This is a genomic window from Pseudomonas sp. Tri1 (assembly GCF_017968885.1).
GTDB lineage: Bacteria > Pseudomonadota > Gammaproteobacteria > Pseudomonadales > Pseudomonadaceae > Aquipseudomonas.
Genome location: NZ_CP072913.1, coordinates 3,779,214 through 4,009,899, shown reverse-complemented (window position 1 = coordinate 4,009,899; position 230,686 = coordinate 3,779,214). Strand labels below are relative to the sequence as shown.

190 protein-coding genes and 3 pseudogenes (1 of these 193 running past the window's edge) are annotated in these 230,686 nt (G+C 62.1%); 93 read left to right on the top strand and 100 right to left on the bottom strand.

What is annotated here, in order from left to right:
* The 3 genes from J9870_RS17025 to J9870_RS17015 form a co-directional block, all read right to left on the bottom strand.
* Positions 1-124, bottom strand: the beginning of a protein-coding gene (locus tag J9870_RS17025; RefSeq protein WP_210639160.1) for a GFA family protein. Its footprint begins 365 nt before the window's first position; only the first 124 of its 489 coding nucleotides appear in the window; the start codon lies at positions 122-124; its stop codon lies off the left edge, out of view.
* Between the two features lie 189 nt (positions 125-313).
* Positions 314-931 (bottom strand): DNA-3-methyladenine glycosylase, encoded by a 618-nt coding sequence (locus tag J9870_RS17020; protein ID WP_210639159.1) that lies wholly within the window; start codon positions 929-931, stop codon positions 314-316.
* 23 nt (positions 932-954) lie between these two features.
* Entirely contained in the window at positions 955-2,037 is a 1,083-nt protein-coding gene (locus J9870_RS17015; RefSeq protein WP_210639158.1) for a trifunctional transcriptional activator/DNA repair protein Ada/methylated-DNA--[protein]-cysteine S-methyltransferase, read from the bottom strand.
* A gap of 145 nt (positions 2,038-2,182) precedes the next feature.
* Here J9870_RS17015 and J9870_RS17010 point away from each other — a divergent pair, with 145 nt between their 5' ends.
* Positions 2,183-2,659, top strand: a complete 477-nt coding sequence (locus tag J9870_RS17010; protein ID WP_210639157.1) for a hypothetical protein — start codon at positions 2,183-2,185, stop codon at positions 2,657-2,659.
* A gap of 79 nt (positions 2,660-2,738) precedes the next feature.
* Here J9870_RS17010 and J9870_RS17005 read toward each other — a convergent pair whose 3' ends face one another.
* The gene (locus J9870_RS17005) at positions 2,739-4,193 is read right to left on the bottom strand and encodes a TrkH family potassium uptake protein (RefSeq protein ID WP_210639156.1); all 1,455 of its coding nucleotides are present in this window, start codon (positions 4,191-4,193) and stop codon (positions 2,739-2,741) included.
* 143 nt (positions 4,194-4,336) lie between these two features.
* Between J9870_RS17005 and J9870_RS17000 the strand changes: the two genes are divergently transcribed.
* Positions 4,337-4,924 (top strand): LysE family translocator, encoded by a 588-nt coding sequence (locus tag J9870_RS17000; RefSeq protein ID WP_210639155.1) that lies wholly within the window; start codon positions 4,337-4,339, stop codon positions 4,922-4,924.
* Positions 4,925-4,953: 29 nt separating this feature from the next.
* Here J9870_RS17000 and J9870_RS16995 read toward each other — a convergent pair whose 3' ends face one another.
* Positions 4,954-5,778, bottom strand: coding sequence for an AraC family transcriptional regulator (locus J9870_RS16995; RefSeq protein WP_210639154.1), 825 nt, complete (start codon positions 5,776-5,778; stop codon positions 4,954-4,956).
* Positions 5,779-5,914: 136 nt separating this feature from the next.
* Here J9870_RS16995 and J9870_RS16990 point away from each other — a divergent pair, with 136 nt between their 5' ends.
* Complete coding sequence (locus J9870_RS16990) at positions 5,915-6,877, top strand: sensor domain-containing diguanylate cyclase (RefSeq protein ID WP_210639153.1); 963 nt, start codon at positions 5,915-5,917, stop codon at positions 6,875-6,877.
* 296 nt (positions 6,878-7,173) lie between these two features.
* On the opposite strand, the gene fabI is transcribed toward J9870_RS16990, so the two are convergent.
* The 8 genes from fabI to gloB all read right to left on the bottom strand — a co-directional run bounded on the left by fabI (position 7,174) and on the right by gloB (position 17,907).
* Complete coding sequence (gene fabI / locus J9870_RS16985) at positions 7,174-7,968, bottom strand: enoyl-ACP reductase FabI (RefSeq protein ID WP_135845057.1); 795 nt, start codon at positions 7,966-7,968, stop codon at positions 7,174-7,176.
* A gap of 19 nt (positions 7,969-7,987) precedes the next feature.
* Positions 7,988-9,598 carry an ABC transporter ATP-binding protein gene (locus J9870_RS16980; protein ID WP_210639152.1) on the bottom strand — a complete coding sequence of 537 codons (1,611 nt, stop codon included), beginning with the start codon at positions 9,596-9,598 and terminating at the stop codon, positions 7,988-7,990.
* 1 nt (position 9,599) lies between these two features.
* On the bottom strand, positions 9,600-10,619 hold the full coding sequence (locus J9870_RS16975) for an ABC transporter permease (protein ID WP_135845059.1): 1,020 nt from the start codon (positions 10,617-10,619) through the stop codon (positions 9,600-9,602).
* A 1-nt stretch (position 10,620) separates the two neighbouring features.
* On the bottom strand, positions 10,621-11,694 hold the full coding sequence (locus tag J9870_RS16970; RefSeq protein ID WP_210639151.1) for a microcin C ABC transporter permease YejB: 1,074 nt from the start codon (positions 11,692-11,694) through the stop codon (positions 10,621-10,623).
* Positions 11,695-11,698: 4 nt separating this feature from the next.
* Positions 11,699-13,555, bottom strand: a complete 1,857-nt coding sequence (locus J9870_RS16965; protein ID WP_210639150.1) for an extracellular solute-binding protein — start codon at positions 13,553-13,555, stop codon at positions 11,699-11,701.
* Positions 13,552-15,381 carry an extracellular solute-binding protein gene (locus tag J9870_RS16960; RefSeq protein ID WP_210645309.1) on the bottom strand — a complete coding sequence of 610 codons (1,830 nt, stop codon included), beginning with the start codon at positions 15,379-15,381 and terminating at the stop codon, positions 13,552-13,554. The genes J9870_RS16965 and J9870_RS16960 overlap by 4 nt, the downstream gene beginning before the upstream one ends.
* Positions 15,382-15,588: 207 nt before the next feature.
* On the bottom strand, positions 15,589-17,040 hold the full coding sequence (locus J9870_RS16955; protein WP_210639149.1) for a transglycosylase SLT domain-containing protein: 1,452 nt from the start codon (positions 17,038-17,040) through the stop codon (positions 15,589-15,591).
* Between the two features lie 99 nt (positions 17,041-17,139).
* Positions 17,140-17,907, bottom strand: coding sequence for a hydroxyacylglutathione hydrolase (gene gloB, locus J9870_RS16950; RefSeq protein ID WP_210639148.1), 768 nt, complete (start codon positions 17,905-17,907; stop codon positions 17,140-17,142).
* 65 nt (positions 17,908-17,972) lie between these two features.
* Between gloB and J9870_RS16945 the strand changes: the two genes are divergently transcribed.
* Together J9870_RS16945 and rnhA are read left to right on the top strand one after the other, a co-directional pair.
* Positions 17,973-18,731, top strand: a complete 759-nt coding sequence (locus tag J9870_RS16945) for a methyltransferase domain-containing protein (RefSeq protein ID WP_210639147.1) — start codon at positions 17,973-17,975, stop codon at positions 18,729-18,731.
* A 76-nt stretch (positions 18,732-18,807) separates the two neighbouring features.
* Entirely contained in the window at positions 18,808-19,260 is a 453-nt protein-coding gene (gene rnhA / locus J9870_RS16940) for a ribonuclease HI (RefSeq protein ID WP_210639146.1), read from the top strand.
* Between the two features lie 83 nt (positions 19,261-19,343).
* Here rnhA and J9870_RS16935 read toward each other — a convergent pair whose 3' ends face one another.
* Positions 19,344-21,392, bottom strand: a complete 2,049-nt coding sequence (locus J9870_RS16935) for a patatin-like phospholipase family protein (RefSeq protein WP_210639145.1) — start codon at positions 21,390-21,392, stop codon at positions 19,344-19,346.
* 257 nt (positions 21,393-21,649) lie between these two features.
* Here J9870_RS16935 and dnaQ point away from each other — a divergent pair, with 257 nt between their 5' ends.
* Entirely contained in the window at positions 21,650-22,414 is a 765-nt protein-coding gene (dnaQ, locus tag J9870_RS16930; RefSeq protein ID WP_210639144.1) for a DNA polymerase III subunit epsilon, read from the top strand.
* A 260-nt stretch (positions 22,415-22,674) separates the two neighbouring features.
* Entirely contained in the window at positions 22,675-23,289 is a 615-nt protein-coding gene (locus J9870_RS16925; protein WP_210639143.1) for a GNAT family N-acetyltransferase, read from the top strand.
* Here J9870_RS16925 and J9870_RS16920 read toward each other — a convergent pair.
* Together J9870_RS16920 and J9870_RS16915 are read right to left on the bottom strand one after the other, a co-directional pair.
* Positions 23,255-24,148 (bottom strand): LysR family transcriptional regulator, encoded by an 894-nt coding sequence (locus tag J9870_RS16920; protein ID WP_210639142.1) that lies wholly within the window; start codon positions 24,146-24,148, stop codon positions 23,255-23,257. The genes J9870_RS16925 and J9870_RS16920 overlap by 35 nt on opposite strands.
* Positions 24,149-24,234: 86 nt before the next feature.
* A complete protein-coding gene (locus J9870_RS16915) occupies positions 24,235-24,498 on the bottom strand; it encodes a hypothetical protein (protein ID WP_109756041.1) in 264 nt (87 codons plus the stop codon).
* Positions 24,499-24,683: 185 nt separating this feature from the next.
* Between J9870_RS16915 and J9870_RS16910 the strand changes: the two genes are divergently transcribed.
* The 3 genes from J9870_RS16910 to J9870_RS16900 all read left to right on the top strand — a co-directional run bounded on the left by J9870_RS16910 (position 24,684) and on the right by J9870_RS16900 (position 27,087).
* Entirely contained in the window at positions 24,684-25,244 is a 561-nt protein-coding gene (locus tag J9870_RS16910; RefSeq protein ID WP_210639141.1) for an NAD(P)H-dependent oxidoreductase, read from the top strand.
* Between the two features lie 171 nt (positions 25,245-25,415).
* A complete protein-coding gene (locus J9870_RS16905; protein WP_210639140.1) occupies positions 25,416-25,766 on the top strand; it encodes a metalloregulator ArsR/SmtB family transcription factor in 351 nt (116 codons plus the stop codon).
* 37 nt (positions 25,767-25,803) lie between these two features.
* The gene (locus tag J9870_RS16900; RefSeq protein ID WP_210639139.1) at positions 25,804-27,087 is read left to right on the top strand and encodes an arsenic transporter; all 1,284 of its coding nucleotides are present in this window, start codon (positions 25,804-25,806) and stop codon (positions 27,085-27,087) included.
* A gap of 130 nt (positions 27,088-27,217) precedes the next feature.
* Here J9870_RS16900 and J9870_RS16895 read toward each other — a convergent pair whose 3' ends face one another.
* Positions 27,218-28,183, bottom strand: coding sequence for a DUF1853 family protein (locus tag J9870_RS16895; protein ID WP_210639138.1), 966 nt, complete (start codon positions 28,181-28,183; stop codon positions 27,218-27,220).
* Between the two features lie 105 nt (positions 28,184-28,288).
* Between J9870_RS16895 and J9870_RS16890 the strand changes: the two genes are divergently transcribed.
* The 8 genes from J9870_RS16890 to J9870_RS16855 all read left to right on the top strand — a co-directional run bounded on the left by J9870_RS16890 (position 28,289) and on the right by J9870_RS16855 (position 38,664).
* Positions 28,289-29,179, top strand: coding sequence for an NAD(+) kinase (locus J9870_RS16890; RefSeq protein WP_003202709.1), 891 nt, complete (start codon positions 28,289-28,291; stop codon positions 29,177-29,179).
* Positions 29,179-30,150, top strand: coding sequence for a metallophosphoesterase (locus J9870_RS16885; protein ID WP_210639137.1), 972 nt, complete (start codon positions 29,179-29,181; stop codon positions 30,148-30,150). Before J9870_RS16890 ends, J9870_RS16885 begins: the two co-directional genes overlap by 1 nt.
* On the top strand, positions 30,147-31,019 hold the full coding sequence (locus tag J9870_RS16880; protein WP_210639136.1) for a rhomboid family intramembrane serine protease: 873 nt from the start codon (positions 30,147-30,149) through the stop codon (positions 31,017-31,019). Before J9870_RS16885 ends, J9870_RS16880 begins: the two co-directional genes overlap by 4 nt.
* Positions 31,020-31,064: 45 nt before the next feature.
* Positions 31,065-31,325 carry a DUF1315 family protein gene (locus tag J9870_RS16875; RefSeq protein ID WP_186656362.1) on the top strand — a complete coding sequence of 87 codons (261 nt, stop codon included), beginning with the start codon at positions 31,065-31,067 and terminating at the stop codon, positions 31,323-31,325.
* The gene (locus J9870_RS16870; RefSeq protein ID WP_210639135.1) at positions 31,322-32,152 is read left to right on the top strand and encodes a DUF2797 domain-containing protein; all 831 of its coding nucleotides are present in this window, start codon (positions 31,322-31,324) and stop codon (positions 32,150-32,152) included. The genes J9870_RS16875 and J9870_RS16870 overlap by 4 nt, the downstream gene beginning before the upstream one ends.
* A 13-nt stretch (positions 32,153-32,165) precedes the next feature.
* Entirely contained in the window at positions 32,166-34,823 is a 2,658-nt protein-coding gene (pepN, locus tag J9870_RS16865; protein ID WP_210639134.1) for an aminopeptidase N, read from the top strand.
* A 369-nt stretch (positions 34,824-35,192) separates the two neighbouring features.
* Positions 35,193-36,245 carry a YCF48-related protein gene (locus J9870_RS16860; protein ID WP_210639133.1) on the top strand — a complete coding sequence of 351 codons (1,053 nt, stop codon included), beginning with the start codon at positions 35,193-35,195 and terminating at the stop codon, positions 36,243-36,245.
* Between the two features lie 43 nt (positions 36,246-36,288).
* Entirely contained in the window at positions 36,289-38,664 is a 2,376-nt protein-coding gene (locus J9870_RS16855; RefSeq protein WP_210639132.1) for an RND family transporter, read from the top strand.
* 86 nt (positions 38,665-38,750) lie between these two features.
* Here J9870_RS16855 and J9870_RS16850 read toward each other — a convergent pair whose 3' ends face one another.
* The 3 genes from J9870_RS16850 to J9870_RS16840 form a co-directional block, all read right to left on the bottom strand.
* Positions 38,751-43,430: a DUF6543 domain-containing protein gene (locus J9870_RS16850; protein ID WP_210639131.1), complete on the bottom strand. Its 4,680-nt coding sequence runs from the start codon at positions 43,428-43,430 to the stop codon at positions 38,751-38,753.
* 136 nt (positions 43,431-43,566) lie between these two features.
* Positions 43,567-44,286, bottom strand: a complete 720-nt coding sequence (locus J9870_RS16845) for a FadR/GntR family transcriptional regulator (RefSeq protein WP_076384441.1) — start codon at positions 44,284-44,286, stop codon at positions 43,567-43,569.
* Positions 44,287-44,490: 204 nt separating this feature from the next.
* The gene (locus J9870_RS16840) at positions 44,491-46,227 is read right to left on the bottom strand and encodes an IlvD/Edd family dehydratase (protein WP_210639130.1); all 1,737 of its coding nucleotides are present in this window, start codon (positions 46,225-46,227) and stop codon (positions 44,491-44,493) included.
* Between the two features lie 193 nt (positions 46,228-46,420).
* Between J9870_RS16840 and J9870_RS16835 the strand changes: the two are divergent.
* From J9870_RS16835 to J9870_RS29710, 7 genes and pseudogenes are all read left to right on the top strand, one after another.
* Positions 46,421-47,728 (top strand): annotated as a pseudogene (locus J9870_RS16835) (MFS transporter); the annotation flags it as partial.
* Positions 47,729-47,899: 171 nt separating this feature from the next.
* On the top strand, positions 47,900-48,892 hold the full coding sequence (gene araD1, locus J9870_RS16830; protein ID WP_210639129.1) for an AraD1 family protein: 993 nt from the start codon (positions 47,900-47,902) through the stop codon (positions 48,890-48,892).
* Positions 48,893-48,904: 12 nt separating this feature from the next.
* Positions 48,905-50,485 carry an aldehyde dehydrogenase (NADP(+)) gene (locus J9870_RS16825; RefSeq protein ID WP_210639128.1) on the top strand — a complete coding sequence of 527 codons (1,581 nt, stop codon included), beginning with the start codon at positions 48,905-48,907 and terminating at the stop codon, positions 50,483-50,485.
* A gap of 237 nt (positions 50,486-50,722) precedes the next feature.
* Positions 50,723-51,022, top strand: a complete 300-nt coding sequence (locus tag J9870_RS16820; protein ID WP_210639127.1) for a DUF5629 family protein — start codon at positions 50,723-50,725, stop codon at positions 51,020-51,022.
* Positions 51,009-52,184, top strand: a complete 1,176-nt coding sequence (locus J9870_RS16815; protein ID WP_210639126.1) for a lactonase family protein — start codon at positions 51,009-51,011, stop codon at positions 52,182-52,184. The genes J9870_RS16820 and J9870_RS16815 overlap by 14 nt, the downstream gene beginning before the upstream one ends.
* Before the next feature lie 156 nt (positions 52,185-52,340).
* Entirely contained in the window at positions 52,341-52,520 is a 180-nt protein-coding gene (locus J9870_RS16810; protein ID WP_210639125.1) for a hypothetical protein, read from the top strand.
* 174 nt (positions 52,521-52,694) lie between these two features.
* Complete coding sequence (locus J9870_RS29710) at positions 52,695-52,820, top strand: hypothetical protein (protein ID WP_003202672.1); 126 nt, start codon at positions 52,695-52,697, stop codon at positions 52,818-52,820.
* 133 nt (positions 52,821-52,953) lie between these two features.
* Here J9870_RS29710 and J9870_RS16805 read toward each other — a convergent pair whose 3' ends face one another.
* From J9870_RS16805 to J9870_RS16735, 15 genes are all read right to left on the bottom strand, one after another.
* Positions 52,954-53,556 (bottom strand): glutathione S-transferase, encoded by a 603-nt coding sequence (locus J9870_RS16805; RefSeq protein ID WP_210639124.1) that lies wholly within the window; start codon positions 53,554-53,556, stop codon positions 52,954-52,956.
* Positions 53,553-57,194 carry an AAA family ATPase gene (locus tag J9870_RS16800; RefSeq protein ID WP_210639123.1) on the bottom strand — a complete coding sequence of 1,214 codons (3,642 nt, stop codon included), beginning with the start codon at positions 57,192-57,194 and terminating at the stop codon, positions 53,553-53,555. The genes J9870_RS16805 and J9870_RS16800 overlap by 4 nt, the downstream gene beginning before the upstream one ends.
* A complete protein-coding gene (locus tag J9870_RS16795) occupies positions 57,191-58,435 on the bottom strand; it encodes an exonuclease SbcCD subunit D C-terminal domain-containing protein (RefSeq protein WP_210639122.1) in 1,245 nt (414 codons plus the stop codon). Before J9870_RS16795 ends, J9870_RS16800 begins: the two co-directional genes overlap by 4 nt.
* 171 nt (positions 58,436-58,606) lie before the next feature.
* Positions 58,607-60,244: a BatD family protein gene (locus J9870_RS16790; RefSeq protein ID WP_210639121.1), complete on the bottom strand. Its 1,638-nt coding sequence runs from the start codon at positions 60,242-60,244 to the stop codon at positions 58,607-58,609.
* Entirely contained in the window at positions 60,241-61,974 is a 1,734-nt protein-coding gene (locus tag J9870_RS16785) for a tetratricopeptide repeat protein (protein ID WP_210639120.1), read from the bottom strand. The genes J9870_RS16790 and J9870_RS16785 overlap by 4 nt, the downstream gene beginning before the upstream one ends.
* Positions 61,971-63,050 (bottom strand): VWA domain-containing protein, encoded by a 1,080-nt coding sequence (locus J9870_RS16780; protein ID WP_210639119.1) that lies wholly within the window; start codon positions 63,048-63,050, stop codon positions 61,971-61,973. Before J9870_RS16780 ends, J9870_RS16785 begins: the two co-directional genes overlap by 4 nt.
* Positions 63,043-63,537, bottom strand: a complete 495-nt coding sequence (locus tag J9870_RS16775) for a DUF4381 domain-containing protein (protein ID WP_210639118.1) — start codon at positions 63,535-63,537, stop codon at positions 63,043-63,045. Before J9870_RS16775 ends, J9870_RS16780 begins: the two co-directional genes overlap by 8 nt.
* Complete coding sequence (locus J9870_RS16770) at positions 63,534-64,478, bottom strand: DUF58 domain-containing protein (RefSeq protein WP_210639117.1); 945 nt, start codon at positions 64,476-64,478, stop codon at positions 63,534-63,536. Before J9870_RS16770 ends, J9870_RS16775 begins: the two co-directional genes overlap by 4 nt.
* 9 nt (positions 64,479-64,487) lie before the next feature.
* A complete protein-coding gene (locus J9870_RS16765) occupies positions 64,488-65,447 on the bottom strand; it encodes a MoxR family ATPase (protein ID WP_025213310.1) in 960 nt (319 codons plus the stop codon).
* 382 nt (positions 65,448-65,829) lie between these two features.
* Positions 65,830-66,807, bottom strand: a complete 978-nt coding sequence (locus tag J9870_RS16760; protein ID WP_210639116.1) for a D-glycerate dehydrogenase — start codon at positions 66,805-66,807, stop codon at positions 65,830-65,832.
* 14 nt (positions 66,808-66,821) lie between these two features.
* Positions 66,822-68,120, bottom strand: a complete 1,299-nt coding sequence (locus J9870_RS16755; protein WP_210639115.1) for an MFS transporter — start codon at positions 68,118-68,120, stop codon at positions 66,822-66,824.
* A gap of 86 nt (positions 68,121-68,206) precedes the next feature.
* Positions 68,207-69,187 (bottom strand): sugar kinase, encoded by a 981-nt coding sequence (locus J9870_RS16750; RefSeq protein WP_210639114.1) that lies wholly within the window; start codon positions 69,185-69,187, stop codon positions 68,207-68,209.
* Positions 69,180-69,962: an AP endonuclease gene (locus tag J9870_RS16745; RefSeq protein ID WP_210639113.1), complete on the bottom strand. Its 783-nt coding sequence runs from the start codon at positions 69,960-69,962 to the stop codon at positions 69,180-69,182. Before J9870_RS16745 ends, J9870_RS16750 begins: the two co-directional genes overlap by 8 nt.
* A gap of 158 nt (positions 69,963-70,120) precedes the next feature.
* The gene (locus tag J9870_RS16740; protein ID WP_281728915.1) at positions 70,121-71,146 is read right to left on the bottom strand and encodes a LacI family DNA-binding transcriptional regulator; all 1,026 of its coding nucleotides are present in this window, start codon (positions 71,144-71,146) and stop codon (positions 70,121-70,123) included.
* A gap of 198 nt (positions 71,147-71,344) precedes the next feature.
* Positions 71,345-71,698 carry a hypothetical protein gene (locus tag J9870_RS16735; protein WP_210639112.1) on the bottom strand — a complete coding sequence of 118 codons (354 nt, stop codon included), beginning with the start codon at positions 71,696-71,698 and terminating at the stop codon, positions 71,345-71,347.
* A gap of 444 nt (positions 71,699-72,142) precedes the next feature.
* On the opposite strand from J9870_RS16735, the gene J9870_RS16730 reads away from it, so the two are divergent.
* Complete coding sequence (locus J9870_RS16730) at positions 72,143-77,011, top strand: NAD-glutamate dehydrogenase (protein WP_210639111.1); 4,869 nt, start codon at positions 72,143-72,145, stop codon at positions 77,009-77,011.
* A 180-nt stretch (positions 77,012-77,191) separates the two neighbouring features.
* Here the strand turns inward: J9870_RS16730 and J9870_RS16725 are convergent, their stop codons facing one another.
* From J9870_RS16725 to J9870_RS16715, 3 genes are all read right to left on the bottom strand, one after another.
* Complete coding sequence (locus J9870_RS16725; RefSeq protein WP_210639110.1) at positions 77,192-77,596, bottom strand: cupin domain-containing protein; 405 nt, start codon at positions 77,594-77,596, stop codon at positions 77,192-77,194.
* A 334-nt stretch (positions 77,597-77,930) separates the two neighbouring features.
* Positions 77,931-78,224, bottom strand: coding sequence for an antibiotic biosynthesis monooxygenase family protein (locus J9870_RS16720; protein ID WP_210639109.1), 294 nt, complete (start codon positions 78,222-78,224; stop codon positions 77,931-77,933).
* Positions 78,225-78,346: 122 nt separating this feature from the next.
* The gene (locus J9870_RS16715) at positions 78,347-79,780 is read right to left on the bottom strand and encodes a PLP-dependent aminotransferase family protein (protein WP_210639108.1); all 1,434 of its coding nucleotides are present in this window, start codon (positions 79,778-79,780) and stop codon (positions 78,347-78,349) included.
* A 203-nt stretch (positions 79,781-79,983) separates the two neighbouring features.
* Between J9870_RS16715 and J9870_RS16710 the strand changes: the two genes are divergently transcribed.
* Positions 79,984-80,424 (top strand): carboxymuconolactone decarboxylase family protein, encoded by a 441-nt coding sequence (locus J9870_RS16710; protein WP_210639107.1) that lies wholly within the window; start codon positions 79,984-79,986, stop codon positions 80,422-80,424.
* 46 nt (positions 80,425-80,470) lie between these two features.
* Here the strand turns inward: J9870_RS16710 and J9870_RS16705 are convergent, their stop codons facing one another.
* Complete coding sequence (locus J9870_RS16705; RefSeq protein ID WP_210639106.1) at positions 80,471-80,812, bottom strand: hypothetical protein; 342 nt, start codon at positions 80,810-80,812, stop codon at positions 80,471-80,473.
* 202 nt (positions 80,813-81,014) lie between these two features.
* Between J9870_RS16705 and J9870_RS16700 the strand changes: the two genes are divergently transcribed.
* Genes J9870_RS16700 through J9870_RS16690 form a run of 3 tightly spaced genes read left to right on the top strand, consistent with a single transcriptional unit; the run spans position 81,015 to position 83,171 of the window.
* The gene (locus J9870_RS16700) at positions 81,015-81,650 is read left to right on the top strand and encodes a secretin and TonB N-terminal domain-containing protein (protein ID WP_246883152.1); all 636 of its coding nucleotides are present in this window, start codon (positions 81,015-81,017) and stop codon (positions 81,648-81,650) included.
* Positions 81,647-82,192, top strand: coding sequence for a sigma-70 family RNA polymerase sigma factor (locus tag J9870_RS16695; RefSeq protein WP_210639105.1), 546 nt, complete (start codon positions 81,647-81,649; stop codon positions 82,190-82,192). The genes J9870_RS16700 and J9870_RS16695 overlap by 4 nt, the downstream gene beginning before the upstream one ends.
* 37 nt (positions 82,193-82,229) lie before the next feature.
* The gene (locus tag J9870_RS16690) at positions 82,230-83,171 is read left to right on the top strand and encodes a FecR domain-containing protein (protein ID WP_210645303.1); all 942 of its coding nucleotides are present in this window, start codon (positions 82,230-82,232) and stop codon (positions 83,169-83,171) included.
* Between the two features lie 116 nt (positions 83,172-83,287).
* Here the strand turns inward: J9870_RS16690 and J9870_RS16685 are convergent, their stop codons facing one another.
* Both J9870_RS16685 and gspH read right to left on the bottom strand, forming a co-directional pair.
* Positions 83,288-83,899 carry a type II secretion system protein GspJ gene (locus tag J9870_RS16685; RefSeq protein ID WP_210639104.1) on the bottom strand — a complete coding sequence of 204 codons (612 nt, stop codon included), beginning with the start codon at positions 83,897-83,899 and terminating at the stop codon, positions 83,288-83,290.
* Entirely contained in the window at positions 83,896-84,348 is a 453-nt protein-coding gene (gspH, locus tag J9870_RS16680) for a type II secretion system minor pseudopilin GspH (protein ID WP_210639103.1), read from the bottom strand. Before gspH ends, J9870_RS16685 begins: the two co-directional genes overlap by 4 nt.
* A 117-nt stretch (positions 84,349-84,465) precedes the next feature.
* On the opposite strand from gspH, the gene J9870_RS16675 reads away from it, so the two are divergent.
* On the top strand, positions 84,466-84,894 hold the full coding sequence (locus tag J9870_RS16675; protein ID WP_210639102.1) for a type II secretion system protein N: 429 nt from the start codon (positions 84,466-84,468) through the stop codon (positions 84,892-84,894).
* A 31-nt stretch (positions 84,895-84,925) separates the two neighbouring features.
* Here J9870_RS16675 and gspI read toward each other — a convergent pair whose 3' ends face one another.
* Positions 84,926-85,300, bottom strand: a complete 375-nt coding sequence (gene gspI / locus J9870_RS16670; RefSeq protein WP_210639101.1) for a type II secretion system minor pseudopilin GspI — start codon at positions 85,298-85,300, stop codon at positions 84,926-84,928.
* Positions 85,301-85,449: 149 nt separating this feature from the next.
* On the opposite strand from gspI, the gene gspG reads away from it, so the two are divergent.
* The 9 genes and pseudogenes from gspG (at position 85,450) to J9870_RS16625 (ending at position 108,190) form a co-directional block, all read left to right on the top strand.
* Positions 85,450-85,899, top strand: a complete 450-nt coding sequence (gene gspG / locus J9870_RS16665; RefSeq protein ID WP_018614378.1) for a type II secretion system major pseudopilin GspG — start codon at positions 85,450-85,452, stop codon at positions 85,897-85,899.
* Between the two features lie 8 nt (positions 85,900-85,907).
* A pseudogene (gene gspK, locus J9870_RS16660) lies at positions 85,908-86,893 on the top strand (type II secretion system minor pseudopilin GspK).
* Positions 86,890-88,071, top strand: coding sequence for a type II secretion system protein GspL (gene gspL, locus J9870_RS16655; RefSeq protein ID WP_210639100.1), 1,182 nt, complete (start codon positions 86,890-86,892; stop codon positions 88,069-88,071). The pseudogene gspK and the gene gspL overlap by 4 nt, the downstream one beginning before the upstream one ends.
* The gene (gene gspM, locus J9870_RS16650; RefSeq protein WP_210639099.1) at positions 88,064-88,630 is read left to right on the top strand and encodes a type II secretion system protein GspM; all 567 of its coding nucleotides are present in this window, start codon (positions 88,064-88,066) and stop codon (positions 88,628-88,630) included. The genes gspL and gspM overlap by 8 nt, the downstream gene beginning before the upstream one ends.
* Positions 88,627-90,987 carry a type II secretion system secretin GspD gene (gene gspD / locus J9870_RS16645; RefSeq protein WP_210639098.1) on the top strand — a complete coding sequence of 787 codons (2,361 nt, stop codon included), beginning with the start codon at positions 88,627-88,629 and terminating at the stop codon, positions 90,985-90,987. Before gspM ends, gspD begins: the two co-directional genes overlap by 4 nt.
* A 139-nt stretch (positions 90,988-91,126) precedes the next feature.
* Positions 91,127-92,545 (top strand): type II secretion system ATPase GspE, encoded by a 1,419-nt coding sequence (gene gspE, locus J9870_RS16640; protein WP_210639097.1) that lies wholly within the window; start codon positions 91,127-91,129, stop codon positions 92,543-92,545.
* On the top strand, positions 92,545-93,756 hold the full coding sequence (gspF, locus tag J9870_RS16635) for a type II secretion system inner membrane protein GspF (RefSeq protein ID WP_210639096.1): 1,212 nt from the start codon (positions 92,545-92,547) through the stop codon (positions 93,754-93,756). Before gspE ends, gspF begins: the two co-directional genes overlap by 1 nt.
* A 412-nt stretch (positions 93,757-94,168) precedes the next feature.
* Entirely contained in the window at positions 94,169-95,356 is a 1,188-nt protein-coding gene (locus tag J9870_RS16630) for a substrate-binding domain-containing protein (protein ID WP_210639095.1), read from the top strand.
* A 213-nt stretch (positions 95,357-95,569) separates the two neighbouring features.
* Positions 95,570-108,190, top strand: a complete 12,621-nt coding sequence (locus J9870_RS16625) for a filamentous hemagglutinin family protein (RefSeq protein WP_210639094.1) — start codon at positions 95,570-95,572, stop codon at positions 108,188-108,190.
* A 732-nt stretch (positions 108,191-108,922) separates the two neighbouring features.
* On the opposite strand, the gene J9870_RS16620 is transcribed toward J9870_RS16625, so the two are convergent.
* The 11 genes from J9870_RS16620 to nirS form a co-directional block, all read right to left on the bottom strand.
* Positions 108,923-110,419: a cytochrome D1 domain-containing protein gene (locus J9870_RS16620; RefSeq protein ID WP_210639093.1), complete on the bottom strand. Its 1,497-nt coding sequence runs from the start codon at positions 110,417-110,419 to the stop codon at positions 108,923-108,925.
* Entirely contained in the window at positions 110,416-111,258 is an 843-nt protein-coding gene (cobA, locus tag J9870_RS16615; protein ID WP_210639092.1) for a uroporphyrinogen-III C-methyltransferase, read from the bottom strand. Before cobA ends, J9870_RS16620 begins: the two co-directional genes overlap by 4 nt.
* A gap of 37 nt (positions 111,259-111,295) precedes the next feature.
* Positions 111,296-112,492, bottom strand: a complete 1,197-nt coding sequence (nirJ, locus tag J9870_RS16610) for a heme d1 biosynthesis radical SAM protein NirJ (RefSeq protein WP_210639091.1) — start codon at positions 112,490-112,492, stop codon at positions 111,296-111,298.
* 28 nt (positions 112,493-112,520) lie between these two features.
* Positions 112,521-113,057, bottom strand: coding sequence for an Lrp/AsnC family transcriptional regulator (locus J9870_RS16605; RefSeq protein ID WP_210639090.1), 537 nt, complete (start codon positions 113,055-113,057; stop codon positions 112,521-112,523).
* Positions 113,032-113,475 (bottom strand): Lrp/AsnC family transcriptional regulator, encoded by a 444-nt coding sequence (locus tag J9870_RS16600; RefSeq protein WP_210639089.1) that lies wholly within the window; start codon positions 113,473-113,475, stop codon positions 113,032-113,034. Before J9870_RS16600 ends, J9870_RS16605 begins: the two co-directional genes overlap by 26 nt.
* Positions 113,468-113,980, bottom strand: a complete 513-nt coding sequence (locus J9870_RS16595) for an Lrp/AsnC family transcriptional regulator (protein ID WP_210639088.1) — start codon at positions 113,978-113,980, stop codon at positions 113,468-113,470. Before J9870_RS16595 ends, J9870_RS16600 begins: the two co-directional genes overlap by 8 nt.
* A complete protein-coding gene (locus J9870_RS16590; RefSeq protein ID WP_210639087.1) occupies positions 113,977-114,435 on the bottom strand; it encodes an Lrp/AsnC family transcriptional regulator in 459 nt (152 codons plus the stop codon). The genes J9870_RS16595 and J9870_RS16590 overlap by 4 nt, the downstream gene beginning before the upstream one ends.
* A gap of 2 nt (positions 114,436-114,437) precedes the next feature.
* A complete protein-coding gene (locus J9870_RS16585) occupies positions 114,438-115,616 on the bottom strand; it encodes a cytochrome D1 domain-containing protein (protein ID WP_210639086.1) in 1,179 nt (392 codons plus the stop codon).
* Positions 115,613-115,942, bottom strand: a complete 330-nt coding sequence (locus tag J9870_RS16580; RefSeq protein WP_210639085.1) for a cytochrome c — start codon at positions 115,940-115,942, stop codon at positions 115,613-115,615. Before J9870_RS16580 ends, J9870_RS16585 begins: the two co-directional genes overlap by 4 nt.
* A gap of 180 nt (positions 115,943-116,122) precedes the next feature.
* Entirely contained in the window at positions 116,123-116,434 is a 312-nt protein-coding gene (locus J9870_RS16575) for a c-type cytochrome (RefSeq protein ID WP_210639084.1), read from the bottom strand.
* A 24-nt stretch (positions 116,435-116,458) separates the two neighbouring features.
* Positions 116,459-118,138, bottom strand: a complete 1,680-nt coding sequence (gene nirS / locus J9870_RS16570) for a nitrite reductase (RefSeq protein ID WP_210639083.1) — start codon at positions 118,136-118,138, stop codon at positions 116,459-116,461.
* 197 nt (positions 118,139-118,335) lie between these two features.
* Between nirS and J9870_RS16565 the strand changes: the two genes are divergently transcribed.
* From J9870_RS16565 to J9870_RS16540, 6 genes are all read left to right on the top strand, one after another.
* The gene (locus J9870_RS16565; protein WP_210639082.1) at positions 118,336-119,139 is read left to right on the top strand and encodes a CbbQ/NirQ/NorQ/GpvN family protein; all 804 of its coding nucleotides are present in this window, start codon (positions 118,336-118,338) and stop codon (positions 119,137-119,139) included.
* Positions 119,123-119,707, top strand: coding sequence for a cytochrome c oxidase subunit 3 family protein (locus tag J9870_RS16560; RefSeq protein ID WP_210639081.1), 585 nt, complete (start codon positions 119,123-119,125; stop codon positions 119,705-119,707). The genes J9870_RS16565 and J9870_RS16560 overlap by 17 nt, the downstream gene beginning before the upstream one ends.
* A 12-nt stretch (positions 119,708-119,719) precedes the next feature.
* Positions 119,720-119,974, top strand: coding sequence for a cytochrome C oxidase subunit IV family protein (locus J9870_RS16555; RefSeq protein WP_210639080.1), 255 nt, complete (start codon positions 119,720-119,722; stop codon positions 119,972-119,974).
* Positions 119,975-120,217: 243 nt separating this feature from the next.
* A complete protein-coding gene (locus J9870_RS16550) occupies positions 120,218-120,658 on the top strand; it encodes a cytochrome c (protein WP_134924098.1) in 441 nt (146 codons plus the stop codon).
* 3 nt (positions 120,659-120,661) lie between these two features.
* Complete coding sequence (locus J9870_RS16545) at positions 120,662-122,089, top strand: cbb3-type cytochrome c oxidase subunit I (protein ID WP_072404347.1); 1,428 nt, start codon at positions 120,662-120,664, stop codon at positions 122,087-122,089.
* Positions 122,090-122,176: 87 nt separating this feature from the next.
* Positions 122,177-124,015, top strand: coding sequence for a VWA domain-containing protein (locus J9870_RS16540; RefSeq protein WP_210639079.1), 1,839 nt, complete (start codon positions 122,177-122,179; stop codon positions 124,013-124,015).
* A gap of 4 nt (positions 124,016-124,019) precedes the next feature.
* Here J9870_RS16540 and J9870_RS16535 read toward each other — a convergent pair whose 3' ends face one another.
* Positions 124,020-124,220: a protein DnrP gene (locus J9870_RS16535; protein ID WP_210639078.1), complete on the bottom strand. Its 201-nt coding sequence runs from the start codon at positions 124,218-124,220 to the stop codon at positions 124,020-124,022.
* Positions 124,217-124,900: a Crp/Fnr family transcriptional regulator gene (locus tag J9870_RS16530; protein WP_210639077.1), complete on the bottom strand. Its 684-nt coding sequence runs from the start codon at positions 124,898-124,900 to the stop codon at positions 124,217-124,219. Before J9870_RS16530 ends, J9870_RS16535 begins: the two co-directional genes overlap by 4 nt.
* 581 nt (positions 124,901-125,481) lie before the next feature.
* Between J9870_RS16530 and J9870_RS16525 the strand changes: the two genes are divergently transcribed.
* Positions 125,482-126,672 carry an NnrS family protein gene (locus tag J9870_RS16525; RefSeq protein WP_210639076.1) on the top strand — a complete coding sequence of 397 codons (1,191 nt, stop codon included), beginning with the start codon at positions 125,482-125,484 and terminating at the stop codon, positions 126,670-126,672.
* Between the two features lie 22 nt (positions 126,673-126,694).
* The gene (locus J9870_RS16520; RefSeq protein ID WP_210639075.1) at positions 126,695-127,135 is read left to right on the top strand and encodes a hypothetical protein; all 441 of its coding nucleotides are present in this window, start codon (positions 126,695-126,697) and stop codon (positions 127,133-127,135) included.
* Positions 127,136-127,311: 176 nt separating this feature from the next.
* Here J9870_RS16520 and ytfE read toward each other — a convergent pair whose 3' ends face one another.
* Entirely contained in the window at positions 127,312-127,986 is a 675-nt protein-coding gene (gene ytfE / locus J9870_RS16515) for an iron-sulfur cluster repair protein YtfE (protein ID WP_210639074.1), read from the bottom strand.
* Positions 127,987-128,146: 160 nt separating this feature from the next.
* Here ytfE and norR point away from each other — a divergent pair, with 160 nt between their 5' ends.
* The 8 genes from norR to J9870_RS16475 all read left to right on the top strand — a co-directional run bounded on the left by norR (position 128,147) and on the right by J9870_RS16475 (position 135,247).
* Positions 128,147-129,679, top strand: a complete 1,533-nt coding sequence (gene norR, locus J9870_RS16510) for a nitric oxide reductase transcriptional regulator NorR (RefSeq protein ID WP_210639073.1) — start codon at positions 128,147-128,149, stop codon at positions 129,677-129,679.
* Positions 129,680-129,903: 224 nt separating this feature from the next.
* Positions 129,904-130,551: a pyridoxamine 5'-phosphate oxidase gene (gene pdxH, locus J9870_RS16505; RefSeq protein WP_210639072.1), complete on the top strand. Its 648-nt coding sequence runs from the start codon at positions 129,904-129,906 to the stop codon at positions 130,549-130,551.
* Between the two features lie 87 nt (positions 130,552-130,638).
* Positions 130,639-131,193, top strand: coding sequence for a molybdenum cofactor biosynthesis protein B (gene moaB / locus J9870_RS16500; RefSeq protein WP_210639071.1), 555 nt, complete (start codon positions 130,639-130,641; stop codon positions 131,191-131,193).
* A complete protein-coding gene (gene glp, locus J9870_RS16495) occupies positions 131,190-132,437 on the top strand; it encodes a gephyrin-like molybdotransferase Glp (protein ID WP_210639070.1) in 1,248 nt (415 codons plus the stop codon). The genes moaB and glp overlap by 4 nt, the downstream gene beginning before the upstream one ends.
* A gap of 81 nt (positions 132,438-132,518) precedes the next feature.
* Positions 132,519-133,514: a peptidase U32 family protein gene (locus J9870_RS16490; RefSeq protein WP_210639069.1), complete on the top strand. Its 996-nt coding sequence runs from the start codon at positions 132,519-132,521 to the stop codon at positions 133,512-133,514.
* Positions 133,515-133,524: 10 nt separating this feature from the next.
* On the top strand, positions 133,525-134,415 hold the full coding sequence (locus tag J9870_RS16485; protein WP_210639068.1) for a U32 family peptidase: 891 nt from the start codon (positions 133,525-133,527) through the stop codon (positions 134,413-134,415).
* Positions 134,409-134,879, top strand: coding sequence for an SCP2 sterol-binding domain-containing protein (locus J9870_RS16480; protein ID WP_135845147.1), 471 nt, complete (start codon positions 134,409-134,411; stop codon positions 134,877-134,879). Before J9870_RS16485 ends, J9870_RS16480 begins: the two co-directional genes overlap by 7 nt.
* The gene (locus J9870_RS16475; RefSeq protein WP_210639067.1) at positions 134,879-135,247 is read left to right on the top strand and encodes a putative zinc-binding protein; all 369 of its coding nucleotides are present in this window, start codon (positions 134,879-134,881) and stop codon (positions 135,245-135,247) included. The genes J9870_RS16480 and J9870_RS16475 overlap by 1 nt, the downstream gene beginning before the upstream one ends.
* Before the next feature lie 134 nt (positions 135,248-135,381).
* Here the strand turns inward: J9870_RS16475 and J9870_RS16470 are convergent, their stop codons facing one another.
* From J9870_RS16470 to J9870_RS16460, 3 genes are all read right to left on the bottom strand, one after another.
* Entirely contained in the window at positions 135,382-136,059 is a 678-nt protein-coding gene (locus J9870_RS16470; RefSeq protein ID WP_210639066.1) for a Crp/Fnr family transcriptional regulator, read from the bottom strand.
* Between the two features lie 217 nt (positions 136,060-136,276).
* On the bottom strand, positions 136,277-136,924 hold the full coding sequence (gene narL / locus J9870_RS16465) for a two-component system response regulator NarL (RefSeq protein WP_210639065.1): 648 nt from the start codon (positions 136,922-136,924) through the stop codon (positions 136,277-136,279).
* On the bottom strand, positions 136,921-138,720 hold the full coding sequence (locus J9870_RS16460; protein WP_210639064.1) for a HAMP domain-containing protein: 1,800 nt from the start codon (positions 138,718-138,720) through the stop codon (positions 136,921-136,923). Before J9870_RS16460 ends, narL begins: the two co-directional genes overlap by 4 nt.
* Positions 138,721-139,023: 303 nt before the next feature.
* On the opposite strand from J9870_RS16460, the gene J9870_RS16455 reads away from it, so the two are divergent.
* The 12 genes from J9870_RS16455 (at position 139,024) to J9870_RS16400 (ending at position 155,541) form a co-directional block, all read left to right on the top strand.
* Positions 139,024-140,328, top strand: coding sequence for a nitrate/nitrite transporter (locus tag J9870_RS16455; RefSeq protein ID WP_210639063.1), 1,305 nt, complete (start codon positions 139,024-139,026; stop codon positions 140,326-140,328).
* Positions 140,306-141,703, top strand: coding sequence for a NarK family nitrate/nitrite MFS transporter (locus tag J9870_RS16450; RefSeq protein ID WP_210639062.1), 1,398 nt, complete (start codon positions 140,306-140,308; stop codon positions 141,701-141,703). Before J9870_RS16455 ends, J9870_RS16450 begins: the two co-directional genes overlap by 23 nt.
* 64 nt (positions 141,704-141,767) lie before the next feature.
* On the top strand, positions 141,768-145,541 hold the full coding sequence (locus tag J9870_RS16445; protein WP_210639061.1) for a nitrate reductase subunit alpha: 3,774 nt from the start codon (positions 141,768-141,770) through the stop codon (positions 145,539-145,541).
* A 1-nt stretch (position 145,542) separates the two neighbouring features.
* Entirely contained in the window at positions 145,543-147,081 is a 1,539-nt protein-coding gene (gene narH, locus J9870_RS16440) for a nitrate reductase subunit beta (RefSeq protein ID WP_025213361.1), read from the top strand.
* A gap of 2 nt (positions 147,082-147,083) precedes the next feature.
* Positions 147,084-147,839 (top strand): nitrate reductase molybdenum cofactor assembly chaperone, encoded by a 756-nt coding sequence (gene narJ / locus J9870_RS16435; RefSeq protein ID WP_210639060.1) that lies wholly within the window; start codon positions 147,084-147,086, stop codon positions 147,837-147,839.
* Positions 147,832-148,512, top strand: a complete 681-nt coding sequence (gene narI / locus J9870_RS16430; protein WP_210639059.1) for a respiratory nitrate reductase subunit gamma — start codon at positions 147,832-147,834, stop codon at positions 148,510-148,512. Before narJ ends, narI begins: the two co-directional genes overlap by 8 nt.
* Positions 148,513-148,522: 10 nt before the next feature.
* Positions 148,523-149,491, top strand: a complete 969-nt coding sequence (locus J9870_RS16425; protein WP_210639058.1) for a peptidylprolyl isomerase — start codon at positions 148,523-148,525, stop codon at positions 149,489-149,491.
* Between the two features lie 25 nt (positions 149,492-149,516).
* Entirely contained in the window at positions 149,517-150,509 is a 993-nt protein-coding gene (gene moaA, locus J9870_RS16420; protein WP_210639057.1) for a GTP 3',8-cyclase MoaA, read from the top strand.
* Between the two features lie 399 nt (positions 150,510-150,908).
* Positions 150,909-152,924, top strand: a complete 2,016-nt coding sequence (locus J9870_RS16415; protein WP_210639056.1) for a ribonucleoside triphosphate reductase — start codon at positions 150,909-150,911, stop codon at positions 152,922-152,924.
* A gap of 31 nt (positions 152,925-152,955) precedes the next feature.
* Positions 152,956-153,117, top strand: coding sequence for an anaerobic ribonucleoside-triphosphate reductase (nrdD, locus tag J9870_RS16410; RefSeq protein WP_135845159.1), 162 nt, complete (start codon positions 152,956-152,958; stop codon positions 153,115-153,117).
* Positions 153,114-153,809: an anaerobic ribonucleoside-triphosphate reductase activating protein gene (locus tag J9870_RS16405; protein WP_246883013.1), complete on the top strand. Its 696-nt coding sequence runs from the start codon at positions 153,114-153,116 to the stop codon at positions 153,807-153,809. The genes nrdD and J9870_RS16405 overlap by 4 nt, the downstream gene beginning before the upstream one ends.
* A 112-nt stretch (positions 153,810-153,921) precedes the next feature.
* Entirely contained in the window at positions 153,922-155,541 is a 1,620-nt protein-coding gene (locus J9870_RS16400; protein WP_210639055.1) for a methyl-accepting chemotaxis protein, read from the top strand.
* A gap of 477 nt (positions 155,542-156,018) precedes the next feature.
* On the opposite strand, the gene J9870_RS16395 is transcribed toward J9870_RS16400, so the two are convergent.
* From J9870_RS16395 to J9870_RS16380, 4 genes are read right to left on the bottom strand one after another with little or no spacing between them, the layout of a single operon-like run.
* On the bottom strand, positions 156,019-157,386 hold the full coding sequence (locus tag J9870_RS16395) for a 4Fe-4S binding protein (RefSeq protein WP_210639054.1): 1,368 nt from the start codon (positions 157,384-157,386) through the stop codon (positions 156,019-156,021).
* Positions 157,374-158,228 carry an FTR1 family protein gene (locus J9870_RS16390; protein ID WP_210639053.1) on the bottom strand — a complete coding sequence of 285 codons (855 nt, stop codon included), beginning with the start codon at positions 158,226-158,228 and terminating at the stop codon, positions 157,374-157,376. The genes J9870_RS16395 and J9870_RS16390 overlap by 13 nt, the downstream gene beginning before the upstream one ends.
* A gap of 22 nt (positions 158,229-158,250) precedes the next feature.
* Positions 158,251-158,613 carry a cupredoxin domain-containing protein gene (locus tag J9870_RS16385; protein WP_210639052.1) on the bottom strand — a complete coding sequence of 121 codons (363 nt, stop codon included), beginning with the start codon at positions 158,611-158,613 and terminating at the stop codon, positions 158,251-158,253.
* A gap of 2 nt (positions 158,614-158,615) precedes the next feature.
* A complete protein-coding gene (locus J9870_RS16380) occupies positions 158,616-159,146 on the bottom strand; it encodes an iron transporter (RefSeq protein WP_210639051.1) in 531 nt (176 codons plus the stop codon).
* Between the two features lie 201 nt (positions 159,147-159,347).
* On the opposite strand from J9870_RS16380, the gene J9870_RS16375 reads away from it, so the two are divergent.
* Complete coding sequence (locus J9870_RS16375) at positions 159,348-159,575, top strand: DUF3079 domain-containing protein (RefSeq protein ID WP_210639050.1); 228 nt, start codon at positions 159,348-159,350, stop codon at positions 159,573-159,575.
* 54 nt (positions 159,576-159,629) lie between these two features.
* On the opposite strand, the gene J9870_RS16370 is transcribed toward J9870_RS16375, so the two are convergent.
* The 3 genes from J9870_RS16370 to J9870_RS16360 all read right to left on the bottom strand — a co-directional run bounded on the left by J9870_RS16370 (position 159,630) and on the right by J9870_RS16360 (position 165,404).
* A complete protein-coding gene (locus J9870_RS16370) occupies positions 159,630-161,369 on the bottom strand; it encodes a dipeptidase (RefSeq protein ID WP_210639049.1) in 1,740 nt (579 codons plus the stop codon).
* Positions 161,370-161,716: 347 nt separating this feature from the next.
* Positions 161,717-163,717, bottom strand: coding sequence for a U32 family peptidase (locus J9870_RS16365; RefSeq protein ID WP_210639048.1), 2,001 nt, complete (start codon positions 163,715-163,717; stop codon positions 161,717-161,719).
* A gap of 118 nt (positions 163,718-163,835) precedes the next feature.
* Entirely contained in the window at positions 163,836-165,404 is a 1,569-nt protein-coding gene (locus tag J9870_RS16360; RefSeq protein WP_210639047.1) for a sensor domain-containing diguanylate cyclase, read from the bottom strand.
* A gap of 277 nt (positions 165,405-165,681) precedes the next feature.
* On the opposite strand from J9870_RS16360, the gene J9870_RS16355 reads away from it, so the two are divergent.
* The gene (locus J9870_RS16355) at positions 165,682-166,140 is read left to right on the top strand and encodes a metallophosphoesterase family protein (protein ID WP_210639046.1); all 459 of its coding nucleotides are present in this window, start codon (positions 165,682-165,684) and stop codon (positions 166,138-166,140) included.
* A 9-nt stretch (positions 166,141-166,149) separates the two neighbouring features.
* On the opposite strand, the gene J9870_RS16350 is transcribed toward J9870_RS16355, so the two are convergent.
* From J9870_RS16350 to J9870_RS16340, 3 genes are read right to left on the bottom strand one after another with little or no spacing between them, the layout of a single operon-like run.
* Entirely contained in the window at positions 166,150-167,052 is a 903-nt protein-coding gene (locus J9870_RS16350) for a sugar phosphate isomerase/epimerase (RefSeq protein ID WP_210639045.1), read from the bottom strand.
* A 43-nt stretch (positions 167,053-167,095) separates the two neighbouring features.
* Positions 167,096-168,265, bottom strand: coding sequence for a Gfo/Idh/MocA family oxidoreductase (locus J9870_RS16345; RefSeq protein ID WP_210639044.1), 1,170 nt, complete (start codon positions 168,263-168,265; stop codon positions 167,096-167,098).
* A 20-nt stretch (positions 168,266-168,285) separates the two neighbouring features.
* Complete coding sequence (locus tag J9870_RS16340; protein ID WP_210639043.1) at positions 168,286-169,209, bottom strand: TIM barrel protein; 924 nt, start codon at positions 169,207-169,209, stop codon at positions 168,286-168,288.
* Positions 169,210-169,336: 127 nt separating this feature from the next.
* On the opposite strand from J9870_RS16340, the gene J9870_RS16335 reads away from it, so the two are divergent.
* The 4 genes and pseudogenes from J9870_RS16335 to J9870_RS29550 all read left to right on the top strand — a co-directional run bounded on the left by J9870_RS16335 (position 169,337) and on the right by J9870_RS29550 (position 171,930).
* Positions 169,337-170,392: a LacI family DNA-binding transcriptional regulator gene (locus J9870_RS16335; RefSeq protein WP_210639042.1), complete on the top strand. Its 1,056-nt coding sequence runs from the start codon at positions 169,337-169,339 to the stop codon at positions 170,390-170,392.
* A gap of 185 nt (positions 170,393-170,577) precedes the next feature.
* Positions 170,578-171,093 carry a chalcone isomerase family protein gene (locus J9870_RS16330; protein WP_246883012.1) on the top strand — a complete coding sequence of 172 codons (516 nt, stop codon included), beginning with the start codon at positions 170,578-170,580 and terminating at the stop codon, positions 171,091-171,093.
* On the top strand, positions 171,090-171,629 hold the full coding sequence (locus J9870_RS16325) for a DUF3833 domain-containing protein (protein WP_210639040.1): 540 nt from the start codon (positions 171,090-171,092) through the stop codon (positions 171,627-171,629). The genes J9870_RS16330 and J9870_RS16325 overlap by 4 nt, the downstream gene beginning before the upstream one ends.
* Positions 171,626-171,930 (top strand): annotated as a pseudogene (locus tag J9870_RS29550) (DUF6482 family protein). The gene J9870_RS16325 and the pseudogene J9870_RS29550 overlap by 4 nt, the downstream one beginning before the upstream one ends.
* A gap of 21 nt (positions 171,931-171,951) precedes the next feature.
* On the opposite strand, the gene J9870_RS16320 reads toward J9870_RS29550, so the two are convergent.
* The 8 genes from J9870_RS16320 to J9870_RS16285 all read right to left on the bottom strand — a co-directional run bounded on the left by J9870_RS16320 (position 171,952) and on the right by J9870_RS16285 (position 179,062).
* Entirely contained in the window at positions 171,952-172,440 is a 489-nt protein-coding gene (locus J9870_RS16320) for a DUF2878 domain-containing protein (RefSeq protein ID WP_135845176.1), read from the bottom strand.
* On the bottom strand, positions 172,437-173,708 hold the full coding sequence (locus J9870_RS16315) for a cyclopropane-fatty-acyl-phospholipid synthase family protein (RefSeq protein ID WP_210639039.1): 1,272 nt from the start codon (positions 173,706-173,708) through the stop codon (positions 172,437-172,439). The genes J9870_RS16320 and J9870_RS16315 overlap by 4 nt, the downstream gene beginning before the upstream one ends.
* Positions 173,680-174,495 (bottom strand): DUF1365 domain-containing protein, encoded by an 816-nt coding sequence (locus tag J9870_RS16310; protein WP_210639038.1) that lies wholly within the window; start codon positions 174,493-174,495, stop codon positions 173,680-173,682. The genes J9870_RS16315 and J9870_RS16310 overlap by 29 nt, the downstream gene beginning before the upstream one ends.
* Positions 174,492-175,739 (bottom strand): FAD-dependent oxidoreductase, encoded by a 1,248-nt coding sequence (locus tag J9870_RS16305; RefSeq protein ID WP_210639037.1) that lies wholly within the window; start codon positions 175,737-175,739, stop codon positions 174,492-174,494. Before J9870_RS16305 ends, J9870_RS16310 begins: the two co-directional genes overlap by 4 nt.
* 3 nt (positions 175,740-175,742) lie before the next feature.
* The gene (locus J9870_RS16300; RefSeq protein WP_210639036.1) at positions 175,743-176,498 is read right to left on the bottom strand and encodes an SDR family NAD(P)-dependent oxidoreductase; all 756 of its coding nucleotides are present in this window, start codon (positions 176,496-176,498) and stop codon (positions 175,743-175,745) included.
* On the bottom strand, positions 176,495-176,917 hold the full coding sequence (locus tag J9870_RS16295; RefSeq protein WP_135845181.1) for a nuclear transport factor 2 family protein: 423 nt from the start codon (positions 176,915-176,917) through the stop codon (positions 176,495-176,497). Before J9870_RS16295 ends, J9870_RS16300 begins: the two co-directional genes overlap by 4 nt.
* Before the next feature lie 166 nt (positions 176,918-177,083).
* Positions 177,084-178,172, bottom strand: coding sequence for an alkene reductase (locus J9870_RS16290; RefSeq protein WP_210639035.1), 1,089 nt, complete (start codon positions 178,170-178,172; stop codon positions 177,084-177,086).
* A 50-nt stretch (positions 178,173-178,222) separates the two neighbouring features.
* Positions 178,223-179,062, bottom strand: coding sequence for a pirin family protein (locus J9870_RS16285; RefSeq protein WP_210639034.1), 840 nt, complete (start codon positions 179,060-179,062; stop codon positions 178,223-178,225).
* A 125-nt stretch (positions 179,063-179,187) separates the two neighbouring features.
* On the opposite strand from J9870_RS16285, the gene J9870_RS16280 reads away from it, so the two are divergent.
* The 6 genes from J9870_RS16280 (at position 179,188) to J9870_RS16255 (ending at position 185,195) form a co-directional block, all read left to right on the top strand.
* Positions 179,188-180,114, top strand: a complete 927-nt coding sequence (locus tag J9870_RS16280) for a LysR family transcriptional regulator (protein ID WP_210639033.1) — start codon at positions 179,188-179,190, stop codon at positions 180,112-180,114.
* 264 nt (positions 180,115-180,378) lie between these two features.
* On the top strand, positions 180,379-181,719 hold the full coding sequence (locus tag J9870_RS16275) for an NAD(P)/FAD-dependent oxidoreductase (RefSeq protein ID WP_210639032.1): 1,341 nt from the start codon (positions 180,379-180,381) through the stop codon (positions 181,717-181,719).
* Positions 181,719-182,129 (top strand): RidA family protein, encoded by a 411-nt coding sequence (locus J9870_RS16270; protein ID WP_003201555.1) that lies wholly within the window; start codon positions 181,719-181,721, stop codon positions 182,127-182,129. The genes J9870_RS16275 and J9870_RS16270 overlap by 1 nt, the downstream gene beginning before the upstream one ends.
* A 10-nt stretch (positions 182,130-182,139) precedes the next feature.
* Entirely contained in the window at positions 182,140-182,814 is a 675-nt protein-coding gene (locus J9870_RS16265; protein ID WP_210639031.1) for a DUF1028 domain-containing protein, read from the top strand.
* Complete coding sequence (gene argE / locus J9870_RS16260) at positions 182,807-183,976, top strand: acetylornithine deacetylase (protein WP_210639030.1); 1,170 nt, start codon at positions 182,807-182,809, stop codon at positions 183,974-183,976. The genes J9870_RS16265 and argE overlap by 8 nt, the downstream gene beginning before the upstream one ends.
* Positions 183,977-184,154: 178 nt before the next feature.
* Positions 184,155-185,195, top strand: a complete 1,041-nt coding sequence (locus J9870_RS16255) for an ABC transporter substrate-binding protein (protein ID WP_210639029.1) — start codon at positions 184,155-184,157, stop codon at positions 185,193-185,195.
* Between the two features lie 161 nt (positions 185,196-185,356).
* Here the strand turns inward: J9870_RS16255 and J9870_RS16250 are convergent, their stop codons facing one another.
* From J9870_RS16250 to J9870_RS16240, 3 genes are all read right to left on the bottom strand, one after another.
* Positions 185,357-186,268 (bottom strand): LysR substrate-binding domain-containing protein, encoded by a 912-nt coding sequence (locus J9870_RS16250; RefSeq protein WP_210639028.1) that lies wholly within the window; start codon positions 186,266-186,268, stop codon positions 185,357-185,359.
* A gap of 208 nt (positions 186,269-186,476) precedes the next feature.
* Entirely contained in the window at positions 186,477-187,679 is a 1,203-nt protein-coding gene (locus tag J9870_RS16245; protein WP_210639027.1) for an NAD(P)/FAD-dependent oxidoreductase, read from the bottom strand.
* 267 nt (positions 187,680-187,946) lie between these two features.
* The gene (locus J9870_RS16240) at positions 187,947-188,597 is read right to left on the bottom strand and encodes a response regulator transcription factor (protein WP_210639026.1); all 651 of its coding nucleotides are present in this window, start codon (positions 188,595-188,597) and stop codon (positions 187,947-187,949) included.
* 340 nt (positions 188,598-188,937) lie between these two features.
* Here J9870_RS16240 and J9870_RS16235 point away from each other — a divergent pair, with 340 nt between their 5' ends.
* On the top strand, positions 188,938-189,879 hold the full coding sequence (locus J9870_RS16235; protein ID WP_281728914.1) for a LysR family transcriptional regulator: 942 nt from the start codon (positions 188,938-188,940) through the stop codon (positions 189,877-189,879).
* Positions 189,880-189,886: 7 nt separating this feature from the next.
* On the opposite strand, the gene J9870_RS16230 is transcribed toward J9870_RS16235, so the two are convergent.
* A complete protein-coding gene (locus J9870_RS16230; protein WP_210639025.1) occupies positions 189,887-190,903 on the bottom strand; it encodes a GlxA family transcriptional regulator in 1,017 nt (338 codons plus the stop codon).
* Positions 190,904-191,050: 147 nt separating this feature from the next.
* Here J9870_RS16230 and J9870_RS16225 point away from each other — a divergent pair, with 147 nt between their 5' ends.
* From J9870_RS16225 to J9870_RS16205, 5 genes are all read left to right on the top strand, one after another.
* A complete protein-coding gene (locus J9870_RS16225; RefSeq protein ID WP_210639024.1) occupies positions 191,051-192,061 on the top strand; it encodes an ABC transporter substrate-binding protein in 1,011 nt (336 codons plus the stop codon).
* 111 nt (positions 192,062-192,172) lie between these two features.
* Complete coding sequence (locus J9870_RS16220; protein ID WP_210639023.1) at positions 192,173-193,165, top strand: helix-turn-helix domain-containing protein; 993 nt, start codon at positions 192,173-192,175, stop codon at positions 193,163-193,165.
* Positions 193,166-193,234: 69 nt separating this feature from the next.
* The gene (locus J9870_RS16215; RefSeq protein WP_210639022.1) at positions 193,235-194,167 is read left to right on the top strand and encodes a transporter; all 933 of its coding nucleotides are present in this window, start codon (positions 193,235-193,237) and stop codon (positions 194,165-194,167) included.
* Between the two features lie 10 nt (positions 194,168-194,177).
* Complete coding sequence (locus J9870_RS16210) at positions 194,178-195,434, top strand: MFS transporter (protein WP_210639021.1); 1,257 nt, start codon at positions 194,178-194,180, stop codon at positions 195,432-195,434.
* 17 nt (positions 195,435-195,451) lie between these two features.
* Positions 195,452-196,921, top strand: a complete 1,470-nt coding sequence (locus J9870_RS16205) for an amidase family protein (RefSeq protein WP_210639020.1) — start codon at positions 195,452-195,454, stop codon at positions 196,919-196,921.
* 194 nt (positions 196,922-197,115) lie between these two features.
* Here the strand turns inward: J9870_RS16205 and J9870_RS16200 are convergent, their stop codons facing one another.
* The 13 genes from J9870_RS16200 to J9870_RS16140 all read right to left on the bottom strand — a co-directional run bounded on the left by J9870_RS16200 (position 197,116) and on the right by J9870_RS16140 (position 215,222).
* A complete protein-coding gene (locus tag J9870_RS16200; RefSeq protein WP_210639019.1) occupies positions 197,116-197,880 on the bottom strand; it encodes a PIG-L family deacetylase in 765 nt (254 codons plus the stop codon).
* 257 nt (positions 197,881-198,137) lie between these two features.
* Positions 198,138-200,297: a glycogen debranching protein GlgX gene (gene glgX, locus J9870_RS16195; RefSeq protein ID WP_210639018.1), complete on the bottom strand. Its 2,160-nt coding sequence runs from the start codon at positions 200,295-200,297 to the stop codon at positions 198,138-198,140.
* 136 nt (positions 200,298-200,433) lie between these two features.
* On the bottom strand, positions 200,434-200,772 hold the full coding sequence (locus tag J9870_RS16190; protein ID WP_210639017.1) for a DUF2934 domain-containing protein: 339 nt from the start codon (positions 200,770-200,772) through the stop codon (positions 200,434-200,436).
* Positions 200,773-200,792: 20 nt separating this feature from the next.
* On the bottom strand, positions 200,793-203,579 hold the full coding sequence (locus tag J9870_RS16185) for a malto-oligosyltrehalose synthase (protein WP_210639016.1): 2,787 nt from the start codon (positions 203,577-203,579) through the stop codon (positions 200,793-200,795).
* Positions 203,576-205,654: a 4-alpha-glucanotransferase gene (malQ, locus tag J9870_RS16180; protein ID WP_210639015.1), complete on the bottom strand. Its 2,079-nt coding sequence runs from the start codon at positions 205,652-205,654 to the stop codon at positions 203,576-203,578. The genes J9870_RS16185 and malQ overlap by 4 nt, the downstream gene beginning before the upstream one ends.
* Positions 205,651-207,453 carry a malto-oligosyltrehalose trehalohydrolase gene (gene treZ / locus J9870_RS16175; protein WP_210639014.1) on the bottom strand — a complete coding sequence of 601 codons (1,803 nt, stop codon included), beginning with the start codon at positions 207,451-207,453 and terminating at the stop codon, positions 205,651-205,653. Before treZ ends, malQ begins: the two co-directional genes overlap by 4 nt.
* A gap of 7 nt (positions 207,454-207,460) precedes the next feature.
* The gene (glgA, locus tag J9870_RS16170; RefSeq protein ID WP_210639013.1) at positions 207,461-209,032 is read right to left on the bottom strand and encodes a glycogen synthase GlgA; all 1,572 of its coding nucleotides are present in this window, start codon (positions 209,030-209,032) and stop codon (positions 207,461-207,463) included.
* Positions 209,033-209,659: 627 nt separating this feature from the next.
* Positions 209,660-210,622 carry a D-2-hydroxyacid dehydrogenase family protein gene (locus J9870_RS16165; RefSeq protein WP_210639012.1) on the bottom strand — a complete coding sequence of 321 codons (963 nt, stop codon included), beginning with the start codon at positions 210,620-210,622 and terminating at the stop codon, positions 209,660-209,662.
* A gap of 11 nt (positions 210,623-210,633) precedes the next feature.
* Positions 210,634-211,665, bottom strand: coding sequence for an alpha/beta hydrolase (locus J9870_RS16160; protein WP_210639011.1), 1,032 nt, complete (start codon positions 211,663-211,665; stop codon positions 210,634-210,636).
* Between the two features lie 85 nt (positions 211,666-211,750).
* Positions 211,751-212,185 carry a YqaA family protein gene (locus J9870_RS16155; RefSeq protein ID WP_210639010.1) on the bottom strand — a complete coding sequence of 145 codons (435 nt, stop codon included), beginning with the start codon at positions 212,183-212,185 and terminating at the stop codon, positions 211,751-211,753.
* A complete protein-coding gene (locus tag J9870_RS16150) occupies positions 212,185-212,631 on the bottom strand; it encodes a DUF411 domain-containing protein (RefSeq protein WP_210639009.1) in 447 nt (148 codons plus the stop codon). Before J9870_RS16150 ends, J9870_RS16155 begins: the two co-directional genes overlap by 1 nt.
* 284 nt (positions 212,632-212,915) lie before the next feature.
* Positions 212,916-214,910, bottom strand: coding sequence for a methyl-accepting chemotaxis protein (locus J9870_RS16145; protein WP_210639008.1), 1,995 nt, complete (start codon positions 214,908-214,910; stop codon positions 212,916-212,918).
* A gap of 165 nt (positions 214,911-215,075) precedes the next feature.
* Positions 215,076-215,222, bottom strand: a complete 147-nt coding sequence (locus J9870_RS16140) for a hypothetical protein (RefSeq protein ID WP_210639007.1) — start codon at positions 215,220-215,222, stop codon at positions 215,076-215,078.
* Between the two features lie 150 nt (positions 215,223-215,372).
* On the opposite strand from J9870_RS16140, the gene J9870_RS16135 reads away from it, so the two are divergent.
* The gene (locus J9870_RS16135; protein ID WP_210639006.1) at positions 215,373-215,561 is read left to right on the top strand and encodes a hypothetical protein; all 189 of its coding nucleotides are present in this window, start codon (positions 215,373-215,375) and stop codon (positions 215,559-215,561) included.
* A gap of 9 nt (positions 215,562-215,570) precedes the next feature.
* Here the strand turns inward: J9870_RS16135 and J9870_RS16130 are convergent, their stop codons facing one another.
* Positions 215,571-215,951: a fe2+ zn2+ uptake regulation protein gene (locus tag J9870_RS16130; RefSeq protein WP_210639005.1), complete on the bottom strand. Its 381-nt coding sequence runs from the start codon at positions 215,949-215,951 to the stop codon at positions 215,571-215,573.
* 296 nt (positions 215,952-216,247) lie between these two features.
* Between J9870_RS16130 and J9870_RS16125 the strand changes: the two genes are divergently transcribed.
* The gene (locus J9870_RS16125; protein WP_210639004.1) at positions 216,248-218,596 is read left to right on the top strand and encodes an acylase; all 2,349 of its coding nucleotides are present in this window, start codon (positions 216,248-216,250) and stop codon (positions 218,594-218,596) included.
* A 75-nt stretch (positions 218,597-218,671) separates the two neighbouring features.
* Here the strand turns inward: J9870_RS16125 and J9870_RS16120 are convergent, their stop codons facing one another.
* Both J9870_RS16120 and J9870_RS16115 read right to left on the bottom strand, forming a co-directional pair.
* Positions 218,672-219,682, bottom strand: a complete 1,011-nt coding sequence (locus J9870_RS16120) for a FecR family protein (RefSeq protein WP_210639003.1) — start codon at positions 219,680-219,682, stop codon at positions 218,672-218,674.
* Between the two features lie 192 nt (positions 219,683-219,874).
* On the bottom strand, positions 219,875-224,701 hold the full coding sequence (locus J9870_RS16115) for a DUF6543 domain-containing protein (protein ID WP_210639002.1): 4,827 nt from the start codon (positions 224,699-224,701) through the stop codon (positions 219,875-219,877).
* Between the two features lie 221 nt (positions 224,702-224,922).
* On the opposite strand from J9870_RS16115, the gene J9870_RS16110 reads away from it, so the two are divergent.
* A complete protein-coding gene (locus J9870_RS16110) occupies positions 224,923-225,954 on the top strand; it encodes an Ldh family oxidoreductase (RefSeq protein WP_210639001.1) in 1,032 nt (343 codons plus the stop codon).
* Between the two features lie 186 nt (positions 225,955-226,140).
* Here the strand turns inward: J9870_RS16110 and J9870_RS16105 are convergent, their stop codons facing one another.
* Positions 226,141-226,458 carry a DUF883 family protein gene (locus J9870_RS16105; RefSeq protein ID WP_210639000.1) on the bottom strand — a complete coding sequence of 106 codons (318 nt, stop codon included), beginning with the start codon at positions 226,456-226,458 and terminating at the stop codon, positions 226,141-226,143.
* A gap of 160 nt (positions 226,459-226,618) precedes the next feature.
* On the opposite strand from J9870_RS16105, the gene J9870_RS16100 reads away from it, so the two are divergent.
* A complete protein-coding gene (locus J9870_RS16100) occupies positions 226,619-226,873 on the top strand; it encodes a hypothetical protein (protein ID WP_076384979.1) in 255 nt (84 codons plus the stop codon).
* 3 nt (positions 226,874-226,876) lie between these two features.
* Here J9870_RS16100 and J9870_RS16095 read toward each other — a convergent pair whose 3' ends face one another.
* A complete protein-coding gene (locus J9870_RS16095; RefSeq protein ID WP_210638999.1) occupies positions 226,877-227,785 on the bottom strand; it encodes a LysR family transcriptional regulator in 909 nt (302 codons plus the stop codon).
* Between the two features lie 85 nt (positions 227,786-227,870).
* On the opposite strand from J9870_RS16095, the gene J9870_RS16090 reads away from it, so the two are divergent.
* Positions 227,871-228,794, top strand: coding sequence for a carbon-nitrogen hydrolase family protein (locus tag J9870_RS16090; protein WP_210638998.1), 924 nt, complete (start codon positions 227,871-227,873; stop codon positions 228,792-228,794).
* Here the strand turns inward: J9870_RS16090 and J9870_RS16085 are convergent, their stop codons facing one another.
* Positions 228,795-229,265, bottom strand: coding sequence for an LEA type 2 family protein (locus J9870_RS16085; protein ID WP_210638997.1), 471 nt, complete (start codon positions 229,263-229,265; stop codon positions 228,795-228,797).
* Positions 229,266-229,564: 299 nt separating this feature from the next.
* On the opposite strand from J9870_RS16085, the gene J9870_RS16080 reads away from it, so the two are divergent.
* Entirely contained in the window at positions 229,565-230,281 is a 717-nt protein-coding gene (locus J9870_RS16080) for a YafY family protein (protein ID WP_210638996.1), read from the top strand.
* A 51-nt stretch (positions 230,282-230,332) separates the two neighbouring features.
* The gene (locus J9870_RS16075) at positions 230,333-230,674 is read left to right on the top strand and encodes a nuclear transport factor 2 family protein (RefSeq protein ID WP_210638995.1); all 342 of its coding nucleotides are present in this window, start codon (positions 230,333-230,335) and stop codon (positions 230,672-230,674) included.
* Positions 230,675-230,686 lie beyond the last annotated feature (12 nt).

Sequence of the window (230,686 nt, the reverse complement as noted above, 5' to 3'; positions counted from 1 at the left end):
CAAAACCGCCGCCGCCCTGGGTCTTGCGACAGATCGAGCAGTAGCAGCGCTGATAAGGGTAGGGGTGGGCACTGTCGAGGCTGAACGACACCGCGCCGCAGTGGCAGGATCCTTCTAGCTGCATGAGAACCTCCAATGGGGGATTGGAATGACTCTGGACAGCCTAGACGGTCGGTGTTTCTGGGCCGTTGAATTTATGCTGAATGTACGGACGCCATCGCGAGCAGGCTCGCTCCCACAAGTGATTTTTTATGTGCAGATTATTTGTGGCCACTGAAGATCGAAATGCGCGAGCGATGAACGATGACACGGTCTAGCGGCCAGGCACCCGCCACAAATACCACGCCGCTACCGTCCGATAAGGGCTCCACGCCAGTCCAGTCTCAACCATCTGCTTGCGGCTGGGCTGCTGTGCCAACCCCTTGAGCCGTCGATAGCCTTCGCGCACCCCAAAATCATCGCCCGGCAGGATGTCCGGTCGCTCCAGGCTGTAGATCAGCAGCATCTCCACGGTCCAGCGGCCGACGCCGCGCAAGGCGATCAGGCGCTCGATCAACGCTTCATCCTCCATGGCCAGTGCCGTGGCGTAATCCGGTACCACCCCATCCAACGCCGCTTGGGCGATGCCTTGTATGGTCGCAATCTTGCTGGCCGAGAACCCGCAGCCTCTGATTTGCGCAGCGTCCGTCGCCAGAAGCTGCTCAGGCCTGGGGAAGGTCTGCGCCGGGAACAACGCCAGCAGCCGACCAAGAATCGCATCGCCGGCCTTGGCGTGCAGTTGCTGGTAGGCAATCGCCCGCACCAGAGCTTCATAGGGATCGCGGGCCGGTTTGGGCTGTAACAGGCAAGGACCGGTCGCCTCGACATGGCGTCGCCAGTCCTCATCCAGGCTTGCCAGAAAGGCGCTTGCTGCTTGATAGGGCACAGGCATCAGTCGTTCATTCTCCAGGCCGATCAAAACGCCAGCGGCAGGGAAACCTGTACCGCGGCTTTTTCCAGCCGCAGCAGAAATGCCTTGCGCGGTTGTCCGCCACCATAGCCGGTCAACGAACCGTCCGCACCGATCACCCGGTGGCAGGGGATGACGATGGCCAGGCGATTCTGCCCGTTGGCCAGACCCACCGCACGGCTGGCGCCAGGGCTGCCCAGGGCTGCGGCGATGCCGCCATAGCTGCGGGTTTCGCCGTAGGGGATTCTTTGCAGTTCAGCCCAGACCCGTACGGCAAAGGCGCTGCCGGGCATGTGCAGCGGGACGTTGAATGCCGTGAGCTTACCGGCGAAATACTCGGCCAGTTGGGTTTCGATCTGTTGCAAATGAGCGTTGTGGCCCGGCACGACGGTGTAGCCGTAGCGTTGCTGCAGCTCTTGCAATTCCTTGGTCAGCGCCGGGCGATCGAGGAACTCCAGCAGTACCAGGCCGCGCCGCTCGGCCATGGCCAGCATGGGGCCTAATGGCGTGGTCAGGCGGGTGAACAGCAAGGGTTCGCTGAGGGCCGCGCGGCCTGGCGTGATGTGGAAGGATTTGACGAAGGCGTCACGAAAACCGCTCAGTGATTCATAACCGGAATCGAACGCGGCATTGTCGATGGAGGCCCCTTCCTTGATACCGCCCAGGGCGATTCCCAAGCGTCGGGTCCGCAGATACGCATGGAAGGTCATGCCGAAATGCTGCTTGAACCAGCGTCGCAGTTTCAGTGGTTCGATGCCTTGTTCCTGCAACCGGGCGTCGGTCCAGCGCAGGTCAGGTTCGGCGTCCACGGCCTTGAGCAGGGCCTGGATCCAGTCCGGCGCGATGGCTGCGGCATCCAGCGGCTTGCAGCGCAGGCAGGCCCGATAGCCGGCTGATAGGGCTTCGTCGGCGTGGGCAAAGAACTCAACGTTCTCTGGTTTCGGTTTGCGCGCTGTGCAACTGGGGCGACAGAAAATGCCGGTGGTCTTGACCGCAGTGAAGAACACCCCCTCGTAGGCGGTGTCTCGTTCGAGCATGGCGCGGACCATCTCGGCATGGGGCGGGAGCAGCGAGTCATGTAGGTTCATGGCGCTGAGCATAGAACCGTGCCGGAGGCGACTCCACCGAAAAATCGACAGTGAATTTCCGTTCACTTGGTCGGACGGTCACGAACAAAAGTTGAACCCCCGAGTCTTAAAGGTTCAACCGTTGTTTTTGTCTTTCGGAGACATCATGTCCAAGCATAAGAAACCCCTGATCGCCCTCGCTGTCTGTGCCCTGATGCTGGGTGCCTCGGCCTTGCTGCCCGCCGACCTGTCGCCAATCGGTGCGAGCTACGCCGCCGGTGGTGGCAATGGTGGCGGTGGCGGCAACGGTGGTGGAAACGGCGGCGGTAATGGTGGTGGCCACGGTGGAGGCGTTGGCGGTGGACAGGGCAGTGGCAAGTCCAGCGATTCCAGCGGCCTTGGCAAAGGATTGAGCAGCGACCACACCGGCACCCGCACCCGTGATCATGGCCTGAGCGGCAAGCACACCGGTACCACCCGCACCGACCGAACCAGCAAGGCTTCGCTCACCTCGAGCATCGCCAAGGACCGTGATACTCGCGGCTTGACCAAGGCCTCCGCTATTTCCACTGCGACACCGGGTACGCATAACACCAAGGGGCTGACCAACGCGACCAGCTCTTCGACCAAGAACGACCGCTGATCGTTTGAAAAAAAGCCGCGACGCCTGTTCAGGGCGTTGCGGCTTTTTTATTTTTTCTGCTTCGCATTACCCGAAGGGTTCAATACTTCCAGAACACTGGCGTGAACAACACCAGGACGGTCAGGATTTCCAGTCGGCCCAGCAGCATGCCAATGGTCAGCAGCCATTTGGCCGCATCCGGCAACGTCGAGAAGTTACCGGCTGGCCCGATGATGGCGCCCAGTCCGGGCCCCACGTTGCACACGGCGGTGGCCGCGCCGGTCAAGGCTGTTGTCCAGTCCAGGCCGATCAGCGCCAGCCCCAGGGCGATAGCGCCGATGGTGATGGTGAAGAAAAACGAAAACGTCAGCAGTGAGCGGACGATTTCTTCATCGATGGGATGATTGTTGTATTTTTTCTGGATCACCGCCCGGGGATGGATCAGCTGTTTCAAACTACCCATCAACAACGTGCCGGCCACCTGGAAGCGGAAGATCTTCAGTCCGCCGGCCGTCGATCCCGAGCAACCGCCGACGAACGTCAAATAGAAAAACAGTAGCAAGGCAAAACTGCCCCAAAGCGTGTAGTCCCCCAGCGCGACGCCCGTGGTGGTGACCACCGACGTCACGTTGACCGCCACGATACGGACCGCGTCCCACCAGGTGTTGTCGCTGTTCAGGCTCAGCCAAGTCCCCACCACGAGCCAGGTGATGACCAGGAATCCAACGAACCCCCTGACTTGTTGGTCCTTGAGCAACGCGCGGGTGTTGCCGCGCAAGGTGGCGACATACAAGGTGAAAGGTAACGAGCCGGCCATCATGACGACCACCGATACCCAGTGAATGGCCGGTTGGGGCCAGTGCCCCAGGGAAGCGTCCGAGGTGGAAAAGCCGCCCGTGGAAATCAGTGACATCGCATGATTGATCGCTTCGAAGGGCGTCATGCCGGCCAGCCACAAGGCCAGGGTGGCGAGGGCGGTCAACCCGACATAGATCCACAGAATGTAGTTTGCCGCGACATGGGAACGTGGTGTGACTTTCTCCGACCAGTCCGACGATTCGGTCTGGAACAGTCGCATGCCGCCGACCCGCAGCAGCGGCAGGATCGCCACCGCCATGCCGATGAAGCCGATCCCGCCGAGCCAGTGCAACATCGAGCGCCAGATCAACAGGCCTGGGGAGGCATTGTCCAAACCGGTGAGGATGGTCGAGCCGGTGGTGGTGATGCCGGACATGGTCTCGAAAAAGGCATCGGTGTAGCTGATGTGCTGGATGAACACCATGGGCAGGGCCGCGAAGCTGCAGACGATGACCCAACTGGCGGTGGTCAGCAGGTACATATCCCGCGGGCGCATCTGGGTGTGTGCAGGCCTACCGCGAGCCACCAGCGCGATGCCGCAGACAAAGGTGATCAGGCTCGACCACAAGAACGCCGACAGGTCATCGTTGCGTTCGTACATCACCAGCGTCAAAAGTGGGATTGCCATGCTGGCGGCCAGGGTGATCAGGAAAATACCGAGGATGAAACCGATGAACCGCACTACCGCAATGGACATAGAACACGCCTGAATGAATGAGCCGCACAGTATTGTTTTTGTGGTGGGCTGATGGGTAGCCCCCTTAGGCAGTTTTGTTCAATACCGCCCGCGATTGGCAATTTATCTTGATCGCCACCTCACAGATATGAAGAAGGTATGCGATGAGTCTGATTCTTTCCATGGCGGCGTTTGCCCTGGTCGCCTCCATCACGCCGGGGCCGGTCAACATCGTGGCCCTCAGTTCCGGGGCCCGGTACGGCTTTCGCGCCACTTTGCACCATGTGACCGGCGCGACGCTGGGCTTTGTCTTGTTGCTGGTGCTGATGGGGCTTGGGTTGCATGAAGTGCTACAACGCTGGCCTGGGCTCACGCGGGTGGTGCAACTGGGTGGCGTGGGGTTTCTGTTGTTCATGGCCTGGAAACTGGCGATGGACAATGGGCATTTGGGCGGCGCGGACGAGGGGCGGGCACCCTCGATGTTCTATGGCGCACTGATGCAGTGGCTCAACCCCAAGGCCTGGCTGGCCTGCGTGGCGGGCATGGGTGCGTTCGTGGCGGATGGCGAGGCACGGCTGGTGTGGCAGTTTGCGGCAATCTACCTGGTGATTTGCTACGTCTCGGTGGGCTGCTGGGCCTACGCCGGCAGCTTCTTGCGCAGCTGGCTGGGCAATCCGGCGACCATGCGCCTGTTCAACCGGACGATGGCGGTGTTGCTGGTGGCTAGTGCGGTGTATTTGCTGCTGCCTTGAGTCACGAGCCACAGAAGTGCGGGGCCGTGTCAGCCCCGATACTGACCCGGCGTAGCCGCCAGGTGCTGCTTGAAGGCCCGTTGGAAATGCGCCTGGTCGGCAAACCCGCTGTCCAGCGCCACATCGGCAATCAGCTTGCCTTCGCGCAATTGCCGGCGGGCGAACTGGATTCGGCGGTTGACCAGGAAGGCATGGGGCGTCATTCCGTAATGGTGCTTGAAGGCGCGGCTCAGGTAAGACGGTGAGAGTTGCGCGGCGGCGCAGATGTCGTCGAGCTTCAGCGCCTCGGTGCAATGGTCGTGGATAAACTGCGCCGCTCGCATCAGTCCCGGATGGCTACCGCGGTCCGGTCGGCCGGCGGGGTTAAGCCGTTGTTGCAGGTCAGTGAAGAACGCCTCGACGGCAGCGCGCTTGTGATCGGTATCGAGCTGTTCATCCACCAGTTGCGCATACAGCCCTTGCAGGCCCTTAAACAGCTCGATATCGCGACTGTGGGTGGTCGCGAAACCCTGGAAGTCCAGGGTCTCGTCAAAGCCGATACGGCGCTGCAAATCTCTTAGCCACTGGGTGTCGACGTACAGCATCACATACGACCATGGCTCATCGTCGATCGGGTTGCACGCATGGACATCACCGGGGTTCATCAGCACGACCGTGCCGCTCTGCACCTGGAAATTCGACCGTTCGTGAATATAAGTGCTGCGCCCGGCGGTGATGGCCCCGATGGAAAAATGGTCGTGGGAGTGGCGTGAATAACAGACCTTACGCCCATCGGCGATGGCCCGGGCTTCGATGAAGGGCAGGGCTGCGTCACGCCAGAAACGTGGGGCGGCGTCATGGGTGGCAGGCTTCATCGGTCAGCGTCCTCGTTTGAACCTGTGAAGCAGTGTATTAGCCCGAGCCGGTAAATGCCCGTTTGATTTGGTCATTGGGTTTGAAGGGGGGTGGGCGTGGACTAGACTTCAGAAAGTCCCGCCAACGGAGTTCCCGATGCTCGCGCCAGGTAAACCGGACAACGAAGCTGCTCGCCTGAAAAACCTGCGGTCGCTCAAGCTGCTCGACACCGCGCCCGAGGAGCGATTTGATCGTCTGACTCGCCTTGCCCGGCGTCTGTTCGATGTGCCCATTGCGCTGGTATCCCTGGTGGATGCCAACCGACAGTGGTTCAAATCCAATGTCGGCATGGACGCCAGTGAAACCTCGCGGGAGATTTCTTTCTGCGGACACGCGATTTTGCAAGATCAGATCATGGAAATCTGCGATGCGGAGCAGGACGAGCGCTTTCGCGATAACCCGTTGGTCACGGCCAAGCCAGGCATCCGCTTCTACGCCGGGTACCCGCTGGGGATGGACGATGGCAGCATGCTTGGCACGTTGTGCCTGCTCGACACCCGGCCGCGCAAGCTCAATGACGAGGAGCGCGAGCTGCTGCGCGACCTGGCGCGCATGGCCGAGCAGGAAATGATCGCGGTGCAGATGGCGAGCATGGACGAACTGACGCTGCTGTCCAATCGGCGCGGCTTCAAGATGCTGGCCCAGCATGCGTTGAGCGTTTGCGAGCGGCTATCCCGCCCGGCGACGCTGCTGTTCTTCGATCTCGATGACTTCAAATCCATCAACGACCGCTTCGGGCACGCCGAGGGCGATTCTGCGCTGAAGACCTTCGCCGACGTGTTGCGTATCGCCTTTCGCGAGAGTGATGTGATCGGCCGTTTGGGCGGCGATGAGTTCGTGGCGTTGCTCACCGGCTCTTCCCATGTCGAGACCTCGGCAATCATGGCGCGCCTCAAGGAAATCCTCGATGAGCGCAATGCGATGCTGCGGCGCGGCTATGACATCCACTTCAGCGTGGGTCAGATCGAATACGACCCGCAGCGTCATCAGTCGATCGATAGTCTGCTGGTCGAAGCGGATGCGGCCATGTATGCACAGAAACAGGCGCTGCGCCGCTGATAAAGTGGCTTATCCAACATCAATGCAACTGACCCGCCGCCATCGCGAGCAAGCTCAGCTCCCACAGGGATTTGTTGTGAATGCAGGGACCTGTGAACACCGCTGAACAATGTGGGAGCGAGCTTGCTCGCGATGACGGCGGCACATTCAACATAAATGCAGACTGATCTACCGCCATCGCGAGCAAGCTCGCTCCTACAGGATATTTCGGGGTAATCAGACAATCAGCCATCAAAAACGCCGCTTGCCCTTTCCAGGACAAGCGGCGTTTTTACGCACGGGCGCGGGGGTGAAGATTACTCTTCGATATTGCCCATGGCCGTGGTGTTGAAACCACCGTCCACGTACATGATTTCACCGCTGATGCCCGATGCCAGGTCCGAGCACAGGAACGCGCCGGCGTTGCCGACTTCGTCGATGGTGACGTTACGACGCAGCGGGGTTTGCGCTTCGTTGGCGGCCAGCATTTTGCGGAAGTTCTTGATGCCGGAAGCGGCGAGGGTGCGGATCGGGCCAGCCGACACGGCGTTGACACGGGTGCCTTCCGGGCCCAGGGAACCGGCCAGGTAACGCACGCCGGCTTCCAGGGAAGCCTTGGCCATGCCCATGACGTTGTAGTTCGGCATGGTGCGCTCGGCGCCCAGGTAGGACAGGGTCAGCAGGCTGCCATTGCGGCCTTTCATCATTTCGCGACCGGCCTTGGCCAGGGCGACGAAGCTGTAGGCGCTGATGTCGTGGGCAATGCGGAAACCTTCGCGGGTGGTGGCCTCGGTGAAGTCGCCGTCCAACTGGTCGCCCGGGGCAAAGCCCACGGAGTGCACGATGCAGTCCAGGCCGTCCCACTTCTTGCTCAGTTCTTCGAAGACCTTGGCGATTTCTTCATCGCTGGCCACGTCGCACGGGAAGCACAGTTCCGGGCTCGAGCCCCAGCCTTGTGCGAACTCTTCGACACGACCCTTGAGTTTGTCGTTCTGATAAGTGAAGGCAAGCTCAGCGCCCTCGCGATGCATGGCGGCGGCGATGCCGGATGCGATGGACAGCTTGCTGGCGACACCGACGATCAGTACGCGCTTACCGGCGAGAAAACCCATGTGTTGCTCCTCTTTCAGGTTATTCGGCAGTTGTTGGGGCCAGGAAGGCGGCCTCCAGCAACTGCTGTGTATAGGGGTGTTGCGGCGCGGCGAATATGCTGCGGGCATCACCTTGTTCGACCACTTGGCCATGCTTGACCACCATCAATTGGTGGCTCAGCGCTTTGACGACAGCCAGGTCATGGCTGATAAACAGGTACGTCAGGTTGTACTTGGTTTGCAGCGACCGTAACAGCTCCACCACCTGGCGTTGTACGGTACGGTCCAGGGCCGACGTCGGTTCATCCAGCAGAATCAACGCCGGCTTGAGCACCAGGGCCCGGGCAATGGCGATACGCTGGCGTTGGCCCCCGGAAAATTCATGGGGGTAGCGGTTCCGGGTCTCCGGATCCAGGCCTACCTCCTTCAATGCCGCGATTATCGCTTGTTCCTGTTCGGCTGCGGTGCCGATCTTGTGGATCCGCAAGCCTTCGCCGACGATCTGGCTTACACACATCCGTGGACTGAGGCTGCCAAACGGGTCCTGAAACACCACTTGCATCTCGCGCCGCAGCGGCCGGACCTGTTGCTGCGTCAGGCTATCGAGCTGTTTGCCTTCAAAGCGGATCCCGCCCTGGCTGCCGATCAACCGCAAAATCGCCAATCCCAACGTGGACTTGCCGGAACCGCTTTCGCCAACGATGCCCAGGGTCTGGCCCTGAGGCAGGCTGAAGCGAATACCGTCCACGGCTTTAATGTAATCCACCGTGCGTTTGAACAGGCCTTTCTTGATCGGGAACCAGACTTTGAGGTCCTCGACCTGCAGCAGCGGCGGGCCGACAGCGTTGGTCGCCGGGATGCCGCTGGGCTCGGCGGCCAGCAGTTCCCGAGTGTACGGATGCTGCGGTGCGCGAAACAGCTCTGCGCACGATGCCTGTTCGACGATGCAACCGCGCTGCATGACACATACGCGATGGGCAATTCTTCGCACCAGGTTCAAATCGTGGCTGATCAGTAGCAGCGACATGCCCAGTCGCGCCTGCAGTTGCTTGAGCAGTTCGAGGATTTTCAACTGGACGGTGACGTCCAGTGCCGTGGTCGGTTCATCGGCAATCAGCAGTTCCGGCTCGTTGGCCAGGGCCATGGCGATCATTACCCGTTGGCGCTGGCCACCGGACAATTCATGGGGCAGGGCCTTGAGACGCTTGTGCGGTTCGGGAATGCCCACCAGCTCCAGCAACTCGAGGGTCCGGCGGGTCGCGACCTTGCCGGTCAGGCCCTTGTGAATGCCAAGCACTTCATTGATCTGTTTTTCAATGGAGTGCAACGGGTTGAGGGACGTCATCGGCTCCTGGAAGATCATCGCGATCCGGTTTCCGCGGATATGGCGAATGGTTTTTTCTTTCAGGCCCAGCAGATCCTGCCCGGCGTATTGGATAGTCCCGGTCGGGTGGTGGGCCAGCGGGTAGGGCAGCAAGCGCAGGATCGAGTGGGCGGTCACCGACTTGCCCGAGCCGCTTTCGCCCACCAGGGCCAGGGTTTCACCACGCTTGATATCGAAGCTGACGCCCTCGACCACCCGCTGTCGGCGTTCGCCGACAATGAACTCCACTGACAGGTCGCGTACTTCGATCAGATTGTCCTGGTTCATTTCACTTCCTCGGATCGAAGGCATCGCGAGCGGACTCGCCGATGAACACCAGCAGGCTCAGCATCAGGGCCAGCACCGCGAACGCGCTGATGCCCAGCCACGGCGCCTGCAGGTTGGATTTGCCCTGGGCCACCAGCTCGCCCAGGGACGGCGCGCCAGGCGGAAGACCGAAACCGAGGAAATCCAGGGCAGTGAGGGTGCCGATGGCGCCAGTGAGGATGAACGGCATGAAGGTCATGGTCGAGACCATGGCATTGGGCAGGATGTGGCGGAACATGATCGCGCCGTTCTGCATGCCCAACGCCCGCGCGGCGCGCACATACTCCAGGTTGCGCCCGCGCAGGAACTCGGCGCGGACCACGTCCACCAGGCTCATCCACGAGAACAGCAGCATGATGCCCAGCAGCCACCAGAAGTTCGGCTGGACGAAACTGGCCAGGATGATCAGCAGGTACAGCACCGGCAGCCCGGACCAGATCTCCAGGAACCGCTGGCCGGCCAGGTCGACCCAGCCGCCGTAGAAGCCCTGCAAGGCACCGGCGATCACGCCGATGATCGAGCTGAGCAGTGTCAGGGTCAGGGCGAACAGCACCGAGATGCGGAAGCCGTAGATCACTCGGGCCAATACGTCGCGGCCCTGGTCGTCGGTGCCCAGCCAGTTCATGGCCGAGGGCGGTGCCGGGGCCGGGACTTTCAGGTCGTAATTGATGCTCTGGTAGCTGAACGGAATCGGTGCCCACAGCACCCAGGCGTCCTTGGCGGCCAGCAGTTCACGAATGTACGGGCTCTTGTAGTTGGCTTCCAGGGGGAATTCGCCGCCGAAGGTGGTTTCCGGGTAGCGCTTGAGGGCCGGGAAGTACCAACCATCGTCGTAATGCACCACCAGCGGCTTGTCGTTGGCGATCAGTTCGGCACCCAGGCTCAGGACGAACAGCACCAGGAACAGCCACAGCGACCACCAGCCGCGCTTGTTGGCCTTGAACAGTTCGAAGCGGCGACGATTGAGAGGGGACAGGTTCATCTCAATGCTCCCGGCTTTCGAAGTCGATGCGTGGATCGACAAAGGTGTAGGTCAGGTCGCCGATCAGTTTCACCACCAGCCCCAGCAGGGTGAAGATGAACAGCGTGCCAAATACCACCGGGTAGTCACGGTTGATGGCTGCTTCGAAACTCATCAGCCCCAGGCCGTCGAGGGAGAAAATCACTTCCACCAGCAAGGAACCGGTGAAGAAAATCCCGATGAACGCCGACGGGAACCCCGCGATCACCAGCAACATGGCATTGCGGAACACGTGGCCATAGAGCACGCGGTGGCGGGTCAGGCCCTTGGCCTTGGCCGTGACCACGTATTGCTTGTTGATTTCGTCGAGGAAGCTGTTCTTGGTCAGCAGGGTCATGGTGGCGAAGTTGCCGATTACCAAGGCGGTCACGGGCAGGGCCAGGTGCCAGAAGTAATCGAGGATCTTGCCACCCATGCTCAGTTCGTCGAAGTTGTTGGAGGTCAGCCCGCGCAACGGGAACCAGTCGAAATAGCTGCCGCCGGCAAACACCACGATCAGCAGAATGGCGAACAGAAAGGAGGGGATCGCGTAACCGACAATGATCGCCGAACTGGTCCATACGTCAAAATGGCTGCCGTGCCGGGTTGCCTTGGCGATCCCCAGCGGGATCGACACCAGGTACATGATCAGTGTGCTCCACAGCCCAAGGGAAATGGACACCGGCATCTTTTCCTTGATCAGGTCGATGACCTTGGCGTCGCGGAAGAAGCTGTCGCCGAAGTCCAGGTGGGCGTAGTTCTTGATCATGATCCACAGGCGCTCGGGGGCCGACTTGTCGAAGCCGTACATGCGCTCGATTTCCTTGACCAGCCCAGGGTCCAGGCCCTGGGCGCCGCGATAGGAGGAGCCGGCCACCGACACTTCGGCACCACCGCCGGCAATACGGCTGGTGGCGCCTTCAAAACCCTCGAGCTTGGCGATCATCTGCTCCACCGGCCCGCCGGGCGCGGCCTGGATGATGAGGAAGTTGATCAACAGGATGCCGAACAGGGTCGGGATGATCAGCAGCAGTCGCCTGAATATGTAAGCCAGCATGGGGTTACTCCACGCTCGCTGGAGCGGCGTTGATCTGTTGTTCCATGACTTGTTTTTCTACCTCGATGGCAGGTTTGGTATCCGGCTTGACCCACCAGGTCGTGGTGCCGATGTCATAGGTCGGCGTGACGGTTGGATGGCCGATGTGGTTCCAGTAGGCCACGCGCCAGGTCTTGATGTGCCAGTTGGGGATCACGTAGTAGCCCCATTGCAGCACCCGGTCCAGTGCCCGCGCGTGGGCCACCAGGCTCTTGCGTGAATCGGCGTTGATCAGTTGCTCAACCAGTTGATCGATGGCCGGGTCCTTCAGGCCCATGGTGTTGCGGCTGCCAGGTTTGTCCGCGGCGGCCGACATCCAGAATTCGCGCTGCTCATTACCCGGTGAGCTGGATTGCGGGAAGCTGCCTACCACCATGTCGAAATCCCTGGAGCGAACGCGGTTGATGTACTGGGACACGTCCACCCGGCGAATGACCAGTTCGATGCCCAGGTCGCTCAGGTTGCGCTTGAACGGCAGCAGCACCCGCTCGAACTCGGTCTGGGCCAGCAGGAACTCCAGCACCACCGGTTTGCCTTGGGCATCGACCATCTTGTCGTTGACGATGCGCCAGCCGGCTTCTTGCAGCAATTGGTAGGCCTTGCGCTGTTGGTCGCGGATCATGCCGCTGCCGTCGCACACCGAAGGCTGGAAGGCGTCGGTGAAGGCCTGCTCGGGAATCTTGCCGCGCAGGGGGTCGAGAATCTTCAACTCGTCTTCGCCAGGCAGGCCGGTGGCGGCCATTTCCGAATTTTCGAAATAGCTGCGAGTGCGCGCGTAAGCGCCGCTGAACAGTTGCTTGTTGGTCCACTCGAAATCCAGCAGCAGGCTCAAGGCCTTGCGTACCCGCACATCCTGGAAGATCGGCCGGCGCAGGTTGTAGACAAAGCCTTGCATGCCGGTAGGGTTGCCGTTGGCGATCTGTTCCTTGATCAAGCGGCCTTCGCTTACGGCCGGGATGTTGTAGGCGTTGGCCCAGTTCTTGGCGCTCATTTCCAGCCAGAAATCGAACTGCCCGGCCTTGAGCGCTTCGACCGCCACGGTGTTGTCGCGGTAGTAATCGGTGGTCAACACGTCGAAATTGTAGAAACCACGGTTGACCGGCAGGTCCTTGCCCCAATAGTCCTTCACTCGCTCATAGCGGATCGAGCGTCCGGCTTTCACCTCGGTGACTTTGTACGGACCGCTGCCCAGGGGGATCTCCAGGTTGCCTTTGTTGAAGTCGCGATCGGCCCACCAGTGTTTGGGCAATACCGGCAGTTGGCCGAGGATCAGCGGCAGTTCGCGGTTGTTGGTGTGCTTGAACTTGAACAGTACCTTGAGCGGCTCTTCGGCGATGACTTCGGCAACGTCGTTGTAATAGCCGCGGAACATCGGTGCGCCGTCCTTGGTCAGGGTCTGGAAGCTGAAGACGACGTCTTCGGCGCGCACCGGATGGCCGTCGTTGAAGCGGGCTTCGGGTCGCAGGTAGAAACGCACCCAGCCATTGTCCGGGGCCTTCTCGATTTTTTCGGCGATCAGGCCGTATTCGGTAAAGGGTTCGTCCAGGCCTTGCTTGGCCAGGGTGTCGTAGATCAGGCCGATGTCATCGGCCGGTACGCCTTTGCTGATGAACGGGTTGAGGCTGTCGAAGCTGCCAAACCCGCCCTGGCGGAATATCCCGCCCTTGGGCGCATCGGGGTTCACGTAATCGAAATGCTTGAAATTGGCTGGGTATTTCGGCGGTTCGTTGTACAGGGTCAAGGCGTGCTGCGGCGCGGCACAGGCCAGCCCGGCGAATAACAGGCTGCTGGCCTGCAGGAGCAGGGTGCGAAAAGGCTTCATTGATCTTTCTCCGAAGATTTCAGCCACCATGCGCTCAGGCCCAGGGTGTAGGGCGGCGTGGTGACGAAGGCGAACCGGTTGCGGTACGCCAGGCGATGATAGTTGAGATACCAGTTGGGGATGCAGTAGTGCTGCCACAGCAGCACGCGGTCCAGGGCTTTGCCGGCGGCGACCTGTTCGTCGCGGGTGCGGGCGGCCAGCAGTTTCTCCAGCAGGTGATCGACCACCGGATTGGCGATCCCCGCGTAGTTTTTGCTGCCCTTGACCCCGACCTGGCTGGAATGGAAGTACTGCCATTGCTCCAGGCCCGGGCTGAGGGTCTGGTTCAAGGTCAGCAGGATCATGTCGAAGTCGAACTGGTCCAGGCGTTGCTTGTACTGGGCGCGGTCCACCGTGCGCAGCCGGGCTTGGATACCGATACTGGCGAGGTTTTCAACGTAGGGTTGCAGGATGCGCTCCAGGTTCGGATTCACCAACAGGATCTCGAAGCTCAGGGGCTGGCTGTCGGCGTTCACCAGGCGCTGGCCGTTGAGGGTCCAGCCGGCTTCCTTCAATAAGCCCAAGGCTTTGCGCAGGGTTTCCCGGGGGATGCCGCGACCGTCGGTCTTTGGCAGGCTGAAGGGCTCGGTGAGCAGTTTGAGCGGCAATTGTTCACGGTAGGGCTTGAGCAGCAGCCATTCATGGCCCACTGGTAGGCCGCTGGCGGAGAATTCGCTGTTGGGGTAATAACTGAGGGTACGCTTGTAGGCGCCGCTGAACAGCGTGCGGTTGGTCCACTCGAAATCGAACATCAGCCCCAGGGCTTCGCGCACCTTGACCTCGGCAAAGGTGTTGCGCCGGGTGTTCATGAACAGGCCCTGGGTCTGGGTCGGGATCTGGTGGGGGATCTGCGCCTTGATCACATCGCCGCGGTTGATTGCCGGGAAGTCATAGCCGTTGGCCCAATTCTTGGCCTGGTGTTCGATGTAGATGTCGAATTCACCGGCCTTGAAGGCTTCGAAGGCCACTTCGCTGTCGCGGTAGAACTCCACCTCCATCCGGTCGAAGTTGTATTTGCCGCGATTGACCGGCAGGTCCTTGGCCCAATAATCCTTGACCCGTTCGAACACCAATTGGCGACCTGGCTGCACCTTGGTGATGCGGTAAGGCCCGCTGCCCAAGGGCGGCTCGAACGTGGTGGCCTTGAAGTCGCGGTCTTTCCAGTAATGCTGGGGCAGCACCGGCAACTCACCCAGGCGCAGGATCAGCAGCGGATTGCCCGCGCGTTTGAAGACAAAGCGGATTTTCAGCGGGTTGAGAATGTCGACCCGCAGCACTTCCTGCAGGTTGGTGCGGTATTGCGGGTGGCCGTCCTTGAGCAGCGTGCGGTAGGAGAACGCGACGTCATAGGCGGTAATCGGCACGCCATCGTGAAACCGCGCTTCGGGGCGCAGGTTGAACACCACCCAGCTGCGGTCCTCGCTGTACTCCACCGACTGGGCGATCAGGCCGTAGCTCGACGTCGGCTCATCGCCGGACGGTGCGTATTGGCCGGTGCCCACCATCAGTGGTTCGTTCAGCTCGTTGATGCCGTATTGCAGGAAATTTGGTGTGGAAACCGGGCTGCTGCCCTTGAATGTATAGGGATTGAGCGTATCGAAGGTGCCGAATGCCATGACCCGCAAGGTACCGCCCTTGGGCGCTTGCGGGTTGACCCAGTCGAAGTGGGTGAATCTGGCCGGGTACTTGAGCGTGCCGAACTGCGCATAGCCATGGCTTTCGCTGATGGTTGCGCTGGCGGGGGAGCTCAAGGCCAGGCTGATCAGGAGCAGGAGGAGGGGACGTATCAAGTCTGAGATCCGATCCAGGCGGCTTGGGCTTTTATGGCCTGTACAGTAACAGCTTGTATCGGCAGGAAAAAGGCGGAGCGTTGTGGACGCTTGATCGTTCCCTCGCTCCTGAGTGGGAATGCCGCCCGGGACGCTCCGCGTCCCTGTGACGCAGAGCGCCGATGGATGCGTGCCCACGCAGAGCGCGGGTACGATCATTGTCGATCAGTGCGGGGAGTAGACCGTCAGCATCTGCCCAGGCTTGAGTGCCTTGCCCATTCGTGGATTCCAGCGCTTGAGGTGCTGCATTTCCACGTTGAAGCGCTTGGCGACCACATACAGCGAGTCACCCTGCTGGACCTTGTACTGCGTCTGCTTGTTTTTATCGCTCTTGGTGTTGGCGGCTACCACGGTGCTGATGCGCTTGCCGGTGGTCTTGGTGGGCTTGGTGTCTTGCATCACCAGGGTCTGGCCGACCTTGAGTTTGTTGCCACTGAGCTTGTTCCAGCGTTGCAGGTCCTTGGTCTGGACATTGTTGGCCTTGGCGATCTGGGCCAGGTTTTCGCCGCGCTTGACACGGTAGGTGCGTCTTGCGCCTTCCACTTCGCTGTCGTCGACGTTTTCAAAAACCGGTTTGAGCGAACGCTGGCTGATCAGCTCTTCGGGACGCATGGTCGACAGGCTGGCGGTCAGCAACTGGGCCTTGGATGTCGGCACCAGCAGGTGCTGCGGGCCGTCGATGGTGGTGCGCTGCTTGAAGGCCGGGTTGAGCTGGAACAGTTCGTCTTCGTCGATGTTGGCCACCGCCGCAACCTTGGACAGGTCCATGCGCTGGTTGATTTCGACGACCTGGAAATAGGGTTCGTTGGCGATCGGATTGAGGTTCACGCCGTAGGCATCGGGCGACAGTACGATCTGGGACAGTGCCAGCAACTTCGGCACATAGGCCTGGGTTTCGCTGGGCAGCGGCAGGTTCCAGTAATCGGTGGGCAGGCCGAGCTTTTCGTTGCGCTCGATGGCGCGGCTGACCGTGCCTTCACCGGCGTTATAGGCCGCCAGCGCCAGCAACCAGTCGCCGTTGAACATGTCGTGCAGGCGCGTCAGGTAATCCATGGCGGCCGTGGTGGAAGCAGTGATGTCGCGACGCCCGTCATAGAAACGGGTCTGGCGCAGGTTGAAGTAACGCCCCGTGGACGGGATGAACTGCCACAGCCCTACCGCGTTGGCCCGTGAATAGGCCATGGGGTTGTAGGCGCTTTCGATCACCGGCAGCAGCGCCAGCTCCAACGGCATGTTGCGTTCTTCGAGGCGTTCGACGATGTAATGGATGTACAGGCTGCCGCGCTCGCCGGCGTTTTCCAGAAAGGACGGGTTACTGGCGAACCACAGGCGCTGTTGTTCGATACGTGGATTGACGCCGGCGGTTTCTTGAAGCTGGAAGCCCTGGCGCATGCGTTCCCAGACATCCTGGGGCGCTTGGGGGCTGGGTTTTTCACTGAGCCAGACAGGTTTCTGCTTGGCGCGGGCGGCGATATTCGGCGTGTGGGCCGCGTCGGTCTGCGGCACCTGGCTCGTGCTCTGGCAGCCCGCCAGTGTCGCGGACACAGCCACCGCAATGGCTTGAGCCAAGCGGGTCAATGTGTCTGACTGGGCGGACCTGCGTATAGATGACGACATTGGCTGGAAGTAAGTTCCGGGCAAAAATGTCGGCCGATTCTAGGAAGCGCACCCCAACAGGTCAACCATTCAGAATTTTTATATCAATCGATAGCTTCCTTAGAACTTATCTTTCCAAGCCCTCAAGGCCGCAAAAACCTCGCTCGGCGTCTCGTTACGCTGGCCGTTCCGTTCGTCTGCTTTTTGTTTAACGGATGTTTCAGCGGTGCGCAGGAACGGGTTGGTGAGCTTTTCCAAGGCGAGGGTCGAGGGCAGTGTCATGACGCCTTCGTTGCGTTGCCGGCTGACTTTTTCCAGACGGGCGGCAATGTCCGGATTACCCGGTTCCACCGCAGTGGCGAACTTCAGATTGCTGAGGGTGTATTCATGGGTGCAGTAGACCAGCGTATCTTCGGGCAGGGCGGCAAGGCGACTGAGCGAGTGGTGCATTTGCGCAGGCGTGCCTTCGAAGAGCCGGCCGCAACCGGCGGCAAACAGGGTATCGCCACAGAACAGCAGGCCATGGTGATAGTAGGCGATATGCCCCAGGGTGTGTCCGGGCACCGCGTAGACATCGAAGTCCATGCCGAGCACGCTAAGCGTGTCGTTGTCACTGAGCGCCACATCCCGGGCCGGGATGTTTTCGCTGGCCGGGCCGTAGACGGTGGCGTGCGTCGCGTTTTTCAGCGCCTCGACACCGCCGACATGGTCATGGTGATGGTGGGTGACCAGTATGTCGCTCAAGGCCCAGCCCGGATGGGCGTCGAGCCAGGCGTGCACCGGTGCGGCGTCACCCGGGTCGACGACAGCGCAGCGTTGGGTCGCGTGGTCCTGTAACAACCAGATGTAGTTATCGGTGAACGCGGGCAGGGCACTGATCTGTATCATCGCGGAATTCGCCAAGCGGAAAACAAAGGCGCATCTTAGAACTTCCTGACGCGTTGGAGAATGCAATGACCGATAAAGCGTTCGCTCAGGCTGATCCTGACTGGCTGGCGCTGATCAGCGCGGCCCGTGACTGGTTGTCCGGCCCTGTCGGGCAATTTTTGCTGGAAGAAGAACGGCGCATGCTCGAAGACGAGCTGGGCCGGTTTTTTGGTGGCTACCTGGTGCATTACGGGCCTTCGGCACAGACGCCGCCGTCGGCGCCGCAGGTGCAGCGCAACGTGCGCCTGGGCGCACCATTGCCCGGGGTAGAGATCGTCTGCGAGGAGCAGGCCTGGCCCTTGAGCGAGCATGCCGCCGACGTGGTGGTGCTGCAGCATGGCCTGGATTTCTGCCTGTCCCCCCACGGTTTGCTGCGTGAAGCTGCCAGCAGCGTGCGCCCCGGCGGGCACCTGCTGATCATTGGCATCAATCCTTGGAGCAGTTGGGGGTTGCGTCACGTGTTCGCCCACGACGCTCTGCGCCAGGCCCGCTGCATCTCGGCCTCGCGGGTCGGCGACTGGCTCAACCTGTTGGGCTTCGCGCTGGAGAAACGCCGCTTCGGGTGCTATCGTCCGCCGCTTGCGTCGCCCAAGTGGCAGGCCCGGTTGGCCGGCTGGGAGCGCAAGGCCGGTGACTGGCAACTGTCCGGCGGCGGTTTCTATCTGTTGGTGGCGCGCAAGATCGCAGTTGGGCTGCGTCCGGTGCGCCAGGTGCGACGCGAGCCGATGGGCAAGCTGATTCCCTTGCCGATGGCCAAGGTCAATCGTCGCCACATCGAGCCGTAACCCTTTTCTGATGGTCTGGCTTCGGGCGTTGTCGCCCCGATTGGCAGGCCTGTGCATTTTTTCTGGATAGATTGGCATGAGCGATAGCGTAGAACTCTTCACTGATGGCGCCTGCAAGGGCAACCCTGGCCCTGGCGGCTGGGGGGCGTTGCTGGTGTGCAAGGGCGTGGAGAAGGAACTCTGGGGCGGCGAAACCAACACTACCAACAATCGCATGGAACTGATGGGCGCCATCCGCGGCCTGGAAGAGCTCAAGCGGCCCTGCGATGTGCTCCTGGTGACCGACTCGCAGTACGTGATGAAGGGCATCAACGAGTGGATGGCCAATTGGAAGAAGCGCGGCTGGAAGACGGCCGCCAAGGAGCCGGTGAAAAACGCCGACCTCTGGAAACAGCTGGATGAGCAGGTCAACCGCCACAACGTTACCTGGAAATGGGTACGCGGCCACATCGGCCACCACGGCAACGAACGGGCCGACCAACTGGCCAACCGTGGGGTGGATGAGGTGCGGGGCTTCAAGCAGGCTTGAGCGCGCATATGCTTGAGCTATCCAAATCCCAGTCGCCTGGGTTGGGGGACACGCCAGCGTTGGAGGGCTGGCGTGGCTCGTGCCTATGGCGTTCCAGAGATACTAACGGCAGGTGTCTCTATAGGCTTCCACGGTTTAAACGGCTTGCCAGCTGGGCCTTGCTCCGAGAGTGTGATCCTGCGTCCAATGTCATAACCTAAAGCGCGATGACCATTTACTTGTGTCCTAGGGTAGTTAATATCTTTAGTCGCTACTTGAGGGAAGCGATCACACTCACCCATCCAGTTGCCTTTACAGGCTGACACTCCCTGCATGTAGAGCCAAACTGCTTCGCAAGAAAAGTCACTGTCGCCGTCGCAGCCCGTTAGCTTCGTACCCCATTCAGGATTTGGAGGCATGGCTGCATAGTTTGTCGATAACTTTACATATAACACACGAATTCTATTTTCCGATGTGCAGCCCTGAGTCGGGCAGATATCAAAACGGAAAAAAGGGTTGGCGTTGATAAAGTCAAAATCAATGTCTCTTCGAGAGAAGGTTTCGCAGGCGCCCGAATCTAGAAATTTATCAGGAATAGTTGGGGTTCCCTCTACTTTGTAAAACGTTAACCCTTCCTCTTTGCCGAGATGACAGCGCAAGCGCTGTAAGGCATCGAAGACAGCCATTCGTTTGTCCCCAGAGCTCGTCGCTTCGTGTTCGGCGTCGATGGTGATGATGTTTTTTACCCGCCTTTTAACTAACGCGTACATGCCGAGGTTTTCCGAGTGTCCGCCGTCGCTTAGGTAGACCGAGTCTCGAGTCTCGTCATATTTTTGATTGGCAGCGAAGTAAAATGGAAAGGGCAGCGCCTTATGCCAAGCGCGTGTAGTTGGCTCTACACGAGGATTTGCCATATACCTTCCTAGCGAAAGATTCAATGCGTCAGCCGTCGCATCCAACCCCACGTAGACCAATGGTAGATCGGATAGCTTTAATGCATCTACGGCGGCTCCCGACATCATGACGGCTTCGGAAAGTTCAGGGGCCTTGGCAGGGTGGCAGGGCACCCCGTAGGTTTCTCTATTTTGCTGGTCTTGATAATCGCAGTACCCAAAAGCGGTATTACCGTAGGCCAGCGGTGAGAACTCATACACAACGCTCGCCAGGTCAGAGTTAAAGCCAGCGAAATCTGACGTGCGCAGCCATTCGACACTACCCCCATAAGCGGCCGTCGCATTAATTATGAAAAATGGTATTTCGCCGCGTTTTGCGGCTTCGGCCAGTTCTCCATAGCTTGGCGGTGCGGTTTCTAAAGTTGAATGCCAGCTTGCTGGATAGGCGCCAAATGTTCGCTCTATTCCGTTTTTATAGGCTGACTCCCATGGGTTAAGATTGATTTGCCATCTAAAAATTCCATTGGCCAGAATGTTAAGTGGAACAGAGGGGATCCAGAGGGCTGAGCGCCCGGCTATCTCGGCGGTATAGACGCTCTTGTCAATGAATTCGCCGTAGTATGAATCTTGTGATCGAGTGATCAGGTAGCTGTTATTTTCTATGTAGGTTTGAAACCGCCTGCTTGTTTGGTCTGCGTTGTGCGGCCTGGCTAAGGGTTCGAGGTCTGGGGTGTCTCTTGTTGCTTCGTAGACGTAATAACTTTTGAATAGCTCATCGGGAGAGGCATTTTGTTCTTGATAATTTGCCAGGCCATAAAGATGGTTGGTAAGCCATAGATTGGCATAGCTGCCTCCCGAGACCGAGGAAACAATATCTATCTGGTCTAGTATTCCCTGCTTATGCAGTCCCGCGAGAACACCTATCGAAAATGTAGCGGATCGCATTCCTCCGCCCGATAATGAAAGCCCTAGCTCTGGTCGATATCCTGAAATTTCCTTGCCTGTGCAGGTGTCGTTAGCTGGAGTGGGGAGGGTCTTGAGTTGTTGGCGATAAGACCTGAGATGGCAGTTTTCAGCAGCCCTTAAAGTTGCGCTTCTTTCTTCATAGCGCGCGGGATCTGGTATTTCTCCGTCGGTGCGACCAAGATCGGGTTTGTCGTCGACTGATGCGCAACCGGACAATAATGCAAGAGTGAAAGTCGCTAATTTGGCGTTGCCAAAAATTGACATTCCGTACTCAGGTTGAGAGTGGTGAGACATGTCACGCTCCTTATGATTTCTGGCAGCTTCAACGGCCAGTTATTTCAGGCTAGCACTGGTGTGGCGCTATGCCATTATCTAGCGACGGCGCGGTTGTCGTATGAGTAAGAGGGGCTCGAAGCTGATTTTCAGGGGGTGTTTGACGAAGCGGGGCCTGCTGCGATCGATGTATGCTTTCAAGCAAGTCAGCTTCATCGTTACGTGAGCGTGTTAACATCCGCGCTTTTGCAAGCATGCCCGTTGAGAGCTGAGCACTGATGGCCAACAGATCTGTTGTACTGGATACCGAAACCACCGGCATGCCGGTGACCGATGGTCACCGGATTATCGAAATCGGCTGTGTCGAGCTGATCGGTCGGCGCCTGACCGGTCGCCATTTCCACGTTTACCTGCAGCCGGATCGCGAAAGTGATGAAGGCGCCATTGGCGTGCACGGCATCACCAACGAGTTCCTGGTGGGCAAGCCACGTTTCGCCGAAGTGGCCGATGAGTTCTTCGAATTCATCCAAGGCGCGCAGTTGATCATCCACAACGCCGCGTTCGACGTGGGGTTCATCAACAACGAATTTGCCTTGATGGGCCAGCACGACCGGGCCGACATCACCCAGCATTGCACGATTCTCGATACCCTGATGATGGCTCGGGAACGGCACCCGGGGCAGCGCAACAGCCTCGATGCCTTGTGCAAGCGCTACGGCGTCGACAACTCCGGCCGTGAACTGCACGGCGCCTTGCTCGACTCCGAGATCCTGGCCGACGTCTACCTGACCATGACCGGCGGCCAGACCAGCTTGTCCCTGGCCGGCAACGCCTCGGACGGTAACGGTACCGGCGAAGGCTCGGGCAACCAGGCCACGGAAATCCGTCGTTTGCCCGCTGACCGCCAGCCATCGCGGGTCATCCGTGCCAGTGAAAGCGACCTGGCTGAACATGCCGCGCGTCTGGAAGCTATCGCCAAGTCCGCCGGTGCTCCGGCACTGTGGACGCAGTTGGTCGAGGCGCAGGCCGCGGCGAACGGATGAAACTTTCCTTGTGGGAGCGAGCTTGCTCGCGATAGCGGTGGTTCAGCTTGCGCCATTGCCAAATGTGCCGCCGCCATCGCGAGCAAGCTCGCTCCCACAGAGTTATCCATCGTTCATTTCTCGCCACAATCGCCAGTACCTTCTAACCTGAGGTAACAGGCAGGCTATGGATCCCGCTTGATGCATGAAGATTTGAAAGACACGGGCAATGGATGGCACCACGCCGTTGGTTGTCTCAAGGAATGAGGACCTTCCCCAGTATGCAACCGGTCATGAATCCCAAGCACCCCGGGTTGTCGGTGCGCGTCGTCGATGACGGCTTTGCCGCCTACATCTGGGGCAGTGATTTCAGCTTCGAGGTCAGCGACTACGGCACGGCGCAGGTTGGCCGGCCGGTGAGCCAATGGCCGGTGACGCCCATTGTTCCCTACCGCAAGTGCTATGGCATCGACCCAGAAGAGTTCAGCAGCTTTCGCAATGCCCCCGACAGCGAAATCTTCATGGCCTATCTCGACGACCAGCCGGTAGGGCATCTGGTGGTCAGTACCAACTGGAACGGTTTCGCCCACATCGATGAACTTGCGGTGCATGCGCCAGCGCGGCGCCACGGAGTGGCCAAGGCGCTGCTCGACGTCGCGCATTTCTGGAGCCGCAAGAAAAAACTGCCAGGGATCATGCTGGAAACCCAGAACAACAACCTGGGTGCCTGCCGGCTCTATGAACGTTGTGGTTATGTGCTCGGTGGTATCGATCACCTGCGCTATCGCGGCATTGACCGACATACCGCCGAAGTGGCGTTGTTCTGGTATCGGCTGTTCGACGATCCGCTGGGCATGTCGATCAGTGGCCCAACAACGCCTCGGCTTGTTCCGTGACCCGCTCCAGCAGCGATTGAACGGCGGGCGTGGGCGTCGTGCCGTTCAGGCTCAACGCATAGAGACCAATCGGGATGGCGGGCGACACCGGGCAAACGTCCAGGCCGCCGTCCTTGGCGCCTGAGGCGGTAAAAGGATCGACGATGGCAAGACCTTCGCCGGCCTCGACCATGGCGCGCATCATCTGATGTGTCTGGACGCGGATCTGGATCACCGGTGCCGGGCGCAGCGCTGCCAGCTTATGCTCGAAGGCGGGGCTCAACGGGTCGTGGCCATCCAGCCCCACCAACGACTGACCCGCCAGATCCTGAAGCGAAATGTATTTTTGCCGCGGTTGCAGCCAGCCGTGGGGCGCGAGCAATTGCAATTTGCCTTGGGCAATCATCTGGCAATGGATGTCGGGGTGTTCTGGGTCGTGCAAACTCAACCCCAGGTCGCTTTCACGCAGCAGCAGGCTGTGGACGATGTCGCGGGTCGGTTGGCTGAGCAGGGTGCAAGGCGCATCCGGATGACGTCGACGCAAGGCGGCAATGCTCTGGGGCAACAATTGTTGGGCCAGCGGTGGGGTGCAAATTACTCGCAGGGGAGGTGCCTGATAGTGCTTCAGGCTACTGGCCAGTCGCTGCACCGGTTCGAGGGTGTCATACACCCGCGTGATGCTGTCACGCAGCTCAAGGGTCTCTCGGGTGGCCTGCAACCGCCCACGTACACTGGCGAACAGCATGAAGCCCAGTTGCGCCTCAGCGTCGCGTAGAATCGCCTCGACCTCCGCTACCGACAGTTGCAGCCATTCGGCCGCCGTGCCGAGGTGGCCGGTCTGCAGCAGCGCCTGGATCACTTCGATGTGGCGTAAACGCATGCAAGAAGTCCATGTTCGGCGGGTAAGCCATTGAGTGGCTGAATCCTAACCCAAGTCCGGGCACGACTTCTGCTCATAACAACCGTTTACAAGGCGATTTGCGTTTCAGTAGGTGTTTGAGCCTGCAGTGGCGTTTCCGGCTCACGCGTCAATTCGATTTGCGACTGCACCAGCACGAATTTGCCGTCGTCGAGTTTATTGACGCGATCACCGATCGCCAACTTATAGGTAGTGACAGGCTCCTTGCCGTTTCCGTCCGGCGACGGGGTCGATTCCTGAAACTCATGCACTGAATAGACGCGACCTTCGGCGTCCCGCGCATGAAATTGTCCGACAAGTACTGCTGCCATTGCTTAGAACCTCTGGAAATAGATCACTCGATTTGCGGTTCTGTAGACCCTGGTCAAGCGCGGTAAGTTTTCCTACAAGAAAAAAATAGTCCAGTCGGCCGGTTTTCGTCGCTCCGCTGGTCCAATTGTGATGCCGATCATCTATAACTACAGGCTCCTTTGAGCCGACAGTCGAGAAGCCTCTCATGAGTAATGTCTACACAGTGGCCGTTTTGGTGGGCAGCCTGCGCAAGGCATCGATCAACCGCAAGGTGGCACTGGCGCTGGCGGAGCTGGCACCAGCCAATCTGAAACTGAACATCGTTGAAATCGGCGAGTTGCCGCTCTACAACGAAGACATTGACGTGACACCACCACCGGCAGCCTACAGTACTTTCCGTCAGCAGGTGGGCGCGGCCGACGCATTGTTGTTCGTCACGCCGGAATACAACCGTTCAGTACCAGCGCCGATGAAAAATGCCATCGACGTCGGCTCGCGTCCTTACGGCCAGAGTTGCCTGAGTGGCAAGCCGGGGGCGGTGATCAGTGCATCGCCGGGTGCCATCGGTGGTTTTGGCGCCAACCATCATTTGCGCCAGTCCCTGGTTTTCCTCGATGTGCCTTGCATGCAGCAGCCGGAAGCCTACCTGAGCGGCGCCGGGACGGCGTTTGACGAGGCGGGTAATCTGTCGGAATCCGTGAGGCCGTTCCTGCAGAAATTCATCGACGCCTATGGCAAGTGGGTCGAGCAACACAAAAAGGCCTGATGGCCCCGGTATGCCAGGCAATCACCTGTGGCGGAGGGGATAAATCCCCCTCGCCACAGGTTCATCATGTCTCCGGTCCAAACAGTGCATCCGGTAAATCCAAATCCCCGCTTTACTGAATATTCGAATTTCCATATATTCGCCCTTCGCTCATCCAGACATTTCCTTGCCATGTCCGACCCCCACAATCCTGTCGAAGTCTTCAAGGCGCTGGCCGACGACACCCGAACCCGCATTGCGTTGCTGGTGGTTCGTGAAGGCGAGTTGTGTGTCTGTGAGCTCACCGCTGCGCTGGGCCTGAGCCAGCCGAAAATCTCCCGGCATCTGGCCCAGCTGCGTAACGCTGGCCTGCTCAGCGACCGGCGCCAAGGGCAGTGGGTTTACTACCGTCTGCATCCGCAGTTGCCGTCCTGGGTCAGCACCCTGCTGGAGCAGGCATTGGCGGCCAACACGGCTTGGCTGACGGCGGATGTGCAACGTTTGAGCGCGATGACTGACCGTCCGGTGGCGCGTTGCTGCTGATCTCTTCTTTTCAATCCCTCTTTCAAGGCTGTTGCGCATGCTCATCGCGTCGTTGATTTTCCTGCTGACCATTACCCTGGTGATCTGGCAGCCCAAGGGGCTTGGCGTCGGCTGGAGCGCGACGTTCGGTGCGTTGCTGGCCTTGCTGAGCGGGGTGGTGCAGGTCGGAGACATTGCGCTGGTGTGGCAGATCATCTGGAACGCCACCGGTACCTTTGTCGCGTTGATCATCATCAGCCTGTTGCTGGATGAGGCGGGGTTCTTCGCCTGGGCGGCCCTGCATGTGGCCCGCTGGGGCCGGGGCAGTGGGCGCAAGCTGTTTGCGTTCATGGTGCTGCTGGGCGCTCTGGTGTCGGCGCTGTTCGCCAATGACGGGGCGGCGCTGATCCTGACGCCCATCGTGATTTCGATGCTGCTGGCGCTGCGTTTTTCTCCGGCGGCGACCCTGGCGTTCGTGATGGGCGCCGGTTTCATCGCCGACAGCGCGAGCCTGCCGCTGGTGGTGTCGAACCTGGTAAACATTGTCTCGGCGGACTTCTTCGGCATCGGTTTCAACCGCTACGCGGCGGTCATGGTGCCGGTGAACCTGGTCAGCGTGGCCGCCAGCCTGGCGATCCTGCTGTGGTTCTTTCGCCGCGACATCCCGCGTGACTACGACCCGCATCAACTGGACGACCCTGCGAGCGCGATCCACGACACGGCAACGTTCTATGCCGGTTGGGCAGTGCTGGTGATCCTGCTGTTGGGCTGCTTTGCCCTGGAACCGCTGGGGATTCCCATCAGCGCCATTTCGGCGGTCTGTGCCGCGTTGCTGCTGGCGATTGCCGCCCGTGGCCACAAGATATCTACCCGTAAAGTGATGAAAGAAGCACCGTGGCAGATCGTGATCTTCTCCCTGGGCATGTACCTGGTGGTCTACGGCCTGCGCAACGCCGGGCTGACCGGCTACCTGGCCCACTGGCTCGATGGCTTCGCTGAATACGGCGTATGGGGCGCGGCCATGGGTACCGGGCTGTTGACGGCGCTGCTCTCGTCGATCATGAACAATCTGCCGACGGTGCTGATCGGTGCCTTGTCCATCGACGCCAGCCAGGCCACCGGGGTGGTGAAGGAAGCGATGATCTACGCCAACGTCATCGGCAGTGACCTGGGCCCGAAAATCACCCCGATCGGCAGCCTCGCGACCTTGCTGTGGCTGCACGTGCTGGCGCGCAAGAATATCCAGATCGGCTGGGGGTACTACTTCAAGGTCGGGATCGTGCTGACAGTACCGGTGCTGCTGGTGACGTTGGCGGCGTTGGCTTTGCGGTTGTCTATCTAGACCGAGTTGGTCTCATCGCGAGCAAGCTCGCTCCCACAGGGTATGTGCAGATCATCAATTCTGTAAGCAACACAACTGCACTGTGGGAGCGAGCTTGCTCGCGATGAGGCGTTGACAGGCACCACCAGGCTCACCCATTCCCTGGCACGTCCGGCCAAGGATCAGCCACCAGGAACACCCGCTCGGCCTCTTCCCACTCGCCCTCGGCATTTTCAGTCAGGCGCACCATCAGTTGCGCCGGCGCCATCGGGTCGAGGTCCATTCGCCAGGCGTCCAGTTGCGCAGTGCTCCAGGTCTGCTCCGCCGGATAATGGGCCGGGGCCAGCCAGGCGGCGCGGGGCAGGGGTTGCCAGCGCCCCGGTGGACGCTGGGCGACGAATGCTGGCCAATCGCGCTGGTGCAGCCAACTGCCCCGCAAATGCCGGGGGTGTGCACCGGTCGGCGGGTCGGCGTGACCCGGCCAGGGGTAAAGCAGGTAGCCGCCAAGCCAGAGCTCGGAGCGAAACGCCTCGAGGCCGGCCGGTTCAATGCCCAAGGCCGCCAGTGCCTCGCGGCTTTCCGGGCGCGCCGAGATCGGTAGCTGATGCTCGTGCAAATGGGCCAGTTTACGGTCGAGCCGGTCATGGCAGCCCGGGCCAAGCCACTGTGCAGTGTCCTGGCCATTACCGTTCTGGGGGCCGAGGTACAACTTGATCGCCAATTCCAGATGATGGATTCCGTCGCCATCGCGCAACAGCAGGTCCAATTCGCCCAGTGTATGACCTTCGTGACGGATCGGCAGGTTCGCGGCGATCAGCTCGATGCCCGGGGCGTGTTGTACGGCGAATTGCCACAGCCTTTCGTAATACAGGCCCAGGCGTCGCGTGCGCCCTTGGGACAAGCAGTGCAACAGCGGGTAGCTGTCACGGTCCAACTGCCGCAGCCAGTGTTCCAATCGATGGGGATCCTGCACCCAGTCACTGCCGGTCAAGGGGTGGCGCTGGGGCCAGGGGGTGTCGATGAGCATCGGCGGGGCAAGTATCGCCCACGCCAGATCGCGCACTTCGGCATGGTGCAGGCGGCGGGGCAAGTCCAGCAATTCAGGAAACAGGATCATGTTGCGAGCATAGCCGTTGCGGCGAAGGCTTAAAGAATTTTGTCTATGGAGCGCTTTCGCCCATAATCGTGGTTTTCGCCCGCCGCAGACCTTCGCAGGAGCCTCATGGAGCAATTTCGCAATATCGGCATCATCGGTCGCCTGGGCAGTTCGCAGGTGTTGGATACCGTTCGCCGTCTCAAACGTTTCCTCCTGGAGCGGCACCTGCATGTGATCCTCGAAGATACCATCGCCGAAGTGTTGCCGGGTCATGGCCTGCAGACTTCGTCGCGCAAGATGCTCGGCGAAGTCTGTGACATGGTGATCGTGGTCGGCGGCGATGGCAGCCTGCTGGGCGCGGCCCGGGCCCTGGCGCGGCACAACATCCCGGTGCTGGGGATCAACCGCGGCAGCCTGGGTTTTTTGACCGATATCCGTCCTGACGAGCTGGAAACCAAGGTCGCCGAGGTGCTGGACGGCCATTACCTGGTGGAGAATCGCTTCCTGCTCCAGGCTGAGGTACGCCGTCACGCCGAGGCCATCGGCCAGGGCGATGCCCTCAACGACGTGGTGCTGCACCCTGGCAAATCCACGCGCATGATCGAGTTCGAGCTGTACATCGACGGCCAGTTCGTCTGCAGCCAGAAGGCCGACGGCCTGATCGTCGCCACCCCCACCGGCTCCACGGCCTATGCGCTTTCCGCCGGCGGCCCGATCATGCACCCCAAGCTCGACGCTATTGTGATTGTGCCTATGTACCCCCATACCTTGTCTGGGCGACCCATTGTGGTCGATGGCAACAGTGAGCTGAAAATCGTCGTGTCCAAGGATATGCAGATCTACCCGCAAGTGTCCTGTGACGGTCAGAACCATTTTACCTGCGCGCCGGGTGACACCATCACCGTCAGCAAGAAGGCGCAGAAGCTGCGCCTGATCCATCCGCTGGATCACAATTACTACGAAGTCTGCCGGACCAAGCTCGGCTGGGGCAGTCGACTGGGGGGTGGAGGCGACTGATGCTCGATCCCTCGCGCAGTTACGACCTGATCGGCGACGTGCACGGATGCGCCCTGACCCTGGAACACCTGCTGGACCAACTCGGTTACCACAAGCAGGGCGGCGTCTGGCGGCATCCGTCACGCATGGCGGTATTCCTGGGGGACATCATCGACCGGGGCCCGCGCATCCGCGAGGCGCTGCACATAGTCCATGACATGGTCGTGGCCGGCCAGGCGCTGTGCATCATGGGCAACCACGAATTCAATGCCCTGGGCTGGAGCACGCCGGCGCTGCCGGGCAGTGGCCAGCGCTACGTGCGCGAACACACGCCGCGCCATGCCCGCCTGCTCAACGAAACCCTGACCCAGTTCGAGCAGCATCCCGGTGACTGGCAGGATTTCCTCAAGTGGTTCTACGAGTTGCCGTTATTTGTCGATGCTGGCCGTTTCCGGGTGGTGCATGCCTGTTGGGACGCCGGCCTGATCGAACCTCTGCGAGGCCTGTTTCCCGATGGCTGCGTCGACGAGCATTTCCTCCAGGCTTCAGCGCAGGCGGGTAGCTTTGCCTGCACGGTGTTCGATCGTTTGCTGCGCGGCACGGACATGCGCCTGCCCCATGGCTTGACCCTCACCGGCGGCGACGGCCTGACCCGTTCGTTCTTCCGGACCAAGTTCTGGGAAGACAACCCACAGACCTACGGCGATATCGTGTTTCAGCCCGACGCCTTGCCTGAACCGGTGGCCCGCACGCCGTTGTCTCCGGATGAAAAAAACAACCTGCTGCGCTATGGCGAGCATGAACCGCTGTTGTTCGTCGGCCACTATTGGCGCAGCGGCAAACCCGCGCCGATCCGCCCGAACCTCGCGTGCCTGGACTACAGCGCGGTGCTCTACGGCAAGTTGGTGGCGTATCGCCTGGACCAGGAAACCCGCCTGGATCCGCACAAATTTGTCTGGGTCGATGTCGAGCGGCCGGAGGTGTTGCAGTGAGTGTCGTCGCGGTATTGCGCCTGCCCCTGGCGGTGGACTTGAGTGGCTTCGTCAAGCTGCTGCAGCGTATGCAGGTGCCTCATCGGGTCAGTGAAGAGGCGGGCGAGCAGGTGCTCTGGGTGCCGGATGAAATCAGCGAAGACGTGCGTTCGTTGTACGCACGCTTCCCTGCCGGTGATCCCGAACAACAGCTGGAATTGCCCACCACTGGCGGCACGTCGCGACGGCCCGGTTTCATCCAGCAACTGATCCGCAGCCCGATCACCGCGCTGGTGCTGCTGTTGAGCCTGATCGTCAGTGCCGTGACCCTGCTGGGGGATAATCTGGAGGCGCTGCGTTGGCTGACTTTCCTGGAGTTTCGCGTCGTCGGCGACTATATCCAGTTCACGCCGCTGGCCGACAGCCTGGCGGCGGGGCAGTGGTGGCGCCTGGTGACACCGATGCTGGTCCACTTCGGTTTCCTGCACATTGCCATGAACGGCATGTGGTATTGGGAGTTGGGACGGCGGATCGAAGCCCGGCAGGGCGGTATCAACCTGCTGGGGCTGACGCTGCTGTTCAGTCTTGTGTCCAATTTCGTCCAGTACTTTTTCAGCGGGCCGACCCTGTTTGGCGGCTTGTCCGGTGTGCTGTACGGCCTGCTGGGGCATTGCTGGATCTATCAATGGCTGGCACCGAACCCGGCTTATCACCTGCCCCGTGGGGTGCTGGTGATGATGCTGGTGTGGCTGGTGTTGTGCCTGTCCGGGTTGGTCTCGCTGATCGGTTTCGGCGAAATCGCCAATGGTGCCCATGTTGGTGGGCTGCTCATCGGTTGCTTCACAGGTTTGTTGGGCGGGCTGTTCGCTCGCCGTAAAATGGCCCTCTGACTGGCGTCTGTGCCTCTTGAATATGCGCGATTGCGCGGAGAATCCATGTCCTCGTTCAACGAAATGATCAAAAACATCACCCCTGACATCTACCAAAGCCTGAAACTGGCGGTGGAAATCGGTAAATGGGCCGATGGCAACAAGCTCACCGCCGAGCAGCGCGAGCTGTCGCTGCAGGCGATGATCGCCTGGGAGATCCAGAACCTGCCTGAAGAAGAACGCACCGGCTACATGGGCCCGCAGGAGTGCCAGTCGAAGGCGACTGAAGTGCCGAATATCCTGTTCAAGTCGGACGCCATCCATTGATCGAGATTGGCCGCGGTGCAATCAGCAAGATGTCGGCGCGCCTTGACGGGGCGACCGTTCAGTACGCCTTTCGCCTGGGCGATACCGAGGTGCCGGTCAACCCGTTGATTGGCAGCACGGTACGCCTGGAGTTTCTCGGTGCGATCCACTGCAGCCATTGCGGGCGCAGGACCAAGACCAGCTTCAGCCAGGGCTATTGCTACCCTTGCATGACCAAGCTGGCCCAGTGCGACGTGTGCATCATGAGCCCCGAGCGCTGCCATTTCGAGGCGGGCACCTGCCGCGATCCGGCCTGGGGCGAGCAGTTCTGCATGACCGATCATGTGGTCTACCTCGCCAACTCCTCGGGCGTGAAGGTCGGCATTACCCGTGCCACACAATTGCCGACCCGCTGGCTGGACCAGGGCGCCAGCCAGGCGCTGCCGATCCTGCGGGTCGCCACGCGTCAGCAATCGGGGTTTGTCGAAGACCTGTTCCGCAGCCAGGTGGCGGACAAGACCAACTGGCGAGCGCTGCTCAAGGGCGACGCCGTGGCGGTGGATCTGCCTCAGGTCCGCGATGCGCTGTTTGAAAGCTGCGCCCAGGGATTGCAAGGCTTGCAGGAACGATTTGGCTTGCAGGCGATCCAGACCATAGCGGACGTCGAGCCTATCGAGATCCGTTATCCGGTGGAGCAATACCCGGCCAAGATCGTCAGTTTCAACCTGGACAAGAACCCGATTGCTGAAGGCACGCTGCTGGGGATCAAGGGCCAGTACCTGATTTTCGACACCGGCGTGATCAACATTCGTAAATACACGGCCTACCAGCTCGCCGTGCATCAGTAGAAGGACTCGACCCATGCGCACCGAACAACCGAAGATGATCTACCTGAAGGACTATCAGGCCCCCGAATACCTGATCGACGAGACGCACCTGACCTTCGAGTTGTTCGAGGACCACAGCCTGGTCCATGCGCAACTGGTGATGCGCCGCAACCCCGAGCGCGGGGCCGGGCTGCCACCCCTGGTGCTCGATGGCCAGCACCTGGAGCTGGTCTCGCTCAAGCTCGACGACGCGGACCTGGGGCAGGGCGATTACCAGCTGGACGACAGCCACCTGACCCTGCAACCCAAGGCCCAGGCCTTTACGGTCGACACCACCGTCAGGATCCATCCGGAAACCAACACCGCCCTGGAAGGCCTGTACAAGTCCGGCAGCATGTTCTGCACCCAGTGCGAGGCCGAAGGTTTCCGCAAGATCACCTATTACCTCGACCGCCCGGACGTGATGAGCAAGTTCACCACCACCGTGGTGGCCGAGCAGCACAGCTATCCGGTGCTGCTGTCCAACGGCAACCCGATTGCCAGCGGCCCCGGCGAAGACGGCCGCCACTGGGCGACCTGGGAAGACCCGTTCAAGAAGCCGGCCTACCTGTTTGCCCTGGTGGCCGGTGACCTGTGGTGCGTCGAAGACACCTTCACCACCCTGAGCGAGCGCAGCGTGGCGCTGCGCATCTATGTCGAGCCAGAAAACATCGACAAATGCCAGCACGCCATGACGAGCCTGAAGAAGTCGATGCGCTGGGACGAAGAAGTGTATGGGCGTGAATACGACCTGGACATCTTCATGATCGTTGCGGTCAACGATTTCAATATGGGCGCGATGGAGAACAAGGGCCTCAACATCTTCAACTCCAGCGCCGTGCTGGCCCGCGCCGAGACCGCCACCGATGCCGCGCACCAGCGGGTCGAGGCGATCGTGGCCCACGAATACTTCCACAACTGGTCAGGCAACCGCGTGACCTGCCGCGACTGGTTCCAGCTGTCGCTCAAGGAAGGTTTTACGGTGTTCCGCGATGCCGGGTTCTCGGCCGACATGAACTCCGCCACCGTCAAACGCATCCAGGACGTGGCTTACCTGCGCACCCACCAGTTCGCCGAGGACGCTGGTCCCATGGCCCACCCGGTGCGGCCGGACAGTTTTATCGAGATCTCCAACTTCTACACCCTGACCGTGTACGAAAAGGGCTCGGAAGTGGTCGGCATGATCCACACCCTGCTGGGGGCTGAGGGGTTCCGCAAGGGTAGCGATTTGTACTTCGAACGCCATGACGGCCAGGCCGTGACCTGTGATGACTTCATCAAGGCCATGGAGGATGCCAATGGCGTCGACTTGACTCAGTTCAAGCGCTGGTACAGCCAGGCCGGTACCCCACGGTTGTCGGTGAGCGAGTCCTACGACGCTGCGGCCAAGACCTACAGCCTGACTTTCCGCCAGAGTTGCCCGCCGACCCCGGACAAGCAGGAAAAGCTGCCGTTCGTGATTCCAGTGGAACTGGGCCTGCTCGACAGCAAGGGCGCTGAAATCCCGCTGCGCCTGGCCGGGGAAACAGCCGCAAGCGGCACATCCCGAGTGATCTCGGTGACCGAAGCCGAGCAGACCTTCACCTTTGTCGACATCGCCGAACAACCCTTGCCATCGCTGCTGCGTGGCTTCTCGGCACCGGTGAAACTGAGCTTCCCGTACAACCGCGACCAGTTGATGTTCCTGATGCAGCACGACAGCGACGGTTTCAATCGCTGGGATGCCGGACAGCAATTGTCGGTGCAGGTGTTGCAGGATCTGATCGCCCAGCATCAGAAGGGGGCGAGCCTGACGCTGGATCCTCGCCTGGTCAGCGCCTTGCGCACGGTGCTGTCGGACGAATCCCTGGACCAGGCCATGGTCGCCGAAATGCTCTCGCTGCCAGGCGAGGCGTATCTGACCGAAATCAGCGAAGTGGCTGACGTCGAGGCGATCCATGCCGCTCGTGAATTCGCCCGCCAGCAGTTGGCCGAGAACCTGTTCGAAGCCCTGTGGCTGCGCTATGAAGCCAACCGCGACCTGTCCAAACGCACGCCGTATGTGGCCGAGGCCGAGCATTTCGCCCGTCGTGCATTGCAGAACATCGCGCTGTCGTACCTGATGCTCACCGACAAGCCTGAAGTGCTGAGCGCGACCCTGGAGCAGTTCGACACGGCTGACAACATGACTGAGCGCCTCACGGCGCTGGCGGTGCTGGTCAATTCGCCGTTCGAGGCCGAGAAGGCCAAGGCCCTGGAAGTGTTTGCGGAAAACTTCAAGGGCAACCCACTGGTCATGGACCAATGGTTCAGCGTCCAGGCCGGCAGCCCGTTGCCCGGTGGCCTGGCGCGGGTCAAGGCGCTGATGGAGCATCCGGCGTTCAATATCAAGAACCCGAACAAGGTGCGCGCGCTGGTCGGTGCGTTCGCCGGGCAGAACCTGATCAACTTCCACGCCGCCGACGGTTCGGGTTATCGCTTCCTGGCGGACCTGGTGATCCAGCTCAACGGCTTCAACCCGCAGATCGCCTCGCGACAACTGGCCCCGCTGACTCGCTGGCGCAAATACGACAGCGCCCGCCAGGCGCTGATGAAAGCCGAACTGGAACGCATCCTGGCGTCCGGCGCGCTCTCCGCCGATGTGTTCGAGGTGGTGAGCAAGAGTCTGGCGTGATCTTGATGCCGCGGTCTGCCTGGCGGACCGCGGTGTCTTCATCGCGAGCAAGCTCGCTCCCACAGGGATTGCTGATCGTTCCCACGCAGAGCGTGGGAACGATCAGTATGCTTCACCGCTATAGTTACTCAGCCATCACGCCACCGAATACCCTGCCATTCACCCCCTGCGCCAACCCTCCCGGTTAACAAAAGATAACGTGGCGTCGATTGTCAGACCTTTCGAAAGCCCGATAGGATAGGTCAGCTTCCGAAGTGGCTCTAGATTGCAGGTTTCAGGACTATGCTCCAGAAACGGCAACCCTGATGAGCCCGCTTACGGCGCCCTGAAAGGTTGAATGACCGCACAATAATAATGGGGGAAAGGTCTATGAATGAGCCTGTCATGGCTGTGGGCTGTTGTCGCCCGCCGGTGCTGCGCCGAGTCGCGTTGCTGGCTGCGGTGCTCTCGCTGCTGGGCTCTGCTGTGTTGTCGGCGCCGGTGATGGCCGTTGCGGCCTCGACGTCCGATGTCATCTACGCCGTCGAATCGGCCAAGGCCAGCAAGACCCTGATGCTCGATGTGGTCCACGCCGGCCAGCGCCTGGTGGCGGTCGGTGATCGCGGGCACATTGTCTATTCCGACGACCAGGGCAAGTCCTGGTCCCAGGCCAAGGTGCCGACTCGCCAACTGCTCACCGCAGTATTTTTCGTCGATGACAAACACGGCTGGGCCGTGGGGCATGACGCACAGATCCTCGCCAGTGACGACGGTGGCAGCACCTGGACCAAGCAATTCGAAGACCTCGCCCGTGAATCGCCGCTGCTGGATGTCTGGTTCAAGGACGCCAGCAACGGTTTTGCCGTGGGTGCCTACGGCGCGCTGCTCGAAACCACCGATGGCGGCAAGCACTGGGAAGACGCCAGCGACCGCCTCGACAACGAAGACCAGTTCCACCTCAACGCGATCGCCGCCGTGAAAGACAGCGGGCTGTTCATCGTTGGCGAGGCCGGCAGCATGTTCCGCTCCGCCGACTGGGGCCAGACCTGGGAAAAGGTCGAAGGCCCGTACGAAGGTTCGCTGTTCGGTGTCATTGGCACCGCCGAACCCTCGACGCTGTTGGCCTACGGCCTGCGCGGCAACCTTTATCGCTCCACTGACTTCGGCAGCACCTGGGAACAGGTCGAGCTCAAGGCCGCTCGGGGCGCCCTGGAGTTCGGTCTTTCAGGGGCCACGTTATTGCCGGACGGTTCCATCGTGATTGTCGGCAACGGTGGCAGCGTGGTGCGCAGTACCGATGACGGCGTGACGTTCAGCGTATTCAACCGCCCGGATCGGATTTCCGTGGCAGCCGTCACCGCAGCGGGCAACGGCAACCTGATCCTGGCGGGGCAAGGGGGCGTGCGCGCCACCACGTCCACCGGCGCCGAACTGAGCAAATGAGTCACGCCTGCAAGACGGGCATAAAAACAACAAGGCGGACCCCATGAGCAGTCATCATCAAGACAAGGCGACGTTCCTCGAACGCCTGATTTTCAACAACCGCCCGGCAGTGATCATCATTTGCCTGCTGGTCAGCATTTTCCTGTTCTGGCAGGCCACGCTGATCCGGCCGTCCACCAGTTTCGAAAAAATGATCCCCCTCGAGCACCCATTCATCCAGAAGATGCTCGAGCACCGCAATGACCTGGCGAACCTGGGCAACACGGTGCGGATTTCCGTGGAAGCCACCAACGGTGACATCTTCTCCAAGGAATACATGGAGACCCTGCGCCAGATCCACGACGAGGTCTTCTACATCTCCGGCGTCGACCGCTCCGGGCTCAAGTCGCTGTGGAGCCCGAGCGTGCGCTGGACCGAAGTGACGGAGGAGGGCTTTGCTGGCGGCGAGGTGATCCCCCAGAGCTATAACGGCTCGGCCGACAGCCTCGACCTGTTGCGCAACAACGTGCTCAAGTCCGGCCAGGTCGGACGCCTGGTGGCCAACGATTTCAAATCGAGCATCGTCGACATCCCGCTGTTGGAGTCCTACCCGGACCCGCAGGACCAGGGCAAGTTGCTTGCCCTGGATTACCAGAAATTTTCCCACGAGCTTGAAGACAAGATCCGCAACAAGTTCGAAGCGCAGAACCCCAATGTGCAGATCCACATTGTCGGTTTTGCCAAGAAGGTCGGCGACCTGATCGACGGCCTGATCATGGTGGTGCTGTTCTTCGGCGTGGCCTTCGTCATTACCCTGATCCTGTTGTACTGGTTCACCAACTGCATGCGCAGCACCGTTGCGGTGTTGACCACCACCCTGGTGGCAGTGGTCTGGCAACTGGGGCTGATGCATGCGGCCGGTTTCGGCCTCGATCCGTACTCGATGCTGGTACCGTTCCTGATCTTCGCCATCGGCATTTCCCACGGCGTGCAGAAAATCAACGGCATCGCCTTGCAGTCCAGCGAGGCGGACAACGCCCTGACCGCGGCGCGGCGCACCTTCCGGCAGCTGTTCCTGCCGGGGATGATCGCGATCCTGGCGGACGCCGTGGGCTTCATCACCTTGCTGATCATCGACATCGGTGTGATCCGCGAACTGGCCATCGGCGCCTCCATCGGCGTGGCGGTGATCGTGTTCACCAACCTGATCCTGCTGCCGGTGGCGATCTCCTACGCCGGTATCAGCAAGCGTGCGGTCGAGCGCAGCAAGAAAGACGCGACTCGCGAGCATCCGTTCTGGCGCACGTTGTCGAATTTCGCCAGCGCCAAGGTCGCGCCGGTCTCCATTGCCTTGGCGGTGATTGCCTTCGGCGGTGGCCTCTGGTACAGCCAGAACCTGAAGATCGGCGACCTCGACCAGGGCGCGCCGGAATTGCGCCCCGACTCGCGCTATAACCAGGACAACAACTTCATCATCAGCAATTACTCCACCAGCTCCGATGTTCTGGTGGTGATGGTCAAGACCAAGGCCGAGGGCTGCTCGCGCTATGAAGCCATGGCGCCCATCGACGAGCTGATGTGGAAGATGCAGAACACCGAGGGCGTGCAGTCGGCGATTTCCCTGGTGACGGTGTCCAAGCAAATGATCAAGGGCATGAACGAGGGCAACCTGAAATGGGAAACCCTATCGCGCAACCCTGACGTGCTGAACAACTCCATTGCCCGGGCCGATGGCCTGTACAACAACAGCTGCTCCCTGGCGCCGGTGCTGGTGTTCCTCAATGACCACAAGGCCGAGACCCTGGACCGGGCGGTGAAGGCGGTGCAGGACTTTGCCAAGGAAAACAACCGCGACGGCCTGGAGTTCATCCTGGCTGCCGGTAACGCTGGCATCGAAGCGGCCACCAACGAAGTGATCAAGGAGTCGGAACTGACCATCCTGATCCTGGTGTACATCTGCGTGGCGACCATGTGCATGATCACCTTCCGTTCCTGGGCGGCGACGCTGTGCATCGTGCTACCGCTGGTGCTGACCTCGGTGCTGGGCAACGCCCTCATGGCGTTCATGGGCATTGGCGTGAAGGTCGCGACCCTGCCGGTGGTGGCGCTTGGCGTGGGGATTGGCGTGGATTATGGCATCTACATCTACAGCCGCCTGGAAAGCTTCCTGCGTGCCGGATTGCCGTTGCAGGAGGCGTACTACCAGACGCTCAAATCCACCGGCAAAGCCGTGCTGTTCACTGGCCTGTGCCTGGCCATCGGCGTGTGCACCTGGATCTTCTCGGCCATCAAGTTCCAGGCCGACATGGGGCTGATGCTGACCTTCATGTTGCTATGGAACATGTTCGGTGCGTTGTGGCTGCTGCCGGCGTTGGCGCGGTTCCTGATCAAGCCGGAGAAGCTGGCGGGGCAGAAGGGTAATTCGTTGTTTGCGCACTGACCCTTTGCCTAAAGTGCACACTCAACTGTGGCGAGGGGATAAATCCCCTCGCCACAGGGGCTACCTTGCGCTTCCTTGCGCAGTGATCAAGGCGCCAACGGCAAGAACTTGCTCTGTGCCAACGGCCTGCCGATCTGCCCTCGATGTACATTCACCACTGCATAAGGGCTCTTCGCCTTGGCCAGCATCGAGTGGTAATGCTCCCGGCGTTGCTCCTTGGTTTTCAAATGCGCAACGCTATAGTCCGCTTTCGGCGTGTCGGCCGTCTCGTAATGAAAGTGCGCGTACCAGAGCGGCCAACCGTCACGGTCGTTGATGGCGTATTCCTGGAGGAAATCCTTGCGCTCTCCCTTCAAGGCCGTGCGTTCTCCGAGCCGTGCGACTTGGATCAGGTCCTTTTCGAACAGGTGCCGAAGGTTGCTGTCGGTGGGGGGTAATTTCAAGCTCAACTCGGTGCGCAGTTCGCTGCCCAGGGTGGTCAGGCGGGAGACCGCGTCCGAGAGTTGATCGGTCAGTTTTTGCTCTGCTGCCGTTCGCGGTGTTTTCGAGGCGGTTAAGGTTCTTTCGAGTTCTTCCACGAGGTTGCGGTAGCGACTCGCCTCATTGTTCATGATCTCCTCTATTTCCGCAGGAAAGCGGCATTGGTTTTTGTAACGCTCGGCACTCAGCAAACTGTTGTCCAATTGCCCGAGCAGCTTGCGTGCGTCAGCCTTGATCGCTTTGACTGATCGGGTGCGGGGCGCAGGCGCCGGTCGCTGTACTTCCACCACGTCCCAGACGTCATCATGTTGCGAATAGGTGGCTAACAACTCGTTATCGACTTCGGAGCGCAGTTCGACGACTTCAATCGGCAAGGTGGTGCCGGCCGGCTTCAGATCACCGATCAAGACGCCGCGCTTGCGAGTCTTGATCACCTTTTTTTGCGGGCGTCCGCTCGGTGCCCGGGTGCGTTTGGGGGGGCGCTCACGGGGGCGCGGCTCAGGTTTGATTTCTGCGGCGAGTTTTTTTGAGGCGTCGTCGTAGAGGTTTTCCACCAGCCTGAACAGCCGGCGAAAATAGGACGTTTCGATGTCGCTGGCATGCAAGGCTTGCAAGCCCTGCATGGCGTCTAATGCCGCGCCGTAATGTTCGGTCAGGCTTTCCAGTACCGCAAGTTGGTCCGAGGGGCTCAGATCGTAGGTACCCAGGTCGGAGTGCGAGCGAGCCTGTTCCATCAATGGCGTGATGAGCTTATGCAAGCTGGCGGGAAGGTCAGACTCGGGGTCCTTGATCATCAGCGCTGCGAGTACGGGTAACTGCACGGCTTTGGTCGCCAGTGCCGTTCTTTCCTGCCGATCCCTGGTCAGGCGTTCGTACACCTGCGCGCCCTCTGCGTCCAGGTTCAATAGAGTGTCCAGGTGGCGTTCCTTGAGCTCCAGCCAATGGATCATGCGATCGTGGATGCCACTCAATGTATCGAGGAATTTGAAGTAGCCTGAGACATCGTTGGCGACAGCCTCCTTCAATGCCGGTCCATCTTTCATGAATTGGATGTTCACTGTATCCAGGGCCACTAAATCCAACTCGTCGACCAGGAAGGCCTTACGGGCGTTGTTGACCACGTTTTCCATCAGGGCGCGAAGCATTTCCGGGGGCAATGTCATGTCAAGGCTGGCATATTCCGTTGCTTTGTTCAGCAGCCGCAGATAGTCGTCAGTCTGGTCCTGGAGCAATTCATAAAACTGCGCACGTTTTGCCGCACGTTGTTCCTCGGTAAAGTCGCCTTCCTGAGTTCTGCTCATGACTTCCTGGGCAATTTGTACGGCCCTTAGCTTATCGGCTTCCTGTGCATGATAATTCGCCAGCTCCCGGGTCAGTTCCGCCCCCCGCTGGGCCCTGAGCTTGCGCAGTTCGGCCACCCGCTTTGGGGGCATGCCCCCGCGCAGGCGCAGGCGTAGATCCAGGGACCAGTTGCCTTGGGTATCCGTTTTCAACACCGGGCCATTTCTTGCCGGATCCCGCGGAGCCTGCGGGTCGATGATCACCGTGTTGCCGCCCGGCTCCGGGCTGATCCGATACAGTTTGTCTTCCACCAATGCGTGCCATTTGTTCTGGATCACGTACAAGCCTGTGTAGGGACCATATTTGATCGGTTCAGGCATTGAAGTAGGGCGTGGCACCTGTAGCCGCTGCAGCCGGTTACGTTGCTCCGGCGTCAGGCGCTGCCCGGCGCTGGCGAAACTGAGGTCCAGATGCCTGCTGGCGCCCTGCAAGTGTTCGCCGGGCAAGCCCACCGGTCCTTCGAGAATCCTGGGCGGTGCCGGCGCAGGCCACTGTTCGGGAATGACGCGCGGCGCAGGGGCGCGCATCGCTTGTTCCTTGAGGGCTTCGGGCAGCGGCGCATGAGGCGGCGCGCTGATTGCGGGAAATTGATGCGCCAGCATGCCAAGGTTGAGCAGCAGATCGACGGCGGCCAGTTCACGGGTCACCGGGTCTTCGCTGCTCAGGGCCGGAATATCCCGGCTGGCGCTGGCCATCAGGCTCCATAGCCAGGCGGCGGCCATGACCGGGCCGCGCAGCAAGGGCATCAGCAGCGTATTGAACAGCAGGCTGCCGCCTTCCAGCAGCACGGCCCAGCGGCTTTCGCTGTTGGAGACCGAGTCATGATCTGCCTGACTGACCAGGGCTTGCGCATTGCTGCCGTAGAGGTACTGCATCAACTCGCCGTTGCGCAGGAATTGCCGCAGTTCGTCGTTGACGCTGTCGATGGCGAGTGTCGCCGGAGCGGGTTTCTCCGGGACATCGAATTCGTCGCCTTGGAAAAAACGCACGATGTGCGGCTCCTGGAAGCCGCCATTGGCGTAGATCGGGCGCGCGGCGTCGGACAGCCAGGTCAGGATGCTTTTCTGCAAATCCCCCGGTGCGGCGATGGCCTGTAACAGCGCTTGGCGCGTCGGGAACTCTTGCAACGAAGGCGCATAAAGCGGGCGATACAGCAAGTGCGGTCCGGTTTGGGCATCCTCCGGCTCGATAATGAACATGTTGCTCGCGATGTCGGGATGGGCCTCGGGTTTGCGCAGCAAGGCCAAGTGGCGAATGACCACCGACTGGCCGCTGAGCTGCTGGCTATTCGCGTCGGGGTTGAGGAGCGCTTCAACCAGGCCCAGGCCTTGGCGGGTTACGCCGTTTTCATTGTTGAGCATTTGCTGGAGGGCTTCAAGCGACAGCTGTGCCGGAATCTGTTCGGCAAATATTCGCTGGCGTTCCTGGGCTTGAGGCACATCGTCCAACAGGCGTTGTTGCAAGTAGCGAGGATAGGTCGTGCCAATGTCGACCTGTTCGATCAGTCCGTTCTTGCGAGTGATGAAATCCGGCGTCAGCCAGCGGGGCAGCGTCAGGCCCAGGCGATGACTGAGGACCAGGTTTGCACTCGGTCGGGCGACGAGGTTGTGGATGGCCAGTTCGGTCAGGCTCATCTTCCGTTTCTCGATGATCCCGACGGTTGCGGGAAAACCGGCTGCCACGCTGAAGGTCAGTTCCACATCGTCGGGCTGGTATTGGCTGGCTTGAACCTTGTCCGGGGCGCTGTCGTTGGTTTGCTGCATCTGCTTGAGCAGGGCGTCGGCGGCAAAGGCCTTGATGTCCTCGGTGTCGCTGAGAAAGGTGCGACCCTGGTGGCGTTTTTTCGCGCTGGCCAGTGTCAGGCTGTAGTGCTGGAACTTCGTTTGATCGACGATGGAGGCCTGTTTCAGCCAGTCGGGCAACAGCGGCTCGATCCGTGCCGCCGTTTCGGGCGTCAGGCGCGGTGCGTCAAGCAGATAACGGGCGGGGTCGCTCAGCTCCTGGTAGAGCGTCGACAGGTCTGGCAGGCCAATTCGCGCGGGCAACTGCACTGCGTTCAGGTCGGCCAGTTGCTGCTCCAGCAGCATGGCGGCCTGGGTGTCGAAAGCATTGCCGCTGATCTCGTTGCGTTGGCAAGTCAGGGTATCGACGACGTATCGGCTGGCAATCCGCGCCCCCCAATGGCTATTGAAAGCCTCCAGGGACTCAAAGGGCTGCACGGTACCGCCCGGACTGCAAAGCAGGAAGACGGTCGCGCCATTTTTACTATAGGTCAGGAGCATATCGCTGCCGATCAGCACGCTGCTGGAGCCGTCTCGGGTGACTTTGGTTTCCAGGCTGTAGGCGTAGACGGGGGACAGGTTGCTGCGACGAAAGCGCTGCTCGCGGTCCGGCCAACGGACGATCTGGTCCAGGGCTTCGCGCACCGGGTCAGTGAGGTCGGGTTGTTGCAGCCTGCGGATAGACAGCGTGTTCTTGAGTGCATCGCTGAGCCAGCGCCAGCGGCTGATGCTGTCGATTCCGGCGTTCCAATAGCGGGTCAGCGCATCCTCCAGCCCGATCGGTACGGTCCAGGGCAGTTCAAGCAGCAGTTTTTCGATGACCTTGATGTCCAGCTTCCCGTCTTCGGGTGAGAGCTCGCGGGGCGGTGTGTCGGACAGAAAGCAGCGACGCCCACCGCGTTCCGTGAAATCCAGAGGGGTGCCCACGGCCAGGTAATCGAGAACGCGGGGCATGAACGGTTGCAGCGTGAAGCTACGAGAGGCGGGATCTGGCGTTGCCAATTTGGTCTTGGACAGGTCGAAGGTCAGCGTTGGGTATTTTTCCTTGATGGCTTGCTCGAGCATGCGTTGCGCGACTTCTTCGAAGGTCGGGCGGCTGGCGAATTGCAGGCTGACGCTGTGTGCCAGCGCGGGGAGCGTATTGGCCGGAGCGGGTGCGGTCATATGAAATCCCTTTCATAAGTTCATGGCCGCCGAGAATGACGACGAGGGAAGTATCGACAGCCCGCGTCTGCGAGGGCGGTAAATAGATACCACCCTGGGGAATGCGGGTTATGCCGGGCCTCGTCGGGAGGGCAGATCAGGAAGGATCGGCGCCCAGCACCACGTTCAGCGCGCTGCGGGCATCGTCCAACTGCACCAGCGTGGCATGGCGGGCGCCGAGGGCGTCGCGGTTCTCGATGGCAGTGAGGATCGCCTTGTGCCGCGGCATCGCCAGCTCATGCAGGTTGGGCCGCTGGTTGGAGTGCTTGAGCGCTTCGGCGATGGCCACCGACAACATGTTGCACAGGTTGGCGAGCAGGTCGTTGTGGGTGGCGTCGGCGATGCGGCTGTGGAAGTCCAGGTCCGGTTGCAGCACGGCCTCGGGGGTCGGCGCCGCTTCCATGCGCTGGTAGGCCTCGCGGATGGCGGCGATGTCGGCGTCGTTGGCGAACTGTGCGGCGAGGGCGGCGGCGGCCGGCTCGATGATGCTGCGCACGCTGGTGAGCAGGTTGAAGAATTCATTCTGCGGGCTGCTCTGCATCAGCCAATGCAGTACATCCGGGTCGAGCATGTGCCATTCCCGCCGCGCCTTGACCACCGTGCCCACGCGCGGACGCGAATACACCAGGCCCTTGGCGACCAGCACCCGCGTGGCTTCACGCAACACCGGGCGGCTGACCGCATACTCCTCGCACAACAAGGCTTCAGCGGGCAGTTTATCGTCCGGTTTGAAACGCCCGGAGACGATCTGCATGCCCAGTTCCTGGACGATGCGCGCATGCATACTCTTGCGGTCGGAGGGTTTACGGTAATCCATGGGGGGCGGTGCGATCCTGTGCGGAGGGGATGCTGCGCATGATAGCAGGCGCGGCGATGGCGGGTCGCTAGTGCGGTTCTAATGCTGACGCAGACCTACTGTGGGAGCGAGCTTGCTCGCGATGGCGGTGTGACAGCCAACTTTGATGTTGAATGTTCAACCGCTATCGCGAGCAAGCTCGCTCCCACAGGGGGTCAGGTGGGGTCAATGGGAGTGGCGTGGCACCTCGGCGCCGCGGCAGCCGACCAGGAAGTCGAAGTCACAGCCCTGGTCCGCTTGCAGGACATGGTCGATGTACAGCTGGCGATAGCCGCCCACCAACAGTTGTTGCGGTGGCGCGATGTCGGCCAGGCGCGCGGCGAGTTCGGCGTCGCTAATGTCCAGGTGCAGGCGGCCGCTGGCGCAATCGAGCTCGATCCAGTCACCTTCCTTCACCGCTGCCAGAGGTCCGCCGGCGGCTGCTTCCGGCGCTACGTGCAGCACCACGGTGCCGTAGGCGGTGCCGCTCATGCGCGCATCGGAAATCCGCACCATGTCGGTCACGCCCTGGGCCAGCAGCTTGGCCGGCAGGCCCATGTTGCCGACTTCGGCCATGCCCGGATAACCCTTGGGCCCGCAGTTCTTCATCACCAGGATGGAGCTGGCATCCACCTCCAGCTCCGGGTCATTGATCCGCGCCTTGTACTCGTCGAAGTTCTCGAACACCACCGCGCGACCGCGATGCTGCATCAGCTCAGGCGTCGCGGCGGACGGCTTGAGCACCGCTCCCAGTGGCGCCAGGTTGCCGCGCAGCACGCAGATGCCGCCGTCGGCGCGGATCGGGTTGTCCAGGGTGCGGATGACTTCGTCCTGGCCGTAGATCGGTGCGTCCTTGGTGTTCTCGCCGATGCTCTTGCCGTTGACGGTCAAGGCATTCGGGTTGGGGAGCAGGTTCGCTTCGCCGAGACGGCGCAGTACGGCGGGCAAACCGCCGGCGTAGTAGAACTCCTCCATCAGGAAACGTCCGGACGGCTGCAGGTCGACGATGGTCGGCATGCCACGGCCGATGCGGGTCCAGTCATCCAACTCCAGTTGCACGCCGATGCGCCCGGCAATGGCCTTGAGGTGGATCACCGCGTTGGTCGAGCCGCCGATGGCGGCGTTGACGCGGATGGCGTTTTCGAAGGCTTCCTTGGTCAGGATCTTCGACAGCTTCAGGTCTTCACGAACCATTTCCACTGCGCGCATGCCGGACATGTGCGCCAGCACATAACGGCGCGCGTCCACGGCTGGAATGGCAGCGTTGTGCGGCAGGGAGGTGCCGAGGGCTTCGGCCATGCAGGCCATGGTCGAGGCAGTACCCATGGTGTTGCAAGTACCGGCCGAGCGGGACATGCCGCCCTCGGCCGCGAGGAAATCGTCAAGGGTGATGGTGCCGGCCTTGACCTGCTCGCTCAGTTGCCAGACTACCGTGCCCGAACCGATGTCCTGGCCCTTGTGCTTGCCGTTGAGCATCGGCCCGCCGGTCACGACGATGGCCGGTACGTCGCAACTGGCGGCGCCCATCAGCAAGGCTGGAGTGGTCTTGTCGCAACCGGTGAGCAGCACCACGCCGTCAATCGGGTTGCCGCGAATCGCCTCTTCCACGTCCATGCTCGCCAGGTTGCGGGTCAGCATGGCGGTGGGGCGCAGGTTCGATTCGCCGTTGGAGAACACCGGGAATTCCACCGGGAACCCCCCAGCCTCGATCACGCCGCGCTTGACGTGCTCGGCGATCTGCCGGAAATGCGCATTGCACGGCGTCAGCTCCGACCAGGTGTTGCAGATGCCGATGATCGGCTTGCCATGGAACTGATGGTCGGCGATGCCCTGATTTTTCATCCAGCTGCGGTACATGAAGCCATTTTTGTCGGCGGTGCCAAACCATTGGGCCGAGCGCAGGGAGGGTTTCTTATCAGACATGATCGATTCTCTTATTGTATGACTATATTGTTCTAGCGTGAGGCTAACATAAGCGCAATTTGCGAGGTTTGGAAGTGTTGTTGGGTAAATAGTATTACTATATAGTCCGATTCAATGGAGGGGTTGTCCTGGCTGTCATTGGCGAGAGAAATCCCCCGAGGTTCTATAACAACAACAATCGGAGACCGGTCCCATGAGCCAGGAATTGCGGCTTATTCGTCGCATCACGCTGAAACTGATTCCCTTCCTGATCCTGCTTTACCTGATTGCCTACGTGGACCGCTCCGCCGTGGGCTTTGCCAAGCTGCACATGGGCGCTGACCTGGGCATCGGCGACGCCGCCTACGGTCTGGGGGCCGGGCTGTTTTTCATCGGTTATTTCCTGCTGGAGATCCCCAGCAACCTGATGTTGGAGCGCTTCGGTGCCCGGCGCTGGTTCGCCCGGATCATGGTCACCTGGGGCGCCATCACCATTGGCATGGCGTTCGTCCAAGGCCCGCATAGCTTCTATGTGATGCGCTTTTTGCTGGGCGCGGCCGAAGCCGGGTTCTTCCCAGGCGTGCTGTACTACATCACTCAATGGTTCCCGGTGCGCCATCGCGGCAAGATCCTCGGCCTGTTCATTCTGTCCCAGCCCATCGCGATGATGATCACCGGTCCCGTGTCTGGCGGTTTGCTGGGCATGGACGGCGTGCTGGGCCTGCACGGCTGGCAATGGTTGTTCATCGTCATCGGCCTGCCGGCGGTACTGCTGACCTGGCCGGTGCTGCGTTTCCTGCCCGACGGCCCGCAACAGGTCAAATGGATGGATCAGGCCGAGAAGGACTGGCTGACTGGTGAGTTGAAGAAAGACTTGCAGGAATACGGCCAGACCCGCCACGGCAATCCGCTGCATGCCCTGAAGGACAAACGGGTCCTGCTGCTGGCGCTGTTCTACCTGCCGGTCACCCTGAGCATTTATGGCCTGGGCCTGTGGTTGCCGACGCTGATCAAGCAGTTCGGCGGCAGCGACCTGGTGACCGGCTTCGTGTCGTCGGTGCCGTACATTTTCGGCATCATCGGCTTGCTGATCATTCCCCGCAGTTCCGACCGCTTGAACGACCGCTACGGCCATCTGGCCGTGCTCTATGTGCTGGGCGCTATGGGCCTGTTCCTCAGCGCCTGGCTGTCGGTGCCGGTGTTGCAGTTGGCGGCGCTGTGCCTGGTGGCGTTCGCGCTGTTTTCCTGCACGGCGGTGTTCTGGACCTTGCCCGGGCGATTCTTTGCCGGCGCCAGTGCCGCGGCGGGCATTGCGCTGATCAACTCGGTGGGCAACCTGGGTGGTTACATCGGGCCGTTCGTGATCGGTGCGCTGAAGGAGTACACCGGCAACCTGGCGTCGGGGCTGTACTTCCTGTCGGGCGTGATGGTGTTCGGCCTGGTGTTGACCGGCGTGGTCTATCGGTTGCTGGAGCGCAAGCATGTGCTGCCGGCGGATCAGTTCGCGGCCAGCGCCCGGGGGCTACGCGTACATAAGATTCCAGGGGTAACCCCGATCAACTGTGGGAGCGAGCTTGCTCGCGATAGCGGTCTTACATTCACCCATGATGTCGACTGTCAGACTGCAATCGCGAGCAAGCTCGCTCCCACAAGGATCAGTGTGTAATTCAAGCTATGTTGCAGGGAGAAGAATATGCGTTTAGTTCAGTTCGAATTGCCTAACGGTGAACGCCGCGTCGGTGTGGTCGAGGGCGATCAGGTGCGCGAAGTGCAGGGCGCTCGAACCGTGCGCGACCTGGCACTGGCGGCTATCGAAGCGGGCGTGAAGCTTGAGCAACAGGTCAACAGCCTGGGACTGGGGGCCGGTCATGACTACGCGCAATTGCTCGAAGAGCTGCGCGTCCTGCCGCCATTGGATCACCCGGACCCGGCGCACCTGCTGGTCAGCGGCACCGGCCTGACTCACCTGGGCAGCGCCTCGGCCCGGGACAAGATGCACCAGCAGGCCGGCGACGAAAGCGCAATGACCGACACCATGCGCATCTTCAAGTGGGGCGTGGAGGGTGGCAAACCCGAGGCCGGGCAGGCCGGTGTGCAACCGGAATGGTTCTACAAGGGCGACGGCAGCATCGTTGTCCGTCCGGGCCATCCGTTCCCGCTGCCGCCGTTCGCCGAAGACGCGGGCGAGGAGCCGGAAATCAGTGGCCTGTACGTCATCGGCTACGACGGTAAGCCTTATCGCTTGGGTTTTGCCGTGGGCAACGAGTTCTCCGACCACGTGATGGAACGCAAGAATTACCTGTACCTGGCCCATTCGAAACTGCGCAGTTGCAGTTTTGGCCCGGAACTTCGCGTGGGTGATCTGCCTCAACATCTTTCCGGGACCAGTCGTATCCTGCGCAACGGCGAAGTGCTGTGGCAGAACGAATTCCTCAGTGGCGAGGCGAACATGTGCCACAGCCTGGAAAACCTGGAGTTCCATCACTTCAAGTACAGTCAGTTCCTGCGCCCGGGGGATGTGCACGTTCATTTCTTTGGCACCGCGACCCTGTCGTTCGCCGACGGCATCCGCACTCAGCCGGGGGATGTGTTCGAAATCAGTCAGGCTGAGTTCGGCGCGCCTTTGGTCAACGGCATTACCCCGGTGGACGCGGTGTTCAACCCGGGTACTATCGGCACACTTTAAAGGAGACTTGCGATGAACCAGATCCTTGGCCACAACTACATCGGTGGGGCGCGCAGTGCGGCGGGCCAGACTCGCCTGCAGAGCGTCGACGCCAGCACCGGCGAAGCCTTGCCCCATGATTTCATCCAGGCCACGGCAGAAGAAGTCGACGCCGCCGCCAAGGCCGCTGCCGCTGCTTATCCGGCCTATCGCAGCCTGAGCGCGGTGCGCCGGGCCGAGTTCCTCGAAGCCATTGCCGATGAACTGGATGCCCTGGGCGATGAGTTCGTCGCCGTAGTCTGCCGTGAAACCGCGTTGCCGGCGGCGCGGATCCAGGGCGAGCGCGGTCGCACCAGCGGCCAGATGCGCCTGTTCGCCAAGGTCCTGCGCCGTGGCGATTTCTACGGCGCGCGCATCGACCGGGCCTTGCCGGAACGTACGCCGTTGCCGCGCCCGGATCTGCGCCAGTACCGCATCGGCCTCGGTCCGGTGGCGGTGTTTGGTGCCAGCAACTTCCCCCTGGCGTTTTCCACGGCCGGTGGCGACACCGCGTCGGCCCTTGCTGCCGGTTGCCCGGTGGTGTTCAAGGCCCACAGCGGCCACATGGCAACCGCCGAGCACGTGGCCGATGCGATCATCCGCGCGGCTGAGAAAACCGCTATGCCGGCCGGTGTGTTCAACATGATCTACGGCGGTGGTGTCGGCGAATGGCTGGTCAAGCATCCGGCGATCCAGGCCGTGGGCTTCACCGGTTCCCTCAAGGGCGGGCGCGCCTTGTGCGACATGGCCGCCGCGCGACCGCAGCCGATCCCGGTATTCGCCGAGATGTCGAGCATCAACCCGGTGATCGTCTTGCCGCAAGCGCTGGAAGCCCGTGCCGACAGCGTTGCCCGCGACTTGACCGCCTCGGTGGTGCAGGGTTGTGGCCAGTTCTGCACCAACCCCGGTTTGGTGATCGGTATCCGTTCGCCGCAGTTCACAGCGTTCACTCAACAGGTGGCTGCGTTGATCGGCGACCAGGCGCCACAAACCATGCTCAACGCCGGCACGCTGCAAAGCTACGGCAAAGGTTTGCAGAAATTGCTGGCTCACCCGGGCATCGAGCATCTGGCCGGGCGCGAGCAGCAGGGTAACCAGGCTCAGCCGCAGCTGTTCAAGGCCGATGCCAGCCTGCTGATCGACGGTGACGAGGCGCTGCAGGAAGAAGTGTTCGGCCCGACCACGGTGTTTGTCGAAGTCGCCGACCAAGCGCAACTGACCGCTGCGCTGAACGGCCTGCACGGTCAACTGACCGCGACAATGATCGGCGAGCCGGCGGATTTCGAACGGTTCAGCGAATTGACGCCGTTGCTGGAACAGAAGGTCGGTCGCATCCTGCTCAACGGTTATCCGACCGGGGTGGAAGTGTGTGATTCGATGGTGCATGGCGGGCCTTATCCGGCGACATCCGATGCCCGTGGTACTTCGGTGGGCACTCTGGCGATCGATCGTTTCCTGCGTCCGGTGTGCTTCCAGAACTATCCCGACAGCCTGCTGCCGGAACCGCTGAAGAACGCCAACCCGTTGGGGATCCTGCGGTTGGTGGATGGGGTGCCGGGGCGCGAGGCGGTCTGAGGATTGCGGTGAGGCAGCTGGATTGAGATTGACCGGGCTGCCGCCATCGCGAGCAAGCTCGCTCCCACAGGGGATCTTTAGTGAATACAAAATTTGCGTTCGCTGAAAACCCAACTGTGGGAGCGAGCTTGCTCGCGATGGCAATAGCCCAGTCAACATCGAGTCTGACGTCATGGCCCAAGGCCCACTCCCACATTGGGTTATCATGGCAACTTTCCCAATGACCGACTGATCACCATGACTGCCGTTACCGACACCCTGCTGCACTCCCTCGAATCCTGCGACATGCTGATCATTGACGGGCTGTACGCATTCGATTTTTCCCTGGATGAGCAAGATCAGCTGCACGTCGAGTGCATGAATGGGCGCACCCTCGAGCACTGGCGTTTCACGCCGACGCAGATGCAGGCCGCGACGTTCGACAAAGCCTCCAAGCACTGGATCATCACCAGCGATTCGGGTGATCACCACCTGGAGTGCGTGGAAGCGACCAGAGGCCACGACGATGATGAGGACGAGGAACATGAAGATGCGTAGTTTCTGGCCGCTGTTGATGGCCGGCAGCTTGGGCGCCATGGGCGTTCAGGCCGATACCAACGAGCGTCATCAACTGCTGGTGGGTTCCTACACCGCCGGCCAGAGCCAGGGCATCTACCGCTTGCAATTCGACAGCCGCACCGGCCAGCTCGATGCCAAGCCGTTGCAAGTGATCAAGACTGACAACCCGTCGTGGCTGACCCTTTCCAAGGACATGACTCGACTGTTCGTGGTCAATGAAAACGGCCCGGGACAGAAGGATCCGGTGGGCAAGGTCAGCAGCTACGCCATCGACCCGAAAACCCATGAACTGAGCCTGATCAATCAGGTGCAGTCCCTGGGCAACGAGCCGACCCATTCCAGTCTCAGCGGTGATGGCCGGCACTTGCTGGTCAGCAACTACTCGGTGGTTGAAGATCCGGGCGGTACCCTGGCGATGTTGCCGGTGGCCGCCGACGGCAAGTTGTCGCCCCCGGTGCAGTTGAGCAGTCATCAGCCGAGCCGGGTCAATCCCGAGCGGCAGATGTCGGCCCATGTGCATGCCGCCGTGTCCTCGCCCGATGGCAAATATGTGTTCGCCAACGATCTGGGGGCAGATAAGGTGTTTATCTACCGCTACGACCCCAAGGCCAACCCTGAGCTGCCGCTGACCGCCGCCGACCCGGCCTTCGTGCAGTTGCCGCCCGGCAGCGGCCCGCGTCATCTGCTGTTCAGCGCCGATGGCAAGCACGCCTGGTTGACGATGGAGATGAGCGCGCAAGTGGCCGTATTCGATTATCAGGATGGACGCTTGACCCCGCGCCAACTGGTGGACCTGGCGGCTGGCAAGCCTCAACCGGGCAGGGCGGCGGCTGCACTGCATGCCTCGCAGGATGGCAAGTACCTGTACGTCAGCAATCGCGGTACCACCAACGAAGTGCTGGTGTTCGCCATCGACCCGGCAGCGGGCACGCTGAAGGAGCTTCAGCGCCGTTCCGTAGAAGGTGACCATCCGCGCGAGTTCAGCCTCGACCCGAGTGGCAAATTCCTGCTGTTCGCCAACCAGAAGAGCAATCAGATCGTGGTGCTCGAGCGCGACCCCAAGACCGGTCTGCTGGGTAAAACTGTGCAGAAAGTGGCGATGGATGCGCCGAGCGATTTGAAGTTCATCGTCCGTCAATAGACCGCAGGCCCCGTTTTTCGGGGCCTTCGTGGTTGTATCAACGAGACTGATATTCGCTAGTACTACAAAGCATTTCAAGGCAGGACGCCTCGGCGCGTAAGTTTGCTTCACGGCCCAACCGGGCAAGTCAGCCAACTGAATCCGAGGTCTACCGCCATGAATCTGAATCTCTTCTCCGTGATCGCTGCTTCCGCTATCTCTGCCACCGTGGCGCTGCCCGCCAGTGCCAGTGTCGAGATCAGCGACAAAAGAAACCGCACTCAGAGCTATACCGAGAAATACCTGCAACAAAGCGCCAACTTCTACGCGGCGCTGGACCACAAGTCTCAACACTGAAATCTCGCGCAACGACCGAAGCCTGCGATCTTTTCATCTTCACTGAAGCTGGGTGAAAGAGAAAAGATCGCAGGCTTCGCCGTTTCTGGAGAAATCCTGCTGTAATATCACTTGGCCATGTGTTTAAATTTGACGCTGATAAATTGACTCCTTTGCCGATTAAGGATCGACACCATGGCGATGCGTCTGGCGGTGATGCTGCTGTTTCTCTATTCCACTCCGATTGTTTCAGCCGCTCAGCCGGATTCCGGCGAGTTGGAAGCGGCTCGTGAGCGATTGTTGAGCTTGCTCAGCGACTGATCGGACCAGATCAACTCGTTCCCACGCTCTGCGTGGGAAAGCATCCGGTGACGCTTTGCGTCACACCAGAAGCGTCCCTGGCGACATTCCCACGCGGGAGCATGGGAATGATCGAAAAGTGCTGCGCAGGCAGTTACTTGGCCATGATCGCCACGAACAGCTCGGACTCCAGGAACCGATGTAACCAATCCTGTAGCCGCGGGTAGGGCGCCTGGGCAAACCACTCACGGTCGACATGGGCGAACTGGCGCACGAACGGCATCAGTGCCACGTCGGCCAGGCTCTGGTGATCCGCTGCCAGGAATGACCGGCTTTCAAGCAATGCTTCCAGCCTGCGCAGAAAAACCTCGCCCTCGGCCCGATAGTGCTCCATCGCTCGTTCGGGATGGCGCTCAGGGTACTTGTAGCGGTTCAGATGCAGCTTGAAGACCTGGTCGTTTTCCTCGATCAACGCTGCCGTCAACGCCTGGCCTTCAGGGTCGCCGAACAATCTCCAGTTTTCCGGGTCCTGCTGCGCCAAGGCCCAGCGCATGATTTCCAGGCTTTCATCGATCACCCGGCTATCGACCTGCAGTACCGGCACCGTGCCCTTGCTGGACAGCACAAGCATCTCGGCCGGCTTGGCCTTCAGGCTGACTTCGATAATCGCAAGCTGCACCGCGCTGTAGCGCAACGCCATGCGAGCCCGCATCGCGTAGGGGCAGCGGCGAAAGGAATAGAGCGTGGCGTGGCTCATTTCACTTCCACCGTGCTCAAGCCGTTGCCCTGACGCCGGACCTGGATCTGTACCGGGATCCGCTCATGCATTTCCTGCACGTGGGAAATCACCGCGACCTTGCGCCCCTGAGCCTGCAACCCGTCGAGGGCATCCATCGCCAGTTGCAGGGATTCGGGATCGAGGCTGCCAAAGCCTTCGTCGATGAACAGCGACTCGATCTTCAGCGTGCTGGACGCCATCGAGGCAAGGCCCAAGGCCAGGGCGAGGGAGACGAGGAAAGTCTCGCCGCCGGACAATGAATGCACCGAGCGCAGTTCATCGCCCATTTCCGTGTCCATCACCAGCAGCCCGAGCATGCTGCCGCCGCGCTTGAGCCGGTAGCGACGAACCAGTTGCCGCAATTGGGTGTTGGCGTGGTGCACCAGCAAATCGAGGTTGTACGCCTGGGCCAGTTTGCGGAAACGGTCGCCGGTGGCCGAACCGATCAACGCATCCAGGCGTGCCCAGCGTTGGTACTCGGTGTAGGCCTGCTCGATCTGCTGGGCCAGGGCCTGATTGGCGTTCTGTCGGCGCTGGTCCTCGGCCTGTTCGGCGCGCAGTTCGGCGCAGTGTTGTTCGCTGGCGGCGAACCGGGCTTGTAGCTCGGTGAGGGCTTCGGCCAACTGTTCGGGCGCCAGGTTGCCATTGTGCTGGGCCTGGTGGTTTTGCAGGCGTTGCTCGCGTTCGATCAGCAGCACGCGGGCCTGTTCGATGGCCTTTTCTCTGTTGAGCAGGTGCTGGCGCAATTGGCTGACGTGCTGTTCGTCGAGGCTGAGCAGGGCTTCGAGGGAGGCGTCGTCCAATTCAGGATGTGTGGTGCGCCATTGCGCGATGGCGGCCGCCAGCGCTTGAAGTTCGCTGTCCAGGGATTGCGCCTGTTCCTGCCGGGCCTTGAGTTCGGCGGCCAACTGCACCAGGTTATTGCGCAGTTCCTGCAGGTGTTGATTGGCTCCTGCTTCGGCATTGCGAGCCTGTTCCAGGGCTTGGTCGATCTGTTGCTGCCATTGTTCGGCGCTGGTGTGCGTGCCCAGCAGGTACGTGAGTTTTTCCTGGCACGCTTGCTGTTGTTCGGTCAGGGCCTTGAACTGCTGCTGCGCCGATTCCAATTGCTGCACACGCGTCTGCTGGCGGTCCTGTTCCTTCTCCAGGGTTTGCTGGCGCTGGAGCTGTTCGCCGAGTTCGTCACGCTGCTGTTCCAATTGCTCCAGGCGCTGGGATATCTGCTGGTCGAGCTGCATGAAGGTCGCGGCGGGCTCGCTGCGCAAGGCCTGCAGGGTGTCTGCTGGCAACAAGGCGCTGAAGTGACTCAACTCCTCATCCAGGCGCTGGCGATCATGGGCCAGTTCCTGCTGCTGGCTGCTCAACTGCTGGGCTGCCTGCTGGCTCGCCGTTTCGGCATTGCGCAGTTGCTGCGTCAGGCGCGCGGCGTCCTGTTGCAGGGTCAGCAGTGCGTTTTGCCGTTGTTCGTCCTGGCTGATGTGTTGATGCAGTTGGCTGTTCTGCTGCGCCAGCCAGGCGTCGCGTTTGTTCGAGTCCTGGGCCAGCAGTTGTGCTGACAGCGGGTGGGCTGCAAGGCTGGGTGCCAGGCTCTGTTGCTGGGTGGCGAGTTGTTCCTGCTGTTGTTTGAGTTCCTTGAGCTGAGCGATGACGCCACTGTATTGGGCTCGCAGGTCGATGACTTTTTCATTGAGCAGGTCGACGGCTTTGCGGGCGTTGGCCTCTTCGCTTTCATCATGGCGCCCGAGGCTTTGCAGCAGGGCCTCGGGCTGATGGTACGGATGCTCGACGCTGCCACACACCGGGCACGGCTGGTCGTCCTGCAACTGCGTGCGCAGTTGCTCGACGCTTTCGCTGCGGGCCAGGCGCTGACGCTCCAGCAGTCCGCGGGTGACGGCCAGGGCCTGTTCGGCAATCGCCAGTTCGGCCTTGGCTTCGCCGCCTTCACGCACCAGCCGGTCACGTTCCTGCAACGCCCGTTGTTGGCGTTGTTCCAGATCGCCGCCACGTTTGTCCAGTTCCTGCTGGCTGGCCCACAGCCGGGTCAGGTCTTCGAAGGCACGTAATTGCTTGCGGTTGTCTTGCAACAGGTTGCCAAGCAACTGAATCTGTTCGGCCACCGCGTCCGGTTCGGCACCGGCTTCTTTGTAGAGCACTTCAAGGTTCTGTCGCTGGTTTGCCAGCTCCTCGATGGCGCGCGCGGCGCTTTGCTCCAGTGTGGCGAGTTCGGCCTGGCCCTTGTTCAAGCGATTGCCAATCAGCATCAACTGTTGGAGGCGATCGCGATAGGCATTCCAGGCATCGCTCAGGGGCGCAAGCTGCGCGCTGTGTTCAAGCGCATCGGCGATTCGCTGCAAGCGCTCGGCCACCAGCCTTTGCTGTTCAAGCAGGCTGTCAATCGTGCGTTGACCTTCGCTGCAAGCCTGTTGCGCCTGTTCCTGGCGCTCGGCGCCCTGGCTGACGTCCATGGCGAGGCGGGCGAGGGTATTTTGCTCGTCGAAGGCCTGGCGCAGCAGCGGTGCGCTCTCGGCACTGTGTTGGCGGGCTGCGGCCAGTGCCCGTTGCGCATCGCCCAGGCCGTTTTCCAGCGCGGTCTGTTGTGCATGCAGGTCGACCTGTTGCTGGGCGAGGTGCTGGATCTGTACCGCTAACGGTTCGAGCTGGCGGGTCAGTTCCGTCTGGCGAATGAACTGATGCCGCTGCGGTGCCAGTTGTTCCAGGCGCGTCAGTTTCAGGCGCTCGTCGGCCAGGGCGTCCCAATCGGCTTGGGCCTGTTGCAGCTGTTCGGCGGCGCTGGTCTGTTCGTCCTGCAACTGGCGCAAGTCCTTGAGCCAGGTGTGTTGCAGCTCCAACTGCTTGAGTTGTGCCTGTTGGGTCTTGAGTTGCTGCTGGGCGTCGTTGAAGCGCTGGTCCAGCTCGGCCCTGGCCTCGGGTGCCAGCGGGGTGACGCCGGTGGCCTGGTCCTGCAATTGCTTGTGGGTTTCCTTGGCTTGTTTGGCCTTGTCGAAGGCGCGGCGACCGAGGCGGGTGTACAGGGCGGTGTCGGTGAGTTTTTCCAGCAGTTCGCTGCGGTCGTTGTCATCGGCCTTGAGAAACGCGCTGAACTCGCTCTGGGCCAGCAGCACGGCGCGGGTGAACTGTTCGAAGTTCAGGCCCAGGGCTGCTTCGAGCTGGGCCTTGTATTCGCCTTTCTGGCTCGCCAGCAGTTGATCGTTGTCCAGGTCCCGCAGGCTCTGGCGGCTGGCTTGCAGCTTGCCACCGGCCTTTTCCCGGGCGCGATTGGCTTCCCAGCGGGCGCGATAGCGGCGCCCGTCGATGCCGCGAAAATCCACTTCGGCATAGCCATCGCCGGTACCACGGCGCAACAGTGTGCGCGGGTCGCCCGTGGCGATTTCGCCGTCGGCGTCTGGGACCTTGGCGTCACGCCCGGTGTTGTTGAGGCGCGGCACGGCGCCGAACAACGCCAGGCACAAGGCGTCGAGCAGCGTGCTCTTGCCGGCGCCCGTGGGGCCGGTGATGGCAAACAGGCCGGCGCTGGCCAAGGGTTCGGCAGTGAAATCGATGTCGAAAGGCCCAGCCAGGGAGGCGAGGTTCTTGAGGCGGATCGCGAGAATCTTCATGGCTGCTCGCTCTCCATCTGCACGTCTTGCAACAGCACGGCGAAATCCTTGAGGGTCTGTTCGTCCACCTCGTTGCCGTAGGTGTCCTGCCAGGCACGGCTGAACAGTTCCTGCGGGCTGAGTTGATCCAGTTCGATCAGCGCTGGGCCGTCGTCGGCACTGGTGTTGCCACCATTGCCAGCATATTCGGCGGCGATCCGTACCAGGCGCACGGCTTTGCCTTGCAGCGCGGTTTCCACTTGATGGCGCAAATCTGGCTGCGGCTCGTCGAGGCGCACCCGGACCTCCAGCCAGGGTTGGCGCTGGACATCGGCCAACAGGTCGATGTCCGGCAGGTCTTTGAGTTGTATCAGGATATCGGCCAGCGGCGCCGGGCCCAGGCGTTGCAGGTTGACGGCGCGGGGAATCAGTCGTGGTTCGACCTTGATCAGGGCTTCGCCGTCCAGGGTGATATCGAGGATCTGATGCTGATAGCCGATCTCCGAGAATGACAGCGGGATCGGCGAGCCGCTGTAGCGGATGCGCTCTTCGCCGTTGACCTTCTGCGGTTTGTGCAGGTGGCCGAGGGCGACGTAGCTGATGCTCGGGCCAAACAGGCTGGCGGGCAGGGCTTCGGCGTTGCCGATGATCAGGCTGCGCTCGGAATCTTCGGAGACCGAACCGCCGGCCATGTGCGCGTGGCTGATGGCGATCAGCGCCTGGCCTTTCTTGCGTTTGCTATTGGCCGCGGCGATCAGCCATTCATGGACCTGGCCGATACCGCGCAGGTAATCATCGCCCAATTGCGCGCCGGTGACTTCGGCGGGGCGCAGGAACGGCAGGGCCAGGCACCACGCCTTGACCTTGCCCTTGGCGTCGGGCAATGGCAGCAGCAGGCGTTCGACGTCCAATTGGCCGTCGTCCAGCCACAACACCCGGCCCAAAGCATGGGTGCGCAAACGTCGCATCAACGGCGCCGGCAGCTCGATCCGCGAGCCGGAGTCGTGGTTGCCGGCGATCATCACGATGGTCAGGTTGGCGTTTTGTTCATGGGCGCTGACGATGAAATCGTACAGCCGCTCCTGGGCTTTGACCGGCGGGTTGACGGTGTCGAAGATGTCCCCGGCGATCAGCAGCACGTCGGGTTTTTCGCTGCTCAGCTGGCGCAGCAGCCATTCGAGGAAACAGGCGTGTTCGAAATCGCGCTCCTGGCCATGCAGGTTTTGTCCCAGGTGCCAGTCGGAGGTGTGAAACAGACGCAAGGTGAACTCCAGAAAACAGATGATGGCCGCGGGAAGATGGGCGGCTAAAAGAGCAGAGTTTACTGGGAAACAGGAGAGAGGACCCGTGCAACTTCTTCGGCTGAGCTGGTACCAGTCCCTGTGGCGAGGGATAGGTCCCCTCGCCACAGAAAGCTCTAGCCGCAAAAAGAGTTATTTGGGGTAAAGCGGTGGCAGCCCACCGTCGCCCAGCGGGCCCTGGGAGCGGTCTGCGGTGGGAATGGTGCGGATGGCCCGCCACAGGTCTTCGCCTTGCCAGAGCTGGCCAGTCTCGCTGTAGAGTGCGCCGTTGAGACCGTCGAGGGCGTCGGACAGCGGCACGAAGCGCGCCGCCATGTCGGCCAGGGTTTCCGGTTGCTGGCGGGCCCAGGCGTCGAGGGCCTGGCGGGTTGCGTGAGGGTCGTTGGCCAGGCAGGTACGCTTGAGATCATCCAGCAGGGTGCGTGGGCTTGGTCCGGTCTGAGTCGAGCGCAGGATCGCCGGTTGCCAGCGGGCACGCCACCACAGACCGAAGCCGAGCAGGGTCGTACAGGCCAGGATCACGCTGCTCAGTTGCCAATACCACAGGGTGTCGCTGTCGACGGTCGTCACGACCTGCGCCGTGCCCGCCGGTGTATCCACCATCAGGCTTGGATTGTTCGCTACTTGCAGGGTCCGCGCCGGCAGGCTGGTGCGGTCCAGGTGGTTTTCCAGGGTGTTCCACCAGACCACTTCCACTGGCGGCAGCTCGATGGTGCCGCTGCGGTTGGGCACCAGCGCCTCACGGTCTTCGCGACTACCCACCAGCCCGCGTTCACTGCTGCGGCTGCTGAGTACCGGCTGGTCCGGATAGCGCCGCAGGCCATTGATCTCGGTGGCCGGCAGGGGAGGTATCTGGGCGCTGGCCAGGCCTTCGGCTTCCAAGGTCAGACTGCGGGTCAGGGAGTCGCCCACCTGGCTGTGGGTCGGTTCCGGGCTCCAGCTCTCACTCAGGGACAGGCTACGGGCCGGCAACCAGGGCACATCGGCCGGGTAGCTGGCCGGCTTGGGGTTGACGGTCAGCTGCAGCTGCTCGGAACTGACGTGCATCAATTGGCCGGGCTTGGGCCCCGAGGGCGCTGCGTCCTGGGCCACTGGCTCGACCAGGGTGGCGCTGAAGGTCTGGGCCGGGATCGTCAGTTCACCGCTGCGCTGCGGGTAGATGCCGTAGCGCAGTTCAATTACGCCGTGGCGTACATCGTTGATGACTTTTTCATAGGTGCGCGATTCGCCGAGTTGTTCGGTGCGAGCGTCGGGGATGTGCAGCGGCGTCAGGCTGCTGTCGTCATACAGCGACACGGAATGGTAGATGCGCAGGGTCAGGATCGCCTGGGCCTGTACATACACCTGGGTCTGGTCGAGGCTGGCCTCGATGAACACCGGCGCCAGAGTGCCGGAGGCACTGCGGGTTTCGCTTTCGATCACTTGCAAGGTGATTGGCTGGCTAGTCACTTCGCCCAGTTGCAGAGGGGGTATGATCACCGTGCCGCTCTGGCGCGGCAGCAGGGTCACGATCCAGCGGGTGGTGGCGCGGTTCTCGCCGTCGAGGGTGGTCAGTTGGTTGACCTGGCGGGTGCCGCGTACATCGAACAGCGCTTGGAGCGGGCCGAGGTCCGGCTTGCCGAACAGGGTGGCGTCATTGGATTCCAGGGTCAGTTCCACCGTTTCCCCGGAGTTCAGGCGGCTGCGATCCACACTGGCAGTCAGCTCTGCAGCCTGGGTTCCAGAGGCCCAGAGCAGCAACGCGAGGAGGTAGGCGGTGAAGCGGGTCATTGGGTTTTTCCCTGGGCCTGATGGCTTTGCTGTTCATACCAGAATTTACGCCTGAGCAGTTCCCCTGGGTTATCCGGGATCTGGCGCAGCCATTGTTCCAGTGCCTGGCGCTGTTCTTCTTCATTGCGCTGCCCTGCGGCGGGACGCAGTGGCGGGGTGGTGGTTTGCTCATCGGGCAGTTCACTGCCCGGTACATCCTGGGCCGCAGGCGGTTGTGCGGCCCGGGGAGTCTGGGATTCGTCCGGCGTCGCTGATGTTCCGGAGGGTTGCCCAGGTTCCGAAGACTGGGTGGCGGTATCGGCATCCGGTGCTTGCTCGGCAGGCCCCGGCTCTTCGCTTTCGCTAGGCTTGGGCTCTTCCGCTGGCGGGGCTTGCTCTTTCAACAAGCTTTCCACCAGTGCCTTGTTGGTCTGGGCGGGGCGCAGGTCCGGTTGCAACTCCAGAGCCTGCTCATAGGCGTCCAGCGCGGCTTCCAGTTCGCCGCTCCGGGCCAGGGCGTTGCCACGATTGTAGTGGGCGCGGGCGTCGGTACCCTCGGCAAAGCGCCGGGCGGCTTCGCTGTAGTTGCCGGCTTCGTACAGGGCAACGCCTTGCCATTGTCGGTCCTCGAAGTGCTCGGCAGCCTCGGCCGGGCGTTTCTGCTTGAGCAGGTGCTGGCCCTGTTGGTCGGGACGCAACCACAGGTCCTGGAGTTCGAAGGCATGCCCGGTTTGCGGCAGCATAAACAGCAGCGGCAGGCAAAATAACCAGCCTCGGCGCCCGGCGCAGGCGGCCAGCAGTAGCAACGGCAGGAGCAGCCAATAGCCTTGATCGGCCCAGGTGTCCAGGCGCAAGGTCTGACCGTCGCTGCGCAGATGGCGAGGGCCGTCCAGCAGGCCCAGGCCGCGCAGGTCGCTGTCGTCCAGGCGTGCCGGACGGTAACGGCCATCCAACTCATTGGCGAACGCCTTGAGCCCCGGGTTGTCCAGGCGCGGCAACAGAATTGCGCCCTGGGCATCCTTGAGATAACTGCCATCCTCTTGGGCCACCGGTGCACCTTCCCGGGTGCCGATGCCCAGCATCAGCCATTGTGTAGCGGAACCGTCCAGGGCCTGGCGAATGCCTTGGCGTTCCTGCTCGTTCAGCGACGAGCCGATCAGCAGGATCCGGCCTTGGCCGAGCTCGCCCTGGTCCAGCAGGGCCAGGGCCTTATGGACTGCCAGGTCGGCGCGATGGCCGCTTTGCGGCATGATCGACGGCGCGAGGGCTTCGAGCAGGTTGGCGCTGGTGGACAGGTCATCGGACAGTGGCACCAGCGTGTGGGCGCTGCCGGCATAGACGATGATCGCGGTCTGGGCGTCGCTGCGGTTGTGCAACAAGTCCAGGACCTTGCGCCGCGCCTGTTCCAGACGCGTGGGCGGGACGTCGGTGGCGAGCATCTCCGGGGTCAGCTCCAGCACCACCACCAGTGGGTCGGCGGGTTTCTGACTGGTCTGTTCGACCCGCGCCCAGCTTGGCCCTAGCAACGCCAGCACGATCAGCAGCCAGCCCAGGCCCAGGGCAATCCACGGCAGCCGGCTTTCACGGCCATTGCCGCCGCTGAGCAGTACGGCATGAAAGGCTGGAGGCAAGATCATTTGCCAGCGACCGACGCGTTTCTGCCGATGCCACAGTTGCCAGAGCAACCAGCCCAGCAACGGCAGCAGCAACACGAACCAAGGGCGTAGCCAGTGTGGCCAGAGGGCGATCATCGACGCCTCCGCAAGCGCAGGCGCTTGAGCCGCTGACGCCATTCGGCATGTTGGCTGGTCTGGAACAACGGGCGGTTGAACAGGCGCTGCAACGGATTGTCCGGCCAGTGTCCCCGCGCCACCAGCAACACGCTCAACAGTAACGCCAGGGCCAGGGGCCAGTGGTAAAGCGCCTGGGCAGGGCGGGCTTGGGTCGGTTGCTGGGTCACCGGTTCTAGCTGGTCGAGGGTGGTCTTGATCGCCAGCAGTTGTTCACCATCCTGGGCACGAAAATACTGGCCGCCGGTGACCTGGGCGATGTCCTTGAGTGTCGGCTCGTCCAGGTCCAGGCTCGGGTTGACGCCGAGCAAGCCCGTCGTGCCGCTTTGTTCCGGGTCGGCGCCGATGCCGATCGGGTAGATTTTCACGCCTTCGTCGGCGGCCAGTCGCGCGGCGGTCAGCGGGTCGATTTCACCGCCATTGTTGGCGCCGTCGGTGATCAGGATCAGCACGCGGCTGTGGGCCGGACGTTGGCGCAGACGCTTGAGGGCCAGGCCGATGGCGTCGCCGATGGCGGTGTTTTTGCCGGCGATGCCGATGCGCGCTTCGTCGAGCCAGCGCCGCACGGTGCGACGATCGAAGGTCAGTGGCGCCTGCAGATAGGCCTGGCTGCCGAACAGGATCAGGCCGACCCGGTCACCTTCGCGACGCTCGAGAAAATCCCCCAGCATGTGTTGGACCAGCGCCAGGCGACTGACCTCTTCGTCCTTCCACTGCATGTCGGGGAAATCCATGGACCCCGAGACATCCACCGCCACCAGCAGGTCACGACCGCTGGCGGCAATCGGCAACGGCTCGCCTAACCATTGAGGACGTGCAGCGGCCATCAGCAACAGCAACCAGAGCAGGATGAAGGGCGCCTGCTGGCGCCAGGTCGGCAGATTGGCCCGGGCTCGACGTCCCACCAGGCCTTCGAGGTCGCCCAGGAAACTGACCTTGAGCGCCGGCTCGCCGCTGTCGGCCGCCGGCAATACCAGGCGCATCAGCCAGGGCAGCGGCAACAGGGCGAAAATCCATGGCCAGGCGAATTCAAACATGTTTGCGAATCCAGATCTCGACCGCTTGGGTCAGGCCGGCGATGGCCTTGTCATCGAGTTTGCATTCGGGCTTGTAGGCCCCTTCCACCAGCACCATCCAACGGGTCAGGCCGGCTGCCGGGCAGCGGTTGTCCAGGAAGGCCAGCCATTTACGCCCGTTGAGGGTGTGGCTCTGGCTGTAGGGGTAGTGGTTGCGGCACAGGCGCTTGAGCAGCCCGTTGAGCTGTTGCAACCAAGCCCCGGCCGGCGCCCCATCGTAGGGTTTGGGGAGCAGGGCGAGTTCGGCCAGGGCGGCCAGGCGCACCGGGTCCAGCGGTTGTTCGGCACGGGCAACGGTGCGCTTGACGGGAATGAACCGACGCAACTGCCACAGGCCCAGGCCCAGCAACGGGATCAACACCAGCAGTAACCACCAGCCCGGTGCAGGGGGCCAGAAACCGATAGGGGGCGGTGCCATCAGCGGCTGCAATTGATCCAGGTTGCTCATCGACTTTTCCCGGCCCGCTTGGGGTTCAGGTATTCGCGCAGCTGCTCGACCATGTCGCCCTGGGTACTCAAGGGCATCATCAGGATCCGCAGCTTCTGCGCCAGTATTTCCCAGCGCTCCTGGCGCGCCTCGGCCTGGGCGCGATAGGCCTGGCGCAATTCGAAGTTCAGGGTGTCGAGCTCCAACTGTGAACCGCGTTGGGCGAAACGCAGCAGGCCAGCGGCGGGCAGGGCGTGATCCAGTGGGTCTGACAATGGCAGCAGCAACAGGTCGCAATGGCGCGACAGCAGGCTCAGTTGTTGCTCGGCACTGTCGGACAGGGCGCGTTCGTCGCAAATCACGATCACCAGGCTGCCGGGCCGCAGCACTTCCCGGGCTCGACGCAGGGCAATGCCAAACGAGTCGCGGTCCGGCTCGCCTTCGGTGTGCAGCGACTGATTGACCCGCACCAGGCGGTTGAGCAGTTGCAGAAGGCTCTGTTTGCTGCGCCGGGGCTTGACCTCGTAATGAGTGTTGTCGCCGAACACCAGCCCGCCGACCCGGTCATTGTGCCCCAGAGCGGCCCAGCCGATCAGGCTGGCGGCCTGGGCGGCGAGCACCGACTTGAACATCAGCCCGGAACCGAAGAACAAGCGGTGGCTTTGCTCGATCATGATGAAAATCGGCCGTTCCCGTTCTTCGTGGAACAGCTTGGTATGCGGCTCCTGGGTGCGCGCGGTGACGCGCCAGTCAATGGTGCGCACATCATCGCCGGCCTGATAGACCCGCACCTGATCGAAATCCACCCCGCGCCCGCGCAACTTGGAATGGTGCAGGCCGATCAACGGGCTGCGCTGGCCGGGTGTCGAGAACAACTGCACTTCACGCACGCGATGGCGCATCTCGATCAGCTCCGAAAGGCTGACGCGGATGCCCGGTGCGGGCGCCAGTGGGTTATTCATGGTTCATGCTCAAGCGACAGCGACGACGTCGAGAATCCGCTGCACAACCCGGTCCTGGTCGATACCGGCGGCTTCGGCTTCGAACGACAGGATGATGCGATGGCGCAGTACGTCGAACAGCACGGCCTGGATGTCTTCCGGGCTGACGAAGTCGCGTCCGGCCAACCAGGCGTGGGCCCGGGCGCAGCGGTCCAGGGCGATGGAGCCCCGTGGGCTGGCGCCATAGGCGATCCACTCGGCCATCTCCGGGTCGAACTTGGCCGGTGTGCGGGTGGCCATGACCAGTTGCACCAGGTATTCCTCCACCGCATCGGCCATGTACAAGCCGAGGATTTCCTTGCGCGCGGAAAAAATCGCCTGCTGACTGACGCGGCGCTCGGGCTTGGTTTCGCCGTTCAGCGCTTCACCCCGGGCCTGTTGCAGGATGCGGCGCTCCACTGCGGCGTCCGGGAAGCCGATCTTGACGTGCATCAGGAAGCGGTCGAGCTGGGCTTCGGGCAGCGGGTAGGTGCCTTCCTGCTCGATAGGGTTCTGCGTGGCCATTACCAGGAACAGCGGTGACAGTTCATAGGTACTGCGCCCGACACTGACCTGTCGCTCGGCCATGGCTTCGAGCAAGGCCGACTGGACCTTGGCCGGGGCACGGTTGATTTCGTCCGCCAGCACCAGGTTGTGGAAGATCGGCCCTTGCTGGAACACGAAACTGCCGGTTTCCGGGCGATAGATTTCCGTGCCGGTGATGTCGGCGGGCAACAGGTCGGGGGTGAACTGGATACGATGGAATTGCGCTTCGATGCCCTCGGCCAACTCTTTGATGGCCTTGGTCTTGGCCAGCCCCGGCGCGCCTTCCACCAACATGTGGCCATCGGCGAGCAGGGCGATGAGCAGGCGCTCGATGAGTTTTTCCTGGCCGAGAATCTGCGTTGAAAGAAAGGTTCGCAGCGCCAGCAGCGCTTCACGATGTTCCATCGGTGACTGTTCCTGGAAAGGGTGGCCCAGGCGTTCGGATAACGCCGGGGCTGGGGGCGTTACTTTAATGCATGGCGGGGGGTGGCGACTAACGGGATTTTGTTTGGTGTGCGGATTTGTGATCGGTTTGGATTCATTGTGGGAGCGGGCTTGCTCGCGAAAGCGGTGTTCCAGTCGATGAAAAGGTTGCCTGACACTACGCCTTCGCGGGCAAGCCCGCTCCCATAGAGTGATTGGCGGCGGGCGCAGGATCAAGGATTGTCACAGATCCATTGTGGGAGCGAGCCTGCTCGCGAAGAGGCCGGCACATCCAGCCGCATCGTCTCAGACAGACCGCTATCGCGAGCGAACTCGGCTCCCACAGGAATTGGCGGCGAATGACTCAACCCTTCCACGCCCCCGGATTCACCAGATTCACCGGCCGTTCCCCCGCCAACGCCATCAACAGATTGTCCACCGCACAGCGGGCCATCGCTTCCCGTGTCTCGTGGGTGGCCGAGCCCATGTGCGGCGTTGCCACCACGTTATCCATTTGCAACAACGGCGAGTCCGCGCTCACGGGTTCGCGTTCGAACACATCCAGTCCCGCGCCACGGATCTGTCCGTTGCGCAGGGCGTCGATCAGCGCGCCTTCATCCACCACCTTGCCCCGGGAGATATTGATGAAGATGCTCTCAGGGCGCATCCGTGCAAACGCTTGTGCCCCGATCAGCCCTTGGGTCTCGGCGGTCAAGGGCAAGGTCAGGCAAATGAAGTCCGCCTGCTGCAACAGCGTTTCGAGGCTGCAGTAGTGCGCGCCGAAGCGTTGCTCGACCGCGGGCTTGGGCGAATGGCTGTGGTAGAGCACCGGCATGCCGAAGCCGAAGTGTCCGCGCTGGGCCAGGGCTTCGCCGATGCGGCCCATGCCGATGATGCCCAGGGTCTTGCCGTGGACGTCGCTGCCAAAATGCTTGGGGCCGATGCTCTGTTGCCATTGGCCCGAGCGGACCAGATTGGCCAGTTCCACCACGCGTCGAGCTGTCGCCAGGATCAGGGCGAAGCCGGTGTCTGCGGTGGTCTCGGTCAGCACGTCGGGGGTGTTGCTGAGCAGGATCCGGCGTTCGGTCAGGTAATCGATGTCGTAGTTGTCGACCCCCACCGAGACGCTGGCGATGGCTTGCAGATTCGGCGCCAAGTCCAGGAGCGGCGCATCCAGCTTGAGGCTGGCACCCAGCAGGCCATGGGCGCCTGGCAAAGCGTCGCGCAGTCGGGCCAGGCCCTGTGCATCGAGGCGTTCGATGAGGGTGACTTGGGCCTGCGCTTGCAGGCGGTCCATCAATTGCACTGACAGCGCTTTGTACAACACCACGTGCTTTTTCATGGATAGGTCTCGATTCAGGAATGGGCGGGCGCCGGTTGCGGCTTCGCGGTTTTGGATACGCTCCGGTCACTGGCGCCGGGCTTGAGGGCAAGGGTCAGTACCACCGACAGCAGCAACGCGCCGCTCATCAGCAAAAACGACATGCCCGGGGAGCCGGTGGAGCCGTTGAGGTAACCCACCAGGTATGAGCCGCCGAACGAACCCAGCGCGCCCATGCTGTTGATCAGCGCCATGGCGCCGCCGGCGACGTTGGCCGGAAGGATTTCTGGAACGATGGCAAAAAACGGTCCGTACGGGGCGTACATGCAGGCGCCGGCGACCACCAGCAAGCTGTAGGACCACCAGAAATGCTCGGCCCCAAGAAGGTAGGAGGCGTAGAACGCGACGGAGGCGATCAGCAACGGCGGCCAGACAAAACGCTTGCGTTTTTGCGCCTTGTCCGACGCCCAGGACACCACCAGCATGCCGACCACCGCCGCCAGGTAAGGCAACGACGACAGCCACCCGGCCTCGACCATGCTCATTTGCAGGCCAGCCTTGAGGATGGACGGCAACCACAGCACGAACCCGTAGACCCCGATGCTCCAGCAGAAAAACTGCAGCGCCAGGATGATCACCTTGGGCGAGCGGAAGGCCTCGGCATAGTTCTTCACCGCCTTGATACCAACCTGTTCGGCCGCCAGTGCGCTTTCCAGGTCGTGTTTTTCCTGATCGCTGAGCCACTTGGCCTGGGCCGGACGATCATCGGCCAGGCGCCACCAGATAAAGGCCCAGAGCACCGCCGGCAGGCCTTCGATGATGAACATCCAGCGCCAGTCGAATTGTTGCACCAGGTAACCCGACACCACCGACATCCACAGCATGGTCACCGGGTTGCCGAGGATCAGGAAGGTATTGGCGCGCGAGCGTTCGGCCCGGGTGAACCAGTGGCACAGATACACCAGCATGGCCGGCATCACGGCGGCTTCGACCACGCCGAGCATGAAGCGGATCACGATCAGCCAGTACGCATTGGAGACCACGCCTGTCAGCGTCGCCAGCGAGCCCCAAAGGATCAGGCTGACGAAGATCAGCTTCTTCACACTGTGTTTTTGCGCGTAGATCGCCCCCGGCACCTGGAAGAAAAAGTAACCGAGGAAAAACAGCGCACCGAGCAATGACGAGAGCCCCGGCGTGATCATCAGGTCCTTGGCCATGCCCGAGGCAGCGGCAAATCCATAGTTGGCCCGGTCCAGGTAGGCCAGGCTGTAGGTGATGAACACGATGGGCATGATGTACCACCAGCGACGGGTGGCGAGGTTGAGCGTTTGCATGTCTGTGACTCCTGAGCTTGTTGTTTTTGTTGCAGCAGGTGTGTTTTTTGGTGGCCTCTATCGCGAGCAGGCTCGCTCCCACTGGGTCAGCGCAAACCCCTGTGGGAGTGAGCCTGCTCACGATTCGCGGTTTCAAATTCAGCCACCAACTCAACGCGAGTCGGCAACCCTTCCATGTCTCCACGGCTCTGCACCGCGCGGCTGCCAATCCAGTTGGCGCGCCGCACGGCTGCGGTGATGGCGTGGCCTTCGAGCAACGCACTGATCAGGCCGACGGCGAAGCCATCACCGGCGCCCACGGTGTCCACCACGTGGGTCACCGGCACGCCGGCGACAACGCCCTGGTCCTGCGGCGTCCGGTAATAGGCGCCGTCCGCGCCGAGCTTGATCACGACGATTTCGGCGCCTTGGTCCAGGTAGAATGCGGCGATGTCGGCCGGGTCGTCGAAACCGCTCAACAAGCGACCTTCACTGAGCCCCGGCAAGACCCAGTGGGCGAGGGCGGCGAGGCGATTGATTTCGCGAATCATCATCGACTCACTGGTCCACAGGCTCGGCCGCAGGTTGGGGTCGAACGACAGGCTGCGGCCGGTTTCGCGCATGCGGGTCATCAACTCGAAGGACATCTCACGGGCGCTGACCGACAGCGCCGGCACAATGCCGGTGGCGTGCAAGTGGCGGGCGCCGAGCAGCGGTGGCGTGATGGAGTCGAGGGACAGGTGACTGGCCGCCGAGCTGCGCCGGAAGTACTCGACTTGCGGATCGTTGCCATCGTCGGACCGGGACTTGAACTGAAATCCGGTGGGACGTGCCGGATCGATCGCCACGTGGCGACAATCCAGGCCTTCGTTCTCCAGCGTCTGCACGATGAAGCGCCCCAGGGAGTCGGCGCCGACCCGGCTCAGCCACGCCACGTTGAAGCCCAGCCGCGACAGACCAATGGCCACATTGCTGTCGGCCCCGGCGATGCGTTTGTGAAATTGGTTGACGCTGGCCAGGTCACCCTTCTGGTCGGCCACCAGCATCGCCATGGTTTCGCCGAACGACAACACATCGAATTCAGACATGGGCAGGCTCCCGACGTGATTGCCCGAGGCCGGACAAGGTGGCGACATGTTCAGTGGTCAATTGCAGCAGGTCGCCGCCTTGTAGTGGGTACTCGGCGGCGCGCATCACGCCGGCCGGCATCTGCTTGAGCAGTTGCTCCCACAGATGCAGGTCCGCCATGGTCGGAGGCACGGCAAGCAGTTTGCCGTCGGCGCGTCGGGCCACTGCCTTGCAATGCACATACGCCACATGCCGACCGAGCTGCCGGGCCGCCACGACAGCCGATTGGTCCTGCCATTGCCAGTTGCCAATGTCGAAGGTCATGCCGATGGGCAACCCTTGCTGCTCGGCTACGGCGAAGAAGCGGCGCAACGGTTCGATCCGTCCGCCTTGCAAGGTTTGGTCGTTTTCCACCAGCAACTGCACCGGGCTGGCGGCGAGCATATCTGCCAGGGCCGACAGATCATGGGAATCGGTGAAATGACCAAGGGAGACTTTCAGCCATGTCGAGCCGAAGGCCTCGGCACGCTGCAAGGCCAGCGCCAGGGCCGGATTGGGCCTGGGCTGGCCGGCCAGCCACAGTTCGAGTGGTGACGAAAAAATACTCTGCAGGCCTTGGGCCTGGGCGCCTGCGGCCAATTCAGCCGGCTGTTCGGTGGTCAGCAATTCTTCACGCCATTCGATCCGTGAAGCACCGGCCGCAGCCAGCAGATCGGTGAAACTGCCCTGGCCTCTTTGTCGCACCAGGTCGGCGCCGTAGCTGGAGAGGCTGATGGAAACGGGTGGTTTATTCATTGTTGTTGCACCTCTGAAACCGGTTTCAGTTTTGTTCAAAAAAATTTATTGGGTGTGCTTCAGGGCCTCATCGCGAGCAAGCTCGCTCCTACAGGGATCTTCAGTGCGACGCAGATCCCAGTGTGCGAGCGGGCTAGCTCGCGAAGGGGCCGGCCCGATTACCGAAAATCTCCCCGCGTCGACCCACGCTCAATCAACCGCGCCGCAAAATCCTGGGTTCGCGCCGGCCCGTTATCGCCGCGCAGGCGCTTGAGCAAACACTCGAACGCACTGGCGCCGATCTCGGCCGTCGGTTGGGCCAGGGCGGTGATGCCGCTGCCCACCAGCGGGTACCAATCCAGATCGTCGAGGGCGATCAGGCCGACGTCGTCGAACAAGTGACAACCCAGTTCGCGCAACACGCGTGTGGCGGCCAGGGCGGCAATGCCGTTGGCGCAGAACAGCGCCTTGGGGCCATGGCCGGGTTGGGCAAGGAAGGTCTTGATGTCCGCGGCCAACTGATCGCCGATTTCCACCACGACACCGGTCAGGGCAGGGCGCCGCTCGATGCCCGCCTTGAAACTGTCGACCCGCTCGATCCGCGAGCTGGTGCCGTCGAATGGCTCAGTCACCAGGAGCAGGTCGCGGTAGCCTCGTTGTTCAAGGTGCTCCAGCGCCATCTCGACGGCTGCGGGGTTGTCCAGTCCGACCAGGTCGCTTTCGAGCTGGTCGACCTTGCGATCCACCAGCACTAGAGGCATTTCACTGCGCAGCTCGAGCAGTTCGTCCCGATGGTGGCCGAGGGTATTCACGATCAGCCCTTCGATGTTGTAGGCGCGCAACAACGCCAGGTGCTGGCGTTCCTGCTCGTCATCGCGGTCGGTGTTGCACACCACCAGGCTGTAGCCATGACGCCGGCAGGCGGTTTCCACGCCATGCATCACGGCAATTGAATAAGGGTTGCGGATATCGGCCACCAGCATGCCGATCAGGCGTGTGCGGCCGCGCTTGAGACCACGGGCCATCTGATTCGGGCGGTAGCCCAGCTCGCTGATCGCCTGCTCGATGCGCCGGGCGATGGCCTCGGAGAGCAGGGCGCGGTCCTCGCCAATGAAACGCGAGACGCTGGCCTTGGAAACCCCTGCGCGTTCGGCGACATCAAGCATGGTCACGCGGCTGCGCTGGGCGGCGGAGAAAGAGTTCACGGATAGAAACCTGCTTATTGGATTTATTAGCGGTTCTGAAACCGGTTTCAGGAAACATCAGAATCCGGTCCTTCGTCAAGGGCGTCGCGACGCGAGAGCGACCGACGGTGGTTCACCCCCGGTTGACGTTCCGCCGCTTGGACAAATGCGGCGACCCGAGTGGCGTCTGTGGCGAGAGAGAGTGGTCGTGTCCGGATTTCACAGTTGGCTGATGTAGGTGCCCGTCCCCTTGAGAATGTTCTGCAACGTCAGCTCCACTTCCGCCAGGTCCGCCGCGTCGGTGTCATGGGTGATGTCCAGCACCTCGTCGCCATTGAGCGCATCGGCGTCGGCTGCGGCAATTTCAATCAGCAAGCGAGTAGGGCTAAGCGTGACCTTGACCCCATCGAGCGTCGAAGGCTCGCCATCGAGGGCGATTTCCAGTTCGTCTTCGTCGGGGTAGCGGGTCATCAGGAACATTTCGCCCTGGGTGCTGTGGCAGCAGAGCATGGCCATGTTGTCTTCTTCGTCGTCGCACGGGTTGGCGATCAGTTGGGCGGTGGTCATTTGCATGGTGATGGCTCCTGGCTCGATGAGCCGAAAAAAGTGGATTTTGCCAGCCTGGAAGACTTTGCGCTGGATTACCGCAATCCGGCTGCGATTTCGCGCTGCCAAGGTGTCGTTTGGCCCCTGGGCTGCTAGGGTTGTTCGAGGAACGCGGACCGGTTTAGCTTGCCGATGACCGAATATGTCGCAGCGCTGCAAGCAGGCACATTGTCGCACTCGTTAAGCTGCGCAACGGATGTGCACCTGCAAAGGCCACCCCGAAGTGCTTTTTGCAGGTGTCCATGACATGAAATTACATGGAAAAGGATGTGACCTGCGGGTCGCGTCCAGCTTCACCCACCTGTCATCCTGTTTCCTCTGCCCGAGAATCAGGAACGGGATGGCCGACAGCCCCGCAAGGGGTTGCACGCGACGCTTTCATCAATAACAAGCCCAAGCGGAGTACCACAGATGGCGTTCTTCACCGCAGCCAGCAAAGCCGACTTCCAGCATCAACTGCAAGCGGCACTGGCGCAGCACATCAGTGAACAGGCACTGCCACAAGTGGCGCTGTTCGCTGAACAATTCTTCGGCATCATTTCCCTCGATGAACTCACCCAGCGCCGGTTGTCCGACCTCGCCGGCTGCACCCTGTCTGCCTGGCGCCTGCTTGAGCGCTTCGATCACGCGCAACCGCAGGTGCGTGTCTACAACCCCGATTATGAACGCCACGGCTGGCAGTCGACCCACACGGCAGTGGAAGTGTTGCACCACGACCTGCCGTTCCTGGTGGATTCGGTCCGCACCGAACTGAACCGTCGCGGCTACAGCATCCATACCCTGCAAACCACCGTGCTGAGCGTGCGTCGCGGCAGCAAGGGCGAGTTGCTTGAAGTCCTGCCAAAGGGCACCCAGGGCGACGACATCCTGCAAGAGTCGTTGATGTACCTGGAAATCGACCGCTGCGCCAACGCCGCCGAACTCAACGTCCTGAGCAAGGAACTTGAGCAAGTGCTGGGCGAAGTGCGGGTGGCGGTGGCTGATTTCGAGCCGATGAAAGCCAAGGTCCAGGAAATCCTGGCCGGCCTGGACGAAAGTGCCTACGCCATCGATGCCGACGAAAAAAGCGAGATCAAGAGCTTCCTGGAATGGCTGGTGGGTAATCACTTCACCTTCCTGGGCTACGAAGAGTTCGTGGTACGTGATGAAGCCGATGGCGGCCACATCGAGTACAACCCCGATTCGTTCCTCGGCTTGACCAAACTGCTGCGCGCCGGCCTCACCGCCGATGACCTGCGCATCGAAGACTACGCCGTCAATTACCTGCGCGAACCGACCCTGCTGTCGTTCGCCAAGGCCGCGCACCCGAGCCGCGTGCATCGTCCGGCCTACCCGGACTACGTGTCGATCCGTGTGATCGACGCCAACGGCAAGGTCGTCAAGGAATGCCGCTTCATGGGCCTGTACACCTCCTCGGTGTATGGCGAGAGCGTGCGGGTCATCCCTTACATCCGTCGCAAGGTCGAGGAAATCGAACGTCGCTCCGGCTTCCAGGCCAAGGCGCACCTGGGCAAGGAACTGGCCCAGGTGGTCGAAGTGCTGCCCCGTGACGACCTGTTCCAGACCCCGGTGGACGAGCTGTTCAGCACCGTCATGTCCATCGTGCAGATCCAGGAACGCAACAAGATTCGTGTGTTCCTGCGCAAAGACCCGTATGGCCGTTTCTGCTACTGCCTGGCCTACGTGCCGCGGGACATCTATTCCACCGAAGTGCGCCAGAAGATCCAGCAAGTGCTGATGGATCGCCTGAAGGCTTCGGACTGCGAGTTCTGGACCTTCTTCTCCGAATCCGTACTGGCCCGCGTGCAGTTGATCCTGCGGGTGGACCCGAAGAACCGTCTCGACATCGATCCGGTCCTGCTGGAAAAAGAAGTGGTCCAGGCTTGCCGCAGCTGGAAGGACGACTACGCCAACCTGGTGATCGAAAGCTTCGGCGAAGCCCAGGGCACCAACGTGTTGTCGGACTTCCCGAAAGGCTTCCCGGCCGGCTACCGCGAGCGTTTTGCCGCGCACTCGGCCGTGGTCGACATGCAGCACCTGCTGAGCCTGAGCGAAAAAAATCCGCTGGTGATGAGCTTCTACCAGCCGCTGGGCCAGGTATCCGGCCAGCGCGAGCTGCACTGCAAGCTGTATCACGCCGACACGCCGCTGGCGCTGTCCGATGTGCTGCCGATCCTGGAAAACCTCGGCCTGCGTGTACTGGGCGAGTTCCCGTACCGCCTGCGCCACACCAATGGCCGCGAGTTCTGGATTCATGATTTCGCGTTCACCGCCGCCGAAGGCCTGGACCTGGACATCCAGCAGCTCAACGACACCTTGCAGGACGCCTTCGTCCACATCGTGCGTGGCGATGCCGAGAACGATGCGTTCAACCGTTTGGTGCTGACCGCTGGCCTGCCATGGCGCGACGTCGCGCTGCTGCGTGCCTACGCCCGTTACCTGAAACAGATCCGCCTGGGCTTCGACCTGGGTTATATCGCCAGCACCCTGAACAACCACACCGACATCGCTCGCGAGTTGACCCGGTTGTTCAAGACCCGTTTCTACCTGGCGCGCAAACTCAGCGGCGACGACCTGGAAGACAAGCAACTGCGCCTGGAACAGGCGATCCTCACGGCGCTGGACGACGTCCAGGTGCTCAACGAAGACCGCATCCTGCGTCGCTACCTGGACCTGATCAAGGCCACCCTGCGGACCAACTTCTACCAGACCGATGCCCACGGCCAGAACAAGTCCTACTTCAGCTTCAAGTTCAACCCGCACCTGATCCCGGAACTGCCCAAGCCGGTGCCCAAGTTCGAGATCTTCGTCTATTCGCCACGGGTCGAAGGCGTGCACCTGCGCTTCGGCAACGTCGCTCGCGGCGGCCTGCGCTGGTCCGACCGTGAAGAAGACTACCGTACTGAAGTGCTCGGCCTGGTGAAGGCGCAGCAAGTGAAGAACTCGGTGATCGTGCCGGTGGGCGCCAAGGGCGGTTTCCTGCCCCGTCGCCTGCCGTTGGGCGGCAGCCGGGACGAGATCGCGGCCGAGGGCATCGCCTGCTACCGCATCTTCATTTCGGGCCTGTTGGACATCACCGACAACCTCAAGGACGGCGCGCTGGTACCGCCGGCCAACGTCGTGCGTCATGACGACGATGACCCGTACCTGGTCGTGGCGGCGGACAAGGGCACCGCAACCTTCTCCGACATCGCCAACGGCATCGCCATCGACTACGGCTTCTGGCTGGGCGATGCGTTCGCCTCCGGCGGCTCGGCCGGCTACGATCACAAGAAAATGGGTATCACCGCCAAGGGCGCGTGGGTGGGCGTTCAGCGTCACTTCCGCGAGCGCGGCATCAATGTCCAGGAAGACAGCATCAGCGTGGTGGGCGTCGGCGACATGGCCGGTGACGTGTTCGGCAACGGCTTGTTGATGTCCGACAAACTGCAACTGGTCGCGGCCTTCAACCACTTGCACATCTTCATCGACCCGAACCCGGAGCCTGCCAGCAGCTTTGCCGAGCGCAAGCGTCTGTTCGACCTGCCGCGTTCGGCCTGGACCGACTACGACACCAGCATCATGTCCGAAGGCGGCGGTATCTTCTCGCGCAGCGCCAAGAGCATTGCCATCTCGCCGCAGATGAAAGAGCGCTTCGACATCAAGGCTGACAAACTGACCCCGACCGAGCTGCTCAACGCCTTGCTCAAGGCGCCGGTGGACCTGTTGTGGAACGGCGGTATCGGCACCTACGTCAAGGCCAGCACCGAAAGCCACGCCGATGTCGGCGACAAGGCCAACGATGCGCTGCGGGTGAACGGCAACGAACTGCGCTGCAAGGTGGTGGGCGAGGGCGGCAACCTGGGCATGACCCAACTGGGTCGTGTCGAGTTCGGCCTCAATGGCGGCGGTTCCAACACCGACTTCATCGACAACGCCGGTGGTGTGGACTGCTCCGACCACGAAGTGAACATCAAGATCCTGCTCAACGAAGTGGTGCAGGCCGGCGACATGACCGAGAAGCAACGCAACCAGTTGCTTGGCAGCATGACCGACGAAGTCGGTGGCCTGGTGTTGGGCAACAACTACAAGCAGACCCAGGCCCTGTCCCTGGCGGCCCGTCGCGCTTTTGTGCGGATCGCCGAATACAAGCGCCTGATGAACGACCTGGAAGCCCGGGGCAAGCTGGACCGTGCCATCGAGTTCCTGCCGACCGAAGAACAGCTGACCGAGCGTGTCGCGGCAGGCCACGGCCTGACCCGTGCCGAACTGTCGGTGCTGATCTCCTATAGCAAGATCGACCTCAAGGAAGCGCTGCTCAACTCCCAGGTACCGGACGACGATTACCTGACCCGTGACATGGAGACCGCGTTCCCGCCGACGCTGGTGAGCAAGTTCTCCGAGGCCATGCGTCGCCACCGTCTGAAACGCGAGATCGTCAGCACCCAGATCGCCAACGACCTGGTCAACCACATGGGCATCACCTTCGTTCAACGGCTCAAGGAGTCTACCGGCATGAGCCCGGCGAACGTGGCGGGTGCTTATGTGATCGTGCGGGACATCTTCCATCTCCCGCACTGGTTCCGCCAGATCGAAGCCCTGGACCACCAGGTTTCCGCTGATGTGCAACTGGAGCTGATGGATGAGCTGATGCGCCTGGGTCGCCGTGCGACTCGCTGGTTCCTGCGCAGCCGCCGCAACGAGCAGAACGCTGCCCGTGACGTCGCTCACTTCGGTCCGCACCTGGCGGCGTTGGGCCTCAAGCTCGACGAATTGCTGGAAGGTCCGACCCGCGAAGGCTGGCAGACCCGCTACCAGGCCTATGTCGCCGCCGGCGTGCCAGAGCTGCTGGCGCGTATGGTTGCAGGCACCACGCACCTGTACACCTTGCTGCCGATCATCGAGGCGTCCGACGTCACCGGGCAGAACGCCGCCGATGTGGCCAAGGCTTACTTCGCCGTGGGCAGCGCCCTGGACATTACCTGGTACCTGCAACAGATCAGTGCCCTGCCAGTGGAAAACAACTGGCAGGCCCTGGCCCGCGAAGCGTTCCGCGATGATGTCGACTGGCAGCAACGGGCGATCACCATCTCGGTCCTGCAGCAGGGCGACGGTAGCCAGGAGGTGGAAACCCGCTTGGCGCTGTGGCTGGAGCAGCATCACAGCATGGTCGAGCGCTGGCGCGCGATGCTGGTGGACATCCGTGCCGCCAGCGGCACCGACTACGCCATGTACGCGGTCGCCAACCGCGAATTGCTGGACCTGGCGATGAGTGGTCAACCGGTCGTTGCGGCCAACTGATCCTGCGTTGAATGAAAAAGCCCCGCATCGAGAGATGCGGGGCTTTTTTTTGGGAGTTTTGTACAAGATCCCCTGTGGGAGCGAGCTTGCTCGCGATAGCGGTGGGTCAGCGACATTGAACTTGACTGATACACCGCCATCGCGAGCAAGCTCGCTCCCACAGGTCCGCCATTGCCATGGTCAGTTTTTCAATGGAATCAACACCGCCTCGTCCTCACCCATCACCATGAACACCAGCAACTTCGCCGGTTCGGTCGCGCTGGCATTCTTCGAAACCAGATGCTCGGACCCCGCGGCTTCGTACCAGAATTCCCCGGCCTTGTAGGTAATCGCGGGCTCGCCCTTGACCTGGGAGGTGATGGCGCCTTCGAGCACATAGGCCATGGCCGTGCCCTCATGTTTGTGGGCGATGGACGACTGGCCCGGGGCATAGTCGACGGTCAGCATCATGGCTTTTTTACCCGGCAGGTTCTTCAGCATTTGCTCCTGCAACACCGTGACCTTTTCCGAAGGTGCCGCTTCGTGGGCGTAGGTCTGGGTCATGGGCAGCAGGCAGAAGGCGGCGATCAGATAGAGGGCTTTCATGGCAAGGTGACCTTCGTGAGTTTGGGGTGAGTCCGCATGGTCGCGGCGATGGATTCACCCTAAGCCCGACGGTGGGGCAAACAAACGTCCAATCTTTCGGAAGGTGGGTAGACCAATTGCAGGGCCGATGACGCAACTGGCTGGTTTGTGATGTTGTGGCGAGGGAGCTTGCTCCCGCTGGGTGGCGAAGCCGCCCCAAGACATAGGCGGTGCGCCCCATCAGCCTCATCGTGTTGACCGTCTTGCATCTGCTGCGCAGCCGAGCGGGAGCAAGCTCCCTCGCCACAGAATGAAGTGCTTGGCTCAGTGGCCCAGACAGGAATAGACCGCGGGCTCAGACGATCGGGAAACTATTGAAATCCACGCTGCGAGCCAGGCGGTTATCGATCAGGCCGATAAAACCCTGCACTTCGGGGCAATTGAAATGGGCTTGCATCGCCGCTTCCGATTGCCAGCGGGCGCTGACGTTCCAGCGGTCGCCATCCTCCGGGCAACGGTCGACCATGTACGCATCGCACCCCGGCTGCGCACGCAGGGTTTCGACGATTTGCTGCAACTGCCGGCCGAGTTCTTCCGAGCGACCGGCGGCGGCTTGCACCTGTACGGTATTGATCACTTGGCGAGACATTGTTCAGGCTCCTGAATCAAGTCGGACGAGGTTTCTCGATAATCCATGACACCCGTGCAGGATAGGCCTGTCGGGACGAGGCTCAAACAGCCAATGGGCGGATAAATGCCCAGTCCAATCCCTCAGGCCATTTGTTGCAGGATGTCCCGCAAGCGATCGAGGGCGATGTCGATATCGAGGGTTTCGATGGCGCCAAAACCGAAGAACAGACCCGGTCGCACCGGGGCCTCGTTGAAAAAACCAGCGAGGCTGTAGAGCCCGACTTCGGCCTTTTTCGCCAGGTCGATCACCAGGGCCAGATCGATCGGCACCTTGCACAGGACCGCCATGTGGAAGCCTGCGGTGGTGGGCACGGCCTCGAACCAGGGCGACAAGTCCCCGGCCATGCGTGCCAGGAGCCGCTCACGCCGGCCAGCATAGAGCGTGTGGCAGCGACGGATGTGCTTGAGCAGGCAGCCCTCGGCGATGAACTTGGCCAATGCCCATTGGGGCAGGGTGGAGGTGTGCTGGTCGGTCAGGCGCTTGGCCAGGATCACCGCCTCGAGAATCGCTGGCGGCAAGATAGCGTAGCCGAGGCGCAGCTCTGGCAGCAGGGTCTTGGAAAAGGTCCCGACGTACGCGACGATCCCGCGCTCGTCCATGCTCTGCAGTGAATCGGCGGGGCGGCCTTCGTAGCGGAATTCGCTGTCGTAGTCGTCTTCGATGATGATCGCCCCCAGCTCATAGGCCCGCGCCAGCAAGGCCTCGCGGCGGGCTTGGCTCATGGGCATGCCCAGGGGGAACTGGTGGGAGGGCGTCACATAAATCAGCCGCGTGCCGTCGGGGATCAGCTCCACGCGCATGCCCTGATCGTCCACCGGCACCCCAGCCACCGTGGCGCCGTGGGAGCCAAACAACAGTCGCGCCGGCGGATACCCCGGATCTTCCATGGCCACCAGGCTGCCTGGCCGGGTCAACACCCGCGAGATCAGGTCCAGGGCCTGTTGTGCGCCGTTGCACACCACCACATCGTCATCCTGACAATTGACTCCGCGGGAAAACGCGATGTGTCGGGCAATGGCATTGCGCAGCGCCGGCAAGCCTTCGGGCTGGCTATAGAAGCCTTTGGCGCTGGCGATCTGGCGCAGGGCGTGGGCGGTGCAGCGGCGCCAGTCGTCGAGGGGGAACTGGCCCTTGCCGGTGGCGCCACCGATGAAGTCGTAACGCAATGCCCCTTCGAGGGTGGGATGGCGCATCAGGTGCGGCATGCTGCGCCAGGCCTCGACGACGTCGGCACCGGCCAGCTCGCGATGGCTTTGTTTGCGCACGATCCTGGCCGGTCGTGCATTGACGTAAGTGCCTTTGCCAATGATCCCGGTGAGGAAGTTTTCGTAGGTCAGTTGGGCGTAGGTGTCGGAAACGGTCTTGCGCGAAACACCCAGTTGTTCGGCGAGCAGGCGGCTGGGCGGCAGTTGCGTGCCGGCGGCCAGGCGACCACTTTCAATAGCGCTGCGTAATTGTTGATACAACTGACCCGCCAGGTCCTTGCGGCCGTTGATGACAACATGAAGTTCCATACCCGCAAGCTCCTGGGCGATTGTTTGGCGGCAGCGTCAAAGGCGCAAGATTACTCGCATTGTGCGACTGCATAGAAGTTGCGTGGGGAAAATCCCGTCCATTGGTATGGGATGGGGTGGCTCTGATTTTTTCGATGAATTGGACCTGCCGCTCACTGACCCCGAGGTCTACCGTAAAGGTCTCGATCGCTACGGAGCCCGCCATGAGCCCGCGTCTGGATTACTACAGTGCGTCCCCCGGGGCGATGAAAGCCATGATCGGCCTGGAAGCCTTGACCAGCCGCCTGAGTATCGAACCGGCGCTGTTGCACCTGATCAAGATCCGTGCCTCGCAACTCAACGGCTGCGCTTTTTGCACCGACATGCATTCGGTCGATGCGCGTCGCCTGGGCGAGACCGAGCGGCGTCTTTACGCCGTGGCGGTATGGCGCGACAGTGGCTTTTTTACCCCCCGAGAACGCGCCGCCCTGGCCTGGACCGAGGCGGTGACGCTGTTGGCTGAAAGCCAGGTGCCGGATGAGGTGTATGCCCAGGCCCGTGCCGAGTTCAGCGAAGAGGAACTGGTGGACCTGACCCTGGCGATCAGCACCATCAACAGCTGGAACCGACTGGCGGTGAGTTTTCGTCAGAGTCCCAGCGCTTGATTGCCAATCCTGAAGGAGACTGTGGCGAGCTGCTTTTGTGTCGTCGTTACTTGGGCAGCGGCGAGGTCCCCGAGGTAGCCGGCGGCCTTTGCGGCTTGACCGAGGTGCCGAAGGTATTGCCCATGCGCACGCCGGTGGCCGCCGGGGTCGCCAGGCCGATGCTGCTCGGTGCGCGTTCGTTGACCGGCACGTTCATGGCGTCCTGGGCGTGTTGCGCCGCAGTCGCGGCCTGTGGGTCGTTGCCCATCTGCCGGCTCAGGCAGTTGTAGTCCGGGGTCTTGTAGCCGCCGACAGTCACCTCGATGCACGCCGGCGCCTCTTCGGCCTGGGCCCAGGGCAGGGCCATGAGCAGTCCGAGGCCTGCGATCATCTTCATCCACTGTTTCATCACCGACCTCCTGGCCCGCCACAGAGGACGGTTCGTTGTCAGGGCATCAGTCTAGTGCGGCCCGCAGGATTTGTATCAGTTGTCATACGACATTCATAAACTCCCCTCAGGATGACGGTTTTCAACGGATACGTCAGTCGTGCAGCAGGGCAGAGCCGGGGGCGGGCGCAGACGTGGATTGACCTGGGCGCCCTTGGGATGGCTGGTAGTGTGGTCGTGTCTGCTGACCGGGCCGGCCCAGGCGGCCGACCTGGTGGACCTGGACATCGCGCCCCAGGAATTGACCACGGCATTGGAGTTGTTCAGCCGTGCGACGGGCATGGCGGTACTGGTCGACCACCAGTTATCGAGCCGGCGCCACACGCTGGGAGTCCAGGGGCGGTTCACACCCTCCCAAGGGTTGAATGTGTTGCTCAGCGGCACCGGGCTTGCTGCGCAGTACGCCCGGGCGGATGCGTTCACGTTGCAGCCGGTGCGGGTCCGTGAGGTACCGCTGCCTCCCGGCGTCACCCCGGGCTTGAGTGACAGTAATTACGCAGCGACGATCCAGGCGGTCATCCAGCGCAACTTATGTCGTTCACCGCTGACCCGCCCAGGCAGTTTTCGGGCGGTGCTGCAAGTGTGGATCGGCCGCGACGGCGTGGTTCAGCATAGCCGCCTGGTCAGTTCCACCGGCGATCTGATGCGTGACAGGACCTTGGTCAACAGTTTGCAAAACCTCAGGATCGACCGCCCGGCGCCCAGTTCGCTACGCCAGCCGGTGACCCTGCTTTTGTTACCCGATTCATCAGGAAAAAGCATGGAATGCACAGCAGGGGAAGGGGTGTCCGGGCGATGAAAGACACAGGTCGCAGCCCGATGGTCAAGTTGTTCCTCACCTCCTACGAGGATTTCAAGGTGCGGCTGCGCCGACGCCTGGGCTCCGAGGAACTGGCCAACGACGTGCTGCATGAAACCTACCTGCGGGTCGATCGCATGGTCGACACGCCGGACATTGCCCAGCCCAACGCCTATTTGTATCGCATGGCCCTGAACATTGCCGCCGATCGTCGGCAAGCCGATGCGCGTCTGCTCACTGGCGACGAAATCGAGGAGTTGCTGCAGGTCTGCGATGAGGCCCTGGATCCGGCCCGGGTGGTGGGCGGGCAGAAGGAGCTGCAGGTCCTGCTCAAGGCTTTGTATGAACTGCCGGCACGGCGCCGCAAGATTTTTATCGCGGCGCGCCTGGAGGAAGCGCCACACCTGGAAATCTCCCAGCGCTTTGGTATTTCCACGCGCATGGTAGAGAAGGAAATCAAGGCCGCACTGGGACATTGCGCCCAGCGCCTGGAAAGAAAAGTCATTCAGCGGTTCGGTCCCGGCGCGGGAAAACCGTCTTGAGAGTAGAGACCAGACTAATTCGTGAGTATGTGTGCGCTTGAACATCTTCAGCATCGCTTCCCCTGACGCCACGCCCCAGGCCCGACTGGACAGCGAGGCCCGAGATTGGCTGATCCTGCTGACCTCGGGACGCGCCACCGTGGCCGATGCCCGGGCCTTGCGCCAATGGTGTGAGCAAAGCCCCGACCATGCGCGAGCCTTCGAACAGGCCAAGGCGCTGTGGCAGGGGCTGCAACCGGCGGCCCAGGCGTTGCAGGCACCGCGACAGTTCGGCCGCCGGGCGTTGCTGGGCGGTGCGATTGCGGCGTCAGCCGGTTTCCTGTTGATAAGGGCCACGGTGCCTGGCGGCGTTTCCGGGCTGGGCGCCGATTACATCACTGACGTGGGCGAACAGCGTCGGGTGGAACTGGCCGATGGCATCAGCCTGGAGCTCAACACTCAGACTCGCCTCAGCCGCCGTCCGCTGGCCGACGGTGGGCAAGGGTTGGAATTGTTCAGTGGTGAGATCGAAGTGCAGGGGCGCAGTGCGCAGGCGGTCAGCATTCAGGCTGGCGCCGGCTGGATCAGCGCGGCACGGGCGCGGTTCAATATCCGCTACATCGACCAGAACGTCTGCGCGACCTGCCTGGAAGGCGTCGTGCAAGTGCAAGTGCAAGGTCAGAGTTTTCGCCTGGAACCGGGCATGCAACTGACCTACGACACTGGCCGGGTCGGCACCCCACAGCATGCCGATGTGTCGGCAGCCATTGCCTGGCGCGATCAAGTGCTGGTGTTCAACAACGCGACCCTGGCCAGCGTCATCGATGAAATCAACCGCTACCGCCCCGGCATGTTGTTGCTGCTCAATCGCGAACTGGGTTTGCGCAAGGTCCAGGCACGTTTCCGCCTCGATCAACTGGCGGGCGTGGCGCTGCTGATCCGCGATGCCTACGGCGCCAAATGCACCGAGTTGCCGGGTGGAGTGGTGGTGTTGAGCTGAGTCCGGTGGCGCCTGGGCGGGCCTCATCGCGAGCAGGCTCGCTCCCACATGGGCCTTGGGTGTTCACAAGGTCCGGTGTTACCACACAGCCCCCACATGGGGCTGTGTTGTTTGGCTTACTCCAGTGGCCCCAGCACTTGCCGATACTTCTCGACGCCTTGGGGTGTCTGCCGACTCAGGCTGATTTCGATGCCCAGCGGGTTTTCCTGGCGGTTGCCGCTGAGTTTGCGCCAGCCTTTTTCCTGGTCCCAGAAGCGCAGCCCTGCATCGCTGACTTCACTGAGCACGGCCACTCCAGCGCCAGGCGCTGGCAATGGGTAGCGGCTGCGGGCCGGGCCTTGGGCGCGATAAAGTGTGTCGCCCTTGAGCCACCAGCGAACTCGTTGCAATTCGCCTTCCTGGGCGGCGGCCACGCGGATCACGTCCAGGCGGAAGCCTTGGCCTTCGGTACTGCGCACGGTGAGGGCGGGCGGGGCGTTCGAAGGGGTGTCGTCGACCCCGGGTTTTACCGGTTCGCTCAACTCGATGCTGGCGCGCAGGGCGACGTCGCGCTCCAGCTGGTTGAATACCCGCAGCAAGGCCTCGGTCTGTTCGGTGCTGGCCTGCAGATGCGCATCGGCCCGGCTCACGCTGTCGAGCCCGCGCCAGGCGATCAGGCTGACCACTGCCATCAGCAGGATCGCGACCATGACTTCAAGCAAGGTGAAGCCCGTCTGCTGGCGGTTCATTGGATCTGCATCCGGCCGGTGGCGTTGCGTTGCACGTTGAGGCTGTTCTGGCCATCCGAAAGGCGGATTCGCAGGGGCTCGCCGATCCATTCGGCATTCAGCACGACCCGCTGCCTGGGCTCCACACGAACCTCCATCGACGGGCTTTGCCAGCGACGCGAATGCAGCTGCGGGTCGTCCTTGAACCGATCCAGCCCAGCCCCATGATCATTGCGACGAGTGAAGGCAAACCCCTTGGCATCCCAGCGCCAGGTAATCGGCCGGCCGTCGCTGCGGGCTTCGCTCTGGGCCAGTTGCAACAGTTGCGTCAGTCGCTCGGCATCCTGGCGCAGCAATTTCAACGGGTCGGGCTTGATACTCAGGCTCACGGCGGCGCTGGCGATGCCGATGATCACCAGTACCACCATCAATTCGATCAGGGTGAAACCGCGTTGCTTGGCGACGTTCATGCGCGCTCCTTTGCGTCGGATCCATCCTGCACGGTGAAGATGATAAGCATGTGAAATAAAACGGAGAGAATTGACGCGTAAGCTGGGGGCTGGAATCAAAAAAAGGAGATCTTGGCCATGGCGTTCATCGAGCGTGTGTCCCCGGCGCACATCGTGCAGGTACTCGGCGTGTTGGCGGCGTTGGCCGGGGTGGCGACCTGGTCTTCATTGCTGCTGACATCAGCCGAATCCCGCACGCCGGATGTCGCCCCGCAACGCATGGCCGAGCGTTCCGATAACCCGGCGCTGCAATGGTTTTCCAACCAGCCGGCACCGGTGCAGATCAAGGTCAGTGGAGTCATGGCAGGCCCCCGTGGTGCCGTGGCAATTCTCAGCCTCAACGACGGGCCGCCGCGCAGTTTCCTGGTGGGTGAGCGGGTGACTCAAGGGGTGCGGCTGGTGTCGATCGAGGCGCAGGCGGTGGTGATCGAGCGCGGGACCGAACAGACCCGACTGGCGCTCGCGCGGTTGCCGGATTCGGTGGTGCTGCCCTCACTGACCCGCTAAATCCCCTTGCCACAGGGGACCGTGTTTGCTGTTATTTCCCCCGGCTGACCAACGTCTCCAATCGCGCCAGCGGCGGCGCGTCGTGGCTGCGATCCGACACGGTCAGTTCAACCCGCAACATCCGGCCATTTTCCGCCGGGCGCAGGTTCTGTTCGCAACGCAGCAGCAACCGCCCCTGATCGCATTCGAAGACGGTCGAGCCTTGGGCAAAGCGTCCTTCCAGACGCAACTGCGCCAGTTGGCTGCGGGCCGCCAACAGGGCGATGGATTTGTCCCGCAACAGGCCGTTGCTCTGGGTCATCACGGCAGCCACGCGCACCGCTGCCGACATGGCCACGGCGATGATCGCCAGGGCCACCAGCACTTCAATCAGGGTGAAGCCGGCTTGTGGAGCAGGGCGTGGCATGGCGCGGGCTCGAGGGGCGAAGGCAGCCCTCAAGGCTAGTCCAGGTTCATGACCGATTGACGACGTAAGCTCCTGAGCAATTTCAATATCACTGACATATTTTCTTGCAACACTGCGCCTCGAATCGAATCCAGCGAAGGACCGTCGAGATGCAGATCGCCCGTTACAACGCCCGTCCCCAAGGCCCACGCGGGCAGCGGGGTTTCACCCTGATCGAAATCATGGTTGTGGTGGTCATCCTCGGTATTCTGGCGGCGATGGTGGTGCCCAAGGTGCTCGACCGTCCCGACCAGGCGCGGGCCACGGCGGCGAAGCAGGACATTGGCGGCTTGATGCAGGCTTTGAAGCTCTATCGCCTGGACCACGGCAGTTACCCGAGCATGAACCAGGGCCTCAAGGTGCTGGTGGAGAAACCTGCCGACGCGAAAAACAGCACCTGGCGCTCTTACCTGGAACGCCTGCCCAACGATCCATGGGGCCGTCCCTACAACTACCTCAACCCGGGTGCCAATGGCGAAGTCGATATCTTTTCCCTCGGTGCCGACGGCCAGCCTGACGGCGACGGCGTGAATGCCGACATTGGCTCCTGGCAGCTATAAGGGCCGTGATGCGAACGAATTCGCCCACCGCGGCGAAGCAGCGCGGCATGGCGGTCATCAGTGCCTTGCTGATCGCCGCCGTGGTGGCGGTGATCGCCGGCGGCATGCTCACCCGTCAGACCCTGTTCACTCGCAGCCTGGAAGCCGAGCAGCTGCGTATCCAGGGCTCGGCGCGGTTGCAGGGTGGCCTGCAATTGAGTCGCCAGTTGCTCTGGGACGCCCGTCAGCGTGATCCGCTGACGCGCTTCGGCCAGCCGTGGGCCAAACCCATCGTGATGCCGGGTTCAAGCCTGGTCGACACGCCGTTCGAAGGGCAATTGGAAGACGAGCAAGGCAAATTCAACCTGCGCAACCTGGTCGCCAATGAGCGGGTGGATCAGGAGCAAGTACGCGCCTTCGAACGACTGTGCGAGCAGCTTGGCGTCGCCGCGACGGTACGTGCGCGCATCGTCGAGCGGGTGATTGCCGCGTACCCGCGCTTGCTGAATCCGGAGCAGGCGGACAAGGCTCCAGCGAGCACTACGTTCGACAGCGGTCGCAGCACCTCGGCGAACGCTTCCGACGCAGCTCTGGCGCCGACACAGCCGATGCTCCGCACGTTGCAAGACCTGCGCAGCGTCAAGGGCGTCACCCCGGCGCTGCTGGAAACACTGGCGCCCTATGTGACGATTCTGCCGACCAATACCTGGCTCAACGGCAATACCGCCAGCGCCCCGGTGCTGGCTGCCTGCGTACCAGGGCTGTCGCTGCAACGGGCCCAGGCGCTGGTACGCGAGCGCGACAGCGGGCACTGGTTCATCAACCGGGGGATTTCGTCAATCGCCTGCGCATGCCGGAGCTGGAAATGACCTCCGTCAAGGTCGGTATCACCAGCGACTGGTTCCGCCTTCGGGGTCAGGCGCGCAGCGGTCAACGGCGGGTCGAGCTCGATGCGTTGCTGCAGCGCGGCCAGGACCGCTTGCCCCAGGTGATCTGGTCACGGGTGGGCGTATGACTCGCTTGCGCATAGCGCTGGCGCCGCTGGCCAGCCTCGACCTGGAAAGCCCGCTGGCGTTTGCCTGGCTGGATCGTCAGGGCCAGGTTCGCGAAGAAGGGCGCAGCAGCCTGCGAGTCCTCGGCCAGGGGGCCAAGAACCTCAAGGTGGAGTGTTTCCTCCATCCGCGTGACAGCTTGCTGACCTCCCTGGAGCTGCCGTTGTTGCCCGCGGCGAAAATCACCGCGGCGGTGACCTGCGCGGCCCAGGCGCTGATGCTCGGGGCCAGCGAACACATGCAGGTCGCCCATAGCCCGCGCGGTGCCGACGGGCAGGTGCAGATTGCCTGGCTGGACCGGGCGTCGCTCGATGCCCTGGGGCGGATGTTGCGCCAGGCCGGGCTGAGCCTGCGTGGTCTATACCCGGCGTCCTACGCCTTACCGGTGCTGTCCGGGCCGGTCGCTTGCATCGAAGACGGGCACTTGCTGGTGCGCCACAGCATGCAGCATGCCGTGGTGCAACCGTTGTTGGACGGGGCATTGGATGAATGGCTGATGGAGACAGGAACCGGGCGGCATTGGCTCGGCGAGTCGCCGCCGCAAGCCTCGATCGAGACCTTGCCCGGCACGCTGCGCTGGACCGGTGCTGCGCCGGGCTGGGGTTTGCACACCGGCCTGATGCACGGCGTAGCCGAGCGCGGCGGTTGGGGGCGGGCGATAGCAATCTGCGTGCTGGCGTTGGCGGTGTGGGTCGTTGGCCTGAATCTCTATGCCGCCCGCGAAGCCGCCCAGGGCCAGCGGCTCAAGGCGCAGATGAGCCAGCGGGTGAAGCAGGCGTTTCCCGAGTTGCCGGTGATTCTCAACCCTTTGCAGCAGGCGCGGCAGCAAATCACCGCGCGCCAGAACGGCACGGCAACGGACCCGGCGCAACGCTTCGTCAGCCTCGTGCAACAGGCGGGTACTGCCATGCCATTCATGGGCGGCAATGTGCAGGAGCTGGTGTTCGAGAATGCTGAATTGCGCCTCAAGGTCGTGGCCGAGGCGCAGAAAACATCCGCTGAAGACGATTGGAAAATCCCCCTGGTCCAGGCCGGCATCGATGTCGCGAGTATCGACCAGGGCTGGAGCCTGCGCGTGGCCCCGATCGGACAGGGTGCCCAGGACAACCCCGACGACGCGCCGGAAGCTGACGATGAATAAGCAATCGCTGGCACTGCTGTGGGGCCGTTGGCAAACCCTGCGTAGCCGTTGCCGGACATCCTGGCAGGGCCTGGCGGTGCGCGAGCAACGTGCCGTGACCTTGGCCGCGCTGGTATTGGGTGGCTGTCTGGTCTGGCTCGCGCTGATCCAGCCCCCGCTCAAGACCATCGCGTACTGGCAGGCTGAAACCCCGAAGCTGCGTTCGCAGACCGCAGCCCTCGAAGTGCTGCTGCGGGATGTCGGCGCAGCCGCGCAAGGCCAGCCACTTGAGGCGGCCTTGCGCCAGACCCTCGATGCCAGCGGCTTGAGCGAGCACTACCAATTGCAACCGTCTGGCGCCGAGGCCGCCAACGGCTGGCAGCTCACCTTCGACGAGGCACCGGCCGATGGCGTCATCGGCTGGCTGTTGAGCAATCCCGGGCATTTTTCCCTGGAAGTGATCGAGGCCCGTTTGCAGCGCACGGCCCCGGCCAGTTCCGACAACCTCGACAACACCGCCGGCACACTGTCCGGAACTGTTCGCATGAATCAGGCGCAAGGCGCTAAGGAAGCTTCATGAAGGGGTCCAGATACCCACGTCACTGGCGCAAGGCCGCGCCGCTGTTGCTGCTGACCTTGAGCGCGTGCAACAGCACGCCGCCCGCGTCGCAGCCACCCTTGCTGGTGGACAGCGAATTGGGCATTCCGTTGGGCAGCACCCAACGCAGTGGCGACGCGTTGCTGGACCGTCAACGGGCCCAGGCTTTGCGTGAACAGAAACCTGCGGTACGGCATCAGGTCGATCTCACCGCCCGGGCCCGCGCGCCCCGCGCCAGCCCTTCGGCGAGCAACCCGTTGGGCGATCAGCCGGTGAGCCTGAATTTCGTCGAGGCTGATATCCAGGCGGTGGTGCGCGCGTTGTCTCGCTCCACCGGCCAGCAGTTTCTGGTGGATCCTCGGGTCAAGGGCAACCTGACGCTGGTGTCCGAAGGCCCGGTGCCGGCTCATCAGGCCTACGACATGCTGCTGGCTGCGCTGCGCATGCAAGGCTTCAGCGTGGTAGACGTTGGCGGCGTGGCCCAGGTGGTGCCGGAGGCCGATGCCAAGCTGCTGGGCGGGCCGATCTACAGCGCCGACAAACCGGCCGGCAACGGCATGCTGACCCGCACTTTCCGCCTGCAATACGAAAATGCGGTTAACCTGATCCCGGTGCTGCGCCCGATCGTGTCGCCGAACAACCCGATCAATGCCTACCCGGGCAACAACACCATTGTCGTCACCGATTACGCCGAGAACCTGTCGCGGGTGGCGCAGCTCATCGAAGGCATCGACACCCCCAGCGCCATCGACACCGATGTGGTACCGATCCACAACGGCATCGCCGTGGACATCGCGCAGATGGTTTCCGACTTGCTGGAAACCCAGGGCGGCGACCAGACCCAGAAAATCAACGTGATTGGCGACCCGCGCTCCAATTCCATCATCATCCGCGCCGGCAGCCCCGAGCGCACCGAGCTGGCGCGCAACCTGATCTACAAGCTCGACAACGCCCAGAACAACCCGAGCAACCTGCACGTGGTGTACTTGCGCAATGCCCAGGCTGGCAAGTTGGCCCAGTCCCTGCGCGGTTTGCTCACTGGGGAAAGCGAAGGCGAGGGCAGTGACAACTCCCGTTCGGTGCTCAGCGGCATGGGCGCCAGCACCAGCGGCCAGAGTGGGCAGGGCAGCAGCGGCGATGGCACCAGCACCACCAGCGGCAGTGCTTCGACCACCAGCAGCGGCTACGCCCAAGGCAGCGGCAACGGGCAGACTTCCGCTTCGACGCAGAACGAGCAGAGCACCGCCTTCAGTGCTGGCGGCGTGACCATCCAGGCCGACGCCACCACCAACACCTTGCTGATCTCCGCGCCGGACCCGCTGTACCGTAACCTGCGGGAAGTCATCGACCTTTTGGACCAGCGTCGCGCCCAAGTGGTGATCGAGAGCTTGATCGTCGAGGTCGGCGAGGACGACGCCAGCGAGTTCGGCGTGCAGTGGCAGAGTGGCAACCTGGGGGGCAGCGGCGTGATCGGTGGGGTCAACCTCGGTGGTAGCGGGCTCAACCTCAATGGCAAGACCAGCATCGACGTGCTGCCCCAGGGCCTGAACCTCGGCGTGGTCAACGGCACGGTGGACATTCCCGGCATCGGCAAGATTCTCGACCTCAAGGTCCTGGCCCGGGCGCTGAAGAGCAAGGGCGGCACCAACGTGCTGTCGACGCCGAACCTGCTGACCCTGGACAACGAGGCAGCGAGCATTTTTGTCGGCCAGACCATTCCCTTCGTCAGCGGCAGCTACGTCACCGGCGGCGGTGGCACCAGTAACAACCCGTTCCAGACCGTGACCCGCGAGGAGGTCGGCCTGAAGCTCAATGTTCGGCCACAGATTTCCGAGGGCGGTACGGTCAAGCTCGATATCTATCAAGAGGTCAGCAGCGTCGACAACCGCGCTTCGAGCACCACGGGGATTGTCACCAACAAGCGTGCGATCGATACCAGTATCCTGTTGGACGACGGACAAATCATGGTCCTCGGTGGGTTGCTGCAGGACGGTTACAGCCAGAGCAACGACGCGGTGCCGTGGCTGTCGACCATCCCGGGTGTCGGTGCGCTGTTTCGCAACGAGCGGCGGCAGATCACCAAGACCAACCTGATGGTGTTCCTGCGGCCCTACATCATTCGCGACACGGCGGCGGGACGCGGCATCACCCTCAACCGCTACGACTTCATGCGCCGCGCCCAAGGCCTGCTGCAACCGGATCGCAGCTGGGCCATGCCGGACATGCAGGCCCCGCAACTGCCGGCCTCGGCCCGGGCTATCCCGGGGGCTGCGCCGGTCAGCTTGCAAACGCCCAGGGCGGCGATCAAGGCAGTGCCGATCGAAGGAGGCGCTCGCTGATGAACACTCATCCTGTGGGAGCGAGCTTGCTCGCGATGACGGCAGCCCAGTCAACATTCATGCAAACTGACACGCCGCTATCGCGAGCAAGCTTGCTCCCACAGGGGACATGTGTGTTTCTTGGGTCTGAGGTGTCAGCATGAACACCCTCCCATACGCCTGGGCCAAGGCCCAACGCCTGGTGCTGCGCCAGTGCGACGAAGGCGCGGTGTTGATGGTGTGTCCCTCCACGCCGGGCTGGTCCATCAGTGAAGTGCGTCGCCAGTTCGGCGAGGTACGCCTGGAGCGGGTGCGTGACGAGGAACTCGACGGGTTGCTCAACACGGCCTACGCCGACACCGGCAGCGCCGCCGCCGTGGTGGGTGCGGCGGAAAACGAGGTGGACCTCGACCGGCTGATGCAGGACATACCCGAAATTACCGACCTGCTGGACACCCAGGACGGCGCGCCGGTAATCCGCATGATCAACGCCTTGCTGACCCAGGCCGCACGGGACGAAGCCAGCGACATTCACATCGAGCCCTACGAAAGCCATTCGGTGGTGCGCTATCGGGTCGACGGCACCCTGCGCGACGTGGTTTCGCCACGCAAGGCCCTGCACGGCGCGCTGGTGTCGCGGATCAAGATCATGGCCCAACTCGACATCGCCGAAAAACGCCTGCCCCAGGACGGGCGCATCGCCTTGCGCGTGGCCGGGCGACCGATCGATATCCGTGTCTCGACGGTGCCCACCGGCCATGGCGAACGGGTGGTGATGCGGTTGCTGGACAAGCAAGCCGGACGCCTGCAACTGGAAACGTTGGGGATGGATCCGGACGTGCTAGGCAAGCTCGACCGCCTGATCCGCCAGCCCCACGGCATCGTGCTGGTCACCGGCCCCACCGGCAGCGGCAAGACCACCAGCCTCTATGCCGCCCTGGCGCGACTGGACGCCAGCGTGCACAACATCCTCACCGTGGAGGACCCGGTGGAATACGACCTGCCGGGCATCAGCCAGATCCAGGTCAATGCCAAGATCGACATGACCTTCGCCCTGGCCTTGCGGGCGATCCTGCGCCAGGACCCGGACATCATCATGATCGGTGAAATCCGCGATCTGGAGACCGCACAAATCGCCGTGCAGGCCTCCCTCACCGGTCACCTGGTGCTGGCGACGTTGCACACTAACGACGCGGTGTCGGCTATCAACCGCCTGATCGACATGGGCGTCGAGCCGTTCCTGCTGGCCTCATCGATGCTCGGCGTGCTTGCCCAGCGCCTGGTGCGCAGGCTCTGCCCGCAGTGCAAACAAGCCGATCCGGCAGCCCCCGGTACCTGGCGCCCGGTGGGCTGCCCGACCTGCAACCAGACCGGCTACAGCGGCCGCACCGGTATTCATGAATTGTTCTGCATCGACGATGACATCCGCACGCTTATCCACCAAGGAGCAGGGGAGCAGGCCCTGCGTGCGGCCGCCCGCCAGGCTGGCATGTTCAGCATGCGCGAGGATGGTGAACGTTGGGTTCGCAGCGGCGCCACCGCCCCTGAAGAAATCTTGCGCGTGACACGGGACGCCTGATGAATCGCTACCGTTTCGAGGCCGCTGACGCCACCGGAAAAATCGAGGTCGGGCACCTGGAAGCCGACAGCCAGAGTGCCGCCTTCAACCTGCTGCGCAGCCGCGGGCTGACCGCGTTGCAGGTGCAGGTCGAACGCAATACAACGCAAGCCAACGGCGGTGGCTTGTTCAGCGCCAAACTCTCGGACAACGACCTGGCCTGGGCCACCCGGCAACTGGCGAGCTTGCTGGGAGCGAGCCTGCCGTTGGAGGCGGCGTTGAGCGCCACGGTGGAACAGGCCGAGCGCAAGCACATCGCTCAGACCCTCAGCGCAGTGCGTGCCGACGTGCGCGGCGGCATGCGCCTGGCCGAAGCCCTGGCCGCGCGGCCACGGGACTTTCCGGAAATCTACCGGGCGTTGATTGCCGCTGGTGAAGAGTCTGGCGACCTGGCCCAGGTCATGGAACGGCTGGCGGATTACATCGAAGAGCGCAACAACCTGCGGGGCAAGATCCTTACCGCGTTCATCTACCCAGGGGTGGTGGGGCTGGTGTCGATCGCCATCGTGATTTTCCTGCTCAGCTACGTGGTGCCCCAGGTGGTCAGCGCGTTCTCCCAGGCCCGGCAGGATCTGCCCGCGCTGACCGTGGCGATGCTCACCGCCAGTGACTTCATCCGTGCCTGGGGCTGGCTGTGTTTTGGCGTTTTGGCCGGTGGGTTCTGGGGTTGGCGGATGTATTTGCGCAACCCGCAGGCGCGATTGAGCTGGCATGCACGAGTGTTGCGCCTGCCGCTGATCGGGCGTTTTGTACTGGGCCTCAATACCGCGCGTTTTGCCTCGACCCTGGCGATTCTCGGTGGCGCCGGGGTGCCATTGCTGCGGGCGCTGGAGGCGGCGCGCCAGACCCTGTCCAACGACCGCTTGAGCCTGAGTGTCAGCGACGCCACGGCCAAGGTCCGCGAAGGGGTCAACCTGGCGGCGGCGCTGCGGGTGGAGAAAGTTTTCCCGCCGGTGCTGATCCACCTGATCGCCAGCGGCGAAAAAACCGGCTGCCTGCCACCGATGCTCGAACGCGCCGCGCAGACCCTGTCCCGCGACATCGAACGCCGGGCCATGGGCATGACCGCGCTCCTGGAGCCGCTGATGATTGTGGTCATGGGCGGTGTGGTGCTGGTGATCGTCATGGCGGTGTTGTTGCCGATTATCGAGATCAACCAGTTGGTCCAGTAAACCGAGCACTTTCTGGTTGACACCACCCTTGCGGCAAGCACGGCCCCCACAAAAACAATCAGTTATTTTTGCGCTGCCGCGACACCTCCCGACCCTTGCCAGCACCAAACTCGGGTTCCTCGTTCTGTCATCTTTCTTTGCCCGACAACCACCCGCCGCCATCCCCACGCCCACCCTGCGCAACAGCGCCGCCAGACCCAGCCGAAACCCCGGTCCAGAGCCCTCGAACACCCGAGGAAAAAAGCCAGAAAACAGCCCTCAGCTCCCGAGGTTTTTTCCTTTATCTGTCACCGGAAACTGCGAATTTCTAACCCATGGCCTCACCCCACCGCCATCGGCACAGGACCGAGCGCCATGACGGCAAGCACGCGTCACCCAACCTACGTACGAACACGATGAAAGGAGATTCTTCATGTTTAAGCGCAACGTTCTCGCGGTATCCCTGACCCTCGCCGGCCTCTGCGCCGCTCAGGCCGCCATGGCTGATGTCAATGGCGGTGGTGCTACCTTGCCTCAGCCGCTGTACCAGACTTCCGGCGTACTGACTGCCGGTTTCGCCCCTTACATCGGCGTGGGCAGCGGTGCTGGCAAGGCTGCTTTCCTGAACAACGACTACACCAAGTTCGTGGCTGGTGACACCAGCAAGAACGTGCACTGGGCTGGCAGCGATTCCAAGCTCAGCGCCACTGAGCTGAGCAATTACGTCACCGCTCACGGCGCTGCCTGGGGCCCACTGATCCAGGTGCCTTCGGTTGCCACTTCGGTTGCCATTCCTTTCAACAAGACTGGTACTGCCAACGTTGACCTGAGTGTCAACCAGTTGTGTGGTGTGTTCTCCGGCCGTTTGACCGACTGGAGCCAGATCACTGGTTCGGGCCGTACCGGCGCGATCACCGTGGTTTACCGTGCAGAAAGCAGCGGTACCACCGAGCTGTTCACCCGCTTCCTGAATGCCAAGTGCGCTGAAACCGGCACCTTCGCTGTCACCACCACCTTCGCCTCCAGCTACAGCGGTGGCCTGCCAGCCGGCGCCGTTTCCGCCTCCGGCAGTGCGAACGTGATGACTGCACTGAACGCAGCCCAAGGTCGTATCACCTACATGAGCCCGGATTACGCCGCTACTACGCTGGCTGGTCTGGACGACGCCACTAAGGTCGCTCGTGTTGGCGGTCTTTCCCCAGCGCCTGCCAACGTGTCGGCAGCTATCAATGCCGTTACGGTTCCTGCTGCTACCGACCGGTCAAAACCGAACGCTTGGGTTCCTGTTTTCACTTCTCAAAAAGTGATTGATGAAACCATCCCGGCTGACCCTAGCTTGCGCCTCTACCCAACCAGCGGCTATCCGATCCTGGGCTTCACCAACGTGATTTTCAGCCAGTGCTACGCCAACGCCGCCCAGAGCACTCAGGTACGTGATTTCTTCACCCGTCACTACGGCGCAGTCGCTGCCAACAACAACGATGCCGCTATCACCGCCAACCGCTTCGTGCCGCTGCCAACGGCCTGGAAAAACGCCATTCGTGGCAGCTTCCTGACCACTACCAGCGCTCAAAGCATCGGCAATACCAACGTCTGCAACGGCATCGGTCGTCCGCTGTAACCCCACGCCTGAGCAACACGCAACACCGATCAGCAACGGCGCAAGCCGTTGCTGATTTTTTGCTCTGGCGCCGCGACCAACACAGCCACATGAAATTTTCATGACAACCGTTCGGTCCCGTCCCCCTGTAACCGCCTATCCCCTATAACCAACGCTGGCAGCCTGACAGCACTGCGTTGTGTCCCCTTAGAGCAAACCGAAAGGATGAGTAGGATGCTGCGCTGCAAACCCCAGACGAACCTGAACGCTCCACGTCGCGACAGCGAGTTGTCGATGCTGCGGCTCAAGCCGTTGGCCCAGGCCATTGCGCTGCTGATGGTGGCCGGCAATGCCCAGGCGGCGACGGCGTTCAGTTCGGCCTGGTTTGCCGCCAAGGGGGCGACCCAGGCCGGTGGCGCGACGCGGCCTACGACCGCGCAGCCAGGCATGCCGCCGCCCTTGGCGCAGCAGCAACGGGCTAACGCGCAGTTGCAGCGTTCGTTGACCAATCTCAACAACACCGTGGCTGCCATCGCGGCCCAGCAAGCCGCCCAGGCAGCGGGGCGGCAAGCCGCGTTCGGGCAGGTGCAGACTGTGCCCGACGGGCTGGGCGAGGGTGGGCTCAAGGTCGATAACAGCCTGACCCAGGGCTGGCTCAACGCCAAGGGCCCGAAGCAGACCCAGTCCGGTGGCAAGACCACGGTGACGATCGAGCAGACCGCCGACAAGGCGATTCTCAACTGGGAAACCTTCAACGTCGGGCGCAATACCACGGTGGATTTCCAGCAGCAGTCGGACTGGGCCGTGCTCAACCGGGTCAACGACCCTCAAGCGCGACCAAGCCAGATCCAGGGCCAGATCAAGGGCAACGGCACGGTGATGCTGGTCAACCGCAACGGCATCATTTTCAGCGGCAGCAGCCAGGTCAACGTGCGCAACCTGGCGGCGGTGGCGGCCAACATCAGCGATGAGCAATTCAGCAAGCGCGGGTTGTACGTCGATGCCACCGGCAGCCAACCGACCTTTACTGACGCCGCCGGCAAGGTCGAGGTGCAGCAGGGCGCGCTGATCGAAACCCACCGCGCTGCCAGCTCCACGACCGGTGGTGGTTATGCCTTGCTGTTGGGCTCCGAAGTGGAGAACGCCGGCTCCATCATCACCGCCAAAGGCCAGACCACCCTGGCGGCTGGTGACAATTTCTACATCCGGCGCGGCCAGGGCACCAGCGGCAACCTGCGTTCCACTACCCGAGGCAACGAGGTCGCGACGTCTCTCAAGCCCGGCAGCAGTGCCGGCACGGTGATCAACAGCGGCCTGATCCAGGCCAGCACCGGCGACATCACCCTTACCGGGCACACTGTGCAGCAGAACGGCGTGGCGGTGGCGAGCAGTTCGGTGGACACCCGTGGCACCGTGCATTTGCTCAACGCCTTCAGCGACGGCAGCGGCAGCGTGACCCTGGGGCAGGGCAGCGCCACGGCGGTGCTGCTCGATGCGGCGGGCGGCAGTGCCCTGGACAGCCAGCGCAATGCCGGACCGGCCGGCCTGGATGGCACGCCGAACAACCTGATCACCGGTCAGTTCAACAACCTCAGTAGCGTGGTCGACCGCAGCGACCAGTCCCGGGTCGAGATCGTCAGTGGCGGCAGCGTCGACTTCCAGAACGGCTCCATCACCCTGGCCACCGGCGGCCAGGTCGCGGTCAGCGCCGCCGGTCGCAGCCTGGTGCGCGATGGTGCGGTGATCGATGTGTCCGGCGCCATCGGCGTCAAGGTGGCGATGGAGTCCAACTCCATCAAGGTCAACGTGCAGGGCAACGAACAGCGTGATGCTCCGGTCAACCGCGAGGGCGGCAAGCTGACCAACAACGATGTCTGGGTGGACGTGCGTGACTTGATCTACGTCCCGGCGGGCACCAACGGCTACGCCACTGACCGTTGGTACACGGCGGGTGGGTTGTTGGAGGTCGGCGGCTACCTGGGCACCCAGGGACACAGCGTGGGTGAATGGGCCGCCCAGGGTGGCACGTTGACGTTCACCGGCAACGACGTCGTGACTCAGCAGGCGGCGCAGTTGAACCTGTCCGGTGGCACCCTGGATGTGCAGAGCGGCTACTTGCGCCAGTCCTGGCTCAAAGGCGCCGATGGGCGCTTGCATGAGTTGTCCAAGGCGCCGGGGGACATCCTCTACACCGGCATCTACAAGGGCTACGAACACCACAGTCAACGCTGGGGCCAGACCGATTACTACTACAATCCGCTGATCGCCCCGCGCGAACGCTTTGAGGCCGGCTACACCGTCGGCCGCGATGCCGGCAAGTTGGTGGTATCGACTCGCAACGCGGTGCTGGAAGGCCAGATCGTCGGCGAGGTCTACCAGGGTGAACGCCAGACCCAGGCGCCGAACCTCAACCTCGATGGTTACCAGCAATCGCAAAACGCTGTGGCCCGACGGGCGCAGTTGTGGGTGGGCAGTTACACGCCGATCTATGACAAGACCAGTGGTGTGATCAATAGCGGCCTGAACCCCACGCTCGATCAGGTCACCGTCGGTAAGGTGGCCGACAAGATTGCTGCGGGCCTGGACCTGACCTCGGTGGTCGGCACTGATCGGCAAGGCAAACTGGTTCTGGATAACGATCTGCTCAACGGCTTCCAACTCGGCGCAGTCAAGGTGGCGGCGCTTGAGGGCATCAAGGTCGAGGGCGCACTCAAGGTCGCCGATGGCGGCGACATCATGCTTTATGCACCGCAGGTCGAGGTGAATGCCGACCTGACGGCCCGCAGCGGTCGCATTGCCTTGGGTAACGTGCTTAAACAGGTCAGAACCGATAATTTCAAGATTGAAGACGTCGTGCTTGCGCCCGCCACTGGGCAGCATGCTGGGGTCACGTTGGGCGAGGGCGTGACGTTGAACACCGCTGGCCGGTGGAGCAACCTGCTGCTTGACGGCGGCGACCGCCAGGGCTTGCCATTCATCAATGGCGGCGTCGTGTCCGTGCGCAGCAGCGGCGGTATCGATGTGCGTCAGGGCAGCCTGATCGACGTCAGCTCCGGCGCCGCGGTCATGGCCGATGGCAAGACCCGCGGTGGTAAGGGCGGGGACCTGACCCTGACCGCCAGTACCGGCGCGTCGTCCGGTAACGGCGCCTTGACCTTAAAGGGTGAACTGCGCGGCACTGGTGTGAATGGCGGCGGGACCTTGAAGCTGGCGGCCAATAAAGTGCTGATCGGCAACAGCGGCTCGCCGCTTGAACCGGCTACCTTGCAACTGGGCGGCGACTTCTTTGACAAAGGCTTCTCGGCCTATGACATCACCGGCAACGAAGGCCTGACGGTAGCCGAAGGCACCCGGGTCGATGTGACGATGCCGGTGTACCGTTTTGGCGAGCAGGCGTTGAGCACCGGCAGCGGCGCAGAACCGGCGGATGCGTTGCAGCGCTGGACACCGGAGCTGTATCAGGAAGATGCGATCAAAGGCGTCCTGACCCAGCGCCGCGGCGCGAGCCTGAGCCTCACTGCCGGCACCGCGAACGCCAGCGCCGCCGACATGGCGAACACGGTGTTGAACCTGGGCAAGGGCAGCGTGATCGGCGTCGATCCGGGGCAGGGCATCGATGTGCGCAGCATCGGTCAGTTGACTGCCAACGGCACCCTCAACGCCTGGGGCGGTCGGGTCAGTCTTACCGAGTCGAGCGTCAGCGATACGGTCCGCGATCAAGTCAATGCCCAGGGCCACGGTCGTTCCATCTGGCTGGGTGAACAAGCACTGATCGATGTATCGAGCCGGGCCGTAACAGCTCGGGATGTGCGTGGTCAGACCTACGGCCTGGTGCGCGACGGCGGACAGATTGTCATCGGCGGCCAGATAGATGCCGCGAAAGGATCGACTTCGGCGTCCGAACTGTTTGTGGTGGTGCGCGATGGTGCGCGTTTGCAAGCGGATGGCAGCCAGGCTGTGCTGGATATTCCAGGCCAGGGGCGTACATCGGTGGCGAGCAATGGCGGCAGTATTTCCCTGGCCTCGGCCAATGGTCTGTACCTGGACGGTTCATTCAGCGCCCGTTCGGGCGGTGCTGGGGCTGCAGGCGGTAGCTTGTCGGTAGCGCTGGAAACGCCCTATTACCTCAAGAGTACGGTCAGTGACCGGGTGTTGAAGGTGCGTGAACTGGTGCTGGCGCGAGCTGCCCAGGCGAGCCCGCTGAGCGATACGGCTGAGACCTCGGCGGATTCGCTGATCTATGGTCACGGGCGGCTAGGTGCCGATCAGGTCCAGGCCGGTGGTTTCGATAGCCTGTCCCTGCTAAGCAACGGCCTGATGAGCGTCGATGGCGACCTGTCGATGTCCCTCGGCCAAAGCCTGAGCCTGTACTCCCGCAGTTTTGGATTGAGTGCAACCGCGCCAGCCAATACCCGGGTCGAGCTCAATGCACCCCATGTGTTGATGGCGCTTGCGACAGGGCTGGCGACCACTCGACCGAGTTTTGACCCCTATACCCGGCCTGTGGTCGATGGCGGCGGGGTGTCGCTATTGGCGAACAAGGCGGTGTTTTCCGTCAACGCTGACCTGCTGGATGTGCAGGGCAGTGTGATGTTCAGTAGCAAAGGCACGGTGAGGCAGGCCGACGGCAATACCGTCGAGCTGGAACGCGCCGGTTTCGACCGGGTTCAGCTACGCAGCCGGGGTGATTTGCGATTCCTGGCAGGGGTCTCCAGTGAGGGATTGCCTACGGGCTTTACCACCCAATTGCTGACCCCTTCGGACATGGTGTTGCAAGCAGCGCAGTTGTATCCGGCGACCGGGGTTGGAGCACGGGTGTTGGCGGGGTATACCGGTGCCAGTGCCTCGGTCTTTGATCCTATGCGCAGCCTGGTCATTGAGCGTACTACCCAGGTCACACCTGCAGTGCCTTATTCGGCATTTGGCCGCTTGCAACTGGGCAGTGCGAAGATCGAGCAGGGTGGGGTGGTACGGGCACCGCTGGGGTTGATTGAAGTCGGCATAAACGATGGCTTGGGTACCACTGATCGAGTGGAGCTGTTACCGGGTAGCCTGACTTCGGTCAGCGGCCTGGGGCTGGTGCTGCCTTATGGCGGCACTGTCGATGGCCAGAGTTATCAGTACGCTGGCAAGAAGGTTGTGTTGCTCGGGCAAGGCGCGGTGCTCACCGAATATGGTGACCTGAATATCGGCGTGATTCTCGGCGGCAAGTCGGTGGCGGCCCAGGAGGGTTCGGTCCTGGACCTCTCGGGTGGCGGTGAATTGCTCGGCGCCGGTTTTATCTCTGGTCGAGGTGGTTCCACCGATGCGCGTTTCAACCCGCTGGTACAAATCGGTGCCAATGGCGGTTTCACCCTGCCGGGGCTGTCCACCAACCCGGTCTATGCCATCGTGCCGGGCAATCAGAGTCAGTACGCGCCGGTCGCCCCCGAAGGCGGCGCGGTAGATCCGAGAGTAGGCCAGCAAATCACCATCGGTGCCGGTGTGCCCGGGTTGGCTGCCGGCACCTACACCCTGATGCCGTCCACCTATGCATTGCTGCCAGGGGCGTTTCGGGTCGAGGTCAATGGCTTGGCGGGGCAAGGTGTCACAACGGGCGCGCAACAGCTGCGCAACGGCTCGTGGACCACCGCTGGGGTGCTGTCGGTGGCCAATACCGGGCAGCGCAACAGTTTGTCCAGTCAAGTCATCCTGACCTCGGGAGATGTGCTGCGTCGCTACTCGCAATACAACGAAACCAGCTACGCCCAATTCGCGGTGGCCGACGCCGCGCGCTTGGGTGTTCCCAGGGCCCTGTTGCCAGTCGATGCCAAGACGTTGAAGTTGAACCTGGCAAAAGGCGCTGGAGATCAGGCCTTCTCCTTCAAGGGCCTCGGCAAGTTCGCGCCTCAGGCCGGGGGGTACGGCGGAACCGTCGCGGTGGTCGCCAGCAATGGTACCGCGCTGGAGGTGGTCGCCGAAGGGCGCGGGGCTACGGCCGGCTTCGAGGGCGTGACCCTCAATGCCGAAAGCCTCAATGCTCTGAATGCTTCACGCCAAGTGATCGGCGGCCAGTTTTCGCTGCTCTATGGCCAGGGGGGGAACTACATCACGCCGCAACGGGTGTCCCGCAGCGTCGCGCTGCGTGAAGGTGCGACCCTGTCGGCGCCTGAGGTATTCCTCCTGGCCGACGGCGGCGAACTGTTGGTGGAACAAGGCGCCGCCATCAACACCATCGGAAGGGGAAAGGCGGCGTACGATGCCCGTGATGGTTTTATCTATAACCTCAATGTGAAGTTCCAAAACTATAGCTTGCTGGCCGCCTCCAATGGCTTGCTCAATGTATTGGCCCCTGTGTCAGGTACCAGCGGCACGGTCAATATCGGCGGCTGCAGCCTGACACCGTGCAGCGGCGTGACCCGGATTCATTCCGAAGGCAGCATCGTCGCTGCGTCCGGCAGCAGCCTGCAGCTTGACGACCAGGTGCGCTACGGCACCCGTCACCTGACCCTGGCCCTGAGCAATATCAACGTTGGCACCGCCCAGGCCCTGAGCAACGCGGCGACGCGCCAGGTCCTGCCTGCCGGCCTGACCCTGAGCCAGACCGTGCTCGACCGCCTGTTGCGTGGGGACACCGAATACGGTGCTCCGGCCCTGGAAACCCTCGAACTGTCGGCCAGCCAGGCGCTGAATTTCTACGGCACCGTCAGTCTCGACACCTATGACCCAACAACAGGCAAGTCGCGGCTGAGCAACTTGATGCTGAGCACCCCGGCCATCTATGGTGCAGGCAGCGCCAATGACGTGGCGACCATTCGCACCGCCAACCTGATCTGGAACGGTGCCGTTGGCGCGCCGGGTTCGGTGATTGCCGGTGGGGCCGGCACCGGCGCCGGTCGCCTGGACATCCAGGCCCAGCGCATCGAATTCGGCTACGGTGACTTCGCCCAGCCTAGCTCGCTCACCACCCTGAACCGCCTTGCCCTGGGATTCGCCAACGTCAACCTCAGCGCCAGTGAACGCCTGACGGCCAACCACAAAGGCAGCCTGGCGGTGTATCAAAGCCAGGGTGCCTATGACGCGAAAACGGGCTACGCCTACAGCGGCGGCAACCTGAATATCCTCACCCCGTTGCTGACCGGTGAAGCCGGTTCGGTCAACCGCATCACCGCGGGCGGGGCGGTCAACGTAGCGGGCACAAGCGCTAAGCCGGGCAGCGTCTCCGGGCTTGGGGGCGAGTTGTCCATCAAAGGCGCGAGCCTCAACCTTGCCAGTGCGGTGGTGTTGCCTAGCGGCAAGCTGACCCTGAGCGCGACGGATGACCTGACCCTGGCCGATGAGGCGTTGATCGATGTGGCGGGCCGCACGGTGACCTTCAACGATGTCACACGCTACAGCGCCGGTGGCGAGGTGATCCTGCAAAGCCAGAACGGCAACATCCGCCAGGCCGATGGATCGAGCATCGACTTTTCGGCTCGCAACAACCAGGCTGGCCGGCTCAGTGCAGTGGCGCTGGACGAGGCCGCCGGAATCGTTGATTTGCAGGGGCGGATTCTCGGCAGCAGCACAGGCGAATATGACGCCGGGGGCACCGCCATGCCGTACCTGGCCGGCAGCGTGGAAATCCAGGCCCAACGCCTGGGCGACAGCGGCGACCTCAGCGAGCAGTTCGCGGCCTTGAACCAACGGTTGAACGACGGGCAGGTGTTCGGCTCCCGTGGCTTCCAGCTCAAACAGGGTGACCTGGTGATCGGCAACGAGCTCAAGGCCTCGACCGTCAGCGTCTCGGTCGACAACGGAAATCTGTTGGTCAATGGCAAGGTGGACGCCAGCGGCGAACGGGTCGGCAGTATCCGGCTTGCCGCCGGGCGCTCTCTGACCCTGGGCGGCAACGCGGTGCTCGATGCTCATGGCAATCGCCTGCGTGTAGACAGTTACGGCAAGATCATCGACTCACCGAACCGCGCCATGGTCGACCTGACCTCCCGGGGCGGCGTGCTGACATTGGCCGATGGTGCGCGCATCGATCTGCGCCATGGCACTGCGGCGCCTGCGGGGCAACATGACGGTCGCGCTCGCGGCACCCTGGAACTCAATGCCCGGCGCGCCGGGCCAGATGCCACTCACGGTGACATCGCCATCGACGCCAGCGGAAACCTGGATATCCAGGGCGCGCGGTCCATCGCCGTCAATGGTATGTGGCAATACAACGATGCAGCCTTTGGCAGCGATCCGGCGGCCAGTGGCCGGCCTTATCAGGTCATCGACCAGGCCTACCTGGATGGCAAGCATCAGGATAGCGTCGCCTTCATCAACGCGGCGCTGGCCAACAGCGATTTGATGCAAGGCAAACTCGCCGGTCTGAACAACGCCCGTTACGCCGATGCGTTCCACCTGCGGCCCGGCGTCGAGATCGTCAGCGCCACGGCCGACGGTGACCTGGTGGTGCAGGGCGACCTGGACCTGTCCGGTTATCGCTACGCCAGTGTGAACCCGCACACCCGGCAAACCGCCGTGTACGGTTCCGGCGAGGCCGGCGCGTTGACCCTGCGCGCCGGTGGTGACCTGAGCATCTACGGCAGCATCAACGACGGTTTCGCACCGCCGCCGGCCACCCAGGATGACAAGGGCTGGGTGTTGCTGCCTGGCATCGACTTCACCGGTGGCGACATCGTCGTCCCCGGTGCCGGCGTGACCCTGGCCGACGATACGGCGTTCCCGGCGGGAGCCACGTTGAACTACGACTTGCCGATCAAAGGCGTGACCCTGGCGGCCGGTACTCGACTGCCGGTGGCCGCGATCCTTGACCAACCGCTGGAACTGCCGGCCGGTACGGTATTGGCGGCTGCGGTACACGACGCCTCCGGCAACCTGCTGTTTGCCGCAGGCACTTTGCTGAGCCGGGCCCAGACCCTGGAGGCCGGCTCGCAGTTGGGGGCCGGCAGCGTGTTGAGCGGAGCCACCGCACTGCGCGGCTTCATCTGGCCCAAGGGCGTTGCGCTGCCCGACGTGGCAAACGCGGGCAATACGCAGACCAATATCCTCAAGCTCGCAGGCAGCCTGGTCTTGAACCGCGGTTCGCTGCTTCCGTCCGGCACCGATGTGAAGTTGCCGGATGGCGTCGAATCGGTGCAGTTGCGTCCAGAGATTGCGGGCAGCGATGGCCGCATGTGGGCCATCGCCCCCATGCTCGCCGAGGGTTCCCAGTCCTGGTCGTTGAGATTGGTGGCCGGGGCCGACACGACGGCGGCAGACAGCCGGATCGTCCAGCCCGAACCGGTACATGGCGACTTGCATCTTGCTGATAGCCACTACGGTATGTTCGGTGTGCTCGTGCCTGGAAAGGGGGGCTTCATATGGACCGAAGCGGGCGTACAAGACATGTTGAACAACGGGATCACGGTCGAACTCGGCCAGCCCGTCGACGAAACCATCTTTCGCGATATCTTCGGTTACGATTCGGCCGAGGCTTTCTGTGTCGATTTTGGTGGTAATTGCGTGCTCCAAGCTTCTTATAAATGGACCGAAGCGGCTGAGAAGCAGTTGGCGAGTTCCGGTTTTGAGGTCAAGGCCGGCGAGTTGATCAGCCAGGCTGCCGTCCAGTTCTTCCAATTCGACTCGGTCCAGTCGCTCTGCGACGCTATGCCGAATATCTGTGCTCCCGTCGATGCGGAATATGCACCGGTTGCCGGCAGTGTCCGTCCGAGCGTCATCCGCACCGGCACCGGCGACCTGGAACTGCTGAGCGGTGGCAGCCTGCGCATGGACTCGTTGTTCGGGGTCTATACCGCCGGGACATCTTCAGCGCCGACGTTCCCGGGCGATCCCTACAACCAGCCCAAGGCCCTGGGCGGCAATGGCACGGTGCTCAACGACAAAGATGGCAGCAATGAAAGGCTGGTCGATGGCGGCACCGAAAGTCTCTATCGCGCCTGGTATCCGGACGCGGGCGGTAACCTGTTGCTTAAGGTCGGCGGTGACCTCAGCGGCAACCTGACCGCGCCTGCCAACCCTATCGGGCGACCGAACCCTGCCGACATGGGCCAGGATTCGGCCAATGTTGGCAATTGGCTCTGGCGCCAGGGCAACGGTGATTCGGTGAACGGCCAGCCGACGGCCTGGTGGATCAATTTCGGCAGCTATACAGCATCGATGGAGCTGGGGGGCGCTGATCAGATGGCCGGTTTCACCGGGTACGGGACCCTGGGCGGCGGTGATCTGGATGTACAGGTGAAGGGCGATGCCGGGGTGTTGGGCCGGCTCGTCGGTAACGACTTCAACATAAACATCAACTCTCGTAGCCAGGGGCTGCTGCTGGCTGTGGGCAGCACCGGGCGCGTAGGCGCCGACGGCAGCCTGCAATTGACCGGCGGTGGTGACCTCAACCTGCGCGTAGGCGGCGCCTTGAATCCCGATAGCGTGTTCGCCAACGGGCATCTCAACGGCGCGGTCATCAACCTGCGAGGGCACGCGCAGATCGACAGTGGCGCCATCGGTCGAATCGACCTTCAATACGGCAATGCTGTCTCAGCACAGTCCCCTGGAGAAACGCGGGCCTACGACTCCTTCAAATCCACACGAGGATCTGCAACGGGTGGACTGACCCTCATGCCGGGCGATGCTACCTTCGATCTGACGACTTCAGGCGACTTGGTCGTGATGGACGTTGCCGATCCGGGGCGGGCACCGATGATGAGCGCCTCACCCTTCAAGGACGGTAACAGTAACGGATCGGGCGTGAGCTGGTTTACGTTGTGGACTGCCAATACGGCGGTGGACTTGTGGTCGTCGGGAGGTAACCTGACACCTTTCACCTTCAGTACCGCAACGGATCTGGCGGTCGTCTATCCGTCGATCCTGAGGGCTGTGGCAGCCAGTGGCAGTCTTTATTACGGGAAGTCCTCGGCACTGTATGACACAGGCTACAACGGCGACAATCGCCCAGCCCTGTTGCTCGCTCCCGGCATCAACAGTGAGTTGCAATTCATGGCCGGCGATTCCATCTACGGCGGCGACATGTCAGTCAGTCGTTCCGGTGCTGCCTCCGCAGCCCTGGCCACACCGTTGCGGCCAGCCTTTGTCGGTATCGTCGATGGTTTCGTCATAAAGGCCAGCAATCTTTCTGCCGATGGCAATTTCGCGCGCCCTAGTGCGAACATCTTGCCGCTGTTTGCCTTCGACACCAGCAGCGCCTCCAGTGAGTGGGCCCTCAATGTCGATCCTGCTCGCTTCTACGCGCTTGAAGGCGACTTGCTGGCAGTCGCCACTGGACGGTCGATGACATCAGTCCCTACGGGCAGATGGCCGGGGCGAATCGCATACGAAGGTGCCGGCCCTGTACGCATGATGGCTGGGCGAGACATTGTCAGCAGCGGCATACCGCTGGGCGGGTCTCTGAATACGAACTCCGACGTGGGTAATTACACCAGCACCGGCAACCTCTTCATCCACAACAACCCCACCGACATCTCCATCGTCTCGGCCGGGCGCGACATCCTCTACAGCAATTTCAACGTCGCCGGCCCCGGCCTGCTGGAAATCACCGCCGGGCGCAATATCCTGATGGACGACAAGGTCAGCATCACCAGTATCGGCGCCGTGGTGCCCGGGGATTCTCGCCCTGGCGCGAGCCTGGTGCTGCAAGCCGGCGCGGGACTCAACGGGGCGGACTACGAGCGCTTCGTCAAGGCTTACCTGGACCCGGCGAACCAGGCTTTGGCCGGTGTGCCCCTGGCGAACCAGGACGGTAAGGTCGCCAAGACCTACGAGGCGGAGTTAGTGGATTGGCTGGAGAAACGCTTCGGCTTCAGCGGCGACACCGAACAGGCCCGCAGCTTCTTCGCGGCGCTGCCGGCGGAGCAGCAGCGGGTGTTTGCCCGCGATGTGTACTTCGCCGAGCTCAAGGCCGCTGGCCGTGAGTACAACGAAGTGGGCGGTGTGCGCCAGGGCAGCTACCTGCGGGGCCGGGAGGCGATTGCGCTGTTGTTCCCGGACAAGGATGTGGCGGGCAATGCGATCACCTACAAGGGCGATATCACGATGTTCGGCGGGGCGGGGGTGCACACCGATTTCGGTGGCAGTATCCAGATGCTCACCCCAGGTGGCGGGCAGACCTTCGGCATCGAGGGTAATGCGCCGCCGTCCACCGCCGGGGTCATTACCCAGGGCGAGGGCGATATCCAGTTGTACGCGCAGAACAGCATTCTGCTGGGGCAGAGCCGGATCATGACCACCTTTGGTGGCTCGATCCTCGGCTGGTCGGCCCAGGGCGACATCAACGCCGGTCGTGGCTCGAAGACCACCGTGGTCTACACGCCGCCCAAGCGCTTGTATGACAGCTGGGGCAACGTGACGCTGTCGCCGTCAGTGCCGAGCACCGGGGCCGGTATCGCCACGCTCAACCCGATTGCCGAAGTGGCACCGGGGGACATCGACCTGATCGCGCCGCTGGGCACCATCGATGCGGGCGAGGCGGGGATCCGGGTGTCGGGCAACGTCAACATCGCGGCATTGACTGTGGTGAACGCAGCCAACATCCAGACCCAGGGCAAATCCTCCGGTGTGCCGCTGGCGGCTTCGGTCAACACAGGGGCCATCACCTCCGCCAGTTCGGCGGCGTCTTCGGCCACGCAAGCGGCGGAAGACGTGGCGCGCCAGCAACAAAATGCGGCGCGGCAGAACCAGGCGTCGGTGTTCACTGTACAGGTGGTGAGCTTCGGCTCCGAACAACTGACCCCGTCCCGCGACGGTGCCGGCCGCGAAGCGCCACGGGCCTACGACCCGGCCAGCCCGGTCCAGGTATTGGGGGCCGGCCCGCTCGATGAACAGACCCGGCAGCGGTTGACCGAGGACGAGCGGGGGCGATTGAGTTTGTAGGCCGGTCGTAGACCGAGTCGCCCCCATTCGCGAGCAAGCTCGCTCCCACACGGGTTCTCAGGTGTTCAGAGAATCCGTGTACACCCAAAAACTTTGGGAGCCGAGCTTGCTCGCGATAGCGGTGGATCAGCTTGCAATGATGTTGGCCATGCCGCTGCCATCGCGAGCAAGCTCGCTCCCACACTGTTCCCGGAGTGGCCACAAGATTCATACCCCCCCCAATCCCCTGTGGGAGCGAGCTTGCTCGCGATAGCGGTGGATCAGCTTGCAATGATGTTGGCCATGCCGCTGCCATCGCGAGCAAGCTCGCTCCCACACTGTTCCCGGAGTGGCCACAAGATTCATACCCCCCCCAATTCCCGTGGGAGCGAGCTTGCTCGCGATAGCGGTGGATCAGCTTGCAATGATGTTGGCCATGCCGCTGCCATCGCGAGCAAGCTCGCTCCCACACTGTTCCCGGAGTGGCCACAAGATTCATACCCCCCCCAATCCCCTGTGGGAGCGAGCTTGCTCGCGATAGCGGTGGATCAGCTTGCAATGATGTTGGCCATGCCGCTGCCATCGCGAGCAAGCTCGCTCCCACACTGTTCCCGGAGTGGCCACAAGATTCATTCCCACCCCCAATCCCCTGTGGGAGCGAGCTTGCTCGCGATAGCGGTGGGTCAGTTTGCATTGATGTTGAATGTGCCGCTGCCATCGCGAGCAAGCTTGGCTCCCCCAGTTTTTTTATCGCTAGTGCGATGTGCCCTCGGCAAATTCGATCTTGTTGCCGACGTTGTACTTGCCCGAAGGTTTGTTCATGGGCAGGCGCTTGATCTCCTGCAAGGTATTGCTGTCGTAGACGATCAGCGCGCCGTCGGTGGCCCAGATGCTCAGCAGCAGGTAGCGCCCGTCGCGGGTGAATTCGACGTGGGCGGCAGTTTTGCCGGGCATCGGGCGTAGGGTGTGGGCGATCTCCAGGGTCTGTTTGTCGATCAGGTGGATGGCGTCGTTGTCCGGGCCGAAGAACACGTCGGTCCAGGCGTAGCGCGAGTTGACGTGGCTGCGCAGGAAGAAACCCGGTCCCAGGGTGGGGATTTGCTTGATGACTTTCCAGGTGTTGAAGTCGATCACTGAGATCAGTCCCTTGCTGATGTTCGGGGTGGCGAATACCCAACGACCGTCGCGCTTCCAATAGGTCCCAGAGCTCAAGTGGGGCATGCCCGGCAGCGCAATGTCGGTGACGACACGACCAGAGTCGAGGTCGATCACCTCGCCGCCCTGGGCCTTGCGCGAGGTGGCGAGCAACTGGCGGTAATCGGGCGAGAAGGAGAAGTCGTCCAGATCATCCTCGGTCTCGATACGCCTGGGCACGAAGTCCGGGCTCGGTCCGGTGGACAGTTCCCAAACCTCTTTGACGTCCTTCAACGCGACAATGAAGCTGTCGCGCGGTGGTGCGGTGTAGACCGCGCTGACCCGCGAAGCCTGACCATCGCGGCCCACTGTCGCAATGGTCTTGACCAGAGACAGGTCGCGGGCATCCAGCACCGTCAGGTTGCCGGGCAGGTAGTTGCCAACCAGCACCCAGCGGCCATCCTTGCTCACCGCCAGGTTGCGGGTATTGAGCCCGGCCCGTACCTCGGCGATCAGCTTGAGGTTGTGCAGGTCGTACAGGCTGATCCAGCCGTCCCGGGAGGCCAGGTAGACGAAACGCCCATCCGGCGAGAACTTCGGCCCACCATGCACGGCAAAATGCGAGGCGAAGCGTGCGAGCACCTCGAAGCGATCGCCGTCGACCACGTCGATGTGATGATCGCCGGCCTCCACCACCACGAACAAGTTCAGCGGATCGGCCTTGTGCTGGGGGGTGTCGGGCAGGCTGGCGACATCCGCCAGTACACGGTGGCTTTGGCGAATGTCGTTGTCATTCCAGGTCGGCTCGACGGCGAGGGGACGTTGCAAGTACAGCGCCAGGGCATCGATCCGCGCTGGCTCCAGCACTGCGCCGAACGCCGCCATCTGGCTGGCCGGTCGGCCGTTTTCAATCACCTGGCGCACTTCAGCGGGTTTGATCCTGCCCAGGCTCTGGGGCAACAGCGCCGGCCCGGTGCCGCCGATACGATTGACGCCGTGGCATTGCTGGCAGTGCTGCTGGTAGTCACGCTCGGCCGATTCCAGGCCCGAGGCCGTCGCCCCTGCACTCTGGGCTGCACCGAACCACAACAGCGAGGCGAGCCACCAGCGCTTCATGACGCCACCTTCGAGACGCCAGGTTGGAGCTGGATGACGGCGTGAAGCCGTGCGGGATGTTGCAGTGCTTGATGGGCGAACAAACCCACCACCTTGCCGATCACGGTCAGGGTCGGCAGGCCTTCGGTGCATGCCAGTGCCATGTCCGGTAATTGCTGGAGCGTGCCACGCAGGACCTGCTGGTCGGGGCGGGTGCCGTTGCTGATCAACGCCGCCGGCGTATCGGCCGCAAGGCCTGCTTCCATCAGCCGCGCAGCAATGGTGCCCAGGTTCGACAGCCCCATGTAGAACACCAGGGTCTGGCTGTCGTCCGCCAGACTTTGCCATGGCAGGCTCAGATCGCCTTCGCGTTGCAAGTGGCCGGTGATGAACCGGCAGGAATTGACCAGGTCGCGATGGGTCAGCGGGATGCCGGCGTAGGCACTGCAACCGGCTGCGGCGGTGATGCCGGGCACCACCTGGCAATCGATGCCACGGGCCAGCAAGTACTCCAGCTCTTCGGCGCCACGGCCGAAAATGAACGGGTCGCCGCCCTTGAGCCGGATCACCCGTTGCCCCTGGTCGGCGAGGTCGGCCAGCAACTCGTTGATCTGTGCCTGAGGCAGGCTGTGGCAACCGGCAGCCTTGCCAACATAGTGGCGGGCGCACGTCAGCGGGATCAGGCTCAGCAGCTGCGAACTGATCAAACGGTCGTAGACCACCGCGTCGGCCTGCATCAACAGGCTCCAGGCGCGCAAGGTCAGCAGGCCCGGGTCACCGGGACCGGCGCCGATCAGGGCGACTTCCCCCGGTCTGAGGGTCGATTGCAGGGCAGCGGGCAAAACGAGAGGGGCTGGCATGGGACTTCCTTGGTTCGGCATCAGGTTCGCCATTGGGTTATCGAGCGCAGGGCAACGCAGCGCTGGGAATCACGACGCTGGGGATCGCGTGCACACCAATTTCTTCATCGCTGAGGTGGCAGCCCGGGTCCTGGCCCCACAGGTCGCCGTCGGCCCAGGCGCGGGTGCGGGTGTTGCCATTGCAGATCGCCAGCCAACGACATTGGCCGCAGCGACCGCTCACGGCCCGTGGGTGCTCACGCAGTTTCAGCAGCAGCGCATCGGGACGCTCGAGCCAGAGGGTCTTGAACGGCGTCTGGCGGACGTTGCCCACCGAGTGCTGCCACCAATAAGTGTCGGGATGGACCTCGCCCGTGTTGTCGATGTTGGCGATGCCGCTGCCTGAAGCGTTGCCGCCCCAGGCCCGCAGCATCTGCTCCAGAGCGGTGTGGTGCTGGGGCCGGCGTCGGGCTACCCATTGCAGCAGCAGGATCGCATCGGCGTCGTTGTTGCCGCTGACGAAGTCACTGTCGCGACCCTGCTCGATGTCGCGCCAGGCCCGTTCGAAAATCAGCGTCATTGCTTCGCGGCTCATCTGCTGCTGGGCGTCGAGCTTGCGGCTACGCTTGCCCCGGCCGCTGTAGTTGAGGTGCGACAGGTAGAATTTCTGTACGTCGTATTCAGTCATCAAGTCCAGCAGGCGTGGCAACTGGGTATGGTTTTGCTGGGTGAGGGTGGTGCGCAATCCGACGCGGATCCCTTGCTCACGGCAGAGCCGGATGGCCGCCATGGAACTGGCGAAACTGCCCTTGAGTTGCCGGAACTCATCGTGGGTGGCTTCCAGGCCATCGATGCTGATGCCCACGTAATCGAAGTTCGCCGCGGCAATCTGTTCGATGTTGGACGCGTTGATCAGCGTGCCGTTGGTGGACAGGGCGAGGAAAAAACCTTTGTCGCGGGCATAGGCGCTGAGCTGGAACAGATCCTCGCGCAGCAACGGTTCGCCACCGGACAGGATCAGCACGCGCACGCCGGCGTCATGCAGGTCGTCGATGACCTGCAGCGCCGCCGCCGTGTCCAGTTCATCGCGAAACACGCTGTCGGCGGACGTGGCATAGCAGTGCTTGCAGGTCAGGTTGCAGCGCCTGAGCAGGTTCCATATCACCACGGGCGGGCGGCTGCTGCCCGGTGGCGCGACGCGTGGGGCGGGGCATTGGCCGGCCAGGGCTCGCAGGTAGTGGCTGATCCTCAACATAAGGCGCTCCTTCGGTCGGCGTGTGGGTTCAGCCCAAGGTGGGCGACAGGCGCAGGCCGGTTTTTTTCAGGATGCGGCTGCTCACCAGCATGTCGTCGGCGGCACAGGCGTCACCCAGCAGGTAGCGCAGGTGCTCGCGGTAGCTGTCGATTTCTTCGCGGCTGCGGCCGTGGACCATGGCGAACAGGTTGTAGCGCCAGTGGGGGCGGCGCGGACGCCGGTAGCAATGGCTGACAAAAGGCTGCGCACCCAGCAGGGCACCGAGGCGCGAGATGTCGGTATCGCGCACGTCCCAGACAGTCATGCCGTTGTGGCGATAACCCAGGCGATAGTGATTGGGCACGGCGGCAATACGACGGATCGCCCCCTCGGCCTGCAGGCGCTTGAGCAAATCGAGAGTGGATTCCACGCTCAGCCCCAGTTGCTCCGCGAGCCAGGCCCAGGGATCTTCGAGCAAGGGCAGGCCGGCCTGGGTCAGTTCCACTAGCCGTAGCGCCAGGGGCGTTTCATCCTGTGACGACGGCACTTGCAGTGAGGCCTCAGACGGGGAAATACAGGCCGACATGGTAGGTCTCCTCTTTGGGCAGGTTCAGCGGCACCAGGCCGGTCAGATGCTCGATGCGTGTCAGGGTGTCGGTGATGGCTTGCTCGCTGGGGCAGGCGAGGACGAACCACATGTTCCAGGTGTGTTCGCGGCGGTAGTTGTGGGCCACCTCGGGCATGGCCCCAAGCAACTCGGCGGTGGTCTCGAAACGCGGCTCGGGCACCGCCAGCGCCGCCAGGGTGAAGGCACCGCCCAGGCGATCGATGTCGAACATCGGGCCGAAGCGGGTGAGTACGCCGTCGTTGAGCAGTTCGTGCAGGCGGTCGAGCAATTCGCTGCTGTTGCTATCCAGTTCGCGGGCCAGGGCCTGCCAGGGATGCCGCACCAGCGGCAGGCCCAGTTGCAGGCGGTTGATCAGGCGACGGTCGAGGTCATCCATCGATGCGCGCTCCGGCCGGTGGCGCGAAGCGCCCGCCGCATTGCTTGAACAGATGGGTGCTGAACAGCAACTGGCGGGGCAGATCGTCGAGCAAATGCTCTTCCAGCAACGCCTGGACCTGGGCTTCCACACGATCACGCTGACGACCGTGGATCATGCAGAACAGGTTGTATTGCCACTGGGGCAGGCGTCGTGGCCGTTGGTAGCAAAGGCTGATGCCCGGTGCCTGGCCCAGGCGGCGACCGACCTCATCGACCAGGGCATCCGGCACATCCAGCACCAGCATGGCGTTGGCGGCGAAACCCAATGCGCGATGGTTGACCACCAGGCCGACACGACGGAACAGACCCTGCTCGTGCCAATGCTGCACTTGGTCGAGTACTTGTTGTTCGCTGACCTCGAGCTGTTCAGCCAGGGTGTGGAAGGGCCGTGATGTGAGGGGCAGGCCGATTTCCAGGTGACGGCGCAGCGCCAACGACTGTTGCTCGCTCAAGAGGGTTTTCATGGGGTGGTCTCCAGGGCAAAGCCCAGGTCGATGCGGTAGGCGGTCAGCATGGGCAGGTCCAGCGGTGTGAGGCCGGTGTCGTTTTCCAGCTCCTGGAGAATCTTTTCCAGGTGCGCGCGGTTGGGGCCAGTCAACACGAACCACAGGTTGTAGCGGTGTTCCCGGGCGTAGTTGTGATTGACTTCCGGGTATTGGCTGACGCGCGCGGCGACCTGGTGCAAACGGTCTTCGGGCACCGCCAGGGCCGCGAGGGTACTGGCACCGGCCCGGGTGTGTTCGAACACCGGGCCGACTCGCGACAAGGTGCCGGCCACTTGCAGGTGTTGCAGGCATTCGAGCACCTGGACTTCGCTGCAGCCCAGGGCGTCGGCCATGGCCCGATAGGGTTCGGCGCACAGCGGCAGGCCATGCTGGAATTGATCGATCAGGCGCCGGGCCAGTGAGCTCGATGTCATGGTCAGTACCCCGGCTTGTGCGCGCGGCTGCTGAAGAAAATGCCACTGGGGCTCAGGGCCGGCAGGCTGCTCAGGCGTTCGAGCCGATAGGGGTCCCAAGCCTGTACCTCACCGCCATCGCGGGTGGACAACCAGAGCTGGTCACCGCGGGCGGTGAATTCCATGTGCAGCACTGCGGGACCGGGCCGCAGGTCGGCGACGATGGCGTGGGTCTGGGTATCAATGACCTGCACCCGATCGTTGTCCGGGTAGGCGAAGTTGACCCACAACTGGCGACCGTCCGGCCGCGCCGTGACAAACACTGGTTGTCCGGCCACGGCGATGGCGTCGGTCGGCTGCCAGGTGCGAGTGTTCATCACCAACACCTGATGATGGCCGACGGCGGGCACGAAGGCCTGTTGGTCAGCCAGGGCCCAGCCTTCCAGATGGGGCATCTTGTACACCGGGAGGCGGGCCTCGCCGCGCCCGTAATGCCCCAGTACCCGTTTTACCCCGCGCTGCGGGTGCCAGAGATCGAGTTGCGCCATGCCGTCTTCACCGAACAGCCCAGCCATGTAGTAGCGCCCGTCGGGGGTGATCAGGGCGTCATAGGGTTGTTGGCCGATGGCGGTGAAACGTTCGATGCGCGGTGTATGGCCCTGGCTGAAGTCGGCGATCCAGATTTCGCCTGTATCGAACAGGCTGAACACAAAGCGTTGTCCGGGGGCGTCCACCAGACCCACCACTCGCGAACGTTTCTTGCCGTCGGGCAGGGGCGTGGCCGGAATGTCGGCGACCTGGTCCAGGGTCTGGGCGTCGAACACCTTGACGCCACCGGGCTCGTAGTTGGACACCGCGATCAGCTTGCCGTCCTGGCTGATCGCGCCACCGATGCTGTTGCCGCCCTGGATGATGCGCCGGTCGATGTGCGCGGTCAGCAGGTCGACCTTGCTCAAGCCACCATCACGGCCGAACACATAGGCGTAGCGCTGGTCACGGGAGAACACCACCGAGGCGTGGGACAGGTCGCCCAGTCCTTCAACGCGGGCGAGGGCGGTGCGGGTGTCGCTCTCGATGATTTGCAGGCTACCGGTGGCGCGCTCCACCACCACGCCCAGGTCGCCGGTGCCGCGCAACGGTGTCTGGGCGCAAGCCGAGAGCAGCAGGGCGATGGCTGTGAAGGACAACAGAGAACGGATCATGAGGCGGGTTTTCCTTGAAGGAGCCGGTCCACCAGCCAGCGGATATCGTCGGGGTCGAGCAACGGTGCCCAACCGGGCATGGCGCTGCCTGGCCGTCCCAGCGTGACGGTGGCGATGAGGCTGTCGCGGGATTTTCCGGCCAGGGCATCACGGGTCAGGGGGGGACCCAGGCCGCCGGTCATGTACAGGCCGTGGCAGGCGCCACAATCCTGGTCCAACAGGTGTTGCAGTTGCACCTGGCGCTGGTGGTCGGGAGCGGCCAGCACACAGGAGGAGAAAACAAAGAGGAGGGTGGTCATCAAGGTTGCAGCGCTGTGTCGTTCCATGACGTCCTCCTGATCAAGAAATAAAGTCGAGCGCAGCTTTTGTGGCGAGGGGTTTATGTGGGAGCAAGGCTTGCCCGCGATGGGTGCGATGCGGTCTTTCAGGGATCAAGGCGCCTGTTTCGCGAGCAAGCTTTGCTCCCACATAAATCCCTCGCCACAGGGAGATGCTCTCAGTCAAAGTTATTTAAGGGTCAAGACCCACGCAGCCAGGGTCTTGGCTTCTTCTTCAGTCACGGGGTTGGCCGGCATCGGCATCGGTCCCCAGTTGCCTTGCGTACCCTCCTTGATGTGTTTGGCGAGCAGTTCTTGCGCTCCGGCGACGCCGGCGTTTTTCGCCGCCACGTCCTTGAGCGCCGGGCCAACCACCTTGGTATCGATGGAGTGGCAGGCCGCACAGGGCTTGCTCTTGAACAGCGTCGGGCCGTCTTGTGCCAGCGCCGGTTGCAGGCTGGATACGGCGGTCAGGGCCAAGGCAATCAGAATAGGCTTCATGGTTTTTCCTCTTATTGATGGGGCTCAATAGATGTCGTGTTGGGTGTTGTAGACGTTGAATTTCCCGGTCGGGGTGATCAGGCGCTTGTCCTTGATCACGTTCTTGACCTTGAGGGTCTTGTCGTCGATCACCACCAGCGCCGACTCGTCTTCCTGACCACTCCAGACCGAGAACCAGACCTCGTCGCCGGCCTTGTTGTATTCCGGTTGCACCACGCGCAACGCGCCTTTCTTGATACCGGCGTACTCGGCAATCGGCAGCACGGTGTAACCGGCGTCGAGCTTGTTGATGTCGAACACCGCCACTGACTGGCTGAGCTTGGCGTCGGGGCTGAGGGTGGTGTCGACATACAGATGGCTGGACGCTGGGTGAGTCTTGATGAACAGCGAGCCGCCACCCTGGCCCTGCAGCGAGCCGACCTGCTTCCAGGCGTATTGCGGGTGGTTGACCGGGTCGGTGCCGATCAGCGAGACCCCGGCATCGCCCAGGTGGCTGGTGGCCCAGACCGGTCCGTAAAGTGGGTGGTTGAAGTTGGCGCCGCGTCCCGGATGGGGAGTCTTGCCCACGTCCACCAGGGCGGTGAGCTTGCGTTCCTTGGAGTCGATCACCGCGACTTTGTTGGAGTTGTTGGCGGCCGTCATGAAGTAGCGATGGCTGCTGTCCCAACCGCCGTCATGCAGGAACGGCGCGGCGTCGATGCTGGTGATGGTGAGGTTCTTGATGTCCTGATAGTTGACCAGCATCACCTTGCCGGTTTCCTTGACGTTGACGATGAACTCAGGCCACTCGTGGGAGGCGATGATGGCTGCGACTCGAGGTTCCGGGTGGTATTGCTGAGTGTCGACGGTCATGCCGCGGGTCGAGACGATCTGCTTGGGTTCCAGGGTCTCGCCGTCCATGATGGTGAACTGCGGTGGCCAGTACGAACCGGCGATGGTGTATTTGTCCTCGTAGCCTTTGAACTTGGAGGTTTCCACCGAGCGGGCTTCGATGCCCACCTTGATTTCCGCCACCTTGGTCGGCTCCTTCGGCCACAGGTCGATCATGTCGATCTTGGCGTCCCGACCGATCACCAGCAGGTAGCGACCCGAGGCCGAGATGCGCGAAATGTGCACCGCGTAACCGGTGTCGATCAGCTTGACGATTTTCTTGCTGTCGCCATCGATCAAGGCGATCTTGCCGTCATCGCGCAGGGTCACCGAGAACAGGTTCTGCAGGTTGAGCGTGCTGATCTGCTTGGTTGGCCGGTCTTCAGGCTTGACCAGCACTTTCCAGGTCTTGCGGGTTTCGGCCATGCCCCATTCCGGCGGCGTCGGTGGCGTGTGCTGGATGAACTTGGCCATCACCGTGATCTGGTCCTTGGTCAGGGCATTGGACGTGCCCCAGTTCGGCATGCCGGCGGCCGAGCCGTAGGTGATCAGCGCCTCCAGATAGGCCTGGCCGCGGGACTGGGTGATGTCGGGTGTCAGTGGCTTTCCGGTGGCGCCTTTGCGTAGCACGCCGTGGCAGCCGGCGCAGCGTTGGAAATAGATTTCCTTGGCCGAGTCGAAGTCGGCCTGGCTCAGGTCGGGCGCGCCTTCGGTCTTGACCACGCGGGGTTGTTCCGGCGCAGCGGTTTGGTCGGCGAAGGCGTGGGGGGCGGCCAGCGCTGTAAACAGCGCCGTGACCCGCAGGGCCCACGATTTTTTGTGGCTGATCAGCATTCCATTTCTCCTCAGGCGTGACCCGCGCTGCGCTGCAATTGAGGTTCGGCGCGCAGGTTCTTGGTGCGGTGCAAGGCTATGCCCAGCCCGGTGGTTAGCCGCTTGACGGCGATCAAGTTTGCCCGCCGCAGCCCTTGCCAGGTTGTCGCAGGGCCCCGTAGCGTGGCCGGCAATCGCGTCTCTGATCAGGCTCTGTCATGAACACTCTCCATACCCTGCAGCACCCGGACGAACCCTTCTATCAACCCCAGGACAACGAACAGGCGCTGTTCGAACAGGCTTGGCATCACGGCATGCCGGTGCTGATCAAAGGCCCCACTGGCTGTGGCAAGACCCGTTTCATCCAGCACATGGCCCACCGTCTGAAACTGCCGCTGTACACCGTGGCCTGCCACGATGACCTGAGTGCGGCCGATCTGGTGGGCCGACACCTGATTGGTGCCCAGGGCACCTGGTGGCAGGACGGACCATTGACCCGGGCGGTGCGCGAGGGTGGTATCTGTTATCTGGACGAGGTGGTCGAGGCGCGCCAGGACACGGCGGTGGTGCTGCACCCGTTGGCCGATGATCGGCGGCAGTTGTACCTGGAGCGCACGGGCGAGGTGCTCCAGGCTCCGTCGTCCTTCATGCTGGTGGTGTCGTATAACCCCGGTTACCAGAACCTGCTCAAAGGCATGAAGCCCAGCACCCGCCAGCGTTTTGTGTCGATGCGTTTTGGCTATCCGGCTGTCGCCGATGAAGAACGGATCGTTGCCCGTGAAGCGAGGGTTGACCTGGCCCTGGCGGCCCAGGTGGTGCGATTGGGGCAGGCGCTGCGCCGGCTCGACCAGCACGACCTGGAGGAAGTCGCCTCGACGCGCCTGCTTATCTTCGCCGCGCGCATGATCGGCTCCGGCATGGACCCTCGCCAGGCTTGCCTGGCCTGCCTGGCCGAGCCGTTGAGTGACGACCCGCAGACCGTCGCCGCGTTGATGGATGTGGTCGATGTCCACTTCGGCTGAAACCGCTATCGCCCTCCGGCGTTTGCCGGGGGACTTGGCGATGTGGTTCTTCATCCTCGCCGAGCTGTCGGTGTTTGCGCTGTTGATCCTGGCGTTCGCTGTCGCCCAGGCTCTGCACCCGCAGATGTTCAGTGAAGGCCGGCATTTGCTGGACCGTTCCACGGGGCTGGCGATGACCCTCAGCCTGTTGACCGCCGGGCTGTTCGCCGCCCTGGCCCAAGAGCAGGTCAGGCAAGATCGGTCGGGTCGAGGCGCGCTGTTTTTAGCGGTCGCGTTGTTGCTTGCCTGTGGCTACGTGGGGATCAAGCTCACCGAGTACGCCCATCTGTTGGCGAGCGGCCTGGGCATGGAGCGCAACACGTTCTTCACCTTGTACTGGATCCTCACCGCGTTTCATTTCCTCCATGTGCTGCTGGGCATGGTGATCCTCGGTTGGCTGGCCGAGGGTTGTCGGCGACGTCGTTATGATTCGCAGCGCTACAGCGGGCTGGAGTCCGGTGTGCTGTATTGGCACATGGTGGATATGGTCTGGGTGCTGTTGTTCCCATTGGTCTACATCCTCGATTGAGATGAAATACCCATGTCGGCTTCTCGTGTCCTGATCGTTTGTTGGTTGGCGCTGGCGGTGTTGAGCAGCGCCACCGTAGCCCTGGGCCAGGTCGCAGCCACCGGGTTGATCTCCATTGCCATATTGACGGTTGCGGTCGCCAAGGCCTGGCTGATTGCCGACGGCTTCATGGAACTGCGCCACGCCCCGCGTCTGTGGCGGCGTCTGGTGTTGAGCTGGGCTGCGCTGCTCGCGACTGCGATCGGGGTCGTCATTTTCTCGGTCTGATCGTTGCCACGCTCCGCATGGGAATACAGCCCATGAGGCTCTGCGTCACCTTCCAGAAGAGGAACGCGGAGCGTCCCAGGCGGCGTGCCCACGCAGGAGCGTGGGCACGATCGAAAAGCTCACCTGCCTTTCGGGCAGCGTTGGAACAACCGACTAAAACCATCGGAGATTCTTGATCGCCATCAAGCGGTTTCTGACCCCTCGCTTCCTAGAATGAACACGCCAAGCAATGAGGAAGTGACCATGTCAGATACCTTCACCAAAGGCATGGCCAGGAATATTTACTTCGGGGGAAGCGTGTTCTTCTTCCTGATATTCCTGGCCCTGACCTACCACACGGAACAGACCTTTCCCGAGCGTAGCAACCAGGCGCAATTGACCGAATCGGTGATACGCGGCAAGGGCGTCTGGGAGCGCAACAACTGCATCGGCTGCCATACCCTGCTGGGCGAGGGTGCGTACTTTGCGCCGGAGCTGGGCAATGTGGTCAACCGGCGCGGTGGCGAGGAGGCCTTCAAGCCGTTCCTGCAGGCCTGGATGAAAATGCAGCCGCTGAACGTTCCGGGTCGTCGGGCCATGCCGCAGTTCAACCTGAGTGAGCAGGAGGTCGACGACATCGCCGAGTTCCTCAAGTGGAGCTCGAAAATCAATACCAATGGCTGGCCGCCAAACAAGGAGGGCTGAGAGATGAGCATGGCTAATCCGCATCTGAAATTCGCCTCGCAGGCCGTCGCCAAACCTTACTTCGTGTTTGCCCTGATGCTGTTCCTGGGACAAGTGCTGTTCGGTTTGATCATGGGCTTGCAATACGTGGTCGGCGACTTCCTGTTCCCGCTGATTCCCTTCAACGTGGCCCGCATGGTCCACACCAACCTGCTGATCGTCTGGCTGTTGTTCGGCTTCATGGGCGCGGCGTATTACCTGATACCGGAGGAGGCTGACCGCGAACTGCACAGCCCGAAACTGGCGCTCGTGTTGTTCTGGGTGTTCGCCGCCGCAGGTGTTGCAACGATCCTGGGTTACCTCTCGGTGCCTTATGCGACGCTGGCGAAATTCACCGGCAACGATTTGCTGCCCACCATGGGCCGTGAATTCCTGGAGCAACCGACCATCACCAAGATGGGCATCGTCGTGGTGTGCCTGGGGTTCCTCTACAACATCGGCATGACCCTGCTCAAGGGGCGCAAGACCACGGTCAGCATGGTGATGATGACCGGTCTGATCGGCCTGGCAGTGTTCTTCCTGTTCTCCTTCTACAACCCGGAAAACCTCGCCCGTGACAAGTTCTACTGGTGGTGGGTGGTGCATCTCTGGGTGGAAGGCGTCTGGGAACTGATCATGGGTTCGATGCTCGCCTTTGTCCTGATCAAGATCACCGGCGTGGACCGCGAAGTGGTGGAAAAATGGCTCTACGTGATCATCGCCATGGCGCTGATTACCGGGATCATCGGTACCGGTCACCACTTCTTCTGGATCGGTGCGCCCGAGGTCTGGTTGTGGGTCGGCTCGATCTTCTCGGCGATGGAACCGCTGCCGTTCCTGGCGATGGTGGTCTTTGCCTTCAGCATGGTGAAAAACCGTCGCCGGCAACACCCGAACCGCGCCGCCACGTTGTGGGCCAAGGGCACTACGGTGACTGCGTTCTTCGGTGCGGGTGTCTGGGGGTTCCTGCACACCCTGGCACCGGTCAACTACTACACCCACGGTTCGCAACTGACTGCGGCCCATGGTCACCTGGCCTTCTACGGTGCCTACGCGATGATCGTGATGACGCTGATCAGCTACGCCATGCCACGCTTGCGTGGCTTGGGTGAAGCGGCGGACGAACGCTCGCAGCGCCTGGAGATCTGGGGCTTCTGGTTGATGACCCTGTCGATGGTGATGATCACCTTGTTCCTCACCGCCGCCGGTGTGGTCCAGGTGTGGTTGCAGCGCTGGATGACGGACGGCAGTGCCTTGCCGTTCATGGCCACGATGGATCACTTGAAGCCGCTGTTCTGGGCTCGGTTGGTCAGCGGTGTCGGCTTCCTGGCTGGGTTGCTCTGCTACCTGTTCAGCTTCCGCCAGCGTGGCCGCGCGGCCCTGCGTGCCCCGGCAGCGGTGGTGCCGTCGTAACTCACCACAACAGCTGAGCCGGACTCATTTGTGGCGAGGGGATTTATCCCCTCACCACACTGGGCTCGGTTTGGGAGGAAGATAACCATGGCCTTCACCCTAGAGCTGGAAGAATGGGTCGGCAGTGTCTGGCACCGTTTCATTACCCGCCGTGCCAGTGTCGATTTTCCTGAGGCACGGGTCGAGCTGATCCCCCGGCAACGCGCGCTGCAGGTGCTGTTTCGCGCCACCGGCGGCGCTCGTCATCTGGGGGTGGAAGCGGTCAGCGACCGTGATCTGTTGCTACGTCGCAACCTGTTGCAGCAGATCGCCGGCACCTGCAAGCAAGTGCCCCTGGCCTGCTGCGATGGCGACAACCTGCGTTTGCCCGCGAGCCTGGCAGCGTTTCCCGATACCGAATTGAACGAGGAACTGTATCGCTGGCTCGCGTTGCTGGCCGCGCAATCGGGGCCAATGCGTCACTGGGGGCGTGACAATCAACGCTGGACCCAGGCAGTGTTGCAGCGCTACCCGGCACTGCGCCCTCGCTACCGACGCCTGGTGGATGCGCACCTGTCCCTGCGCCCTGATCCGGCCACACTCAACCCGGCCGAAGCCACCCTGGAGCGTGCGCTGTGCCAAGCCTTGCGCGAACCGGGCAGCGTCGAACATTTTCCCCGTAGCGAGCGGGCGGCCTGGCCGTTGCCGCTGTGGCTTTACCCACCCCAACACCTGGCCAATCCCCAGGCCGCCAACCTCGAAGAGTCCGAGCAATACCTGGCGACACCGCCGGGTGAGCAGCAGGGCGGTCGCAAGCGCGCCGAGCGCATCGATGAAACCAGTCGTGACGGTGGGCTGCTGATCGTGCGCCTGGAGAACCTGTTCAGTTGGACCGAACATGTGGACCTGGATCGCTGGGCGGACGACAGCGAAGACCCGGACGCCGCTCGGGTGGCTGAAGACCTTGACCAATTGACCCTTTCGCGCACCCGCTTGCGCAAGGGGGGCGGCCTGAAACTGCACTTGGACCTGCCGCCGGCCGATGTGGATGACATCCCCTTGGGCGAGGGCATTCGCCTGCCCGAATGGGACTACCGCAAGCAACGGCTGCAGGATGATTTCGTCAGCGTACAAACCTTCATCCCCCGGGACTGCGAGCCACAGCCGCTGCCTTTGCGCTTGCGCCCCTCGGCCCAGCGCTTGCGTCGTCAATTCGAACACCTGCGTAACGATCGGCAATGGCTGCGCCAGCAAACCCAGGGCTCGGAACTGGACCTGCAAGCCTGGCTGGATTTTCACGTCGAGCGCCAGCACGGCCAATGCAGCGAGCGCGGCTTGTTCCTGGAACAACGCCAGACCCGTCGCGACCTGGCCTGCCTGCTGCTGGCGGACCTGTCGATGTCCACCGATGCCCACCTCAATGACGAACACCGGGTAATCGATGTCATACGCGATAGCCTGTTGCTGTTTGGCGAAACCCTGTCGGTGCTGGGGGACGATTTCGCCCTGTACGGGTTCTCTTCCCTGCGCCGCCAGCAGGTGCGCATGCATGAACTCAAAGCTTTCAATCAGCGTTACGACGATCACACTCGCGGACGTATCCAGGGACTCAAGCCCGGTTACTACACGCGTATGGGGGCGGCGATCCGCCAGGCCACGCAACGGCTGGAGGGCTGCAAACGGCGGCGCAAATTATTGTTGCTGCTCAGTGACGGCAAGCCCAATGACCTGGATCTCTACGAAGGGCGCTACGGTGTGGAGGACACCCGCCAGGCGGTGATCGAGGCGCGGCGCCAGGGGTTGACGCCGTTCTGTATCACCATCGATCGCGAAGCGGGGGATTACTTGCCGTACATGTTCGGGGCCAACGGCTACACCTTGATTCGCCAGCCCGAACAATTGCCGCTGCGGCTGCCGCAGTTGTACCGGCAGCTGACGCAGGATTGAGGGTTCAGACGATGTCGCGGGGCAGCCAGAAGAACATGCCGATGCAGAAGATCGTCAGCCCCACACAGAACCAACCGAAGCGCCGCAGCCGACGCTCGTCGGCCAAGGCAGCGTCGGCCGGCAGGGGCATGCCGCACTGGCGACATTCGTTTTCCTCGGCAGGGTTGGCGTGTTGGCAATACAGGCAGATGGACTGTGCGCTCATTCGAATTGCTCCAGGCGCAGGCGATCGAGAATGGCGATCTGGCGACCGTCCTGGGTGATGATCTTTTCGTCGATCAGGCGTCGGATGATCCGCGAGAAGGTTTCCGGCTGGATCGACAGGTGCCCGGCGATCAACTGCTTGGCCATTGGCAGTTCGAACTGACTGTCCACGGTTTGCAGGCGCACCAGTTGCGTCAGCAGGTAGCGCACCACCCGGTGGGTGGCATTTTTCAGCGACAGGGTTTCAATCTCGTTGACCCGCTGGTGCAGGCGTACGCAGAGCTTGCCGAGCAGGGCAAAGGTCAACCGGCTGTTGCTGTGCAACAGGCGCATGTACGTGGCGTTGGACAGGCGATACAACTGGGTCGGGCCGACGGCTTCGGCCGAGGCCACGTAGTTGGGCGTGTCCATCAGCATCATGGCTTCGGCGAAGGTCTGGCGCTCGCCGATCACCTCGAAGACTTTTTCCTGGCCGTCCGGGGTCAGCCGGTAGATTTTCACCGCTCCGGAAATCACGAAGTAAAACGCCTGCGCCGGTTCTCCCTGGCGGAACAGCGGATCGCCCTTGTCGATATTCAGCAATTGGCTGGTGCTCATCAGTTCGTCGAGCTGTTCTTCGTTCAACGGCTCGAACAGGTGATGGCTGCGCAGAATCTGGTGATGGACACGATGGAGCACCATGGCATGAATCCTTTTATAGGCAAGAAAGTAAACGGTTTCAGACCAGGCTCAGGGATAAGCCGCTGGCGAGCGCGACGATGCAGGCGAGCACAACGAACCAAGTGAGAGGCAAAACGACGTGTTTCATGGAGAACCCCTGGCAGAAAGTCTATGCCGTGCCTGAGCAAGAGACGGGCCATGCCTGTGGGCATTGATTCGTGGGGAGATACTGCGGGGGTGGGTATAAATGACCCTGTCGCAATAGGGTCAAAACAACCACGAAAGGGTAATAAATACCCTTTGAGCTACAGTCTTGGTGGGAGCGGGCTTGCTCGCGATGACGGTGGTACACCCAACATCAATACCCACTGACCCAGCGCTATCGCGAGCAAGCTCGCTCCCACAGGCAGGGACGGCATTTTATTGAGAGGCTCGACTGTGTTCGGCAAGCCCCTTGCAAGTACCTGTTCGAGACGGGAGGTTGCCGATGGGCGGGCTTGATCTGAGACAAGGCCTGCCGGCGTCGATAACCGATCATTCGAACCCTGATTTGTCGTACCTCGCTGGCGGGCCAGATCCCGGGTGAGGCTGAGGAGTGGTGTATGCAAGTGCTTGATCGTCGCAAGGCCATGGCCATTCTGCCGCTGTGGCGCCTGGCGTTCCGGCCGTTCTTTTTGGCCGGTTGCGTGTTGGCGCTGTTGGCCATCCCCCTATGGCTCGCGGCGTTCACCGGGCGGTTGTCGGCCTGGCAGCCGGCTGGCGGCTGGTTGGCCTGGCACCGTCATGAACTGTTGTTTGGTTTCGGCCTGGCGATTATCGCCGGCTTCCTGCTGACGGCGGTGCAGACCTGGACGGGTACCCCGGGGCTCAGCGGCAAGCGCTTGGCTGCGCTGGCTGTGGTGTGGCTCGGCGCACGATTGGCCTGGTTGGTCGATGCACCCTGGCCTGTGCTGACGGTGCTGGAGCTGGGGTTCGCCCTGGCGGTCGCGGTGTTGATGGGCATGACGTTGTGGCGCGTGCGGCAGAAGCGCAATTACCCGATCGTGCTGGTATTGCTGCTATTGGCCGCCGCTGATGGGTTGTCTGTGTACGGCCTGCTCCAGCACAACGAGGGCTTGCAACGCCAAAGCGTGCTCACCGGCTTGTGGTTGGTGGCGGCGATGATGGGGTTGATCGGCGGACGGGTGATTCCGTTCTTTACCCAGCGCGGCCTCGGGCGGGTCGAGGGCGTCGCGCCATGGCCGTGGCTCGATCGTCTGTTGCTGGCGGGTTCGGCGCTGGTGGCGTTGCTGTATGCCTTCGGTCCGGCGCTGGTGGCCAGTGCCTGGGTGGGCCTGTTGTTCGCCGCGCTGGCGGTGGGGCACGGGATTCGGCTGGTGCGTTGGCATGATCGAGACTTGTGGCGGGTGCCGCTGCTGTGGTCGTTGCACCTGGCCTACGCTTGGCTGGCGGTGGCCTGCCTGGGCATGGCGCTGTGGCACTTCGGTGTGCCGGTGAATCCGAGCCTGGCGGTGCATGGCCTGACCATCGGTGCCATGGCCGGGCTGATCCTGGCGATGATCGCCCGCGTTAGCCTGGGTCATACCGGGCGCCCCCTTGAGCCACCAGCGGGCATGACCCTGGCCTTCATCCTGTTGAACCTGGCGTGTGTGAGCCGTGTGCTGCTGGTGCTGGTATTCCCGTTGGCCGGGCTGTGGTTGGCGGGGTTGTGCTGGACGTTGGCGTTCGGCCTCTACGCCTGGCGTTATGGCCCGATGCTGTTGCAGACCCGGGTGGATGGGCATCCGGGATGAGTCGCCTGCGCGGAGGTAGTCGATGATGTATGGGGTCTTGCTGGTCACGCACCTGTTGGCGGCCATCGCCTTTATCGGCACGTTGTTTTTCGAGGTTTTTATCTGGCATGCCGCCCGTCGACCCCTGGCCCAAGGTGTCAAGGACGCCGCCGACCAGGCGATCGCCAAGCGCTCGCGGCATGTGCTGCACGGTGTCGTGGTGTTGCTGTACGGCGCCGGCCTGGGCCTGGCGTGGCAGCACCGAAGTGCACTGAGCCAACCGTTGAGCAGCAGCTTCGGCCTGCTACTGAGCCTGAAAATCCTCCTGGCCTTGAGCATCATCGGTCACTACTTGTGGCTGGCGTACTGGCTCAAGAGCGGTCGGCTGACCCCAGGCCGAGCCTGCTGGCTGCGCCGCAGTATCCTGGGGCACATGCTGCTGATCGTGGTGTTGGCCAAGGCGATGTTCTATTGGCAGTTTTAAGCAAGAGGGTGAAGGCCAACACTTGATTCAAGGGGGGGCCAAATAGCTTGAACACCATCAGTCCCCTGTGGAGCGAGCTTGCTCGCGATAGCGTCGGATCAGCCAGTATTGAGTTTTCTGGTCCACCGCCATCGCGAGCAAGCTCGCTCCCACAGGGGGCAGGTAATGCTTGATGGTCAGCGAACGGTTTTCATCGCATTGACGAACAACACATTGTTTTCCAGATGGATGTGCTGCATCAGGTCATCACGAAACTCCACGAGCCCGCGATACAGGGCGCGCCAGGTGTTGCAGGCGTTGGCGGGCGGGGTGATCTGGTCGGTCAGGGCTAGCATGGTTTCCAGGGCTTCACCGTGCTGGTCGTGTTCGTAACGCAGTACCTGGATCGGTGCCGAGGCCCGTTCGCCGAGGCCCTGTTGCAGCATCGGGAACAGCACCTGTTCTTCCTTGAGCATGTGGCCTTCGAGTTCCTGGTACATGTCCTGCAGGTGATCGGCCAGGCCATTCGGGCAGTTGGGCCGCGAACCGTGGACCTGCTCGACGCGCCGGGCCAGGCGGATCAGTTCCGGCAGTTGCTCGCGATGGCGGGCGTGGTAGCGTTCCAGGATGTGGGCGATCAGCAGGGCCTGGGGCTCGTCGCGCCAGTCATGGCCGAGTTCGCCGGCGGCTTGCAGTGTGCGCAGGGCATCGGCGATCAGCAGCGGATTCAGGCCTTTGCCCAGCGCGGCTTCGCGCAAGGACTTTTGCCCGCCGCAGCAGAAATCGAGGTTGTAATGATGGAAGGTGCGCGTGGCACCGGGAATGTCGCAGGCCAATTGGCCAAGGCTTTGTTCCAGCAGATCGAGGCTCATCATGTTTCCTTGGGTGGAATCCCGGGGAGGGACAGATGAGCGAGCTTTGCAGCCAGCGTGCCATATATAACTTGCTGAAAATAAAGCATTAAATTTTTGCCAGGGTGATTGTCACCCTGGCTGCGATGGGTCAAATGAACCCTGGAGGGTAATCACTACCATGCTGCGTGAAAGCCTGGCCGCCGACCTGATCGTCGAGTTGCCCAATGCCGTGCGATTGCAGCGCCTGGTGCAGACCCTGCGCGAATACTTCAACAGTGGCGCCGTGGGCCTGTTGCGTCTGGACGATGACAGCCTCAGGCCCGTGGCCACCGTAGGGCTGGTCCACGAGGCGCTGGGCCGTCGCTTCGTGATCGCCCAGCACCCGCGCCTGGCGGCGATCATGGCTTCGCGCGAACCGACTTGGTTCGAGCCCGACAGCCGTTTGCCGGATCCTTATGACGGCTTGCTCGACAACCACGTCGGCGAACCGCTGCCGGTGCACGATTGCATGGGCGTGAGCCTGTATGTGGAAGGCCGGTTGTGGGGCGCGATCACCCTCGATGCGCTCCACGCCGGCACCTTCGACAGCCGCGCCCGCGAGGAACTCAAGCGCTGCACCTTGCAGATCGAGGCGGCGGTGCGGGTCACTCGACTCGAGCAGGAAAACCGTAGCCTGCGGGCATCGCGCAGTGATCCGGCGGACCTGCGCCTGCCGGCCGAAGAGGGCGAGATCCTCGGGCGCAGCGAGGGGCTGCAGCAGTTGCTCAATGAGCTGGACGTACTGGCCGATTCGGAGTTGCCGGTGCTGTTGCTGGGGGAAACCGGTGTCGGCAAGGAGTTGTTCGCCCGCCGCCTGCATCGCCTGTCCCGGCGTGGCCACAAGCCGTTGGTCCAGGTCAATTGTGCGGCGTTGCCGGAGTCTCTGGCCGAAAGCGAGTTGTTCGGTCACGTCAAAGGCGCGTTTTCCGGCGCGACCACCGACCGCGCCGGGCGTTTCGACGCGGCCAATGGCGGCACGCTGTTTCTCGATGAGGTCGGCGAGTTGCCGTTGAGTGTGCAGGCCAAGTTGCTGCGCACCCTGCAAAACGGTGAGATCCAGCGCCTGGGGGCGGACAAGCCGCTGCACGTCGATGTGCGGATCATCGCCGCCACCAACCGGCATTTGCCCGACAGCATCCGTGACGGCCTGTTTCGCGCCGACCTGTATCACCGGCTCTCGGTCTACCCGGTGCCGATCCCGCCGTTGCGCGAACGCGGCCACGACGTGTTGATGTTGGCCGGACACTTTCTTGAACTGAACCGCACGCGCCTGGGCCTGCGTGGGTTGCGCCTGTCGCCGGCGGCCGAACAGGCGCTGCTGGCGTACTCCTGGCCGGGCAACGTGCGGGAGCTGGAGCACGTGATCAGTCGCGCGGCGTTAAAGCAACTGAGCCACGGCGCCAGTCGCAGCTTGATCATGACCCTGGAACCGCAGGTGCTGGATCTGGACGTCAATGCCAACGCAACGTCGGCGCAGGCAATGCTCCAGGCGCCCCTTCAAGCGCTCGATTCGCCGCTGCAGCCCTTGGGTGAGGCGGTCGATGCTTGTCAGCGCCAGGCGATCCTCAAGGCCCTGGAGCGTTGCGGGCAGAACTGGGCCGGGGCGGCGCGGCTGTTGGAGGTTGATCCGAGCAACCTGCATAAGCTGGCGCGGCGGTTGGGGCTCAAGTAGCGGTTTGTCTTTGTCTGTCACGACCGAGTTGCCTTCATCGCGAGCAAGCTCGCTCCCACACTCGCTCCCACATTCGTCCTATGGCGTTCACCTACCCCCTGTGGGAGCGAGCTTGCTCGCGATGGCGTCGGTAAATTCAACACAGGAATCAGCATTGACAACGATCAAGGTCGGCTCAGGTGGCCAGGCGCAGACTGGGCTAAACCTATCGGGAGATCACCGCCATGCCCCTTTCCCTGGCCAAGATGCGCCGCCAGTACACCCTCGATGGCCTGGATGAAACCCAGGCACCGGACGACCCGATGGTTTTGTTCGGGCTGTGGATGCAACAAGCACGCGACACCGAGAGCCCGCCGGTGGAAGCCAACAGCATGGCCCTGGCGACGGTGGACGAGCAGGGCCGGCCTCATTGCCGGATCTTGTTGCTCAAGGGCTTCAGTAGCGAAGGCTTCTCGTTTTTCGGTAACTACGACAGCGCCAAGGGCCAGGACCTGGCCGCCAATCCCTGGGCGGCCATGACTTTTTTCTGGCCGGGGCTGGAGCGGCAAGTGCGTATCGAAGGACCGGTCTGCAAACTCGATCCGGCGCTGTCGGATGCCTATTTCGAGTCCCGATCCGTGGCCAGTCGTCTTGGCGCCTGGGCCTCGCCACAAAGCCGCCGACTGGACGATCGCGCCGCCCTGGAAACCAGGCTGGCGCAAACCGAGCAACGGTTCGCCGATCAACCGGTGCCGCGTCCCGCACATTGGGGCGGTTATTGCCTGCGACCCGAACGGCTGGAGTTCTGGCAAGGGCGTGCCGACCGTTTGCATGATCGTCTCGACTACCGCCTGCAGGATGGTACCTGGCAGCGTAGCCGCCTGGCACCCTGACGCCGAGGGAGGTACCTCCATGGAGGAATAGGCCCGGCACCGAATGCGGTTCAGGCTGGGCCATCTTTTCTGACAGGACGGCTGACTATGGCCCATCTGACGCAACGCCTCTTCCAACCACTGAACATCGCCGTACTCACCATCAGCGATACCCGCTGTTTCGACACCGACACCTCCGGCCAGACCCTTGCGGATCTGCTGCAAACAGCCGGTCACGTGCTGATCGATCGCGGGCTGGTGAAGGACGATATCTACCAGATCCGTGCCCAGGTCTCGCAATGGATCGCCGACCCGAAAGTGCAAGTGGTGTTGATGACCGGCGGCACCGGTTTCACCCCGCGCGATAACACGCCTCAGGCGGTGGCGCCGCTGCTGGACAAGCACGTCGACGGTTTTGGTGAGTTGTTTCGCCAGGTGTCGTTGGCCGAGATCGGCATGTCCACCCTGCAATCGCGGGCGTTGGCGGGCATGAGCAACGGCGTGCTGGTGTGCTGCCTGCCGGGTTCGCCGGGGGCTTGCCGCACCGGTTGGGAACAGATCCTGGCCGGGCAATTGGACAGTCGCACCGGTCCGTGCAATTTCACGCCCCACCTCAAGCCGCAGACAGGTATTGCCCTGCAACCTTGTGAGGCGCGTTCATGAGCAGCGGTGCGTGTGGCAGCGCCTGTGACAGCGGCGCGCTGATGCCGGTGGATGAAGCCATCCGCTACTTGCTGGATCAGGCGCCGCTGCCGCCTCCGGTGCAGCGGGTGGCGCTGGACCAGGCCTTGGGCCGCGTGCTGGCGACCGACATTCGCTGCCCCATGAACCTGCCCCCATGGGACAACAGTGCCATGGACGGTTATGCCCTGCGGGCCGCCGACCTGCCGGCCGCTGGCGGTCATCTGACCTTGGCCGGGCGCATTGCCGCCGGTGAGGCACCGGGGCAACCGTTGCAGGCCGGGCAGTTGGTGCGGATTTTTACCGGTGCGCCGCTGCCGCCGGGGGCTGACACCGTGGTGCCCCAGGAAAGCTGTCGGGTGGAAGGTGAGCGGGTCTGGTTGCCACCGGTCAATGGCGGGGAGCATGTGCGCAAGGAGGGCGAGGAAATGCAGCGCGGGGACCGTTTGCTTCAGGCTGGAAAGCGCTTGCGAGCCCAGGAGTTGGGGTTACTGGCCGGTGCCGGGATTGCCCGGGTAGAGGTCTATCGCCCCTTGCAGGTAGGCCTGCTCAGCAGTGGCGATGAACTGCGCGAACCGGGCGAAACGCTGGCACCCGGGCAGATCTACAACAGCAATCGCCACAGTCTTCTGGCGCTGTTGCGCGGCTGGGGCCTGGAAGTACATGACTACGGCGTCATGCCCGACAAACTGCTCGCCAGTCGCCAGGCCTTGAGCCTGGCGGCGACCGAGTGCGATTTGCTGCTGACCTCCGGCGGCGTGTCGGTGGGTGAGGAAGATCATCTCAAGCAAGCCATCGAAGCGCTGGGTAGCGTTGACCTGTGGCGCTTGGCGATCCAGCCGGGCAAACCCCTGGCCTTTGGCGAGGTGGCCGGCAAACCCTGGATCGGGCTGCCGGGTAACCCGTCGGCGGCGCTGATTACCGCGTTGATTGTGGTGCGGCCGTTCCTGTTCCGGGCCCAGGGCATGGATGAGGTATTGCCCGCAGCGTTGCAGGTGCCAGCAGGATTTGACTGGTTAAAGCCCAACCGACGACGGCAGTACCTGCGGGCGAAATTGACGCCGAGCGCCGACGGCTCGCTGTGTGTCGAGCTGCATCCCCAACAAAGTTCGGCCATGTTGGCGGCCGCATGCTGGGCCGACGGGCTGGCCGTAGTGGAGAGCCAGGCGCAAGTGCGCAAGCACGACAAGGTGATGTATCTGCCGTTCGCGAGCCTGATGCAGTGACGGCAATTGATTGCCGTCAAGGTGGCCAGCGGAGGGCTGGCTAGACTGGCGGCGCCCTTAGTTTTCTCACGAGGATGCCCCATGCAACTGGTTTGCCCGGCAGGGAATCTGCCTGCTCTAAAAGCGGCGGTGCGCCAAGGCGCCGATGCCGTCTATGTCGGCTTTCGCGATGACACCAATGCCCGGCACTTCGCCGGGCTGAACATGGACGACAAGCAGTTCGACGCCGCTGTCGCGCACATCCGTCAACACCAACGCAAACTGTACGTGGCGGTCAACACCTACCCGCAACCCAAGGGCTGGGAGCGCTGGCAACGGGCGGTGGACCGCGCCGCCGATTTTGGCGTGGACGCGTTGATCGCCGCCGACCCCGGTGTGCTCAGCTACGCCCGCCAGCGCCATCCACAACTGGCGTTGCACCTGTCGGTACAAGGCTCGGCGACTCACGCGGCGGCCCTGGCTTTTTACGCCGAGCGCTATGACATCCGCCGCGCCGTGTTGCCTCGGGTGCTGTCCCTGGCCCAGGTGCGGCAGGTGGCAGCCGCCAGTCCGGTGCCGATCGAGGTCTTTGGTTTCGGCAGCTTGTGCATCATGGCCGAGGGGCGTTGTCACTTGTCTTCCTACATCACTGGCGAGTCGCCGAACCTGTGCGGTGTCTGCTCGCCCGCCAAGGCGGTGCGCTGGAGCGAGGACGCCGATGGCCTGAGCGCCCGCCTGAGCGAAGTGCTGATTGACCGCTACACCGCCGAAGAACCCGCCGGTTACCCAACCCTGTGCAAGGGCCGCTTCCTGGTGGGCGGCAAGCGTTTCCATGCACTGGAAGAACCCACCAGCCTCGACACCCTGGACCTGCTGCCGGAACTCACGGCCATCGGCGTCGAAGCGGTGAAAATCGAAGGCCGCCAGCGCAGCCCGGCGTATGTCGAACAAGTCACCCGGGTCTGGCGCGCTGCGCTGGATGCACACCAGGCCGCGCCGCAACGGTTCCGGGTACAGGAAGAATGGCGCCAGGTATTGGCCGGTTTGTCCGAGGGCAGCCAGACCACCCTGGGTGCCTACCATCGATCATGGCAATGAGGGAGGCCAGATGAAACTCAGCCTGGGACCGGTCCTGTTTTACTGGGACAAAGCGCAACTGGGGAATTTCTATGCCGAGATGTCGGCATTGCCGCTGGACGTGATTTACCTGGGGGAAACCGTGTGTTCGAAACGCCGGGCGTTCTCCCTGGATCAATGGCTGGGCTTGGCGCGTGAGCTGCAAGCGTGCAGTCAGGCGCAGATCGTGTTGTCGAGCCTGACGCTGATCGAGGCGGCCTCGGAGCTGTCCTCGCTGCGACGCCTGTGTGACAACGGCCAGTTGTTGGTGGAGGCCAATGACATGGGCGCGGTGCAGTTTCTCGCCGAGCGCAAATTGCCCTTCGTCGGCGGGCCGGCGTTGAACTTGTACAACGGCCATGCCCTCGGGCAATTGCTCGACAGCGGCATGATCCGTTGGGTACCGCCTGTGGAGTGTTCGGCGGCGCTGATCGGCGATGTGTTGGAGCAGGTGCGCGAGATGGACCGAGAAGTACCCGAGGTGGAGATTTTTGCCTACGGCCATCTGCCTTTGGCTTACTCGGCGCGCTGCTTCACCGCTCGGGCCGAAAACCGCCCCAAGGACGACTGTCAGTTCTGCTGCATCAATTATCCCGATGGCCTGGCCTTGACCAGCCAGGAAGGTCAACAGCTGTTCACCCTCAACGGCATCCAGACGATGTCCGGCGAGGTGACGAACCTGCTGGCCGATTACCCCGCGCTGATGGCCAGTGGCGCCGATTTGCTGCGCCTGAGCCCGCGCGCCCAGGGCATGGCCGAGGTGGTCACGGCCTTCGACAAGGTGCGCCAGGGCGAGGCACCACCGCTGTTCGTGGACGGTTGCAATGGCTATTGGCATGGTCACGCCGGCATGTTGAAAGTAGAGGAGGCGGGCCTGTGTTGAGTCCGAAGAAGTGGCTGCTCAAAGGCGCCGACCGCGTGTTGCCGCTGGTGAGCAAGGTGCCGTTCGTGGTGCAGCGACTGGCGTTGCAGCAGGCGCTCAATCGTTGCCTGGCCGAGCCAGTGCGCGATGGCGGATTCGAGGTGCTGCGCGGGCGTTGGTTGTGCCTGCGGGTACCCGACCTGAAACTGTGCTGGTACCTGACCCTGGCGCGGGACGGACTGCGCATCGCCGAACGGGCCGAGGCCCAGGTCACCATCAGCGGCAACTGGCGTGAGTTCCTGTTGCTGGCCAGCCGTCAGGAGGATCCCGATACCTTGTTCTTCCGCAGGCGCCTGGTGATTGAGGGCGACACCGAACTCGGGCTGGCGCTGAAGAACCTGATCGACAGCCTTGACCCGGAGGTCTTGCCGCCGTGGTTGTGGCGCAACCTGGAGCGGGCGGGCAAGGGGTTGGCAGCGGTGTGATGAAAGCCCCGAGTGTGTTGCCCCTGGTGTATTCCTGTTCCGGTTGCTCCAACGTCGCGCAACTGGCCAACAGCGTTGCCCTGCGCCTGGACCGTGCCGGCCTGGCGGAGATGTCCTGCATTGTCGGGGTGGGTGGGCATGTGGCGGCGCTGGTCAACAAGGCGCGCTCGGGGCGGCGGATCATTGCGCTGGACGGGTGTCCGTTGCAGTGCGTCCAGGCATGTTTGCAGCAGCATGATCTGACGGCGGATGTGCATGTGATTTTGAGCCAGTTGGGGCTGCGCAAGCGTTTCGGGGTCGATTGCTCGCAAGAGGAGGGGGACGAGTTGTTCGAGCGGTTGATACCGATGATAGGCGTTGATCGATAACCTGTGGCGAGGGAGCTTGCTCCCGCTGGGTCCTGTAGGAGCTGGCGAAGCCTGCGATCTTTTGATCTTTTGATCTTTCGCTTGAGAATCAAGTGTCTGGGGAAAGATCGCAGCCTCGTTGCACTCGACAGCGCCTACTGCTGGTAAGCCTCCAGATCATCTTCGGCCAGGATGCGAATGTTGCGCCGCTCCATGGCAATCAACCCCCCATCCACCAACCGATGAAGAATCCGCGAAAACGTCTCCGGCTGGATCCCCAGCTTGGAAGCCACCAGACGCTTGGACACCTGCAACACCACCTGACCATCCCGCGGATCCCGCTCCTGCAACAGGAAATTGATCACCCGCCGACTGGCGCTGGCCAAGGTCAGGTTGTCGATATCCTTCAGGCGCTGGTGCAGATGGATGCTCATGCTCGCCAGGATCGCCAGGCAAACCATGGGCTGGTCCTCGAGGGCCTTGCGATAATGCGTGCCTTCGACACTCACCAGCACACTGTCCTTGATCGCCGCCGCGCTGACCGGGTAGCAACGGGCCTGGCTGAACAGCAGGGCCTCGGCGAAGGTCTGGCCGGGCTGGATGATCTCCACCAGGTTTTCCTGGCCTTCGCCGGTGACCCGGTACAACTTGATCTGCCCACTGACCAGCAGGAAAAACCGCTTGGCCGGGTCGCCCTGGTGCATGAGCGTGCTGTTGCAGGGCAGGCGCTTGAGGACGGCGAGGTTGCACACGTCCTCGAAAATCCGCTCCGGCAATTGGCTGAACAGGTGGTGACGACGCAACAGTAAAACGATGGAAGGGTGAGTCAGCATGGCGTACCTCCGCGTACCCTCATGGTAGGGCCCAAGGCGTCGCCAGCCTATGCCTCGGCAGGCCTACCTCGGAAGAGGGATGGGCCCCCGCTCAAGACACAAACCTTGTGGGAGCAAAGCTTGCTCGCGATAGCGTCGGATCAGTCAGTATTGAGTTGTCTGGCCCACCGCTATCGCGAGCAAGCTGTGCTCCCACAGGGGGGATGTGTTGGCTGGGCTAGCCCGCTCCGCGCAGATGCTCCATGGCCCATACGGCCGCTTCGACCCGTGAACGCAGGCCGAGCTTGTGCAGCAGGTTTTTCACATGGACCTTGACCGTGCCTTCGGTGATGCCCAGTTTGTGTCCGATGACTTTGTTGCTGTAGCCGCCGGCGATGGTCTTGAGGACCTGGCGTTCGCGCTCGGTCAGTTCCACTTCGGTCTGCCGGGGCGGGGAGCGCAGGGCCTGGGCCATGACGCGGGTCAGGCCGGGGCTGATCACCAGCGCGCCGTTGAGGGCATCGCGGATGTACTGGATCAGCAGTTCAGGTTCCATGTCCTTGAGCAGGTAGCCGTTGGCATCCAGGCGCAGCGCATCGCGAATGTCGTCTTCGGCGTCGGACACGGTGAACAGCAGCACCTTGCCGGTGTAGTGCATGGCGCGCAGCCGACGCAGGGTTTCGATGCCGTTCATCTGCGGCATGTTGTTGTCCAGCAGCACCAGGTCGGGCTTGAGCGGTTCGATCAGCGTCAGGGCTTCTTCGCCGTGGTTGGCTTCGCCGACGATCTGCAAATCGTCTTCGAGCTCGAGCATCTGGCGGATCCCGCGACGCATCATCGGGTGATCGTCGACCAATAGCAGGGTGTGACGCAGAGGGGCGTTCATGTTGCGAGGCCTTCGGTGTGTTGGCCCAGGAATTCCGGTTGGAAATGCACCTGGATACGGGTGCCCTGGGGTGTTCGGGAGAGAATCTGCAATTGGCCACGCAGGCTGCGGGCCCGTTCGTTCATGATGTTCAGGCCATGATGTTCGCGCTGGTCCACTTCGCCACTGAAGCCTCGGCCATCGTCTTCGATTGACAGCCGCACCGTCTCGCCTTCCTGGCGCAGTTCGAGCCAGGCGTTCTCGGCATGGGCATGGCGCAGGCAGTTGGACAGGGCTTCACGGGTGATCTGCAGAATGTGGATCTGCTCGCTGGCCGACAGCTCGAAAGCCAGGCTGTCAACGAACAGGTGCACCTTGAAGTCGCCTCGGTTGGAGAACTCTTCGGCGGTGTCCTTGAGCTCCTCGACCAGGCCGTCGTCGTGGATCTGCAAACGGAAGGTCGTCAGCAATTCGCGCAACTGGCGGTAGGCGTTGTTGAGGCCTTCGCGCAGTTCGCCGGTGACGGTTTCCAGGGTCTGCACCGGCTCGCCCCGACGCATCAGGGTCTGCATGCGGCTGACTTGCAACTTCATGTACGACAGGGCCTGGGCCAGGGAATCATGCAACTCCCGGGCAATGATCGTGCGTTCATCGAGCAGCAGCAGGCGATGGTCCTGTTCGCGTTGGCGCTTGAGCGACAGCGACGTGCCGATCAGGTTGGCCAGGGCCTGGATCAACGCGGTTTCCCAGGGCTGCGCCGCGTGGCCGTCGACAAAGTGCGCCTTGAGCTCACCCAGCTCAGTGCCCTGGTTACTGATGCTGAAGGTCTGCGGCCGGGCAGTGTGATGTTTCTGGCAGGTGGCGCAATCGCTGCTGGCGCACACCTCGCGGCTGGCGGCACCATGCAGGGCCAGCAGTTGCCGGGCCGGCGCCTGCAATTGCCCTTGCAGGCACAGCGACAGGCGCAGGCCGGGCAGCCGCTGTTGGAAGCGCCGGATCAATTCATCCAGCCCTTCGGCGTTGGCCTGGCGGGTGGCGAGGTTGCGACTGCTCTGGTACAGCAACTCCAGGGCGGCATTGGCCTGTTGCAGGTTCAAGGTCTTTTGCTGGACCTGGTTTTCCAAGGTGCGATGAGATTGCTCGATGGTCTCGGCCATGGTGTTGAAGCTCGTCGCCAACTGGCCCAACTCATCCTCGGACTGATGATTGACCCGCACCTGGAACTCGCCCCGGCGAAAGCGCTGGGTGGCGTCGACCAGTTCCTGCAAGGGCGTGACCACGCCGTACTGCAACTCATACAGGCCGATCAGCAGGATGATCATGGTGCTGAACAACGCCATGCCCTGGATCGTCTGCTGCCAGCCTTGTTTGTGCTCGCTCTGGCGTTGCAGCAGGGTCACGAACTGGTCCAGTTGTTCGACGAAGGAACTGGCGCTGGCCTGGAAAAACGCCGCATCGCCGCGCTCGATGGCCGGGCGCAGGGTCTGGTTCCAGCGTTGCACAAGGTTCTGGTAGCTCTGGTGCAGGGACGTCGTGGGCCCGTCTTCCAGTACGGCGCGCAGGGCAGGGCTGTCGAGGCGCTGTTGCAGGCTGTCGATAATCGGGGCGATGTCGTCGTTGGCCCCAGCCGCCAGTTTCCAGCTCAGGTGGTAGGTCTCCATGCGCACGGAGCCGGCGGTGTTGATGGCTGCCGCATCGCCCTGGCTGAACCAGGCGATCAACCCGGCGCTCAGGGAGCTGGCCAGGGCCAGGATGGCAATGAGGATCACCGCCAGCCCGGCGCGAGCGGGCAGGGAGCTGCGCAGCCAGCGCATCATCGGCGTTGACCTGCGAGGAAAATCGGTGAGCCGAGCATAGGGGCGCCCTGGAACTGGGGTATAGCAGCCAATCCTGGGCGCACTACCTCTAAAGAGTTGTCGGCCGCTCCGTTTCGATAAAAGCTTCGGCAGACTTGCTCAAGATACTGATAAACAAAGGGTTTTATCGGTATCTGGATCTACCTCCTTAGAGGTAGACGGGCCAAGCATAGACCAGTACCGCCTCGGGGCACGTTGACTCAGGTCAAGTTTTTGCGGGGTTCGCATCACTAGGCTGCGCCCATCGAACTGACGGAGTGCATCGTGATGCGAGCGCAAGTGCAACAAGGGCTGGTACTAGGGATGAGTACCTTGGCCTTCACCGTGTGCTTCATGGTCTGGATGATGTTTGCCGTGCTCGGCGTTCCGATCAAGGAAATGCTGGCCCTCAACGAAACCCAATTCGGCCTGCTGGCCGCCACGCCGGTGTTGACCGGTTCGCTGGTGCGTTTGCCCCTGGGCCTTCTGACCGACCGCTTTGGCGGACGGATCGTGTTCTTCCTGCTGATGCTGTCCTGCGTGTTGCCGCTGTACCTGATCACCCTGGCGACTGCCTTCTGGCAGTTCCTGGTGTTGGGCCTGTTCGTCGGCCTGGCTGGCGGCTCGTTCTCGGTGGGCATCGCCTACGTCGCCAAGTGGTTCGACAAGCAGAACCAGGGTTTTGCCATGGGTGTCTTCGGCGCCGGCAATGCCGGGGCGGCGGTGACCAAGTTCCTCGCCCCGGCGTTGATCGCCTTCGGCTCCTGGCACCTGGTGCCGAAAGTGTTCAGCGCCATCCTGTTCATTACCGCGCTGCTGTTCTGGTTTCTCACCAGCGAGAAAAAGGAACACAGCGGCACTGGCGGCGCGACCTTGCGCGAGCAATTGAAAACCCTCAAAGAACCGGCCGTGTGGCGCTACTGCCAGTACTACTCGATCGTGTTCGGCGGCTACGTGGCCCTGGCCCTGTGGATGACCAAATACTACGTGCAGGAATACGGCTTCAGCCTGCAAAGCGCGGCGCTGCTGGCGGCCTGTTTCTCCCTGCCCGGTGGCGTGCTGCGGGCGGTCGGCGGCTGGATGTCCGACCGCTGGGGCGCCCAGAGCGTGACCTGGTGGGTGTTGTGGGTCAGCTGGATCTGCCTGTTCCTGCTGTCCTACCCCCAGACTCAACTGCAAGTACAGACCGTCAACGGCATCGTCGATTTCCACATCGGTCTCAGCGCCACGCTGTTCACCGTGCTGCTGTTCGTGATGGGCATCGCCTTCGCGTTCGGCAAGGCCTCGGTCTTCAAGTACATCGCCAACGACTACCCGAAAAACATGGGCGCGGTGTCCGGCATCGTCGGCCTGGCCGGCGGCTTGGGCGGGTTCGTGCTGCCGATCATGTTTGGCGCCCTGGTGGACCTCACCGGCGTGCGCTCGTCCTGCTTCATGTTGATGTACGGCGTGGTCTGGGTGTCCCTGACCTGGATGTACTTCAGCGAAATGCGTAAGCGCCCGCTGCTCGGTAAACAGCCGCCGGCCACCCAATCCCCGTTTTCCAGCATTGCCCAAGGAGAAGAACATGTCCGTTCTGCAAACGCCTGAAAAGGGCCCGGTCATTCATGACTGGCGCCCGGAAGACCCCGCGTTCTGGGGCAAAAGTGGCAAACAGACCGCCCGGCGCAACCTGTGGATTTCGATTCCGGCGCTGCTGTTGGCCTTCGCCGTATGGATGGTCTGGAGCACGGTGATCGTGCGCCTGAATGCCATCGGCTTCAGCTTCACCACCGACCAGTTGTTCTGGCTGGCGGCGTTGCCGGGCCTGTCCGGCGCGACCTTGCGCATCTTCTATTCGTTCATGGTGCCGATCTTCGGTGGCCGGCGCTGGACCGCCCTGAGCACCGCGTCGCTGCTGGTGCCTGCGTTGTGGATGGGCTTCGCCGTACAGAACCCGGCCACGCCCTACAGCGTGTTCGTGTTGATCGCACTGCTCTGCGGTTTTGGTGGCGGCAACTTTGCATCGAGCATGTCCAACATCAGCTTCTTCTATCCCAAGTCCCAACAGGGGACCGCCTTGGGCCTGAACGCCGGGCTGGGTAACCTGGGTGTGTCGGTGATGCAGTTCAGCGTGCCGCTGGTGATCTCTTTCGGTGTGTTCGGCTTCATGGGCGGTCAGCCGCAGGTGCTGGCTGATGGCAGCTCGTTGTGGCTGCAGAACGCCGGTTTCATCTGGGTGCCGTTCATCCTCGCCGTGACCCTGATTGCCTGGTTCGGCATGAATGACTTGTCCAGCGCCCGTGCTTCGTTCAGCGAGCAGGCAGTGATTTTCAAGCGCAAGCACAACTGGCTGATGTGCTGGTTGTACCTGGCGACCTTCGGTTCATTCATCGGTTTCTCCGCCGCCTTTCCACTGCTGATCAAGACCTCGTTCCCGGAAGTCATCGCCCTGAAGTTCGCTTTCCTTGGCCCGCTGGTCGGTGCCTTGGTGCGGCCACTGGGCGGCTGGCTGGCGGACAAGCTCGGTGGCGCGAAGGTCACTTTGTGGAACTTCGTCCTGATGATCGCGATGGTCTTCGGGGTCTTGCACTTCCTGCCGCAAGGCGGCCAGGGCGGCAACTTCTACGGCTTCCTGGGCATGTTCATGTTGCTGTTCATTACCACCGGCGTGGGCAACGGTTCGACCTTCCGGATGATCCCGGTGATTTTCCGCACCCTGCATGAAAAAGCCGCCTTGGGCAAAAAGCCCGAACTGCGCGAGCAAGCGATCAAGAACGCCGGCAAGGAGTCGGCCGCGGTGCTGGGTTTCAGCTCGGCCATGGGCGCCTTCGGGGCGTTCTTCATCCCCAAATCCTTTGGCACTTCGATGGCCCTGACCGGCGGCCCGGAGATGGCCTTCTACATGTTCGTCGGCTTTTACCTGAGCTGCATCGTGGTGACTTGGTGGTGGTACGCCCGCAAGGGCGCCGCGACACCTTGCTAAGCCGAACCTAAACCTGCGTGGGCGGGGCGCAGACCCCGCGGAGCAAGCCTGAGAGGAACACACTGTGAGTCATTTATTGGATCAACTGCGGTTTTTCAACCGCAAGCAAGGCGAGTTTTCCGACGGCCATGGCGAGACCCGCAAGGAGTCCCGCGATTGGGAGAACGTCTACCGTTCCCGCTGGCAGTACGACAAGATCGTGCGTTCCACCCATGGAGTGAACTGCACCGGTTCGTGCTCGTGGAAGATCTACGTCAAGAACGGCCTGATCACCTGGGAAACCCAGCAGACCGACTACCCGCGCACCCGTAACGACCTGCCCAACCACGAGCCACGCGGCTGCCCTCGCGGCGCCAGCTACAGCTGGTACATCTACAGTGCCAACCGGCTCAAGTACCCGAAGATCCGCAAGCCATTGCTCAAGCTGTGGCGCGAAGCCCGGCAGACCCTGCCACCGGTGGAGGCCTGGGCCAGCATCGTCGAGGACAAGGCCAAGGCTGACTCCTATAAAAGCAAGCGCGGCATGGGCGGTTTCATCCGTTCCAACTGGGAAGAAGTCAACGAGATCATCGCCGCGGCCAACGTCTACACCGTCAAGGAACACGGCCCGGACCGCGTGGTCGGCTTCTCGCCGATCCCGGCCATGTCGATGGTCAGCTATGCCGCCGGCTCGCGCTACCTGTCGCTGATCGGTGGCGTGTGCCTGAGCTTCTATGACTGGTACTGCGACTTGCCGCCAGCCTCGCCGATGGTCTGGGGTGAGCAGACCGACGTGCCGGAATCGGCCGACTGGTACAACTCCAACTACATCATTGCCTGGGGTTCCAACGTTCCGCAGACCCGTACCCCCGACGCGCACTTCTTCACCGAAGTGCGCTACAAGGGCACCAAGACCGTGGCGATTACACCGGACTACTCGGAAGTCGCCAAGCTCACCGACCTGTGGCTCAACCCCAAGCAGGGCACCGACGCCGCGCTGGCCCAGGCCTTCAACCATGTGATCTTCAAAGAATTCCACCTGGACAAGCCCAGCGCCTATTTCACCGAATACGCCAAGCGCTACACCGACCTACCGGTGCTGGTGATGCTCAAGCCGATGCTCGGCATGGCCCCGGGTGCCGGTTACCAGCCCGACCGCTTCCTGCGCGCCAGTGACCTGACTGAAAACCTTGGTCAGGAGAACAACCCGGAATGGAAAACCATCGCTCTGGATGCCAACGGCGAGCTGGTTTCGCCCCAGGGCTCCATCGGTTATCGCTGGGGTGAGAAGGGCAAGTGGAACATCCTGCCTCGTGAGGGCGGCGAGGGCCGTGAGATCGACCTCAAGCTGAGCCTGATCGGCGGCGACGTCGCTGAAGTGGCCTTCCCGTATTTTGCCGGCGAGGCCCAGGAGTACTTCCAGCATGTGGCTGGTGCTGCGGTGCAATACCGTCGCGTTCCGGTGCACAGTGTGGTGCTGGCCGACGGCAGCGTGGCGAAAGTCGCCACCGTGTTCGACCTGTCGGCGGCCAACCTGGCCATCGACCGTGGCCTGGGTGGCGCCAACGTCGCCAAGGACTACGACGACGCCTCGGTACCGGGCACCCCGGCCTGGCAAGAGCAGATCACCGGCGTGAGCCGCGAGAAGGCGATCCAGATCGCTCGCGAGTTCGCCGACAACGCCGACAAGACCCGTGGACGCTCGATGATCATCGTCGGTGCGGCGATGAACCACTGGTACCACATGGACATGAACTACCGCGGGCTGATCAACATGCTCATGCTCTGCGGTTGCGTCGGCCAGACCGGCGGCGGCTGGGCCCACTACGTCGGCCAGGAAAAACTCCGTCCGCAATGCGGCTGGCTGCCCCTGGCCTTCGGCCTGGACTGGAACCGTCCGCCACGGCAGATGAACGGCACCAGCTTCTTCTATGGCCACAGCTCGCAATGGCGCCACGAGAAGATGAGCATGCACGACGTGCTCTCGCCGTTGGCCGACAAATCGCAATTCCCCGAACACGCCCTGGACTACAACATCCGCGCCGAACGGGCCGGCTGGTTGCCGAGCGCGCCGCAGCTCAACACCAACCCGTTGCACATCTGCCGCGATGCCGCCGCCGCGGGCCTGGAGCCCAAGGACTATGTGGTCAAGTCGCTGCAGGACGGTTCCCTGCGCTTTGCCTGCGAACAGCCTGACAGCCCGGTGAACTTCCCGCGCAACATGTTCATCTGGCGCTCCAACCTGCTGGGCTCCTCGGGCAAGGGCCACGAGTACATGCTCAAGTACCTGCTGGGTACCAAGAACGGGGTGATGAACGAAGACATCGGCCATAGCTCCGAATGCAAGCCTACCGAGGCCGAATGGGTCGACGAGGGCGCCATTGGCAAGCTCGACCTGGTGACCACCCTGGACTTCCGCATGTCCTCGACCTGCGTGTATTCCGACATCGTCTTGCCGACCGCTACCTGGTACGAAAAAGACGACATGAACACCTCGGACATGCACCCGTTCATCCATCCGCTGTCGGCTGCTATCGATCCGGCCTGGGAGTCGCGTTCGGACTGGGAAATCTACAAAGGCATCGCCAAGGCGTTTTCCGCCATGTCGGTCGGCCACCTGGGTATCGAGAAGGACCTGGTCACCGTGCCGTTGATGCATGACAGCGTCGGCGAGCTGGCCCAACCCTTTGGCGGCACCGACTGGAAAAGTGCCGGTGTGGCGCCGGTCCCGGGCAAGAACGCACCGAACCTGCAGGTGGTGGAGCGCGACTACCCGAACATCTACAAGCAGTTCACGTCCCTGGGGCCGATGCTCGAGAAGCTTGGCAACGGAGGCAAGGGCATCAACTGGAACACCGACACTGAAGTCAAATTCCTCGGTGAGCTGAACCACAAGGAAGTCGAGGCGGGTATCAGCCAAGGGCGGCCGAAGATCGACAGCGCCATCGACGCCGCCGAAGTGATCCTGTCCCTGGCCCCGGAAACCAACGGCCATGTCGCGGTGAAAGCCTGGGCTGCGCTGTCGGAATTCACCGGTATCGACCACAGCCACCTGGCGGTCTCCAAGGAGCATGAGGCGATTCGCTTCCGTGATATCCAGGCTCAGCCGCGCAAGATCATTTCCAGCCCCACCTGGTCTGGCCTGGAAGACGATCACGTGAGCTACAACGCCGGCTACACCAACGTTCACGAGGCGATTCCATGGCGCACCATCACCGGTCGCCAGCAGTTCTACCAGGATCACCCGTGGATGCAGGCGTTCGGCGAGCAGTTGATGAGCTACCGGCCACCGGTCAACACCCGCACCATCGCCGGTGTGAAGGGCAAGCGCAGCAATGGCGAGACCGAGATCGTCCTGAACTGGATCACCCCGCACCAGAAGTGGGGCATCCACAGCACTTATAGCGACAACCTGCTGATGCTGACCTTGAGCCGTGGCGGGCCGATTGTCTGGCTCTCGGAAATCGACGCCAAGCGCGCCGGTATCGAGGACAACGACTGGATCGAATGCTTCAACGTCAACGGCGCGCTGACCGCCCGCGCGGTGGTCAGCCAGCGGGTCAAGGAAGGCATGGTGATGATGTATCACGCCCAGGAACGGATCGTGAACGTGCCCGGCTCGGAAACCACCAAGACCCGTGGTGGCCACCACAACTCGGTGACCCGCGTGGTGCTCAAGCCCACCCACATGATCGGTGGCTACGCCCAACAGGCCTATGGCTTCAACTATTACGGCACGGTCGGTTGCAACCGCGACGAGTTCGTCGTGGTGCGCAAGATGTCCAAAGTCGATTGGCTCGATGGTTCCAGTGGCGATGATTTGCCGCGTCCACTGCCGACTGATATCGAGGAGAACTGAGATGAAGATTCGCTCACAAATCGGCATGGTCCTGAACCTGGACAAATGCATCGGCTGCCACACTTGCTCGATCACCTGCAAAAACGTCTGGACCAGCCGTGAAGGCATGGAATACGCCTGGTTCAACAACGTTGAATCCAAGCCGGGTATCGGCTACCCCAAGGAATGGGAAAACCAGGACAAGTGGAAGGGCGGCTGGATCCGCAACGCCGACGGTTCGATCAACCCGCGCATCGGTGGCAAGTTCCGCGTGCTGGCGAACATCTTCGCCAACCCGGACCTGCCGAGCCTGGACGATTACTACGAACCGTTCGACTTCGACTACCAGCACCTGCACACCGCACCGCTGGGCGAGCATCAGCCCACCGCGCGGCCGCGTTCGCTGGTGTCCGGCAAGCGCATGCAGAAAATCGAATGGGGCCCGAACTGGGAGGAAATCCTCGGCACCGAATTCGCCAAGCGGCGCAAGGACAAGAACTTCGACAAGATCCAGGCGGACATCTACGGCGAGTACGAAAACACGTTCATGATGTACCTGCCACGCCTGTGCGAGCACTGCCTGAACCCGGCGTGCGCGGCGTCCTGCCCAAGCGGCGCGATCTACAAGCGCGAAGAGGACGGCATCGTCCTGATCGACCAGGAGAAGTGCCGCGGCTGGCGCATGTGCATCAGCGGCTGCCCGTACAAGAAGATCTATTTCAACTGGAAGAGCGGCAAGTCGGAAAAATGCATCTTCTGCTACCCGCGCATCGAAGCCGGGATGCCGACCGTCTGCGCGGAAACCTGCGTCGGGCGGATTCGCTACCTCGGTGTGCTGTTGTATGACGCCGACCGTATCAGCGAAGTGGCCAGCACCGCCAATGAGCAGGACCTGTACGAGAAACAACTGGAGATTTTCCTCGACCCGAATGACCCAGCGGTGATTCGCCAGGCCCTGGCCGATGGCGTGCCGCAGTCGGTGATCGATTCGGCGCAACGCTCGCCGGTCTACAAAATGGCCGTGGACTGGAAACTCGCGCTGCCGCTGCACCCTGAGTACCGCACTTTGCCAATGGTCTGGTACGTGCCGCCACTGTCGCCAATCCAGAATGCGGCCGCCGCTGGCACCGTGGGCATGAACGGGGTGATCCCGGACGTCGACAGCCTGCGCATCCCGCTGCGTTACCTGGCGAACATGCTCACCGCCGGCGATGAAAAACCGGTCAAGCGCGCCCTCAAGCGTCTGCTGGCGATGCGTGCCTACAAGCGTTCCGAACAAGTGGACGGCGTGCAGGATCTGCAAGTGCTGGCCGACGTTGGCTTGAGCGTGAACCAGGTGGAAGAGATGTACCGCTACCTGGCCATCGCCAACTACGAGGATCGTTTCGTTGTGCCAAGCGCCCACCGCGAAGACGCCATGAGCGATGCGTTCGCCGAACGCTCCGGTTGTGGTTTCAGTTTCGGCAGCGGTTGCAGCGGCAGTTCCGACACCAACATGTTCGGCGGCAAGAAGGCCAATCGCCGCGATGTGATCAAAACCGTGCAGTTGTGGGAGGAATGAGCATGCGCATTCTCAAGGTGATTTCGTTGCTGCTCGACTACCCGACCGAGACCCTGGTGGCCGGTCGGGACGAGCTGGAACAAGCGATTCTCCAAGCGCGGGAAATCAGTCCGAACCAGCGCGCCGGGTTGTTCGAGTTGCTCGAGGTGATCTGCGGCAAGGACCTGATGGACGGGCAGGAACACTACGGTGCGCTGTTCGGTCGTGGCCGCGCCCTGTCGCTGCTGTTGTTCGAACATGTCCATGGCGAGTCCCGCGACCGCGGTCAGGCCATGGTGGACATGATGGCCCAGTACGAAGAGGCCGGCTTTGCCATCGGCGTCAAGGAGCTGCCCGATTACATCCCGCTGTACCTGGAGTTCCTGTCCACTCGTGAAGACATCGAGGCCCGCGAGGGCCTGGCCGATGTGGCGCACCTGCTGGCCTTGCTTGCGGCGCGCCTGGACGAGCGTGAAAGCGCCTACGCCAGTTGCTTCCGGGCCTTGCTGCAAATCGCTGGGGCCGAGCCTCAGGTGGCGGTGGCCGAGCTGCGCGAGCAAGTGAAGGCCGAGCCACGGGACGACTCCCTCGAAGCCCTGGACAAGATATGGGAAGAAGAGGCAGTGGATTTCATGAAGGCCGAACAGCAGGACCGTTGCAGTTCGCTGCCCAGCGCGCCGGGCAAGGCGCGGGATGAAAGTGCGGTGCCGTTGCACTGGGTGGATTTTCAGCATGAAGGGTTGGCCGCAGCGCCAGCCGGGGAGGTGGGCAATGTCTAAATGGGATCTGTTGTTGTTCGGGGTCTACCCCTATGTCGCTTTGGCGATTTGCCTGCTCGGCAGTTGGGCACGGTTCGACCTGTCCCAGTACACCTGGAAGGCCGGTTCCAGCCAGATGCTGAACAAGCGCGGCATGCGGGTGGCGAGCAACCTGTTCCACGTCGGCGTGCTGTTCGTGCTGGCCGGGCACTTTGTCGGCCTGCTGACGCCTTCGGCGATCTACCACCATGTACTGAGCACCGAGAACAAGCAGTTGCTGGCAATGGTTTCCGGTGGCTTCTTCGGTGTGCTGGGCCTGATCGGCCTGGTGATGTTGCTTAACCGCCGCCTGACTGACCCGCGGGTCCGTGCCACCTCCAATGTCTCGGACATCCTGGTGCTGGTGGTACTGCTGGTGCAACTGGTGCTGGGGCTGATGACCATCGTCGCTTCGACCGCGCACATGGACGGTTCGGTGATGGTGATGCTGGCCGACTGGGCCCAGAACACTGTGCTGTTGCGTCCGGTGGAAGCGGCCACCTCGATAGCGCCGGTGGGCCTGGTCTACAAGCTCCATGTGGTGCTGGGCCTGACCTTGTTCGTGTTGTTCCCGTTCACTCGTCTGGTCCATATCGTCAGTGCGCCGGTCTGGTACCTGGGACGTCGTTATCAAATCGTTCGGCAGAAGTTTTGAGGAGAAGATCATGGCGAGTGGATGCGGATGTGGCGGTAGTGGTGGCGGCAGTGGCGGCTGCGGTTCTTCGGCAAAAGCGGCACCGGTGAGCGCGCCGGTTGCCGATGTCGAACCGGCCGGGGCGGTGCAGTTCGAACCGGCCCAGGCCGAGCCGGTGGCGGCTGATCAAGCCCCTCAATTGATCGCCAGCAGTGAGCAGGAGTGGCCGATCATCAGCGTCAACGGGGTGTCGATCACCCCACAGGCGATGGCCCAGGAACTGCAATATCACCCGGCTGACAGTCGCGAGGATGCGGTCTATCAGGCCGCGCGGGCCTTGGTGATACGCGAACTGCTTCAGCAGCGTATTGCCGAGTTGGGCCTGGCGCTGCAGGTCGGCGCCGGTGAAAACGAAGAGGAGGCGGCCACGCGGCTGCTCCTTGAACGTGAGGTTCAGGTGCCGAACTGTGACGAGGCGACTTGCCTGCGTTACTACGAGAGCAATCGAGCGCGCTTTCATAGCGCCCCATTGTTGGCGGTACGGCACATCCTGCTCGAATGTGCGCCGGACGATGCCGAGTCGCGCAGCCTGGCCCTCGCCCAGGCCGAGTTGCTACTGGAGCGGCTGGACCAGTTCCCGGGCAGCTTTGCCGAACTGGCGCTGAAGCATTCGGCGTGTCCGTCCAAGGAGCAGGGCGGCTCACTGGGGCAGATCAGCAAGGGCCAGACCGTGCCCGAGCTGGAGCGCCAATTGTTCACCTTGCCAGCGGGCCTGGCCAGCAAACCCTTGGAAAGCCGTTATGGCTGGCACGTGATCAGTATCGACCAGCGTATCGAAGGCCAGCCGTTGCCTTACGAGGCGGTGGCGACGGCGATTCGTACCCAGTTGCAGCAGGGCGTGTGGCAAAAAGCGTTGGTGCAGTACCTGCAAACCCTGATCGGTGCGGCGGACATCCGTGGCATTCATCTTCAGGGTGCCGACTCGCCGCTGGTGCAGTGAGCACTGGCTCAATCGGGGGATATACATGAACGCCGTGTTGCAGGACGGGTTTGGGCGCCAGATAGATTATTTGCGGATGTCGGTGACTGATCGTTGTGATTTTCGCTGTGTGTATTGCATGGCGAAGAACATGACCTTCCTGCCGCGCCAGCAGGTGTTGACCCTGGAAGAGTTGCAACGGCTGGCACGGCTGTTCGTCGGCCTGGGGGTGAAGAAAATTCGCCTGACCGGTGGCGAGCCGTTGATCCGTCCGGGCATTGTCGGGCTGTGTCGCGAGATCGCGGCATTGCCCGGCTTGCGGGAACTGGTGATGACCAGCAACGGCTCGCAGCTGGGGCGCCTGGCCCAGCCGCTGGTCGATGCTGGGGTCAAACGCATGAACATCAGCCTCGACAGCCTGGACGGGGAACGCTTTCGGGCGATCACCCGCAACGGCAACCTGGACCAGGTGCTGGCCGGCATTGAGGCGGCGAAGGCGGCCGGGTTCGAACGGATCAAACTCAACTGCGTGGTGATGAAAGGGCGCAACTTCGATGAAGTCCCGGCGCTGGTGCAGTACGCCATCGAACAACGGATCGATATCAGTTTCATCGAGGAAATGCCCTTGGGGGAGGTCGGGCGTTCCCGGGGTGAGGCGTTCTGTTCCAGCGATGAGGTAAGGGCGCAGATCGCCCATCATCACCGACTGCTCGACAGTGCCGAGAACAGCGGCGGGCCGGCGCGTTATGTGCGTTTGGAACGGCATCCGGATACCCGGATCGGTTTCATATCGCCCAACACCCATAACTTCTGCGCCAGTTGCAACCGCGTGCGCATGACCGTTGAAGGGCGCTTGCTGTTGTGCCTGGGACAGGAAGACTCCCTCGACCTGCGCGGCTTGCTGCGGCGTTATCCGCTGGAAGACCAACCGGTGATCCAGGCGGTGCAGCAGGCGTTGCGCGGCAAACCCCTGCGCCACGACTTCAGCCCTGGCGGGGAGGTGCAGATTGTGCGGTTCATGAACATGAGTGGGGGCTGAGCTTCACTGCATATGTTGAATGTACCGCCGCCATCGCGAGCAAGCTCGCTCCCACAGGGGATTTGTGGTGTACGCAGAAATCGCAGTCACCTGAAACCAATGTGGGAGCTCGCTCCCACAGGGGATTTGTGGTGTACGCAGAAATCGCAGTCGCCTGAAACCAATGTGGGAGCTCGCTCCCACAGGGGATTTGTGGTGTACGCAGAAATTGCAGTCGCCTGAAAACCAATGTGGGAGCGAGCTTGCTCGCGATGGCGGCAGCAAGGTCAACCTCAATGCTGCTGACCCACCCTCGATTCTTGATATCGATCAATTGCAACCCGTGCCTTTGTCCGTACTATCCACTGCATGTTGTGTTTTTAAGATTTTAAAAATCTATATGTAGTGTCTGGAGCCAAAATGCAGAGCACGTTGATCTCAGTAGGCTGTAACCGCTTGCACAAGCGCGATGGCAGCGTGGTCGCCTTTGACGCGGACAAGATCCGCCAAGCGCTGATCGCTGCCGGCAAGGCCACCGGCGAGTACGCTGAAGCCGAAGCCGAAGGGTTGCTGGAGGCGGTGTTGGCGCGGTTGGAAGGGCAAGCGCGGTTGAACGTCGAGCAGATCCAGGACCGCGTCGAGCGGGTGCTGATGGATGCCGGTTTCTTCCTCTCCATGCGTGCCTACATCGTCTATCGCGAGCAACACGGCCGCCTGCGCCGGGATCGCCGCACCCTGGTGGAAGTCGCCACCTCGATGAACGAATACCTGGACCGTGAAGACTGGCGCGTGCAAGCCAACGCCAACCAGGGTTACTCCCTCGGCGGGCTGATCCTCAATGTATCGGGCAAGGTCACCGCCAACTACTGGCTCGATGAGGTCTACAGCCAGGCCATCGGCCAGGCCCACCGCGAGGCCGACCTGCATATCCACGACCTGGACATGCTCGCCGGCTACTGTGCCGGCTGGTCCTTGCGCACCCTGTTGCACGAAGGCCTCAACGGCGTGCCAGGCCGGGTCGAGGCCGGGCCACCCAAGCACCTGAGCAGCGCCCTGGGACAGATGGTGAATTTCCTCGGCACCCTGCAAAACGAATGGGCCGGGGCCCAGGCGTTCAGCTCGTTCGACACCTACCTGGCGCCCTACGTGCGCAAGGACCAACTCAGCTACGACGAGGTTCGCCAGTCGTTGCAGGAGTTCATCTACAACCTCAACGTACCGTCGCGCTGGGGCACGCAAACGCCGTTCACCAACCTCACGTTCGACTGGGTCTGCCCGCAGGACCTGCGCGAGCAGATTCCGGTGATCGGCGGCGAAGAAATGCCGTTCGCTTATGGCGACCTGCAAGTGGAAATGGAGCTGATCAACCGCGCCTACATCGAGGTGATGCAAGCCGGTGATGCTAAAGGGCGAGTGTTCACGTTCCCGATCCCGACCTACAACATCACCCATGACTTCCCGTGGGACAGCGAGAACGCCGACCGCCTGTTCGAAATGACCGCCCGTTATGGCCTGCCGTATTTCCAGAATTTCCTCAATTCGGACATGCAACCCAACCAGGTGCGCTCGATGTGTTGCCGTCTGCAGCTGGACGTGCGCGAACTGCTCAAGCGCGGTGGCGGCCTGTTCGGCTCGGCGGAACAGACCGGCTCGCTGGGGGTGGTGACGATCAACTGCGCACGCCTGGGCTACTTGTACAAAGGCGATACCAGTGCGTTGCTGCAACGCATCGATGCCCTCATGGAGCTGGCGAAAGAGAGCCTGGAGGTCAAGCGCAAGGTCATCCAGCACCACATGGACGCCGGTTTGTACCCCTACACCAAGCGCTACCTGGGTACCTTGCGCAATCACTTCTCCACCATCGGCGTGAACGGCTTGCACGAAATGCTGCGCAATTTCACCGATGACCAGCAAGGCCTGCACACCGAGCAGGGCCGGGCGTTCGCCCTGAAACTGCTGGATCACGTGCGGGCCACGCTGCTGCGTTTCCAGGAAGAAACCGGCCACCTCTACAACCTGGAAGCCACGCCTGCCGAAGGCACTACGTATCGCTTCGCCAAGGAAGACCTCAAGCGCTACCCCGATATCCTGCAGGCCGGCAGCCCGGTTGCGCCGTACTACACCAACTCTTCGCAATTGCCGGTGGGTTTCACCGACGATCCGTTCGAAGCCCTGGAGCTGCAAGACGAACTGCAATGCAAGTACACCGGGGGCACCGTGTTGCACCTGTACATGGCCGAGCAGATTTCCTCCACTCAGGCTTGCAAGCAACTGGTGCGCAAGGCCCTGGGACGTTTCCGCCTGCCGTACCTGACCATCACGCCGACCTTTTCCATCTGCCCGGTGCACGGTTACCTGGCCGGCGAACACGAGTTCTGCCCCAAATGCGACGAAGCCTTGCTGCTGCAACAGCAGTTGGCAGGCAGCGTTCACTGACCCGATCCATCGACCGCAAGGAGCTTCATCCATGAACGCATCACAATCTCTTCCGCAGGCACAGCGTCAACGTTGCGAAGTCTGGACCCGCGTGATGGGTTATCACCGCCCGGTGGCGGCCTTCAACCCGGGCAAGCAGTCTGAGCATCGCGAACGGCTGCACTTCACCGAAAGCGCGGCCGGGCGTCCATGAGTCGAGTGCTACGGGTCGGGGGCATGGTGCCCCTGACCACCCTCGATTATCCGGGCCAATTGGCTTGCGTACTGTTTTGCCAGGGCTGCGCCTGGCGTTGTCGTTACTGCCACAACCCGCAACTGATCCCGCCGCGCGGCAGCGAGGAGGTGGATTGGTGTCGGGTCCTGGCGTTCCTGCAACGCCGCCAGGACTTGCTCGACGCCGTGGTGTTCAGCGGCGGCGAGCCGACCTTGCAGGACGGCCTGGCCTCGGCCATGGACGAGGTACGGCAGATGGGGTTTCGCATCGGCCTGCACAGCGCTGGAATCAAGCCGGCGGCCTTCGCCAAAGTGGTCGGGCAAGCCGACTGGGTGGGGTTCGACATCAAGGCCTTGCCCGAAGATGCCCTGGACGTGACCCGGGTCGAAGGCAGCGGCGCCGCCAACTGGCGCAGCCTCGACCACCTGCTGGCCAGCGGTGTGGATTATGAATGCCGCACCACTGTGCATTGGCACCTGTTCGACCCCGAACGACTGCTGACCCTGGCCCGACGGTTGAGCGAGCGCGGTGTCAGCCGGTTCGCCGTGCAATTGGTGCGCACCGCGCGGATGCTCGATCCCCATCTTTCCAGCGTCTCGGCACAAGCCTTGCAGCCTGAGCTGTGGGCCGCCATGCGCGAGTTGTTCCCCTCGTTCGTCTTACGCAGTTGAACGAGCGCAGGGCGGAACGACCGACAGCGGCCCGGGATGACCGGGCCACACTTTTTTCAAGGTTTTCAAATGCGCTGCCAGTTGGCAGGTAGTTGAACAGGGAGCATTTGATATGACCAGACTCACCACTGCCCAACGTATCGTGATCGGCTTCGCCATCGCTCCATTGGCCTTGATCGCCTTGGCGCTGTACGCCTTGAGCGACCTGGCGATGCTGCGCGACCAGGCCGAGCAGATCGTCAGACAGGATTGGCCGAAGATCGATCCGATCATGGTGATCGCCACGGGCGTGCGCGATAACGCCCGCAACACCCGGGACTTGTTGATCGACAAGAACAATGCGCAAGTCCAGCAATCGATCGATACCACCCGGCAGCGCATCACCCAGGCCTTCGCCACGTTGGAGCCGTTGTTCGATCAGCCCGAAGGCAAGGCCGCGTATGCCGAGTTGAAGAAGCGCCGCGAGGCCTATGTGGCGGCGTTCGTCCAGGTGCAGGCGTTGATCCGCCAGGGCGCGACGGACGAGGCGATGACACAGCTCAAGCAAGGCGTGATGCCGGCAGAGCTTGAGGTGTACAAGAGCCTGGATGTGATGATGGCGATGCAGGGCAAGGTCTTTGTCGAACGTGAACAGTTGGCCCAGGCGCGCTACAGCGAGGCGCGGCGCAACATGCTGGCGTTGGTGCTGGCTTGCCTGGCCCTGGTGAGCCTCGTCGCGACACTGGTGACCCGCAGCGTGACCCGTCCCTTGGGCGGTGAGCCCAATGACGCGGCACGGGTGCTGAACCTTATCGCCCAGGGCGACCTGACGATCCGCGTGCCGGTGGGTGTCGGCGCCAACGACAGCGTGATGAGCAACATGCACGACATGCAGCAGAGCCTCAACAGCATGGTCCGGCACATTGCCGCCTCGGTGGATCGGGTGGCCAGTTCCTCCGAAGAGTTGAGCGCGGTGAGCAGCCAGACCAACAGCACCTTGCAGTTGCAAGGGCAGGAAATCGAACAGGCCGCGGCGGCGGTGAACCAGATGACCGCCGCCGTGGATGAAGTGGCGCGCAATGCCGTGAGCACCAGCGAAGCTTCGCGAGTATCCGAGCAAACCGCCCAGCGTGGCCGTGAACAGGTTCAGGAAACGGTCGCGTCCATCACGGCGTTGGCGGACGGTGTGACGGACAGCTCCGAGCGCATCCAGCAATTGGCCGGGCGGGTGCTGGACATCAGTTCGGTGCTGGATGTGATCCGCAGCATTGCCGAACAAACCAACCTGCTGGCCCTGAACGCTGCCATCGAAGCGGCTCGCGCGGGTGATGCCGGGCGTGGTTTTGCGGTGGTCGCCGATGAAGTCCGCGCTCTGGCCCATCGGACCCAGGTTTCGACCCGGGAGATCGAGGACATGATCGGCAATATCCGCCTGGACAGCGGGCACGCGGTGACCTCCATGCAAAACAACAGTGAACTGGTGCAGGCCACTCTGCTAGTGGCCCAGCGTTCCGGCGATGCTCTGGATGAAATCGCCCATTCGATTTCGCAGATCAACGAGCGCAACCTGATGATCGCCAGCGCCACGGAACAGCAGGCCCTGGTGGCCCGAGAGGTGGACCGCAACCTGGTGGGCATTCGCAACCTGTCCGAACAGGTGCTGCTGGGCGCCCGACACACCGATACGGCCGGCCAGGACCTGGCGCAGATGGCCGGTTCACTGCATGAGACGGTGGCGCGGTTCAAGGTGTAGGCGAGGCACTGCCAGGCTTCACAGCAATCGACCTCACCGCAAATCCCTGTGGGAGCGAGCTTGCTCGCGATGGCGGAGGGTCAGATTGCAGTGATGTTGGATGTGCCGATGTCATCGCGAGCAAGCTCGCTCCCACAGGGATTTGTGTCGTGTCCGCATGTTGTGGGCAACACAAATCCGATGTGGGAGCGAGCTTGCTCGCGATGGCGGAGGGTCAGATTGTAGTGATGTTGGATGTGCCGATGTCATCGCGAGCAAGCTCGCTCCCACAGGGATTTGTGTCGTGTCCGCATGTTGTGGGCAACACAAATCCGATGTGGGAGCGAGCTTGCTCGCGATGGCGGAGGGTCAGATTGCAGTGATGTTGGATGTGCCGATGTCATCGCGAGCAAGCTCGCTCCCACAGGGTTTTGTGTTGTGTCCGAATGTTGTGGGCAACACAAATCCGATGTGGGAGTTCAGGTGTTGGAGCGGTGATCACCACCCCCAGAACTGCAACCACCAGCCGTAGCCCACCAAGCCGCTGGCCAGGACCAGGCAGGCCATGGCTGGCAGTCGTTGAATCGGTGATGCAGTCATCTGCCCCAGGCGTTTCCAGCCCAACCACAGGCTCCATGCGATCGCCAGCACCAGCAACCCTGCCCGTGCCGGCTGCACCCATTCCAGCAGCAGTCCTTCATAACGCAGCAGCTTGACCGTGGTGGCCGACAAGCCGAGGAACAGTCCTGCACCGCCAAGGGGCGTCAAGGTGATGGCCAAGGGCCAATACTGTGCGGGATCACCCGAAATGCTTGCCGCCAGGCGCATCAATAGCATCAGCGAAGTGCCCAGCAACAAGGCACTCATGCCCAGATAAACGACGATGCAAAAGCCATCGAGCCAACTGAAGCTGTCGTTGAGTTGCGGATAGTGGGTCAGCAGCCACCAAGGTGCGTTGTCCTGTAAGGCCCAGAACCATCCATGCGCGACCAACCATTGCGCCAGGCTTTGCTTGAGGGCAATGAACCAAGGGCTGACAGTCCATTGAAAGGCGCCCATGGCCAGGCCGATGACGCCGAACAACAGTAAGCGAACATCCCAGGGCGAGAGCGTGTTGGCGGTAGAGTGAAGGATTTCCTCATTACTGGAGCGGGCAATCAGGCGCACCGCATCGCGTTGGCCGCTGCAGCGACCACAGGCATGGCAATCGGCGGCGCCGCGCATACGGCGGATGTCCAGCAAGGGCGCGCAGTTGGGGGGAGGGCGCCGTGGAGCGGGGTTTTCCAGCCAGCGTTGTTCGTTCACCTGGAAATGCACTGGCGCCAAACGGGCGAGCAGGGCGAAGACGCCGCTGACTGGACACAGGTAACGGCACCACACCCGCTTGCCGCGGGCGAACAACAGGCCAACGATCACCGCGGCGACGGTCGAGCCACCCAGGATCAGCAACGCAGCCTGGGCATAGTCGTAGACGCTGATCAGTTGACCGTAGAGGGTGGTCAGGCAGAACGCCACGGTGGGCCAACCGGCCCAGCGCAACCCGCGGGGCATGCCCAGGCCCTTGCCGTACTGGCTGGCCCATTCACTCAAGGCGCCTTCGGGACACAGCACGCCACACCAGAGCCGCCCGAACAACACGATCGACAGCAACACGAACGGCCACCACAGGCCCCAGAACAGAAACTGTGCCAGCAGCGTCAGGTTGTCGAACAGGCGCGCCTGGCTGCCGGGCAATGGCAACAGGGCCGGTATCACCAGCAGCACTGCGTAAAACAGCACCACCGCCCATTGCACGGCGCGAATGCTTGCACCGTGGCGCCGCATGCCGTCGCCCAGGCGCTGGAGCCAAGGGTTCAGGTCGGACATGGCAGGTCTTGCGCCTTGCGTGGCCGCAGCCAACCCGCGACGACACCCCAATAGCAGAGCCACACCAGCAACGTTAGCGCACTGGGGCTGGCGCGATAGCCGGTGAAGTCAGCCAGGAATCCACCGAAACCATGGCCGTCGTCCAGTATCGCGCTGCTGTCCCAAAGCGCCTCGCCAATGCCGCGATACACCGCGTCCGGCCAGTCCATGCCGAGCAGTTGCCCGCCGATCCGCTCGATACCGCTGACCAGCAACGCCGCTCCCAACAGCAGCAGGATCGCTTCGCTGATGGCAAAGAAACGCGGCCACGAGATGAACCGGCGAGTGCTGTGCAGCAAGGAAACAGTCAACAGCGCCAGTGTCAGGCCAGCGATTGCCCCGACGGCGAACAGACCCAGTTGCGAGCCTTGCAGGCGGGCACCGGCGCCGTACAGGAAGACCACGGTTTCACTGCCTTCACGGCTGACCGCCAGTAACGCCAGTACCATCAAGCCGAGGCCACCCTGGCGGCTCAGGCGTTGATCGGCGTGGCGCGTCAGGTCATGCTTGAGCGTCCTCGCGTTGCGGTGCATCCAGCCGACCATTTGCACGATCAGCAAGCTTGCGATCAGTGCCAATGACGCCTGGAACCATTCGTTGGCGGCGCCGCTCATGGCCTCGCCAGCCAGCAGAATCAGCCCGGCCAGCACGCCGGACAGCAGCAAGCCCAGCACCGCGCCGGCCCATAGGTAGCGCAGCAGTTGGCTGGCTTGTTGCTGCCGGCCGACCCAGGCCTGGAGAATACCGATCACCAACAGCGCCTCGACGCTCTCGCGCCAGACAATAAACATCGATTGAGTCATGCAAACGCCTCCTGCTGGCCGATTACTGGGCCAGGATGCCGCCCTCGGGCAGTTGCGGATTGAATTCATCGAAAAACGGATAGCGCCCGGGGCGCAGCGGATGGATCACCACAAACGTGGTAACGCCGGGGGACAGCACTTTCTCCACCCGCAGTGGCGTGCTCTCGAACTCCGCCGGGCCCTGGCCGACGTTTTTCAGCACGATCTTGAAGCGCTGCCCGGCCGGTACTTCCAGTTGCGGCGGCGTGAAATGCCCGTCGCGGATGCTCAACTCGTAGGTCGGCAGTTCGGCATGGGCGATCGAGGGCAGCATCAAGCCGGCCAGCGTCAACCAGGCCAGGCGTCGATGAGCCGCGCCGCGCCGTGGGCAGGATGAGCGGCTCATGCTCAGTACCCGCCTTTTTTACCGATCCCGGCGTAGACGAATTCGTAATGCAGTTCGCAGCGTTCGAACCAGGGCGCCACGCCGGTTTCCTTGTCGGTATGACGACCAAGGGAGCCATGGCCGCCGGGTGGCAGGACAGTGAAGGTCAGTTGATATTTGCCAGGGCCGAGCAGCTTGACGTTGTCGCCATAGTGCGGCCCGTCGTTGGCGACCATGGCGTGGAAGTCACCCTTGAGCTCGGTGTCGTTGCCTTGTTTCTTCAGTTGGAACGACACGTTGAGGTAGGGCACGAAGCTGCCTTCCTGGAAGCCCTGTTTGTTGTCCGCCGTGGCGCGGATGTCGGCTTCCAGGTGGACATCGGAATCGGCCGTGGCCCGCATCATCCCGGCCGGGGCCATTTCAATCGGCTGCAAATACACTGCACCGACCTCCAGCCCGGGGCACATCTGCGGTTCGCCGATGGGGTATTCCTTGGCCTGGGCCAGGGGGGAGAGAAACAGAAGGGCGATAGAGAGAGGAGCAAGGGTACGCATACTGACTTCCTGGACGACTAAGGGATGGCCGAGTCTAGGAGGCTTCGCTGCGAATAATAATGATTCTTGTCAATTTTCAGCGTTAATTCACGCTCGCCAGCGGCAGTTCACTCAGGCTCGGCGGTTCTTGATCAGAATCAAGGGCCACTGCGCCCCTACGCGGTACGGTACGGCTACACCCACCGGTTATACGGGGTCGTCATGGCAAAGCCTTTTCCCATCAGTCCCAAACATCCCGAGCGCATTTGCTGGGGCTGTGATCGTTACTGTGCGACCAGTGCGCTGGCCTGTGGTAACGGTGCCGATCGAACGATGCACCCGGCTGAGATGATCGGCGAGGACTGGTACCTGCATGGTGATTGGGGGCTGGAGCTGGTGGACATTACGGCCAAGGTCATCGACCCAAGCGCAACCCACCTGAAGGAATGAAACAAACCTGTGGCGAGGGAGCAAACTCCCTCGCCACAATGGATCACACTTGTCTTAGAGCTTCGGCAACTGCCCGATCCGTCCCATCATCTCGGTCACGATCTGCAGGTCCAGCAGGAACTGCTCGACCGTCTTGAACTCGTTGTCGTTATGGCCGGTGTACTTGACGTCAGGCATGGCCAGGCCGAACTGCACGCCGTTGGGCAAGTCATGAACCGAAGTGGCGCCGGCGGAGGTGCCGTACTTGTGTTCCATGCCCAGGTTTTCGGTGGACACGGCCAACAGCGCCTTGACCCATTCGCCTTCAGGGTTGCGGTACATCGGTTCATCGATGGAATAATCGAAGGCTACGGCGACGTGGGACTTCTTGCTCCAGGCGGCGAGCTTATCGGCGATTTCAGTCTTGAGCGCTTCGGTGGACTTGCCGACCGGTACCCGCAGGTTGACCGCCAGCTTGAAAGCCTTGTCATCCATGCCGACATAGGTCAGGGACGCCGTTAGCGGCCCCATGAAGGCGTCGGAAAAACCAATGCCCAGTTTGTTACCCAGGTAGTCCAGGCCCCAGTTGTCGGCGGCATAGCGGGCGGCATCGGTGATGTGGTTGTGCTTGAGCGCGACCTTGCCGCCCAGGCCGTTGATGAAGTCCAGCATCCTCGCCACCGGGTTGACGCCTGACTCGGGTTCGGAGGAGTGCGCCGACACACCGGTGAAGGTCAGCTTGACCTCCTTGCCGACGACCTGGCTGGACACCTCGAAGTTGCCGCCATTGCGCTTGGCATAGTCGCTACCGGCCTTGAGCAGGTTGGCGGCCAGTTCGGCCGGCTTGTCGCTGGCAAAGGTAGCTACCGAGGTCGACGGAATCTGGTTGGTGGCCAGGCCACCGGTCAGCGCAGTGATCTCAGCGCCCTTGCCCTGTGCATTGCGCCGGGCGAAGTTCGCCATGACCGTGCCGTAGCCTTTTTCGGCAATCACGACCGGATAACCACCATCCAGCGCCAGGTTGTAGTTGGGCGTTGGGTTGTGTTCGAAGTAATAGGGGATCGCGTCGCCAGTGGTTTCCTCGGTGGTGTCGACCAGCAGCTTGAAATTGCGCGCCAGCGGCAGCTTCTCTTCCTTGATGACCTTCATGGCATAGAGCGCCACCACGATGCCATTCTTATCGTCCTCGGTGCCGCGGCCATACATGCGGTCGCCCACCAGGGTGACCTTGAACGGATCGAGCCGGGTGCCGTCCTTGAGCACCCAGTTTTCCGGCGTCACCGGCACCACGTCGGCATGGGCGTGAATGCCCACGACTTCGTCGCCGCTGCCTTCGAGGGAAATCTCATAGACGCGGTTGTCGATGTTGCGGAAGTTCAGGTTGAAAGATTCGGCCAGGCTTTTGATCTTGTCGGCGATCTTGAGGAACTCCGGGTTCTCGTGCTGGGCAACGCCGTCCTTGCGAAAGGTCGGGATCGCTACCAGCTCTTTCAACGTCTCGGTGGCTGCGTTGCCGTACTTCACCCGGGCATAGAGACCCAGCAGGCGATGGATTTCGTTCTGCTGTTCAGCCGAAAGCGGCTTGTTGTCGAGGAAGGCGCTGATAGCTGGGGCGAGGTTGGCTGTCTTGGCCACGTCGTTCTTGGCCACGCTTGCCAGGAACTGCCGGAAATCGGTGACAGGGGCGTCGGAAAAGGTTTTGACAATGGCCGCGCTCTGTTGCGCGCTGATATTGGCAAATGCCGGGGTGGTGATTGATGCGAGGCTGGACAGGAGCAGGGTGGTCACGGCCAGGTGCTTGAGGGAGAAGTCCATTGCTGGGGGCATTCCTTTGCAGGCAGTTGAGAGAGAAGTGTCTGATTTGATGACACAAACCCTTACAACCTAACATTGCGAAGAAGCGCTGGGGGAGTCCCGAGGAAAAATCTGTCGCACAGCGAGGCAAAAACGGCGCAGAAATGAAAAATTTATTCCAGCCACCCAAAACCCAATGTGGGAGCGAGCTTGCTCGCGATAGCGGTGGGTCAGTTTGCATCAATACTGATCCTGGTGACGCCATCGCGAGCGAGCTCGCTCCCACAGGGGATTTGCGCTGGATACAAATTCTGCAGTTACCCAAAGGCCAATGTGGGAGCAAGACTGCTCCCACAGGTTGGCGTTGCTCAATGCGGCGCGCGAGGAATCGTCTTGAGCAGGTCTTCAGGGCTGATGTAGCCGACCACTGGCTGCGCGGTGCTGCCCGGTAGTGGCAGGTCAAGGATGTGGCCCTTGATCTTGCCCACCACATGCATCTCGCAGGGTTTGCAGTCGAACTTCAGCGTCAGTACTTCATCACCGTGGATCAGTTGCATTGGCGCGACCTTGGTGCGCACGCCGGTGACGCCCTTGGCCTGCTTGGGGCAGAGGTTGAACGAGAAGCGCAGGCAGTGCTTGGTGATCATCACCGGCACTTCCCCGGTTTCTTCGTGGGCCTCGAACGCGGCGTCGATCAACTTCACGCCGTGACGGTGATAGAAGTCCCGGGCCTTCTGATTGTAGACGTTGGCGAGGAACGACAGGTGCGACTCCGGGTACACCGGTGGCGGACTGGTCTCGGCCTTGCGGCCACCACGCGGGTGGGCCTCGATGCGGGCGGCGGTCAAGGCCTCGATGACTTCGCGACGCAATGCCTTGAGCTGCGAGTTGGGAATGAAGTACGCCTGGGGCGCATCCAGCCTGGTCGAGGTGGCGTGGTATTCGGTCGTGCCCAATTGCCCGAGCAGGTCGTGCAACTGCTCCAGCGCTTGCTCCGGCTTGTTGGCCAGGCCGAACGGTCCATCCAGGGCCACGCTGGCGCTGATGCCTTCCTCGCTGGTGGCGGTCAGTTCCAAGCGTTCTTCGCGCAGGCGCGCCACCCAGGACAGACCCACGCGGCGCTCGGAGGAGGTCTTGAGCAGCGCCTGCTGCCAGTTGTGGTCCAGGTTGCGGCTCAGCGGATGGTTGGGGCGCAATTGGTACATACCTGCGGGCATCTCGTTGGGCTCGACGCGGTAGCGGTAACGCTTCTGGCCGTCCTCTTCGAATTCGCCCTTGGGCTCGGCGATGTTGGCCCGGAACCCCAGCACTTCGCGCTTGACCAGCACATTCAGGCCGTCGCCGTTGGACAGCGGGTCGAAGGTCACCACTTGCAGGTCGCGCTTGCCGACTTTCTCCACCACGCCCACCGGCACGCCGGTAAAGGTCGGGGAGTCGAAGGCGCCGATGTCGATCTTGCGCTCGCTGACGAAATAGTCGGTGCTACCGCGATGGAACGTCTTGTCTGGATCCGGCACGAAGAAGTGTGCGGTGCGGCCGCTGGAAGCGCGGGCCAGGTCCGGACGGTCTTCGAGGACGTCGTCCAGGCGCTGGCGGTAATAGGCGGTGATGTTCTTCACATAGCCCATGTCCTTGTAGCGCCCTTCGATCTTGAACGAACGCACGCCGGCTTCCACCAGGGCACGGATGTTGGCGCTCTGGTTGTTGTCCTTCATCGACAACAGGTGTTTTTCGTAGGCGACCACCCGGCCCTGGTCATCCTTGAGGGTGTAGGGCAGGCGACAGGCCTGGGAGCAGTCGCCACGGTTGGCGCTGCGACCGTTCTGGGCGTGGGAAATGTTGCACTGGCCGGAAAAGGCCACGCACAGCGCGCCATGGATAAAGAACTCGATGGCCGCCTCGGTCTCGTCGGCGATGGCGCGGATTTCCTGCAGGTTCAGCTCGCGGGCCAGCACCAGTTGCGAGAAACCGGCCTGGTCGAGGAACTTCGCCCGTGCCAGGGTACGGATGTCGGTCTGGGTACTGGCGTGCAGCTCGATGGGCGGGATATCCAGCTCCATTACCCCAAGGTCCTGGACGATCAACGCATCGACACCGGCATCGTACAGTTGGTGGATCAGCTGACGGGCCGGCTCCAGCTCATTGTCGTGCAGGATGGTATTGATCGTGGTGAACACACGGGCGTGGTAGCGATGGGCGAACTCCACCAATCGGGCAATATCACCCACCTCGTTGCAGGCGTTATGACGCGCACCGAAACTCGGGCCACCGATGTACACGGCGTCGGCGCCATGCAGGATGGCTTCGCGGGCGATGGTCACGTCGCGGGCGGGGCTGAGCAGTTCCAGATGATGTTTGGGCAAGGACATGTATTTTTTATCAGGCTGGTCACGGACGAAGCGACCATTGTAGCCGCCAGGCACCTGGTCGGCACCTGTGGACTTGGGTTCGTGTGATGTGGACCGATGCGCGGTTGTCCCGCTGGCGTCATCCCTGGGACGCACCGGCGCTGCACCAGCGATTTCGCCCAGTGTTTTTCGCCAGGTACAAAAAAGCGTCGGCAGCCTTTATCAGCATGGCCGGGGTCATGTCCTCGCTGCCCGGCTCGCTGGTGGTGATGCCCGCGCTGGCGGTAACGATGCCCAATGGGTGGTCGACGTGTTCGATGTTCAGCGCCCGGATGGATTGCAGGATCTCTTGGGCGATCTTGGTCGCACCTGCACTGTCGGTGTGGGGAAGCAACACGGTGAACTCTTCGCCGCCGTACCTGACGGCCAGGTCACCCGGTCGCTTGATGGTCTTCTGGATCGCACCGGCAATCGCGCGCAGGCAGTCGTCCCCGGCGGCGTGGCCATACTTGTCGTTGAAGCGTTTGAAGTAATCGACATCGAGCATGATCAACGCCAGGGAAGAACCCTGGCGCTTGGCCAGGCGAATCTCATCAGCCAATGTAATGTCCAGGCGCCTGCGGTTGCCCAGCCCGGTCAGGCTGTCGGTCAACGCCATGTCCCGCATGGCCTGGTGTGCGCTGCGGATCTGTTTTTCCATGGTCATCCGGTAGCGCAACTGGCTCAACACGATGAGCCCGAAGCCAACGAGTATCACGATCAGGAAAATCAGCACGAAGCTGGTCTTGAGCAGGTCGCGACGCCAGGGGGCGATGATGGATTCCCGGGATAGACCGGCCTCTACCACCAATGGGTAGGTGGTCAGGGCCCTGTAGCCGTACAGCCGTTCGGTGTCGTCTATGACAGCCTTGGCCTCTGCGACACCCTGGTTCGAAGTGGGCAGATAGCTTTTGAAGATCACACTATTGAGTAGACTTTTGCCGACCACCGAGGCAACGAAGGGCCGGCGTACCAGAATGGTCCCGCTTCGCGTGGCCAGGACCAGCGCACCCTTGTCGTCGATCTTGAAGTCGCCGTAGTAGTCCACGAAGTAGCTGACCTTGACCGTGCCAAGCAACACGCCGGCGAACGAGCCGTCAGGATTGTTCAGGCGTCGGGAGATGGGGATGATCAGATCGTTGGTGGATCGACTCCTGATCACCTCGCCGATACGCACGCCTCGATCGGCGTGAGTGCGGTGGTACTGGAAGTAATCGCGGTCGGCGTTGTTGGCCGGTTCCGGGGTCACTTCCTTGTCCGTCACGATCCACTGGCCGTCCGGGCCGTAGATAAACAGCCCGTGCAGTTGCGGCATGATGGCGGACTGTTGTACCAGCAGCTTATGGATGCGCGGGATGTCCATGTTCGGGAGACCGTCGCCTTCTACCCGCTCACTGAGCGCGGCAGTCACCACATCCACTTGCCGGATGGTGTCTTCGGCGTGCTGCGCCGTGGCCCGCGCCAGATTCGTCACGGAGTCGCGCGCGGACGAAAACGCGGCACGATAATCGCGCCAGGTCCGCCAGCCTTCAACGGCCAGGAAGGCGATAACCACCACCAGCATGAAGCTTACGGTAAGCCGCAATGCCGCTCCGGTCCGTGCAGCCTCGGGGGAAAAGGCCTCATCAGGGTTGGCAATCCTTGGCTCTGGGCGTTTGCGTCCGAGCATCAATATTTCCTTCTACGACGGGTCTGCGCACGATTGAGGCGGAGCCTATCTTATTCGATTTCAGCACGTTAGCTAGCTGCGACGCGGCCGGCATGTGCGGTGACACGCGTGGGTAGATATCAGGCGTTAAAGTAAGGACACAAACGCCCGCGGTTAGTGCCTAATAGCTGTCGGTCAAGCCATGCTGCTTTCCAGGGTTTGCCTGAGTCATTGTGGCGCGCAAGCTTGCTCCCGTTGGGCTGCACGGTAGCCGCTGTTTTCTGCGAGGGGACCGCTCATGAAGGTTGGCGTCATTTCCGATACCCACGGTCTGCTCCGTCCGCAAGCGCTGGCAGCGTTGGAGGAATGTGATCGGATCATCCATGCCGGTGACATCGGCAGCCACGGGATCCTGGATCAACTGGCATCCATCGCACCATTGCATGTGGTGCGTGGCAATAACGACTTGGGGGCCGATTGGGCTGGGCAACTTGCCGACCGCCTGCAATTCGAGCTCTGCGGGTGGCTGGTTTTGCTGGTGCATGACATCGCTGATGTGCCGGCGGTGCTCGAACCGGGAGTGAAACTGGTGATCACCGGCCACTCCCACAAGCCAGGCATCGAGTGGCGCGGCGAACGTGTGTACCTCAACCCCGGCAGCGCCGGCCGGCGGCGGTTCAAGCTACCGGTGACGCTGGCCTTGCTCGAGGTGAGCGCAAGCGCGATAGAGCCGCGGATCGTTCAATTACTGGAGTGACGAACGCGTCTACCTGAAGTACTTATCGACGTAGGCCTGGATTTCCTTGCGCATGAAGCGCCCGGATTCATCCGCCCGTTCTTCCCAGCCGAACACGCAGGCGGTGACGATGCCGTCAAAGCCAGTCTTGGCCAGTTCGCTGAAGAACAGGTCCCAGTCGATCTCGCCCTGGTGCATGTCCATGTGCTGGTGGACGGTGACTTTGGCACCTGGTGGGTTGACGATGTAGCGCAGGCCGGAGGAGGCCTTGTGGTTGTAGGTATCGGCGATGTGGACATGGGCGATCATCGACCCCGCCTCGGCGATCATGGCCTTCATGTCATCGCCGAAATAGAAGGTGTGCGGCGTGCAGTAAAGAAACCTGACGTTGTCCGAACCGATGGTCTTGAGCATGTCCAGGGCCGGGTGCAGGGTTTCGCACCAGTCTTCCGGGTGCGGTTCGACGTTCAGCGTGACGCCCTCGCTTTCCAGGATCGGCACCAGTTCCTCCATCGAGCGCCACCAGGCCGCTTCGCTGGACTCATGGCTGTGTAGCCCCCCGCAGCAGCTGACTTTGTGCCCGCGATCCGGTGAAGGCCCGCGACCGAACTCCGAATTCATGGTTGTGCAGCCCATCTCCACGGCGATCTGGATGGCTTCTTTCCAGTAATTCACCGCCGCCCGGCGTTCGTCTTCATGGGGGCTGGCCCAGCGGTACATTGGCAGCAGAGAGGCCAGTTGCAGATTATGGTCGCGCAGGGCTTTCTTGAATTGGACGATGCGTTCCTTGTGGGCGCGGGGGCGCACCCACCAAGGCAGGAAGTCTTCCCGTGGCGACAGCTCCAGGTACTCGTAGCCAAGCTCGGCGGTCTTGCGGCACAGATCCGGCAGGCTCAGGTGGCGGTGCATGTACGGGTCGAGGGCGATTTTCATTGTTGTTCTCCTTCAAGTAATGCTCATTACCGTGGCGAGGGGGTCAATACGCGACCCAGGCTGAATCCTGGTTGGCTGATTCCACACAGCGTTCGACCCAGCGCACGCCGTCGACGCCGGCGTTGATGTCGGGGTAGCGCAGGGCGGCCAGTGCCTCGCTGTCGCCACGGTCGGATGCGTCCATGGCCAGGGCAAAGCGGCGATAGAGATTGGACCAGGCTTCGAACAGCCCTTCGGGATGGCCACCGCCGATACGGTCGTCCTGCAGCGCGTCGGGGTGCAGGTAGCCCATGCCGCGCTCCAGGACCTGCGCCGGTTGGCCCTGGATTTCGAAACTCAGTTGGTTGGGCCGTTCGTCCCACCACTCAAGGCTGGCCCGGGAGCCGATCACACGGATCTTTTGCCCGTGCATGGACCCGGCGTTCACCGCGCTGGACCAGACCATGCCCATGGCGCCGCCTTCGTACTCCATCAAGGTGTAGGCGTTGTCCTCCAACGGAGCGCGGCTGGCGACGAAGCTTTGCCGACTGCACATCAGCCGTTTGATCTTGAGGTCGGGCAGCATCACTTTCGCCAGGTACAACGGGTGGGTGCCGACATCCCCCAGCACGTAGCTGGGCCCGGCCTGGCGCGGGTCGACGCGCCACTGGGTGGCCTGGTTCTGCGCCTCGACCGGTGCACTATGGAAACCATGGGCGAACTGCATGTGCACCATACGCACGTCCCCCAGTTCTCCCGCCGCGATCATCGCCCGGGCCTGTTCGACCAACTGGTGCCCGGCGTAGCCGTAGGTCAGGCCAACGATGCGGCCCTTGGTTTGCGCCAGGGTGCGCAGTGCCTCGGCCTGTTCGAGGGTAAAACACAGCGGCTTTTCGCAGACTACATGCAGCCCGGCTTCCAGGGCGGCCCGGGTGATGGCGTAGTGGGTGCCGTTGGGCGTGGCGATCGACACTGCCTCGATCCCATCGGCACGTTGCGCTTCCAGTTCGAACAGGCTCAGGTAGTCCGAATAGCAGCGCGCGGGGTCGATGCCCAATTGCTCGCCAAAGGTCCGGCCGCGTGCAGGGTCGATATCCAGCGCCGCGGCGACCAATTCGAAACTCCGGTCGCGCAGGGCGGCCGAGCGGTGGATGTAGCCGATCTGGCTTTGCTCCCCGCCACCGACCATGGCCCAGCGGATGGGGCGCGTAAGGGTTTTGCTGCCGTTGATCATGGGGTTTGTCCTTGTGCTGATCAGAAACCGATTCGGGCCAGGTAGGCGCGGCTGGCCGCTACGTCGTCCAGGCTGGTCCCGGCGTTGCGCGGGTCACGTTCCTGTTCGACGGTGATGCAGCCCTGGTAACCCAATTCATGCACGAGGCTGTGCAGCGCTGGGTAGTCGATGACACCACGCCCGATGGGGCACATCACGCCTCGGGCGCAGGCGGCAAAGAAACGGATGTGCTCGTTCAGCACCTGGTCGAACACCACCGGGTCGATGTCCTTGAAGTGCAGGTAGTCCAGGCGATGAGCGTAGGTGCGCAGCGAGGCGAGCGGGTCCATGCCCGCGTAATAGAGATGCCCGGTGTCCAGGCACAGCCCGGCGACTTCGTCGGGAATGTCGTCCACCAGGCGCGCCAGCTCATCGGCGAACTCGATGTAGCCGCCGGCGTGGGGATGGATAACGGCGCGGATGCCGTAGGTGTGCCAGGCGAGGTCGGCGATGGCGCGGATGTGCGCCATCATGGTGTTCCAGCGTGCATCGTCCAGGCGTGGCGCGCGGTCCGAGTGGCCGGCGGCGTAGTCGCGCTCCTCGTGGCCCCAGTCGATGATCACCAGGTAGGGCCCTGCATGACGTTGGCCGGTTTGCTGTTCCATGGGCGGCAGCTGTTTGAGCAGCGTGCAGATGTCATGGGTCTGGCGCAGCAGTTCGGGCAGGTTGGCGGGGGTGACGAGGTCGTCGAAGATCGTCCCGGCGACCACATGCAGATCAAGTTCGGACAAGACGGGACTGACGGTTCCGGCGTCGAGCGGCAGGTAACCATAGGGGCCCAGCTCGATGCCGCGATAGCCGGCCTCGGCCGCTTCGCCAAGCACGCGGCGCCACGGAGGCAGGAAAGGATTCTTGACGTCATCGACGCCCCAGCAGCAAGGCGCGGTGCAAATGTGGATGGTCATGGGGCACTCCGGCTGTGTTTGTTTTTATGTGCTTGGCCTGATGCTATTGGGTTGCCGCAGAGGGGGCCATGGGGTGATGGCTTAATCTATCAAAACCCCTCATGATGCCCGATAGAGGTGTCAAAACATGTCAGAAAAACCACGTCGTAAGCTGCGGCCCACGATGGCCGATGTCGCTCGGGAAGCCGGAGTCAGCCTGTCCACCGTCGACCGGGTGCTGAACCTGCGCGCTGACGTGCGCGCCGACACCGCCCAGCGCATCGCCGCGGCTGCCGCGCGGTTGGGGTTTCATGCCAAGGGCGTTATCGAACAGCGGGTGCTCAATGACCGCCCGACCTTGCGGCTTGGCTTCCTGTTGCAGAAAAGCGGCGTGCCTTTTTACCAAGGCCTTGCCCACGCGTTGTCGAATGCCGCCGCAACGTGCACGCGAGCGCGGATTCGGGTGGTCATCGGCTATCTGGATGACCTCGACCCGATCACCGTGGCGCAGCGCATCTCGTCCTTGCGCGATCAAGTGGACGGCCTGGGCGTGGTGGCGGTGGACCATCCCAGGGTGCGCGAGGCGGTCGCACAACTGCGCGAGACGGGTGTTTCGGTGGTGGCACTGCTGTCCGAGCTGTCCAGCGCTACCGGCACAGGTTATGTCGGGTTGGACAACCGGCTCACCGGGCGCACGGCAGGCTGGTTCGTCAGTCGCCTCGCCGGCCAGCCTGGCCCGGTGGCGGTCATGCTCAGCAGCCAGCGTTTCCAGTGCCAGGAGTTGTGTGAACTGAGCTTTCGCAGTTATCTGGCGGAGCACTCCAGTGAATGGGAACTGCTCGCCTCGCGCCTGACGCTGGAGGACGATGAGTTCGCCTATGGCAACACGTTGGACCTGCTCACGGCAGAACCTGATCTTGTCGGGCTTTATGTGGCTGGAGGTGGCATAGCGGGGGTGTTGCGGGCTTTGCGCGATCTCAAGGACCGACAGCTGCGCTTGCCCATCGTGGTGTGCCATGACCTGACGCCACTGACGCGTGACGCGTTGAAGACGGGGCTGGTCCAGGCGGTGCTGTCGCATCCTGTCGCGGCCATGGCCGAACAAGCGGTTGAAGCACTGGTCGAGGCAGCAACAGCCACGCCGCCAGGCTCGGCGTCAAGGCGGGTGGTGCCACTTCAGATCGATGTCTCGGAAAGCATATAGCTGCACATACGATCCGGTTTATCCATTCTGCGAAATGAGCCTCGTGTAAGTAAGCGGAGTTTTCTTTAAAAGCTGTACAAAATTAATTTCTTGTACAATTATCAAGGCTCCCTTGGTAAACGAGTAGTGCTTTCATGGCCCGGTCGCTCGCGCTCAGGAAAAGCTTGGTCGCTATAGTGGTGTGCATGTCTACGCTTTATTGCACTCAAACCTTGTCGGACTGGCGCGGCGTTTTGCCAGGCACGCGCCTGGTCGGGCAAGCCGATTTCGACTGGTACGGGTTCGACATCTACCAGGCCAGGCTCTGGAGTGCGGCCGCTGTGCCAAGCCTGGAAACGGCGTTTGCCCTGGAACTCAGTTACCGGCGCGTCATCGGTAAAGAGGCTTTGGTCCAAACGAGCCTGAAGGAAATGCAGCGCCTCAACGGGGCGCCCCTGGACGTCAAGCGCCGGGACGAATGGGCCGGTCAAATGCGCCGTGCTTTTATTGATGTGAAGCCTGGAAGCCGTATCACTGGCGTGTATCTACCGGGGCAGGGCTGTCATTTCTATGTGGGTGAAAAGCTGTCTCTTGTGGTCGCAGACCCACTGTTTGCCCGGGCATTTTTTGCTATCTGGCTCGATCCTCGAACTCGAGAACCCATTCTTAGGAATCAATTACTTGGAATCCAGAGTTCAAGTGAAGGGAGAGAGAATCAGTGAAGCATTTTCTGCTGGCATTGCTGCTGATGCTGGGCCTGACCAGTTGCGGGAATGTGAATGTCGAACGTTATGCCGACCAGCAACCACGACTGGATCTGGCGCAGTTTTTCAGCAAGCCCGTCAAGGCCTGGGGCATCTATCAAAAGCGTTCGGGTGAAGTGATCAAGCGTTTTGTGGTGGAGATTTCCAGCCGCCACGAGGGTGATCGACTGATCCTGGATGAGCGTTTCCTCTACAGCGACGGCACTCGCCAGCGGCGGGTCTGGACGTTGACGCCTGTTGGGCCAGGGCTTTGGCGCGGTCGTGCGGACGACGTGATCGGCGAGGCGCAGGGAGAAGTGGCTGGCAATGCTCTACGTTGGCGTTATCGGCTGAACCTGCCGGTCGACGGTTCGACCTATGAAGTCACTTTCGATGACTGGATGTACCTGATGGATGAAGACACGCTGATCAACCGTTCCAGCATGAGCAAGCTCGGTGTCGAGCTGGGCCAGGTGACCCTGTTTTTCCGGCGTCAGGCCGGGAGTACGCCATGACCTTGCAGGAGCTGACCGATCTGGCCGTCGACGGTCGGATCCACGAACTCGAGCTCTTGTCGCTGGAAGGCGGTCTTTACGTGTTGCGCGCTCGGCGGGGCAGTGGGTTGTATACGCTGCTCGACGAATCGGGCAAGACGTTGCCGGTGCGCTCTACCACCCATCTTCGTGAACTGCTGCGTTTTGTGCCGCGCCTGCCGTGCGTGCTGGTGCAACAGGTGGTCCATGATGAAATGTGCGGTTTGCGCGAGGGGGGGGCGAGCCATTGCGCCTGCCACTTTTTCTGGACGAGCCTTGGTAGCTGCCCGCTTGCATCCCGTGGTCAGCGCGATTCAGCCAGGCGCAACGCCAGTGGTAGCCATAACCCCCAGAGAGGGGCCAAGACCAACGCGGTTCCGAGTACGCCAAGGGGCAGCGTAACCCCGGCCAATGGTGCTCCCACGCAATAGGCCAGCGGACCACCCACCATGCCTGCCAGCGCACCGCGCCAGACCGGCCGTATGGCCCAGGCCAGGCTATGCCGCAAGCCCGTGGCGAAGACCAGCCAGAGCAGGGCCAGCCAAAGTGGCAACGGGCTCTGCTTGAACACGAACAGGCCCTGTGCGCCCAGGCTCCAGTCCAGCAACATGCCGCAGAGGCCAACGCTGGTCACCGCATAGAACTCGGACTTGGGCGTCGGGCTGAATGCTAGGTGAGCGAGCAGGCCACAGATTACCACCAGCAGCCAGCCTGGCTGGTGGGCGCCAGCCACGCATCCCCACCAGCCCAGTTGCAGCCAGAGTGCGTTGATCAGCAGGCCGATGCGGTTCATCGGGCCTGCCGTTGTTCCGCCAGGGCCGTCGGGCGGGCAGCGGGGCCGGCGAACAGCAACTGGGCAACGCCGATGGCACGCTCCTGGAATCCCCCTTCGCAGTAGCACAGGTAGAATTCCCACAGGCGCTGGAAGGTTTCGTCGTAGCCCAGCTCCAACAAAACCTGGCGCGATTGGCGCAGATTCTCATGCCAGTGTCGCAGCGTACGGGCGTAGTGCGCACCGAAATCCTCAAGGTGCAGCAGGTTGAGTTGCGTCCGCGTGCTGGCGATGCTCAACAGAATCGACAGCGACGGCAGTGCGCCGCCGGGGAAAACATGGCGCTGGATAAAATCCACCGAACGTCGGGCCTGGGTGTAGCGCTGGTCGCGGATGGTGATCGATTGCAGCAGCATCAGGCCGTCATCCTTGAGCAACGCGGCGCAGCAGCGGAAATACTCAGGCAGGTATCGATGCCCGACGGCTTCGATCATTTCGATGGACACCAACTTGTCGTAGCGCCCATGCAAGTCACGATAGTCCTTGCACAGCACGTGCACGCGGTCCTGCAGACCCAGCGTCTCGATGCGCTGCAGCGCGTGGCGGTATTGCTCGTCGGACAAGGTCGTGGTGGTCACCTTGCAACCGTAGTGAGTGGCTGCATGGATGGCGAGGCTGCCCCAGCCCGTACCGATTTCCAGCAAATGGTCGCCTGGGCGCAGATCGAGCTTGCGGCAGATGCGTTCAAGCTTGTTGAGCTGGGCGTCTTCCAGGCTTTGCTCCGGGCTTTCGAACAGTGCGGCCGAATACATCATAGTGGGGTCGAGCAGTCGCTCGAACAGCTCATTACCCAAGTCGTAGTGAGCGATGATATTGCGCCGCGAGCCTTTTCGATTGTTGCGGTTGAGCCAGTGCAAGCCGCGCATCAGGGGGCGACTGAGGCGGGCCAGGCCGCTGTCCATGGCGTCGAGCACTTCCAGGTTGGCCACAAACAGGCGTGTCACGGCGGTCAGGTCGGCGCTGCGCCAGTAGCCCCGGATATAGGCCTCGCCGGCGCCGATGGAACCGTTACCGGCGACCATGCCCCAGGCGGCGGCGTCGAGGATCTCGACCTCGGCTACCAAGGGACTGCTCAGGTCGCCGAAACTCAACGGCGCGCCATCGACCGTCAGGCGCAGATGGCCGTGACGCAGGCGGCGCAGTTGGCCGAGCACGGCCTGCTTGAAGAAGCCGCCGTTGAACGGGGAGAAGCTGCTGGCCTTAGTAACGCTCAGGGTGGGTTCGGGCATGGTCGGGGTCCTTGTGGGCGGTTTCACCAATACTCAGGTCGCCTTGGCTTGCCTGGTGTGTGTACAGAGGGGTGCGTTTGAGCAGCAGGCGCAAGGCCTGCCAGTAGATGGCGCTGACAGTGCGCAGGCTCATCCATGGGAATGCCAGGACATGGCGGCGCAACGACCGGCCATCGAGAGGCTCGCGCTCGAGCGCCAGGTGGGCCTCGAAGACCTTGTGCCCGTCGCGCCAGTTCTCCATGTGCACGCGAATGTGGGAGTCCTGGAGCCGAAAGCGCATGCGGTAATCCATGTCCCGGGGCAGGAACGGTGAAACATGGAAAGCCTTGGCCACCCGGAACGCCTGGGGCTCGCCAGGGCGTACCGGCAGCACATAGTGATGACGCTCGCGCCACGGGGTGTTGCGCACTTCGCAGAGAATCGCCGACAGGCGCCCGTCGGCTTCGTGGCAGAAATAGAAACTCACCGGGTTGAACGACAGGCCCCAGCTACGTGGCTGGGTCAGCAGTTGGATCGCGCCTTGGGGAGCCGTACCCAGCGCTTCGGTGAGGATCTCGCGCACGGCGTCGACCAAGGGCACACCCAGGCGGGTGCGCGCAGGCAGGTAGTCGCGTTCGCGCCAGCACAGCGGCGCCAGGGGCCATGACCGCAGCAGGCGTGACAGACCCAGCACATGATCCTGTTCGGCGAGGTCCAGGTACAGCATGCCGATCGGATAACGAAATGCGTGGACTCGCGGTGCATGGCGCCGATGGTCGATCCAGCCGCGACACAGGCTGCTGTTCAAAGGCGTTCTCCGAAAAGCTCCGCTACGTGGAGTGCGCTGACCACGCCGTCTTCATGGAAACCATTGGCCCAGTAGGCACCGCAGAAATAGCTGTGCCGGTGTCCTTGCAATTCACCCTGGCGGGCCTGCGCGGCTACCCCGGCGAGGCTGTACTGGGGATGGGCGTACTCGAAGCGCGCAAGCACCTGCGCCGGATCGACCGCATCGCTCTGGTTCAGGCTTACGCAGAAGGTCACCGGCGCGTCCAGGCCCTGGAGGATGTTCATGTTGTAGGTCAGCGCGGCCGGAGCCTGAGGTGGGCCGCCGAGGCGGTAGTTCCAGCTCGCCCAGGCCTGGCGCCGCCGTGGCAATAATCGCGTGTCGGTGTGCAGCAGCACTTCATTGCTGGCATAGGCCAGGGCACCGAGGACCTCGGTTTCTTCGGTGCTGGGCGCCTCGAGCAGGGCGAGGGCCTGGTCGCTATGGCAGGCGAACACCACTTTATCGAAACGCTCGATGCCCGCGGCGCTGGTCACGCATACCCCAGTCGCGTCTCGGCTGACGCTTTGCACCGGGCAGTTGAGCCGGATGTGTTGGTGAAACCCGGCGCATAAGGGAGTGATGTAACTGCGTGAACCGCCCTCGATCACGCGCCATTGTGGGCGGTGATTGACCGACAGGAGGCCGTGGTTGTGGCAGAAGCGCACGAAGAACTGCAGCGGAAACTCCAGCATCCTGGCCGGCGACATCGACCAGATCGCAGAACCCATGGGCACGATGTAGTGGTCGATGAAACGCTGGCCATAACCGTGGCTGTGCAGGTAGTCACCGAGTCGCGTGGCGCTGTCGATACGGTGCGCCTGCAGGTCGGCCGTCGCCTGCCGGTTGAACCGGAGGATGTCGCGCAGCATGCCCCAGAAACCGGGCGACAGCAGGTTGCGCCGGCGGGCGAACAGGCTGCGCAAGGTGTAGCCCTTGTATTCCTGCCCGGTGGCCGGGTCATGCACCGAGAAGCTCATCTGCGTAGGACGCGAAGCGACGCCCAATTGATCCAGCAGGCGAATGAAATTCGGGTAGGTCCAGTCGTTGTACACGATGAAGCCGGTATCAACGCTAAAGCGCCTGCCCTGGCAATCGACATCCACGGTATGGGTGTGGCCACCGATCCGGCTGTCGGCCTCGAACAGAGTGACCTGATGTCGACGAGCCAACAGATAGGCACAGGTCAGCCCGGAAATGCCGCTGCCGATGATTGCGATGCGCATGTCTCAAGATTCCTTGGAGGGGCGTGCCAGGCGCCGGCCCAGGGCCAGCCGCCAGCTTGCGGGCAAGTGTCCAAGCAAGCGCAGGACGACGGTGAAGAACCAGGGGAATACGATGTCCAAAGGCCGTGCCGGCAAGCGCCGTGCGATATGCCGTGCGGCCCGTTGCGCCGACCAGCGCATGGGCATGGGAAAATCGTTGCGTCGGGTCAGTGGCGTATCGACGAAACCGGGGCTCACCAGGGTGACGTCGATGCCCTCGGTGGCCAGGTCGATACGCAAGGACTCCACCAGATAGCGCAACGCGGCCTTCGAGGCACCGTAGGCGCCGGCGCGAGGCAGGGCCAGCCAGGTGACCGCGCTGCTCACCACCACCAGATGTGGGCACTGGCCTCGGCGCAGCAAGGGTAGGGCGGCCTCCAGGCAATGGCTGGTGCCCAGCAGGTTGCTGGTGATGACGCGTTCGACGAGACGGGTGTCGAAGCGTCCAGGCTCCAGGTATTCGCAGGTACCGGCATTGAGAATCACCAGGTCCAGCGCCAACCACTCACAGTCAATCTGCTGGCAGACCCTGGCGACCTGGCGCGGGTCGGTCAGGTCGCCTGGCAGTACCAGCACCTGGTCTGGATAGCGTGTTGCCAGTGCCTGCAAGGGTTCTACCTGGCGCGCGCTCAATGCCAAGTGGTGGCCCTGTTCCAGCAGCACTTGCGCTAATGCCGCGCCAATGCCGCTGCTGGCGCCGGTCAGCCAGACGCGGCTCATGCCAGCCTGCGCTTGAGCCAGCGGATCACCGGCCCCAATAACGGTAAGTGTTCGTAGAGCAGGGCACCGGCGTCAAAGAAGTCCTGGTGGTGGTAGACCCGGTCGGTCCAGCGCAAATGGCTGCAACCCGACAATGCCACGGGGGCTCCGCCCGCCAGGCGTGGGTGCCGAAAGTGCAAGGTCCAGCGCAAATAGCCTTCGCCGGGAGCGACCTCATCGAACGAGTGGAAATCGTAGCGCACGTCACTGGCACTGGCATACAACTGCGCAAAGTACTCACGCAGGGCCGTCAGGCCTTCGATCCGGTGCAAGGGGTCTTGGAAATGGATGTCGACGCTGTAGAGCTCATCGAGCTCGGCCAGGCGTCGGGCGTCCAGTTCGGCAAAAGCCTGGGCGAAACGTTGGAGATAGGCGGACATGCTAGGCTCCGAAATATTGTACAGATACATATTTCTGTACAAGTTTTTGAAGCCTACTTCAGGAGTTGTACGTTTTAAAGTTATTTGTATAAGAAAATGTGAATTTGTACAATTTCAAGCCGAGACGAGAGGAGGGCACTGAAGCCTTGCCTCCCGTCTCACTGGATCATTGTTGTGTCTGGGTTTCGGCCAACGTCGGATAATCCGTATAACCCTGTTCGTCACCCTGGTAGAACGTCGCCGTGTCAGGGCTATTCAGTGCCTTGCCCAGTTTGAAACGCTCCACCAGGTCCGGGTTGGCCAGGAACGGTGTGCCGAACGCCACCAGGTCCGCTTCGCCACGGCTGATGGCAGCGGCCGCGCGTTCGGCGCTGTAGCCGCCGTTGGCAATGTAGGGCCCGCCAAAGCGGCGCTTGAGTTCCAGGAAGTCGAACGGGCCTTGGCCCAGCTCCACGATGTGCAGGTAGGCCAGACCGTAACGGCTGAGCATCCTGGCGGCGTATTCGAAAGTTGCTTGCGGATTGCTGTCGCTCATCGAGAAATAACTGAAGATCGGCGACAGGCGCACGCCAACACGGCTGGCGCCGAAGACTTCGATCACCGATTCGACCACTTCCTTGAGGAAACGCGCGCGGTTCTCGATCGAGCCGCCGTAGACGTCGGTACGTTGGTTGGTGCCGTCACGCAGGAACTGGTCGATCAGGTAGCCGTTGGCGCCATGAATTTCCACGCCGTCGAAACCGGCCAGCTTCGCGTTGGCCGCCGCTTGGCGAAAATCGGCGACCACGCCTGGAATTTCATCGAGGTCCAACGCCCGGGGCAGTTCGTAGGGCTTGAGGCCTTCGGCGGTATAGATCTCACCGTCGGCCTTGATCGCCGAAGGGGCCACGGGCTGGGCGCCGTTAACCTGCACCAACGGATGGGAAAGACGACCTACATGCCAGAGCTGCAGGAAGATTTGTCCGCCTTGGGCGTGAACCGCGTCGGTCACTTGTTTCCAACCGGCAATTTGTTCGGGAGTAAAGATCCCTGGTGTGCGCAGGTAACCCTTGCCCTGCGCCGATACCTGGGAGCCTTCGCTGATGATCAGGCCAGCACTGGCCCGCTGGCTGTAGTACTCGACCATCAGGGGCGTGGCCACATCACCCGCGCCTGCACGGCTGCGGGTCATGGGTGCCATGATCATGCGGTTTTTCAAGGACAGCTTGCCGACTTGAGCACGGGACAGCAGAAGATCGAGACCGATGTTGGTCATGATTCACCTCTTTGGGATCGGATATGGATAAGGAGTGAGTCGAGGGTCGGCTAAGCCAGCCGGCCCTCTTGTTGCAAAAGGGCGCCGATGCGCTGGATTTCTTTCTCACCTTTCTCCAGCGCGGCCTTGCTGGTGTGCACCGAGTAGTGCCCCATCACCAGGTCGTGGGGATGCTTGACCGCCGAGCCGAGCACGAATGAGGTCGCGCCCCGGGCAACGATGTCGATGGCCTGGCCGGACTCTTGGAACACCACCATTTCCCCGGCATCGACGTTGCCGCCAGCGCTGAGGCTGCCGCTGCTGACCGCCAGCCAGGCGACGGTGTGCCCGGCCGGTGGGGTGTAACGCCAGCGCTCCTGGTCTTTCAACTGCACGGCGAGGTAGTTCATGCCCGCTGGGGAGGCAACGCTGCTACGGGCCGCGCCGTGTTGGCCGAGCAACACCAGTGCCGGGCCTTCGCGGGGAAGGTCGCGGGGCGCCAGATAGACGCTATGGGCCGGGGCATTCTCTTGCGCAGGCGGCAGCGCAACCCAGAGCTGGAAACCTTGGATCGGCGCGCCACCGACTGGCCGGGCGTCGTGCCACACGCCGTGGCCGGCTTGCATCCACTCCATGCCGCCACTGGGCAACGTGCCTGACTGGCCGGTGGTGTCTTCGTAGACCACTTCGCCTTCAATCATGTAGGTCAGCGTCGCGATCCCGGAGTGTGGGTGCATGCCGAAACCTCGTTGCATGGCGTCGGCCTTGAACGCGAAGCGATCGAGAAACACGAAGGGCTTGCACAGCTGGCCCAGGTCACCGGGGCTCATGAGCCGGGTGATCGGCCCGTGGCTGCGGCCAGAGGTGCGATGGACGATGGCGCGTGGCGGTGCTGCGACGATGCTGTTCATGGATTACCTCGGATTCTTGAGCGTTTGGCAGCCTCGATACGAGAAAGGATAAGTGCCTGCCAATAGATTGATTAGCCGATACAATCGGATTGAACTCATCCAGAATTCGAAGGAATAGCGTCGCTATGCCCGATCTCAACGACATTGCGCTGTTTGTCCAAGTGGTCCGCAGCGGCAGTTTTGCCGAAGCGGCCAGGCGCCTGGGCATGCCATCCAACACCGTGAGCCGGCGTGTCCAGCAGTTGGAGGCACAGCTCGGCACGCGGCTTCTGCAACGCTCCACCCGTAAACTCACGTTGACCCATGTGGGCCAAGGGTTTTATGAGCGCTGCGTGAACGCAGTGGACGGTCTGATGGAGGCGGGACAGGAATTGATGATGGGCACCGAGGAACCCAGCGGTCTGGTGCGCATTGCGGCGATGGCGGATTTTTTCGATTTCTTCCCCATGGAATGGGTGGCCGACTTTTTGGCCGCACATCCTCGGGTGCAACTTGATTTCGTGCTCAGCGACGCTCGTGTCGACCTGATTGCCGATCGCATCGACGTCGCTTTTCGCGGCGGTCCCTTGCAGGACTCGGGGTATGTTGGTCGTCAACTCCTCAAGAACGACGGTGACGGCATGGTCGCCAGCCCGGCCTACCTAGCGGCACGCGGTACGCCGGCTTCACTGCAGGACCTGGCTCACCACGACAGCGTGAGCTTCGCCCACCCCAGCGGCATGACCCATTGGCGATTGGTCGGCCCGGATGGTGTCGAGGAACACGTGCAGATCGCCAGCCGATTCAATGCCAACACTGCCCAAGCGTTGCGCAGGGCAACCGTCGCCGGCCTGGGCATCGCCGTGCTGCCGTCGGCGCTGAGCAGCCTCGACCTGGAGGCCGGCAGGTTGGTGCGCGTGCTACCGCAATACCAACGCGCCGGTTTTGGCCTGAATGTGCTTTACCCGAGTCGACGCCAGTTGCCGCTGGCGGTCTCGGCATTCATTGGGTTGGTGATGGAGAAGCTTGAGCTCAAGGCGTTTCCGGCGCAGTTGAAACAGACCTGTCAGTAAACGCCTGATACCGAGTTATCAGGATCCACTGCCACACCCTCCCTTCTAGCCCCGAGCCACTGCCGAACGCCTGACCCGACATCAGGCGTACATCCAGCTTTTTCCTTCCCAGCAACGATAAAAACCCTCGTTTCGCTAATCCCCGCCTGCCAACACAATCGCCTCGACACCTCTTCCCGATAGTCGCAATCGCAGAACAAAAAATCAGTACCCGAGGCGGCGCCATGCCGGCCTGAACCAACCCACTGCCGGAAGTGCACAGACATGCCCGTTGAAACCTTACACATAGATACGCTTGTTGTCGGTGCCGGTCAGGCCGGTGTGGCCATGAGCGAGCACTTGAGCCGACAAGGTGTGCCTCACCTGGTCGTGGAGCGCAACCGGATTGCCGAGGCCTGGCGCACTGCGCGTTGGGATTCGCTGGTCGCCAACGGCCCGGCCTGGCATGACCGTTTTCCTGGCTTGGAATTCGAGGGGCTTGACCCCGATGCCTTCGCCGGCAAGGACCAGGTTGCCGATTACTTCGAAGCCTATGCCCGCAAGTTCAATGCGCCGATCCGTACCGGCGTGGAGGTCAACAGCGTCGAGCGCAACGTCGGCCGCCCGGGGTTCACCATTGAAACCTCTGATGGCCTGATCGAGGCCATTCATGTGGTCGTGGCCACCGGGCCATTCCAACGGCCGGTGATTCCGCCGATCGCCCCCGAGATGGCCACGGTCGCCCAGATTCACTCCGCCGAGTATCGCAATCCACAGCAGTTGCCCGAGGGGGCGGTGCTGGTGGTGGGCGCCGGGTCGTCGGGGGTGCAGATCGCCGATGAGTTGCAGCGCGCCGGCAAGCAAGTCTACCTCTCGGTGGGCGCCCATGATCGGCCGCCACGGGCCTATCGCAACCGCGATTTCTGCTGGTGGCTGGGGGTGCTCGGCGAGTGGGATGCCGAGGTTGTCCAGCCCGGCAAGGAACACGTGACCATTGCCGTGAGCGGCGCCCGTGGTGGCCATACCGTGGATTTTCGTCGGCTGGCCCATGAGGGCATCACCTTGGTGGGCCTGACGAAATCGTTCAACGGCAGCGTGGTGACCTTTGAATCGAACCTGGCCGAAAACATCGCTCGCGGCGACGAAAACTACCTGGCGCTGCTGGATGCCGCTGATGCCTATATCGCTCGCAACGGCCTGGATCTGCCCCTCGAGCCCGAGGCCCGCCAGCTGCTGCCCGACCCGCACTGCCTGACGCAGCCGATCCTGCAGTTGGATCTGGCCGCCGCTGGGGTGACCAGCATTATTTGGGCCACCGGTTACTCGGTGGATTACAGCTGGCTGAAGGTCGACGCGCTCAACGCCCACGGTAAACCCCGGCATCAGCGCGGAGTTTCGAGCGAGTCGGGCCTGTATTTCGTGGGGCTGCCATGGCTGTCACGGCGCGGCTCGGCGTTCATCTGGGGCGTGTGGCATGACGCTCGGCATATCGCTGACCACATCGTCAAGCAGCGTACCTATCTGGCCTATCGGGATGCTGCCCAGCGCCAGAACGAGAATCCGCGGGAGCAAGCAGCCCCCAGCGATTCGCCCAGCCAGAAGACCAGCCTCATGGGAGTCCGTTGATGCCTACTCACACACGCATCCGCATGTTCAATACCAAAGACACCTACCCGAACCAGACCCTGGACAACGACTTGTGCCAGGCCGTGCGCGCAGGCAACACCGTCTATGTGCGCGGGCAGGTCGGTACGGACTTCAATGGTCAGTTGGTGGGCCTTGGCGATCCTCGTGCGCAGGCCGAGCAGGCCATGCGCAACGTCAAGCAATTGCTGGAAGAAGCCGGCAGCGACCTCAGCCATATCGTCAAGACCACCACCTACCTGATCGACCCACGCTACCGCGAACCGGTGTACCAAGAGGTCGGTAAATGGCTCAAGGGCGTGTTCCCGATTTCCACCGGATTGGTGGTCAGCGCCCTCGGCCAGCCGCAGTGGCTGATGGAAATCGACGTGATCGCGGTGATCCCCGAATAAGGAGTGGAACATGACTTTTTCCATCGTCGGGCGCTGCGCTGAAACCGGTCAGTTGGGTGTCGCTATCAGCTCCTCGAGCATTGCCGTCGGCGCCCGTTGCCCCTGGTTGCGGGCGGGCGTCGGCGCCGTGTCGAGCCAGAACATTACGCTGCCGGCCCTTGGCCCGTTGATCCTCGACGAGCTGGCCAGCGGGCTGGTGGCACAAGAGGCCGTGGACCGCGCTCTGGCGCGCAATGGCTACAGCCAGTATCGCCAGGTGGCAGTGGTCGATGCCCATGGACACACGGCGATTTTCAGTGGCAGCCATGCCTTGGGCACCCACAACGCGCTGGCCGGTGAGCAGTGCGTGGCCGCCGGCAATCTATTGGCCAGTGCAGGCGTGATCGAGGCCATGGTCGCGGCTTTCGAGCACAGCGAAGGCTGCCTGGCCTCACGCTTGTTGAGTGCGTTGCAGGCCGGGCAGCAGGCCGGTGGCGAAGCCGGGGCGGTGCATTCGGCGGCGCTGTCGGTGGTGGATGACCTGACCTGGCCCATCGTCGATCTGCGAGTGGACTGGGCCGAGGAAAATCCCATCGGTGAGTTGACGAAACTCTGGCTGGCCTATCAGCCGCAATTGCAGGATTACCTGACCCGTGCCCTCGACCCGACCCAGGCCCCCAGCTATGGAGTGCCGGGCGATGAGTGAACTGCGCAGCCGCGCGTTACTCGCCCGTCTGGTGGGCTTTGCCACGGTCAGTCGCGAGTCGAACCTGGCGCTGATCGAATTCGTGCGTGGCTACCTGCGCGACCTGGGGGTGGCGTGCGAGCTGATCTACAACCCCGAGCGGACCAAGGCCAACCTGTTGGCGAGTATCGGCCCGTCGGTGCCCGGTGGCGTGGTGTTATCCGGGCATACCGATGTGGTGCCGGTGGATGGACAAGCCTGGACGGTCGATCCGTTTTGCCTGAGCGAGGCGGGCGGCAGGTTGTACGGCCGGGGGACGGCGGACATGAAGGGCTATCTGGCCTCGGTGCTGGCGGCGGTGCCGCAGTTCCTGGCCAGCCCGCTTCGTCGTCCGCTGCACTTGGCGTTCTCCTATGACGAAGAGGTCGGTTGCCTGGGCGTGCGCAGTCTGCTGGAGGTGCTGGTGCAGCGCATTCCCCAGCCAGCGCTGTGCCTGATCGGCGAGCCGACCCAACTCCAACCGGTGCTGGGCCACAAGGGCAAGCTGGCGATGCGTTGCTACGTCAAAGGCGCGGCCTGTCATTCGGCCTACGCACCTTACGGCGTGAATGCCATCGAGCAGGCGGCGCGCCTGATGGGCCGGTTGGGGGAGATCGGCGCAGCGCTGGCCGACCCTTCGTTGCATGACGCGCGTTTCGACCCGGCCTATTCGACGGTGCAGGTCGGCGTGATCCAGGGCGGTACGGCGCTGAACATCGTCCCGGCCGATTGCCGCTTCGATTTCGAAGTGCGCGCCTTGCCGGATTTCGCCCCGCAAGTGGTGGCCGAGCAATTGCAGGATTTTGCCGAACAGACGCTGCTGCCGCCGATGCGTGCGGTGCAAGGCGACACCTCGATCCGTTTTGAACAGCTGTCCGCCTACCCTGGCCTGGCGACTTCCCCTGACAGCGCCGCCGCGCAACTGATTGCCCGTCTGTGCGGCAGCGATGCGTTCAGCACCGTCGCGTTTGGCACCGAAGGCGGTTTGTTTCATCAGGCCGGCGTGCCAACGGTGGTGTGTGGCCCCGGCAGCATGGACCAGGGGCACAAGCCCGACGAATACGTGAATGTTGAACAAATGGCCGCCTGCGACCGCTTGATGGATCGGCTGGCGAGCTATCTCTGTGAACCCAATGATTGCTGACCGCAAGGCTGCCTGAGGAGAACGATTTCAATGGACGGAGATTCCTGGTGGTCAGCCAGGCGACAACGAACAGGCCGACAAGAGCCTTTGCTGTAGACCATACCGCCCGTGTTTACGGTCACCTTTGAGTCCCGTCACCGGTTCGTGCGGGCGAGCCGGCATTTCGAGGAACCGCTTCATGTCCAGATCCTTGCGTTGCAATATTGCGTGTGCACTGGCGTTGTTGAGTACCAGCGTCCTGGCCGCGCCCCAGAGCTTGACCGTGATTTCCTTTGGCGGCGCCACCAAGCAGGCCCAGGACAAGGCCTACTTCCAACCCTTCAACGCCAGCGGTGCGGGAAGCATCGTGGCCGGCGAATACAACGGTGAACTATCGAAGATCAAGGCCATGGTCGCGGCTGGTCACACCAGTTGGGATGTGGTCGAAGTGGAAAGCCCCGAGCTGCTGCGTGGTTGCGAGGAGGGCTTGTTTGAAAAGCTCGACCAGACGGCCCTGGGCGACCCGGCGAATTTTGTCCCGGGGGCACTCACCGAATGTGGCGTGGCCACCTATGTGTGGTCGATGGTCCTGGCCTATGACCAGAGCAAGCTCGCCAAGGCGCCCAAGTCCTGGGCGGACTTCTGGAATGTGGCCGATTACCCGGGCAAGCGCGGCTTGCGTAAAGGGGCCAAGTACACCTTGGAAATCGCCTTGCTGGCCGATGGGGTCAAGGCCCAGGACTTGTACAAGGTGTTGAACACACCGCAGGGCGTGTCCCGGGCCTTCGCCAAGCTGGACCAGATCAAGCCGAACATCCAATGGTGGGAGGCTGGTGCCCAACCGGCGCAGTGGCTGGTAGCTGGGGACGTGGCGATGAGTGCAGCCTACAACGGCCGCATCGCCTCGGCACAAAAGGAAGGTATGAAGCTGAGCATCGTCTGGCCGCAGAGTTTGTATGACCCGGAGTACTGGGCCGTGGTCAAGGGCACGCCGAACAAGGCCTTGGCCGAGCGGTTCATTGCCTTTGCCAGCCAGCCACAGACGCAGAAGGTGTTCTCGGAAAACATCCCCTATGGGCCGGTGCATCGCAAGACCCTCGCGTTGTTGCCCACAGCGGTGCAGGAGCAGTTGCCTACCGCCGAGGCCAACCTGGCTGAAGCCCGGGCCGTGGATGCCGAGTTCTGGGTCGACCATGGCGAGGAGCTTGAGCAACGCTTCAACGCCTGGGCGGCTCGCTAGGCACCGAACCGCCCCGTCACATGGACCGATCGTTCCCACGCTTTGCGTGGGAGCATCGCCAGGGACGCTCCGCGTTCCGCTTCTGGAGGGTGACGCAGAGCGTCACGGGATGCATTCCCAGGCAGAGCGTGGGGACGATCAAAGCTTCCTCGCCACAAGGTTCAGGCCAGCCATTGCCTGAACTGTTCCTTGCAGTAATCCACGAACAACTGCGCCGGTTTGGTCAGGTGCGCGCGTTTGAGCCATCCGGCCACCAACGCCGAGCCGGTCACGTCTTCGGCGATGTTGACGCAGACCACTTGCTGCCCATCGTAGGTGCAGGTGGAATGCGGCCGGGTGACCAGCACCGCAAAGCCGAAGGACTGGCCGACCATGCCACGCACCATCTCGATGGACGGCGAGCTGAAGACGATGTTCGGTGTCAGGCCCAATTCCTCGAAGATGCTCACGAAATAGGTCCGGCTGGGCTGCACATCCAGCAGGATCATCGGCTCCAACGCCAGGTCGCGCAGCGACACTTGCGCCTGGTTGGCGAAACGATGCCCTGCCGGCAGCAACGCATAGGGTCGCTGTGGGGCGGTCAATGCTTCGGTCTCGATGGTGCTGTCCAGGTCGTGCTCATAGAAAATCGCCAGGTCGAAACGTCCCCCCGTCAAGCCTTGCACCAGTTCCTGCTGCTCGCCGTCCTGCACGCGGATCTCCACCCCGGGAAAACGCTCACGGAAACCGGCGATCAGCCGTGGCAGGTAAAGCGGGGCGACCGTTTCAAAGCAGCCGATGTCGATCTGGCCGCTGACCACATCGTTATCGGCCAGCGCGTTCTGCTCGAACTCCCGGGCCATGCGCAACAGCTCCTGGGCCTTGCGGTAGAAGCGAGCACCGCCCGGGGTCAGCGACACGCCTTGGGCGTGATGGCGGATGAGCAGTTGCACGCCGAAGCTGTCCTCCAGCCCCTTGACGGCCGTGGCAATCGACGGTTGGGCGATGTACAGCTTGCGGGACGCTTCCGCGACGCTGCCACACTCGACGGTAGTGACGAAATACTTCAGCTGACGCAGGGAATAGGACGCCACGACACACCTCGATCCGGATGGTTTGCGCCTACCTTACCGCGTGCCGCTGGGAGAGGGGGCGAGCATTGCAGCGGATTTTGCTGGGCATTGACGATATTCAGACTGGCTTGTGGCGGGAGCGGGCAGAAAAAAAGCCTGCCCAAAAAACAATGGCAGGCGTCTGGGAAAGACCGGCGCAGAAAGGCGGGGGGACGGGCCGGGGTAGGTCTCAGGCCACTGGAATCAACGGATCTGCCGCTGCCAGGGCGGCTGCGCGGTCAGCGGCGGGCGGGTAGATCCACACGGTGTTGATCTGGGTCTTGAGATCCTTGGCTTCCTGCCCGACCAGCTTGAGCTGGCGATCCCAACCTTCGGTATACACCGCACCCCAGGCGCCCAGGTCCAGGCAGGTCACGTACTTGGGTTGGCTGTAGGTCATCGGCGCCACGCCCAGCAGGTCGGCCGCGACGTTGTTACCGGCGTAGCGTCCCAGGGCGATGGCGTGTTGGCAGGACATCGCCGCGTAATTACCGACCGTATCGGTGGCGGCATACGCCACGTCACCGGTGGCGAATATGTCGTTTTGTCCCAAGACTTTCAGATGTCCGTCGACGTGCAGGCGACCCTGCTGGTCGCGGGTGCCGGGAACCTGTTGGGTCAACGGACTGGCGCGGAAGCCCACGGTCCAGATCACGGTACTGGACTCGATGCGTTGGCCATCCGAGAGGGTGACGCCGCCGGCATCCACCGATTCAACCGAAGCATTGAGGATCCACTCGATGCCCAGGTGAGCGGAGGCTTCGATAATGGACGGGCGAATGCCGTCGCCCAACGATGCACCGATCTGCGGCCCGCGATCCACCACGACGACCCGGATGTTCGCGTCCTCGCCCAGGACGGCGCGCAGGCGGGCGGGCATTTCGGTGGCGGTTTCGATTCCGGTGAAGCCACCGCCGGCCACCACCACAGTGTTACGGGCTGGGCTGTCCGGCAGGTGCTTGAGCGACTTGATATGGGCTTCGAGGCGCGTGGCCTGCTCGATCTCATCGACATCGAAGGCATGTTCCAGCATGCCTTTGAGATCGGGGCGAAACAGTTTGCTGCCCGCCGCCAGTACCAAGCGGTCGTAGCCCAGGGTGCCCTCGGTACCGAATACATCCACGTAGCCGACCCGTTTGCTGTCAACGTCGATAGTGCTCGCCGAGCCCTGGACGAATTTTACGCCGACCGCGTCGAACAGTCCGTCCAGCGGAGCCATCATGGTGTGGACGTCCGGCTCATAGAAACGCGGCCGGATCCGCAATTCCGCCTGGGGCGCCAGGACAGTAATCTGCACGTCATTACGATCATGCTGGTCCAGCAGGCGGGCCGCGCTCAGTGCGCTCCACAGCCCGCCGAAACCTGCACCAATAACCAGAATTTGCTGTTTCATGATTTGCTCCCGAAGACAAAATCGATACGTTGAATGGTTTAACTGTTTCAGCGTGAGCGTGTCGCAACGTACCCGGAAGTGTCTGGCTGCAATGATTGAACATTAAGCGCATTCAACTTCGGTTCGCTGTAGACGATGGTATTCAGTGGTGCCGCCGCCAACACTTCTACATAAGGTCAGTGGCGATATGTCTGGGTATGACGGATCTATACGAAGGTATTAACGCTGGTCGATCGGCATTGATGAACCGGGCATGAACCGAGGTATTTACCGGGTGCCGCTGATATCCAGCGCCTGGGCCATGCGCACCAGATCGGCAAAAGAGCGCGCGCACATTTTGCGCATGGCCTGGCCGCGGTGAATCTTGACCGTGATTTCGCTCAGGCCGATTTCACCGGCAATCTGCTTGTTCATCAGGCCCGACACAGCCAGTGCCATCACCTGTTGTTCTCGCGGCGTCAGGGTGGCGTAGCGACCGTGGAGTTCGTGCTGACCGCGTTCGGAGTCGCGCCGCAGACGGTCCCGCTGATGGGCGGCGGACACGGCATCGATCAGGTCTTGTTCGCGAAACGGCTTGGTCAGGAAGTCCACCGCCCCTGCCTTCATCGCCCGCACCGTCATGGCGATGTCGCCATAACCGGTCATGAATACGATCGGCAAATGGATGTTGGCCATTGCCAGTTCCTGCTGGAAATCCAGGCCGCTGGTGCCCCGCAGTCGTACGTCCAGCACCAGGCAACTGGTGACATCAGGGCGAGGGTGTAGCATGAACTCCGCTACCGAGCTGAATGACTCGACCCGCAAGCCAATGGAGCGCAACAGGCTGTCGAGCGCCGCGCGCAGGGAGGCATCGTCGTCGACGATGTAGACGATGGGATCGTTGCTGATGACCGGGCTCGTGGGGTGATTCTGATTCATTGGGGTTCCGAGACAAATCACGCCGGCGGACCTTTCATTTCATTTTTACTTGGTCTCGCACTGGATGGCGGTGGGCAGAGATGGGAGCCGCATCTTAAAAGCGCCCTTTGCATCAGGTAGGACATAAAACCCTGAAATCCCGCCACCACGGGATCGTTCGGTATACCGAAGTATCAGTGAGCCATGCCGAAGGCATGAGCGGGGTGTCCCCACGTACGACAGACATCGGTCGGCCACCGGAATAACCTTCAAGCATCCCGTCGCTGCCGTGCCTTGATGAGGGCACGAGCGATGACCTTGTCCACTCCTGACTCAAGGCCTGGCGCCTGGGACGGCTACCATGATGAACAGAAATGACCTGCGTCGTGCTGACATCAATCTGCTGGTTGTCTTCGAAACCATGATGCATGAGCGAAATGTCACTCGTGTGAGTGAAAAGCTGTTTCTCGGTCAGCCAACGATCAGCAGCGCCCTGGCGCGCTTGCGGTTGATGTTCGATGACCCGTTGTTCATTCGTGCGGGCCGGCTGATGGAACCGACCTCCCGGGCGCAGGAGATTTTTTGCAATCTGTCTCCGGCCTTGGATGGCATCGCCGCGGCCTTGAGTCGCTGCCAGGCGTTCGACCCGGGCACCAGCGAGGCGACTTTTCATGTCGGGCTCTCCGACGACGTCGAATACGCGCTGTTGCCGGACCTGCTGCGACGCTTGCGAGTCGAGGCACCAGGCACGACCTTGGTGGTGCGCCGGGCCGATCAATGGCAGATGTCCCAGTTGCTGGCCTGCGGGGATATTTCACTGGGGATCAGCCATACCCTGGAGCTGCCGGCCAATGCCCGACGCAAGGCCCTGCGTTCGATTCGACCGATGCTGTTGCGGGCCGATGGGCAGCCCGGCGAACTGACCTTGGACGAATTCTGCCACCGACCCCATGCGGTGGTGTCGTCCATGGGCAACGTCATCGATGATTCGGACCGCGCGTTATGCCTGATGAATCGGCAGCGCCGGGTGGTGCTGACGGTGCCGCAGTTCAGCGCCTTGCCGGTGTTGCTGGCCCAGAGTGACATGATCGCCATCGTGCCGGATTACGTTGCCCGCGCGATGGCGGTGGCGACCGGCTTGCGGGCCGAACCGGCGCCGATCTGCTTGCCCGAGCAGGAACTGTCCATGGTCTGGCGCGGTGCTTCGCACGATGACCCGGGGGAGCGCTGGTTGCGTTCCCGTTGCAGTGCGTTCGTGGCCGAGCAGGCCGCGTCGCCGATAGAACCCAGGAAGGTGGCGTAATGCGCGATCAACGGGAAAACCGATTGCGGTAGTCACGGGGTGAAATCGAGAGATGGCGCTGGAAGGTGTGGCGCATCCGCTCTTCGTCACCGAAACCGCACGAGCGGGCGATCTGATCGATATTGCGCCGGGAATCTTCCAGCAGCCGACGTGCCGCTTCCAGGCGGAACATCTCGACAGCCTTGGCCGGGGTTCGTCCGGTCTGGCGCTTATAGACCCGGGCGAAATTGCGCGGGCTCATGCCGGCCTGATGGGCCAATCGGTCGATGGTCAGGTCGTCGTCCAGGTGTTCGCTGATCCAGAGGTGCAATTCGTCGAAGCCGGCACTGTCCTGCATCTGCAATTGCAGCAGTTGGCTGAATTGCGCCTGCCCGCCGGGTCGCTTGAGAAATACCACCAATTCACGGGCCACCTGCAGGGCCACGTCGCGACCGCAGTCGGCTTCGACCAGCGCCAGGGCCATGTCGATGCCGGCGCTGACACCTGCCGAGGTCCACACGTTGCCCTGCTGGATGAAGATCGCGTCGAGGTCCACTTCAACCGACGGAAAACCGCTCTTGAGCAGGTCGCACATGGCCCAGTGGGTGGCCGCCCGACAACCATCGAGCAAGCCGGCCTGGGCCATCAGGAACGTTCCGCTGCACACCGAGGCGGTGCGCCTGGCCTTGGTCGAGGCATCGCGCAACCACTGCACCAGGTCGACAGCGTCGATCATCGCCTGACGGATGTTGGGGGCGCCGGGCACGATCAACGTATCGATGACGGCATCGTCGAACCGGTGCAGGGCCTCTGTTTGCACGGCCAGGCCTTCGGCGGTCTGTATCAGCCCGCCGTCCAGGCTCGCGGTGTGCAGCGTGTAGCCGGGCAGGCCGCGTTTGCTCATGGCTCTGGTGGCCGCCCAGAAAACGGTCTGGGCGCCAGTCAGGTCCAGCAAGCCCATTTGCGGATACGCCAGGAACACCAGCGTGCGCGGTTGGGAAATCGATTCGGCGGTGACGTGGATGTCACGGTGCATCTGGTTCATGGTCGTTTCGCGGTTCGGTGTTCGTCAGAGGTCTCGGTGGGCACTGAATCTTTAAGTGCTATTGATATGCCATACCGGTATTTAAATTATTGTTTTTATAGCTTTAAAGTCAGCTTCCTCGGTTTCTTCCATTTACTGTGAGGTTTCATGGCTATGGCTTTCAAGCGTTCTGCGCTCACTGTGGGCTTCGTTTCCCTGGCGGCATTGCTCAGTGCCACGGCCCAGGCAGAGGGCAAGATCAGTATCGCCCAGCAATTCGGCATCGGCTACCTGATCCTCGATGTGGTGCGTGACCAGCAGCTTATCGAGAAGCATGGCAAGGCCCAGGGCCTTGATATCAAGGTGGATTGGAACAGCATTTCCGGCGCAACGGCGATGAACGAGGCCTTGCTGACCGGTGCCCTGTATGTGGTGTCGGCGGGCGTTCCACCGATGTTGACGATCTGGGATCGGACCCGGGGCAAGCAGAACGTCAAGGCCATCGCCTCGCTGGGATCGATGCCCAACTATCTGCTGACCAACAACCCGAACGTGAAGAGCCTCAAGGACTTCACCGACAAGGACCGGATTGCCGTGCCGGCGGCGGGCGTCGGGTTCCAGTCGCGTACGTTGCAGATCGAAACCGCCAAGGTGTTCGGGGACGAGCACTTCAAGAAATTCGACGACATCTCGGTCAGCCTCCCGCACCCGGATGCGACGGCGGCGTTGATCGCCGGCAAATCGGAGATCAATGCGCACTTCTCCAGCCCACCGTTCCAGTACCAGGCGCTGCAGAGCCCCAATGTGCACAAGGTGCTCAGTTCCTATGACGTGCTGGGCGGGCCGGCGACGTTCAACGTGCTTTACACCACGGAGAAATTCCACGACGAAAATCCGAAGACCTACAAGGCGTTCTACGATGCCCTGGTGGAAGCGCAAGGCATCATCAAGGCCGACAAGCCGGCCGCCGCCCAGACCTACATTCGCGTGGAGCAGTCCAAGTTGCCGCTGTCGCTGGTGGAAAAGATCGTCACCGATCCGGAAATCGACTTCACTGTCGTGCCGCAGCGCACCTATATCTATGCCGAGAAACTGCATGAGTTGGGTGTGCTGAAAAACAAGGCCGACAGCTGGAAGGATTACTTCTTTGAGCAAGCTCATGGCGACGCAGGCAGCTAATTCTCGGCCGATTATCCGTTTTCGGCACACTTGAGTGAGCTCGCCCCAAGGCGGAATGGAACTTGCCTGAGCTTTGACCCGTAAGCCCTGGAATCATGAAAGGTCGGGTCAATGAACAACTCCAACGTGGCGCAGCCGCCGGTTTCGACAGATGCATTGCCGACGCTGCCGATCAATCGATTCCGCACCGCAGACATCGACGAGCACGCGCGCAACATGGGCGGTTGGCAGGTGAGCTACGACCAGTTGACCCCCGGACGTTTCGAGGGCGAGTTGACCGAGTTCCGCTGCGACTGGATGCAACTGGTGCGCGACCGCTCTAATCAGGCCCTGACCAAGCGCGGTATGGCCTGGGAAGGCGCGATCACCTTCAGCGTGCCATTGAGTGCGGACGGTCCGGTGTTTTGCTCGGGGCATCCGATTATCGAGCCCAGCCTGCTGGTCGCCCGCGGGCACAACTTGCCCGACCTGTGCACACCCCAGCATCTGGATCTGCTCGGCATTGCTATTGAAGAGCAGGCACTGGAGCACGTGCTGGAACGCCAGGGCAGTCGTTTTCGAATTACTGATCTTCCCAAGTGTTACCGCCTCGGCGACTCGACGCTGCCAGCCGAACTGGCGGCGCTGTTCGATGAGCTCGAAGGGGGCGAGCAGGGGCGCGACTCGTTGCTCGGTTACGAGTCGATCCGGCGTGGCCTGCGCGATACGATAATGCTGCATATGCTGGAGCTGGTCGCACCGGATCAGGCGCCGCCGCTCAACCCCACGGCGCGCAAGCGCATGGTCGACCGGGCGCGGGAGTACGCCCTGGCCCACGTCGACGAACCGCTGTCGATCCTCGACCTGTGTAACCACATCGGTGCTAGCCGGCGTAAATTGCAGTACTGCTTCCAGGAGACCCTGGGCATCAACCCGGTGGCCTATTTGCGGGCATTGCGCCTCAATGCCGTGCGCCGTGAACTGCGTAGCGGTGATCAGGTGCAGGGCGTGCAGGAGGTGGCTGCGCGCTGGGGTTTCTGGCATTTGAGCCGGTTTTCCAATGACTATCGGATCCTGTTTGGCGAAACCCCGTCACAAACCTTGCGTCGCGCTCAACTGTGCTGAAAACGGATAACCGCTGACGAGCCAGCTCCCTAGGATGACCCCAACACCACATGGTCGGAGGGGCATTCGATGTACCAAAATAAAAAAATCAACGTCTGGCACTGTACGTGGCTGACCCTGGGGCTGAGCGGTCTCTGTACCGCTGCCCATGGCACCGAAAACGGCGCACCGACCACGGCGGTCGGGGTCTACGATTTCGGCGCAGGCATGATGCCGCCGGCCACGCCTTTCGGGACAGTCGGTCTGCGTACCGCGTTTTATTCGGCCAACGTGCAGAAAGATCGCCACGGCAAATCGCTGGACAACAACTTCTCGCTGGATGTGCTGTCCATCGGCGTCGCCTACATGCGCATGACCGATTACACCGTGCTGGGGGCCAAGTACGGTTTCGGCACCGTGGTGCCGTTCTTCCAGATGGACGCCTCGGTACAGGTGCAGACGCCTGTTGGCCCGTTGGATCTTGCGGCCGATCCGTTCCGCCTGGCCGACATCCAGGTGTTGCCGGTGATCCTGCAGTGGACGCTTTCGCCGAACCTGTTCGTCAATGCCCAGTTCCAGATCCAGGCGCCGACCGGTGACTACGACAAGGACCGGCTGATTTCGCCGGGGCTCAATCACTGGACGTTTTCGCCGATCCTCAATGCCACTTACCTCTCCGATAGCGGCTTTGAAGTCTCTTCAAGCTTCGAAGCCGACATCAATACGCGCAACCAGGCCACCGACTACAAGAACGGCGTCGAATACCGCCATGAGTTCGCCGTGGGCCAGCATGTCGGGCCATGGACCGTAGGCGTGGGCGGGTATTACTACCGCCAGTTCACCGATGACGACGCACCGGGGCTGGAAGCGGGCAATCGCGCCCGGGTACTGGCTGTCGGGCCGGCGGTGAGTTACTTCAAGCCAGGTATGCCGCCGATCTGGCTGCATGTCTACAAGGAGCTTGATGCGCGAAACCGCGCCGAAGGCTACACCGCGGCGCTGCGCATCTCGCAAAGTTTCTAAGGGGCTCGCCATGAACCAATCAAGTTCCGTTTCAACGGCCGCGACCCCGTCGCGCCAGGCCAGTCGCCGTGAAGGACTGGTGCTGATGCTCGGCAGCAGCCTGACCATCATGGGCTCGACGATGGTCGCGCCTATCCTGCCTCGATTGGGCGCCGAGTTCGGCCCCATGGAGCCTCGCGCCGATCTGCTGGTGCCATTGGCGATCACCGGTCCGGCCCTGGCGATTGCACTGTGCGCGCCGTTGGCCGGTTGGCTGGCTGACCGGGTCGGGCGCAAGGTCCTGCTAGTGATCGCCACGCTGCTCTACGCCTTGCTCGGGGCCTTGCCAGCCATCCTCGATAACTTGCCTTCGATTGTCGGCGCGCGGCTGTTGTTCGGTTGCGCCGAAGCGGCGGTGATGACCTGTTGCGCGACCCTGATCGCTGACTATTGGCACGGCGAGGAGCGCATGCGCTACGTCAACCGGCAGGTAGTCACCATCGGCCTGGTCGGGGCGCTGTTCTTTGTGGTGGGCGGGGCGCTTGGGGAGCATTCGTGGCGTTCGCCATTCTTTCTGTACTTGCTGCCGTTGCTGCTGGTGCCGGCGATGGTGAACGTGCTGTGGGAACCGCCACTGGTGAAGCGGCAAACGGTCGAGCCGCGAGCCGATGAGGCGGGCCTGGCCAAGGTCGCGGTGCCGCAGCTGGTGGTCGGCTACCTGATGATCCTGGGCGGCATGATCCTGACCTTCGTCATGCCGATCCAGGCACCGATGCTGCTGGTCAGCCTGGGGATTACCTCCAGCACCATGATCGGCCTGGCGGCGGGACTGAGCCTGCTGGCGACCTTGGTCGGTTCGCTGATGTGGCCATTGTTGCGCCGTCGTTTCGGCATCGCCGGTTGCAACGCCTTGTTGCTGGGCCTGATGGGCATCGGGCTGTGGTTGCTGATGCGCAGCCAGAGCTACAACGCAGTACTGGTGGCCGCACTCGTCCAAGGCCTGGGCGCCGGATTGCTGGTGCCCAACGTGATGGCGCCGGTGATGAATGCCTTGACTGCCACTACCCGTGGCCGTGGTTTGGGCGGGTTCACTTCGTGCCTGTACATCGGCCAGTTCGTCAGCCCGCTGGTGGTGGCCTTTGTGAGCGCCTTTGTCGGTGACCTGCGTCATGCCATCCAGTGGTTGGCACTCGTGAGTTTTATCGCGGCGTTGCTCTGGGTGATCGTCGGCTTGCGCGCACGGGGCCAGGGTCATGCGAACGCCGTTGGATCACGTCAATCGTTGTGAAATAAGGAACCTGAAGCATGGCTATGCAAGACATCCACCATTTGATGGACAATGAAGACGCCACAGGGCTGGCCGAGTGGGTCAGGCGCGGCGAAGTCCAGCCCGGTGAGCTGCTTGAGGCGGCTATCGAGCGCCTTGAGCGGGTCGAGCCGCAGATCAATGCCGTTGCCGAGCGGCTGTACGAGTCGGCACGGGAGGCGGCGCACACGCCCCAGGCCGGGCAAGGCCTGCTGGCCGGCGTGCCGACCTTGATCAAAGACCTGTTTTCACCGGTCAACGGTGCGGCGATGACCAACGGCTCGCGCTCATTGGGCGCGTGTCGTGCGGATTTCGAAGCGGAGGTCGTGACGCGTCTGCGGCGTGCGGGGTGTCAGATCGTGGGCACCAGCACCTCGCCGGAATTCGGCACCTCGTACTCCACCGAGTCCTCGCGCTTTGGCGCCACGCGCAACCCTTGGAGCACCGAGCATAGCTCGGGCGGCTCCAGTGGTGGCGCCTCGGCGCTGGTGGCGGCCCGGGTGGTGCCGTTCGCCCACGGCAACGATGGCGGTGGTTCATTGCGGGTGCCGGCATCCTGCTGTGGCGTGTTCGGGCTCAAGCCCAGCCGAGGCCTGTTGCCGTCGGGGCCGATGGTGGGTGAGGGCTGGGCCGGGATGGGTACGCCCCATGCGATTACCTTGTCGGTGCGCGACAGTGCCGCGCTGCTCGATGCCACCGCCGGGATGGATCTGGGGGCGCCGTACGCAGCTGCAGTCCAGGCGCAGCCGTATGTGACGGCGGTACTGCGTGACCCGCGGCCGTTGCGCATCGGCCTGGTCGAGCAGCTCGACCCGTGGCCGACATCACCCCAGAGCCTGGAGGCTGTGCGTGAGGCCGCGCGGTTGTGCGAATCCCTGGGGCACCGTGTCGAACCGGTAAGCCTGCCGGTGGTGTTGCCGGAATTTCTCGATCAGGTCTTTACCATCATAGGTGCAAGTACGCGGCATTACGTTGACCTGCTGGGTCAGATGCGTGGGTTTGCGGTGCAGGCCGAAGAATTGGAAGTGCGCACCCGGATCATCCTGCGAGACAAGGGCAACGTCAGCGGCGCGCAGTACGCGGGCGCCGTGGGGTGGATTCATGCCCTGGGCCGGCAACTGGCGGTATTCATGCAGGATTACGACCTGATCCTGAGCCCGGTCCTGACCCGTGAACCGATGCCGATTGGCGAGTTGGACATTCAGGATGTGTGCATGAGCCTCGATCAACTGCTGGAGCGCTACCACAGCTACTCGCCGTTCACCGCGCTGTTCAATGCCAGCGGCCAGCCGGCGATGTCGGTACCGTTGTCCTGGAGCGTCAACGGCTTGCCGATGGGCGCGCACTTCGCCGGCCGCTTTGGCGAGGAAAGCACCTTGCTGGCCCTGGCCGCACAACTGGAACGCGCCCAACCGTGGCGCGGCCGGGTACCGCCGGTAAACGCCTGTCGCCCACAACATCAACGTTGATTGACAGTCCGCTTCGCGAGCAAGCCCGCTCCCACAGGGGCTTTTGTGGTCAACACCATTTCCGCGAACACCCCGAAAAACTGTGGGAGCGAGCTTGCTCGCGATAGCGGCGGGACATTCAGCATTGATACAAGCTGACCCAGCGCTATCGTGAGCAAGCTCACTCCCACAGGGAAGTGTGGAAACACCCACGTTCAGATAAAAACGATCTCGTACGGCATGCCCATGCGATCAAGGATGACCCGCGGTACCAGCGGCGAGATGCCGCTGGCGGGTTCGCCGTTGAGCTGGCTGGCGTAGGCATGCATTGCGTGACGCTTGCGGGCGGTGGTCCAGACGTCCAGGCGCAGTTTGCGTGCCCGGTGCCAGGGTATTTTGTTCTGCTCGCGCACTGGCCAGTGCCAGGCCCAAACCGGCAGTTCGTTAAATACCGCACCAATGTTTTCAGCCGCCAGGGCTCCGGCGCGGCCGACCGTTTCGTGGTCGGTGTCGCCATCCATGCGCCAGGTGCTGAATACCACATCACCGGGTCGCAGGTATCGACCAATGAAGGCCGCCACCTGTGCCTCGTGTTCGACCAGGGCCTTTTCCGGGAAGCCGCCGCGCACCCATTGCAGGCCATGGGTCGGTACGCCCAGGCGATGCAGGGCGTCCACGCTTTCCTGGGGGTGAGGGCGATGCGCACGCAGGCGCTCGTCGCTCCACAGTGGCGAGCCGGGGGGGCTATGGCTGCCGTCGGTGACCGAAATCAATAACATGGGCTGGTCCAGGTTGCTCAGCAACTGGAGCAATCCGCCACAGGCCCCGACCTCATCGCCCGGATGCGGGGCGAGGATGACGGCGCGGGCGCCGGCCGGGATGAGTGTCTGGGTGCTGATGATAGGAATGTCGGCCAGTTGCGGGGCACTGTTCCATATCTGCGGATGATGCCGACCTTGCAAGCGAGAGGCAGGTTTCATGAGGGACGTCCTTGTTGAATTCAATCTTTCAGTCAGCACCGGGCCAATTGCCCGATTGTGCCCGTAAAAGGGCCTGACTGCGATCCGCGGTGCTCCTGATCCTGGAAACACCCGCATGCGAAGTATTGCCCATGTCGGCCAATTCGTCGCGTCACATGTGTGTCTGAACTGCCTTTTTTTATTCGAACTGGGCTGCCCAGGGCTGAAGAACCGCGTCCCTGCGGGCCTTCGTTTGCAGCCGCCGTTTATCGCGGTTTTTACTCCTCGTCCTCACGTTGCAGTTCGAACAACAGCAACGAACGTCCGGTGACTGAGTATTCGGAGTTGAAGTCGAATCGTTCCTGGCCACGGACCGCCGGCTGGTTGGTGTCGACCATGCAGGTCCAGAAACTGCCCTCAGGCACTTCCGGCAGGAGGAAGTTGACAATGTCGTGGTGAGCATTGACCACCAGTAACAACGTCGCGTCACCGCCCTTGCGACGGATACCGGTTTCCTGGGCGCGCCCGTCCATCAACATGCCAAGGCACCGACCGTGGCTGTCATGCCATTGCTCGGTGGTCATTTCACTGCCATCCGGAGCCAGCCAGGTCACGTCCTTGACGCCGATGTCCTCGTTGTAATTGCCCACCAGGAACCGTCCACGCCGCAGGATCGGGTAGGTCAGGCGCAGCTTGATCAGGCGCTTGACGAATTTGAGCAGCGCCGCGCCGTCCTCGCTCAGGTCCCAGTTGACCCAACCGATTTCGCTGTCCTGGCAATAGGCGTTGTTGTTGCCGTGCTGGGTACGCGCAAACTCATCCCCGGCGACGAGCATCGGTGTGCCTTGGGCCAGCAGCAAGGTCGCGAAGAAGTTACGCATCTGGCGATTACGCAGCTCGTTGATTGCCGGATCGTCCGTTGGCCCTTCGACACCGTGGTTCCAGGACAGGTTGTTGTTACTGCCGTCCTGGTTGTTTTCGTCGTTGGCTTCGTTGTGCTTGTCGTTGTAGGAGACCAGGTCATTGAGGGTAAACCCGTCATGGGCGGTCACGAAATTCACCGATGCGTAAGGGCGTCGACCCCGCTGGTTGAACATTTCGCCCGAGGCGGTCATGCGGCTGGCGAAATCGGCGAGTTGACCGTCGTCGCCTTTCCAGAATGCGCGTACCGTGTCGCGGAACTTGTCGTTCCACTCCACCCAACCAGGCGGGAAGCCCCCCACTTGATAGCCACCGGGGCCGCAGTCCCAGGGCTCGGCAATCATTTTCACCTGGCGCAGCACCGGGTCCTGGCGGCAGGCAACGAGGAAACTGTGGCGCTCATCGAAGCCGTCATGGTATCGGCCCAGAATCGTCGCCAGGTCGAAGCGGAAACCGTCGACATGCATCTCCGTGGCCCAGTAGCGCAGGGAGTCGGTAACCATCTGCAATACGCACGGATGGCTCAGGTCCAGGGTGTTGCCGGTCCCGGAGTCATTGATGTAATAGCGTTTGTCGTCAGGCATCAGCCGGTAGTACGAGGCGTTGTCGATACCACGCATGGACAGGGTCGGGCCCTGTTCATTACCTTCGGCCGTGTGGTTGTAGACCACGTCGAGGATGACCTCCAGGTTGGCCTCGTGCAGGTGCGCGACCATCTCCTTGAACTCGGCGATCTTGCCGCTGGCCAAGTAGCGTGGATCCGGGGCGAAGAAGGCGATGCTGTTGTAGCCCCAGTAGTTGGTCATGCCTTTGTGCAGCAGATGCTGGTCATTGACAAAGGCATGGACCGGCAGCAGTTCCACCGACGAAACACCCAGCTTGCGGATGTGCTCCAGGACGTCGTCGACCATCAACCCGGCGAAGGTCCCGCGCACGTTCTCAGGTACCGAGGGATGACGCATGCTGATGCCGCGGACATGGGTTTCATACAGGATGGTCTTGTCCCAGGGCACACTGACCCGCTGGTCGTTGCCCCAGGTGTGGGCCGGGTCGATGACTTTGCATTTGGGCACGAATGGCGCGCTGTCGCGTTCATCGAAACTGAGGTCGCCATCGGGGTGGCCGATGGTGTAGCCGAACAGTGCTTCGGACCACTTCAATTGACCGACCAATTGTTTGGCGTAAGGGTCGATCAGCAATTTGTTGGGGTTGAAACGATGACCATTCTCCGGGTCGTAGGCGCCGTAGACCCGATAGCCGTAGATCATCCCGGGGTGGGCGTCGGGAAGATAGCCGTGGTAGATCTCGTCGGTGTATTCCGGCAGCTCGATGCGTTCGAGCTCGACCTCGCCGGCATCATCGAAAATACACAGTTCGACTTTGGTGGCATTGGCTGAGAACAGTGCGAAATTGACCCCGAGGCCATCCCAGGTTGCACCGAGCGGAAAAGGCAGCCCTTCACGAATCCGCGAAGCCTCGATAACGGGCGGCGGCGTGGTTTTTTTTGGACGGGTCATAGTTGCTCCTGCAAAAGACAGACAGATACGCAATGCTGTTCAAGTTAAGACGGGTGGTTGTGCGCTGAACCCTGTGGCGAGGGGATAAACCCCGTCGCCACAAAGAGATGCTTGCTTGAGATCAGTGAGGAAGGAGTCAACTCGCCGGCGGCTTGCGTGCCGCCCGTGGCTTCTTGTCGGCAGGTTTTTCAGCGGGCGTGACCGCTGCTGAAGGTTTGGTCGCAGGCTTGGCCTTGGCGGTACTTTTGGGCGCGGCCTTGGCTGCGGTGTTTTTGGCCGCGCCTGGCTTGGCGCCATCGGCCTTGCCGGCCGCAGGTTTGGCCGCCGCCTTGGCCGGTTTGCTCGGCGCGAGCGCTTCAGCTTCGGCCAGTTTGCGCGCCATCTCCCAGTGGCGTTTTTCCTGCCCTGTCGGCTTACCCTCGGATTCCCAGATTTGATAGGCGAATTCACGAATGCGTTTATCGTCGGTACTCATCGCGGTGCTCCTGACTGAACTCAAGGTTGGATAAAGACATTGACCGGGAAGTCCCCCAGCGCGGCGCTGACCATCAGCTCCCTTTGGGGTGTGACTGCTGCGCTTGAAAAAAGTCCCTTCAGTTTTTCATCCTCGGCGGCAAATGGCAGCGACACACGGGTATCGCCCCAGTCCGATGCAGCCACCTGCGGCACGGCACTGTTTTCCAGCAGGCCGGCTGCGTGGATCGGTACAACTATGATTGCCCGTTGTTGCTCGTGCTCACGCATGAACGCCAGCACCCGTTGGGCGTGTTCGCCGAACACCGGTAGCGGCTGATAGCTGCCTTGTTGGAACAACTGCGAGTGTTCGGCCCGCACCGCCAGGGTCCTGGCGATCAACGCCTGCTTGACCCGGCCGTCGCGCCAGTCACGTATCAGCGCTGCCGGGGTATTGTCGGCGTGCATCGCCTCACGGCGCGCCTCGAAATCCACCGGTCGGCGGTTGTCCGGATCCACCAGGCTGAAATCCCAGAATTCGTTGCCCTGATACAGGTCCGGCACGCCAGGTACGGTCATTCGCAGCAAAGTCTGCGCCAAGCTGTTGAGGGCGCCCGCTGCGGCAATGGCCTGGACCGCTTCGGCAATGGCGCTGCGCAGGGGCAGCCCTTCATCGCACAGCAGCAGCCGTTCGAGGAACATCTGGGTGGCCTGCTCGTAGGCGTCGTTGACCGCCGCCCAACTGCTTTGCAACTTGGCTTCGCGCAGGGCCTTGCGTTGCCATTGCCACAGGCGCTCGTTGTAGTCGGCCAGTGCCTGGGGGGCATGGAGATCAAGGTCCAGTGGCCAGCTTCCGAGCAGTGCCTGGTAGAGAATCAGTTCATCGCCGGTCGAGGGGGCTGCGGGGTCGCTGTGCAGTGAAGGCGAGAGAATGCGCCATTGCTCCACACAGGCGATGTACCAGTGCGGACGTTCACTGAGCACTGCCAAGCGTGCGCGGGTGTCCTCGCCACGCTTGTGGTCGTGGGTGGCGGTGGTCACCAGGTTGTCGGGGCAGTGTTGCAGTCGCTCGAGACAGGCGTCGTGGAATGCTTGCGGCGGGGCGCTGAAACGTTCGGTGTTGTAGCCCACGTCATTGCGGGACAGCAGCACCGCCGAACGATAGAGCGCGGTGTCTTCCACGGCCTTGGCGGCGGCCGGTGACGTCAGTTGCTGGAAACGCACGCAGGCGTGGCGCAGGCGCTTGCGCTGGCTGCCGCGTGGTCGTTGCCGCCAGGGCATGCCGCCGAGCCAGCCGGCCAGGCAATCGAGCACTGGCCAGTCGGCTTCGCTGAGGGTTTGCCGGGCGCCTTCCAAGGCCTGGTTGAAAAACACTTCGTCCTCGGTGGAGCGGCCCAATGGATTGATGTAGGTGCGGTACACCGGGAAATGCACGATCAGCTCCTGCAAGGCCCGACGAATCGCCCCCAGGGTCAGGTCGCGGGTCATCACATCGTCCCGGGCCACTTGGAGCAGGGCCTGGGCGACGCTTTCGAAGTCGCCGGCCAGGGACCCGTTGAGAATCTGCTGGCGCGCCAGGCGCGCCTCTTCGATGAAGTGCGCCGGCCGCTCGCTGAGACGGCTCCAGAACTCGGCAAGGGGCTCGGCGCCGGCCGGGTCATGTTGCAACAGCGAGATCTGGTTCATGAATTCGTAGCCGGTGCTGCCGTCGATGTTCCAGTCCCGGCGCAAAGTCTCGCCATCGCCGAGGATCTTCTCGATGAAAATCGGCAGGTGCCGCGACGGCGAAAGCGAATCGACACGTCTGCGCAACTTGCGGCAATAACCGCGTGGATCGGCCAGTCCGTCGATATGGTCGATCCGCAGCCCGTCTACCAGGCCTTGGGCGATCAGTTCGAAAATTTTTGCGTGGGTCGCTTCGAACACGGCCGGGCGCTCGACGCGCAGGCCGCCCAGTTCGTTGACATCGAAAAACCGCCGCCAGTTGATGTCGTCCGCTGCGGTGCGCCAACTGGCCAGGCGATAGCTTTGGCGCTCCAACAGTTGATGCAGCCGTTCGAAGCCTTCGGGCTCCAGGGAGTCATAGCCGCGCAGGTTGTCCGCGATGGCGGCGAGGATGCCCGGCTGGGTGGCCAGGTCCCGCAGCTCTGCCTGCAGCGGGCGGGCGAGGGTATGGGCGTCGGTCTGGTAGTTCAAGGTGGTGAAGCGCTCGGCCAAGGCCTTGAGCGATTCTGTCAGGTCCGGCGCTAGGGTTTCGGCGGGCTTGAGCAGCTCGCCGTACTGCATCGGGCAGATGGGGAAGTGATGCTCGTAATGCTCGACATAGAAGCGGCCTTGGGAGGCATCGAAGCGTAGGTTCAGCGTGCCTTCCTGCAACGCCACACCGTAGTCACTGCCCAGGAACGGCAACAGCAGTTGGCCTTCCATCAACGGGTCAGGGGAGTGCCACTGGATGTCGAAGAACTCGCCATAAGGACTCAGGCGCCCCCATTCCAGCAGGTCCAGCCACCACGGGTTATCGTTGCCGCCGACGGCCATGTGGTTGGATACGATGTCGAGGATCAACCCCATTCCGTGCTCGCGCAGGGTCGCGACCAGGCGCTTGAGCGCGGCTTCGCCGCCCAGCTCCGGATTGACCTGGGTCGGATCGACGACGTCGTAGCCATGCATGGACCCGGCGCGGGCCTTGAGCAGTGGCGAGGCATATATGTGGCTGATGCCCAGCGCGGCAAAGTACGGTACCTGTGGGACGGCATCGTCCAGGGTGAAGTCTTTATGAAACTGCAGGCGAAGTGTGGCCCGCAGTGGTTGGATCAACGTCGGTTTCATCGGTCACGCTCGCTCGCCTGAAGTCTCGCGCAGGCGAGTATTTCCAGACGCCGGGCAGCGTCCGGGGCATCCAGCAACGCCTGGCTTTCGTGGGCCAGGCGGCGGCGCCAGTTAGGGTGGGTGTCGGTGGTGCCGGGCAGGTTCGCCTGCTCGTCGATGCCCAGGGCATCCTCGATCGGCAGCAGCACCAGTGGCGCGCGGGTATGGCCGAGGAAGCGCACGCTGGCGTCCAGCACCTGGTCGGTCTCGTGGTGTTCTTCGCGAAAATTCTGCGGATCCTGGTTCAATGCGTTGCGCAGGCCTTCGCGTTCCCGCTCGCGATGTTTGCGCCAGTCCATCTCGGTGTGGGAGTCGATCAACTCCAGCCGCGCGTTCCAGTCGATATCATGACCATGCCACCAGCCATTGAGGGTCGGCAGGTCATGGGTGCTGGTGGTTGCCAGTGCGTTGTCCGGCCAGTCGAGAATCGGCTTGAAGTGGGTGTTGTCTTGTTCGAACAGCAGCACGCGCATGCCCAGGATCGCGCGGGCACTGAGTTTTTCCCGCAGGCCGTCCGGCACGGTGCCGAGGTCTTCGCCCAGCACGATGGCCTGATGGCGATGGGACTCCAGCGCCAGCAGGCGCAGCAGATCGTCCAGCGGATAATAGAGGTAGGCGCCATCGGCGGGTGGGGCGTCGTTGGGGATTACCCACAATCGTTGCAGCCCCATGACATGATCGATGCGCAAGCCGCCAGCGTGGGCGAAGTTGGCTCGCAACATTTCAATGAAGGCGCGAAAACCGTTGCGTACCAAGCCTTCCGGGGAAAACGCCGAGATCCCCCAGCCTTGCCCGGAACGGTTGAGAATGTCCGGCGGCGCCCCTACGGTCAGCGAGGCGAGCAGTTCGTCCTGCCGGCTCCAGGCCTGGCTGCCACCACCATCGGCGCCCACCGCCAGGTCGGCGATCAGGCCGATGCCCATGCCACTGGATTTGGCTGTGCTCTGGGCGCGCTCCAGGCAACGGGTAATCAGCCACTGGCAAAAGGCGTAGTAGCCAATCTCGTCAGCATTTTCTTCGGCAAAATGCGTCAGCGCCGGGCTGCGTGGGTTACGCCATTCTTCGGGCCAGTGACGCCAGTCCAGGCTTTCTCCCCGAGCCGCGCGTTCGGCCTGCAAGGCTTCGAAACGGCAATGGTTTTCCAAGGCTTCGCCGCTGCTGTGGCGAAAGCTGCTGAAGTCTTCATGCAGTGGGTGTTCGCCCTGGCTGAAACCGTCATACAAGGCACGCAGGATTTTCTGTTTGGCCTGGGCCGCTACCGGCCAATCGATCAGCGGTTGTTCTTCCAGGCTGCGCAGCTGATTGGTCAAGCCAGTGGCATCGATGGCTGTGCGCAGCGCGCGCTCACCCAGAATGGTGCCCGGCGCGGCATACAGGCTGTTGAGGAACAGTCGGCTGGAGGGTGAGTAAGGGCTGTAGCTTCCCGTGTTGCTGCTGAACATCGCGTGCATCGGGCTGATGGCGATAGCATCGGCACCGCGTTCGCCAGCCACCCGCGCCAGTTCTTCCAACGCCTGGGTGTCGCCGAAACCGCCGTCGCCAGGACGCCTGAGCGCGTACAACTGCGCGCTCAGGCCCCAGGCCCGTGGCGTCGGGTCGTCCACCGCATCGGCTACGCTGTAGCAACGGGCCGGCGCTACGGCCAGGGTGAAATGCTGGTCCTGGATGGCGACATGCTGATAACCCACCGGGATCATCCCCGGCAGTTTGGCGTCGGCGTCGAGTTTGAGGTTCAGCGTCGCGCCATCCTCGAGTTTGATTTCGCAGGGCGTTGCCGCTTCGAAATAGCGACTCAGGTCCACGCTGACACCGACGTCAGCGGTGATCAGCGGTGGGAGTTGATGATTCTGCTGATCCTGTTGCAATTGCTGCAGGCTGGCATCTATTTCCTGGGCGCTCCCAGCGGGATGGCCCAGGCCCGTCAGGACTGAACGCAGTACGGCGGGCGATACTTTTTGCGCCCGGCCGTTGGCGTCTATCCAGTCCACTGCAAGGCCCGCTCGACTGGCGAGAATTTCAAGTTGCGCATCGCTCATAGGCGCTCTCCAGTGATGTTGGGCACGTTTGCCGCTTGCGTCAGACTGACCAGCGCGCTGTAGGGCGCAAGGGCGCCCTGTTGCAACAGACCCATGGTCTGCTGCGGATGTTCGAAAAGAATGCGCGCTTCTTGCGGGGCGGTATGCTCGACCGGCTGCTCGCTGAGGTTCAGGTCAATGCGTAACACGCTGCCGTCCCCCAACCGCCAGCGTGCGCTGACCGCGCCATAGCCCAGCACATCGGCCCCCAGGGCCTGGGCTCCGGGCAGGCGCGGGACGATCTCTTCGCGGCGAATCTTCAACAGCTTGCGGTACAGCGCCTCGGTGGCGTGCTGTTGGGTTTGCTGCGCCTCGAACACCGGGCGTGAGGCTTCGAAAGTGCTGGCGTCGTTGGGGTCGGGAATCCGCTCGCGATTTTCGGGATCGGCGAAGGCACTGAAGGCCGCGAACTCGTTGCGCCGGCCCTCACGCACCAGCTCCGCCAATTCGCCGTGATGGCTGGTGAAGAACAGGAACGGATGCTCGGCGGCCACTTCATCGCCCATGAACAGCAACGGAATCATGGGCGACAACAGCAACAAGGCGATTGCCGCGTGCAAGGCTTGGGGCGGGGCCAGTTGATGCAGGCGCTCACCCAGGGCACGGTTGCCGATCTGGTCGTGGTTTTGCAGGAACAGTACGAACGCGTTGGGTGGCAGATGCCCGCTGGGTTCGCCCCGGGCCTCGCCATGGCGATTGGTGTGGCCCTGGAAGACGAAACCCTGGCTGAGGCAGCGCGCCAGTTGTTCGGTCGGTTGTTCGGCATAGTCGGCGTAATAGGCATCGGTTTCGCCGGTCAGCAGCACATGCAGGGCGTTATGGCCGTCGTCGTTCCACTGGGCGTCGTAGTGATGTTCCAGCAGGCTGGCCTGGTTGTGCTCGTTTTCAACGGTCAGCCAGGCATGCCGGGTCGGGTCGATCTGCTGCCGCACCTTGATCGCCAGCTCCTGGAGGAAGTCCGGATCTTCAATGGCATGCACGGCATCCAGGCGCAGGCCGTCAAAACGGTATTCCAACAACCACATGAGTGCGTTATCGATGAAGAAGTCCCGCACCTCGCGGCGGCGGAAGTCAATCGCCGCCCCCCAAGGCGTGTGCTTGTCTTCGCGGAAGAACCCCTTGGCATAGCGATGCAAGTAGTTGCCGTCGGGGCCGAAGTGGTTGTAGACCACGTCCAGAATGACCGCCAGCCCATGGCCGTGGGCGCTGTCGATCAGGTGCTTGAGTTGTTCCGGCGTGCCATAGGACGCTTGGGGGGCGTAGGGCAGGACGCCGTCGTAGCCCCAATTGCGATCGCCGGGAAACTGCGCCAGCGGCATCAGTTCGATGGCGGTTACGCCCAGGCCGGCCAGGCGTGCCAGGTGCTGCTCGACCCCTTCGAAACCACCCAGGGCACCGACGTGCAGCTCGTAGATCACCGCTTCGTGCCAGGGCCGACCGGACCAGTTCGTGTGGCGCCATTGATAAGCATGGGGATCGACCACCACGCTGTGGCGGTCGATGTCACCGGCCTGGGCGCGGGAGGCCGGGTCTGGCACCTCCAGTTCGCCGTCGATGTTGTAGCGATAGCGGGTGCCGGCGGGGCAGCGGGTCTGGATCATGAACCAGCCGTCGGCTTGGGGCAGCAGCGGTATTGACTCGCCAGTGTCGAGCTCGACACTGACAAAAAAAGCATCCGGGGCCCAGAGGGCGAAACGGGTGTGCTCGGCATCGAGCATGACCGCGCCATGGGTCCAGGTTTCAGGCGTCCTTGACGGCATTGTTACCTCATTGTCTGGCCGATTTACCCAGTGACTTGGCCACTAGCTGTTCGTAGAGTTCGGCATAGGGCTCCACGGCCTTGCACCAGTTGAAAGGGGCCGACATGGCCCGGCAGCGCATGGCGTTGAGCAGGTCGGGAAAGGCGAAGACCTTGAAGGCCCGGCTCAATGCCTGTTTGTAGCTTTCCACCGTGGACTCATCGAACAGAAAGCCGGTGATGCCGTCCTCGATGGTGTCTGCCAGCCCGCCGGTATTGCGCGCTACCGGCAGCGAGCCGAAACGCTGGGCGTACATCTGGCTCAAGCCGCATGGCTCGTAGCGCGAGGGCATCAGCAGGAAGTCGCTGCCGGCGAACATCCGCCGAGCGTCGGTTTCGTTGAAGCCGATGCGCACGCCGATCCGTCCGGGGAAGCGCAGTGCCAGTTCACGCATGGCTTGTTCTTCTTCCGGTTCGCCGCGGCCGATGATGGCGATCTGTCCACCAGACTCGACGATGAACTCGGCGACCGCTTCGGTCAGGTCCAGGCCTTTCTGGTACACCAAGCGCGACACCACGGCGAACAGCGGGCCGGTAGAGTCGTCGAGGCCGAACAGATCGCGCACATGGGCAGCGTTGACCGCCTTGCCTTCCCAGTCGCCCATGGCGAACTGGCGGAACAGGTGCGTGTCGGTGGCCGCGTCCCAGCTTTCATCGATGCCGTTGGGGATGCCGCTGAGCAGGCCTTGTTGGGTCTTGGCCGCGAGGAATCCGTCAAGGCCGCAGCCGAACGCCGGGGTGGTGATTTCCTGGGCGTAGGTGGCACTGACCGTGGTGATGTGGCTGGAGTAGGCCATGCCGGCCTTGAGGAACGACAGTTTGCCGTAGAACTCCATGCCTTCTTGTTGCAGTGCGTGTTCGGGAATACCCAGTTCCGGGCAGGACGCCAGGCTCACCACGCCCTGGTAGGCCAGGTTGTGGATGGTGAACAGGGTCGGCGTGCGCTGGCCGCGCCAGTGCATATAGGCCGGTGCCAGCCCGGCTGGCCAGTCGTGAGCGTGGACCAGGTCGGGGCACCAGTGGATCTGTGCCAGGTTGGCGGCGATGTCGGCCGCGGCCAGGCCCAGGCGGGCAAAGCGAATGTGGTTGTCGGGCCAGTCGCGACCGTTGTTGGCTCCGTAAGGCGAGCCTTCGCGGGCAAAGAGCTCCGGGCAGATCAGGACATAGATCACCAGGCCATCGGCCATGTCCATGCGCCCGATCTTGCAGGGCGGCAGCGCTGCGTGGCCACCCAGTTCGCCGATGATGTGGATGGGATTGCCGCTGTTCATCACCTGCGGATAACCGGGGATCAGCACCCGGACATCATGCAGGCCGGCCATGGCCCGAGGCAGTGCGGCCGAAACGTCGCCCAGGCCGCCGGTCTTTACCAGGTCAGCGATTTCCGACGTTACGAACAATACCTTCTTGCGATTGGGATTCTGTCGAACGACGGGGAGCAGTGCCTTGCCGCCGGTGGCCAGCACCGGTGCCGTCGGGGATTCAGCCGCCGGCGGTAATTGAGAACGGACTTGCTGTGGTTCCAAGGCAGCACTGATCATAACTTTCTCCCATTTTCTCGATCTGTTTCCGGCAAGCGCCAGAGCTGTTGTTTCATTGGCCGAATCCTGCGGCCAGGCGCACAAGCGCTACGCAAGGAAAGCAAAGCGCTGCCCAATGCGGCGAAGCGAATCAGGTGGAAGGGTGGTTGCAAGGAATGCACCACCCGCTGTTGCCCTACCTCTAACCTGACCTGTCGCCGTTGTGAAAAGTTTCGACTTTTTTTCAGCTGGATGACCGGTAGGTTTTTCCCCCGGTTAGGCAGTCTAGGTCAGAACTTAGAGCGGTGCGGCTCGCTTCGTCGCATTGTCGGACAATCACGGTTTTTGTCGGCAATCTCCTACACGACAAAGGGGGATACGCACCGACGAAGTGCAGTTCCTTGTCACCAAAAAGGTGTAGGGGCAACTCGATGTTTCATCGCCGTGCGCGATGCAATGGCGCGACGCACCATTGGAGGGCGGGCGGGGTAGAGGCGTTTTGATGGCCATTTTCAGCGTTGGAAAAACACTATTCTACGGGAGCGAGCTTGCTCGCGATGGCGGCAGATCATCACCATCGAGAGTGACTGGTACACCGCTATCGCGAGCAAGCTCGCTCCCGCAGGGAAGGCTATGGTGGAGTTGAGATCAGGTGACTGGCGTCAACAAGCGGATCGGCTTGCCCGCCGCCCAGGCCTGCAGGTCCTCGATCATCATGGAATAGAACTGCTGGTAATTCTGTCGGCTGACGTACCCCACATGTGGCGTGGCCAGGACGTTGTCCAGGGTTCGGAATGGGTGGTCGGACGGCAACGGCTCTTGGGCGAACACGTCCAGGGCGGCACCGGCCAGGCGCTGGTGCCGGAGGGCGTCGATCAGGGCGGCCTCATCGACGATCGGCCCACGCGCGGTGTTGACCAGCAGCGCCTCAGGCTTCATCCAACCCAGGGCCTGGGCATCCACCAGGCCGCGGCTGCGCTCGCTGAGCACCAGATGGATCGAAAGAATGTCGGCCTGTTCGAACAGCGCCTGCTTGCTCACGTAGGTCACACCGGCTTCGGCGGCTTTTTCCTCGGTGAGGTTCTGGCTCCAGGCGATCACCCGCATGCCGAACACCTGGCCGAACTGCGCGACGCGCTTGCCAATGCTGCCCAGGCCGAGAATCGCCAGGGTCTTGCCGTGCAGATCTCCGCCCAAGCCTTGCTGCCACAGGCCGGTGCGCAGGGCATTGGCTTCCTGCACCAGGTTGCGGGTCAGGGCCATGATCAGCGCCCAGGTCAATTCAGGGGCCGCGTGCTTGTAGCTGTCGGTGCCGCAGACCTGGATGCCCAGCTCGGTGGCGGTCTTGAGGTCCAGGGCGGCATTGCGCATGCCGCCGGTGAGCAACAACTTGAGGTTGGGCAGGCGGCGCAGCAGGCCTTCGTCGAACGATGTGCGCTCACGCATCACACAGATGACTTCAAAGCGCTGCAGGCGCTGTGCGAGGGTGTCGCGGTCGGCTGGGTAGTCGTGAAGGAAAGTCACCTGGCCGATATTGTCCAGCACCGACCAGTCCACCACGTCTCGTGCCACGTCTTGCCAATCGTCGATGACTGCTATTTGCACCGCCATGGAACACCTCGTCAGGGAATGGGTTTGTCCAGCCAGCCCAGCAGGGCCTGGTGGAACCGATCCGGCTCTTCCATCTGCGGGGCATGCCCCAGATTGGGGAACTCCACCAGGGTCGAGCGGGGAATCAACCGGGCAACCTGCTTGCCCAGTACCTCATAACGGCCCAGTTTGGCTTTCACCGCCGGCGGCGCGATGTCGCTGCCGATGGCGGTGGTGTCAGAGGTACCGATCAACAGCAGGGTTGGCACACTCAGGTCCTTGAACTCGTAGTAGACCGGCTGGGTGAAGATCATGTCGTAGATCAGCGCCGAGTTCCACGCCACTTGCACATGACCGGGCCCTTTGTTCAATCCGGCGAGCATGTCCACCCAGCGCTCGAATTCCGGCTTCCAGCGGCCGCCGTAATAGGTGGTGCGCTCGTAATTGCGAATGCCATCAGCGTTGAGTTTCAGCTCGCGCTCGTACCACTGGTCCACGCTGCGGTAGGGCACGCCGAGGGCCTTCCAGTCCTCCAGGCCGATGGGGTTGACCATCGCCAGACGCTCGACCTGATCGGGAAACTGCAAGGCATACCGGGTGGCGAGCATGCCGCCGGTGGAGTGGCCGAGCACGATGGCTTTCTGCACACCGAGGGCCTTGAGCAGGGCCTGGGTGTTGCTCGCCAACTGCTGGAAACTGTACTGGTAATGGGCTGGTTTGCTCGAGGTGCAGAAGCCGATCTGGTCCGGGGCAATCACCCGGTAGCCGGCCTCGCTGAGGGTCTTGATCGAATCGCCCCACGTCGCAGCGCAGAAGTTCTTGCCGTGCATCAGCACCACGCTGCGGCCATTGACCTTGCCTTGGGCCGGCACGTCCATGTAGCCCATCTGCAACGCCTGGCCCTGGGACTGCAAAGCGAAATGCTTGAGGGTATAGGGGTATTCGAACCCTTCGAGCTGCGGCCCGTAGGCCTGGCCTTGTGGCGGATTCTCGGCGTGGGCGAGCAAGGGCAGGGCGGCGCTCAGGAACAGGCTGGGCAACCAGCGAGAGGTGGGACGCGACATGGTCAATCTCCTTGGGGCAACCGCCGATCCTGGAGTGGCCCGATTATGGCGACATTAACCACAGGCAACCGAACGACCCGAACGTTCAACCCATCCAACCCAGGGTCGCGAGGGCGAGGGCGCCATAACGCAGGCCTTTGGCAAGGGTCACGAGCAACAGAAAGCGCCGCCAGGGTTCACCCATCACCCCGGCCACCAGGGTCAGCGGATCGCCGATCACCGGCAGCCAACTAAGCAGCAGCGACCAGCGTCCATAGCGGCGGTAATGCACGCGGGCCTTGTCCAGTTGGGCCGTGCTGATGGGGAACCAGCGCCGATCCTTGAACTGTTCCAGGCGTGTGCCCAGCCACCAGTTCACCAGCGAGCCCAAGACATTGCCCAGTGTGGCGACCCCCAGCAGCACCCAGAGCACATAGCGCTCGCTGAGCAGCAGGCCAACCAACAGGGCTTCCGATTGCAGGGGTAACAAGGTTGCCGCCCCGAAGGCGGCCAGGAATAACCCGATGTAAGCCTCACCCATCAATGGGCCGGGTAATCCGCCACTACGGTTTGCGTCCCGTCTTTTTTCAGGCCGATCACCTGGTAGGCATCACTCATGCCATCCATTTCCATGCCGGGCGAGCCCATGGGCATGCCCGGCGCGGCCACGCCGAGCAAGTCATCGCGTTGGCTCAAAGCCAGCACCTGGTCGGCCGGGACATGGCCTTCGACGAATTTGCCGTTGATCTCGGCGGTATGGCAGGAGCGCAGGTTCGGCGCCACGCCCAGGCGTTGCTTGACCGAACTCATGTCGGCTTCGACATGGTCGTTGACCTTGAAGCCGTTTTCTTGCAGGTGCGAGATCCATTTTTTGCAGCAGCCGCAATTGGCATCGCGGTGCACATCGATGGTCACCGGTTCGGCGGCCTGGGCCAGGGAGGTCATGAACAGGGCGCTCAGGGCGAGCAGGTGCAGGGGCTTGGCCATGGGGGTGGTCTCGTATCGAACGTTTGGGCGCAGGATAACAGAGTAGCGACGGTGAGCTGACAGGGGGCTGAGGAGGGGATTACAGAATTGTCAGGTTGGAGGGGCACTGCGATGGGAGGGGTGACGCAGGTTAACCTGACACCGCAGCCCCCCTGTGGGAGCGAGCTTGCTCGCGATAGCGGTGGAGCTGCGATGACGATGCTGGTCTTGCCGTCGCCATCGCGAGCAAGCTCGCTCCCACAGGGGGTGCGGCGGATAGAAGTTTGTATCCGCCTGCCAATGGATCAGCGAACCTTGAACCGCCCCATGATCGCATTCACCCGAGTGTTGGCCTCCAGCAGCTGCCGGGTGTTGTTCTCGCTGGCCAGGCCGCTTTCCACCAGTTCCTCGACCATGTGGCGGATCTGCACCATGCTGCGATTGATTTCCTCGGTCACGGAGTTCTGTTGCTCGGCAGCGGTGGCGATCTGGGTGCTCAGGCTGTTGATCTGGCTGACGGAGCCGGCCATTTCATCCAGGCCCGAGTTGACGCGGGAGGTGGCGTCGGCGGCCGACTGGCAGCTGGCCTGGGTGTTTTCCATGGCCGCGACCGACGAACTCACGCCCTGGGTCAGGCGGGTCAGCATTTCGTTGATTTCCGACGTGCTGGCCTGGGTGCGGGCGGCAAGGGCGCGGACTTCGTCGGCCACGACCGCGAAGCCACGACCCTGCTCGCCTGCCCGGGCGGCCTCGATGGCGGCGTTGAGCGCCAGCAGGTTGGTTTGCCCGGCGATGGCCCCGATGACGCCGAGGATCTCGGTGATGCGATGAGCATCCTGCTGCATGCTCTCGACCTTGCGGGTGGCGCTGGCCACTTCATCGATCAACGCCACCACGCTATTGGATGCCTCGCCGACCACCACCCGAGAGCGATCAGCGTGTTCGTTCGCGCGCTGAGTGAACGCTGCGGTTTCGGCGGCATTATGTGCGACGCTTTCTGCCGTGGAGCTCATTTCAGTGATGGCGGTCACGGTCTGGTCGGTTTCCGAGGCGTGGCGCATCAGGATTTCGCTGGTGTGGGCCGAGGTCCGCTGCAGGTTATCCAGGCTCGACGCCATGGCGCCGGTGGCCTGGGTGACTTCGCTGATCATGTCTTGCAGGTAAGCGATAAAGCGGTTGACGGAGTGGCCGATAGCCCCCAGCTCGTCCTCGGCACGGATGGTGATGCGCCGGGTCAAGTCGGCATCGCCGGTGGACAACGCGTCGATGTTGCCTTTGAGGATCTTCATGCGGTTGGTCAACTGACGGATCGCGTACAACTGCATCAATACCAGCAGAATCACCATCGGAATTTGCAGCAGGCTCAGGGTGCTCAGGACATCGTCGCGCTGGGCGGTGATCAGGCGGGTAGGCAGGGCGGTGGCCAGGAACCACGGCGAACCTTCGATAGGGCGCATGAAAAACGTGCTGGCTTCGCCCTTGTTGTCGAACTCGACCCGTTGCAGTGGCTGGTCACGGTTGGCCAGGCCAGCCTTGACCTGAGCGGCGAAGGGCGAGGTGGCCGCCAGTTCGCTGATATTCTTGAGCACGATCGGGCCGTTGATGCGCGAGCTGTTGCTGATGATCTTGCCGTCTGCTTCGACAATCAGCATTTCAGCGCTCAGGTCCGCTTCCTTGCGCGCCACCAGCTCGTTGAAGAAACCCAGGGTCACGTCGATGGTGGAAACGCCGTAAGGCACGCCGTTTTTCTGGATGGACATGGCGCAGTTGGTACGGGGTTCGGCGCTGGCGTCATCTTTATACGCTGCGGCCCAGGCGCATTTGCCGGCTGGGGTGGCCATCCCGCCCTTGTGCCAGGGCTGTTCGTAATAGTTTGGCGCGGCGTCGCTGTTCCAGAAGGTGTTGACCACCAGTTTGCCGGATGCATCGCGGTGCCAGAATGTGCTGAATTTGTTGCGGCCCTCGGCGCGCTGGTTGGGCAACGGCCAGATCCCGCCGCCGAAGACTTTCAACTCGCCATATTGATCGACAAGTCCGGGTAGCACTTTGTCGATGGCATCGCTGTCGAGCAATGGGATGGTCTGGGTGATGCTGCGTTGCTGCGCCTGTACTTTGTTCAGTTCGCCCTTGATCTGTTCGGCGACTTCGGCGATGCGGTTAAGCACCACTTGTTCCTCGGTCTGGCGTAGTTTGGGTGCGACCAGATAGCTGATGCCCACCACCGTCAGAATTGACAGCACCAACATGAAGATGACCAGGAATAGCGTGTAGCGGGCCTGAATGGTGCGGAATGCGGGCATGTGGAGAGTCCTTGCACGTAGGCGTCGTTCGGAGCAGGAACGATGGGAGATTCTGTTTTTATCGGCCTGTTACGATAGAGCTTGAGTGCCACATGCCTCGCTACATCAAGCCGCCAGGCTCACCTCATTGTCGAACCGCAGCGGCCTGTGGGTTGGCAAGCGCGCTTAACGATGCTGGTCGAAGCCAGGACCAGGACCGGGGCCGCCGCGACGATCATGGTCGCCATGACCACGGTCGTGAGGAAAAAAGAGACAGCCACTCAAGGTCAGGATGGACAGCAGGGGAAGCAACAGGGTCAGGCGACGAAACATAAATAAATCCTCATGATTAAACACCGTGGTTGCGCGAAAACGCTCCTTCGGCTGTACCATGGGACCCCGTTTGCTGCCGCTTATCCCCAAAACAAGGTATGAGCCTGGCAAGCAGGCGGATACAGAACGGATACATTCGGGAAATTGGCAATGACTCATTCGCAACGTTTGAAATATTCGATCCTGATCGTCCTCGTCGTCCTGGCAATCATGCTGGGACTGTCGTGGATGCAAAACAGAGGCATGATCAGCGAGCAGCTGTTTCAGTACGTCGCCATTGCCGTAGCGATCATCGTGGTGGTGATCAATGGCGTGATGCGGCGCAAGGTCAAGCCCTGATCATCGGCGTCACTCCCCTGCCTCGAGTACGGCCATGGCCTTGGGGTCCAGGCAGTAGCTCTTGTCGGGATTGAAGGTGACGACCCCCTCGCTGCACAAGCGCTTGAGTACTTCGCGCACGCTGAGGAAGGACAAAGGAATGTCCAGCCCCAGCAGTTGACTGTGCACGCCCCGCACGCCCAGGCAGCGGTTCTCCTCGGCGGCCTTGAGCAGTGAGTCGATGACTTTGAGGCGAATCAGGCTGGTCCTGAGCCCGTAGCTCTTGAGCAGGCGCCTGATGTGCTCATTGCCGACACGCTCCGCTGGACCGCCGAACAGGTTGTTCGTGGTTGTCATCGAGACGCCGCTCGACTGTGGCTTACCTTCCATTGGCAGTTGCCTGTCATGCATGCAAAAACTCCTTACCAGCCTGTTCAGAAAAGGTCACAAGTACTCTCCTGTAATAGGACGAACGAGGGCGACCAATAATGAGGGCCCTGAGGTGAAAAAAATGTCTGGGGTTTTCATCCGGCGCAGGAAACCCGCTGAAAAGTCATTAATTTTTTTTCATCGGGTTCGTTTTCAGGAAGGGCACATTCCGCTTCGGCAGGGGGGATGTGATTGTCCAGGCGGGCCATGCGGATGTTTTCGCTGTCGCACCGGTCGCCGGCCTGGTTCTGAAGTTTTGCTTGGGAGTGAACGCAAGAATGTCCGGTCAGTTATCGAGGCGTGGCCTCGCAGGCGTGTTTTGGGCGATTAGCCTGGGGCTCAACCCGGTTGCCAGCGCTCAAGGCGATGCAGGCCAGGCCAGTGCCGAGATCGCTCGCACTCGTTTTGGCGTGCCGCATATCCAGGCTCAGAATGAGCGCGGGCTGGGTTACGGCATTGGCTATGCGTACGCCCAGGATAATCTTTGTCTGCTGGCCAATGAAATCGTCACGGTCAACGGCCAGCGCTCGCGCTATTTCGGGCCTGAACAGCTTACGGTCGAGCAGCGGGAGAACCGCGTCAGCGATGTGTTTTTCAGTTGGCTGAACACGCCGCAAGCGGTGTCCGGTTTCTGGCAAACCCAGACGCCTGAAGTGCAGCAATTGATTGAAGGCTATGTGGCGGGCTACAACCGCGCCCTGGTCGAGCGCAAGGCCAAAGGCCTGCCCGAGCAATGCGCGAGCGAGTGGGTGCGCCCCATCACGGCGTTGGACCTGGTCAAGTTGACTCGTCGTCTGCTGGTGGAAGGCGGGGTCGGCCAGTTCGCCGAAGCCCTGGCCGGCGCGCAACCGCCCCAGGCGACGGCCGTCACTGCGGGGCCGGCTGCGAGTTTTGCCGCAGCGGCAACCCGTCAGCAGCGTTTTGCCCTGGAACGCGGCAGCAATGCGCTGGCCATCGGCAGTGAACGTTCGTTCAACGGGCGCGGGATGTTGCTGGCCAATCCGCATTTTCCATGGGTGGGTGGCATGCGGTTTTATCAGATGCACCTGACCATTCCCGGCAAACTGGACGTCATGGGCGCGGCCCTGCCAGGCCTGCCGCTGATCAACATCGGTTTCAGTCAGCACCTGGCCTGGACCCACACCGTCGACAGCTCCAAGCATTTCACCCTGTATCGGCTGCAGCTCGATCCGAAAGACCCGACCCGCTATCTGCTCGATGGCAAGTCTGTGCCGATGAGCCAACAGACGGTCGCGGTCGACATCAAGCAACCTGACGGCCAAGTGCAGACGATTTCCCGAGTGGTCTATGGCTCGCAGTTCGGCCCGATCGTGCAATGGCCCGGCCGGCTGGATTGGGATAATCGGTTCGCCTACAGCCTGCGGGACGCCAACCTGGAAAACGATCGGGTGCTGGCCCAGTGGTACGCCATGAACAAAGCCGTCACCCTCAAGGATCTGCAGAATGCGGTCCATGAGCTCCAGGGCATTCCCTGGGTCAATACCCTGGCGGTGGATGATCAGGGCCAAAGCCTCTACATGAACGTCTCGGTGGTGCCGAATGTCAGCGCCGACAAGCTGGCCCGCTGCAGCGATCCCCGGGCCGGTCTGCAACTGATCGTACTCGATGGCTCGCGCAGTGAATGCGCCTGGGACATCGATGCCAAAGCCAGGCAAAAAGGCATCTACGCAGCCGACAAGCTGCCGCAGCTGTTGCGCCGCGATTATGTGCAGAACTCCAACGATTCGGCCTGGATGGTCAATCCCTCGCAACCTTTGGCCGGTTATTCGCCGTTGATCAGCCAGCAGGGCCAGCCGTTGGGCCTGCGGGCGCGTTTTGCCCTGGACCGACTGGGCAAACTGGCCAAGGGCGGGCCGGTGAAGGTGGAGGATTTGCAGCGCATGGTCATGGACGATCAGGTGTACCTGGCGGACCAAGTGATGCCGGACCTGCTCGGCTTTTGCGCCAGTGACCTGGGACCCGATGCCTCGGCATTGGTCCAAGCCTGTACCCGCCTCAAGGCCTGGGATCGCACTGCCGGTTTGAACAGTGGGCTGGGGTTCATGCATTTCCAGGTCATCATGCAACACTTGCAGGCTGAGCCTGGTTCGTGGCGCGTCGCGTTCGATCCAAAGGACCCGCAACATACCCCGCGCGGCCTGGCAATCGAGCGGCCAGCCGTGCGCCAGGCCGTGCGCGAAGCCATGCTGGCCTCCGTGGCGGCGGTGAAGGCTGCCGGGTTGACGAAAGACAGCCGTTGGCAGGACGTTCAGGTGGCCAGTGCTGGTGGCCTGCAAACGCCGATCCATGGCGGCCCCGGTGAGTTGGGGATCTATAACGCGATCCAGAGCGTGCCAACGGCGAACGGTAAGCGAGAAGTGGTCAGTGGTACCAGTTATCTGCAAGTGGTGACCTTTGACGACAAAGGCCCCCAGGCTCAGGGCTTGTTGGCATTTTCCATCTCCAGCGACCCCGCTTCGCCTTACTCGGCGGACCAGACCCAGGCCTTTTCGAAGAAACAATGGAGTGTGCTGCCCTTCACCGAACAGCAGATCAAGGCTGATCCGCATTATCAGGCGCTGATTATCCGTGAACGGGATGAGGCGGGCAGGGTGGCTACGCAATAGGTGTTGTTGTCGGGTCCCGAAAGATCGCAGGACTAGAAGGCCCAAAAGCCGCGACCCGATCGGGTCGCGGCTTTTTCAGTTTGTGGCGGGCCGTTGGCCGATGGAATTGAGGACCGGGTTGCCGTCCTTGTTTCGCGTCAGGTAGACCGGCAGGACTTTAGGCAGCGAAGGCACAAGGTTCTGCACTTCGTTGAGGTTGTAGATACCGCCGACACGCAGGGCGCCGGTGCTATTGTCGGCCAACATGACCGGATGCTCGAGGTAGCGGTTGATCAGTGGCAGCGCGTCGCTGAGGGCGAGGTCATCGAGCACCAGCTTACCGTTGCGCCACGCCAGTGAACTGTCATCGGGACCAATCTCACGCACCTGCGCTTGGTAGTCGCCAGCCTTGTAGCTTGCCTGCATGCCCGGCGAAAGCTGGGTGCCGTTATTGGCGAGCGCCTGGTTGCTGGTCACCCACACCGAGCCCTCTACCAGCGTGACCCGCACTTGATCCTGATACATCCAGACATTGAAGCGCGTGCCGGTCACACGCACTTGGCCCTGAGCCGCGCGAACGATGAATGGATGTCGGGTGTCATGGCTGACGTCGAAAAACGCCTCGCCCTTTTTCAGCGTAACCCGGCGCTCATGCTTGTAGTTGGCATAGACCAGCTCACTGCCCAGGTTGAGCTCTACCTGGCTACCGTCGCCCAGGGTGATGTGGCGTACGCTTGCGCCCGCCTCGAAGCGCTGGTACGAATTCGGCAACCAGCCCAGGTTCCAGCCAGTGAAAGCGGCGAGGGGCAAGCCTAGTGCGAGCACCGTCGCAGCAACAGCCAACCGGCTCCATCGTGGCCGCGCACGAGGGCGGGACGCTGGAACGGGCGCCGCCGTTGATTCGACCCGGGGCAGATGATCGGCAACAGCCCAGATTTCCAGCATGGCTTCATATTCGAAGGCGTGCAGGGGATCGGCATCGTGCCATTGTTTGAACGCTAGCCGTTCGGCTTGCGTGCAGTCAGCAGCATGCAACCGCATGCACCAATGCGCGGCCGCATCGGTAATGGCATCGTATTCGGCTTCCGAGAGTGTGTGTTCGGTCATTGACGCTTCCTGGTTTGCCGCATTCTAACCTTCGGCAGGAGCTGCCGAGAACAACCATCATGGCGTTTGCATATCAAATGAGCCTGTTTTTCCCGGTCAAAGGCTCTGACACCGGTGTTCCGAGGCTCTAGCATCCCATAGGCGCCGTGAAAAAAAGATCAACAGTCGGGCGCCCTGGGCGAAGCGTCGCTATCAAGGGGACGTCGTCGAAGTGGGCGATGGCGGGTCCAACTGGCGACCCAACTCACAAATAAGCAGCGTCAGGGAGTCGGCATTTCGAAGGATGACGTCGATGCGTTTGTCCGGCGACCCAGGGTCCAGGAAGGCATCGCGTGCCTCGTTCATGGTCTTGCAACCGGTCACTTTCAGAATTTCCTTGGCGATGTCCTTGAGCCCGGGGAGAAGCTCCAGGCTCTTGAGTTCGTTGGCTTTGCTGTCCCAGCCCATGAACAGCTTGGATCGAGGCGTGGTTAACGAAAGCGCGCTGGATTGCTGTTTTTTTTGATAGTCATATTTCTCTTGTCCGGAATGAGTCACCGTGGAAATCAGGTCCAGGAATGGCAGCGCGGCGTCCATGTAGACGATGTCGTAAGTGTCGAAAAGCTGGTGGGATATTTCGTGGATAAGGGTCGCGCATTGGGCATGAGCATCGACGTTGAAGAACGCTGGGACGAAGTCCTTGTACCGATCCAACCCCACATCGAAGAAAAACTGCGTGAGATAGATTCTTCCGGCTACATCAGGTTCAAGTACAAATGCGGTCGCCGTATCGTTTGCATCCTTAAGGTCACCGATAACGATGCGGTGCGCGTTCTGTGCCTCCCAGGACGGATCAGCCAACGCTTGGCATATCGGTGAAACGGCCGCGTGTACTTTTTTGATCAAATGGGTATCGACGGTGCTGATACTGAAAAAGTTCTTTAGAAAAGTATCCAACCGAGAGCCGGAAGGGACCCGTCGCTTGACTTGATCGAGGTTGTGCAGGGCATTGAACGAGTAATGCCTCGCCGTCTCCAGGGCCTGCACAATCGCGTTTGCATAATGGGGATATTTCCTGCGTATTTCAGCCATGCCCCGGGCTTCGATATTCAGTGATCCCGAAGCCTTGTAGTCACTGTATGAATAGGCCAGTGTCGACATCACTTTGCCGTAACGAATGGTCTGGCGCTGCGGATCAATCGTCCATTCCTGGCTGCCCGGCGTTCTTTGCAGTATCGGCCCCTCTCCATGTTCATGGACAACGCGCCAGAGCTGATTGACTGTCGCGACCTGGAAGACTTTTCCAGCAAGGTGGACATAGCGCTTGCCGGATTCCATTGATGTGTAGGTGCCGTCGAGTGCTCTTCTCTGGAGGCCTTGGAGGCTGACACCAGTGGCTTCGAAGGCTTGCAGGTTAGTGCGCGCCGGGGCCGTGGAGGCAATGTCCTTCCAGGCGGTCGGGGTCGCCGCCGGGCTGTTCTGCGAACCAGGACCGACCGGGGCGAGCAGGCCGAACGTATCGTCGGGATTCAGTGAACCCAGCGAGGCCATCTCGACGGCGCCGGCGATGAAGTCGTGCAAGCCGGCTTTCCAATCATGCTGTTGCAACGACTCGGCGGAGGACTTGAAGTCCTGATAGCTTTCCCAAAGCGTTTCAATAAACGTCAGTTTGCCCGGCAACTGTCTACCCACAAACTTGACACCAGTGCTGAACAGATGCCGGGCCGTTTCCCAGTCGAACTGACGGTTTTTGTCTGTTTGCGTGGTCAGCATGTCCGACAACAACGTTGTGTTGTCGTCAAACAGTGTATCGAGCAGGTTGGTCCTGATCGGATTCGAACCCAGGGTGATTTCCGACGGATACCCGGCCGTCGAGGCGAACAGGTTCTTGAAGGTGGCTTGCTGATTTTTGGGCAGTCGGCGAATCAACAAATCCTGAAGCGTGCCGGGTGTATTGAATGCCGCCACAACGCCCGCTTCATCCTGGAACTCCGTAAAACAATCGCCGGCATGGTAGGGCGAGTACAGAACCTGCGGCGCCTTCGTATCGGCACTCGAGCCGATCAGGTAAAGACCCAGTGCTTTGATCGCTGCCGCCCCCTCGGTTTTAATCAGCTCCAATTGACGAATCAGCGCGCTGGCGCCTTGCACTGCTTGGCGAGCAATGGCGTCCGGCATGTCCAGCACTTGGCGGATCAAGTCAAACGCCGGGGGCGAAAGGTGCTGCTGTAGCTGCCGTGCGTGAGCGTGCTGCAACAGTTGCCAGGGTATTTGTCGGTGGAACCGCTGCTTGCGTTGCTGGACGTCGGCAGCGCTGCCGCAGAGCTTGTCCTGTACGTGTTTCTTATAAGCGGTGGGGATATCCAATGACAGTAACATCTGCCTGACCGCGGCCTCATTCAAGCCGTCCGGCAACTGCTGCCGGGAGGTTGAGGAAACCTTGAAGCCGGTCCTTTGAGTGTCGTTGATATGACTCAGGGCAAAATCGTTCAACGTGCTGGCAGGCCCCGCCAGTGCGAGGTTCGGCGTGATCTGGATGGCGGCGGGGTCAAGGTCTTTTTCGGCGAAGCGCGCGTCCAGGAGTGCTTTCAGCTTTTTACTGACGTAGGTGTGCAAGGGCTCGATCCCGTCCAGGTAATCGCTGCCATCGCCCAGGCTGCTCCGATATTGCTCCAGCAGATCGATATGCAGGCGTTGGCCTTCAACAGCGGCGGTGCCGAGCCAGGCGGGCAGTTTCTGTTGCCATCGGTTGGCCTGGGCGATACGTGCGGCGCGCGTGAGATTGCTGGGAGCGCCTTTTTTCAGTAGTGCCCCAAGGCTCTTTACCAAGGCAGGCCCGCTCAGTTGCCAATCGCCACTTTTCAAGGTGCTCACATAACGGTGCTCGGCCTCGAAGTACTCGATGAACGACGTCATCCGATTGAGCAGCACATTGTCTTCGATCAGCTCAAGTGCCTCGAGTCGATAGCGCCTGTGGGGTTTGCGTTGGGCCAGTGTGAGGTTTTCCAGCAGCGCAAAGCGCCGTCGGGAATCGAGCAGTTGTTGGTTCAGTTGCTTCGTGGCCAGCTCGACAGACGCATAAACCTGCAAGCCATCGGCGGGCGTCCAAAGGATGCCCATGCCCGAGTAAGGCGTATCCAGCCCTCCGCGCTCGGTCAAGAAAAAACAGTTGGCGAGGGCGACTGAGGCCGATTCGCCTTCGGCGGTGTACGCGAGCCGCAAAGAATAGACATCTGGCCGAAAGCCTTTGACCCCGATGCGTTGCTTGCGGTCCGGGAATTCGGAATCGTAGGCAAAGACGGCCTTGATGAGGTCGTGTGCGGCAGGTGGCAGTGTTCCGTTGAGCTCTCGCAGCAGGGCCTCTTCACGTATCCCCAGGGAAAAAACGTTGGCCAGTTTGGGAAGCAGGTCTTTCAATTCACTGCGCAGCCAAGTCTTGTCGGAGAGCGGTAACTGGGTGAACAGGGTGTTGAAAGCCTCTTCGACACTGGCATAGGTATTGACCTTTCTTTCCAGTTGATCGGCCATGAAGTTGGACGGTCGCAGGTCTCCGTAAAAGGCCGGTTGCGTGCCCCAATGCCCATCGGTCTTGCGCTTGAGCAGGCTTTTGTTGATCAAGGAACGTATGTCCAGCGCTTTATCGACGAGGGCGTGGATGTCCACGTCGCCTTGGCGGGACATCTCCAGTGCGTAACGAAGGTTGCTCGTCTGTTTGCCGATGATTACATCCGCCAGCGAATCGAATGCCGGCAAGGCCAGCGACCTGCCCGACAACTGCGGTGCATCAAGGCGCAGAAAGCGGTTGCGTTCTTCCAGGCTCAGCAGGCTATAGAGGTCTTCCTTTCCCGCAACGCTGGTTGGGGTATTGAGCAGCGCATCCTTGAAGCCCAGATAGTTGTCCACTTTCTGCAGGCCGTGGTTGGGGGTGTAGAGGTAGTGGCCTTTGCCACTCATCATCAAGGCACCCGAAGGCTCCACGTAGAGGGGCTCATATTCCCAGAGACGAATCGTCTCGATAAACAGCAGCGTCTCGTCCTGGCGAGATGGCCTGTAGAGGCGGAGCAGCTCCTCGCTTTGCGCGTGCGTAAGCTGCTGCTTCTCGCGCTGGATCAGGATCGTTGCCCGTAGGGCGTCGCTGAGGACTTGAGACAGAAAGTTGCGACGTGATACGTAGAAAGGGCCTATGGCGTCCCAATAAGCGTCGATGCAATGGGTGAGTCTGGGAATCAGGTGCCTGGCGGTGACCCTGAGCAGGCTTTCCCACTGGCGCGTGTTCTGTGGTGATGCCGTTATCTGTGGGTGGATGAAGTCGACGTCGTGCCCGCAGGGGCGGCCCTGGTTGTGGAAGTACACCAGGAGTGCGTCGCTCAGGGACAGGCTGCGGGTCAGTTGGCTCCCCAAGTCCCCCCCTTTACTCAGCGTAACGCGGGCCTGCTTATGATCAAAATTCGACACCACCTCATTCAATACCTGATCGAGCATCGTTATCAGCGAGGGTAGCTTGATCAGTTCATCGACCATGGCCAGTGCATTGAGACCTTGGGCGTTTTCGATGGACTCCACCAGGGTTTTGAAGACCTCGCCGCTGATGGTTTGCCTGGTTTTCTTGACCGAGGTCGTGCCCTTCAATTCGTTGCGTTGGGAAATGGCCAGGAGGCAAAACAAATCGTCCCGTTGCGCCGGGTCCTCCAGCATTTCGTCAATTTTCTTTTCGAGTGCTGCCAGGCTGTCGAATTTCTTGATTCCACCAAAATGCGTGTAGAGAAACGCGGGCTTGATGTCTGGCGCGTCGGCCCTTGTCAGGGTGCTCAGGGTAAAGCAGCCGGCCAGGGGGATCGGCGCGTTACCCTCGGATTCAAGCAACAGCGTTTCGGCGCGCATCGGCGGAGTCTGCGCGGCGCGCAGCGTGTGGTTGGGCAGGGCCGTGTGGTGCAGCCAATCGAGGTCTGCCTGCGTCAACCCATGGGGATTGGTCAATTGCTCCAGGCGCTTGGCGGCCAATACCTCGGGAAACAAAAGGGTCGGGGTCTGAGTGGTCATCGTCGCTTCTCGCTCAAGGCGCCGGTGGGCGGCGCATGTGTGGATGAAGCGGCCACACTAGGCAACGACGAATGAGCAAAGGTGGTACATAGTTACCGCACACAAGGCGACAGGCTGGTCAGGCTGAGGGACGCGGAGCAGGCTTTGCTCTCACCGTGAAGCAGTGTTTAATCATCGTTCCTACGCTGTTGCTACCTCCAACAATTTCTCTGGAGCTTCAGATGTCTGCGCTATCCGATCAAGCTGGTTCTTGCACCCTGTCCTTTGATGCTTTGGTGAGTTTGCTGGAGAAAATTTTCCTGCGGCATGGAACGTCGGTCGAAGTCGCCCGGACCCTGGCCGAAAACTGCGCCGGTGCCGAGCGCGACGGTGCCCACAGCCACGGGGTGTTTCGCATCCCGGGCTATGTCTCGACACTGGACAGCGGTTGGGTCAACGGTAAGGCCGTGCCAGTGGTCGAAGACGTCGCCTCAGGCTTTGTCGCGGTGGACGCCGCTAACGGGTTTGCCCAGCCAGCCCTGGCGGCGGCGCGCCCATTGTTGGTGGCAAAGGCCCGCAGTGCCGGAATCGCGGTCCTGGCGATTCGTAACTCCCATCACTTCGCTGCTCTGTGGCCGGATGTCGAGCCATTTGCCTACGAAGGCCTGGTGGCGTTGAGCGTGGTCAACAGCATGACCTGTGTGGTGCCCCACGGCGCCGACCGTCCGCTGTTTGGCACCAATCCGATCGCCTTCGCCGCGCCCCGGGCCGACGGCGAGCCGATTGTCTTCGACCTGGCCACCAGCGCCATCGCCCATGGCGACGTGCAGATTGCCGCCCGCAAGGGCGAGCTGTTACCGCCAGGCATGGGCGTGGACAGCCTCGGCCAACCGACCCGCGACCCGAAAGCGATTCTCGAAGGCGGGGCACTCCTGCCGTTTGGCGGGCACAAGGGCTCGGCGTTGTCGATGATGGTCGAGTTGCTGGCGGCTGCCTTGACCGGGGGTAATTTTTCCTTCGAGTTCGACTGGAGCAATCATCCAGGCGCCAAGACACCGTGGACTGGCCAGCTACTGATCGTGATCGACCCGAGCAAGGCCGCCGGCCAGAACTTCGCCGAGCGCAGTCAGGAGCTGGTGAGACAGATGCACGCCGTGGGACTACGGCGGCTGCCGGGGGATCGTCGGCATCGCGAACGCAGCAAATCCAATGAACGGGGGATTGTGTTGGAGGAGCAGACGTTGGCGCAGTTGCGCGAGTTGGCGGGGCAGTAAGCAATTGGATGTTTGTGGCGAGGGAGCGCGGATTCGATCGTTCCCACGCTCTGCGTGGGAATGCATCCCGTGGCGCTCTGCGTCACCTTTCAGAAGTAGAAGGCGGAGCGTCCCTGGCGACGTTCCCACGCAGGAGCGTGGGAAACGATCGGTAGTCGCTGTGATCATTCAATTCTTGCCAAACGCTTAACGCCGTCCGAGCAACAACCCCACCACCAGCCCGAAACCGGCGGAAATCGCCACGGTTTGCCATGGATGACCGCCGATATAGACCTCAGTGGCATCGACAATCGGCCGGGTGCGCTCCCGAGCCTCGGCGACCGAATCCAGGGCCTGTTGCAGTTTCTGGGAAATCTGGCCCCGCAGGTCTTCGGCGTCCTCGCCGACCAGCGAGGCGCTGCTTTTGAGCAGCTTTTCCGATTCCTCAATCAGTGCCTTCAGTTCGCTGAAGGCTTGATCCTTGATCTGCTCTCCGTTTGTTTGCACGGTGCTTTTGCGAGCCATTGAGGTACTCCTTGGTGATGATGGCAGTGAACAATGGAGTGTTGCGCCCGGGTAAAAGTTGCAGCGCAGAGCGTTGGCAGCGCAACCCTTCATAAATCGTGGTTAAGACGTTTCTCTGCAAGGTGTAAGATGGCGCCTATTTACGCAACAGGTAATTCCCATGAGCTTCAATCTGGCTGACAAGCCCCTGGCCGAGCGCGCGGCGCTGGAAGACGAAAAATCCCGACTCTTTGAACTGTGGCAAAACAACCTGGGCAAGGCCAAGGGCGACGCTGCCAGGTTGTTCGGCGAGCGCTCCAAGCGCAAGGGCAAGTGGTCCGAGTGGGTGCGTGCCGAACTGGACGGCATGTCGCCGCCCGAATACGCCAACATGGTGCGCAGTGAAGTCAATCGGCTGATGGCCGCCAACAAGTAAGCTTTACGCGAAGGTGGCGACAATGGCCTCGCGAACCTTGACCACCGCAGGATCCATTTGCGCGTGGGTTCGCCAGCCCAGTTCAATGGGATAGCGCGGCAAGGCGAGGGGGCAGGGCAGCAATGCCAGGCCGCTGAGCGACGCGATGGCCCGGGCGGCATGGGTCGGAATGGTCGCCACCGCCTGGCTGCCCTTGAGCAGGAACGGCAGCGCGGCAAAGTGGGTGGTCGAGGCGCATACCCGCCGGCTCAGACCGAGCCCGGCCAGCCCTTCGTCGGTAATGCCGATGAAGCCACCGGAAGACACCAGCACATGTTCGCGGGCCACGAACGCTTCCAGGGAGAGGCTTTGCTGGCCCTGCGTCAGGCTGGCCGGGTCTACCAGGCAGGCATAGTCGCCTTCGCCCAATACCTGGCGGCTGAGTAACCTTTCGCTGAAACCTCCCGCCGCGATCGCCAGGTCAAGGCTGCGCTCCATCAAGGCCCGGCCGACGATCTGGCTGTGGGTCTGGCGAAAAATCAAGCGTAACCCCGGCGCATGTCGCGCCACTTCCTCGATCAAGCGTCGCCCATGGGCAATCTCGAAGTCGTCGGACAGCCCGACGATGACCGAACGGCCTTCGTAATGGCCAGCATCCGGGTCGACCATCGCCAGGCTCTGGCGGCACTTGTTCAAGGCATCGCTGATCACCGGTTTGAGCTGGTTGGCCCGCAGGGTCGGTGCCAGGCCGCGCCCGGTGCGTACGAACAATTGATCGTCGTACAGGTTTCGAAGCCTGCGCAGGGCTGCACTGATGGCCGACTGGGTCACGCCCAAGCGCAACGCGGCGCGGCTGGCGCTGGATTCATCGTGCAGGGCTTCGAAGGTTTTGAGCAGGTTGAGGTCGACATCGGCGATATTCATAAGGCTCATATCATTTAGCAGCGATCGGGGCTTTATTCATGATCGGCTGCCCCCTGAGAATCAGCAACACCTGATTATCAAGGAGTCGAACACCATGCCAAAAACCATTGTCGCTGCCCTGCAGATCGGTTCGTTGCCCGGCGGCAAGGACGAGACCCTGGCGCAGATCCTTTCCTATGAAGACGCCATCCGCCAGGCTGGCGCCCGTTTGGTGGTGATGCCCGAAGCCTTGTTGGGTGGCTATCCCAAGGGCGAGGGGTTCGGGACTCAACTGGGTTACCGGCTGCCGGAGGGGCGCGAGGCGTTTGCCCGGTATTTTGCCAATGCCATCGACGTACCCGGTGCTGAAACCGAGGCGTTGGCCGGGCTATCGGCGCGCACCGGGGCTAGCTTGGTGTTGGGCGTTATCGAGCGGGCCGGCAGCACCTTGTACTGCACGGCGCTGTACTTCGAGCCCGAGGCCGGCCTGGTGGCCAAGCATCGCAAGCTGATGCCCACCGGCACTGAGCGGCTGATCTGGGGCAAGGGCGACGGTTCGACCTTGCCGGTGATCGACAGCCAGGTCGGGCGCGTGGGTGCTGCGGTATGTTGGGAAAACATGATGCCGTTGCTGCGCACCGCGATGTACGCCAAAGGCGTCGAGGTGTGGTGTGCGCCGACGGTGGATGAGCGGGAGATGTGGCAGGTGACCATGCGTCACATCGCCCATGAGGGCCGTTGTTTTGTGGTCAGCGCCTGTCAGGTCCAGGCCTCGCCACAGGCGCTGGGCATCGACGTTGCCCATTGGCCGGCCGAGCGACCGTTGATTGCCGGTGGCAGTGTGATTGTCGGGCCCATGGGCGATGTACTGGCTGGGCCGCTGAAAGACACGGCCGGGCTATTGACCGCCGAAATCGATACCGATGAACTGGTGCGGGCGCGCTACGACTATGACGTGGTCGGGCACTATGCCAGGCCGGACGTGTTCGAGCTGGTGGTGGATGAGCGCGCCAAGCCCGGCGTGCGATTTACCGCTTGATCACCAGGTGGCCGCGGAGCCTGGCAAGTCCAGGGTGCCGCGGTCGACGAAACGCATGGTGCCGAACACGCCGCCGGCGAGCTTGCCCTTGAGCACATAGGGCAGGTTATTCAGGCTTTGGGTCTGGCTCAGGCCCAGGGTCTGACGCAGCACGGAAAACGCCGAAATGCTCACCGGCACGCTCAGCACCGCTTCGGAAAAGCGCGCAATGGTACCGCTCTGGTCGCTGACACCCGATGCCAAGGTACGCCCGTTGACCTCCAGGTCCAGGGCCACGCCGTTGTAGTCGATGGCGGTTTCGTTGGGGTTCTGCAAGCGCAGCTTGACGGCAAAGCGCATCTCCAGCTCCTGGCTGGGCAATGGTTCGATGCCGACCACGTTGATGTTCAACGGATCCCGGTGCGGGAAGAGGGCGCAGGCGCTCAAGCTGAGCAACATCAGGAAAAGGGACAAGCCGAGGATTCTGCGCATGGATAAACTCTCAAGAGATGGAGAAAAACTCGGAACACTGATGGGCACGATACCACCACGTCTCAAGGCAACCGCAAACCCCTATGGCGAGGGAGATTTTGTGGCGAGGGCGTTGCTCCCGCTGGGCTGCGCAGCAGCCCCTGGCTTTTGCGATTGCTCTACAACCAAGCGGGAGCAAGCTGCCTCGCCACAGAAAGCGGGCTTCACCCGGTTATGCACTCTATAGCAAAGTGCTCCTGACAGTTTCTGACACCAGCCTCTGCTAATCTGCGTCAACTTTTTCCTTCCGGATCGCCATCGTGTCGCGTACCACTCGGCTGCTCACTCTGCTGCAAGTCTTGCGGGGCAAACGCTGCCCGGTCACCGCCGCGACCTTGGCGGCCGAGCTGAAAGTCTCCGAGCGTACGCTCTATCGTGACATCGCCGAACTCTCGGCCCTCGGTGCGCCGATCCAGGGGGAAGCGGGCATTGGTTATGTGTTGCGCAGCGGCTTGTTCCTGCCACCCTTGATGTTCACTGCCGATGAAATCGAGGCCATTGTGCTGGGCTTGCGCTACGTCGATCAGCGTGGTGACGACGTGTTGGGCAAGGCCGCCGCCGATGCATTGGCCAAAGTCGCGGCGGTGCTGGCCCCTGACGTGCGGGACGCCTTGCGCAATCCCACGGTGCTGCCCGGGCCGCCTGGCTGTGGCTATCCGCAGAATACGGTGGAGCTGAATGTCTATCGCCAGGCCATCCGCACGCAGGCCAAGTTACACATCGATTACGCCGATGTGAACAAAACCCCGAGCCAGCGCTTGATCTGGCCGCTGGCCCTGGGCTTTTTCAATGAGGCGCGGGTAGTGGTGGCCTGGTGCGAATTGCGCGGCGCCTATCGGACCTTTCGCACCGACCGCATCGCCTCGGCCACCGAACAGGGCGAGCGTTATCCCGGCAGGCGCAGTGACTGGTTGCGTGCCTGGTTCAAGCTGATGGAACTGGATGAAAACGGCCGCTTCACTCCTGACAAAAACTGACACAGGGCTGTTCTAGCATGGCGCCAGATCGATAAAACAAGGAGCCCCACCATGTCCAATCCCGTCTCTTCCCTGGCCCCGGCCATCGCCGGCTACATCGCGGCCGCCAATGCCCGTGACAGTTCGGCGGTGACGCGTTTCTTCGCCGAGGATGCCAACGTATTCGATGAAGGCCAGCACCGGGCCGGTACCCAGGCCATCGCCCAATGGATGGAAGACGCCGCGCGGCGCTACCAGCCCAAGGTGCAAGTGCTCAATGTGCAGCAACGAACCGGCAAGGTGCTGGTGCATAACCTGATCTCAGGCACCTTTCCCGGCAGCCCGCTGGAGCTGCGCTATACCTTCCGCCTCGATGAGCAAGGCAAGATCAGTCGGCTGGATATCTCGATCTAGCGTTCTGCACCC

What these genes read in the sequence shown, in the direction of transcription:
- J9870_RS17020 (WP_210639159.1), bottom strand. Translation starts at nt 931, where the DNA reads ATGCCTGTGCCCTATCAAGCAGCAAGCGCCTTTCTGGCAAGCCTGGAT.
- J9870_RS17015 (WP_210639158.1), bottom strand. Translation starts at nt 2,037, where the DNA reads ATGAACCTACATGACTCGCTGCTCCCGCCCCATGCCGAGATGGTCCGC.
- J9870_RS17010 (WP_210639157.1), top strand. Translation starts at nt 2,183, where the DNA reads ATGTCCAAGCATAAGAAACCCCTGATCGCCCTCGCTGTCTGTGCCCTG.
- J9870_RS17005 (WP_210639156.1), bottom strand. Translation starts at nt 4,193, where the DNA reads ATGTCCATTGCGGTAGTGCGGTTCATCGGTTTCATCCTCGGTATTTTC.
- J9870_RS17000 (WP_210639155.1), top strand. Translation starts at nt 4,337, where the DNA reads ATGAGTCTGATTCTTTCCATGGCGGCGTTTGCCCTGGTCGCCTCCATC.
- J9870_RS16995 (WP_210639154.1), bottom strand. Translation starts at nt 5,778, where the DNA reads ATGAAGCCTGCCACCCATGACGCCGCCCCACGTTTCTGGCGTGACGCA.
- J9870_RS16990 (WP_210639153.1), top strand. Translation starts at nt 5,915, where the DNA reads ATGCTCGCGCCAGGTAAACCGGACAACGAAGCTGCTCGCCTGAAAAAC.
- fabI (WP_135845057.1), bottom strand. Translation starts at nt 7,968, where the DNA reads ATGGGTTTTCTCGCCGGTAAGCGCGTACTGATCGTCGGTGTCGCCAGC.
- J9870_RS16980 (WP_210639152.1), bottom strand. Translation starts at nt 9,598, where the DNA reads ATGAACCAGGACAATCTGATCGAAGTACGCGACCTGTCAGTGGAGTTC.
- J9870_RS16975 (WP_135845059.1), bottom strand. Translation starts at nt 10,619, where the DNA reads ATGAACCTGTCCCCTCTCAATCGTCGCCGCTTCGAACTGTTCAAGGCC.
- J9870_RS16970 (WP_210639151.1), bottom strand. Translation starts at nt 11,694, where the DNA reads ATGCTGGCTTACATATTCAGGCGACTGCTGCTGATCATCCCGACCCTG.
- J9870_RS16965 (WP_210639150.1), bottom strand. Translation starts at nt 13,555, where the DNA reads ATGAAGCCTTTTCGCACCCTGCTCCTGCAGGCCAGCAGCCTGTTATTC.
- J9870_RS16955 (WP_210639149.1), bottom strand. Translation starts at nt 17,040, where the DNA reads ATGTCGTCATCTATACGCAGGTCCGCCCAGTCAGACACATTGACCCGC.
- gloB (WP_210639148.1), bottom strand. Translation starts at nt 17,907, where the DNA reads ATGATACAGATCAGTGCCCTGCCCGCGTTCACCGATAACTACATCTGG.
- J9870_RS16945 (WP_210639147.1), top strand. Translation starts at nt 17,973, where the DNA reads ATGACCGATAAAGCGTTCGCTCAGGCTGATCCTGACTGGCTGGCGCTG.
- rnhA (WP_210639146.1), top strand. Translation starts at nt 18,808, where the DNA reads ATGAGCGATAGCGTAGAACTCTTCACTGATGGCGCCTGCAAGGGCAAC.
- J9870_RS16935 (WP_210639145.1), bottom strand. Translation starts at nt 21,392, where the DNA reads ATGTCTCACCACTCTCAACCTGAGTACGGAATGTCAATTTTTGGCAAC.
- dnaQ (WP_210639144.1), top strand. Translation starts at nt 21,650, where the DNA reads ATGGCCAACAGATCTGTTGTACTGGATACCGAAACCACCGGCATGCCG.
- J9870_RS16925 (WP_210639143.1), top strand. Translation starts at nt 22,675, where the DNA reads ATGCAACCGGTCATGAATCCCAAGCACCCCGGGTTGTCGGTGCGCGTC.
- J9870_RS16920 (WP_210639142.1), bottom strand. Translation starts at nt 24,148, where the DNA reads ATGCGTTTACGCCACATCGAAGTGATCCAGGCGCTGCTGCAGACCGGC.
- J9870_RS16915 (WP_109756041.1), bottom strand. Translation starts at nt 24,498, where the DNA reads ATGGCAGCAGTACTTGTCGGACAATTTCATGCGCGGGACGCCGAAGGT.
- J9870_RS16910 (WP_210639141.1), top strand. Translation starts at nt 24,684, where the DNA reads ATGAGTAATGTCTACACAGTGGCCGTTTTGGTGGGCAGCCTGCGCAAG.
- J9870_RS16905 (WP_210639140.1), top strand. Translation starts at nt 25,416, where the DNA reads ATGTCCGACCCCCACAATCCTGTCGAAGTCTTCAAGGCGCTGGCCGAC.
- J9870_RS16900 (WP_210639139.1), top strand. Translation starts at nt 25,804, where the DNA reads ATGCTCATCGCGTCGTTGATTTTCCTGCTGACCATTACCCTGGTGATC.
- J9870_RS16895 (WP_210639138.1), bottom strand. Translation starts at nt 28,183, where the DNA reads ATGATCCTGTTTCCTGAATTGCTGGACTTGCCCCGCCGCCTGCACCAT.
- J9870_RS16890 (WP_003202709.1), top strand. Translation starts at nt 28,289, where the DNA reads ATGGAGCAATTTCGCAATATCGGCATCATCGGTCGCCTGGGCAGTTCG.
- J9870_RS16885 (WP_210639137.1), top strand. Translation starts at nt 29,179, where the DNA reads ATGCTCGATCCCTCGCGCAGTTACGACCTGATCGGCGACGTGCACGGA.
- J9870_RS16875 (WP_186656362.1), top strand. Translation starts at nt 31,065, where the DNA reads ATGTCCTCGTTCAACGAAATGATCAAAAACATCACCCCTGACATCTAC.
- pepN (WP_210639134.1), top strand. Translation starts at nt 32,166, where the DNA reads ATGCGCACCGAACAACCGAAGATGATCTACCTGAAGGACTATCAGGCC.
- J9870_RS16860 (WP_210639133.1), top strand. Translation starts at nt 35,193, where the DNA reads ATGAATGAGCCTGTCATGGCTGTGGGCTGTTGTCGCCCGCCGGTGCTG.
- J9870_RS16855 (WP_210639132.1), top strand. Translation starts at nt 36,289, where the DNA reads ATGAGCAGTCATCATCAAGACAAGGCGACGTTCCTCGAACGCCTGATT.
- J9870_RS16850 (WP_210639131.1), bottom strand. Translation starts at nt 43,430, where the DNA reads ATGACCGCACCCGCTCCGGCCAATACGCTCCCCGCGCTGGCACACAGC.
- J9870_RS16845 (WP_076384441.1), bottom strand. Translation starts at nt 44,286, where the DNA reads ATGGATTACCGTAAACCCTCCGACCGCAAGAGTATGCATGCGCGCATC.
- J9870_RS16840 (WP_210639130.1), bottom strand. Translation starts at nt 46,227, where the DNA reads ATGTCTGATAAGAAACCCTCCCTGCGCTCGGCCCAATGGTTTGGCACC.
- araD1 (WP_210639129.1), top strand. Translation starts at nt 47,900, where the DNA reads ATGCGTTTAGTTCAGTTCGAATTGCCTAACGGTGAACGCCGCGTCGGT.
- J9870_RS16825 (WP_210639128.1), top strand. Translation starts at nt 48,905, where the DNA reads ATGAACCAGATCCTTGGCCACAACTACATCGGTGGGGCGCGCAGTGCG.
- J9870_RS16820 (WP_210639127.1), top strand. Translation starts at nt 50,723, where the DNA reads ATGACTGCCGTTACCGACACCCTGCTGCACTCCCTCGAATCCTGCGAC.
- J9870_RS16815 (WP_210639126.1), top strand. Translation starts at nt 51,009, where the DNA reads ATGAAGATGCGTAGTTTCTGGCCGCTGTTGATGGCCGGCAGCTTGGGC.
- J9870_RS16810 (WP_210639125.1), top strand. Translation starts at nt 52,341, where the DNA reads ATGAATCTGAATCTCTTCTCCGTGATCGCTGCTTCCGCTATCTCTGCC.
- J9870_RS29710 (WP_003202672.1), top strand. Translation starts at nt 52,695, where the DNA reads ATGGCGATGCGTCTGGCGGTGATGCTGCTGTTTCTCTATTCCACTCCG.
- J9870_RS16805 (WP_210639124.1), bottom strand. Translation starts at nt 53,556, where the DNA reads ATGAGCCACGCCACGCTCTATTCCTTTCGCCGCTGCCCCTACGCGATG.
- J9870_RS16800 (WP_210639123.1), bottom strand. Translation starts at nt 57,194, where the DNA reads ATGAAGATTCTCGCGATCCGCCTCAAGAACCTCGCCTCCCTGGCTGGG.
- J9870_RS16790 (WP_210639121.1), bottom strand. Translation starts at nt 60,244, where the DNA reads ATGACCCGCTTCACCGCCTACCTCCTCGCGTTGCTGCTCTGGGCCTCT.
- J9870_RS16785 (WP_210639120.1), bottom strand. Translation starts at nt 61,974, where the DNA reads ATGATCGCCCTCTGGCCACACTGGCTACGCCCTTGGTTCGTGTTGCTG.
- J9870_RS16780 (WP_210639119.1), bottom strand. Translation starts at nt 63,050, where the DNA reads ATGTTTGAATTCGCCTGGCCATGGATTTTCGCCCTGTTGCCGCTGCCC.
- J9870_RS16775 (WP_210639118.1), bottom strand. Translation starts at nt 63,537, where the DNA reads ATGAGCAACCTGGATCAATTGCAGCCGCTGATGGCACCGCCCCCTATC.
- J9870_RS16770 (WP_210639117.1), bottom strand. Translation starts at nt 64,478, where the DNA reads ATGAATAACCCACTGGCGCCCGCACCGGGCATCCGCGTCAGCCTTTCG.
- J9870_RS16765 (WP_025213310.1), bottom strand. Translation starts at nt 65,447, where the DNA reads ATGGAACATCGTGAAGCGCTGCTGGCGCTGCGAACCTTTCTTTCAACG.
- J9870_RS16760 (WP_210639116.1), bottom strand. Translation starts at nt 66,807, where the DNA reads ATGAAAAAGCACGTGGTGTTGTACAAAGCGCTGTCAGTGCAATTGATG.
- J9870_RS16755 (WP_210639115.1), bottom strand. Translation starts at nt 68,120, where the DNA reads ATGCAAACGCTCAACCTCGCCACCCGTCGCTGGTGGTACATCATGCCC.
- J9870_RS16750 (WP_210639114.1), bottom strand. Translation starts at nt 69,187, where the DNA reads ATGTCTGAATTCGATGTGTTGTCGTTCGGCGAAACCATGGCGATGCTG.
- J9870_RS16745 (WP_210639113.1), bottom strand. Translation starts at nt 69,962, where the DNA reads ATGAATAAACCACCCGTTTCCATCAGCCTCTCCAGCTACGGCGCCGAC.
- J9870_RS16735 (WP_210639112.1), bottom strand. Translation starts at nt 71,698, where the DNA reads ATGCAAATGACCACCGCCCAACTGATCGCCAACCCGTGCGACGACGAA.
- J9870_RS16730 (WP_210639111.1), top strand. Translation starts at nt 72,143, where the DNA reads ATGGCGTTCTTCACCGCAGCCAGCAAAGCCGACTTCCAGCATCAACTG.
- J9870_RS16725 (WP_210639110.1), bottom strand. Translation starts at nt 77,596, where the DNA reads ATGAAAGCCCTCTATCTGATCGCCGCCTTCTGCCTGCTGCCCATGACC.
- J9870_RS16720 (WP_210639109.1), bottom strand. Translation starts at nt 78,224, where the DNA reads ATGTCTCGCCAAGTGATCAATACCGTACAGGTGCAAGCCGCCGCCGGT.
- J9870_RS16715 (WP_210639108.1), bottom strand. Translation starts at nt 79,780, where the DNA reads ATGGAACTTCATGTTGTCATCAACGGCCGCAAGGACCTGGCGGGTCAG.
- J9870_RS16710 (WP_210639107.1), top strand. Translation starts at nt 79,984, where the DNA reads ATGAGCCCGCGTCTGGATTACTACAGTGCGTCCCCCGGGGCGATGAAA.
- J9870_RS16705 (WP_210639106.1), bottom strand. Translation starts at nt 80,812, where the DNA reads ATGAAACAGTGGATGAAGATGATCGCAGGCCTCGGACTGCTCATGGCC.
- J9870_RS16695 (WP_210639105.1), top strand. Translation starts at nt 81,647, where the DNA reads ATGAAAGACACAGGTCGCAGCCCGATGGTCAAGTTGTTCCTCACCTCC.
- J9870_RS16685 (WP_210639104.1), bottom strand. Translation starts at nt 83,899, where the DNA reads ATGAACCGCCAGCAGACGGGCTTCACCTTGCTTGAAGTCATGGTCGCG.
- gspH (WP_210639103.1), bottom strand. Translation starts at nt 84,348, where the DNA reads ATGAACGTCGCCAAGCAACGCGGTTTCACCCTGATCGAATTGATGGTG.
- J9870_RS16675 (WP_210639102.1), top strand. Translation starts at nt 84,466, where the DNA reads ATGGCGTTCATCGAGCGTGTGTCCCCGGCGCACATCGTGCAGGTACTC.
- gspI (WP_210639101.1), bottom strand. Translation starts at nt 85,300, where the DNA reads ATGCCACGCCCTGCTCCACAAGCCGGCTTCACCCTGATTGAAGTGCTG.
- gspG (WP_018614378.1), top strand. Translation starts at nt 85,450, where the DNA reads ATGCAGATCGCCCGTTACAACGCCCGTCCCCAAGGCCCACGCGGGCAG.
- gspL (WP_210639100.1), top strand. Translation starts at nt 86,890, where the DNA reads ATGACTCGCTTGCGCATAGCGCTGGCGCCGCTGGCCAGCCTCGACCTG.
- gspM (WP_210639099.1), top strand. Translation starts at nt 88,064, where the DNA reads ATGAATAAGCAATCGCTGGCACTGCTGTGGGGCCGTTGGCAAACCCTG.
- gspD (WP_210639098.1), top strand. Translation starts at nt 88,627, where the DNA reads ATGAAGGGGTCCAGATACCCACGTCACTGGCGCAAGGCCGCGCCGCTG.
- gspE (WP_210639097.1), top strand. Translation starts at nt 91,127, where the DNA reads ATGAACACCCTCCCATACGCCTGGGCCAAGGCCCAACGCCTGGTGCTG.
- gspF (WP_210639096.1), top strand. Translation starts at nt 92,545, where the DNA reads ATGAATCGCTACCGTTTCGAGGCCGCTGACGCCACCGGAAAAATCGAG.
- J9870_RS16630 (WP_210639095.1), top strand. Translation starts at nt 94,169, where the DNA reads ATGTTTAAGCGCAACGTTCTCGCGGTATCCCTGACCCTCGCCGGCCTC.
- J9870_RS16625 (WP_210639094.1), top strand. Translation starts at nt 95,570, where the DNA reads ATGCTGCGCTGCAAACCCCAGACGAACCTGAACGCTCCACGTCGCGAC.
- J9870_RS16620 (WP_210639093.1), bottom strand. Translation starts at nt 110,419, where the DNA reads ATGAAGCGCTGGTGGCTCGCCTCGCTGTTGTGGTTCGGTGCAGCCCAG.
- cobA (WP_210639092.1), bottom strand. Translation starts at nt 111,258, where the DNA reads ATGCCAGCCCCTCTCGTTTTGCCCGCTGCCCTGCAATCGACCCTCAGA.
- nirJ (WP_210639091.1), bottom strand. Translation starts at nt 112,492, where the DNA reads ATGTTGAGGATCAGCCACTACCTGCGAGCCCTGGCCGGCCAATGCCCC.
- J9870_RS16605 (WP_210639090.1), bottom strand. Translation starts at nt 113,057, where the DNA reads ATGTCGGCCTGTATTTCCCCGTCTGAGGCCTCACTGCAAGTGCCGTCG.
- J9870_RS16600 (WP_210639089.1), bottom strand. Translation starts at nt 113,475, where the DNA reads ATGGATGACCTCGACCGTCGCCTGATCAACCGCCTGCAACTGGGCCTG.
- J9870_RS16595 (WP_210639088.1), bottom strand. Translation starts at nt 113,980, where the DNA reads ATGAAAACCCTCTTGAGCGAGCAACAGTCGTTGGCGCTGCGCCGTCAC.
- J9870_RS16590 (WP_210639087.1), bottom strand. Translation starts at nt 114,435, where the DNA reads ATGACATCGAGCTCACTGGCCCGGCGCCTGATCGATCAATTCCAGCAT.
- J9870_RS16585 (WP_210639086.1), bottom strand. Translation starts at nt 115,616, where the DNA reads ATGATCCGTTCTCTGTTGTCCTTCACAGCCATCGCCCTGCTGCTCTCG.
- J9870_RS16580 (WP_210639085.1), bottom strand. Translation starts at nt 115,942, where the DNA reads ATGGAACGACACAGCGCTGCAACCTTGATGACCACCCTCCTCTTTGTT.
- J9870_RS16575 (WP_210639084.1), bottom strand. Translation starts at nt 116,434, where the DNA reads ATGAAGCCTATTCTGATTGCCTTGGCCCTGACCGCCGTATCCAGCCTG.
- nirS (WP_210639083.1), bottom strand. Translation starts at nt 118,138, where the DNA reads ATGCTGATCAGCCACAAAAAATCGTGGGCCCTGCGGGTCACGGCGCTG.
- J9870_RS16565 (WP_210639082.1), top strand. Translation starts at nt 118,336, where the DNA reads ATGAACACTCTCCATACCCTGCAGCACCCGGACGAACCCTTCTATCAA.
- J9870_RS16560 (WP_210639081.1), top strand. Translation starts at nt 119,123, where the DNA reads ATGTCCACTTCGGCTGAAACCGCTATCGCCCTCCGGCGTTTGCCGGGG.
- J9870_RS16555 (WP_210639080.1), top strand. Translation starts at nt 119,720, where the DNA reads ATGTCGGCTTCTCGTGTCCTGATCGTTTGTTGGTTGGCGCTGGCGGTG.
- J9870_RS16550 (WP_134924098.1), top strand. Translation starts at nt 120,218, where the DNA reads ATGTCAGATACCTTCACCAAAGGCATGGCCAGGAATATTTACTTCGGG.
- J9870_RS16545 (WP_072404347.1), top strand. Translation starts at nt 120,662, where the DNA reads ATGAGCATGGCTAATCCGCATCTGAAATTCGCCTCGCAGGCCGTCGCC.
- J9870_RS16540 (WP_210639079.1), top strand. Translation starts at nt 122,177, where the DNA reads ATGGCCTTCACCCTAGAGCTGGAAGAATGGGTCGGCAGTGTCTGGCAC.
- J9870_RS16535 (WP_210639078.1), bottom strand. Translation starts at nt 124,220, where the DNA reads ATGAGCGCACAGTCCATCTGCCTGTATTGCCAACACGCCAACCCTGCC.
- J9870_RS16530 (WP_210639077.1), bottom strand. Translation starts at nt 124,900, where the DNA reads ATGGTGCTCCATCGTGTCCATCACCAGATTCTGCGCAGCCATCACCTG.
- J9870_RS16525 (WP_210639076.1), top strand. Translation starts at nt 125,482, where the DNA reads ATGCAAGTGCTTGATCGTCGCAAGGCCATGGCCATTCTGCCGCTGTGG.
- J9870_RS16520 (WP_210639075.1), top strand. Translation starts at nt 126,695, where the DNA reads ATGATGTATGGGGTCTTGCTGGTCACGCACCTGTTGGCGGCCATCGCC.
- ytfE (WP_210639074.1), bottom strand. Translation starts at nt 127,986, where the DNA reads ATGAGCCTCGATCTGCTGGAACAAAGCCTTGGCCAATTGGCCTGCGAC.
- norR (WP_210639073.1), top strand. Translation starts at nt 128,147, where the DNA reads ATGCTGCGTGAAAGCCTGGCCGCCGACCTGATCGTCGAGTTGCCCAAT.
- pdxH (WP_210639072.1), top strand. Translation starts at nt 129,904, where the DNA reads ATGCCCCTTTCCCTGGCCAAGATGCGCCGCCAGTACACCCTCGATGGC.
- moaB (WP_210639071.1), top strand. Translation starts at nt 130,639, where the DNA reads ATGGCCCATCTGACGCAACGCCTCTTCCAACCACTGAACATCGCCGTA.
- glp (WP_210639070.1), top strand. Translation starts at nt 131,190, where the DNA reads ATGAGCAGCGGTGCGTGTGGCAGCGCCTGTGACAGCGGCGCGCTGATG.
- J9870_RS16490 (WP_210639069.1), top strand. Translation starts at nt 132,519, where the DNA reads ATGCAACTGGTTTGCCCGGCAGGGAATCTGCCTGCTCTAAAAGCGGCG.
- J9870_RS16485 (WP_210639068.1), top strand. Translation starts at nt 133,525, where the DNA reads ATGAAACTCAGCCTGGGACCGGTCCTGTTTTACTGGGACAAAGCGCAA.
- J9870_RS16475 (WP_210639067.1), top strand. Translation starts at nt 134,879, where the DNA reads ATGAAAGCCCCGAGTGTGTTGCCCCTGGTGTATTCCTGTTCCGGTTGC.
- J9870_RS16470 (WP_210639066.1), bottom strand. Translation starts at nt 136,059, where the DNA reads ATGCTGACTCACCCTTCCATCGTTTTACTGTTGCGTCGTCACCACCTG.
- narL (WP_210639065.1), bottom strand. Translation starts at nt 136,924, where the DNA reads ATGAACGCCCCTCTGCGTCACACCCTGCTATTGGTCGACGATCACCCG.
- J9870_RS16460 (WP_210639064.1), bottom strand. Translation starts at nt 138,720, where the DNA reads ATGATGCGCTGGCTGCGCAGCTCCCTGCCCGCTCGCGCCGGGCTGGCG.
- J9870_RS16450 (WP_210639062.1), top strand. Translation starts at nt 140,306, where the DNA reads ATGTCCGTTCTGCAAACGCCTGAAAAGGGCCCGGTCATTCATGACTGG.
- narH (WP_025213361.1), top strand. Translation starts at nt 145,543, where the DNA reads ATGAAGATTCGCTCACAAATCGGCATGGTCCTGAACCTGGACAAATGC.
- narJ (WP_210639060.1), top strand. Translation starts at nt 147,084, where the DNA reads ATGCGCATTCTCAAGGTGATTTCGTTGCTGCTCGACTACCCGACCGAG.
- narI (WP_210639059.1), top strand. Translation starts at nt 147,832, where the DNA reads ATGTCTAAATGGGATCTGTTGTTGTTCGGGGTCTACCCCTATGTCGCT.
- J9870_RS16425 (WP_210639058.1), top strand. Translation starts at nt 148,523, where the DNA reads ATGGCGAGTGGATGCGGATGTGGCGGTAGTGGTGGCGGCAGTGGCGGC.
- moaA (WP_210639057.1), top strand. Translation starts at nt 149,517, where the DNA reads ATGAACGCCGTGTTGCAGGACGGGTTTGGGCGCCAGATAGATTATTTG.
- J9870_RS16415 (WP_210639056.1), top strand. Translation starts at nt 150,909, where the DNA reads ATGCAGAGCACGTTGATCTCAGTAGGCTGTAACCGCTTGCACAAGCGC.
- nrdD (WP_135845159.1), top strand. Translation starts at nt 152,956, where the DNA reads ATGAACGCATCACAATCTCTTCCGCAGGCACAGCGTCAACGTTGCGAA.
- J9870_RS16405 (WP_246883013.1), top strand. Translation starts at nt 153,114, where the DNA reads ATGAGTCGAGTGCTACGGGTCGGGGGCATGGTGCCCCTGACCACCCTC.
- J9870_RS16400 (WP_210639055.1), top strand. Translation starts at nt 153,922, where the DNA reads ATGACCAGACTCACCACTGCCCAACGTATCGTGATCGGCTTCGCCATC.
- J9870_RS16395 (WP_210639054.1), bottom strand. Translation starts at nt 157,386, where the DNA reads ATGTCCGACCTGAACCCTTGGCTCCAGCGCCTGGGCGACGGCATGCGG.
- J9870_RS16390 (WP_210639053.1), bottom strand. Translation starts at nt 158,228, where the DNA reads ATGACTCAATCGATGTTTATTGTCTGGCGCGAGAGCGTCGAGGCGCTG.
- J9870_RS16385 (WP_210639052.1), bottom strand. Translation starts at nt 158,613, where the DNA reads ATGAGCCGCTCATCCTGCCCACGGCGCGGCGCGGCTCATCGACGCCTG.
- J9870_RS16380 (WP_210639051.1), bottom strand. Translation starts at nt 159,146, where the DNA reads ATGCGTACCCTTGCTCCTCTCTCTATCGCCCTTCTGTTTCTCTCCCCC.
- J9870_RS16375 (WP_210639050.1), top strand. Translation starts at nt 159,348, where the DNA reads ATGGCAAAGCCTTTTCCCATCAGTCCCAAACATCCCGAGCGCATTTGC.
- J9870_RS16370 (WP_210639049.1), bottom strand. Translation starts at nt 161,369, where the DNA reads ATGGACTTCTCCCTCAAGCACCTGGCCGTGACCACCCTGCTCCTGTCC.
- J9870_RS16365 (WP_210639048.1), bottom strand. Translation starts at nt 163,717, where the DNA reads ATGTCCTTGCCCAAACATCATCTGGAACTGCTCAGCCCCGCCCGCGAC.
- J9870_RS16360 (WP_210639047.1), bottom strand. Translation starts at nt 165,404, where the DNA reads ATGCTCGGACGCAAACGCCCAGAGCCAAGGATTGCCAACCCTGATGAG.
- J9870_RS16355 (WP_210639046.1), top strand. Translation starts at nt 165,682, where the DNA reads ATGAAGGTTGGCGTCATTTCCGATACCCACGGTCTGCTCCGTCCGCAA.
- J9870_RS16350 (WP_210639045.1), bottom strand. Translation starts at nt 167,052, where the DNA reads ATGAAAATCGCCCTCGACCCGTACATGCACCGCCACCTGAGCCTGCCG.
- J9870_RS16345 (WP_210639044.1), bottom strand. Translation starts at nt 168,265, where the DNA reads ATGATCAACGGCAGCAAAACCCTTACGCGCCCCATCCGCTGGGCCATG.
- J9870_RS16340 (WP_210639043.1), bottom strand. Translation starts at nt 169,209, where the DNA reads ATGACCATCCACATTTGCACCGCGCCTTGCTGCTGGGGCGTCGATGAC.
- J9870_RS16335 (WP_210639042.1), top strand. Translation starts at nt 169,337, where the DNA reads ATGTCAGAAAAACCACGTCGTAAGCTGCGGCCCACGATGGCCGATGTC.
- J9870_RS16330 (WP_246883012.1), top strand. Translation starts at nt 170,578, where the DNA reads ATGTCTACGCTTTATTGCACTCAAACCTTGTCGGACTGGCGCGGCGTT.
- J9870_RS16320 (WP_135845176.1), bottom strand. Translation starts at nt 172,440, where the DNA reads ATGAACCGCATCGGCCTGCTGATCAACGCACTCTGGCTGCAACTGGGC.
- J9870_RS16315 (WP_210639039.1), bottom strand. Translation starts at nt 173,708, where the DNA reads ATGCCCGAACCCACCCTGAGCGTTACTAAGGCCAGCAGCTTCTCCCCG.
- J9870_RS16305 (WP_210639037.1), bottom strand. Translation starts at nt 175,739, where the DNA reads ATGCGCATCGCAATCATCGGCAGCGGCATTTCCGGGCTGACCTGTGCC.
- J9870_RS16300 (WP_210639036.1), bottom strand. Translation starts at nt 176,498, where the DNA reads ATGAGCCGCGTCTGGCTGACCGGCGCCAGCAGCGGCATTGGCGCGGCA.
- J9870_RS16295 (WP_135845181.1), bottom strand. Translation starts at nt 176,917, where the DNA reads ATGTCCGCCTATCTCCAACGTTTCGCCCAGGCTTTTGCCGAACTGGAC.
- J9870_RS16290 (WP_210639035.1), bottom strand. Translation starts at nt 178,172, where the DNA reads ATGACCAACATCGGTCTCGATCTTCTGCTGTCCCGTGCTCAAGTCGGC.
- J9870_RS16285 (WP_210639034.1), bottom strand. Translation starts at nt 179,062, where the DNA reads ATGAACAGCATCGTCGCAGCACCGCCACGCGCCATCGTCCATCGCACC.
- J9870_RS16280 (WP_210639033.1), top strand. Translation starts at nt 179,188, where the DNA reads ATGCCCGATCTCAACGACATTGCGCTGTTTGTCCAAGTGGTCCGCAGC.
- J9870_RS16275 (WP_210639032.1), top strand. Translation starts at nt 180,379, where the DNA reads ATGCCCGTTGAAACCTTACACATAGATACGCTTGTTGTCGGTGCCGGT.
- J9870_RS16270 (WP_003201555.1), top strand. Translation starts at nt 181,719, where the DNA reads ATGCCTACTCACACACGCATCCGCATGTTCAATACCAAAGACACCTAC.
- J9870_RS16265 (WP_210639031.1), top strand. Translation starts at nt 182,140, where the DNA reads ATGACTTTTTCCATCGTCGGGCGCTGCGCTGAAACCGGTCAGTTGGGT.
- argE (WP_210639030.1), top strand. Translation starts at nt 182,807, where the DNA reads ATGAGTGAACTGCGCAGCCGCGCGTTACTCGCCCGTCTGGTGGGCTTT.
- J9870_RS16255 (WP_210639029.1), top strand. Translation starts at nt 184,155, where the DNA reads ATGTCCAGATCCTTGCGTTGCAATATTGCGTGTGCACTGGCGTTGTTG.
- J9870_RS16245 (WP_210639027.1), bottom strand. Translation starts at nt 187,679, where the DNA reads ATGAAACAGCAAATTCTGGTTATTGGTGCAGGTTTCGGCGGGCTGTGG.
- J9870_RS16240 (WP_210639026.1), bottom strand. Translation starts at nt 188,597, where the DNA reads ATGAATCAGAATCACCCCACGAGCCCGGTCATCAGCAACGATCCCATC.
- J9870_RS16235 (WP_281728914.1), top strand. Translation starts at nt 188,938, where the DNA reads ATGATGAACAGAAATGACCTGCGTCGTGCTGACATCAATCTGCTGGTT.
- J9870_RS16230 (WP_210639025.1), bottom strand. Translation starts at nt 190,903, where the DNA reads ATGAACCAGATGCACCGTGACATCCACGTCACCGCCGAATCGATTTCC.
- J9870_RS16225 (WP_210639024.1), top strand. Translation starts at nt 191,051, where the DNA reads ATGGCTATGGCTTTCAAGCGTTCTGCGCTCACTGTGGGCTTCGTTTCC.
- J9870_RS16220 (WP_210639023.1), top strand. Translation starts at nt 192,173, where the DNA reads ATGAACAACTCCAACGTGGCGCAGCCGCCGGTTTCGACAGATGCATTG.
- J9870_RS16215 (WP_210639022.1), top strand. Translation starts at nt 193,235, where the DNA reads ATGTACCAAAATAAAAAAATCAACGTCTGGCACTGTACGTGGCTGACC.
- J9870_RS16210 (WP_210639021.1), top strand. Translation starts at nt 194,178, where the DNA reads ATGAACCAATCAAGTTCCGTTTCAACGGCCGCGACCCCGTCGCGCCAG.
- J9870_RS16205 (WP_210639020.1), top strand. Translation starts at nt 195,452, where the DNA reads ATGGCTATGCAAGACATCCACCATTTGATGGACAATGAAGACGCCACA.
- J9870_RS16200 (WP_210639019.1), bottom strand. Translation starts at nt 197,880, where the DNA reads ATGAAACCTGCCTCTCGCTTGCAAGGTCGGCATCATCCGCAGATATGG.
- glgX (WP_210639018.1), bottom strand. Translation starts at nt 200,297, where the DNA reads ATGACCCGTCCAAAAAAAACCACGCCGCCGCCCGTTATCGAGGCTTCG.
- J9870_RS16190 (WP_210639017.1), bottom strand. Translation starts at nt 200,772, where the DNA reads ATGAGTACCGACGATAAACGCATTCGTGAATTCGCCTATCAAATCTGG.
- J9870_RS16185 (WP_210639016.1), bottom strand. Translation starts at nt 203,579, where the DNA reads ATGAAACCGACGTTGATCCAACCACTGCGGGCCACACTTCGCCTGCAG.
- malQ (WP_210639015.1), bottom strand. Translation starts at nt 205,654, where the DNA reads ATGAGCGATGCGCAACTTGAAATTCTCGCCAGTCGAGCGGGCCTTGCA.
- treZ (WP_210639014.1), bottom strand. Translation starts at nt 207,453, where the DNA reads ATGCCGTCAAGGACGCCTGAAACCTGGACCCATGGCGCGGTCATGCTC.
- glgA (WP_210639013.1), bottom strand. Translation starts at nt 209,032, where the DNA reads ATGATCAGTGCTGCCTTGGAACCACAGCAAGTCCGTTCTCAATTACCG.
- J9870_RS16165 (WP_210639012.1), bottom strand. Translation starts at nt 210,622, where the DNA reads ATGGCGGTGCAAATAGCAGTCATCGACGATTGGCAAGACGTGGCACGA.
- J9870_RS16160 (WP_210639011.1), bottom strand. Translation starts at nt 211,665, where the DNA reads ATGTCGCGTCCCACCTCTCGCTGGTTGCCCAGCCTGTTCCTGAGCGCC.
- J9870_RS16155 (WP_210639010.1), bottom strand. Translation starts at nt 212,185, where the DNA reads ATGGGTGAGGCTTACATCGGGTTATTCCTGGCCGCCTTCGGGGCGGCA.
- J9870_RS16150 (WP_210639009.1), bottom strand. Translation starts at nt 212,631, where the DNA reads ATGGCCAAGCCCCTGCACCTGCTCGCCCTGAGCGCCCTGTTCATGACC.
- J9870_RS16145 (WP_210639008.1), bottom strand. Translation starts at nt 214,910, where the DNA reads ATGCCCGCATTCCGCACCATTCAGGCCCGCTACACGCTATTCCTGGTC.
- J9870_RS16140 (WP_210639007.1), bottom strand. Translation starts at nt 215,222, where the DNA reads ATGTTTCGTCGCCTGACCCTGTTGCTTCCCCTGCTGTCCATCCTGACC.
- J9870_RS16135 (WP_210639006.1), top strand. Translation starts at nt 215,373, where the DNA reads ATGACTCATTCGCAACGTTTGAAATATTCGATCCTGATCGTCCTCGTC.
- J9870_RS16130 (WP_210639005.1), bottom strand. Translation starts at nt 215,951, where the DNA reads ATGCATGACAGGCAACTGCCAATGGAAGGTAAGCCACAGTCGAGCGGC.
- J9870_RS16125 (WP_210639004.1), top strand. Translation starts at nt 216,248, where the DNA reads ATGTCCGGTCAGTTATCGAGGCGTGGCCTCGCAGGCGTGTTTTGGGCG.
- J9870_RS16120 (WP_210639003.1), bottom strand. Translation starts at nt 219,682, where the DNA reads ATGACCGAACACACACTCTCGGAAGCCGAATACGATGCCATTACCGAT.
- J9870_RS16115 (WP_210639002.1), bottom strand. Translation starts at nt 224,701, where the DNA reads ATGACCACTCAGACCCCGACCCTTTTGTTTCCCGAGGTATTGGCCGCC.
- J9870_RS16110 (WP_210639001.1), top strand. Translation starts at nt 224,923, where the DNA reads ATGTCTGCGCTATCCGATCAAGCTGGTTCTTGCACCCTGTCCTTTGAT.
- J9870_RS16105 (WP_210639000.1), bottom strand. Translation starts at nt 226,458, where the DNA reads ATGGCTCGCAAAAGCACCGTGCAAACAAACGGAGAGCAGATCAAGGAT.
- J9870_RS16100 (WP_076384979.1), top strand. Translation starts at nt 226,619, where the DNA reads ATGAGCTTCAATCTGGCTGACAAGCCCCTGGCCGAGCGCGCGGCGCTG.
- J9870_RS16095 (WP_210638999.1), bottom strand. Translation starts at nt 227,785, where the DNA reads ATGAGCCTTATGAATATCGCCGATGTCGACCTCAACCTGCTCAAAACC.
- J9870_RS16090 (WP_210638998.1), top strand. Translation starts at nt 227,871, where the DNA reads ATGCCAAAAACCATTGTCGCTGCCCTGCAGATCGGTTCGTTGCCCGGC.
- J9870_RS16085 (WP_210638997.1), bottom strand. Translation starts at nt 229,265, where the DNA reads ATGCGCAGAATCCTCGGCTTGTCCCTTTTCCTGATGTTGCTCAGCTTG.
- J9870_RS16075 (WP_210638995.1), top strand. Translation starts at nt 230,333, where the DNA reads ATGTCCAATCCCGTCTCTTCCCTGGCCCCGGCCATCGCCGGCTACATC.